The following is a 230,686-nucleotide window of genomic DNA, read 5'->3' as shown; positions in this document are numbered from 1 at the left end:
TAGTCAGGTTAGTTAATTGAACTTATCATAAGGGTAATTTAAACAGAAGGAGTGACTTGAACTAATGACTAAAGCAAATGAACCAATTCGAGATGCTGACCAAACTGGTTGGCTGGATCAGGGACCACGTAATGTGCAACGCGATTTAGAAAATCCAGATATTTTAGTCCCACCAACGACTGATCATGGGACCATTGCGAATTTAAGATTTAGTTTTTCTGACGCGCACATGCGCCTTGAAGAAGGTGGCTGGGCTCGTGAAGTGACTAACCGTGAATTACCAGCGTCACACGATATGGCGGGGGTGAACATGTGCTTGAAGCCAGGGGCGTATCGAGAATTACATTGGCATAAAGAGGCTGAATGGGCCATCATGCTTAAAGGTAATGCACGAGTCACCGCACTAAATGAAAACGGTGATAGTTTCATTGATGATATCGTGGCCGGCGATCTCTGGGATTTTGAGGCCGGAATCCCCCATTCAATTCAGGCACTCGATCAAGGCTGTGAATTCCTGTTAGTTTTCAGTGAACCAGACTTTTCGGAAAATAATACATTCTTGTTAACCGATTGGCTCGCTCACATGCCAAAAGATGTTGTTGCCGCTAACTTTAAGTTGGATGAAGCGGCTCTAGCTAATTTGCCAACACATGAAAAGTATTTATTTGACGGTGAAGTGCCGGGTCCAATTGACCAAGTTAAGCGGCCAGGAACACCGATGACGGAGCCGTTGACACTTCACATGCAAGACGTTCCTGCCAAACACTTTGAAGCTGGTAAGGTCTGGATCATTGATCAATCAGTCTTTCCAGCGGCTAAGACGATTTCAGCTGCGATTGTGGAAGTTCAGCCAGGTGGTATGCGTGAACTTCACTGGCACCCTAAATCGGAAGAATGGGACTACTTTATGCAAGGCCGGGCTAAAGTTGGTGTCTTTAACTCGAACACCTTAGCACGAACTTTTGACTATCAGGCTGGTGACGTGGGCGTGATCCCGAAAGAAGCCGGTCATTACATTCAAAATATTGGTGATGAACCTTTGATTTTTATTGAGTTATTTAAGAATCCGGTTTATTCTGATATTTCGTTAAATAAGTGGTTAGCTACGACACCATCACAAATCGTTGCGGACCATCTCAATCTGACTAAGGCAACCGTAGAACAGCTACCAAGTGAAGAAGCAGCCGTAGTTTGGTATCAGGACCCCAAGCGGTCTGAGAAAGCGCCTAAGTCAACTGGGCATGTCGATGATGCCAGTACTTATTTTAGTTAATCCGGAATGACCACATTTGATTTAATCGTGATTGGTGGTGGTGTTGGTGGTGCAGGAGTCGCTATCAAGGCGAGCTCGCATGGTCAAAAAGTTGCGGTCATCGAACAACGTGACTGGGGTGGCACCACTGTCAATCGCGGTAGCACACCTAAAAAGGTGTTATTATCCGCTGCGGAAGCGCATCGCCAGTTTCAGTCAACGGCATTTACAGACGTTGTCCCAGCGATAAACTGGCCAAAGTTAGCTGCTTACCGTGACAGTGTCGTTGCGCAAACTCAGGCGAGATTTAAAGCGCGTTTCCAACAGAATGGCATTACAACCTATGAAGGACACGCCGAGTTTGTTGATGCGCACACGATCACGGTCAATGGTGATCGACTAACGGCGACTAAATTTGTGCTGGCGACCGGTGCTCATCCGTATGAACTGACTTTTCCTGGTAGCCAAATGGTGCAACATTCTGGTGCTTTCTTTCGGAGTGAACAGTTACCGCCGCGGCTAGTGATCTTAGGTGCTGGAATTATTGCGTTTGCGATGGCTAGTATCGCAAGTGAGGCAGGTGCTAAGGTTACGTTAGTACAGCACGATGATATGGCGTTACGCGGGTACGATTCTGAATTGGTGGCACTGTTGATTGCAGCGTTAGAGCAACATGGCGTTGAGTTCCGTTTTAGCACTGAAGTGACACAGCTTGTGACCACGGATCAAGGGTTACAAGTCAGCACGCAAACGGGATCGCAGTGGGTGACCGATGCAGTCTATACGGCGTTAGGGCGTACGGCTAACGTGTCAGAACTCCAACTGGAACGTGCCGGGGTACGCTTCGATCATCGTGGAGTTAAGGTCGATAATCAGCTACAGACGACCCAGCCTAATATTTATGCGGTTGGTGATTGTGCGGCCGCTGGTGTGCCTAAACTGGCTAATTACGCAATTTATCAAGGAAAATATCTTGGTGATAGTTTCCATGCAGCGACTGTTTTTCCAATCAAGTATCCGTTGCAAGTGACGGCAGTATTTAGTTTGCCACGGTTGGCACAAGCTGGTGTAACGGTCGTGCAAGCTCAGGCTCAGCCGGAAATGTATCAAGTTAAGACGGTGACGTTGGCGCATTGGCTGAACTATCAACGTGAACACGATGATCAAGCGCGACTGAAGTTGATTATCAATCGTCAGAACCAGCTCGTCGTCGGGGCGGAAGCCTATAGTTATACGGCGGATGATTTGATCAACTATCTCGCGATTTTGATCCAACGACAGTTATCTGTTCGGCAGGTCCATGACTTGTTTTTAGCCTACCCGAGCACGGCAACTGACCTATATGGAATTTGGGTTTAAAGTCTCAATGCGCACGCAATTGATTAAAATTGCGTGCGCATTGGCGTTCCAGGTAATTTTACGCGTATAATGTAGCAAGAGAAAAAGATAGAGGAAGTGGACTGGGTGTCAATTAAATTAATTGCGACCGACTTGAATGGAACGCTCTTACATGGTGATCAGACCTACAATCAGGCGTGGCTACGCCAGACCTTAGCAACCCTAAAGCAACGCGGGATTCGGTTGGTATTGTCATCTGGTAACCAGTATGCACATTTGAGAAAGCTATTTGCGCCAGTCGTGGCGGATAACTTGGTTATGGTTGCGGAAAATGGCGCTTCGATTTATGTCAACGATCAACAGGTCTACGATGGTAGTTTATCTGCCGCAGAACTAAACCAGTTTGTGACGGTTGATCGGCAACAGGCACCGTTAAAGTCATCGTACTTGATCCTGGTCGGTAAACATGGTTCTTATACTGAAGCTGGTGCGCCCCAAGCATTAATTGATGCGGCGGAAAAGTTTTACGATAATTTGCAAGAAGTGGCTGATTTTTGTGTGGTTCAAGATGAAATAAAAAAAATCAGTGTTTCGGCTAATCCTGCACATGTGACTCAGAAAGTCGCGGCGTTGAATGATTATTTTGACGGCCGGTTGTTGGCGCACGACAGCGGCTACGGGGTGATTGATTTGGTGACTGCCGGCGTGGGAAAGCTACCAGCAGTGCAGTGGTTGATGCAGCAATGGCAAATTAGACCGTCTGAGTTACTCGCATTTGGTGATGGTGATAATGACAAACCATTGTTACAGTTTGCCGGTCAGGGTTTTGCGATGAGTAATGCGGATGCAAGTGTTAAAGCAGTCGCGTCCGAGGTAACTGTAAGTGATAATGAACATGATGGTGTGTTAGCAACTATTGAAAAATTAATTTTATAATCCAAAAGGTACCTGTCGTGAATTTGAGACAGGTACCTTTTTTTGGCACTTATGAACAGTAATTATGGTTCAGACGGATAGAAAAATTGATGGATACCGGTTGAATTCAGTGAGACTAGTCGTTGTTTGAATTGCTCGGGGGTCAAATCTAATTGCCCGGTAAAGAACAATCGGAAAAAAGTCATCATGTTATGAATTAGAAAATTAGCACAAATGAAAGCATCTGTTTTGGAAAGCTGATAGGCTACTTGAAGATTAGCAGTCAGGCCACGCGCAACTTCAATTTGAACCTTGCGAGCAATAAAACTGTAATCATCGTTAACGAGTACTAGTCGATTGAAATCTCGCGACTGGTTATAAAAGGTGGCAAGTTGATCAAAAATTAAACCGGATTGAGCCAGACTTGTTTTTAAATCATGCTGATTAATTAAGTTTAAAATCTCTTTTGCACTCTCATGACTGAAGGTAGCCGCTAAATCGTCAATAGAGTCAAAATGAAGATAGAAGGTTTTCCGATTAACATTTGCGATGGCAGTGAGCTGCTTGACAGTGATCTCGCGATATTGATGAGTGAGGGCAAGTTGGCGAAAAGCTGTTCGTAATGCTTGATTTGTTCGTACTACCCGTCGATCTGTTTTGACCATGTGGCTGGCCTCCTTATCTTGTTAGACCCCAGATGTGGCATAATTGTGGCTTATTCCTCATTTTGGCTAAGTCTGTTGTGGTATTTTAAGGCCAAACTCCGTATGCTATGACCACACATGAGGATTATCTCAGCAAAAGCATAGCATAACAATGGGGGATTGGCACATGATTAAAGCTGAATGGCAATATTTATGGCGACACAAGTTTATCTTGATTGTCTTGATTGTGATTGAATTTATTCCATCAATTTATGCGGTAACTTTTTTAAAGTCAATGTGGGACCCATATGGTAAGTTACAAGCGTTGCCGGTTGCGGTTGTGAATCACGATCAAGCCACGATGTATCACGGGACTCGTTGGGCCGCTGGTCAGCATTTGACCAAGTCCCTAGCTAAGTCGACAGCGATGGATTTTAAAGTCATGGGGGCGCGGCAGGCGACAAAGAAACTACACCACGGCCAAGTTTACATGGTTTTGACAATTCCACGTAATTTTTCTAAGAATGCCACAACTTTAATGCAAGCTAAACCAGAAAAGATGGTGCTGCAGGCCGCAACGAGTGCCGGACACAACTACACCGCTTCGAAAATGACGACTAGCGCGGCTAAAACAGCTACAGATCAGGTGGCGGCTCAAGTGACACGGACTTATGCTAAAACGATGTTTAGTAGTATTAAGTCTCTAGGAATCGGCATGTCCAAGGCTGGTCAGGCCAACCAGAAATTAGCGGATGGCAGTCAGCAAGCAGTTGTTGCTGATCGAAAAATCACGACTGGCTTAACGCAACTGGCAGCTAGTACGTTGACCTTAAACACTGGTAATAAGCAATTGGTGATTGGTTTAAATCATTATTTAAAGGGGGTTGACCAGGCCTTGAGTGGCAGTCAAAAATTAGCTAGTGGCGTCAAAAGTTATACGACGGGGGTGACTCAGGCCAACCAAGCAGCCGAAAAGTTGGCAACTGGTTCAGCAATTCTTCAAACTGGAACCTGGGGCTACGTGAACGGGGTTGAGCAGGCTAATACAGGTGTACAAACACTACAACAAAATTTAACCACGCTTAACCAGAAAACGACCGCATTAACTCATGGGACAGCTGAACTTGCCAGCAATAGCCAACAATTCGAACAAGGGCTAAAGCAGTTAAATGCGGGAAGTCAGCAACTAACAACGGCGCTAGATCAAATTCAATTGGCTGCCAATCACAATACGTGGACAACACAGTTGAATCAGTTATTTGACCAATTAGCCCAATCACTGAGCCATAATGCGGAAACAACACAATTAGTGGCAATTAAAGCCGCCATTGCACAGGTGAAACAGGTTGTGACTGAGGCGCAGCCCAATGATGAACTGGCAAGCAAAGTAGCTTCTACGGCGGATACCCAAAAGTTAACGGCGGCACAGAAGCAAGCAATTTTAGCCACCGTTACCGCTAATCAGCCCTCAACAGCTAATACGGCAGTCACAACTGCTCTTGCTCAATTGGATCAAGTGGTCAGCGCCGGGGCAAGACCTGAGCAAACTGAGACTGAATTAGCAACATTAAAACAGGTGTTACAGACAACTACTTCGGATCAAAAGACATTAGGCAACAAATTAGCGGCGCTGAGTGTAGGGTCCCAGACGCTGACAGCAAAATTACAAGCAGCGACGCTAGGTTTCCAGACCTTGAATCAAGGTACCCAGACTTTGGCGACTCAAACCCCTGCTTTGACAGCTGGGACGCAAAAACTAGCTAATGGCGCAACCGGGTTGGCGAGTGGGATGACTAACTTAACCAGTGCTAGTGATGGCTTGTTGAGTGGAACCAGCCAATTGGTGAATGGTAATCAGCAATTGGCTAGTGGAACGCGGCAGTTAAGTCAAAATGGGGCCAGTTTACAACAAGGTGCTACGAGTTTGACTAGTGGGTTGTCGACGTTAGCTCAGCAAGGGCCGACCTTGACTAATGGTGCCACGCAATTATCGTTTGGGGCCATGCAGTTAGCAACTGGAAGTGAGCGGTTAGCGCAAGGTGGTTCGCAACTCGCAAATGGTTTAACTCAAGTTCAAAATGGGAATCATCAGCTAGGAACCACATTGGCGACGACTGGTGAGCAAGCCAGTATCCGGCCAACTCAGTTGACTTATGATCAGTTGGCGAAACCGACCACAACTCGTACTGATGATTCGGATGATGCTCAGAACAATGGGACTGGCATGGCGCCCTATATGATGTCAGTTTCGTTATTTGTGGGGGCACTCGCGTTTAATATGATGTTTGATATGTATACCCCACGGAAATATCCTAAAAATGGGTTTCGGTGGTGGACTGGTAAAGGTTCAATCCTCGCTGTCTTCGCATTTGGGGAAGCGGTATTGATTGAAGGCCTGTTAATCTTGATTGACGGATTAGCACCCATTCATCCGTGGGCAACATTTGGGTTGTTAATCAGTATTGCACTTGCCTTTATGAGCATTGTCTATTGGTTAAATCTAGTCTTCGGCAAGGTGGGGGCGTTCTTTAGTATGATTTTGTTGGTCTTACAACTTGGCGGTTCGGCGGGAACCTATCCCATTCAGTTATCTAACCATTTTTTCCAAACAATTCATCCGTGGTTGCCGATGAGTTATGCGGTCAGTGGGTTACGTAATACTTTAATGGTCGGTAATTCGGCTTGGCCACAAATTGGGGTGTTGCTAAGCATTCTTGTTATCTTTTCAATTTTTAGTATGTTGTTTTACGGTCGACGGCATGGCCGGATAAAAGCCATTGACTTTTCGGAGGACATTCAGTCTAGGTAGTAATAAAAAAGATCGGCAATTGCCGGTCCTTTTTTGGTTAGACATCATAAATATTTGAAAATTGATAAGCGGTTTGCGTGGTGACAGGCACATTCGGTTCGATAATGATACTCCCGAATTCTTTGTGGTGAATTGCATCAGGTAACGTTTGTGGTTGTAAAGAGACGCCTAATTGTGAGCGCATCGGTTTGCCACCATTTAAGCGATAACGATCGTCACGATAGTTGGTCGCGCTGGAGACGACGATGGCTTTAGCGTCAGTCCGTAAAGTGACTTTGCGTCCGCTAACACGGTCCAGTAACTCCACTTGCGGATAAGGCGTGTTGTTTAACACAAAGCCATGGTGGAGGCCGTCTTTAAGTTTGGCGATCTGTGGTCCAATTTCAGTTCGGTCACGAAAATCAAACGGTGAGCCGGTGACCCAAGGCAATTTACCGGTTGGAATCCCATGTTTATTGAGTGCACAGTATTCATCGGCATTGATTTTCAAAATTTGGTGGTCGATCAATCGGTCAGCATCACCACTTAAGTTGAAGTAAGCGTGGTTAGTTGGATTGAAGAGCGTGGCTTTGTCGCTTTTCCCTGTATAACTGATCGTAAATTTTCCAGTATCATCTAAAATGAAATCTGCCGTAATCGTCATGGTCCCAGGGAAACCATTCTCGCCATCCAAAGTGATGTACTGCATGACTAGGCCGACTTGTGTCGATGTTTGTAATTTACGTTCCAGAAACCAAGGCTCAAAGGAAATTTGCGGCATATTACCGCCATTTAAATTATGTTCACCAAAATTTTGCGTTAAGTCGTAACCGCGCCAGTGGGCATTTTTAAGGACGCCCGCAACGCGCGCAATCGTGGCCCCGAAAAATGATTGATAAGTAATATAGTCTTCGCCATTATCGAAACCTAAAATGACGTTGGCATATTTGCCATCTTTATCGTGGGTCCTGATTGCGGTTATCGTGGCACCCCAATCCATGATGGTCACGCTCATGTGATGATTGTTCACTAATGTGTAATAGTTTATCCCGTTGGCCTGATGCTCAATTATCTTCATAAACTCATTCACTCCAATGCATGCCTGACAATTCTTTTAATACTATTAGTATATTTCATTACGGTGTGGAATGCGAATGATTGCCCAGCTGGATAGTGATTATTTTGTAAATTTTATCACAAGACGAATCGCCAAAAATTGCGGCCGGTATAATCAACAAAATGTTCATCAGATATTTATTTAATAGTATTTTAACTAGCATCAACATTCTGGCATGCGTAATTAAGGAGGGACTACTGGTCAATGTTAGTTGAACTAATTAATTTTATGATGACTGAGAACTGCTTCACGCTGGGATAGAAACCAGATAACAGTCCTGTTAAAGTTGCTTCTGACGTCGGTACTATCCGGGCAAATATAAAATTCAAATAATTTAAGTATTTATTTTTGCTAACCGTTGACAACGCTTACAATTTCGATTATCCTTAGTTTGTAAGGTATTTAGTTACCTTCTAATCAATTCTCTTTCTCTCTTATGCCGACCACTATCTTTGGATAGTGGTTTTTTTGTCTAGAGTGTGAAGTGCCACGGTTTGAGGGTGAGCATTGCCTAGCTAAGGGTCAAATGCATTTCTTGCATTGGGCCCTTAGCATAGCAAGCGGAATCCTCAGTGGCGCTGAACACGTTTCGGCAGTTAATCTAAGGACCGACAATAGATTAGCCGATGCGCAAATCCCCACTCTTAGCTTTTGACACTATCCCGAACCCCAGCTATACTAAAAATGAAGTGAGGGATTCGTTTTGAAAAATCATGAAGTCTTGGATTTAATTCAAGAAATTACGCGTAACGATGGCACAACTTATATGGAAATTGGCAATATGGTCATGAATGGCCGTGCTGAATTGGCCGCTGAACGTGGTTTTATTAAGCAAGTCCGAATTTTACAATTGAACATTCCCCATTCAACCCATGTTGAAAAATACCAAGATTATATCAATAAAAATTTTGAAATACCGGATGAATCAATGGATCATTGGGATGAATGGACTAAGACCCCAGATATGCAAGCGGAAGTCTACTTGATTTTAAAAGAAAACCATATTGGGTAATATGATTGGCATCGGTCAGCGCTGGTGCTTTTTTCGTGTCTCGGTTTAATGAAAGTGTTATTGTAAATCAAGGTTATCTGACTGGAAATTAGGCCATTACAGGGCCGTTGAAGATGTTTTGGGGAATCATCGGTGCTTTCCTTAATATGACCGGAAACGGTCTGAGATAAGTAAATAATGGTCAATCTGATGTCCACAAGCAAGTGAATTTGAACCAGAATAGGAATGAGTAAAGTATGTCGGAATTAGTGATTGATAATTTAAAATCTCATCGTAGCTATCGAAATTTCACGGGACAACCAGTTACGGATGAGACTTTAGCAAAGATTGTGTCAACTGCGCAACATGCGCCAACTAGCCAGTATTTGCAGGCGTATAGTTTGATTGAAGTGACTGATCCTGTAATTCGGCAGGCAATTGCCAAGATTACGACGCGGGCAACGGTTGCGACACAAGGGCGCTTGCTGGTCGTATTAGCGGACCAGCATCGTAATGTACAATTAGCTGCAACACCGATTGCAAAGCGTGCACTGACCGAATTAGACCGTTTTATGGGGAGTGTGGAAGATGCGACCTTGATGACGGAAGCCATGGTGATGGTGACAGAAAGTTTAGGTCTAGGCAGTGTGGTGTTGGGTTCGATCAATAATGACACGCAAGCGGTTATCGATTTACTAAAATTACCGGCATTAACGCTACCGGTGTTTGGTTTTCAAATTGGTTACCCAGCAACTCAACCAGAGATTAAGCCCCGGCTGGGATTAGATGCCATGCTATTCAAAAATCAGTATGCTGAACCCAGTGACTATCAAACTGAATTGACTAAATTTGATACGCGGCTACATGATTACTACCAGCAGCGTGGGGATAATGCCCGTGATGAACATCTGGCTGACATGACTAGAGAAGCCCTAGGGACCGCTGCAAAACGGCGTGACTTTTTGAAGATTGCCCGCCGCCAAGGCTTTTTACCAGAAATTGACGATTAGTCGGCATGTGTTCTTGCGCTCTGATGAACCAAGTGAAAAAGCCTCCGAGAAAAAATCTCGGAAGCTTTTTATTAGCCTTCATAGGGCGTGTGTTTGAATAATTGAGCCGCTTTAACGGCCGTTTGCCAGCCCGCGTAGAGGTTGTCGCGTTCGGCTGCGCCCATCTTAGGGGTGAATTGGTCACCAATCTGATGAGCGGCTTTAATTTCATCGAGGTCGGACCAGTAGCCAACTGCTAAGCCAGCTAGAAATGCAGCCCCTAACGCGGTGGTTTCCAAGTCGGCTGCCCGCTGAATTTGCACGTCTGAAATATCTGCTTGAAATTGCATTAACCAATCATTACGGGCGGCGCCACCGTCGACTTTCAAAGTGGGAATCTCAACGCCGGCGTCATTTTTCATGGTGTCAATGACATCGCGTGATTGGTAGGCGAGGGATTGTAAGGTTGCTTTGACGAAGTCAGCCCGGGTGGAACCCCGGGTTAAACCGAAGACAGCGCCACGCGCATTGGAATCCCAATAGGGTGCCCCTAATCCCGTAAAGGCTGGCACAACATAGATTTCATTATGATTATGTGACTCACGTGCCAGTACTTCGGAATCAGGTGCGGATTCGACCAATTGCATCCCATCTCGTAACCATTGGATTGCAGATCCCGCGACAAAAATCGAGCCTTCCAAGGCATAAGTGATTTTCCCATCAAGTCCATAGGCAATGGTAGTTAACAGGTTATTATCGGAAAGTTGGGGTTGTTCGCCAATATTCATGACAATGAAGGCCCCGGTGCCGTACGTATTTTTAACCATTCCCGTTTCAAAGCCCATTTGACCGAACAGTGCTGCCTGTTGGTCACCGGCCATCCCACTAATTGGAATCGCACTTCCGTAGAAGATATAGTCCTTCGTGGTCCCATAAACCTCGGAGTTTGAGCGGACGTCAGGCAACATGGCGCGAGGAATATTGAGCAGTTTAAGGATGCCGTCGTCCCATTCCAAATCGTGAATATTAAATAACATTGTTCGACTGGCGTTGGAATAATCAGTGACATGTGCGGCGCCACCGGTCAGTTTCCAGACGAGCCAAGTATCAATGGTCCCAAATAACAAGTCACCGTTTTCCGCTCGTTGTTGTGCCCCTGGGACATGGTCTAAAATCCAACGAATTTTAGTGGCAGAAAAATAAGCATCCGTCACGAGACCGGTGTGCTTATGAATTAACTCGCCGGCACCATCCGCAATTAGTTGATCGGCAAGTGGCGCAGTTTGACGTGATTGCCAAACGATGGCGTTGTAGATTGGTAAGCCGGTGCGCTTATCCCAGACAACGGTTGTTTCACGTTGGTTTGTAATCCCAATGCCTTTGATTTGACTGGGATGGATACCAGAGTTGATAAAAACATTGGCGATCGTGGAAGAAACAGCATTCCAAATTTCATTTGCGTTGTGTTCGACCCAGCCAGGCTGGGGAAAGTATTGTGGAAACTCACGTTGCGAGTCAGCCACTTGATGACCAGCATGGTCGAAAATAATCGCGCGGGTGCTGGTCGTCCCTTCGTCAATTGCCATAATGTATTCGGCAGTCATACAGTTTTCCTTCTATTCTATTAGCAGTTTAAGTTAATTGAAATCGTTAACATTATGTCTGATATTATCATGCTTTCATAAATTTGTGAATAATCGGCCGATAACAATCGTTAATTTAACGATCGAATTGAAATTGAAACTTTTAGCGGATTTTAACTATACCGATTTAGCAAAAGTGAAAGGGATATCATTGCCAACTGGATGCCAACTCGATTCTGAAGGGTTTGTTTTGACCACTAACAAAAACTTGTGTCCAATTGAAAAATGGACCAATCTAGCTATAATGAACTTCCAATGCAATAACTCTAAAGGTTATGGAGGTTCAGCAGATGCAAAAAATAAAATTCTTTTTAAAAGGGTCGGCCGCAGAATCCCGATGGCTCAATCGGCAAGCCCAGCGTGGTCAACAGCTAACCGGAATTTTTGGCTACTGTTATCAATTTAAAGCAGTGGCGCAACCAGGCCGAGTGCTGGTTGAATACTTACCAACGGAAACCCTGATCGCAATGGTCGACACCTTTCACCCGTTAGCAAGTTATCATTTTAAGCATCATCGGTTGGCCGCCGTTTACTCACGAATTACGACCAATGATCGTGTCGTTAAGGGTGATGATGAGTATCGATTGAAAGTGGTGCGGCAAGCTCGCGACACGGCTTTAAATTGGGTTAACGGTGCGGTAGTTGTTTTTTGGCTAATGATGAGTGCTGCAATCTTGTTTGCCAATCAAACACGGTTCATGATTCCGACAGACACATTTTTGAGTGGACTGGGACTAGGAATGTTACTTTGTAGTTTGTTAGTGACGACGAGCATTGTCGCGGCAATTCGGTTGCATCGACAGGTTCGCACATTAGTCCAGCTGACAGGCAACGATGAAGGCACTTGGAAACCGACTTTTCACGTGATGTTTCGGCATCAAAAAGACGAACCAGACACGGAACAGTTTGCTGAATTGGGTAAATGGCTGTTATCGGTCCACAATAATAAAGGTGATTACTATTTTGATCTGCGTTCTAATCTAAGTGAGTATGACATTAGAAATACGCTTAAAAAAGTTATTAATAAAGAAGATTTTACAGTGATGTCCTGCTTCGGCCTATATCCACTCTAGGATTTGTGATTAATAATTTCTGTGAACAAATTAAAATAAAATTAGAAAAATGATTGATTTTGGTTTAGTAGATGTGTTATAACTATTGAGTAGCAAAATTGCCCAGTAGTTCAGCGGTAGAATAATTGACTGTTAATCAAGAGGTCGCTGGTTCGATCCCAGCCTGGGCAGTTAGTAAGTCAAAACGGTTTGAGCGGTATCTCGTCATTGAGATACCGCTTTTGTCGCCAGTCGTTTAGTTTTGAATTTGGTCAAACATAAATCACAAAAACGTCAACAAAAAAGTTCTGACAAACCTTGACTATTCTTGACTAACAACGTATACTTACTATATAAAAGTAAGTAAGAAAATCGCTTACTGTAAACTTAGGAGGAATTCATCGTGACAGTAAATTTATATTATTCAACATCTAGCAAGTCAAGCCGTAGTGCCCGCGCATGGTTAGTTGCTAACAACATTGCTTTCAATGAACGCGACATTATTGCGAACCCTCTAGATCGCGATGAATTGAAACAGATCCTCCGGCTAACCGAAAATGGCTTTGAGGACATTGTTTCAACGCGTTCTAAGGCTTTCAAAGCATTGCACATTGACTTGTCGGATCTTGGCTTTAACCAGTTATTAGATCTGCTCGTTGAAAAACCACAACTCTTAAAACGACCAATCATTTATGATGGGCGTCGTTTACAAATCGGGTACAACGAAGAAGACATTCGGGCATTCTTGCCACGTTCAGTGCGTAAGTCAGAACTACGTCAAATTCAACAAAAATTGTACGATGACGACCAACAAGCAGTTGGGTAATAGTCATCAAAGATTCCGGTTAACGCCGGGATCTTTTTTTATATCGGCGAGTGAAGTTGTTGTTCAGTCAGCTTATCTTGTGTACAATTTAAATGTGAACATTGTCGGTGAATCTAGATAAGTTAAAGGAGTTTTTAGCATGAGTGAAGAAGATCAATCAATGTGGGCAATTACGGAATTAAAAAAGTTGCAGACCTCTGCAAATGAAGCTACCCTTGTGGCGATTATTAAAGTGATCGAGGACCAGCAGGCAGAAATTGAAAGTCTCCGCGGGTCGATGGAAGGGCAACTATGGAGTCCTAATAGTTGGAAAAAAGATCAAGATGAACAACACGGTAAGTAGCGGGTTGTCTATCTAAAAGTAGACCCACTCAATTTCAACGCTCCGTCAGTCAAAATCGGTGTGCTGTGGGGGGACGGCACCAGCCATGGTACGGTCTGGTGCCTCAATTCAAAGCCGAAAGAACACGTCTTTGATTAGTCAGCTAAGAGCGCCGTCTAATCTTACCGACACTGCGCACCGATTTTGATTGACTCCGCTAAGCGTCGATAACGAATTTATTCAATAAAGAACTACTTCCTATTACCTGGTTGTTGACTAAGACTAGTTTAGCTAGTCGCTGTCAACAGCCTTTTTTTGCGTATTTAAAATTTTTATTTTAGGTCGGCAGAGGAAAGTTGTACGCTGAAATCAAAAAAATATGGTAGCGCCAACAAGGTTGCTGTGACACTGGTTATAGTTTGACAGCGGACCGGTAACAATTCGTTGCTTAAATCATGACTAGCAACGGATAATTTTCTAGGCACGCCTAAAAAACATTTCCATTTGGGATTGTTTATAGTACAATTACAACTGTTCAATTAATTCAAATTAAACAAAGGGGGAGTTTTACTTGAACAAAGAAAATGCAATGGGTGGCCAGAAGCATAAGCTCATTCAATATGCGAATGGCCCATCCTTAGAAGAGATCAACGGCACGATTGAAGTACCCAAGAACCTTAATTTTTGGAAAACTTTATTTGCCTATTCTGGGCCAGGTGCCTTAGTCGCAGTTGGTTATATGGATCCAGGTAATTGGTCGACGTCAATTACTGGTGGGCAAAACTATCAGTACATGTTAATGTCTGTCATCTTGATTTCAAGTTTGATTGCGATGTTACTACAATACATGGCAGCTAAACTTGGAATCGTGAGTCAGATGGATTTAGCCCAAGCTATTCGAGCGAGAACTAGTAAGTCATTGGGGATTGTTTTATGGATTTTAACTGAGTTTGCTATTATGGCGACCGATATTGCGGAAGTTATCGGGGCAGCAATTGCGTTATATTTATTATTCGGAATTCCGCTAGTTGTCGCGGTATTTATTACGGTGTTTGATGTATTAGTTTTGCTATTATTGACCAAAATTGGCTTTCGAAAGATTGAAGCAATCGTGGTTTGTTTGATCCTAGTCATTCTATTTGTCTTCGTCTATCAAGTCGCACTTTCTAGCCCTGACTGGGGTGGTGTGATTAAGGGGTTGGTCCCAACAGCCGCCACCTTCTCAACGTCACGGAGCGTTGCTGGGATGACACCGTTATCTGGTTCTTTAGGAATCATCGGTGCGACGGTTATGCCACATAACTTGTATTTACATTCGGCTATTTCACAAACGCGTAAAATTGACCACAGTGATGAAAATGATGTGGCTCGGACCGTTAAATTTGCGGCTTGGGATTCAAATATTCAATTGTCCTTTGCGTTTGTGGTGAATGCATTACTCTTAATCATGGGTGTCGCTGTCTTCAAGAGCGGTGCGGTTAAAGATCCTTCATTCTTTGGTTTGTATGAAGCCTTATCGAATACGTCAATGCTCAGTAATGGTATTTTAATTGGTGTGGCTAAATCTGGGTTACTTTCAGCATTGTTTGCCATCGCCTTATTAGCTTCAGGACAAAATTCAACAATTACTGGGACATTGACTGGGCAAGTGATTATGGAAGGCTTCGTGCATATGCGGATGCCACTATGGTTACGTCGATTAGTCACACGGCTTATTTCAGTTATTCCAGTGCTCATTTGTGTCATGTTGACTAGTGGTAAGAGTGCCATTGATGAACATACGGCGCTGAATAATTTAATGAATAACTCGCAAGTCTTCTTGGCGTTTGCCTTACCATTCTCGATGCTACCGTTACTAATGATGACTGATAGCAAAGTTGAAATGGGTAATCGTTTCAAGAATTCACTGGTAATCAAAGTTTTAGGTTGGTTGTCGGTCATTGGTTTGACTGTTCTGAACATGATTGGTCTGCCAGATGCCGTGTTAGGGTTCTTTGGGGATAAGCCGTCAGCCGGTGAACAAACATTATCAACAATCATTGCTTACGTATTAGTGGCAGCAATTTTGGCCCTACTTGTCTGGACCGTTTACGATTTACGGCGTGGTAATCAACGTTATGCGGCGCAACAAGCGGCCACAGCTAAGGATGGTGAGTAACGATGAGTACAACTTTTAAACGGATTTTAGTTGGGGTTGATGATTCAGCTGATGCAATGTTAGCTTTTGAATATGCGATTCAACAAGCGGTCCAAACCGATGCTGAGTTAGTAATCGTGTCGATTTTGGAAAATGATGAGATGAACGTTTACCAAGCGTTAAACAAGGATTATGTTCATGGGGAACGTGACGAACTTCAAAAGCATCTATTGAAGTATCAGAAACAAGCACAGGATGCTGGTGCTCAACACGTCCGGACTCTCATTGCAGAAGGTGAACCTGGGGAAACAATCGTTAAAGATGTCATTCCACATCTGCAACCAGATTTATTAATTATTGGTTCGATTGCTAAAAAGGGACTCGCGCGGCGTTTTGGAAGCCAAGCAGCCTATATGGCAAAGTATTCACCGGTTTCAGTCTTAGTGATTCGCTAAAGTGTTAGGTTAATTCAATAAGTTGTTCCAAACAATAAAGCGCTCAATCAAGTTGATTTCTTGATTGAGTGCTTTATTGTCGTTTCATTAAACCTTATTCTGTCACTTTGTTGTTTTGTTCAGCTAATTCGGTCAGATGTTCAAACAGAATCCCTTCTCGCAAACCATTTTGCGAGAAGATGATGCGGTCTGAGTCCAGGAAGCGCATTAACATGATTGCCGGAATCATCCCACCAACGATAATGTCGGCGCGATCTTTTGCTAGGCCGGGAATCTTGGCCCGACCGGCGGCATCTTGCGAAAGAACTTCTTTAAAGGTACGATAAATTGCCTCGTCACGTAGCCGATAGCCATGAATATCTTCGAAGTTTAGCAAGTTGCTTTTACGGCGGTTAATTTTAGCCAACGTTCGGTTACTGCCACCTAAGCAAACTAGCGGTAAGTTGAGGCCGTTGCGTAACCACCAGACACTATTGAATAATTTATCGACGAAAGTCATGGTGTCAAAGAGGGCGCTGGCTGGAATTTGGTCATTCAAGTTGAATTTTTCGGACAGGCTCACCGCACCAATCGGTAAACTAATTAAGTGCTTGGCTTGGCCGTTAACGATTAAAACAAGTTCGCAGCTACCGCCACCGGTATCCATCATGACACAGTTGGTGGTTGGCAGCGTATTCACAACTCCGAGATAGTCATAGTAGGCTTCACTGGTGCCTGGAATCACATCGATTGTCAAACCGACTTCTAATTTGACCCGCTTCAGAAACTTTTTTTGATTGGTTGCTTTACGAGTCGCAGCCGTAGCAACTGCTTTGATTGTTAGATTCGGTAACTTTTCGTAAACTGCCTTAAAAGATTGTAACGCGGCGATTGTCCGGTCGATAGCTGCTGGTTGTAAGGTGGGCATTTCTGACTCGTCCTCATTTTCGGACAATCGCACCATTTCCTTTAACCGATGTGTGACGGTGTAACTACCATCGGGCTGAATCTGAGTAATGGTCATGCGACAAGAATTTGAGCCTAAATCAATTACAGCAAAATTTTCCATCTATTGCTCATCTCCATCATTACCTAACGGGTTCGGTTCATTCTTCGGGCTCATCATCGGAATAAACTGATGGGCGCTACTCTTGGGTGTCGGGGTAGCATGATCACCGGCCACCCGCTTTTCAGCACCAGCAATAAAGGCTGCTTGTGAATCCAAGGTTGGTAAACCACGACGATCACATTTTTGAAAACTGTTGTCCGCCTGTAAAATTCGTGTTTTGACAGTATCATGCCACATGGTTTCAAAAATTGTTATGGCGCGATCGCTGATTTCAGGTTGCAACAGTGGGAAGAGTAGTTCAACGCGACGATTTAAATTCCGAGTCATCATGTCCGCACTCGAAAGGTAAATTTGTGGCTCACCATCATTGCTGAAATAGTAAATCCGACTGTGTTCGAGTAAACGACCGATGATGGAATGTACTTCAATATTATCTGAAATTCCTTTGATACCTGTTCGGAGGCAACAAATCCCACGAATAATCAGCTGAATTTTGACGCCTGCGTGGGAAGCTTCATAGAGTTTACTGATAATTTGCGGATCAGAAAGGGAATTCATCTTCATTTTAACTAGGGCAGGTCGGCCAGCCTTGGCGACTGCAATTTCGGCATCCAGTTTTTCATTGATGAAGTCGCGGATGCCATCTGGTGAAATGTGCAATTTATGGAAATAAGGGGGTTCAGAATAACCAGATAACATGTTGAAGATGTTCGACGCATCAATTCCCATGTCAGTGTCGGCAGTGAATAAGCCCATATCGGTATAGAAATGGGCCGTGACATCGTTGTAATTCCCAGTTCCCATGTGCATGTAGCGTTTGATGCCTTCGTTTTCACGACGGACGACCAAGGCCAACTTACAGTGAGTCTTTAAGCCAATCAGCCCATAAATGACGTGGCAACCCATTTCTTCAAGCTTCTTAGCCCAGTGGACGTTGTTCTCCTCATCGAAGCGCGCTTTAACTTCAACTAACACGGTAACTTGTTTGCCATTTTGTGCTGCTTGACCTAAATACTTAATAATTGGTGAGTCTGCTGAAACCCGGTAAAGCGTCATTTTGATAGCCAAAACGTTTTTATCTTCAGCGGCTTCGTGAATGAAATCGACAACCGGTTGGAAGTCGTCATAGGGATATTGCATCAAAATATCATGATCTTTAATCAAGTCGAAGATTGATTTTTCCCGATAAACTGCGGGATAGTAAGCATGATACTTAGGATAGTTGAGATCATCATGACCGGTAATTGATTTGACTAACTTCGATAAGAAAGTTAAATCGAGCGGTCCGTTGACGACATAGAGTGAACTTTCCGTGGTTCCCAGCGCACGTGCTAGCCGTGTACGTTGATGTTTACTCATGCTCTTTTCAACTTCTAAGCGCATGACTTTCCCGTGTTCCCGCATTTTCAATTGCTTTTGAACTTCTTTTAATAGATCGGAAGTATCTTCTTCGGCAACGTCTAAATCGAGATCTCGGATGACCCGGTAGGCACTGGTTTCCTTAACTGTGTAGTTAATGAATAATGAGCCCACAAACGCCTTGATGATATCTTCAATCAAAATAAAGCGATTTTCGGCGCCTGGTAAAATGACAACTCGTGGAAACACATCTGGTACTTGGACCGTTGCAAATTTACGGTCTTTTTTATTGCCATTTTTATAGATCCGTAACGCGATATTTAAGGTGTTATTACCAATAAATGGGAAGGGACGTGATGAGTCGTCTGCCATCGGTGTCAATGCTGGGTACAATTCGTCATCAAAATAGTTTTTGACAAATTCATGCTGTTCCTCAGTCAGTTCGGCCATGCTTAATAACTTGATGTCATGTTGTTCCAATAACGGCAAAAGTGAGCGGTTTAACGTGTTATATTGACGTTTGACCATTTCATGGGCTTGGTCGCTAATGGCAGCAACTTGGTCAGCAGGTGTTAAACCAGCTGGATCAGTCTTTGTGTAATTAACCGAAACTAATTTACGTAATGACGCCACGCGGACCGTGAAAAATTCATCCAAATTACTTTGAGTGATCCCCAAAAAACGCACGCGTTCCAGGAGTGGATTGTCTTTATCGCGGGCTTCGTCTAAGACGCGATAGTTGAAATCTAGCCAACTTAATTCGCGGTTGGTATAATAGCTTTCCTTTTGATAATTCATATTAACGTACCCCCCGACGTTTAATCACGGGTGTCAGGCCAAAGACTTCCTTGAAGAACTCAGCCTTTTGTGAAAACACCCAATTTTCTAAGAATAGGTCATCGTGCGCATAGCAAGTGATGATGACTTGTGGATTTTTAATGGAAACGGAAATTTTGCTGATCTTTTGGCGCCGACCATCATCCAGTGCATCAGCTAATCGCAAAATTGCCGATAATTTTGAAACGACTAAACGTTGTTCCAAACTCATATGTTCAAAATGTTTAATATCTTTGGATGGCGTTTGCGCACTATGGTAACGCGCAATTGTGGCAATCGTTTGTTTCTCGTCATTTGTCAGGCCTGTTAACTCGGTCGCCCGTAAGATATAGTCTGAATGCATATAATGTTGATGAGGATCAATATAGCTCCCTACATCATGCACGATTGAAGCCACTTGTAGCAAGAGGCGATCACGTTTGCCAAGGTGATGGAGTGGCTTGAGTTGATCAAATAAATGCATCGAGAACTTAGTGACTAAATCGCGGTGCTTAGGTTCAACGTTGTAACGATCCGCCAAGTTTTTAGCGGCTGTCACGATTTGATCATTGAAATTATATTTTTTGTAGCCCAATTTGACGGCTTCTTGAATGATCAAGCCATCTAAAGCTGTGACATTGCCGAGCCAAATCGTTTCGGCGTTAGTCAATTGTAATAATTCATTAATTAGGAGTAGTTCCGGGATGATTAGACGAACATCGCCTTCATCAACTTCATACTTATCCATTAAGTATTGATCGGATGCGTTGATCACATCGTCATATAAAGTCTTGAAGTCAGCCTTGCTTAATTCTTCGACGCCGGCTTTTGACTGTTGGCGTTGGAATAAATTAGAGAAGGGAGCCACCCCTAACATGACCACATTACTAGGTTGTTGGCGAGTTTCAGGTAAGAAACGGCCAAAGTCCGCGATCTGACTTGAAATGTAATCGTCCAAGACTTCAACATAGTTTGGCACACTGGATTGGAGATCTTCGAGGACTTCGGCAATCCGAACAGGACCAAGGCGGAGACTTCGTGAAAACGCAAAGGTTCCTTGGTCGTAGTGTGAAATCCCAACACTCCCAGAATTAATTCCCAATAAGTAGGTCGGGGCTTGGATCATTTGTTTGAACTTTGGAAAATGAACGGCGACAGCGGCCGAACGCAAGTATGTTTCTTGGCTACTAGAAAGCCAATCGATTTTCAAACCAGTTCGAACGAGCAATTGGTCTTGAATGTAATCTGCATTGTTTGCCGTTGACAACGACCATGATCCCCACAAATGGTAGTCGCTGACGCCGTAATCGTGCATGATTTGAATAAAGCCAGTTAAAGCTTGCGTGGCTTGTTCGACGGAATCGTAGTCAATGGTGTGTTGATCATAAATATCTTCACCTAATGACACGTCAGAACGGACACGCTCAACTTGGCGTAAAGTGCGTAGATTGACGATTGAAAGCTCAATGCTTTGGACATTGATCATCATAATACCGAATAATTTTGCTGCCATGTTGATCCCCCGTTTGAGTCTTTTGATGCGCAATCCCTGTGTTTTCTCACAGAGTGCCCGAAATTGGTTTCTCTCAGTTTAACATACGCAAGCGCACGTAAATTTCCATCAAAAAGACGTAAAAATTTATTTATTCGTGTAAAGATTTAGTTAAAACTAAAAAAGCGCAGTCCAGCAATAACCGAGCCGTTTCTGAACTGCACGAGTGGGCCTATAAAATTTCTTTATTATTAATAATTAGTTTGTTCAGATGCTTTTCAACTCGTTGGTCAGCTGGTGGTAACGCTAGATAGTCACCATACATGCGCGTGAGAATCTGATCATAGGCGCTTGGAATTTTGACCTGTAGCGTTTCAAATGGTGCGGTCTGTAATTCAGTTAGCTCGGCATATGATAGAATTTCTTTGTCATAATCATATTGAGAAGCCAAGTTTTTATAGGTTCGCGAGTCCGATTGTTCGTATAAACGCATGTAACCTTCACGATCCTGTTTTTGGGCATTCACTTCGGCGAGTTGTTGCGCACTCTTCTTGCGAATGATGTCCCGTAACGGCGTCTTAACAAAGTTATAGTTTAGCCGCAGTAAAATCGCCGCATCTTCAAATTTAAAGTGCATCATTTGTGAACGGCGTAAGGCGTCGTCATTTGGAATTTTATCAAATGGAAAAATATCCACGAAGACGCCTTTAAATGCATTGTTGACGTTGTTTTTCTCTTCAATATAAGTATTGACGTCGAGCAATTTCATGTAGCTGAGACCGTAGTCTGGATCACTCGCGCCAGTTTGTAAAAAGGTCTTGTTAGGGTCGAGATAGCGATTGGCGACGGTAATAAAGCGTTGGTATTCGCTACGGCGCATGCCGATGTCGATATCGTCATCCCATGGAATAAAGCCATGATGGCGAATGGCACCCAGCAGTGACCCACCGATGAGAAAGTAATCGATATTTTCAGCGTCGCAGATGTTGATCACAGTTTCCATGAGGTCTAATTCGACCTGATGTAACGGCGAGAGAGTCATATTGTCAGCCCCTTTTCGTAAGCGTTTCCTCAACTTCTATCATACACTTTGTAAGCCTGAATTGTTAGGCAGGATGCTTTACATAGGAAAATCCGGGGAAAGTGCAGGTGATTCTGTGCAAATTGGTTAAAGGCGTGTTATATTCTAAAAAATGCTAACAATGCAAATTTGAAATGATGGTGAGTGCAATGACGAATGCTGATTTGAGCAAATTATTAAACAACTATTTTGAGGCTTATCAAAATACAACCAAGATTATGGCGGACTTGGTGGCATGGCCCTTGACTCAAAATAAGCTGTCGTTTGAACAGTTCCTGATCCTCCGGCGAATTGCGACAACGGATGCGGTAACGTTAAATGATATTGCGTTGCAGCGGCAAGTAACGCGGAGTGCGATTTCACGCCAAATTAAGGCGTTACTGGCGCAACATTATGTCTTTCAAGTGCCAGATCCGCAAGACCGGCGGCGACTGTATCTACATTTGACCGAAGCCGGCCAACGTGTGGAAGTCTTAGTCAGTTCTGCGATCACGGCGCACTTTGACAAATGGGTCGATAAATTGGGTGAATCACAGATCAACGAAGCGTTAACGATGATGGAAACGATTAGTAACCAAGTCATGCAACTTGGGCAAACCGGTGATGATGATCTGCATTATCGGTAATTAGTCCATTGTTTCCACCTGCCGTTAAATAACTTCACTTTTAAGTCTGATTTCATTATTTGAAAATTTTCGAGTGATTCATAATGCTGATTAAAATAATCTTAGTTACTATTTCAACCCAACCAGAGTGACAAATTAATGATGAAAAAAAGCAGCCGATTTCAACGATTAATTGAAATTGGCTGCTTAACTATTTAGAAGTGGCGGTAATTACTGGGCCAACAAACCAAACTGGCTGGGGTTGTGTTTGCTGGTTTGTGATATCAAAAGGGTCGGGAAACACACCCAGTCAATTAACACCAAGTTAATTGCTCAAATCGGAACCGTTATTGGCAATGACTTTTTGATACCAATAGAAGGAGTCCTTGGGTATCCGTTTCAAACTCCCATTGCCAATGTCATCACGGTCAACGTAAACAAAGCCATAGCGTTTCTTCATTTCCCCAGTACCGGCGGAAACGAGATCGATGCAGCCCCACATGGTGTAACCCATCAGGTCAACACCGTCAATGGTTACAGCATCACGCATTGAATTTAAGTTGGCTTGTAAATACTTGATTCGATAATCATCATGAATTTTTTGATCAGCTGTCAATTCATCCGCCCAACCGATGCCGTTTTCCACGATCCAGAGTGGTTTGTGGTAACGGTCGAAGAGGGTATTGAGCGCAATCCGCAAGACATCTGGATCGGTTGCCCAGCCCCAAGCATTGGTTTCTAGGTAAGGGTTTTTAACACCAGTCATAAAGTTGCCGGCAGCATCGCCCTTATCTTCATGAGTGGTAACCGTATTAGAGCCATAGCAAGAGAAGCTTAAGAAATCTGCTGGGTATTTCGCCAACAAGTCGTAATCTTCAGGACGATCATCAAGTTTAATGCCATCACGCGCATATTGGTTGAGTCGATAGTTAGGATAATGACCACCCGTTTGCACGTCGCTGTAGAAGAGTGTGGCCTGCTGCTGGAGTTGTACTTTGAGTTGGTCAGCTGGATCAGCGGTATAGGCGTAGAGCGGACTGTAAGCCAGCATCTGACCAACTTGAATTTTAGGATCAATTGCATGGGCGGCCTGAACGGTCAAGGCACTCGCGACAAATTGATTATGCGCTGCCTGAGCGCGGTTTTGTGGTGAGCCGTCAATGACACCACCGGCTAAGAAAGGCCCCATGTCCATTAAGTTGATTTCGTTAAAGGTTAACCAATATTTGACTTGATCGTGATAGCGGTTGATGACTAACTTCGCATATTTGACAAAGAAGTCAATGACTTGACGATCAGCCCAACCATTATATTTGATGGCAAGGTTTAACGGTGTTTCATAATGAGAAAGTGTGACTAAAGGTTCAATGTGATATTTGTGACATTCAGCAAAGACGTGATCATAGAAAACGAGTCCAGCTTCATTTGGTTCCGCGTCATCCCCATTTGGGAAAATTCGCGACCAATTGAGACTTAAACGGAAAGTTTTGAACCCCATCTCGGCCATTAACTTAATGTCTTCAACATAGTGATGGTAAAAATCAGTCGCGGTATGACTTGGATAGTATTCGTTGTCAAGCACTGCGGGATTGGTTCCAACTGGGACTTGGCGTTTGTCTGTGGCAAAGCCGAAATCCGTGGCACCAGTCTCACCAGTTGTTGGATTCTTCCAAGTCACTTGCCGGGGATGATCGTAAGCACCAGCAGTCATGACATCCGCCGTGCTGAGCCCTTTGCCATCCGTTAAATACGCGCCTTCAAATTGATTGGCAGCAGTTGCGCCGCCCCAAAGAAAATTAGTTTTAAATGCCATAATTGGCCGCCTTTCGTGCGTGAATGCTTCACGTCTAACACAAGTTGATGGCCTAATTATAAGCGCTAACAATCCTACTGCATAGGCCTTTATCTGTTTTTGATAAGTTGTACCATCAGGTTGGAACAACGGCCTATTTTAAGTGGCTTTAGAAGCGCTATTTAATGATGTGGTAATTGTGCTTGCCGTCGAATTGTGCGGGCGAGGGCTTCTACGATGGTCATTGCGGGTAATTGACTCGTTAAATCATAGTGACCATGAATGCGACGTTCCGCAGTATGGTACGTGAGGACAGTGGTGCTGAGTTTCGCAATGGGGCTGTCACGATGGCCCGTAATACTGATTAATGTGACGGTGGGGTCATTTTGAAATTGTCGTAACATGCCTAAAACTTCTGCGGCCTGACCAGAAACGGACAAGGTAATTAGCACGTTTTTCGTCGTCTGTTTGAGTTGTGGAATCAGCGGGTAGTAGGGATCGGTCACAGGGAAACTGTTGACACCTAAGGTTGAGGTCAAGCGGCTGGCATATTCGGCGACATTTGCTGAGGAGCCAGTCCCAGTGAAGATGACATTATTAGCATCTAAAATTCTGTGGGCGACCGTATCTAAGTCTCGTTGTAGTGTGCTTGGGAAAGTCTCCGCTGTCAGTAATTGGACACCACTTTCCAAATCAGGTGAGGCTTCAAGTGATTGTTTATGGAAGGCAATCCTAAATTCTGGGAAGCTACTATAACCCATTTTCTGGACGAAACGCATTACGGATGAGTTAGAGACGTGGGCACCAGTTGCGAGATCACGAACGTGCATCAGTGGAATATTGGTTTCATGCGTCAAAATGTAGTCATAGATGGCGACATCGACACCAACCAAGGTTTTAGCGTCATTGTAACCGAAAAAAGCCATGTCAAAAAAACTCCTTTAATAAAGCGATTACATTAATTATACACAAACGCGCGTGAGAACGGTCATATTCTCACGCGCGTTGCTGGATTAATGTTTGAAGAAGTTGCAATAGACGCCTTCACAAGCTTCTAAAAACATACCGATGCCCATTAAGTACATTGCCGCCATGTTATGCATGGTGAAAACTAAATAGAGTAGGACTGAATATAAAATTAAGAAGAAAATTGCACTAAATTTGGAACTTGCCATTCTGATCATCCTCCAAATTTTCTAATGATAATCGAATTGTAACCACTTACAGTTTAACGCTAGTCGATTATTTTTAAAAATAGAAATAAATTTATATTTAATTAGTTAGTGTTCGGATATTGCTTTTAATCATGACCGATGATATTATAATAACTATGATAAATAAAGAAAACACGAACATTTACAAATGTGCATTTTCTGTTATTTCAATTATCTGGAGGAAATTATGAATAAGATTGCGGCATATTTTAATTTTTCAGAATTAAAAACCAATTGGCGAACTGAAAGTTTAGCTGGTTTGACAACTTTCGTTTCAATGGCTTACATTCTTTTTGTTAACCCGAGTGTCTTGGGGGCTTCGGGGATGAGTCGAGGCGCCGTCTTTACCGCGACTGCGTTAGCTTCAGCGTTGGGCTGTTTGTTGATGGGGTTAGTTGCGAAATATCCAATTGCGATTGCCCCGGGGCTAGGGGTCAATGCCTTCTTCACTTATTCCGTTGTCATTGGGATGGGCGTAAAGTGGGAAACGGCTTTAGCCGGTGTCTTTGTTGCTTCTGTTATTTTTATGATTATTACGCTTTTCAAGTTACGGGAAATGATCATCGATGCCATTCCGCGTGATATGAAATTAGCTATTTCCGCTGGGATTGGTTTCTTCATTGCCTTTATTGGACTTCGTGGCGGTGGCTTGATTATGCCTAATAAATCAACCGTTGTTAGCTTGGGATCGTTGACTGTCGGGACGACTTGGTTAACGATCTTTGGCTTGATTGTGACGTTGATCTTGATGAGTCGCAAAGTTCCTGGTGGAATCTTTATTGGGATGGTCTTAACGTCAATTTTAGGTTTGGTCAGTGGCCTAATTAAGATGCCAGCTCATTGGGTTTCAGCAGCGCCGTCATTAAAGCCCACCTTTGGGGTCGCAATCGCGCATGTTGGTGATATCAATAGTATTCAGTTGGTGATTGTCGTTTTAACCTTCCTATTAGTCACATTTTTTGATACGGCTGGGACGCTAGTTGGTTTGGCTGAACAGGCTGGGTTTATGAAAAATAATAAGATGCCACGGGTTGGGAAGGCTTTGATGGCTGACTCAACGTCGATGTTGGTAGGTTCTGTGTTGGGAACGTCACCAACCTCGGCTTACGTTGAATCTTCCACTGGGATTGCGGTGGGTGGTCGTTCTGGCTTTAGCGCGGTCGTCACCGGATTACTATTTATTTTAGGATTGTTCTTCTCACCATTATTGAACGTGGTGACGAGTCAGGTGACTGCACCGGCTTTGATTATTGTCGGGGTCTTAATGGCCGAAGCGCTCAAAGAAATTCACTGGGAACGTTTTGAAATTGCCGTGCCGGCTTTCTTGACGGTGATTGGGATGCCCCTAACCTATAGTATCTCGGATGGGATTGCCCTTGGGTTTATCACCTACGTGATTACGATGGTGGCGACGAAGCATGCTAAGGAGATTCATCCATTAATGTATGTCTTATTCTTCGTCTTTATGATCTATCTTTGGATCTTAAATATTTAACGATTATTACTAAAATCACCACCGGGGTTAGGTTAACCTTGGCGGTGATTTTTTGGCTAAATCATTATTGAAAACGGTTACATCGGCGCGTATACTGAAGACAACGAGGGGATGATTAACATGGTAAAAAAGGTGAATATTTACGTCATTTCGACGCTGGGATTTGGCTATGTTGGTATGGTTCCGGAGACAATGGATGCAGTTAATCGGGATAAACTGCAAGCAATATTGGGCTCAGATTATGAGGTCAAAACAGAGGCAATCAAGGGTGAAAAAGTGACCTTTGACTCCAATGCGCTGAACATCGTGCCAGCCAGGTTGAAATCTGGCTACAAAAATATTGAGACGACGTCAGTGATGTTTGATGATTATGACTTGTATGCAGAAAATGGCCGTGAAGTCTTAGCCTCAAAAATCAAGCGTTACTTCGCGCCTGTTAGGTAACCTGCAGTTTTAGAATTTGATTAATTTAACTCAAAAAGCGGTTCAGTGATGAGGTCGATACTCATACTGAACCGCTTTTTTAAGCCAATTTCCAAAGGTTAAAAGACTCAAAAGCATCACAAATGTGTAACTACTACGTCTAAAGTAGACTTACCTAAATTGAGCGCTCCGTCAGTCAAAATCGGTGTGCTGTGGGGGACGGCGCCAGCCAAGGTACGGTCTGATGCCTCAATTCCAAGCCGACAAAACACGTCTTTGAATTGCCCCGCGAGATTTAGTCAGCCAAGAACGTCGACTAATCTCGCCGACACTGCACACCGATTTTGACTGACTCCGCTAAACGTAACTAACCGGAAGCGGTGGTCATCGACTAGTTTTCATAACCTGATTGTTGACGTAGTCGTGCAAACCAGCAATTTTTAACTTTCAATAGTTAGTTAATTTTTTCCGGCAAGAATGGTGGTTGTCAAGTATTTGTTGTGCTAATTTGAGAAAGCCACTGTGGCCGGTTCCTCAAATCAGCTGATTTATCACGATAAATATTGCATTGTCAAAATCTTTAAATCTTGAATCAAGCCGTTTGTTGTGTTAATTACGAGGAGTCTGTTCGCCAAGGGTGTCTATTTGTCTATTAATTATTTTCAGCTTACAACTTAAAGTTACGCAAAATAGCTTCTCGTTCTGCTAAGGATTTTTTCTCAATTTGGGCAAAATTTTGCCATTTAAATTGCCAGAGCCGGGTCTTCAGAAAGGTACCGCGAAAAAGTAATTTTGCGAGTGGGGCACCGAATAACAAGCGATAGGCCCAATTGGGGGTACTCATGGTTGTAATGATCTCAATCTTTGGTTGCTTGCTGAATTTTGTTCGCATTGATTTGGCGTCGTAAAGTTGGCCTTTGGCGTAAACTTTGTCTAAAAAGCCCTTGGTCATCGCCGGCATGACTTCCCACCAAACTGGAAACATGAAGATAATCCGGTCGGCCGCGAGTAAGCGCTGTTGATAATCGGCGACTTGTGGATCAGTTGGTAGGCCACGGCGCCAGTTAGTTAAATCTGCCGCAGACATGACCGGATTAAAGTGATCAGCATGCAAATCCATTAAGTCGATCGTGTCCCCGGCTTGTTTTAAGCGTGCCAGCACAGATTTTAAGAGTGCCGCTAAAAAGGAACGATGGTGGGGAACGTTGTCACTAGCGGTTGCGGTGTACGGATGGTCAAAAATAATCACGGTTTTCATTAGTCAAAACTTCTTTCGTTAGTTAATAATGGTAGTATAGTGACAAATAACGAACGCGGCATTAACATATGTTAAGTCGTTTGCAGAAGGTGATTGACGATGGACTTGACTGATTATTTTGCACAACAATTTCCCGCATTGATGGCGCATTGGCCGACACTAAAAAGTAAGTTTACGGCGAAAAAAGTATCCGCGGGAACAACCCTATTATCGGAAGGTGACGTGGCAACTCACTTGTATTTCATTATTAGTGGGGCAGCCCGGCTTAGTCATAGCAGTGCTGAACGTGACATTACCTTACAGTTTTTCTTTGAGAATCAGATCGTGGCATCCTTTGAAAGCTTTTACCTTGATCAACCCAGCGGCTTTGCTTTAACTTGTTTTGAAGACAGCGAGCTACTGGTTTTAACTAAGACTGATTTTGATTGGTTACGGCAGACTTATCCGGAGGTCGAACCAGAGATTACCCGATTTGTGTGCGAACGCTTCATTACTTATCGCAATATTTTCTTCAATCAACTTGAACAATCACCGGTTGAACGTTATCAAAATTTGGTTGAAAATGAACCGGAAATTTTGGACCGAGTCCCGCTGCATCTGGTGGCTTCATATTTAGGAATCACCCCAGTCTCATTGAGTCGTATTCGGACGCGGTTAAAATAAAAAAGTTGTGTCCCAAGGCGGGCACAACTTTTTTCAGCTAGCTATCTTGGCGGGTGGCCGCGATATCAACTTCGCGAATATTCACTGCTTGAGGCATTTCGTACATGAACTTCACGGTTTCTGCAACGTGTTTTGGATTCAGTGTAATGCCACCCATGGTTTGTTTCCAGGCTTCGTATTCTGTTAAAGCATGGTCATCGGTCACGTGGGTCAACAGGTTCGTTTCAGCGGCGCCGGGAGCGACGAGCATAATGCGAACATTTTTAGCGGCGACTTCTTGACGAATGGTTTCCGTCAATCCGTGGACACCAAACTTGCTGGCAACGTAAGCAGCATGATTTTGGAAGGCCTTGAAGCCGGCAATCGACGACACGTTGATAATGGTACCGTGTTCGCGCTCAGTCATTTGTGGGAGCACGAGTTGCATCCCATTCAAAACGCCCATCACGTTAGTATCAAGCATCGTTTGCCATTCGGTTGACGATTGCTTCCAAACATTACCGAGTAGCATCACGCCGGCGTTATTGATTAACAAGTCAGTCGGACCGTAAACTTTCTCCGCTGCTCCAATGGCTTCCTGTAACTCGGCTTGATTGGTCACGTCAGCGTGTTTAATCATGACTTCACCGGTGAGATTTAATGCGGCAATTTTGTCAGTGTTACGTCCGAGCAACAGTAAAGGGTGTTGGTCAGTGTTAAAAATTCTGGCCATTTCAGCTCCAAACCCCGAACTGGCACCAGTAATAACAATTAATGATTTCATTTGATTATAAACTTCCTTTATATAAATTTTCTGATTTGACGAAGACAAGAGATAAGTATAGTCTGAATTGACGATTTGCCTAGTACGCACTTTTTGGTAACTGGGCTATTGGGGGGCTGAAAATGTACGCAAATGAGTTTGATGCCACGATGCAGATGATTCGTGGTAAATGGAAAATCTTGATTTTATATGAGCTAGACGATGGTGAGGGACGATTTAACCAGCTACAACGAACACTGAATGTGACGCATAAGATTTTAGCGGAGCAGTTACAACAATTAATCGCAGACGGGTTAGTTCAGCGGCATGATTTTCATGAACAACCCTTACACGTGGCATATCAATTGACTGATAATGGCCAATCAATTATCCCAGTATTGGATACAATCTGTGATTGGGGCTTGGCTCACGTTGAACGGCAACAATTGACCAATATCTTGTGCGACGAAACTGAATAACCAAAAGGCGTTGTCAACCTAAATTGGATTGACAGCGCCTTTCTTAATTCTTGAAGTTAGAACTTAAGCCTGTTTGCGTCGGAAATAAACCAGGGTACCAAAAGTCAGCAAGCTGATCATAGAAGCTGCGATTCCAGCGCGGAACCCTGGAACATGATAAACCAATTTAACCTGGTTTTGACCGGCCGTGATTGGCACAGCCAGCATTCCGCCGAGAACTGTTTTGGTCTCAACGGTCTGACCGTTGACGCTGACTTGCCAACCGCGGTCTGCCGGAATGGTCACGTAGAGCCAGTGCTGGTTTGAACGATTGTTAACATTGCCGGTGACGACGGTTTGTGTGCCGGTAACGTGATACGTTGCTTTGAAGCTCTCCTTTTTCAGACTCTCAGTGAGTGCAATAAATTTGTTGACGTCGAGACCGGCTAAGTGAACATGTGTCCCCAAAGTCTTGCGGGTGCGTTTGACGGTTAATGTCACGATGTCGCCTTTATTGAAAGCCCCGAGGTCTCGCAGTGTCAGGTCACCATCAGCGTTAAACTTGCTTGGGACGAGTTTGCCATTGACGCGCATGGTTGAATATTTAGTTTGGCCAGCGGCGTCATCGTAGTATAAGTCGCCAGTATTGTTCAGCCGTAATTTGATTGTATGGCGCTCATGAAAAGTGGTCGCCTTCGGATCAGTCGTGACCTGATCACTTAAAATGGTCGCTTTTGCAAAGTATGGCGTGTTACTTGGTAGCAAGCTTTGCAAGATATTTTCTTGATTATCAATAGCGCTATTGGCATGCAACTTTAATTGTGCAAAGGCATCGGTCACGGTAAACCCCAAGCCATTTCGGCTCATCGTTTTCGTGGTGGACTGGCCATTTTGGCTCAAGGTAACGTCGTATTTGATGTCTAACAAGAGCGCACTGACCGGATTTAAACCTTCAGAACTGACCCGGCGAACATTTTTGCTAAATAAGCCGAGTGATTTGAGCATTAGCCGTGTTTGGTTATCAAAGGTTGAACTGTAATAAGTAATGTCATGAAAGTTGAACAACATGGGATCATTATAATTTCGGTATTCTGTATTGTAATTATAGGCTTGGTTAATCAGCGTATTGTCATTTTCAACCCGGTATAACTGGCCGTCTGGATCATTAACTGCATGCATCTGACGGTATTCTACTTGATAGGCTTTCACGAAGGTTGCTTGATTGCCCAACGGAGAATGTTGCATGCTAAGGACGCCGTTGGCGGTGAGCTCAGTGGCAACGGTTCCCGCTAATAGGAGCACTCGTAAACGCTGGTTCGTGATAAATAGAACCGCAGCGGTAACCGCAACTAGGCCCAGACTGAGTAACCAGGTCGACATTGCCAGTGGTGAAGAAGTCCCACGGCGAGCAAACCACCCGAGCGTTAAGACCGCCCCTAAAATCAGCGGTAACCCCCATTGCCAGCGATGGCCGATCTTTTCTGGCCGTGCCAGCCAAGCTTCACAGGCAATCATGACCAACACAAAGCTGACGAAGAAAGCTTCACGATAGGGGAACCCGGCCGGTCGTTGGAACATGTGCCAGATGGTATTCAGAGTGTTAATTTCCATGCTCAATAACAAGGCTACAAGCAAGCCACCATTATGCCATTTCTGTTGCCGACTGATCTGGGGATGAACAAAGTAAACGAGGACTAATAAGATCACGAGTGTACTGCTAAAGACCGTGGGATCATGATACAGGCGGGTGACGTAGTTATTAGCACCAAGGCCCAATTGGCTGAAAGCACTGAGTCCAAATTGAGGAACCGGTAAATAATAGCTGAGTTTGACTGCTGATTTAGCCGTCTGCAACATCCCTAAGCCGGTTGGAATTAAGATAAATAGCGTGCTTAAGCCACTCAAGATGGCGGTTGTGACCACCCGTCCAATTAAAGCCCGCTGTTTTTTTACTGTCTGCCAAAAGGAGCTGCCCGGTTGTTTCATCGTGACTAGTTGCGTGATGAAATAGTAAACAACGAATAGGCAAGTCATGTAACCGAGATAGTAGTCGGTCACGATGCTGACCCATAGCCACCAGAAAAATGGCCCACGACGGCCGGTTTTGACTAAGTGTTCTAAACCTTGAATAACCAGTGGTAGCCAAATGAGTGCATCCAACCACATAATCGTGAAATAGTTTAAAGCAACGAAGCCCGATAAACTAAAGGCGACGCCAAAAAGAGCAATTGACCAGTGTTCCGTTTGAAAGTGATTTTGCAGAAAAAGAGTCATGGTGAATGCAATTATTCCAATTTTGATAAGGATGATAACGGTTAGACCAGTCGGAATATTGGCTGCTGGAAACAGCAAGATGAGTAAATTAAAGGGACTTAGTAAGTAGTAGGCAATTGTTGGAAGCGCGTTACCACCCAGCGATTGTGAAAAGGAATAGAGTTGAAAGCTGTGCGTTAAAAGGGCGTGTCGATAGGCCGTAAAGAAGGATAAATACTGGCCACCTAAATCGCTGAATAGTAAATTGTGATTGCCAAACGGCGTAACGCCCTTGATGGTGAAAACCAAAGACATGATTAAGAGTGACGTTATTCCGGCTGCAATCGAGACTAGCCAACGTTTTGTTTGATTTGATTTCGACATTTGTCGCTCAACTCCAATACAGTTTAATAACAATAGTTATAGTATATGAATTTGTGAGACAAGCAACTACTTAGGTAAAACGAGAAGTTTCTGGGCTTTTTTCAGAATTACTGATATGACACAAATTGACTCGCAGCAAGGATTAGCTTGAAGTGAGTCAGTTTGAAAGAAAAGTTTTAATGTGTATGTGTAGAAACGTGTATCTTGATAGACTGATAATTTGTTAAGCTCAGTATAGTAATAATTATAAAAGGAAACAACTATTACTAATTGGTAAATTGAAGTGGTCTACTTCGGGTCAACGAGTATGCTCCAATGAGAGGGATTGGTCTGTTGATTAGTAGTCCAAAATAACTATGACACATCTGGCTCGTTTTCACGTTTCGGATAAATTTCAGTTATCGCTGTCATTTGAGTACCTCCACTGAATTGGCATCTTAAATAGAAAATGACTCAGTCCCAAAGTAGTGATTAAAAAAATCCCGCCAGCAAGCTGACAGGATTTAAGGGCTTATTTGTTAAATGTATCGTTTTCGACGTCTTTGATAAATTGTTCCAAATGGTCGAAGTAAACGGGGGCATTATCGATCATATGATGATGGCCACCGTTTGGTGTAGTCACTAAGCGTGAGTTAGGAATGTCACGCGCCATCCGCCGAGCAGAAGCGAGTGGCATCGTTTCGTGCTCGCCAAAGGTCAATAATGTTGGCACTTTGATGTTATGGATTTGGTCGCGGACGTCCCATTCCTTCAACTTACCAGTGATCACGAATTCGTTGTCACCTTGGAAGGCATTGTAAACAGGAGTTGCGGTCGTATCAATCAAATGTGAGATTGCTTTAGGTTGTTTGCGGTCAACATAGTTGGCATTTAACACATCCACATACTTTTGATATTGTGGATCGTTCCAGTTGCCTTCAGCTTCTTTTTGTTTCATGTAAGCCACGGCATCGGCAGGTAAACATTCTTCACGACATTTGTTGACGTTGACCACGTACTCCTCAATGTTGTCGACCATACTTGAAATGATGGCACCCTTAAGGTGTTGACCATATTTCAAAGCATACATCATGACAAGCGCGCCGCCCCATGATTGGCCGATTAAATAGAAGTTGTCCAAACCAAGCTTTTGACGAACTTCTTCCACTTCATCCAAAAAGTAGTCGTAAGTCAAATACTTCTTGGCAATTTCAGGGTCAGAATAGTCGGGTTGATCTGAATAGAATGAGCCTAATTGGTCATACATAGTGACTTGGACGCCTAAGTCAGCTAACTTTTCGCCAAAGTTTTCCCAGTATTCATGATTGCCACCAGGTCCACCGTGCAAGCAAAGCAACTTAATGTCGCCTTCGCCTTGAGTGTTGGTCCATAAATGGTAGCCATTATCGAGTGTGAGGATCGTTGTTCCTTGTTTCAAATGATCACCTAATTTCGGATTATTTATGCCGTAATTGGCACATGATTGTCATTATCTTACCACTGTTAACGAGTGAGGGTCAAAAGGAGCGTGATGGTGCTTTTAAATGCGTCATTCTCCAGCTTAAGAAATGTAATATTACAAAATTAGCAAATCGATTGTCCTTTGTTAACCGATATGGAATAATGGGTTAACGAATTTAAAAGGGGTGGCGTGCGGATGGCAACGCAATCTGAAATTTTGCAACAATTGATCAAAGTCGCACCGGAATATCGTTCGGGTGATGCATTAGCGCAACAATTTGGTATTAGCCGGACCGCAATATGGAAAACGATTCAGGGATTACAAGCAGCGGGGTACACGATTGAAAGCCGTCATGGCCGGGGGTATCGGTATGTGGCGAATAATCGCTTAAGTGCTTCGGTGATTCAAAGTTGCTTGCCAGCTGAGATGACCCCGCAACTGATTGTGTTACCAACGGTTGATTCAACGAATGCGTATCTCAAGCGCTGGACCAGCCAAGCGCCTTTAAGGCAGCCAACGGTAGTCGTTGCGGATACGCAAACGGCGGGGTATGGTCGTTCTGGTCGCGACTTTTATTCGCCAGAGTCAACGGGAATTTATTTGAGTATTGGGTTACCAGTACAACCACAGCAGCCGTTTGATCCGGGATTGTTAACGACAAGTACCGCGGTAGCCGTCACGAAGACATTAGCGGCATTGTTTGCGGTTCAAGTTGAGTTGAAATGGGTCAACGATGTCTTGGTGAATCAGCATAAAGTTGTTGGGATTTTGTCAGAAGCCATGGCGGATTTGGAATCTGGTCAAGTTTCGACCGTCATTGTAGGCATTGGTATCAATTTGACGACCACTGATTTTCCTAAAAAACTAGCGGCCAAGGCCGGCGCGGTAGTCAGTCAGACTACTGTGACGCGCAATCAAGTCATTAGTCGATTATTGACGGAATTTCTAACGGGGTATCGGACTTATACAACTGGTGATTTCATGACCGATTATCGACGTTTGTCCATGGTCATCAATCAACAAGTTGAGTTGAAAAGTGGCACAAAAAGTTTAACTGGAATCGTGAAAGATATTGATTCGACGGGGGCTTTGGTTGTACAATTGCCGTCGGGTCGTGTGCAACGGGTAAGTTCCGGTGAGATTACGAAAGTAAATTTATTGACGGGGGATTATCATGGTTAAACACACGCAACTAAGTCGGCTGATTATTGCCGCAGAATTGGCGGTTGGGCTAGCAATTTGTTCGAAAATGACGATTCCAATCGGCTTGATTCCTTTAACCGGGCAAACGTTAGCGGTTGGGCTGATAGCAAGTATTGTGCCACCGTTAGTGGGAACCTGGGCAATTGGGTTTTATTTATTACTAGGGTTAATTGGGTTACCAGTGTTTGCTGGCAGTACTGCCGGCTTGGCCGCGCTTTTTGGGCCAACTGGTGGCTATTTGTGGGGCTTCTTCTTGTATATATGGATTGCTGGTGCCTTTAGTAAATATACCAAACAAACGCCAGCTTTAATCTTTGGAAACATAATTGGGGCGGTAATGCAACTCTTAGCGGGTGCATACTGGTTAGTTTTATCAGCCAATTTATCGATTACGGCCGCTTTTAATACTGGCGTTATGCCGTTCTTAATTCCAGGGCTAATCAAGGTAATCCTTGTGGTGATCGCTGCGAAGGTAATTTTACGACGATTACCCCAGCGCTTTTGGTTGAGAAATTAAGTGAAACATGTTGAACTGTGAGTTATATGTTTAACAAATAAAACGGTTAATAAAAATAACTAAAGAAGGTCGAGTAATACTAGTCAAGCGGGTGTATTGCATATTATAGTAGTCATATTGGCGATATTGAGTATAAGGGTAATTGGTTACTGACAGAGACAAATCAAGGGGTAATGGGAAATGAACGAAAATTTGCAGGGCGTGAACATGAGTCGCACGATGCGACGGATGAATCGACATAAGATGCATCCGCGGCGATACATCACCGGCTTTGATGGCATCCGGACTTTGGCGGTCCTGGGCGTCATCATCTATCACTTAATGCCAGCGTCACTACAAGGCGGATACTTAGGTGTACCAATCTTCTTCGTCGTTTCTGGCTATTTGATTACTGATATCTTACTGCAAGAATGGGAAAATCACGATTCAATTCACTTATTGAGTTTTTATGGGCGGCGGTTGCGGCGATTGTACCCAGCGTTAGTCGCGATGTTGCTGGCTACAACGGCGTATATTACGTTGTTCCAGCGTTCGTTACTGACAAATATACGGGCGACCGTGATGACCAATTTACTGTACGTTTACAATTGGTTTGAAATTGGTCACGGTCAGAGTTACTTTGATCGTTTTAACGGCGAGTCACCGTTTACACATTTGTGGTCACTTTCAATTGAAGGTCAGTATTATTTTTTCTGGCCGCTAGTGGTTATCTTCTTATTATTAGTCTTTAAGAAACGCAGTCGAATTTTTGTCATCATGATGGTGGCGGCATTGATTTCGGCATTGGGAATGGCTTTATTATATGACCCAGCGAATACGAATCGGGTTTACTATGGCACTGATACCCGGATGTTCGCAATCTTGATTGGTTCGGGACTAGCTTTTATTTGGCCATCACGCGAGTTGCCGCAGAATGTGAACTTTGGTAATCAGGTGACCTTAGATGCGTTAGGTGGGGTGTCATTAGTTGCACTGATTGTGATGTTTTTCAAAATGTCTGGTCAATCGGCGTTTACCTATCGCGGTGGCATGTTGATTTTTACGATTTTATCGGGAATATTGGTCGCGACTGTGGCCCATCCTGCGAGTCATATGAATCGAATTCTAACCAATCCAGTTTTCACTTATATTGGTCAGCGTAGTTATGGGATTTACTTGTATCAATTTCCAGTGATGATCTTTTATGAAACGAAAGTGCACAATATTGGTGACCATCCGATGATTAACAGTTTGATTGAAGTTGCTTTAATCTTGTTAGTCACTGAACTGAGTTATCGCTTCATTGAAAATCCAATGCGGCATTATGATTATGGCCAATTGTTTACGGATATTCGTGACTTTATTCGGGCACCGCATTTCAATCGGGTAACTGGAACGATTGTGAGTTTGACGACTATTCTGTTTGTCATCACGGCGGTGGGCTTCGTGCAACAGCCAAGCAAGGCGTCGAGCAATAAGAAATCCGCTATTCAGAATACAATTACGAAGAATACTAAGACGGTTAAAAAGCAAAATGAAACCGCGCTTAAACGGCAGAAAGCAGCGGAAAAAGCCGCTGCTGAGTCTAAGCAGGTGGCAACTGAAAAGTTGAAGACGAAACAGGCCTTTGACAAATTATCCGAGCCCCAGAAAAAGGTGGCAACGGATTATCAATTGAAGCCACAAGTTGTTTTGGCAATGAATAACACGGCCTTAACGGCGGTTGGAGATTCAGTCTTGTTGGACGTTTCGAGTGATTTACAGCAAGTGATTCCGGCAACCACGGTCCAAGGCAAAGTGGGTCGCCAAGTGACAGAGGTTCCTGGGATTATCGGTGCCTTGAAATCACAAGGTCAGCTGGCACACAATGTGTTGATTAACATTGGGACGAATGGTTCGATTACGGGTCAGCAGGCGGACCAAGTTGTCAATGCGATTGGTAGTGACCATCAGATTTTCTGGGTGACCGCGCACGTGCCAACCCAAAGCTGGCAAAATCAAGTGAACCGCCAGATAAATGCGACGGGTAGCAAGTATTCGAATGTGCATGTCATCGATTGGTATACTGAATCGTTGAATCAGAGTACCTGGTTTGCAAGTGATAATGTTCATCCCAATCCAACTGGGAACAAGAAGTTAACGGCTCTGATTGCTAATCAGATTGCGAAAGTGAATAATAATTGATAGCAAAGCACCAACCACAATTTGACGTGGTTGGTGCTTTTAGATTGTATGATTATTTAGCTTTTAATGTTTTCAATGGAATCTGGAGTTTAATATCATTTAAGTTCAATGAGTACTGTAAATCCTGATTGCCACGCACTGTCATCTTCATGTCGGTCGCATAAATCACGAGACCTAGTTGATGGCCGGCAAGTAGGCGATGAAAGATTGGCTGGAGTTCAACGCTAAAGTCATTGAATTGGTTAGGCTGAATGGTCTCAGCGTGCCAAGGTTCATGCCGATTTTGCAAATTCAAATGACCTTTTGTGATCATTTTGAATGGCGTTTCGGGGGCTAACTTGAAGTCCTTCAGGTCGTCTTCACGCCAATGGTAGCCGAGGTCGAGTGCTTTAGCGGCAATCAATTGCGGACTAACCGTTAACCGTTGCGCTAAACCAAAGTCAATCAACATGAAACTCAACATCCCAAAGCTTTGATTGACTGCCACTGATCCACTGACCCGTGGTCGACCAACTAGAAGCTGATCCGCGGGCGTTTGCCATGATTTGAATAATAATCGGTGATTATATAACGGATTCGTTTTATCTTCACTGAGTAAGTCATTTTGCCAATCATCCAAATGTTGTTGATAGTGTTTGAACAATTTGTCAGGCAATTTGTCGGTAAAGTGAGCCGCCCGTTGATCAACTGGGTGGTCGGCGGGGACGAGTTCTTTATATTGCACTTTGAAATCAAGTGATTGATCGGCATCTTCCCACCAATTATCGTGCGCGGTCCAAGTTTCAGCGGCTGTGTTGTCTTGAACCAAGACATTTGGTAAGAGCGCTTCGGCATGATTATTCAAATCGTAGAGCTCGTGACTGAGCCAGAGATTCATCATGTCGGTAAAGTCGAGCGACTGCAAATTGTTAATGTAAATATGTTGTCCTTGATGTAGAATCAACTTTTTAGCGACAGGGACGTCTTGAAGCTTATCCCATAAATTAGCGACATTGCGCGGCTTGACGTTCCAGTCATTGAGACCATGGACCATCACGATATCAGCCTTAATTTTGTCGACATTCTTCAGATAGTTCCGTTCGTCCCAGAAACGATTATAACTCCCAGTTTCACGGTCTTGATCAGCGGTTAATTCGGCCAGCTTTTGGTCAAATTTAACCTGAATATGATGGGCATCACCAGCCTTGAGACTTCGTGAAAAGACTTCGGCGGCGAGCACGTCGGTATCTTCACCTTGGAAAGTATCGGGCGCAACGACCAAGCCGTTATCACGGTAGTAATCATACCAACTGGAAATCGCTGCTTCTGAGATGATGGTCTTGAGCCCGTCGACGCCAGTGGTTGCGGCCGCGGTGGCCAGGGTGCCTAGATAAGAGCGTCCCGTCATGGCAACGGAACCGTTTGTCCACCAAGCTTTAATAGCGACATCACCATCACGCGTGGTGAAGGCGTTTCGTTTGCCAGTCAGCCATTCGATGATGGCAATCGTTGACGTGGTCTCATCTTCATCGCCAGTAGGTGCCAGTCCATCGGAATCTACCGAACCAATCCCAGCGGCATAAACGACCGCAAAGCCACGCGCTAAGAAGTAGTCGTTCAAGGTGTAAGAACGTTCACGGCCAAAGCTTTCTTCCGCTTCAGTGGTGGTTTCATCGACAGGACGACTTGCCGGTAATTTAGGTGCTGCTGATTTGAATTCAATATCGGCATAACTGTGGTTGTCCGGCGTTTTCGCAGTCAACGGGACATCGACATTGTGCATCTGGGCTTTGCCAGCCTGGTCGTCGATCCCTTGGTTATAAGGGCTGGCCGTATATAATACTGGCACCTTTAAGCCATGATTAGTTTCCGCTGGCCGTAAAATTTCGACTTTCAATAAGTCTCGTTGACCATCGTTGTCAGTATCCAGTGGCGCTTCGACATAGACGACCTCACGGATGAGTTTGTCGGTATCAAAGACCGCTTGGGCCTTACCATTAAAGAATAACGGTTTTTGACTATTGTCGACCTGATAAAATGGTGCAAAGAATCCTCGTGTCGTCAGTAGTTCGATCAAGGTCTGGCCTTGAACACCCCGCGTGTTTAAGAGGAGGTACCAAGCGTAGTAGAGTGATTCGCGGTCAAAGGCGGATTCGCCAACCATGGGGAGATGGATATCACGCATGGCAAGCAACGGATCAGCCAGGTCAAAATCATGACCGGGTAGGAAGCCTAATAATTGTAAGCCAACGTTGTAAAAGACTTGATTGTTGACGACGGTAGCAGTAGTTAACCACTCTGCCAAAGTGTGTTGGCTGGTAGCCATCAAATTAGCGAATTTGTGTCTCAAACCAGCATCGGAGTGAACTTCTGGAAAACTTTTTGCCAATAGAGCACGATAAACCGCTGGAACGGTCGTTAAGTCAGCCATGTCTGCGGTGATAAAATGAATTTTAGTGAGTTCTGCAATGGCCGCTTCTGAATCGGTGGGTACGATTGCAAATTGATTATTTTTCATAGGATTATCCTTCATAATTATTATTAGTTTTAGCTATTATTATAACGCTATTTAAGGACGGAATGGTCAAGGATTAGACCTAAGTACTGACATGGTGGTCAGCCTGTGCTACATTGAGAATAACTTGAATTTGGAGATGGCAAAGATGGCTGAATTCCCAATTTTGTATACGACGAAAGCAATTAATGAAGATGGTATTCATGGTGAAGCCTATATTGAAGATGGCATGCGGGTGCCAGTGGCTAGCCCCACTAAACCCGATCCTGGTTCGAACCCGGAACAATTGATTGGGTTAGCGTTAAGTACCTGTTTAAACGCGACCCTTGAGGCAATTGAAAAAGAACACGATGTGCCGCACCAAAGCAAGGTTGAAACGACTGTCAAAATGTCCCGTGATCGTTTTGGCTATCAATTTTTCTTGGATGCTAAAGTCACGGTGCCAGAAGTAGATCTGGACACTGCGGCTCACTGGTTGGCGATTGCGGAAACTCGGTGCCCGGTGGCCAAATTGTTGGGCGATAATGTGAACGTTAAGATTCATGTGTAAGCTAAAGGGTGAAAGTTAAAAATTGCCGGTTTGTGCCACTATGTCAATAAGCAGGTGTTGATAGTCAATTACGGCCGCTTTCGGTTGTTGCTGATAACACGCGGATGAGGGCTGGTTCAAGCCTCAGAAACGTCTTGAGCCTCGCCCGGAAGCATTGCCAATACCGCAAATCTCCAGACCGTTCGTGGTGTAAGTCCGACCAAAAACGTCGGACAAACGCCACCTGCACGTCTGATGTTATCAACAACAACCTCCAGCCAAGTCAGTAGTTATTTATGTTTAGCGGAGTCAGTCAAAATCGGTGTGCGGTGTCAGTAAGATTAGTCGGCGTTCTTGGCTGACTAATCTTACGGGGCAGTTCAAAGACGTGTTTTATCGGCTTTGAATGGAGGTGGCAGACCGTACTGTGGCTGGCGCCGTCCCCCACGGCACACCGATTTTGACTGAGGGAGCGCTAAATTTAGGTGAGTCGTTACTGGTACTACTACATTCTTGGTGTTTTCTAAGCTAAAGGATCTGTTTGATGACAGTTCTGTCTCATCAATCAGATCCTTTTTTGAATGACTGTTAATTAGCAACCATGGTGCATTGGGTGATGTGAATGGACGGATTTAACGACATTTTCCACTTTATCAACCTTTTCTAAAGCTTCACGTTTAGTTTTTTCTCGTTCAATCTTAAGCTCGAGATATTTACGATGGGTCTTATAAAAGCCACTAATTGCGATGGCTACCGGAATCGTGTGTAAGATGGTCAAGGCTGGAATCAACCAAGGGTAGTCGTGGGCAATGTTATAAACGCGTTCGTGATGGATCTTCCAAGCTTCGTGCATTTCTTTAGGTGGTAACATTGAAAATCACGCTCCTTTAAGATAGTTGCCCTTAGTATAACGGTTATTGTAACCGCTGTCATTAACGCCGATTAAAAACGCTCAGACAATTGGCCTGAGCGTTTGCTAGTGCAAAGGATTTCTTAATCCAATTTTTGATTCATTTTACTGTGATGCATGCCGTAGCTAAAGTAGATGACTAGTCCGAAAACGAACCAAGCTAGTGAAGCCGCCCAAGTTTCGATGGAAAGTTGGGTCATCATGAAGAGACACAACAAACCAGAAACAATTGGGAGAACGGGGTAAAATGGCACCCGGAATCCCTTAATTTTATTCAAGGTCGGATTCTGACGTAATAAGATAATTCCGAATGAAACGAAGGTAAAGGCAATTAAGGTCCCAATATTAACCAAGTTAGCTAACTGATCAAGTGGAATGAAGCCCGCCAGCAGTGAAATAACCACCGTGACTGTGATCATCGCATGTTTGGGCGCATGATGTTTGTCAATTTTGCCCAAAAAACTTGGTAACAAGCCGTCACGACCAATGGAGTAGAGTAACCGTGAACTACTGTAGATCATGGTGACCATCATCGTGAACATGCCAGCTAAGGCCCCGATAGAAACAATTCCGGCGACAAAGTTTTGATGGACGAGTTGTAGGGCGAAGGTAACCGCATCGTCAACGTTCAACAATTTGTAAGAAACCATCCCAGTCAAGACACCGGAGACCATAATATAGAAGATGGTACAAACGACTAAGGTCCCGATAATCCCAATCGGCATATTCTTTTTAGCGTTCTTAACTTCCGCTGCGGAAGAGGAAACCGCGTCAAATCCTAAATAAGCGAAGAAGACGACGGCGGCGCCTTTGAAAATCCCTGACACGCCAAATGGTGCAAATGGCGTCCAGTTTGACGGCTTCACGTAGAATGAGCCGACCAATAAGAAAATAACAATAATGGCTAATTTCACCGCAACAATAATATTGTTTAAACGGACAGAAGTTTTAAGCCCTTCGTCAATAATCCAAGCAATCAGGCAAACGATTAAAATCGCGACCAGGTTGACGTAAGTGCCATGTGCTGGGTCAAAAGAACCGGTGATGGCTTTGGGTAACTTCAAGCCAAAGCCGGCGATAAATGAATTAAAGTAGGCTGCCCAACCAACGGCGACAGCCGCCACCGCTAGGACGTATTCCAGGACCAAGGCCCAACCGATAATCCAACCAACTAACTCACCATAAACGATGTTCCCATAGGAATAAGCGGAACCAGCAACTGGTAGCACGGATGCAAATTCCGCGTAACACATGGCGGCTAGGGCGCATACAATGGCCGCCACGACGAAGGATAAAATGATTCCTGGACCGGCCTTAGTGGCAGCAACGGTCCCAGGTAAAATAAAAATTCCAGTCCCAATCACCGCACCAATCCCTAGTGCAATTAAGTCAATGGCGGATAGGGTCCGCTCAAATTGACTGTCTTTTTGTAAATAGCGCGACAGATTTTCTTTCTGAAACAAGCGCTGACGAATCCCCATAAACAGTGTCTCCTTTTTAGTTATTATTAACAGCTCATTGTAACTATTCGACAATTTACTATGCTCACATAATACCGTGACTGATTATTAAAAGTCAATTAGAATTTGGCTTTAATTTAAAAAGTGACTGCGCTAACTGGTTTATTAGCCCAGCAAACCGAACTTTTAGTCGTTACAATAGGGATGAATTCTGATAAGATGATTAGTGAAAAACGGTCTGTGAGGAGGCAATTTAAATGTCATCAATGTTAGTGGCAGAAGATTTATCGGCAGTCGGTGGGATTTCGTTGAGTGCAGCGGTCCCAGTATTGACCGCGATGAATTATCAGGTGGCAGCGTTGCCAACCAGCTTATTATCAACGCATACGAGTGGTTACGGTGTCCCCGCAGTGGTGAATTTAGCGGACTGGTTACCACGAGTTTTTGACCATTGGACGCAAGCCCAGTTGGATTTTCAACAAGGTCTGATTGGTTATGTCGGCACGGTCGAACTTTGCCAGTTGCTACATAATTATCTGGCACAACAAAAATTAGACCTGTTAGTCGTTGACCCCGTTATGGGTGACCTGGGTCAATTATATTCTGGTTTCGATGACGACTACGTGGCGGCAATGCGCCAATTGATCCAATTAGCAGATGTGATCTTGCCAAATGTGACTGAAGCGAGTTTACTGGCGGGGGTGCCTTATACAGCTGAGCCGAATTTACCGAGTGTCTTGCGTCAATTACAAAAATTGTTAAAGCCGGGTGCGCATGCCGTGATTACAGATGTGACGAAAAATGATCAGATTGGCTGCGCCTGGCTAACCGCTGATGGGGTACAATTTGTTGGAGAACCGCGGTTAGCTGGTCACTATAATGGCACAGGCGATACCTTAGCGGCGGTCATCGCCGGATTGTTGGGACGTGGCTTTTCGTTAACACGGAGTTTGGAATTAGCGAATCAATGGCTGCATATTGCGGTAGCGGAAACGTTGGCTGAAAGTCGATCGGATGCACGGCAAGGTGTGGCGTTAGGTGGACTTTTGCGCGCAATTTTAACGTTAGGCTAACAATGAAGATGTTATACTACTAGGTAGTTAGTTGAGATTGAACTTAGGAGGAATTGGTTGAATGAGTATTGAAGTAACCAGCGGTGCCGTGATTTATCAGCAAAAGGATGGTCATCCCGCATATCTCTTATTACAAAGTGCTACCAGCGATTTTTGGGGCTTTCCAAAGGGGCACGTTGAGGGCGAAGAAACGTTAGCAGAAGCGGCCCTACGTGAAATTCGTGAAGAAACGCAACTAGAAGTTACCTTGGATACCAAATTTAAAGGGTACACCGAATATGATTTGCCAAACGGCAATCGGAAACAAATGACGTTATTTGTCAGTGAAGTGCCAGCTGGCGTTGCGGTGACCCGTCAAAAAATTGAAATCAGCGCCAACGGTTGGTTCGATTATGCGACGGCTCGTGAACGGTTGACTTATGATAATTTGAAAGAATTGTTGGATCAAGCCAATGACTATATTGAGAAAAAGTTAAACTGACGATTCGGTTGAATGATTGTTGAAAAAAGTGTTATGAAAATTGTGTTCGTAAGTTGAAAAATAATGACAGCCTAAAAATGTTTTTGAAACGAAACTTTGCGGGTTTTCAAAGCCAAGTCGCACTAGTTTCGGCGTTTTAGCCTATCTGGTCAGCACAATTGGTTGCGGCGTCAGTCCAGAATAACTGAAGCGACGAGCTTAATTGAGCACAAAAAAATTACTGGCACCGTCGCATAAACGGCTACCAGTAATTTTTAAACTATGAAACTAGAGCAAGATAAAAGGTACATCAATTTTTTAATTATAATGAACGATTTTTAGGCTTGAGTTTTCAAGTTAGCAACTGCATCTTCGATTGTAACGCCTTCAGCGCGCAATTCTGGATGAAGTTTGTCAGTTGCAACGAATAATTGACGCTGGGTATCCAGAACGATACTGAACCAGCTGTTTGTCGTTTGAAATTTCATGTGACAAAACCTCCTTCTGAAAATTGTTTGGTTTTGCTACGAGATGCTTACATCATCTGTGAACCTTACAGATTGATAACTATACACGGTTCCGCGGTGTAATGCAAATGAAAAGCCTTACAGAAAATGTAAAATTAGGAGAATTAAAACCATGACCCATAACAAAGTTTTCGTCATTACTGGCCCGACTGGCAGTGGTAAAACGACCGTCAGCCAGTATTTGAAAGAACACTATAACATACCACAAGTCATAACGCACACAACTCGCTTGCCAAGAACGGGTGAACAGGATGGGGTAGACTATTATTTTGAAACGGCCGCGAGCTTTCCAACGAAGCATTATTTGGAGCACGTGACATACAGTGGCAACCAGTATGGTTCGTCGCGTGAAGGACTGGCGGCTGGTTGGAAAAAGGCGCCTTTCATTAGTATCGTTCTCGATACAGCGGGCGCGGTGACATACGCGCGTGAGCTTGGTGAGCAAGCTGTCATCATTTATTTGGAAGTCAGCAATCAGCAAGCCTTGATCGATCGGTTAACCAAACGTGGCGATCAACAAGTCCGGATTGAGCGACGGGTTGCCAGTAAAGAATATTTACGTGATCAACAATTGCCAGCTGGATTGGTCGGTCACGCTCAAGTCATCGTCAATGATGATTGGTCACAGACGCAACAGGAATTAGATCAATTGATTATGCAATATCAGTCCGACCCACAGTCGGCGAATTAATTCACTTTCCATGGTGGGTATGCTAAACTAAATAGTAATGATTATGATTTAGTGAACGGAGGCCGGCGCCATGGAAGCAACATTGGAACAAGCGGTATCAATTTTGAGACGAAACCAATTAAAAATAACCAAGCAACGGCACGCATTGTTAGACTATCTAGTGACCTATCAAGATCACTATGTGGCGATTTCAGCTGTCGATGAACATATGCGGACCTTGTTTGCCGGCATGAGTCATAATACGATCTATCGCAATATCAAAGAATTTGAAACGCTGGGTTTGTTAGAAGTAAAATCAGCAGATAATCAAACTTTAGTGAAATACCAATGTGATTTTGAGCATCAGCACCACCATCATTTTGTGTGTTCAAATTGTGGGCGCGTGATCGAGTTACAAGCTTGCCCATTGGATGCCTACGAAGCCCAACTCCCTGGTTGTACGATTACCGGTCATCGGATGGAAATCTATGGCTTGTGTGATCAATGTACGGCAAAAGGGGTCCAGGCAAATTAGTCGACACGAGGTCGGCTTTTTTTTTGCGCAAAAGTCGGTCGGACCGTGGTAGACTTGTCCTAAAGACTTTATTAATTTCGACCACTTTTAATGCATTTGATGGTTAACCATGGTTTAATTAGAGATTGAGAATATCGCATAGAAAGATTGGAAGGGAATGACATCGATGGCTTATCGAACACCACCATTTATTACACCATTTGCAATTGTTTCGATCGTTTTAGCGTTGGGTGCCACCAACGTGGTTGTGAATAAAACAACGAACACGGTCAACGGTGCGAAGGCTAGCAGCAGTCAAGTCGTATCGACTTCTAGTAGTGCTACCAGTGACAAAAACATTAGCGATAAAAATAGTGATAATAGTTCATCCGACGAAAGTAGTGCGTCGTCTAATTCAGATAATCAAAGCTCACAAGAGAGCAGTAGTACTAATACTGATAATCAAGATACTAACAGTTCTTCAGCGACGAATAACCATTCCGCAAGCTCGACGACTGAGAGTAGCTCCAGTTCCGAAGAAAGTTCGACCAGTGACAATGGCGCCGAAGAATCGTCTTCCACAACGAATTCAAGTTCTGCGACAACTACGGAAAACGCGAACGACACCACAACTAATGGGGGCGAGTAATCAATGTTTAGTATCTTAGATATGATCAACCACGCCCTCGGTTATGTTAACGTTAATTTAAAAATCAAAAACCAAATTTATATTGCCATTGGGATTGCCGGAAACTTATATCTCGGCTATGTGGCGATTCAATTGATGCGGAATGGTGCTTGGATGCGGGGCTTGCTGTATATGCTCGTTTTCTTAGTACTGATTTACTTCATTACCTTGAATGTGATTTATTACTATACCAATAAAAAGGCGAAGTATGATTTATCGCCAAAAATTGAAAAGATATTAGGTGGGAAGCCCAAAGAGGCACTTGCGGCTGAAAAGCAAGCGCGTCAAGGGGCCCAACAGCCGTATATTCCGGCCAATGGGATTTTTGATGGTCAAGAATTGTTGCCGGCAGCGGTTAAAACATCACATGAAGAGCAACGTAATGTCCATCAGATTGTGGATCAACTCCAAGCAGCCAATATTGTTCGTCTGGATTACGGTGGCTTGAGCGATAAAGAAATCATGGCGCAAGTTAAGACAACTGGCGAGCCTGTATCAGCGATTGGTCAAGGCATCCAGATTCCCTATTCACAATTGAAACTCGAGGATCATCGAATGACGGTCTACGCTGGGATTAATCAAATTGATCAATTACCGGTTGGACACTTGACCCGTGTTGGGCTGACGGATGTACATGATGCCCATGAGGATTATAAGTTATACCTAGCATCCACGGTGATTACCGGTGGGATGGAAAAGATTGCTGGACGTTCAGCGACGATTGAACAACCTGGTGATTATCAGATTACGGCGCAAGTTGCGTTTGAGAATCGTGAAAATTAGCATGAAAAGCAAGCAACTGAGTCAATTTTGGACTCAGCTGCTTGCTTTTTATTAGAGCCCATTTTCAATCAATTTCCAGAGGCGTTCAAAGCGGACTTGGTAGTCAGGCTCATTCCAAGTTTCTTTAAAGTTGGGCAAACTGAAAATTGCGAAGGCAGCGAGGATCATTTCAGCACGTTCATGGTGGGGGTCATGGTAGTCCATAATGTCATCGATGATCTGGTCGGCATCGAGGAGAACTTGTCGGAGGGCCTCCGGATTGTTGTCAATGTATTCCGTGTTGAGTGTAAACATTCGCGGGTTAGTGTTATAGGTCTCTTTTTTAGCCTTGGCGAAAGCCCACAACCAATCGTGCAATTGGTTTTTTGGCTCATCACTCTTAACAAGTTTGATTTTATCGATAATTTCGCGCTTGAACCAAGTTGCCGCAACGGCTTCCCAAAGAGCTTGTTTATTTCGGAAATGTTTATAAATCGCTGCGTGGGTCATGCCCAGCGTTTCGGCGATTTGGTTTAAAGTGATTCCAGCATCACCGGTCTGGTCAATTAAGTTTTGGGCGGTGGCAATAATTTTGTCACGAGTCTTTTGTGCCATGTGGATTCTCCTTTCAACGTCTGGTGCTTTTCAATAGTTTAACACAAAAAATAAAAAAAGTTACTTTATTTGATTTTTGTAACTTAGTTTGTTAAACTGATTTTGAGTTACAAAACTAGATAAAAGTTACTTAATCATTATAACAATTAAGAGGAGCTTAAAAATATGAAAGCAGCGCAGTTAACCAAATACGAGTCAGATTTTAAGTTGGTCGTTCGTGACATTCCGACCCCAACGCCAAGTGAAAATGAAGTTTTAGTGCAAGTTAAAGTCGCCGCCGTCAATCCAATCGAACATCTGATTGGTAGTGGCAGTGTGAAGTTGATTCAGAATTATCCCATGCCAGTCACAATGGGAAATGAGTTATCTGGCATTGTGACTGCGGTTGGGTCAAAGGTCCAACGTTTTCACGTTGGTGAAGAAATCTATTCACGGTTGCCGCTGACTAAAATTGGTGCCTTTGCGGAATTCGTGACGATTGATGAACAAGCAGTTGCTTTAAAGCCTAAGAATCTTGATTTTGAACATGCCGCTGCGGTTGCTTTAACCGGCTTGACTGCATATCAGGGGTTCAAAGAAGAATTAGGCGCACAACCTGGTCAAAGTGTGATGATTCCAGGTGGCTCCGGTTCCTTTGGTCAATTGGCCATTCCAATTGCGAAAGAATTGGGCTTGAAAGTGATGGTGAGTGGGAATGCCCGTGGTGAAGAAACTGCGGCTGCAATGGGTATTTCACAATATTTCAATTATAAAAAAGAAAATTATTGGGAAAAGCTCGCCCCAGTAGACTATGTGATTGATACGATTGGCAAGCGAGAATTGGCACACGAGTTGTCAGTTTTAAAACCAGGTGGCCGCTTACTTTCATTACGAATGGGACCTAATCGCCGCTTCGCACAAGATCATCAGTTATCATTCTTCAAAACGATGCTCTTCTCAATGGCTGGTATGCAACTTGACCGGCAAGCAAAAAAAGCGGGTGTCCAATATCATTTTATTTTTGTCCGCAGTGACGGTGCGCAATTAGCCAAGATTACTAAAATCGTGGAACGTGAAAATATCGTGCCTGCGATTGATCCAACTGAGTTCAGTTTAGCGCAAGTCAATGAAGCCCTAGAGCTAGTGGCCAATGGTCATCCTAAGGGTAAAGTCCTGATTCGTTTCTAGAAAGGTGATTAAGATGAAAAATACGACTTATACAAAAGTTCCTACTCAAAAAATAACGGCCAGCAATGGCGTCACTTATGCTTATCGTGATTTAGGCGATCCAGTTGGCGTGCCACTAGTTGCGGTAACGCATCTTTCTGCAAATTTGGATAATTGGGATCCGGAAGTGATCGATGGTTTAGCCCAAAATCAACGCGTGATTACGTTTGATTATCAAGGTGTCGGGAGTTCAAGTGGGCACGTGCCAACGAGTATCCAAGGGATGGCTAGTGACACGCTGAATTTCATTAAGGCCATGCATTTGACTAAAGTTAATCTGCTCGGTTTTTCAATGGGTGGCATGGTTGTGCAAGAAATGTTATTACAACAACCTAAGCTCGCGCAGCATGTGATTTTGGCGGGGACTGGTCCTCGGGGTGGCGAAGGCATTGAGAATGTGACTAAGATTTCAGACATGGACTTGGTTCGCGCAATTTTCACCTTAACAGATATCAAAACGACCTTATTTTTCACGCGAACGGAAAATGGGAAAACTAGCGCAAAACAGTTTTTAAAACGGCTGAAACGGCGACAACAACAGCGGGATCGCACGATTTCATGGGTGGCGTATCGCCGGCAGCTAAAAGCGATTAACCGTTGGGGACGTGCCGAACCAGCTGATCTTTCTGGAATTACACAACCAGTATTAATCTTGAACGGTGACCATGACCGCATGGTACCGACTGATCCGAATACCTATGACTTGCATCGGCAATTAACCAACAGTGAATTGGTTATCTATCCGGATGCTGGCCATGGCAGTATTTTTCAAAATGGTTCTGACTTTGTTAGAAGAGCTAATGCCTTTTTAGCACAGTAAGATTTCTGTGAAGTTAGCTTGTGATTGTCAATTTTTTGAATTAAAAAAACAGACCGGGACGTTTTCTGACTGTCACGGACGTGGCTTTAGATGACGTCATTCAACTCACTGCTGATAATCAAATGATTTAAAAACGGGTATCCGGGCTTTTTAAACGCGACCTTTACGGCCCTACAAAACTATTTTGGACATGCTGCGGATGCACAGCTGACGGTGACAGCAACCACCCCGTTTTCATCCAAGCGGAAATAGCGCTCAGTCACTTTTGAAGGGCAAGACACGTGGACTTCTTTTACTTTTTTACGACAAGCTTCCATCACTACCGCCTCCGTTCTTTATGCGATAATTAGCTTAAGGAGGTGATGATTTTGAACCAATTAACCGCTAATGATATTAATAATGCATTTAGCTCTGCCTTGGAAAGAACAGCTAAAGATTCTAATCTTCAAAGTAAATTCGCTGAACATATTAAAAAAGCAACTTCCGATAGTTCCTCGCTTAATGACGATCAGATTCAGGAAATTACGGAGATTGCTCTCGTTGTTTCTGCAACGCAAACCCGTCTTGTTAAAGAGGCACTTAAAGAGATCCTCTTAAATCATCGAAATAATTTCTGAAATTTCAGAAGTATCTGCATTTAAAATTTTCTTACTCGCGAGTCTGGGAAAAAAGACCTAGATTCTAAAAAAAGTTCACAAAAGAAAAAATGAGGTAATAAATTCTCAAATCGAGAATTTATTACCTCATTTTCTTATAGAATCTGAATTATATCCCGAAATCTGTTAGCTGATTAAAAGAGTGTCAAAATATCTAAAGGTTGTTTAAAACGATAGGCGGTTTGTTGATGATCCGCGTTCGGGTCCATGCCCCAAACGGCTAAGCCAAAAGCAACCTTGGCTGCCGCGGCCGTTTGTTCATCGCTCAGAGAATCCCCAACGAATAGGGCGTCGCTAGGTTGAACACCGATCCGGGCTAACGCTGTCAACAATGGCAATGGATCTGGCTTTCGTTTTGGCGTGTCATCGGCACTAATGGTGACAGCGAGCTGGTCCATAAAGTCATATTGGGCCATCCCGCTTTCCATTTCGTTGCGACGTTGTGAAGTCACAATGCCTAGTTTTACGTCGGTCGGTAACTGTTGCAAGAGAGCGGCAATTCCAGGATACAAGGTAATATCTTGATAATGGTCGGCCATCACGGCTTCGTAGCGCGCTTGAAAATGGTCAAAGTCATCCGCGGCGATGCCAAGGTGGGCCATTGCTTGTTCGGCCGCCATTGGGAAAGTTGCTTGCGCATCCGTTACTGTAAAGGGTTTGCCATATTCACTTAAAACTTGTCCCATCACCTTGGCATAGGCTGGTTGGCTATTGGTGAGGGTGCCGTCGATATCAAACATGATTGCTTGATAAGTCATTGAGTATCATCCTTTCAACCATAATTTACTTTCAGTATATCAAATTAACCGTTGACAGTGATTATTTGGATTGTTATAGTTAGATTAATAATTGATGAGGAGCTAATGATATGTCATTACGATTGAATCGCCCAAAAACTTCAACTAGCTTTTACTTTTGGTATTTTCGCTAGTGTTTGTGCCTGCTGCATAGGTGCAAACACGAATCCGATGTTTGCATCGATGCGGCTTGCCAAAGGCTTTTTGCGATTCAATGGCGCCCATGGATGTTCGAAAATTCCAAGGGTGGCTATAAATAAGATTTTTAAGCAACACACCCTTTGAATTTTCAGCGGGTGTGTTTTTTGTTTTCACAGAAATCACGTCATGGTCACAGATCAGACCCCAAACCAACAAAAAAATTCTGGGAGGAAACCCATATGTCAATTGATTCTGAAACATTAGTGCAACACATGAACAACCAGCTTAGTGCCATTCAACCATCCGATATCCTCGCGTTTAACGCAGAAATCGCAAATATTCCCGGAATTGTTCGTTTAACCCTTGGCGAACCTGACTTTAACACTCCTGAACACGTTAAAGACGCGGCCATTCAAAGTATTAAAAATAACGAAAGTCATTATGCGCCATCAAATGGGACGATGGCCTTACGGACTGCTGCTGCGAATTTCTTAGCGGAGAAGTACGATGTCCACTATGATCCTGAAAATGAAGTCATTATTACCGCCGGCGCGACCGGCGGGATTTACACCGCGTTGAGTTCAATTTTAAACCCCGGCGATGAAGTGCTGATTCCAACACCGATCTTCCCATTGTACATTGCTATCGCCAAACTCAATGGTGCGGTGCCGGTCTTCATGGATACCTCAAAGAATGACTTTGTTTTGTCGCCGGAACAATTGACTCAGACATTGGCTGATCATCCCAAGGCCAAGGCGGTTGTTCTAAACTTCCCATCCAATCCAACTGGTGTCACCTACCGTGATGCTGATTTGAAGGCATTGGCGGACGTCTTAGCTGATAAACCAATCTTTGTGCTATCCGATGAAATCTACAGTGAATTGACTTATGGTGCAGCCCATGTGTCAATTGCCAAATACTTGCCAGAACAAACGATTCTATTAAATGGGGTCTCAAAATCCCACGCGATGACAGGCTGGAGAATTGGGATCATGTGCGCACCGAAAGCAATTACGGCGCAACTTGGTAAAATTCATCAATTTACAGTGACGACTACGACCGCCAATGCACAGGCCGCAGCTGCGGAAGCCTTAAGCAACGGGATGGATGATGCGCAAGTCATGAAGAAGGAATACTTGGCACGGCGGGATTACTTGTATGAAGCCTTAAACAAACTTGGTTTCAAGTCAGCTAAGCCAGAAGGGGCCTTCTACCTGTTCAGTAAAATTCCAGCTGGTTTGCCACAAGATAGTATGGCATTCTGTCGTGAATTGGCCCATGATGCTCGGGTTGCCTTGATTCCTGGGAGTTCATTTGGCCCTGGTGGTGAAGGCTATGTACGGATTAGTTACGCGGCTTCAATGGAAAATCTACAAACGGCTGTTCAACGCATTGGCGACTATGTTGCTAGTAAAGAAACTGAAACGGAGACGAATTAATGAAAATTTTAATGTACAGTGTACGCGATGATGAAGAAAGTGCGATTAAAGATTGGGCTGCTAAGAATGACGTCCAAGTGGATACCAACGATTTAGAATTTCACCCAGAAACGGCGGACTTAACGAAGGGCTACGATGGGGTCGTGATTCAACAACGTAGTGCGATTGGGGACGATCCAACCGTTTATCAAAAATTAGCCGACTACGGTTTGAAACAAATTACGAGTCGGACCGCTGGTGTGGATACGATTGATATTCCAGCCGCCAAAGCTGCGGGCTTAACGGTCACCAACGTTCCAGCCTACTCACCGAACTCTGTTGCCGAAATGGCTGTGACCCAGACAATGCGTTTGATTCGGAACCTAGAACTATTTGACAGTCGCATTAGTCAACAAAACTTCCAGTGGGCCGGGTTGCAAGCACGTGAAATTCGCTCGTTGACTGTTGGTGTGATTGGGGCTGGCCGGATTGGCGGGACGGTCGCCAAGTTATTCCACGGTTTAGGGGCCAAAGTGATTGCTTACGATGTTGTCCATCACGACGAGTTAACGGATGTGTTGACTTATGTTGATACTAAGGAAGACTTGTTGAAGCAAGCTGACGTAGTGACGTTACATGTTGATTTAAATGAGACCTCGAAGGCCTTGATTGACGCTTCGGCGTTGAAATTGATGAAGTCAGACGCGTTCATTATTAATGCGTCCCGTGGCCCAGTAATTGTCACGGCCGATTTAGTTGCTGCCTTGAAAGCTGGTGAAATTGCCGGTGCGGCCTTGGATACAGTTGAGGGCGAAGCAGCCTTATTCAACCAGAACCATCAAGGTGAAGTCTTGACTGATAGCTTGATTGCGCAATTAATGCAAATGCCAAACGTCATTTTGACTCCCCACGTTGGGTTCTACACGAACTTGGCCGTTAAAAATATGGTCGATATTAGTTTAGATGATGTTTTAACAATTTTAAATGGTCAGAAAACTGAACATGCATTTTAATGACGTCATTGGCCGTTAGCTTAAAGCAGACCATAATCAGCAAATATTGTTGATTATGGTCTGCTTTTTACGTTAATTTAGTTTTTACGGCGCAGTTTTCTTAAGCCATGTTGGTAACAGACGACTAACAGGATTGGTCCTGAAAAGATCATCAATGTGCCCTGAATCAACATCTTGAGACTGGCGGTGATCAAATTATCTGATGCGCCATTATGAGCCGTTTGATGACGTTTATCACATCACCTCTGAGAGGACTAACTGGTTGAATACTGTTCAATTTGAGTAAGGCAGGTTTCAAAACAGTTAAATATTTCCAATAAAAAATTTTTTGAACCGCAAAACCGAATATTAATCCGGTGATTAGCCTGACTTGTTCAATAATCACGAATAATTCACATTATTTTCGGTCAAATTAGCCTAAAAATACGACAAGAAGACCCACAATTTTGTTGATTACGGCCAATATTTGCTTGTTTTTTGACAGATTTACTAATTATGTATTAAACTATTTAAATAGCATTAACGAAGAATAAGGATTTATTAACAAAAAGATTAATGCGATTAAATAAAAATGTCAGGTAAATGTCTGGCAAAAGAAAGCGATGGTGACGCCATGTCAATGATCGAATTTCATAACGTGGAAAAGTATTACGGAGAATTCCACGCCCTAAAAAATATTAATTTAACAATTAACGAAGGCGAAAAAGTGGTTTTGATTGGACCGTCTGGTTCCGGTAAAAGTACTTTGATTCGGACCGTTAATGGTTTGGAACGCGTTCAATCGGGTCAGTTATTAGTCACGGGTTTTGATTTAGCCGATAAAAAGACTGATATGAATAAGATTCGTAAAAATGTCGGCATGGTGTTCCAGCACTTTAACCTCTATGCGAATAAGACTGTCTTAGAAAATATCATGATTGCACCACGGTTAGTTTTAAAACGACCAGAAGCTGAAAATAAAAAGTTGGCGATGGATTTGCTAGACAGTGTTGGGTTAGCAGATAAGGCCGGCAATTTGCCGAGTCAACTCTCTGGTGGTCAATCGCAACGAATTGCCATTGCACGGTCATTAGCAATGAAGCCAAAATGTTTGTTATTTGACGAACCAACCTCCGCACTAGATCCCGAAATGATCGATGACGTGTTAAACGTGATGAAGAATGTTGCTGAGGATTCCAGTATGACGATGCTGGTCGTTACCCATGAAATGGGTTTTGCCCGTGAAGTTGCTGACCGAGTAATCTTCATGGCAGATGGCGAGATCTTAGAGGATGACCGTAAGGAACAATTCTTTGATGGTGAACCAACTAATGAACGAGCGCGTCAATTCTTGAGCAAAATTATCACACACTAGTCAGCCGGGGAGGGTCGTCTATGAAAAAGTTTACACGATATCTCGTGGTCATTGGCATGTTAGGCCTGCTGACAGTATTTTTAACCGCCTGTGGCTCACGAAAATCATTATCACAACAAGACGTGTTAACCAATGATCGCGCCAGCAACACGATTACCTGGGGTGTCAAAGCCGACACCAAGTTATTCGGGTTGATGGACGTGAAGGATAATACGATTAAAGGTTTCGATGCGGACATCGCAACTGCGATTACTAAGAAGATTTTAGGCAAGAACGGTAAGGCTAAATTTGTGCAAGTCACGAGTCAAACACGAATTCCATTGCTGAAGAATGGAAATATCGATGCAATTATTGCAACGATGACCATTACGCCAGAACGCGAAAAGCAAGTTGATTTTTCAAAGTCCTATTTTGATGCTGGTCAATCCTTATTAGTCAAAAAGGGTAGCTCAATCAAGTCAGTTCAAGACTTGAATAAAACTGGTACCAAGGTAATCGGTGTCACGGGGGCCAACTCAGTTGCGAACATTAAAAAGTTCGCACCGAAAGCGAAAGTGCTTGAATTATCGGATTATGCGCAGGCCATGACGGCATTGAAATCTGGTCAAGGGGTCGCTTTAACAACTGATAATGGGATTTTATATGGGATGGCCTCACAAAATCCAGGTTACGAAGTTGTTGGGGGAACCTTCACCAAGGAACCGTATGGGATTGCCATCAATAAGGGCCAAGCACCATTCAAAAAGGAAGTTAATCAAGCATTAATAGAAATTGAAGCTGATGGCACGTATAACCGCATCTTAAAGAAGTGGTTTGGTAATGTCGCTGGCTTTGACTATAAGGAGGCGTCGCGCTAATGTGGTATATTCTAACGCACTACTGGTCAGAGTTGATTCAGGGGCTCGGCTATACCTTACTGTCTAGTCTGATTGCACTGGTCTTCAGTACGATTATTGGGACGATGTTTGCGATCTTTGAAGTCTTACCAAATCGGGCAATGCGGATTATCGGTCGAATTTATATCGAGTTGTTCCGAAACATTCCGTTGCTAGTCATTGCGATGTTCTTCTATGTCATCATTCCGATGTACGTTGCTAAAATTGATGGCTTCACCGCGGGAACGATTGGGTTGACCATCTACACGTCGTCTTTCATTGCTGAAACAGTTCGGGCCGGGATTCAATCTGTTGATACTGGTCAGATGGAAGGCGCGCGGTCGAATGGGTTAACCTATTGGCAAGCGATGCAGCATATTGTGTTGCCACAAGCGTTTAAGATCGTGATTCCACCGTTGGGTAACCAATTCATCAACTTGGTTAAAAACTCATCCGTGCTGGCGTTCGTTGCTGGTTTTGATCTGATGTATCAAGGTAATTCGATTGCATCATTATCATTGGATACCATCAATAGTTATATGGTCGTGGGGGTCTTTTATTTGATCATCACGTTACCATTAAGTTATTACATGCGGCACTTAGAAAAACGGTTAGCTTAAAGGAGGTGGCCAAATATGCAAAATTTTATTGATGCTTATTCTTGGGTTAATATTCTATTCTTACTCGATGGCCTCTGGGTGACCGTTGAAGTGTCGTTAATCTCGATTATTGCGAGTTTTATTATTGGCTCAATTTTAGGAGTATTGCGGTACGTTAAAATTAAATATCTGTCCGCGATTGTTGGTTTTGTAGTGGACATTGTCCGTAATTTACCATTAATCTTGATTATTTTCTTCACGTATTTCGGTTTGCCACACCTTGGTTTTAAACCCGGAATCTTGTTTGCGGCGATGCTTGCAATGACAATTTTTGAATCGGCAATGTTAGCAGAAATCGTTCGTTCAGGGATTTTAGCCGTTGACTATGGTCAAATGGAAGGCGCTAGAGCCAACGGGATGACCTATGTGCAAGCGTTGTGGCACATTGTCTTTCCACAAGCGATTAAGAAGACGATTCCGACCATTGTGAGCCAATTTATTTCACTGATTAAGGATACGTCTTTGGCAACGATCATTGTGCTACCGGAGTTATTAAACCATGCCCAAATCATTTACGGCCAAAATTCAGCGTTCATCATTCCGATGTTCTTGATGGTCGCATTGATGTACTTCGTGATCTGCTATGCGTTATCCGTGTTATCTCGAATCCTAGATAAGAAATTAGCTTAAAAACTATGAAAGTATCAAAAAAACAAGTCCTACCAGTAATCGGTTACGTCCAAGCTCAGCGCTCCGTCAGTTAAAATCGGTGTGCTGTGGGGGACGGTGCCAGCCGAAGTGCGTTCTAGTGCCTCAATTCAAAGCCGGAAAAACACGTCTTTGAACTGCCCCGTAAGATTAGTCAGCCAAGAACGCCGACTAATCTTACCGACACTGCATACCGATTTTGACTGACTCCGCTAAGTGTAAATAACAGATTGATAAAAAAGAATTACTGGTTAACTGGAGGGTGTGCTGATAGCATCGAACGTGAAGGTGGCGTTTGACCGGCGTTCTTTTAGCCGGCCTTACACCACACGGATGGTTCGGGAGATTTGCGGTCTTAGCAAAGTTTCCGGGCGAGGTTCAAGACGTTTCTGAGGCTTGGACTGGTCCCTCGTCCGCATGTTATCGGCAACAACCGGAAGCGGCAGTAATCGGGTATTTCCTCTGGCCTACGTAGCGTAACAGGCTATTCCAGCTTTCAATTAAAAGCAAAAAATCGTCCTGATCAATAATTGATCGGGACGATTTTTATTATAAGGTTAGTAATTCCGCTTGTTGCTCTGGCTGAGTAGCCAATTCCGCAGCAGTGAGATCTGCTTGAATTTGATGATCAGCGTTGAAGATAACGAACCGTGGTTCAACGGCTTGAACCTGTTTAAAATTGTGGCTTGCCATAATAATTGTTTTACCGGCAGCCTGTAATGTTTGCAGCAAGGTCAACATTTGTTGTTGTGCGGCAATTGTTAAGCCGTTCAGCGGTTCGTCTAAAAGTAAGACGGTCGGATTTAAGGCGAGGACGCTTGCTAAAGCAACGCGCTTTTTTTCGCCACCAGATAACTGATAAGGCACGCGGTCACGGAGTTCTGAACTATGCGTTAACTCCAGACAATCCGTGACGCGTTGGGCAATTTCAGCTTCTGGTAAGCCCAGTTGACGAGGCCCAAAGGCAACTTCGTCTGCGACAGAAGTGTTAAAAAGTTGTACATCCGTATTTTGAAAGACCAGGCCAATCTGCTGATGTAGCCGTTGACGGTCTTGTGGATCAGCTAAATAAGCCGCTGTAATCGCTTGATCATCAAACTGGTAGTCGCCTTGGCTGGCGGTTTCGAGGCCGCTTAAGATGCGCAACAGCGTTGATTTACCGGAACCATTGGGCCCCATTAAGCAAATGAAGTCACCGGTATTGATCTCAAGGTTGAGGTGGTCTAAGCCACAAGTATTTGGATAATCATAACTAATATTGGTTAATTTAATTAATGCCATAAGTTCTCCCAAAAATAAACACAGCGACTAAAACTAAGTAAGGGGTCAAGGTTAACATATCATGCCAACGATTAGTGGTTGCCGGTTGATTGACATAATGGCCATTAAAACCTCGTGCTTCCATGGCAGCGTACAGTTCTAGTGCATATGCGTGACTCTTTAGAAAGAGATTACCAAAGAGGGTACCAATCAAGCGGTAAGGATGTTTGGCTGGCGCAACCATCCGCATATCTAGCGCCATCATTGTTTGCAGCAGATAATGACCCAGCATTCGTAAGTAGGTGATGGCGATGGCCAGCGTCATGATAAATATATTGGGACAGTGTAAGGTTTTTAAACCTGATAAGAGTTCTTGAAAAGTTGTGGTTAATCGATAATATTGTGTACTGGCTAAGATTAAGCCGGTTTTAAAGCCAAATAACAAAACCGTGGCGGGTCCAACGAGCCAATAGCTAGGTAATACCACGAGCAGCGCAATCAATGTACTCAACAACCAACTACGACTGAAGCGGCGTAGTTGGGAGGGAGATAGCTGGAGAAGGTGTCCTGCAAGTAACAACCCCAGAACCCAGAGCCAACCTGTATTGTTGGTTAAAGCAATCAATAGGATCAAAATACCTAAGCGAAGCAAACTAATTGAGGGACTGAGTTGCCATCGCTTTGATTGAACTGCGGGTAATGGTTGTGATAGCCGAGCCAACAAATGTTGTAAATGTTGTTGGTTATGCGCCAAAAAATTATGACGTTGTGGCTGACTGGTCAGCTGATTAGGTTGTTCGAGCCAAGTCGGTAAATTATTTGGTTGTTTGGTTGTCATGTTGTAGCCCCCGCATTAAAAGCAAGAAGATCAAAACTGCCGTAATCGCCGATAAAATGTAACCGACACTAATTGGTAAATTACCAATCGTATAGTCTTGGAAGAGAGCCTTGAAATGTAATCCTTGCACCATGCCTTGTGGTGCTTGTTGGCTAATATGTTGTTCGGCTAAGCGTTGTTTAAGTTCAGCGGGACTCCATTCGCCCCAAGCCGTATTGCTGGCAAGTAGTCCGAGTGGTGACAGCACGACCAGGCCACCTAATAAGTATGCCCATGGGCGCCGTGACCGTTGCGGGGTGACTTGATAGAGGTTAGTCGGCGCAACTTTGTGGACGAATTGATACACCAGTACGGTGAAGATTGCTTCTACCCAGCCAGCCACTAGCAGGTGGGCGGCTAACATGGCTGGAACAGTCACGTTTAAGCCGTAAGGACAGTATAAAGGCGCGCCGCTGGCGGTGTGCGCTAGTAAAGGTTGTAAGCCAAGTTCGATACCAGCGACTAACGCGGCCACATTAATGCCTAAATAGGCGCCAATGAATAAGCCGACTTTAGGATGTTTGAATTTAACGCCGACGCGGTAGCAGGCATAACCAACCATCGGCATAATTACCGCCATGTTGAAGGCATTCGCACCAAAGGCCAAGATGCCACCATCACCGAATAATAATGCCTGTAGCAACACGGTCACGGTCAGCGCCAGAACCGCCGCCCACGGCCCAATTAGAACCGCTAGTAGGGTCCCACCCACGGCATGGGCAGTTGTCCCACCTGGAATTGGCAAGTTAAACATCATGATTAAGAAAGCTAATGAAGCGGCAATACCGAGCATCGGTAACGTCTCTCGTTTTTCTTTAATTTGCGCTTTGACTTTGATGACAGCAACGGTCCAGACGGGGGCCACGGCTAAAACTAGTGTGCCACAAGTTGCAGGACTTAAATAATTATCCGGGATATGCACGGATGAGCACCTCTCTAATTTGCGATTTGATCTAAGAGGTAACTGAGGTCTTGAATAATGAATTTATGATTCTTCACCGAGATAACACCATCGGCACGGAGTTCAGATAACATCCGGTTCACACTGCTCCGAGAACTAATGCCACAAAAACCAGCAATATCATCATTGGTTACCACGAAATCAATCAGCAGGCCTTCCGGTGTCTTGCGGCCAAAGAGATCCACTAAACTATAAATAAAAGCACAAATTGCTCCTTTTTTACCATTCATCACCATTCGTTGCAGGCGAGAAATATTTTCGGATAACTTTTTTCGATAGTAGTTTTTGACATAATTTTGCAATTCATCGGTACTGTTAACATATTTCCAAAAATCTACTCGGTTAATCTGGTAGAACGTTGCATAATCTGATTCGATCCGTACGTTGAACGGTTGATCCGTCGAACGGGATACTTCATCTCGCAGTAAGGAGATGACATCAGGTTTGGCAATGTAGGATAAGTTAAATTCACGACCGTCTTGCAAAATGATACTGTTCTTGATGACGCCGTCTTTTAGCACGTAAGTATAGTGTTCTGCGAGACCATGATAGGTCAAGTAGGTATGGCGTTTTTTGCGAATCTTGGGAACATTATGAACTTCCAAATAACTCAATAAATATTCAATATCAGTTAAAACCATCTTAGGTCAGTTCTTTCATTAGTAAATTTGGGTGTCAAGTGACGGTAAATTTTTAGTTGTCATTCACGGGCCAAATTACTTTAGAAAAGCATACTAATCTTTTGTAATGATGACTACCGCATTTAAAGTATACATTTGTTAATCGTTTTTGAAAACTTTAAATGTAACAGACAACGATTAATAGGACGTGTATAACAATTGACATGCGCAAAAAATCATTTTTTGAAAGAGGATGCCCATAAACATGGTTAAAATTAATTTACCATATGATAAAAAGACCATTACTGTTGAAATACCGGATGAAAACTTCGCTGGTAAGCTTGTTTCCGAAGCAGCAACATATCATAACAAGTTGTCAGAAGAAGAAACGGTGGAGAAATCATTAGATAATCCCATCGGTTCTGACTCATTAGAAGCGCTCGCCAAGGGTAAGAAAAATATCGTCATTATTAGTTCTGACCATACACGTCCTGTCCCATCACATATCATTACACCAATCTTATTACGTCGCTTGCGTTCTGTTGCGCCAGACGCTCGTATTCGTATCTTGGTTGCGACTGGTTTCCATCGCCCTTCAACTCATGAAGAGTTAGTTAACAAATATGGTGCGGATATCGTTGCTAATGAAGAGATCGTCATGCATGTGTCTACTGATGATGACGCCATGGTTAAAATTGGCCAGTTACCTTCGGGTGGTGATTGCATTATTAATAAAGTCGCTGCGGATGCCGATTTATTAATTTCAGAAGGCTTTATTGAATCGCATTTCTTTGCCGGTTTCTCTGGTGGTCGTAAATCCGTTTTACCTGGGGTTGCCTCATATAAGACAATCATGGCGAACCATTCTGGTGAATTCATTAATTCACCAAAGGCCCGGACTGGGAACCTAATGCATAATCCAATTCATAAAGATATGGTTTATGCTGCTCGGACCGCTAAATTGGCCTTTATTTTGAATGTTGTTTTAGACGAAGATAAGAAAATTATCGGGTCATTTGCTGGTGATATGGAAGCTGCTCATAAGGTAGGCTGTGACTTTGTCAAAGACTTGTCCAGTGTTCCCGGTGTAGATTGTGATATTGCCATTTCAACCAATGGTGGTTACCCACTTGATCAAAACATTTATCAAGCTGTTAAAGGGATGACCGCCGCCGAAGCAACCAACAAAGAAGGCGGCACGATCGTCATGGTTGCTGGTGCACGTGATGGTCATGGTGGTGAAGGCTTCTTCCATAACTTAGCAGATGTTGATGATCCAAAAGAATTTTTGGATCAAGCAATTAATACGCCACGGTTAAAAACGATTCCAGACCAATGGACTGCCCAAATTTTTGCACGGATTCTTGTGCATCATCATGTGATCTTTGTGTCAGATTTAGTTGATCCAGACTTAATTACTGGGATGCATATGGAATTGGCAACTTCGATCGAAGAAGCGATGGCTAAAGCCTATGCCCGTGAAGGCAAGGATGCCAAGGTCACGGTTGTGCCAGATGGTTTAGGAGTTATCGTTAAATAATGAAAACGACACTGGAAATTTTACAAGCGGTCGCTGCTGGACAACTCAGTCCGGCCACGGCAACCAAACAATTGGCTGGAAATCAAGTCGCTGATTTGGGTTTTGCATCGGTGGACTTGGACCGTCAACGTCGTAACGGCTTCCCAGAAGTTGTCTATGGCGCCGGAAAAACAGCCGCTCAGATCACTGGCATTATTCAAGCTATGACGGCGCAAACTGAACCAATCTTGACGACGCGATTGACCGCTGAAAAATTTGCAGTGATCAAGCCGGAGCTGCCACAGGCGGTTTATCATGAAACGGCGCAGTGTATGACAGTTGGGACCATTCCGACACCTAAGCGCGATGACTATATTGCCATTGTGACGGCTGGGACGTCGGATATGCCGATTGCCGAAGAAGCCGCAATTACTGCTGAAACGTTCGGCAATCGGGTTGAGCGAGTCTACGATGTAGGCGTTGCGGGTATTCAGCGGTTATTTGCCCGACTAGATGTGATTCGCCAAGCGAAGGTTGTGATTGTCATTGCTGGGATGGAAGGGGCCTTAGCTAGTGTCGTTGGTGGCTTGATCGACAAACCACTGATTGCAGTGCCAACGAGTATTGGCTACGGAACTAATTTTCAAGGCATGACGGCATTGCTGACGATGCTAAATAGTTGTGCGTCAGGAATTACGGTTGTGAATATTGATAATGGCTTTGGCGCGGCCTATTCCGCTAGTATGATTAATCAATTGTAGAGGAGTACGAATTAAAAATGAGAACACTTTATTTGGACGCCTTTTCCGGCATTAGCGGCGATATGTTTCTGGGCGCTATGTTAGATTTGGGCCTCGATTTCGACGCGTTAAAACAAGAACTTGAAAAGTTGCACGTCAAAGGCTATCAGTTGACTCAAGAACGCTTGGCAAAAAGTAGTATTTACGGGACCAGCTTCGATGTTGAAGTTGACGGTGGTAAAGACCACGGTTTTGTTGAAACTCATCATCACGCTGGTCACACAGTAGATGCCGGGCATCATCACCATGATGCCCGCCACTTGAATGACATCTTGGCACTGATTGATGCTAGCGACTTATCACCAGTCGTAATTGCGCACGCTAAAGCGATTTTTACTGAAATTGCGCAAGCAGAAGCCACTGTTCATCAAATGCCACTGGCCGAAGTTCATTTTCATGAAGTCGGGGCATTGGATTCAATCGTGGACATCGTGGGTTGTTGTGTGGCATTGGAACTGATGAAGATTGATCAGTTGATTGCGTCACCGTTAACAGATGGTTCAGGTTTCATTAATGTGGCGCATGGGCAAATGCCGGTCCCCGTGCCTGCTGTGATGCAGATGCGAGTGGGCAGTAAGGTGCCAATCAATCAACGCTTGGACATTCATACCGAATTAATCACCCCAACTGGGATGGGCTTGGTGAAGACCTTGGTTTCAGAATTTGGACCACTTCCAGCCGATGCGACCCCAGTCAAGATTGGTTATGGCTTTGGTAAACGTGATACCGGTGGGTTTAATGCCTTGCGAGCAGTGCTTTTTGAAAAAAAAAACTAAGCAAGCAAGTTATTACGCAGACTAAAGATGCCGTCTTGTTGATCGAAGCAAATCTAGACGATCAGACAGGTGAAGGCTTAGGCTATGTCATGGCTCAGTTGTTAGACGCTGGTGCATTTGACGTTTACTTTACGCCGATTCAAATGAAGAAAAATCGTCCCGCCACCAAATTGTCTGTTCTGGGTGACCCTCAGGCGCGAGAGTCACTGACTAAGATTATTTTGGTTGAGACGAGTACCGTTGGGGTTCGTTATCAAACTTGGCAACGGACCATTATGCGGCGCCACTTTATTGAGGTGCAAACGACTTTTGGTGCGGTGCAGCTTAAAGTTGCAACCTACGACGATATTGAGAAAAAAACGCCGGAGTATGCCGATTGTGTTCGGTTAGCCAAGCAAAGTCAGGTTCCATTTATGACCGTTTATCAGGCGGCTTTAGCCGCCGCTGACCAAGCAGATAAGGAGTGCTGAGTTTTGTTACATCAATTAATTGCAGAATTTATGGGCACGGCCCTCATGATTATCTTTGGGGTCGGAGTTCATTGTAGTACGGTGCTAAAAGGCACCAAGTATCGTGGCTCTGGTCACATTTTCGCAATTACGACTTGGGGATTTGGGATCACCATTTCGTTATTTATCTTTGGAAATGTGTCAATTAATCCGGCCATGGTTTTAGCACAATGTCTGTTGGGAAATATTCCTTGGACAGCGTTTGTGCCATATTCAATCGCGGAAGTTTTAGGTGGGGTGGCAGGATCAGTCATCGTTTGGATCATGTATGCCGATCATTTCAAGGCTTCGGCTGGCGAGATTTCACCAATTACGATTCGTAATTTATTCAGTACGTCACCAGCAATTCGTAATTTACCACGGAACTTTTTTGTAGAATGTTTTGATACATTTATTTTTATTGCTGGTATTTTAGCAATTTCGACTGTTAAGACGCCAGGGGTCGTTCCAATTGGTGTTGGGTTACTTGTTTGGGCAATCGGGATGGGACTCGGTGGTCCAACTGGATTCGCGATGAACTTAGCGCGAGACATGGGACCAAGAATTGCCCACGCAATTTTACCAATTGCGAATAAAGCGGATAACGATTGGCAATATGGAATTTTAGTTCCAGGGATTGCGCCATTCTTAGGCGCCGCATTAGCTGCATGGTTCATGCATGGCTTTTTCGGCATTAGTTAAGACGGCAAATACCGGGAACGATTGAATTGATTAGTTTTAAAAGTTACTTTTGGAATCAAACAAATAAATTAGAAGAGGGTCATTATAATGACAGGATTAGCAACGAAAAAAGCAACATTGATGGATTCATTAAAAGAATTAAAGAAGGTTACAGTTGCCTTCTCTGGTGGGATTGATAGTACCTTAGTTTTGAAGATGGCTTTGGAAACTTTAGGTCGCGACAATGTGACTGCTGTGGTTGCCAACTCTGAATTATTCACTGACGAAGAATTCGACAAGGCCGTTAGTTTAGCCGAAGAATTAGGTGCTAATGTTAAGACAACTACTTTGGATTATCTTAGCGAAACTCATATCGAACACAACACGCCAGACAGCTGGTACTATGCTAAAAAGATGTTCTACGATCGTTTGAACGAAATGGCAGCTGCTGATGGTAGCAACGCCGTTTTAGATGGCTTGATCAAGAACGATGAACAAGATTACCGTCCAGGGATGAAAGCTCGGACTGAAGCTGGTGCACGGAGTTTGTTACAAGAAGCTGACTTCTACAAGGTTGATGTACGGGCCTTATCACAAAAATTAGGCTTAACTAACTGGAACAAAGTTGCTTCATGTTCAGTTGCCTCACGCTTCCCATACGGGACTACTTTGACTCATGAGAACATTGCTCAAGTTATGGCCGCTGAAAGTTACTTACGTAGTCTTGGTTTCCCAACGGTTCGGGTTCGTTTCCACGAAGACATTGCACGGATCGAATTACCAGAAGCTCGCATTGGTGATTTCTTGGTCTTCAATGATCGCGTTAACCGTCAATTACAATCACTTGGTTTCCGTTATGTTACCTTAGATTTAGGCGGTTTCCGGAGTGGTCGGATGAACGACACCTTAACAAAGAAACAACTTGCAACTTTTGCCTAAGTAATTTTTGAAAAAAGTCTGAGATGAAAATCTCAGGCTTTTTTTGTCGTCTTGTAAAATTGTCAAATGCTGGTCATAACATTTTCATATCTGCGTTTTAAACTAGACTAGTTGGTTAGGTGAACGTATGAACGATCGGGGCAGTAATTAGTGACAGGAGTAATCAGATGACAAGTAAACGCAAGCAACTCATTTTAGCGGTACTCACGAGTATTGTGCTGATTGTCGGAGGCTTAACTTGGTTTCAAATTGAGCGTTCCTCAAAGGCAAGCGCGAACCAGGCCCCTTTAACTGAAGCACAGATTAAGAAAAATCTCGCGACCAAAAAGGTCAACACGCGGGCAACCCAGCAAAAGGCAGCTACCGTGACGTATCAAAAGGCCACCGCAAATTCTGCTTACACGTTGGCCAGACCATATGTGAAAGTAAATCCTTATGGCACTTCACCACTGACGGCATTGGTCATTTTTAAGACATCACAAGCGGCCAAAGTCAGCTATACTGTTGTTGGTAAGTCTGCCAAAACGAGTATCACGAATACGGTCAATGGTGGTTATCAGAAGACTCACCAAGTACCAGTCGTTGGGCTATACGCGAATACGACCAATACGGTGAAGCTGACGGTAACCTTGAAGAACGGCGAGGTTTTGAAAAAGACTTTGCAGTTGAAAACCGGTGCCTTACCGACATACGTTAAAAATGCCACAGTGACGGTATCTAAAGCGGATAAAACTAAAATGTCAATTGGCCAGAATAAGCTGACGATGATTGATCGAACGACGAAACAACCCTTTGCCATTGACGCTGACGGTAATGTTCGCTGGTACAGCACAAATTACTCACAACATACGATTGAACAGTGGACTGGCGGGCATTTCATGATGCTGACAAAGAAAAAACAGTCCTCCGATGTGTACAATGACTTGATCGAAACCGACTATCTGGGGCGCGTTTATCAAGAGTACACGTTTGGTAGTGGCGCCAGCAGTACGGATGGTGGCACGGAAACCACGGTCATTCATCATGATCTGATTGAGTTACCCAACCATAATTTATTGGCAACGGTGTCGGATGGGTCCAAGTACAAAGAAGATACGATGGTGGAAATTTCTCATCAAACCGGAAAAATTGTGAAAGTCATTGATTTGAAAAAGCTCTTACCGAAATCAATGTGGGCAGCGTACGAGAAGGGGGCTGATGGTAAAATCGATTGGTTCCATCAGAATTCGATCGAATATGACAAAAATGATAATAGCATTCTCATCTCTGGTCGGAACCAAGATATGATTATGAAGATTGATTACGCAACCAAGAAAATTAAATGGATCTATAGTGGCAAAAAGAAGTCGAGCTGGCCGAAAGCATACAGAAAGTATCTTTTAACCCCAACGAGTGGCACGACGATTACTGGTGGGCAACATGGGCTGACCTTACTCAATAACGGTAGTAGTTCTGCTAGCAGTGAGAATATCATGCTATATGATAATAATATTGCAGTGACGAATGGTGATAAGTCCACATCCGGTAAATATTCCCAGGCGGTGAAGTATCATATTGATACGACCAAAATGACAATTGACCAGACTTGGGCTTATGGAAAAGCGCTAGGTAAAGCGAACTTTACGAGTATCATTGGTTACGCGGAAGAACAGTCCAATGGCAATGTCTTGATTGACTTTGGCATGAAAAATAATGGTCAAGAAAGCAATCTGATTGAAGTTGACCAGGCGGGTAATCAGGTGTTCAATGCAACCATTAAGAATGCTTCCTCAAAGGCTTATGCCTATCGGGCTTATCGCATCGCCTTTTATAATAATAATTATCAATTTAATGCAAATAAAGACTAAAGTTCGGAAAATCGGTAATTAAGACAAAGCGATTACTGATTTTTTTAGGGTAATTGCTGAAAATGACGAACGATTCCGGTATAGTAGACTTATCAAAACAATATGGGGGTCTATCGGATGAGTAATCCAGAAGTAATTTTGCAAACTAGCATCGAAAAGGGCGTTGGCAAGGTCGAAAAAACGTGGTTAGCTAAGTGGCTGTTGGGATTTGTCGGTGGGGCGATGATCGCGTTGGGTTTCTTGGCTGATATTCGGGTCTCAGCTGCGATTCCAGCGAGTGGTGGGAGTACACTAATTGGTGCGAGCGTTTTTCCAATCGGTTTGATTGTCATTTTGCTAGCCGGTGGTGAACTCGTTACCGGAAATATGATGGCTGTCAGTACAGCAGCGTTTGCCAAACGGCTCAAATGGTCTGCATTCTGGCAAAATTTGGCAATTATCACGGTGGCTAATGTGATTGGCGCTGTGGCAGTCGCTTTTTTCTTCGGTCACTTCGTTGGCTTGACGCACACGGGTGTTTTTAAAACCGCGGTAATTACGATGGCGCAAGGGAAAATTCAACCTAACTTTTGGCAAAGCTTTGTTTCTGGCGTGGGCTGTAATTGGTTCGTTGGTCTCGCTGTTTGGTTATCATTTGGGGCTAAAGATGCCGCTGGCAAGATAATGGGAATCTGGTTTCCAATTATGATTTTCGTGGTGACTGGCTTTCAGCATAGTATTGCGAATGCGTTTCTGATTCCGGCAGCGATCTTTGAAGGTGGCGCGACTTGGGTACAATTTGGCATGAATTTATTGCCAGTGTATTTAGGCAATGTGATTGGTGGTGCCGTGCTGGTCGGCGCGCTGTATTATTATAGCTATCGGCAAGCTTTGAAATAAGGACGTAAAAAACGACTTCCAATTTGCGGAAGTCGTTTTTTAATTTAGTTAGCACGTCGTTGTTTGTAGTAGTAGACAGGAATGCCCAAAGCCACGATGACCAAGGATAGAATAACCCCTGGTAAGTCGGAACCGATTTCGCTGATAATTACGAAGAGTGCCCCGAGAATAGCAATTAAGGGCGTAATTGGGAAAGCCGGCGTCGAGAAGGGCCGCTTTTCACCACGGTGACGTTTCCGGAGTAAGAAGACCCCAATGAAAGTTGCAACATAGAAACAATAGACTGTAAAGATGCAGAGATCCGATAAACGGTCTGGATCAAAGAAGATAATCATAATGCTGGCATAGACTAGAATGAACAAGGTCGCCACAATGGGTTCGTGGGACTTGGGATTCAAGTAGCGTAGTTGTTTTGAAAATGGCAGTTGTTGACGCTCCGCCATGGCATAGATGATGCGTGGAAAAGTCATGATTTTTCCGTTTAAACAGCCGACCATTGAAATGATAATACCGATATTGAGTAGGCGACCACCAATTGTCCCAAAAGCGGCTTGGGCGAAATAGAGCGTCGTTTGCTGACCGAGTTTGTGAATCGTATCAGCGGGAATAAAATGGAGAATCCCATATGTAACAAGTGTGTAGGCAACTAAGACCAGTGAAATTCCTAAAATAATCGCACGTGGTAATAACTTTTGAGGTTCCTTGATCTCACCACCAAGATTGGCAACTAAAATCCAACCGTCATAGGCGAAGAGGGTGGCAAGCACTGCGACGCCGAAACTACCAGTTGACTGCTGCACGGTGTGTAAGGTTTGACCAAAAGCATTTTGGTCCCCGAAAAATAGCCCAAAAATGATAATTGCCGCAATGGGTAATAATTTACCAAGGGTCGTGGCAATTTGAAATGCTGCTCCCCAGCGATTTTCCACCATGTTCAGTAACCCGATTAGGACAATAACAGCGATCGAGAGCGGTGCTTGCCAACCGTTGCTAAGATGGAAGAAGCCAACGAGCAAAATGCCTAAATAAGCGGCAATTGAGGCAATAATGGCTGGCCCATAGACGGCAATTTGCATCCAACCAGATAGGAATCCCCAAATCTTGCCATAGATATTTTCCATGTAGACGTAGAGGCCACCGGTATGTGGCATTTGTGCGCCGACTTCGGCAATCGTTAAGCCGGCGGTGAGGGTAATAACCCCGCCAAGTAGCCAAGCTAATAGCGCATTGGTCGTAGAACCAGCACTATCTAAAACGGATGATTGTTTGAAAAAGATACCGGAGCCAATCACGGTCCCGACCACGAGCGATAAAGCAGACCAAAAGCCCAACGAACGGTTAAGCTTGGTCTCATTTTGTGCTGATTGCATGGACGTCCTCGCTTTCAAAGGTGCTAGTAATTTTTACTGTTTTTAGAATACCAGAGATTTCAGTGAGCCGCAATCGTGAAAGCCTTGTAAATTTGCTGATTTGCCGTTATTTACGAACATAAACGAAAAACTAATATTATAAAGTTCGACAAATATCGATTTTGAGCAATAACTAGCTTATGAAGTTCGTCTTTGATAAATATATTGATATTGTCAGAGTATCCCTTCTTTTGGCAGTCTTGGTCAAGACGGGTATAATGCTAACAGAATGAGAGAGAGGAACAGAGATGATTATTGCAATTGTGACGATCCTAACACTAAGTAGTGTGGGGTTATTTGTTTTGTTGGTGCGCGGGGCAAGACGACAACATTATCGGCCGACTGCGCGGCAATTTGGGATTGGCATGCTGATTGGTGGTGTAACTGATTTTCTGGATACGTTGGGAATCGGGAGTTTTGTAACCTCAACAGCCATTTTTCAGGCTACTCATTATTTGAAAGATGAACGGCAGCTCCCGGGGACCTTGAACACGATGCATGCGATTCCAACTGCATTTGAAGCTTTATTTTTTGTGACGGCGATTCAGGTTGATCCCTGGACATTAATTAGTTTAGTCGTTGCGGCCGCAATCGGCGCGGTACTTGGGAGCGAGTTCATGGTTAAACTTAATCAACAGCGTATTCAGCGGATTATGGCGGTTGCCTTAGTTGTGACGGCAATTTTGATGACTGCCAAGTTAGCCGGTTGGGTGAGCCTGTTAGGGGTGGCCAATCAGGCGACTAGTCTGCGAGGTTGGCCACTAGTCGTTGGAATTATTGGTAATTTTATTTTGGGGTTACTGATGGCAGCTGGCGTTGGGCTGTACGCCCCATGTATGGTGATGGTCTATTTCTTAGGGTTAACACCCATTGCTGCCTTTCCAATCATGATGTTATCCTGTGCGTTGTTGATGCCGAGTTCGGCAGTCAACTTTATTCGCCGTGACCGGGTTGCATATCGGGGCATCTTTGGCATAATTCTTGGCGGTATTCTTGGTGTTATTGTGGCGGCGATGTTTGTAAAGTCATTGTCGATGACAGCACTGAGCTGGCTCATCGTGGTGGTAAGTTTGTGGACGGCACAATCATTGTGGCGAGCCGCAATCAGACAGAAAAGTCTTTTAAATTAATAAGTCAAAGATTGACAATGGTGGGCAGGTTAGCAAGTTTTTTCAGCTGAAGACTAGTCAATTACTGTCGCTTCCGGTTGTTGCTGATAACATGCGGACGAGGGACCGGTTCGAGCCTTAGAAGCGTCTTGAACCTCGCCCGAAAGCTTTGCTAAAACCGCAAATCTCCCGGACCGTCCGCGGTGTAAGGCCGGCAAAAAGCGCCGTTCAAACGCCACCTGCACGTCCGCTGCTATCAGCAACAACTTCCAGCTAATCAGTAGTTTTTTGGGGGATAAATCCGTTAGTTACGTTTAGCGGAGTCAGTCAAAATCGGTGTGCAGTGTCGGTAAGATTAGTTGGCGTTCTGGGCTGACTAAGCTCGCGGGGCAATTCAAAGACGGGGGTTATCGGCTTTGAGTTGAGGCGCCAGACCGATCTTTGGCTGGCACCGTACCCCCACAGCACACCGATTTTGACTGACGGAGCGCTGAATTCGGGCAAGTCTACTTTAGACGTAAAGGTCACTGGTACTGCGACATTTGTGATGTTTTTGGGTCTTTCGACCTTTAGTTTTCAATCTTAGTTAATAATTCTTAGTTTAAGACAAAAAGGCCGCTGGCAATTAAGTCAGCGGTCTTTTTTAAGGTTGTATCATTATGGGATTTTTCAATAGGATCCACATGCTAAAACAACCAGGTCCCACAACCAGGTTCATCACGCCTGATTGCACTCTTAGTGTAATCGAACAGGGGTAACAATTGCAATAGGTAACGACAAGTTATGTCGCAATTTTAACAAAATATTGATATTTCAGCTTAGTGGTCCGTTTTTAGCTGTTTATCCAGCAGACTATTTGAAATTAGCAAGATAATGAAGGTAATCATCACGGTAATGACAGCGAGCGCCATGCCTTGCGACGCATCGCCTTGTTCGAAGGCCTGATAGATGAACGATGAAATGGTCGTCATTCCAGATGGTAATAACAAGAGTGCGACGACCAGTTCTCGACTGGTGGCGATGAACGACATGGCAAAACTATTGACGAGCGCCGGCATCAAGACTGGGATAATAATTTTGAAGATAATGCGGTTGGGACTCGTTTCAAAAATACGAGCACTATTGAGAAAATTATCATTAAATTCTTGTAGAGCAGTCGTCATATATTGGACCGTTGTGGGTAAAAATAGCATGATGTCCGCAATAATTAGAACCGAAATAGTCCCGTAAAGTTTCGTAAACGCTAATAGCTGTGAGAAAAAAATCATCAAGCTTAAGGCTAACACGACATTGGGGATAGCTAATGGTAAGGAACCCAATAAGTGAAAAATTTTCCGCAGGCTTTTTGGCAAACGTTTGGTTGTACTGGCGACACTGATTAAAGTCCCAATAATGAGGTTAGCGATACTGATGACGATTGCTAAGCCAAAGGTATTGACTAAGGCTTTGAAAGCCGGACTGTCAAAGCGCAACAGTGCCAAATAGTGTTCCGCCGTCCAGTTTCCTATCGTCAGGCCAGCGCTACGTTGTTTTAGTAGGGATTGGAAGATAATTGAAACGTATGGAATCCCAATCGCAACTAGCAATAAGGTACCAACGATTAAAGTTGCAGCCAACGTAACTGTCCAGCGGTGATTAATGACTGGATGTTGATTATGCGCCATCTGAATCTTAGGTTGTTTGAGTAACAGTTGTTGAGCGACCCAAGCAAATAACGCGAGGCTTAATAAAATCGTACCGGCTAGAACGCCGCCCTTGAAGTCCAGTGGCCATTGACTTAAATCTTTTTGAATCGTTGTCGTAAGGACCTCAAAGTGAATCGTCCGGCCAAAGGTTGCCGGGGTCCCGAATTCCGCTAAGGTCTTCGTAAATACTAATACCCACATGGCAAGATAGGGGACTAGCAGGATTGGCAAGGTTATCCGTGTAAGCGTCCGGATGCGCGAGACACCATGGACGAATGCGGCTTGGGTCCAACGCTGATTAAACTGTGCCAAGGCATTACGTAACAGCAAGTAGGCAAAAGGATATAGGTGCAAGCTCATGATTAAAATAATCCCAAAGGGCGAAAACAGACCTTTGAAATTTAGTGAGCTGCTAGGAAAAACTTGTGCCAAGAGCCCATGAGGTTGGAAAAAGTAGATCCAGCCCATGGCGTTGATATATGGTGGTGTCATAAATGGGACGAGTAATAGCCAATGTAACCACATATATTGGGCTAGCTTGGTTCGCGTCATGATAAAGGCGAGTGGGGTGGCAATCACGGTGGTGCCAATGATTGTCCCTAATCCCAACATTAAACTGTGCCCAAGACTAGTCAGAATGGTAGGCGTCGAAAGCCGGTGAATAAGTTCAGCTGGATGAGAACCTAACAGCGTCTGGCCAATTAATGCAACTAATGGTCCGGCAATAATCAAGGCCAATAGCAGGGCAAAGATTATGACTAATCCAGTCCAAGAACGATGCTTAGTCATGACCTAAGACCTGATTGAATTTTTTAATGTTAGCTTCCAAGGCCTTATTCGCATCGTTCCAGTTTACGGTGTAACTCTTAATTGGGGCGTTATTCAGTGGACTAGTCAGTTTATCAGCGGTCCCAGGAATCAAATAGCTCTTTTTAAGTTGCTTTTGAACGGTGTCTGAAAGCAAGTAATCGATAAACTGTTTAGCAGCGGCCGCATGCTTCGTAGATTTTAAGATCATTGCCGGTCGGGGATTAACCAACGTGCCACTCTTAGGATAGGTGAAGCCAATCTTTTCACCCTTCTTAATTGCGGCAATACTCATGTAATCCACCCCACCAACTACGGCCTTCTTTTGACCAGTGACGACGGCATCGAGGACTTCTTTATTGGCACCCCCGATTTCAGCGCCGTTTTGTTTCAATTGTTTGAGATAACTCTGACCGTGCTGCATTTGGTAGACGTTGATAAAGTCTAAGCTAGAACCAGAAGTTTTGGGATCTGGAATTGTGAGACTGTTTTTGTAGGTTTCTGTAGTTAAATCTGCCCAATCGGTTGGGGCTGTTTTAACTTCTTTGGTATTGTAAGTAATTCCGACGGCGGAGGCACTGTAGTTGAAGAGTTGGTGCTTGCTGTCTTTAAATTGGGCGTTCAACTGATCGACATTTTTAGCGTCATAAGTCAGCAGTTTTTTGTGAGTTTGTAAATCCACGCCGGCAGCCATGGAAGCAAGTACTAGAACATCGGCTTGGGGATTACTTTCTTCGGCTTTCAACTTGCTCAAAATCTTACCGGTCGTACCATCAAAGGTTTTAACTTTAATACCAGACTTTTTTTCAAACCCTTTGACGATTTTATCTGAAAGTGGTTTTGGACCAGCAGCGTAGACGGTTAATGTCTTGGTGTCACCTTGCTTGGCAGTCGTTGCTTGGCCGTGGGAATTGGCGAAATAGACGCCAGAACCTAAGGCTAATACGGCAAGTGCAGAGAGTGAGAGAACGATTTTTTTGTTTGGCATGGTTTAAATAACTCCTAATTAGTTAGAATGGCTTGAGGGTCGACAAAAATTTTTGTGGCTTGTGGCTGATAACCACGGTCGGTGTTGACGTGCCACTGTTGCTTGGGCAACTGGACAACGGTGTCAAAATGATTCCCAGCAAAAGTAGAACTGACGACCTGTCCGTCGAAAGTTTGCCAATTAGGCTGTGGGGTTAAACTCACGTGTTCTGGCCGAACGCCAGTGTGGTCGTCTAGATAGTTTAAAGGTCCAATGAAGTTAGCTGCAAACAGATTGACGGGTCGCTGATAGAGTTCAGTTGCCGTACCCGTTTGCACAATTTTGCCGTCCTTGATCAGAACCAGATGATCTGAAATTCGGAGCGCTTCGTTGCGATCATGGGTCACGAAGATGGCCGTCAGATGATTACGATGAATCAACTCACTGATCTCAAGTTGCAGAGACTCACGTAATTGTGGATCCAAGGCACTCAATGCTTCATCAAAGAGAATTAGCTTGGGCTGAACGGCGAGTGCGCGAGCTAACGAGACTCGCTGCTGTTGACCACCAGACAACTCGCCAGGGTAACGACTGCTAAAATCGACCAGCCCAACTTGAGCCAAGGCCCACTGCACGCGTTCGGCAATGGCTGATTTACTGAGCTTAGGTTCAAGTGCGAAGGCCACGTTTTTGAAGACGGTCATATGTGGCCAGAGGGCAAAGTCTTGGAAGACCATAGCTAAATCGCGCTTGGCCGGGGCCAAATTGACCTGTTGGGTCGCATCAAAAACGACGGTCTCATCAAATTTGATTTGACCAGCGGTTGGAACTTGCAAACCGGCGATCATATTGAGCAGGGTTGATTTACCCGAACCGGACGGCCCAATCAAGGTCGTGATCTGCTGATCTGGGAGAGTCAGATCCAGTTGGTCAATGACGGTCGTTTGTTCATAACTTTTCCGAATGTTGCTTAATTGTATTTGAACCACAAGCAGACTCCTTTGTTATTAATCTGCTCGTATTGTATCGAGATTTAGCGCCTTAAAAGTATATTTCTGGTAAACAAGGGGTAAAGATTATGTATTTTTTGCAAAAGGTTGCAAGTTGAAAATTGCTGTTCCGCACCACTATGTCAATAATCAGGCGGTGAAACTAGTAAATTACTACCGTTTCCGGTTGTTGCTGATAACATGCGGACGAGGGACCGGTTCAAGCTTCAGGAACGTCTTGAGCCTCGTCTGGAAGTCTTGTAAAAATCGCAAATCTTTCAGACCGTCCGTGGTGTAAGGCCGGCAAAGAACGCCGGTCAAACGCCACCTGCACGTCCGATGCTACCGGCAATAACCTCTAGCTAATCAGTACCTATTTTTTCACAAATTCGTTATTTACGCTTAGTGGAGTCAGTCAAAATTGGTGTGCAGTGTCAGTAAGATTAGTCGGCGTTCTTGGCTGGCTAATCTTACGGGGCAATTCAAAGACGTGTTTTATCGGCTTGGAATTGAGACGCCAGACCGTGCTGTGGCTGGCGACGTCCCCCACAGCACACCGATTTTGACTGACGGAGCGCTCAATTTGGGTGAATCTACTTTAGATGTGACGGTTACTGGTATTGCGATATTTGTGTGTGTGTTTGCAAAAAAAAGGCCCCAATTCGTTGGAATTGAGAGCCTTGATCGTTTAATTAGGCTGGGGTCACTTCGTAATGGGCATATCGTTGGGCATCCACCGCATTTAGTTCCACTTTAAGTTGGGTCCCATCTGCCAAGTAATCAGTCTTAAGAATGTTAGCATGATCATTCAAGTAGGCGACGACCTCACCATCGCTGAATGGAATCAACAATGTTGTCGTCACGTAATTTTTGAAGACTTTTTCTTTAATGATTTTCGTTAAAAGCTGTAAGGATTTTTCATCTTTGGCAGCGTAGATCAATTGGTCATCTTGCACATTTGGATAACTGGCTTCCGTTAAATCGGCTTTGTTATAAGCATAAATCATTGGCACATCATGCACGCCAATAGCTTTCAAAGTCGTTTCGGTCGTATCCATCATTTCTTTGTAATGTGGATCTGAGTAATCAATGACTTGAATCAACAAATCGGCGTTCGCGGCTTCGGACAAAGTGGAACGGAAGGCGTTGATCAAGTTATGTGGCAAGTTGCTAACGAAGCCGACGGTATCACTTAATAACAATTGTTTGTTATCAGGGAAGGTGAGTTGGCGGATGCTAGTATCCAAGGTGGCGAACAGCATATCCTTTTCGAAGACTTGCTTATCTTCACCTTTACCAAATAAGCGGACTAACCCGTTCATGGTGGTTGATTTACCTGCGTTGGTATAACCTACTAAGGCAACATTTGGTAAATCAGCTTTGTCCCGTTGCGCGCGACGAACTTCTTCATCTTTGTTGAGTTCCTTGAGCTCGTGTTTGGCGTGACTGATGCGATCTTGAATCGTTCGCCGGTTCAATTCAATCTGAGTTTCACCAGCACCACGGTTGGTATAGCCACCGCCACCACCAGCAGCGGCCCCAGCTTGTTGGTCCAGCCGGTTGGCCATACTGGTCCGTAAGCGTGGTAATTGATATTGCAGTTGGGCAATTTTAACTTGCAGTTTGGCTTCTTTACTCCGAGCGCGATTCCCAAAAATTTCGAGAATTAAGCCGGTCCGATCGATAATTTGCAGACCGGTTTCAGTTTCCAAGTTACGCACTTGGCTTGGGGTTAAGTCAGCGTTAACAATCATGATGTCGAGATCGTTAGCTTCACCCATCTCTTTGATTTCAACGACTTTTCCTTTACCAAAGTAGGTTGCGGGATTAGGCTTTTCTAGGCCCTGATCAATTCGTAAAGCGGCGTGCATGTTGTTGGCTTCAACTAAGGCTTCAAGTTCAGACATTGCGTAGTCATAGTTAGTCACAGTTTTGGACATGCCGGCAATAATGACATTTTGAACGCTTGGTTCGGACATTCAATCACTCCTGACGTGTTATAGTTAGGTTAAGTATAACATGTCTAATCAGATTATTAATGATTAGGGGATTAGGAAGGTGATAGCAATGGGCTATGTCTTAGATCTGCGCCAAAAAGTGGGACATCAGCCGCTAGTCGTTGCGGGTGCGGCAGTAATTGCGTGTAATGCTGCGGATGAAATCTTGTTGGTTAAGCGAACCGACAATCAGTTGTGGGGATTGCCAGCAGGATCAACCGAACCTGGCGAGACGGTCCAGCAAACCGCTCAGCGTGAATGTCGTGAAGAAACGGGGTTGACGGTTGGTGCGTTGGAACTGATTGATGTATTCAGTGGGCCACAGATGCACTATGTGTATCCGAATGGCGATGTCATTGATAGTGTGACAACCTTGTATCGAGGTCGGATCGTCGGTGGGACATTGAAGACCACAACCAACGAGACTAGTGCGGCACAATTCTTTGCCCGTGAGACGCTACCGTCAACGTTAACACCACTCACAAAATGGTTATTACGAGATCAGTAATCTTGACCGATTGGCTGAGATTTGCTATATTGAACTGAATTAATTAAACAGAACTGTCACCGGACAGCGTGTCGTTAACTTCCTTAGGTCATTGCGGAAGTTGACGGGGCGCTGTCTTTTTATTTTGAGGAGGAAAAAGTATGACATGGATTTATTTAGTGGTTGCAGGTATTTTTGAAGTGGTTTGGGCAACGATGATGAAGTTAAGCAATGGGTTTAGTCAGCTAGGCTATACGGCGGCGAACATTGTTGGCATGGTTCTGAGTTTCGGATTCTTAGCTTTGGCAACGAAACATTTACCGTTGAGTATTGCCTATCCCATCTGGACAGGAATTGGTGCAGTTGGGGCCATCTTAGTTGGGGTGATTATCTTTAAAGACCAGATTGCGCCAATCACTTGGGTATTTATTGCGATGTTAATCATTGGCATTATTGGGATTAAAGTCACGAGTTAAAAAAACTGCCACGCAAATTTGCGCAGCAGTTGATTGTTATTCAGCTAAATCTTCCGCATAACTCTGCACCTTGATTTGGTCACCATCGATGTCCAAACGGGTCACACTACCATTTTTTGGCCCTCGCGAAATGTCAAATTCAGGGCCAAAGCGCGACACAATACTACGAATCGTCGTGCCATGAGTGGCAACGAGCACTTTTTCGTGGTTGTCATGATGGGCTTTCAAATAATCAAAGCCCTGATTAACGCGTTCCCAATAGGTTTGATTGTCTTCAGCTTCATGAAAAGGGTCAATTTCATGCATTAAATCCTTGGTCGTTTCAATTGAAACACGGTCGAGTAATTCATGGAGACTAGTTACGCCGTAATCTTTACCGACTAACGACCAAGTTCGACTGGAATCGTCACCTTCATAGTAACCGTAGAATTCTTCGCGGAAACTTGGTAACGTGGTTAGTACGCCGGTGGCTTTACCCGCTGCCGATTGAATGAGCTTGGCGGTATCCATCGCCCGTTTAGAATCACTAGAGTAGTAGTGGGCAAAGTCAACGTTGGCTAAGGCTTTGCCGACCTGTTTAGCGGTGTTTTTACCCTGGTCAGTTAATGGTGAGTCTGACCAGCCCTGCATGCGATTGAATAAATTGAAATAAGTCTGGCCATGCCGGACGAGATAGATTGAAAGTTGAGACATGTTAAACTCCTTAAATTAGACAATATGGTCTTTTTTACCAAAGTAGTCCACGCGAATCGCATCGTCAGAAATAGTGAACTTCGTCACGCTGCCATTTTGGGGCCGGGCTGGCGAGTTTAAAGTCATGACTTCTGCGGCAATACTAAAGATCGTATTGCCATGACTGACGAGCAGGACTTTATCGCCATCATGTGATTTGGCACGTAGCTCAGCAATACCGCCATTGACCCGTTCCCAGAACTCAGCATTGTTTTCTGCTTGATGGAAAGGGTCTGCTTCCTTGGCGAAATCTTTGGCTTTGTGGATGCCGTACTTTTCGATGATGTCCGACAATGATGGGGCTTGGTGGGGCGCGCCAATCATGTACCAAGTTTGCGAGGTGTCGCCACCTTCAAAGTAACCATAGAAGGCTTCGCGAAAAGCCGGCATGGGGGTCACGTCTAAATCGCCATTGCCACTATTGGGCAAGATTAATTTGGCCGTGTCCATCGCGCGGGTCATATCGCTGGCGTAAGCCGCATCAAAGTGAATGCCAGCTAACATTTTACCGGCGTTACGGGCATCCTGTTTGCCGACTTCGGTCAATGGTGAGTCACACCAACCTTGCATCCGGCGGTACTTGTTAAAGTAAGTTTGTCCATGACGAATCATGTAAACTGAAAATGTAGACATATGGGTCTCCCTTAAAATAATGATAGGTCTATCTTAGCATATTAATTAGCAGTCGCTAAAGCTTGGCGAATCCGAGGGGCATCCTGTTTACTCCCAGTAAAGATTAACCGGTCACCATACTGAATCAAGGTATTCCCATTAGGTACGATAATCTTGCGATTGCGGATCACTTCGCTGATTGTAATATCTTTGGCAAATTGAAGATTCTTGATCTGCACATTAGTGTACAAGTGGTTGACGACACGGACTTCGTAGATACTGTTTTCGGTATCTTGTAACATCAATAAGGTTGATGGTGATTCAATTAGTGACCGTAACAAAGTGATGTTCGCTTCGGGGGTATTGTAAACTTCAATTCCCATGTCGCGGAGTTCATCTTCGTGTTCGTTTAACACGTTCCGGTCTTCAAAACGAACAATGATTCGCTTGACCCCATAATCCTTCGCCGCTTTGGCTAAAGTGTAGTTGCGTTCAGCATCCATATGGCCGAGAACGAGAATGTCAGCGTCAAAGACGCCCTGAGCTTCCAGCTGTTCAGCGGAAAAGTTTTCCATTAACTGAACAGGCGCCTGGGCATGATAGGTTTCGTAGTTTTGCGGATGATTAGTATACATTTTGACGTCATACCAACCTTTGCGTAACTGTTGCGCAACCGGCACTGTACTCAAGTTGGCGCCAATAAAGTGGACCGCTGTTTTGACGAGATCTTCTTTTTCAGCAGAATAGAACTTGTTGAAAATTAACGGTGAAACGATGCAGGTGAGCAGGGCGGCCAATAAAAAGGCGCCAGACTGGTCACTCGTGATGGTCTTCATGGATTTAGCAACCCGTAAAACGGCTAAAACCATGGTCATCGTTGTGGCAGTTAAAGCCGTACCAGCGATGGCATTGGCCTGCTTGAATCGCAACTTCAAAACCCAGTAACCACCGAGTTTGGCAACCATGTAGGCCACGAAAAATAACGGAATTAAGAGTAGCGTCTTACCACTGGTTAAAATAGTCCGCAGGTTCAGATCGACCCCGGTTGAGATGAAGAAAATTGGAATAAAGAAGCCGTAGCCGATGGAATCCAATCGTTCACGCGTACTTTCGCTAGGTTGTAATAATTTCAAGACAATCCCAGCGACAAAGGCGCCGAGAATGTTTTCGGCACCAACCGTTTCAGCGACGGTGACCATCGTCACGATTAAGAAAAAGGCGAGGCGGATATCTAGTTGCGTCGTCGATTTATTAATATTTTGGTAGAAGTTAAAGAACGGTTTGAACCGCAATAGGAGTAGGGCCGCTACCGCCAAAATGAGTAGTAATAACCAGAGGCTTTGCGAATTGCTGCCAAAGATTGAAGCGTAGAGTGTTAAGCCCATCATTGGAATAAGTTCACCAAAGACTGAGATAAGCAAAATGGTTTGGCCGAACGCTTTACTCAAGAGTTCTTTTTCCTTCAAGGCCGCAATCACGATACCTAGTGAAATGGTGCCAAATAAGATCGTGGCGAGCCAAAAGTCGCTGAACAGGCCACTGACTTTGAACGCCGCCGCAAGCAGTAGAGATAGGATGATGACGGTGCTGTACGCGTAGACCGATAAACGGACTGGCGAGTATTTAGGCAAATTGCCAGCCTGTTTCTGTTCGAGGGGCGTGAGCGCGGTTCGACGTTTTTTGAACAGGCTGAAGTCGATTTCGAGCCCACTCAAGAATAGGAGGACGATGACCCCGATGGTTGAGAGTTGGGAGATTGACGTCGTCATCGTGACGATGTTGAGCAAGCTCGGTCCCAGAATAATCCCGACGATGATTTCCATCACGGCCGTGGGCAGGCTGTTGATCTTGAATTTTGCCATCACTAATGGGATTAGTAAGGCCGCAAATAAAATAATGACTAATGATACTTGATCCATAATAAATCCTCTCTTTGCTAATAAACATTGAGTTGGTCGTCATCAAAGCCCCAAAACGCTTCGTTAAGGTTAGGGTTGGTGAAGACTTTTAAGATAGGTTCGATACCTGGTGCGAGTTTGTCGGGTGTCAGAGCACTGAGTGGTTGCCAACTAATGGCGCCCTCATATGACCCCGCGAGTAAGTCACCGCTGTAATCAGTCGTGGTGTAGAGCGTGCCGAGTGACACGTCGCCAGCGTCATTTTCGACCCAGGTGACCGTGCCGACTAGTTTTAAATTAGTAACAGTTAAACCGGTTTCTTCAAGCACTTCCCGTTGCATGGCGTGGATTTGCGATTCGCCAGGGTCAACGTGACCACCGGGAAAAGTCAACCCGGTCCATTTGGCATCAATCTTGTTTTCGACGATGACTTCGTGGGTCTTAGGATTCATAATCAGGCACATGTTGACGAGTTCAGCGCGCACGGTCCGGTCATGCGTTTCGTGTGCATCTTTGGTGGCCAACCAATCGCTAGCTTTTCCATTAATGCTAGTCACAAAGTCAGTCTTCGCAGCGTAATAATCATCACTGGTGAGTGCGGTTTGCCGTACGGCGGTATATTTGCGACTGTCGGTGCGATGCGCATTGATGTAGTCACGGAAATTGATGACTGTTTGATAGGCGTCAGAGTCCGTGAAAAGTAGTAAATTGAAAGCTTGGTCGTGCCAGTCAAGCTGGTAAATGGCCGGTTGTGTTGTGACCGTGGTTAAATCAAACGTCGACTTTAGCGTCGTTAACGCTTTTTTAGAATCTGCGACCAAGAGGGCAATGTCGATGATTGGTCGGGCGGGTACTTTCGGCATCGCCGTACTGCCAACATGACTAGCTTTAATTAGGTCAGTGCTCAAAAGTTGTTTGAGTTCTGTTTGCAGGTCAGTCGCCAGTGATTGCCAAGCCGGCTGGTAACTGACGAGCTTTTTGGTTGTCATTGTGAATGGACACCTCCGTGAGTTTGCTTCTATGAAAGGATACACTTTTTACTTATTTAATGAAAGAATTTGCTGGCGATTGAAAAGAGAAAAGTTGTTGGGCTTGGATTGATCAGCGTATTTGGCATAAAAAAATAACTGTCAACTGACAGTTATCCAAGTTAGATTTAAGCGACCGGATGGCGTCGTAGTGTTTTGGCTAACGTAATCACCGCGGCTGGAATTAACGCACAGGCAAGAATTCCTAAGAAGAATAGCGATAAGTGATCTTGCACAAAACTGATGGAACCGAAGAAGTAACCGAGTGAACAGCCAACAGCGACCCAGACGCCCACGCCCAGCAAATTCCAAAAGGCAAATGATTTTTGTGGCATTTTAGCTGCGCCAGCGCTCAATGGGACGAAGGTTCGAATGAGCGGCACGAAGCGACCGAACATGACGGCCTTACTGCCATACTTAGCGAAAAAATGTTGGGCTTTGAGTTGTTTATCCTGGGGTAAATGGCGTTGTAGCCAGGGCAGGTTGATTAAATGGCGACCGATTTCAAAATTAACGGTATCACCGATGACTGCCGCGGCGAAGAAAACTGGTACGAGCACTTGAATATTTAGGCTCGTGTGGGTCGCAGCCATGGTACTCGCGAGAAAAATCAGTGATTCTCCGGGTAGAAAAGGAAAAATCACCATACCAGTTTCAAGGAAGATAACGGCAAATAGGGTAATGTAACTCCAATTACCGAGTGTCGTTAATAACGGCACGATGACATCTTCCAAATGGGTCATGATTTCAATTAAATTGGCCAACGGCGCCACCTCCAGTAAAGTTAAATCTAGTTTAGTCGGATTCCTATGTAAATGCTAGTGTAAGCGGAAACATTTTTATTGAATTAAACGAATCATAACTTTGATAATAGAATGTTCATACTTCCTTAACTAAAATATTGAATTTGATGCATTTTAACAGGTTATTGATTGAGTCGGACCTTGGATAGTGATAAGATTGTTTATCGAGTTTTAGGAATGGAGGACGCTTGATGGCTAAGTCGATTAAAGCTTCAGAACAACAACATCTTGATTATGTGGTTGATAAGATTCGGACCGAAGAAACGAAACAGAGTGAAACGATTGAACGTTCCGAAAACGATCAAGCCGATATTAAGCAAAACTTTTATAATGACGTCAATATTAAGACCGATAGTTATGAAGGCATGATGGAAACTGGTTTGTCTGTCCGGCAACAACAACAAATGTTGGACGAACGGCAAAACAGTTGGCAACACGCGACGAAACAACTGTCGACCTTGAAAAAGTTGGAGAAGAATGCTTATTTTGCACGCCTTGATTTTCATGAGGCGGGCGAACCAGCGACCGAAACCATCTATATTGGCCTGAGTTCATTTTCTGACAGTCCGGATCACTTCTTGATTTATGACTGGCGAGCGCCAATTTCCAGCATCTATTACGATGGTGGTTTGGGCAACGTGACGTATCAAACGCCAGATGGGCAACAAGCGGTCGATGTTCAATTGAAGCGTCAGCTGATGATCGAAGACGGGACGATTGTGACGGTTTACGATACGGATGAAGCCGTGGGCGATTCGATGTTACTCGAAGTGTTGGACGAAAAGTCTGACGTTAAGATGAAGAGTATCGTCACGACCATTCAGAAGGAACAAAATACAATCATCCGGGATACCAGCTCGGACCTCTTATTTGTTCAAGGGGCGGCGGGATCTGGGAAAACATCGTCGGTACTGCAACGAGTGGCATACCTCTTGTACCGTTATCGGGGTAATTTAAACGCTGGGCAAGTGATTTTATTCTCGCCGAACCAATTATTCAACGACTATATTAACCAAGTGCTCCCTGAATTGGGCGAGCAAAATATGGTCCAGATGACGTATTACCAGTATGCCTCATACCGGTTGCCACACATGCAGGTGGAAACGTTGCAACAGCGTTTCGAGACTGAAAATACCCCAGCGATGGCAAAAATTACCAAGTTGGAAGGGAGCTTGGCCTTCTTCAACGCGGTTACAGCTTACGGCCATCATTTGGAATCCGCTGACATGCGTTTCCGTAACATCACGCTGAACGATGAAGTCTTGATTCCACGCGATAAAATTAAAGAAATCTACTATTCATTTAATGAAAACTACCATTTAGGTAACCGCTTGTCGGCGACTAAGGAAGAATTAATCAAAATTTTGAACCGAAAAGTTGCGGCTGAAATGCGGACGAAGTGGGTTGAAGAAACTGTTCAAGACTTATCTAAAGAAGAATTGAACGACATGTATGGTAATCAGCCCCGCGAGTTCAAGAACGGCGATGAAGAATTCAAGTTCTTAGCGCGCAAGATTGTCATGAAACGTTTAGGCATTGCGCGGACGCAAATTGTCCGTAATCGTTTCTTGAGTATCAACATGCAATATGCGCACTTCTTGCGGCAAGTGCCACAAATCTTGAATCTCGACAAATACGGGATTTCAAAAGATGACTGGGAACAGGCGACAGAAGCCAAGTTGGCAGCCATCAAGGAACGGCATATTTCGTTGACGACGGTGTCGGCCTATATGTACTTACATGACTTAATGACCGGTAAAAAAGGTCAGAACGACATTCGGTTTGTTTTCTTAGATGAAATTCAAGACTACAACGCGTTCCAACTGGCTTTTTTGAAGTTTAGTTTTCCGAAGGCGCGCTTTACAATGTTGGGTGACTTGAATCAAGCCATCTTCACCAAAGAAAATAGTCATACCTTGATCGGTGAATTGGAAACCCTGTTTGATCCAGAAAAGACGCGGGTCGTTCAATTAACTAAGTCGTATCGGTCAACGCAACAAATTACTGATTTTACCAAAGAAATTCTGGTGAACGGTGAAGCGGTGACGGCGTTTGATCGCCAAGGTGACTTACCGAATATGGCGGTCACGGATAACTTCGAGCAGGCGGTCGATCAAGTGGTTAAGCAATTAGGCACTAATAATTCGGACCATGATACGACGGCGATTATTGGCAAAACTTTGGCTGAGAGTGAGCAATTGACGGCAGCCTTGCAAGCTCGTGGCGTTCATGTCACCTTGATTCGAACCGAAAATCAGCGTTTAGCGCCTGGGCTGATTGTCGTGCCATCGTTCTTAGCGAAAGGGTTGGAATTTGACGCGGTCATCGTGTGGAATGCCAACACTGATAACTATCAACGTGAAGATGAACGGCAATTACTCTATACAATTTGCTCGCGGGCAATGCATGAATTGACTGTGATTGCGATTGGTGAGCTGTCACCATTGTTGACGCGGGTCAAGCCAGAATTGTATACGATTAATGAAACGACCGTTTGAGCTAGCACATTAAAAAGTTAATCAGCACGACAACTGTTTACTTAGTTGTCGCGCTGATTTTTTTACCAATGAATTTTGTGAGTTGCCCAGTAATACTGAGCGGGGGATGGCATAATTGCCACTGCTTTTATGCTATAATTAGCCCATTAATTTAATGATGGTGGCAAACAAATTATGGAAGAGCAACTGAACTATTATCGCTTCTCACGAGAGCAATGGAAACGATTCTATCGTGGTGGTCACGTGCCATTGACCGTCGATAATCTACACGAAATTAAAGCGTTCAATGATCAGATCAGCATCGATGATGTTCGTGAGATTTATTTACCCGTAGCGCATTTACTCCAGGCGAAGTTTGAACACTACTTGTCCTGGCGGGAGACGGAATCCGTCTTTTTACAACGCAAAAATAAACAATCCCCATTTATTATTGGCGTCTCTGGGAGTGTCGCGGTCGGTAAAACGACCACCGCGCGTCTATTGGAAATTTTATTTAAGTATTTATATCCGGACCGGCGTACCCAATTAATTACGACCGATGGCTTTTTATATTCCAACGCAGAGCTTAAGCAACGTCAGCTAATGGAACGGAAGGGCTTTCCAGAAAGTTACGATATGCCACGGCTGATTCAATTTTTAAATGACGTGAAGAGCGGCAAACCGATTGCGAAGGCGCCGGTGTATTCGCATCAGACCTATGACGTAGTCCCAAATCGCTATGACGTGATTACCCATCCTGATATTTTGATTATCGAAGGGATCAATGTGTTGCAACTGCCGACGCATCAACATATTTATATTAGTGATTTCACCGACTTCTCGGTGTATGTCGATGCGGATGCTGACTTAATTGAAAACTGGTATCTCGATCGTTTTGAAGCGTTGATGAAAACGGCGTTCCAAGACCCACAAAATTATTTTTATCCGTGGGCGATCGGCGACCATGCCGATGCAATCGCGATGGCCAAACGGGTGTGGCAAGATGTCGATTTGAAAAACTTGAATGATTATATCTTACCAACGCGAAATCGTGCGGATTTAATTTTGCATAAGGTAGCGCATCATTTGATTGACGCCGTCTATTTCCGCAAGTATTAAACCGCTAAGAAATTTCTCATAGTTATTGACCGTTCCTTGAGAAATCAGTATGATAGAGATATTGAGCTACAATTAATCCAAAGGAGTGAACAACTTGGCAAAAACGGACACCGCGTCATTCGACTCGATTCTTGTGTTGGATTTTGGGAGTCAATATAACCAATTGATTACCCGGCGCATTCGTGATTTCGGCGTTTATTCGGAATTACTTCCAAATAAGATCACCGCTGATGAAATCAAAGCCCGCCACCCAAAGGGAATTATTTTCTCTGGTGGGCCGAACAGTGTTTACGATGATGGCGCCTTTCGGGTTGATCCTGAGATTTTCAAGCTAGGGATTCCTATCTTGGGGATTTGTTATGGGATGCAGCTGATGACTTACTCACTCGATGGTGGGAAAGTTGAATCCGCTGATAACCGCGAATATGGGAAAGCAAACATCACTGTCACTAGTGATAACGCCACTTTATTCAAAGACACGCCTAAAGAACAATCAGTTTGGATGAGCCATGGTGACTTGGTTACTCAAGCTCCCGATGGTTTTGAAGTGGTCGCAACTTCGAAGAACTGCCCAATCGCTGCCATTCAAAATGTTGACCGCAAGATGTATGGGATTCAATTCCACGCTGAAGTGCGGAACACCGATTATGGTAACGAGATCTTACGGCATTTCGCGTTCGATGTTTGCCAAGCTGAAGCCAACTGGTCAATGGATGATTTCATTGACATGCAAATTGAAAAAATTCGCGCTGAAGTTGGGGACAAAAAAGTCTTGCTCGGCCTTTCTGGTGGGGTAGACTCTAGTGTTGTCGGCGTCTTATTGCACAAGGCGATTGGCACGCAATTGACGAGTATTTTCGTTGATCATGGTCTGTTGCGTAAAGGTGAAGCTGACCAAGTGATGGCTAGTTTAGAAGGTAAATTCGGCTTGAACATCATCAAAGTTGATGCTAAAGACCGGTTTATGAGCAAATTAGAGGGTGTCAGTGATCCCGAAACCAAACGAAAGATCATTGGTAATGAATTTATCCAAGTCTTCGATGAAGAAGCCACTAAGTTAAATGGGATGGAATTCTTAGCACAAGGGACGTTGTACACTGACGTTATCGAAAGTGGGACTTCCACGGCGCAAACGATTAAATCTCATCATAATGTTGGTGGATTGCCAAAGGACATGCAATTTAAGTTGATTGAACCATTACGGACTTTGTTTAAGGATGAAGCTCGTGAATTGGGCGAAAAGCTTGGCATGCCTTCAGCGCTCGTTTGGCGTCAACCATTCCCAGGTCCTGGTTTAGGGATTCGGGTCATTGGTGAAATTACCGAAGATAAGTTGGAAATCGTCCGCGATAGTGATTACATCTTACGCGATGAAATCAAGAAAGCCGGCTTAGACCGCGAAATCTGGCAATACTTTACCGTATTACCAGGGATCAAGTCAGTCGGTGTCATGGGTGATGGTCGGACATACGACTACACCGTTGGTATTCGGGCCGTGACGTCAATTGACGGCATGACCGCTGACTTTGCGCGGATTCCTTGGGACGTCTTACAGAAGATCTCGGTGCGGATCGTCAATGAAGTCGATCACGTTAACCGGATCGTGTACGATGTTACGAGTAAGCCACCTTCGACTATTGAGTGGGAATAAAAGATAGAGTTACAAAAGGGACTATGGCGGAAGTCATAGTCCCTTTTGTAACTAGTAAAATTAATAGGTCTGTGATTATATAAGATTTTTTCGATATGAAGGTGAGTTATTAATGGAAGTTGGGCACTGGGAAAATGACAGGAAGATTGATTTACTTTGGGCTGACCACGAACTAAGTATCTGGAATACTGGAAAGAACCATTTATTAGAGAATATTACGTGGAGCCATGTGTATTGGAGAGATTATCTTTGCTTAGCAACTCAATATCAACAGGCTGGATATACAGTACTCAATGAAGTGGTTCAAGCGGGGGATGACAATTTTAAAGATAATACATGGTTTCTTGCAGGAATCTTTATGTTAAGGCAGTCAGTCGAGCTTGTTTTAAAAGCTAAAATATATGAAGTGTTTTCTGAAAAAAAGAAAATACAGGAGTTTTTCAAAAAGACAAAGCATAACTTGGTTAATATTTTGCGGGAACTTAAAGCCGAAGATGAAAGTATTGTTTCTGAAGCTGAATTTGCGTGGCTGCAAAAATATTTAATTGACATTGAAGAAATTGATAGTAAATCAACATTATTTCGATATCCATTTAAGCTTGAATTTCTGGATAAATATTCAAATGAGTTTGTGCATATACGAAATACTGCCAATACAATGTTGTTGGCGTATGATGTTATTTTTAACTCGTTAAATTATGTGGAAAAAGCAGAAATCCCCCCAGTTGAAGACTTTCCTACTCCAACGTTTTTTACTTTCACGCATAATGGAGTTGGAAATTTCAGGCTTGGTGGCTGGAATGTAATTGTGAAATCTATCGATGATTATTATGGTGTTATTCAAGGATACATTCTGGTTAGTGAATTTTTAGTTTCAGTTGAGAATAATGGAAAGATGATATTCCCAATATTATTTACGTTAAGACATTCATTGGAACTAGAATTGAAACAATTAGCAAGTTCTGATTACTCTGAAATTAGTAGTTTACGAATCGATGACAGAAGTCATAAGCTATATAATAAGCTATGGTTGAAACTGAAGCCCATAATCGAAACAACGGGCCATGCAACACCCGAGAATAATCCAGTTGAAAATGTTGATAAATTGATATTTGAGTTTGACCAACTTGATAAAAAAAGTGACTTTTTCCGTTATCCAACTGAGTATAATCAGGCATATCACGAATTACCAAAATCCATTGACATACAAAACACATTGGAATGTGTTATTAGTGCAGTGAATTTTTTTGAAGGACTTGATGGGTTGTTTGATAATGCTGCTGAAAATTATCATTAAAACGGTTTTAATATGTTGCCGTTGGTTTTTAATATACTTTTGTAATGTAAATCAGCAGTTGATTTCTTATGATTTTAAAGACTTTTGTTTTGTTATTTCACGTTTGTTACTTATGATTGTAATGATTTCGTTCTGGAATCACTACTTTGGAAGTTATTAAAGTGTGATTGGGGAGTGCTCCAGAATAGATGTGTAAATCTGTTTGTATAGACATACAGGTGATGAACCTGACCTTGCTTTATTTATAAGTCTGTCATCTTCTATAGGGACGATGCTAGTGGCGATAGATTTCTAGACCGACACTAAGTTATATAGAGATGGATATTTTTAATCGGTAACTAAAAGACTTTTCAATATCGGCATGCGTAACCTATATTCGAAAAAGAGAGGAAACTAAATGCGAATTTTAAATGTAATCGACCATATCTTGGATAAGGACTCTGGCAATGTCGTCTTGTCTCAAAAAGAGATTGCTAAGGACAATCTGGAAACTACCAAGTACGTTGAAAAGGTCATTGATAAATTTGAAAAAAGTGAATATGTGGAGTTGGAGCTATCCCGGATTCCGATACTCGAACAATTTTGGAACAATCGTGATGATTTTCAGAAGCTGACGGAAAAGTTTGCGTTGGATTACTTTGACAGTATCAAGGTAAACGAAAAAATCCCGGGTGGCGACTTGCTATTTTTTAACGTTGAACTGGATGACTTAAGCCAAGTGATTGGGATTGCCAAGTTAGATTACACGCAACGCTATATTCATAATGTGGAGTATGACGAGGATGTTCTGGTGAACAATATCGTTCAAAATAACAGCATTTTGCCGTCTCCCGGTCAAGGCGTTAAAAACATGATCCTGATTGATGCGGATAAAGTCCAACTGCGTGAGCAATCATATATTGGTACTAGTGGTAAGTGGCTGATGTCTAGAGACTTTCTTAACGTGGCGGCGGTACCCGTCAAGGTTTCGAATAACGTTAAGCAAATTAAGAAGTCGATTCAAAAAATTTCTGAGAAGTATGATGATGAAGATGACTTTGCCGTCACTTCAAAGACGCAGCAGGCGATTCATGATAGTCTTGAGACGGATGGCGTCATTGATAATGACTATATTGCCGATATGGTCTTTGATAAGAAAGAAGAAGCTAAGGCAGAATTTAAAGATGAATTAGCCAAAAAGGCCATTGAACCGGTCGTTAGTGTTCCAAATGCCAACTATTTTGAAAAAAAGTATGAGCGTCAAAAGATCAAGCTTGATAATGGTATTGAAATCAACGTTCCGATTAGCTTGTTGAAAAATCGTGAGGCCATTGAATTTGAGACGAATCCTGATGGGAGTACTTCGGTCGTGATTAAGAATATTGGGAGTTTGAAGAATAACTTTTAGGTGTAGATTAACAGAGACTGGAAAAGTTGTTACAAGGCCTATTTATATTGCTTTTCTGGAGGCAAATTGATAATGTGTAAAGAAACATACTTTCGTTTGAGTGAACCAGTCACGGTTGTTACAGTGGCTCAAAAGGATGATACGGATTCTTTTCAAATTGGTAAAAACCTACTAGGAAAAATTGTGGATAGACGAGCTGAAGCGTTCTTTTTACAAGGTTGGGTAAGAATCGCTAGTGGCCCCGATGATGAGTATCTTGTAGCGTTTAGTAGTTTGAAAAAAAGTTGCTCACTGGTTAACGAATGATGAATATCATACTGCGGTTGCAGCAGCTCAAATTTTTCAAGAAACATGGTTGGACACCGAAAATCAACAGTTTGAATTGATCAAGTCACTAGAAGCATATCAATGGCTGCAAAAAGATGAGGTCTTAAATTCAGCACCGGTTTTCTTACCGGCTGGAACTGTCGGAAAAGTTTATGAACTTTCTTGGGATTTTGAAGGAACGGATGATAAATAATATTGGATGATGAGCATTAAAATGATTGATGGACGACGCTATGATGCGATGTATCCAGATTTACTTAAAGCTTCAAAGCCACATGTGAATTTTCATTAATGAAGGTTTCAGAAAATTGGCTATAATAATCTCCCCTTTTTAGTAGAGTATGCTTACTAACTAAGAAAAGTTTACAGAATGCAATATTCCATATTGACATTACCACCAAAAATGAGTACCTTATAATACAAGAAGATGAAGGTCATATTGGCCTTTATTTTTTAAATCAATAAAAGTATAAAGTACTTTTATTATAATTTGGGGGATTTTTGATGCAATTATTGAAGAAGTACCGGTTGTTAGCAATCATTGGGACAGCCTGGTTATTTGACGCGATGGATGTCGCAATGTTGTCTTTTATCATGCCACTGATTAAAACAGAATGGCATTTAGCGTCGGCACAATTGGGATTAGTTGGTGCCACGACTTCGATGGGGATGGTCGTGGGAGCAATGATCTGTGGGGCAATGGCCGACCGGATTGGCCGTAAGCATGTGTTGATCTTGACGTTAGCGTTATTTTCAATTGGTAATTTATTATTAACGGTTACGCCAAATATCACTGCATTTATTGTAGTTCGTTTTATCACTGGGATTGGTCTTGGGGGCGAACTTCCAGTGGCGGCGACATTAGTTGCGGATAGTTACCAAGGAACGCAACGGTCAAAAATGTTAGTGTTGGCAGATAGTTTTTGGGCCATTGGCTGGATTGTAGCATCACTGTTAGCTTTCTGGGTCATGCCATTCATTGGCTGGCGTATGACGGTCTTAATTACGGTGGCAACAATTTTGTACACGTTGCTGTTACGGCGTCATTTACCTGACACACCGATTGAACCACAAACGCGACCATCGTATAAAGTTTTATGGCGGACACCAGTATTTCGACAAAAGACGCTGTTATTAGGGAGTCTTTGGTTTATCGTGATGTTGACTTATTACGGGATGTTCTTGTGGTTACCAAGCCTCCTAGTGATGCGCGGTTTTTCAATCGTGCATAGCTTTAGCTACACTTTGTTAATGAGCTTAGCACAATTACCTGGTTATTATTTGGCCGCCTACTTGATGGGCAAAATCAGTCGTAAATCGGTCTTAACGATTTATTTGAGTGGGACGATTGTGAGTGCGTTGGCATTTAGTTTAGCTAGCAGTAACTTTGCAGTCCTAATGAGCGGTGCTTGGTTGTCATTCTTTGACTTAGGCGCTTGGGGAACTTTAATCGCTTTGACACCAAGTCAATTTCCACAAGCCATCCGTGGTACGGGGATGGGTGCGGCGCAATCAATCGGCCGAGTTGGCGCCATGATTGGGCCATACGTGGTCGGACTCTTATTACAAATGAAGACACCTTTAACTGGGATCTTTGGGATTTTCGTTGTCCTACTATTATTAGGAATCGCAATCTTAACCTTTGGAATTCAAGATGTCGATGCACAGCGTAAAGAAGGTGTTAGCGGTGAGGCTCACTCCTAGACAAATTGAACCGGCAATCAAAAATTTCTTGGCTGAAGACATCGGCCGTGGTGATTTAAGCACGTTGACGTTACCTAATCGGCGCGTCACTGGCGATATTGTGGCACGACAAGCTGGGGTGATTGCTGGACAAGTGATTCCATCGGTTGTGTTGCAAGCGTTAAGTGAGGATAGTCAGTACGAACAGCTGGTCGCTGACGGGTCGCAGGTTGAAGCTGGGACGATCATTGGTCGGATTACGGCACCAATTGCTGAACTATTAGCTGGTGAACGGGTGCTGCTTAATTTGATGCAACGTATGGGTGGGATTGCGACCACGACGCATGCCGCGATTGAAACTTTGAACGATGCTAGTATCGCCGTTTTGGATACGCGTAAAACGTTACCCGGCTTACGTCAATTTGATAAAGCGGCCGTTGTCATTGGTGGCGGTCAGAATCATCGATTTGGTTTGGATGATGCAGTGATGATTAAAGACAATCATTGGGCGCTAATTGATGACTTATCAGCTACGGTCCAACAATTGCGTAACCTGATTGGTCCCACCAAAATTATCGAGGTCGAAGCTGAAACCGAAGAACAGTTGGAGGCCGCAGTAGCTAGTCACGTGGAGATGATTATGATTGATAATCAAACGCCTGCGACGGTGAAAGCATGGCGACAATTGATTCCTGCACCAATCAAAGTGGAAGTGTCGGGTGGCATTACGCCGGCAACATTGGCACAATATGCGCATACTGGGGTCGATTACATCTCGCTGGGCTATTTAACCCATAGTGTGACTGCCTTGGATTTGGCGATAGAAATTGAAGCAGAATAAAAAGTCTTAGCGTTATCTGAAACGAATTTAACTTATACAATATGAATCACAAAAAGTCACATCCATAGAAATGGTGTGGCTTTTCGTGTCTTAGGCCGACGCATTCAGTTTATCAGCTTGAGCAAGCATCTGGTAGGTTGCTTTAAATACAGTGCACACGTCATTTGGAATTGCGTAATTATGAGTTGTCCGGCGTAGTTCATCAAAATTAGCGTCTAACCGTTGATGAGCTTTTACATCCGTGCGCAGCTTAATGTATTGATCACGTACCGCAAAAACTTCGGGATGATTTTGACCATGCGCGTTGGTGATGGCGTGCGTATAAAAATCTAATTTATCATAATGTGTGTCTAAATAGGCTTTAACTGTTGTCATGTGGCCCACCTCTTCTTATTTGATGACTTAAGTATAAAGACACTTGTTATTAAATAACTTGATAGCTGTCAAGTTGGGTTGTATTTATGCGATTTTATCGGATGTGTCCTCAATTCGAACTTCAGAAAGTAAATAAAAACAGGAGGATAATTCCTTGAAAATATTGGCTACAATGTATGTTCATATGAAGAATGTCCAAAGTTCAATGAAACGGTTATACCAGCTGGTGTGTCCCATCAGCTGGTGGGAGTTCATACTTAGAGTAATTGTAGCAGCTGTCGGGCTGACTGTGTAAATTCACGTCTATTTTTAATCATTAATGAATGAACTTTGTAAGAAAATATAGGAGTTATAACCGGTTGAAGAGTGTTATCGATTGATACCAGAAAAGAAATTGATCATTAGTGATATGATGAAAACTAATTTTAACCCATGGGGTAAGGTACAAGGGCTTGATTTGGATACCAATGAAAATGATCGGTGGTTGTACTATATTATTGAAAACCATTTTGTCTCCATAGAAGTTGACACTTTTGAAGGCAATACATGTGTTGAAAAGAATGAAGATGGGTGGCAACATAAAATTACTTTTGAGTTGCTTAATCATGAATGGCTAAATGGTTTCAAGTGTGGTGTTGGCATCACTTGGACGTGAATGAATATCCAGGTGATTCACAATATGAAATTTTGATGGTGAACAAGTCGATTGTGCAAGCAAAATGTATGTTAGAGGTTGACGTAATACTATACTTTTCACGGCAAAAAGGAATTGTTAAAGTTAACTTGTACTTTTTCTACCTAGGTCTTACGTGGACGATTATGTCAGACTGTGACAAATAGTTATTTTCCTGGTGAAGATATTCTTAGCCTCAGACCTGTAAGTAACCGTCGTTTATAATTTTCCTTGTACCAACTATTTGACCAACTTCACGAGAGATAATGGTTTTTGAACATCTAATGTGTTTGGTGATCGTTGAATAGGATCGATTTAGACTAGTATTGAAAGGTAGATATTTACGACCCTTTAAGATGATGATATAGGTTATAGTGAATTATTCTGATCATTTGTCCACTTTAACTGTAAATCTGTCATATCAAAATGCAGGTCATAGAAAACCTGAAGATTTTCTATGACCTGCATTTAATTTAAGGAATTGTTTTACAGCTGCTTCTAGAAATAAGTATTTTAATGACTAGTTCTTGAAATCATGAGAGTAATGAGGTGATTCATTGGAAATTTAAAATAGAATTGACATGACGGAATGTGTTAACCGATATTGAGTAGATGGAGTATCCAGCCTGCTACTGTGTTGCTAAAAATATCTTTACAAAAATCAGATGTGAAGATGTTTTTAAAACGGTGGAGCACTTGTTGAACTTTTGTTTCATCAGAAAGTTGACTTGCAGAAAGTAAGTTTTCTAGGGCTTGATGTTCATCACTGTTTTCGGGAAAACTTTTCAGATTTTGTTGAATTTCGTTACTTACTTTTGACCAGTTAATCGTTGTATTGTTGACCGCAGACGCATTGACTGTACTTTGATGGTCGGCAACATTTTGTTGGCCAATGATAGCTCCGTTGCCATTATCAATATTGGTACCATTGATTACTTTTTTATCGATGTTAATGGTATATGATCCATTAACATCATGATTGAAGCTTTTTTCAATATAATCCTGTATTGTATTAAGAAAATCTACATCCTTCACTGAGATTCTATAGATTGTGCCACTGTTTAAAATAAAGGTTAAATAGTGATCAGAATTCTGTGAAGCATTATATAAATAATAAGAGTATCCTGCTATTGCTAATAACACGATAATACCGAACATTGCAGTAAATTTTAAAAGGATGAGACCAATAACAGCAGTAATTATAAGTGGAATAATAGGAATTTGTATTTTGACTTTTCCAGTGTTGACTTGTGCGACATTATTTAGATTTAAAGTAACATTTTCAAATCTAATAATATTTTCCTTTACTAAAATACGATCAGTTTTGATTTGAGTACCACTTTTTGGTAGTTCCATTAAAAATCCCCCATAAAATTAATTTATTCCTGAACATACATATAATATCACACTAATGAAAAAACTTGAAAATTAAAATGGACACACTGAAAATAAAAATGTAAATAATTAATTTAATTAGCATTAAAGTGTCATTTACCGACGTAATTGATTATTAGACAAACAAGTGGGTCTTATAAATCGTCTCGATGCAGCAACGTAATTTCTTCGCCTTGTTCACGCCGCAAATCGATATTTTCTTCACCCCAAACACATAAGTCATGGAGTACGCCAGATAAGCTGTGACCATATTCAGTTAGTCGGTAATCTACGCGTGGTGGTACTTCTTGGTAAACGTGGCGGTCAACAATGTTGGCGGCTTCCAGTTCACGCAACTGCTGGACTAACATTTTTTGTGAAATTTGTGGGATGGCGCGTTCAAGCTCGCTGGTCCGCATGGGCTTTAACCGCAGATGGCACAGAATAATCGACTTCCATTTACCACCAATGACTTCCATTTACCACCAATGACTTCCATTGTTGCTTCCACGCCGATTTGATAAGTTTTTTCAGGCATTTAAGATAACCTCCGTATTGATACTTACTTTTTAGTGGGTATACCACTTTAAAGTCGGTACTTGTTCTTAAGTTACTTGCTAGTATAATCATTATTTATCACGTTAGCAAGTACAAGGAGGAAGTTTAAATGAGTAAAAAAGTTAATCCAACCTGGACGCTCTTGGCACTCGCGATTAGCGCGTTTGCGATTGGCTCCACGGAATTTATTAGTGTCGGCTTAATGCCGATGTTAGTCAGCAGTTTTCATATTGATTTAGCGCAAGCGGGCCTGACCGTTTCGGTTTATGCGTTGGGAATCATGGTGGGGGCACCTGTCATGACATTATTAACTGGTCGTTTGAATCGGCATCGCTTGATGATGTTGATCATGGGACTATTTATTGTTGGAAATTTATTAGCAGCGGTAGCCCCAACTTTCAATGTTTTATTACTTGGCCGAATCGTTGCCGCGTTAGCACACGGAATCTTCATGACCGTCGCGTCAGTGATTGCGGCGGATGTCGTTGCGCCAGAAAAACGAGCTTCTGCAATCGCCGTCATGTTTACTGGCTTGACCGTTGCGACGGTGACTGGAGTACCTTTGGGGACCATGATTGGTCAGCTTGGTGGCTGGCGTTGGTCATTTATCTTTATTAGTGCCATCGGTGTTCTAGGCTTATTAGCGGATTATTGGTTAATCCCACGTCATTTGCCATTACCTGTAAAAGCCACGGCACGTGGTATTCTCCGCGTGTTGACGAATCCACAATTATTATTGGCATTATTAGTCACCGCACTCGGTTACGGCGGAACCTTTGTGGCGTACACGTACCTTTCACCATTATTGGAACAATCGATGGGTTGGTCAGCCAGTGCGGTAGTTGTGATTCTAGTCGTTTACGGACTGATGGTTGCGCTGGGTAATACGCTTGGTGGCCGCTGGGCAAATAAGCGCCCGTTAGTAGCTTTGTTTAAAATGTTTGTCGGTTTATTGATCACATTACTCGTGCTGGCATTCACGGCACACAGTCATTGGTTGGGCTTATTCACCGTTTTGGCGATGGGAATCTTTGCATTCATGAATGTGCCGGGGCTACAACTCTACATTGTTCAGTTGGCCGAAGTTCATACGCCACAAGATATTACCATGGCATCGGCGTTGAATATTTCCGCTTTTAATGTTGGAATTGCGCTGGGTTCGGGGATTGGGGGTCAAGTGACAACTCAATTCGGTTTAGCGTGGACACCAGTTTTTGGTGCTTTGATGGTCGTCGTTAGTTTGGTCTTATTAGCCGGCTTGATTTGGCTAGCGCGACCAGTTGAAAATGAGACACCTGAGGATTGTGAAGACTAAAGACAATCAATAAGAATCTGTAATAATTGACTAATTTTTTGGTCAATTATTACAGATTCTTTGTCTTTCATTGGTGATTATGAGCAATTGAGATGCAGCACCAGTTGAAATAACTTTTCGAGGCCTTTGTTTTCTAATCAAGTTGAGTGTGACATGATTTAAAACAAAAAATACCGGCCAACAATCAGAATGTAAGTGTTGAGAAAACATTCTAATTGTTGACCGGTGCTTTAGTGATGACTAAGTTAACGGTTATTTATCAACCAAATTACTGGGTAAAGCTAAGTTGATCATAAGCTCATTTATAGGACTGTTTTAAAGTTGTTTTTAATGAATGACTCGTTGTTTAGTCTCGGGACCAAATAGGCCTACAACCAGTGCGGCAAACACCGCTACGGCTGCGATAATGTAAAAGATGAAGCTAGGATTGAACGTTATTAAAATTAAGGCAACGAGGTAGGGCGTCAAGGTGCTAAGCAATTTACCAACGGCATTGGCATAGCCAACACCACGAAAACGGAAACTGGTTTCAAAGAGTTCAGAAACATAGACGGATAGAATACTAGCAATCAAGACATACATCATCATCGTGAGTAGAAAACCAGTAATGACTGTCCCACTAGCTGTACTTTGGTGTGCATAAAATAATCCCAAAATTGCGACAAGCAAAAAGCTGGGGGTAATTGTCCATTTACGACCGATACGATCAACTAACAGTCCGCCCAATAAAGCGCCACAAGGAGCACCAACCATCATTAACGCTGAAAAACCGATGGAATGAACGATGTTGATACCCTGACGAACAAGTAAGGTTGGTGCCCAAGAGGTGAAGGTATACTGACAAACTAATGCTGCGGAGACAGCCACAATGCCGACAAATAGTCCACGGGTCTTGCTAATCTGACTGGAAGCGACGTTGTCAGTAGTAGAGGACGACTCATAGCTGCCATTACGTTCTAATTGATGGATGATAGTGGCTGCTTCGGCTGTCCGACCTTGGGTAATTAACCAACGTGGTGACTCTGGAAAATGCCGACGGGCAATCCACAACAGAATTGCGAAGATCCCAATGGTGATAAACATTGCGCGCCAACCGAATGGCGCAATTAGAAAAGTGCTGAGAAGTAATCCCACTGGGGCTCCTAGGTTGGCAATGACGGCCATTGCGCCACTCCATTTACCACGTGATTTTACTGGTGCAAACTCATTGATGACCGCGTAACCCGTCACTGCTTCGGCACCTAGACCGATAGCAGCAACTAATCGCAGGCCAATTAATATGTAAATGTTTGGTGCCAATGATCCTAATAAGGTAAAGACGCCAAACAGAAGTAGGTTAAGCTGATAGGCTCGCCGTCGACCATAAAAATCGCCAAGGAAGGCAGCAACGAGCGAGCCAATAAAAAGTCCTAAGAAGCCAGCTGATAAAAAGAATGAGCCTTGGGTCAGTGTCGCAAATTTAGCACTGATCATGGTGGAATTGATGGCGCTAGCCATGTAAACATCGGCGGCATCTAGCATCATGCCAGCACCAACTAAAGCAAATACTTTGTAAAAAAGCGGGGATTCTTTGGCCTGGTCGATACGGGTTTGTAATTGTAAGGATTGTTCCATATAAGTTGCGACCTTTCGTATTTAATTGTCAATGAACGATATTATTCGATAAATGAAGTCATTTTCTCAGGAGCATATTCAGCCTCGAGCGCGTTTAACTTTTCAAGACCGACAAAGTGATTGAAATCATTGAACGCAATCATATGCGCACGACTTTTGGCGGTTTTACCGGTTGTTGCCAGCTCTGACAATAGTTCACGATCGGCATAAGCATGGGCATAGGTTAGTGCATTGGGATGTACGGTGAAACTAAAGCCAATGTCTTGGAGTTGCTTAGCTGTTAATAAGGGCGTGTCGCCGTCTTCAATCATGTTTGACATGAGGGGTGTCTCTGGAAAAGTTTGAGCAATAGTCTTGAGCTCGTCAACGCTTTGGGGTGCTTCAACAAAGACGATATCGGCACCAGCTTGACGGTATAATTTACTACGATCAAGCGCGTCCTGTAACCCATTAACTTGGCGGGCATCAGTTCGAGACATGATGAGAAAGTCTTGATGCTTTCGGGCCGCAACCGCTGCCTGAATCTTAGCGGCTAATTCTTCGGCTGGAACAACACTCTTCCCAGCCATATGACCACAACGTTTGGGCCAAACTTGGTCTTCAATAAATAGTCCTGCGGCACCAGCAGCTTCAAAACTACGTACGGTTCGCGCAACGTTTTCTGTGTCGCCATAACCGGTATCAGCATCGGCGAAGACCGGAACACTGACAGCTGCGACAATTTCACGAAGTTTATGTAGCATCTGCCCAAAATCGAGAATACCACGATCAGGCAGTGCTAGCGTGCTGGCACTGGTCGCGTAGCCAGCGCAAAAGACAGCTTTGAAGCCAACACTTTCGGCGACACGCGCGGCTAAGGCATCTGGCGCGACCGCCATACTGAGAATTTCGGGGGCGGTCAATAATTTATTAAAAGTAGTTCGTTTGTCAGCAAATGTTTTCATATATGTAATTCCTCCGGTTAATATTGAACTAAGTAGGTGACATCTGTTGGTGCGGCGCCGGCGCGTTCAACAAAGCTGACTGGCAATGTTGTTTTCAAGTTTGTTAAGGCATTGACTGGTGCGTGATCAACGACGAGACCAGTGACGCCAATTTTTTTAGCAATATCGGCGTGTTTTTGTAATCCCGCAGCACCATATTCACTGAAGCAATCTAATTTGGCCCAAATTTCAGTATCGGCCGCGTTGTGAGCATCGACGCCTGCTTTTAATTTACCAGCAAAGTCGGCCAAACCCGTGGCTGAGCGCTGATCATCTTGAGTGTGTGCGGGATAGCGCTGATCATTAAGCAGAATAACATCGGCACCTCGCTGTTCGAGTTCTTTTATTGTAAAGTAAGTGTTGAGTGGATTTCCGAAACCGGCTTGGCCATCTGTCCAAAAGGGTTGATCTGTTAACAGACGCATATAACTAAAATAGTCTGCATACTCAGATAAAGACAAGAGGCCCTCATTTGCTTCACCTAATAATTGGGTGGCAACAAGATCCCCAGGTAAATAAAAAGCCGAAGTTGCTGGATTATGAGTGACGTCCGGTGCGGCACTAACAGTAGTTACTTGAAATGACATGGCGTACTTCCTTCCTAAGTGTGAATAAGTATATGAATTAAATTACAAAATAAATAGTTTTCTAATTGTTTTGTAATTTAAATTAATTTACACTGTTTTTAATAACTTGTCAACTAGAAATACGATAAAATGGCTGAGATGACAAGCCGAAAAAGCGACAATAGCGATCATTTGGCATTCGCTAGCAAGCTGATTTTTATAGAAAATTTAGCTAGAAAAACTAAAAATTTTGATTAAGTTGCGAAATAGTTAAGATTGGTGAAAATATTGATATATCACTGCTGAAAGCGCTTGTATTTAGTTGAACATGGCGTAAAATTAAGTTGAGGCAAATTAGAATGAGTAGGGGGGAAGAATACTCAATATGGTGAGCATTCGTAGCTTATGAAAAAATTATGGGCAGTTGTATTAGTTGGGACTTTATTATTAACCGGATGTTCTGGGAATAATAACAAGCAAGCTTCTAGTAAATCCAGCGAGTCAGTTCGTAGCACTAAAACGGTTGCTAAGGCGACACACGCAAAAAGGGTCACTAAGTCAGTTAAATCAACACGTTCCGCCGTTGCCATGAAAGCCAGCAGTCAAGCGGAATCGAGCAGTCAGGTCAGTGCGACCACACCGTCTGCCAGCCAAGCCACCGCGCCAGCTGTAACTCGGTCTAGCCAGTCGACGACTCAAACAACTCAAGCAACCGCGACGGTCTGGAATGCGACTAAGACGCAACAATTAGCCGCATTTATGGGACAGTGGCAAGCAGCGATGGGTCAAACATATCAAGGCACTTATAATGGCGATAACCCTAATCATCTTGGAATTGTCTTCCCTGACGCAATCACCAGTGGTCAGTTAAATGGTCGCGTTAGCCTAGGTGGTCAATTGGTTAACCTGACATGGTCAACTAATGGTGAGAATGGGCAAGCCTATCAGGTTGTGGCGGTTGCAACTGGCAACCAAAGCAAACTAGGCTTCCCAACGACTTACTTGTTCTGTATCCACAATCAGCAGCCAGTGGTCTATATGTCACAAACGACGAATGGCAACATTTTCTACATTCAAAATACGCAGAATGCAGCACTCCAGGCTGGTTTTGCTAAGATCGTGGCCGGTCAGAACTAGCATGTAGTTTGTTGATGATTATTTAAAAATTGATAAAATGCTATCGCTCCTGAATAGTATTTGAGCTGAAAATAAGAATCGTTATGTTGGTCGTGCAGTTATGAGATCAACATGATGATTTTTTTGTAAAAAAACAGTTGTGTGATGCAACTGATAACGATTGCAATTATTGTGACAAAGGTTAAACTTAATACAAGTCAATTAAATTAAGTAGGGGGGAGAATACTCTAAGTGGGAGAGTATTCGCAACAAATGAAAAAATTATGGACAGCAGCGCTAGTCGGGGTACTTTTATTAACTGGATGTTCGGGGAAGCTGACTAAGCAGTCAACCAGTAGTAAAACCAGTGAATCAAGTAGAACGGCGAAAAAAGTCAATAAATCTACTAACACTACGCAATCAAAAAGCTCGAATCAGGTCACGCCACAGTCGTCATCTAAGTCGAGTAAGGCTGCCACAACATTATGGAACGCTAGCAAAGAAAAACAATTATCAGCGTTTATGAAATCATGGCAAGCAAAAATGGGGCAAACCTATCAAGGCACTTATGATGGCAAACAGCCCAATCATCTTGGGTACATTTTCCCTAAAGCCATTACTAGTGGCGAAATGAATAACCGCGTGAGCTGGGGCAATCAACCTGTCGACTTGTCGTGGTCAACGAACGGTGAAAATGGTAAAGAATTCCAGATTGTTGCCGCTGCAACTGGTGGTAAAGATGGTGGCGAAAGTTTCCCAACGTCTTACTTATTCTGTCTACACAACCAACGACCAGTTGTCTTCATGTCACAAACAACCAATGGTGATACTTTCTATATTCAGGATACGCAAAATGCAGAACTCCAAGCGGGTTTTGCTAAAATTGTGACGGGTGTCAAGCCAGCGATCAAGACGGATGCGAGTTTGAATGCGGATGTTGAACCAGCTGTTAATGCGTCACCTCAACGGATTCCAAATGGGTATAACGGGACTTGGTACTGGATGCTTGATGATGATGTTGAAACGATGAAACCTCTCAATATTAAAGATTTGAAGTTAAGTTACGCAGATTCGATTACACCTAAGATGTTGAATATTAGAGGAATTAATCAAACTGCTGGTGCAGGTGATTACGAATATCTTCGCTATAAGTATTTTGATGGTCAGCAGATTCCAGTGCTAATGATGGGTAGTGGTGCACGTGCCTGGTTTGACGGCAATGGCTATCGAAGCAGATCAGTGGCAACCCAACTCAAAGGTTTCACATACGGTGATGAAACTAAGACACGCGAACAAGATGATTAATTTTAACGATGACTCGGACGATTAAAAATTCGAGTTATTTTTTTATAATCATGCTTCGTTAGTCAAACCATTCCCGCCATGGCTTAAAGTGTCGTATAATGAAGCTAATCTAATAATTTAGGGGGAAACTCATGAGTGAATCAACGCGTCTTTTTCATAAATTCCAACCAAAGCACTACAATATCTATCTTGATATTAACCGTGCCCAAAAATTAATCACTGGTCAAACAACGATTACTGGTGATGCTAAAGTTAAAACCATTAGTATTAATCAAAAAGGGTTGGCCGTATCAGCGGTCAAAGCTGACGGGAAAACGGTATCCTTTAAGGATAATCCAGCACAAGAAGCTATTGATATCGATTTAGTACAAACTGGTGACGTGACATTAGTCATTGATTATACCGCGCCGTTAACGGATACGATGATGGGAATTTATCCATCATATTACGAAATTAATGGTGAGAAGAAGCAAATTATCGGGACACAGTTTGAAACGACTGCGGCTCGCCAAGCTTTCCCATGTATTGATGAACCGGCGGCTAAAGCAACCTTCGATTTAGCAATCAAATATGACGAACACGCTGGCGAAACGACGATCAGTAACATGCCAGAAGTCAAAGTTGAAGCTGGCGTGCATTATTTTGAGTCGACCGTTAAGATGTCCACATACTTAATTGCCTTTGCCTTTGGTGAATTACAAAGCAAGCTCACCACAACGAAGAGCGACGTTAAAGTTGGGGTCTTCGGGACGAAGGCTCATCAAGCCAATGAACTTGATTTCGCTTTAGATATTGCTAAACGTTCGATTGAATTTTATGAAGACTTTTATCAAAAGCCATATCCATTACCACATTCATGGCAGCTGGCTTTGCCAGATTTCTCTGCCGGTGCGATGGAAAACTGGGGCTTGGTCACTTATCGAGAAGCTTACCTCTTACTCGATCCTGACAACACTGCTTTAGACATGAAACAACGGGTAGCAACCGTGATTGCGCATGAATTAGCGCATCAATGGTTTGGCGACCTAGTGACAATGAAGTGGTGGGATGATCTCTGGTTAAATGAAAGTTTTGCCAACATGATGGAATATGTAGCGGTTGACGCGATTGAACCAGATTGGCATATTTGGGAAACCTTCCAGACTTCTGAAGCACCAGCTGCTTTGCAACGGGATGCCACGGATGGCGTGCAATCAGTTCATGTGCAAGTTGAAGATCCTGCTGAAATTGATTCCTTATTTGACAGCGCCATTGTCTATGCCAAAGGTGCACGGATGCTCGTTATGGTTCGCGCTCTGATTGGTGACGATGCGCTACGTCAAGGCTTGAGACAGTATTTTGAAGCCCATCAATATGGTAATGCCACTGGGGCTGACCTCTGGAAGGCCTTGGGCGATGCTTCCGGTATTGACTTAGCAGCAATCATGAATTCATGGCTGGAACAACCAGGTTATCCAGTTGTTTCTGCAGCAGTGGTTGACGGTCAATTGACAATTGCGCAACAACAATTCTTCATTGGCGACGGCCATGACGCTAATCGGCGTTGGTCAATTCCACTCAATAGTAATTATGATGCGGCACCACAAATTTTTGATGCAGAACGGATCACGCTAGGTGACTACGCCGAACTACGTCAAGCTGCTGGTGAACCATTCCGGCTAAATGTGGGGAATAACTCACACTTTATCGTCAAATACGATCAAACCTTATTAGACGATATTTTGAGCGATGCCGAAAACTTGGATGCCATTTCACAGCTTCAGATGTTGCAAGACTTGCGGCTTTTAGCTGAAGGTCGGCAAATTTCGTATGCGGCTGTTGTGCCATTATTAGCACGGTTTGCCAATAGTCAATCAACCGTCGTGAACGTTGCACTTTACCGCGTGGCTGGTGACTTGAAACGCTTTGTTGATCCTGCTTCTGAGGCGGAACAACAATTGAAGGCATTATATGATCAATTGAGCCAGGCGGAAGTTAAACGCTTAGGTTGGACGGCCAATGATGGTGAGTCCATTGATGATCAACTCTCACGGCCGGTTATTTTGAACGCGGCGTTGTATGCTGAAAATGCTGGGACCATTTTGGCTGCTCATGAATTGTTTGAAGGCCAAGCTGGACATTTGGATGCCTTATCGGCGGATGTGCGAATTTTAATCTTACGTAATGAAGTCAAGCATTTTGGTAATGACGCCTTGTTTGACAAGCTGTTGAGTGCTTATCGGCAAACCTCTGACGCCAGTTACAAGGCAGATATCTGTGTTGCGTTGACTAGCACGACGGATGCAAAATTAATTGCCCGTTTAATTGAAGCCTTTGAAGATGCTGATACGGTTAAGCCACAAGATTTACGGGCTTGGTATCGTGGCGTCTTGAGTAACGATGCTGGTGAACAAGCTGCTTGGGACTGGATTCGCAACGATTGGGCTTGGTTGGAAAAGACGGTTGGTGGGGATATGGAATTTACCACTTATATTACCGTAACTGCCGGCGTTTTCCGGACAGCTAAGCGCTTAGCTGAGTTCAAAGCATTCTTTGAGCCTAAACTGAATACACCTGGGTTGACACGTGAAATCACGATGGATACCAAAGTGATTGCGAGCCGTGTTAGCTTGATTGAGGCTGAACAAACTGCGGTTAATGATGCCGTGGCGAAAGCAGTTAAATAAGTTAATGATTATGAAGTTGTCTCAGATTTTGAGGCAACTTTTTTACTAAAATAGTCTAGTGATTTTATGATCGTACTAGTATTGTTGTGAAAAGAGAGGCTGAAATAATATGAGCACAGTAAATTTTGATTATTCAGATGAAAACACGATTAATCTTGGTCAAGCAGATGCGCCACATACGTTAACCATGATTCTCAATTTGGGTTGTGTGGATACGCAAGAATGGTGGCTACCGAATGTTGCCGATTTATTTAAAGCGGTTGATGAGGGACAGCTCCAGTTGCATTTGAAGTTCTGGAATAAGATTAAGGAACCTTTGCGAAATGGTAATACCGCCAATGGTTATATTGATTATCAGCATCCCCAAGCGGCATTGACGTATATCGAAGCTGTTTTCACGCAACAGCAAGTTTTACGCGAGTTGCCCAATGAGGAGGTGCCAGCCTACCTTGAAAAAATGTATGGCGTAACTCCTTATCCAGCGGCAAGTGCCGTCAAAACGGCAGTTGACGACCAAATTTGTGCGAATGGTATTACGAGTCTGCCAACACTAATTTTTGATGGCGAGAAGCGGTTTGATGAGCAGTTGGTGCCATTAAAGCAATTATTTGAGATTAGTCGCGGTTAGTAAACTGGTTTGATAAAAGTGATGCAGCAATGTATCACTTTTTTTATGGTCAAAATGAGTATTCTTTAATATTAATGCCATCATATGTTAATATTGTCATTAACTGGAGGTGGTTTGATGAGTTTGACAGTGGCAGAAGTCTTGAAGTTACCGTCTTTGAAAGGTGCTCAAGTGCTGGCTGGTCGCAGTGCTTTAACCAAAACGGTTGGGTCAGTTAGTGTCCTAGAATATTCACAACCGTCGTTGATTCAGACGGAGATTTATCAACATATCAAGTTCAACACCGATGAAATTATTTTGACGGCCTTTGCGAGTATTCGTGATGATGTTGAAGCCCAATGCCAGAATATTGAAACCTTGGCGGCGGCAGGAGAAATTGGGGTCGTGTGGTTTTATGTTGGCCTGATTGTCCCAGAAATTCAGCCAGAAGTGTTAGAACTGGCGGATCGGCTGAGTTTTTTGATTATTTGTATGCCTAAAAATGAACCTAATCTTACATATAGTAGTGTTATTTCTGAAATCTTGTATTCGGTTTATAACGATCAATTAGTCCATCCCAATTTTGCAACGGAACTGATTGAACAAGTGTCGACTATGCCAAGTTATCGTCAAAATTTTGATATGGTGAGCCGGTTACTCAGCAATCGACTCAAGGTATCAGTTGCCTTAACGGATCAGAATCAGCAACTATTAAGTTCACAGCAATGGCCACCGACGAATACACTGGATTGGTCAGCGGTGTTCACCCAAACCGTTGACGGAAATAGTTATCAGTTAGCGTTGTCGCCTACGCGTCAGGTGACGCTTTATCGAGAACGTGGTCAGCTTAGTAAAACAATGCAACAACAAGCTTTTGAAACGTTGCGGATTGCATTGAATCTCTGGGACAATCATGACTTGGCCAACAATCAGTCTGCGGAACTAGTCGCAGCAATCATGCAAAATCAACCGCAAAAACTCACTCAGTTATTGACGGCTTTGCAGTTGGAACCGGCCCAATTACGGAATTTACTAATTATTCATCCGTTAGCCCCAGTGACTAATCCGACTGAGTATCAGCAGCAAATGCGAAAAACTGCGACTAATTATGTCGGTCGAGTCATCTGTGAGTGGTATCAAGGTGAACTAGTGTTGTTGCCGCTAGCCGATTTGCCGAGTTATCATGAATGGGAAGCTTGGCAAGCAGCTTTGAACACTGACACGACTCGGCTGAAAGTTGTTAGTACTCGTTTCACTTCATTATCGAACTTGGCCGAGCTAAGCGGTGCTTACGCTGCAAATCAGCATCAGTTGAAAATTAGTCGTCAAATTTTTCCGCTGAATACGGCTTTTACGGATAATGAATTAACTTTTGCGGCCGACTGCCAACGACTAATCAAACAGTCGCCGGCTAAACTAACCAAGAAATTGCAATCGTTGCATGACTTGTCTACCGATTTGCTGAAAACATTGCGTGTGTTTCTGCTTGATGCCAAAGGAAACGTGGAAGTAACCGCCCAGCAGTTATTTGTACACCGGAATACAGCTAAATATCGTTTAAGTAAGTTAGATGATTACTTTGGCTTCAAGGTTGGTAGTTTACCGGAGTCTATACAGTTGTACCAATTAGTTGCCATCGATCGTTTGCTGACGAAATAGCCGGCAATCGTCAGGCTTTGTCCAGATAGACAAAGTTTGGCGATTTTTTTTGTTGTTTCATCTAATGACAATTTGTGAAAAGCAACGTAAAATTTTCATCAATCAATTAATTAGAAAACGATGAGACGGATATCTGTATTCTAATTTTTGAAAGGTGGTCATACATATGGTTGGTGAAAGGCAATGGCGGCCGGCTTTGAGTTTGAAGTCAGTGATCAGTAGTTTTAAGCGGGAGTCACGAAGGGAGCTGATAGCCGTCAGTCAGAAAAATGTGTTATCAGTCGTTCAGTCAGAAAGGGTGAGTCGATGAAAAAATCACAACAAAATCAAAGCTGGGTCAGTTTGGCCTTTGTCTGGGCCGGGGCACTAGTCTCGATTCCGAGTCTCTTATTAGGTGGTACCTTGGTTTCAGGAATGTCATTAGGGAAGACTTTATTAACTGCATTTGTTGGTTATGCGCTTGTCGTATTTATTATGATTTTTCAAGGAATGCAGAGTAGCGATTTAGGGCGGCCAACAGTGAAAGTGGCTGAACAGGTTTTTGGAACTAAAGGCTCGCAGCGGATTATTTCACTACTCATTATGGTGGGCTGTCTCGGATGGTTTGGGATTCAAGCTAATGTTGCCGGTGCAGCATTTGTTGGACTCGCCAAGGCGTTTGGATTCACGATTCCTACAGCATTGTCTTCCTTGATTTGGGGATTGATTATGGTGGTAACGGCCATTTATGGCATCAAAGTCATCCGGGTTTTAACATACGTCGCGGTGCCATATTTAGTCATTGTCTGTGTCTATGGGTTATATCAAGCGTTAACCACGACGAGCTGGTCCCAGTTAGTAGCTTATCAGCCAGCAACGACCTTACCGTTGAGCACTGGTTTAACAATCACGTTAGGGTCATTTGCAATTGGTGCGGTCATTGCTGGGGACTATTCGCAGTATTCGCCTAAACGTCGTGATGTTGTCAAGGCAGCTTTGTTTGGTGTTGTTCCAGCTGGGGTGTTGATGATTGGCGTTGGGGCGGTTTTAACCATCGTTTATCACGCGGCTGATTTAAATGCTGTCTTCTTGAAGATCGCATCACCAGCCATTGGTGGTTTGGCATTAGTCTTAGGAACTTGGAAAGTGAATGTCATCAATGCTTTCTCAGGCGGGATTGCGTTGAATAATGCGTTTAATATTCCTGCTAAATATCATAAATTATCGACATTTACAGTTGGGGTCGTTGGCACTATTTTAGCGATTCTAGGTATCATGAATTACTTTACGCCGGTGATGAATATTCTAGGTGCGATGATTCCGCCAGTCGCTGGTGTGATGTCGGCTTCGTACTGGTTAACGCATCGTGGGCATGCCAGTGAATGGGAATCAGTTCCTGGGTTTCGTTGGGCCGGAGTTTCGGCTTGGGCAGTTGGCGGGATTGTGGCGACCGTGCCAGTCGTGATGGGGTTAATCCCTGGAGTCGTACATCCACAGATTAATCCACTAACTGGGATCGTGTTATCGTTTGTGGCTTATTTAATTTTTCACCGCTTCGAGACTAATCCAGCTCGAGATCGAATGACAAACGACAATTAACTTAAAAATGAGTGAGGTAGAAAAATGCGGTATTTAGATGCAAGTAATATTGAAAAGATTGCCACTGGGGCGTCTCTATTAGGGGCCGGTGGTGGTGGTGCCCCCTATATTGGCAAAATGATGGCTTTGTCGGCCGTGGCAAAATACGGTCCAGTCAAGTTATTATCTTTGGACGAAATTGATGACGAAGATGTCTATATGCCGGCAGCGTCAATGGGGGCACCCATGGTGTTAACAGAAAAGTTTCCAAAAGGGGATGAATTTGCCCGGGCCTTTAATCGCTTAGGCAATTATCTCGGGACTAAAATCGCGGGGACTTTTCCTATGGAAGCTGGTGGCGTGAATTCGATGGTGCCAATCGTCGTGGCGGCTCAATCGGGTTTACCACTCGTTGATTGTGATGGGATGGGGCGGGCCTTCCCAGAACTTCAGATGACAACGTTCCATTTAGGTGGCGTTGCAGCGACGCCGATGGTGGTGACAGATGAGAAAGGTAATTTAAGCATTATTGAGACAATTACCGATAAATGGTCCGAATTGTTGGCTCGTGACCAAGTTGTTGAAATGGGCGCCAGCGCATCCGTGTGCTTATATCCCTCAACGGGTCAACAAATGAAAGCTAATGGTGTTGATGGCATTATTACTAAATGTGAACGGTTGGGCGAAATTGTCCATCAGGCGCATCCTGATCATGATCAACAGTTAGCTGCTATTCAGGCATTGACTCATGGTTATCACTTGTTTGATGGTAAAATCATCGATATTTCACGCGATACACGCGCTGGCTTTGATTATGGCAAGATGACAATCGATGGCTTAAATACATTTGAACAACAATCCATGGTGATTGAATTTCAAAATGAAAATCTAGTTGCTTATCGGGATGGAAAAATGGTGACTTGTGTTCCCGATTTGATTTGCTTGGCGGATATGGATAGTTTGGTGCCTTGTACCTCAGAATCAATCAAGTATGGTAAACGAATTGCAGTCTTAGGATTACCGGCAGATCAAAGATGGCGGACACCAGCTGGAATCGATACGGTCGGGCCACGTTATTTTGGCTATGATTTTGACTATCAACCACTTGAGAAAATCAATACGGAGGTGCAAGCATGAAATATCGGTTAGGAATTGACGTTGGTGGCACGAATACGGATGCTGTGATTTTGGACGAACATTTGCAGGTGATCAATAGTATTAAAGTGCATACAACCGCTGACATTGAATCTGGTATTTACGCGGCCATGCATCAGGTGATTCAACAAGCCAAGATTGCCCCTCAACAGATTACGCATGCCATGTTAGGAACCACGCAATGTACCAATGCGATTGTCGAACGAAAGCATTTGGCCAAAGTGGGGGTTATTCGACTCGCGTATCCAGCTTCCGTCGCGATTGTGCCATACACTGCTTGGCCGACTTCGATGGTAAAAGTTTTATCTGGAAAGTATGAAATTATTCATGGTGGTTCCGAATACAGTGGTCAACCAATCTCAGCTTTTGATGAGAATGAATTAAAAAAAGTGTTAGACAAGTGGCAAGGCCAGGTTGAGGCCATTGCGGTGATTGGTGTTTTCTCTTCAATTAAACCTGAACAAGAAGTGCGGACTGCGCAATTGATTAAGCAACAATATGGCGATGATTTTCCAGTATCACTGTCGGCGACAATTGGGTCGATTGGGCTGATTGAGCGGGAAAATGCGACTATTTTAAATGCGGCATTGGATAAAGTCATGCGTCGAACCGCTGACGGTTTTACCCAGTCTTTAGTTCAAGAGGGCGTAAAGAATGCGCAAACTTATTTGTGTCAAAATGATGGTACCTTGATGTCGATAGATTATGCAAAGGCTTATCCAATTTTGACGATTGGCAGTGGTCCCACGAATAGTATCCGTGGTGCCGCCTATCTTGCTAAAGTTAAACAGGCCATGGTATTGGATATTGGCGGTACGACTGCTGATTTAGGGGTCTTGGTCAACGGCTTTCCGCGTGAATCTTCAATTGCTGTTCAAGTTGGTGGCATTCGAACGAACTTTAGAATGCCAGATATTGTTTCGATTGGTCTTGGTGGCGGGAGCATTGTCCGTGAGAATTCGACAGGTGAAATTACGGTCGGACCAGATAGTGTGGGCTATCAGATTGAAGAAAAGGCGTTAGTTTTCGGCGGTGATACTTTAACGACAACGGATATTGCAGTACGACTAGGCCAAGCCAAAGTTGGTGATCCTGAGAAAGTGGCACAGATTGACTTGGCGTTTGCAAAACGTGCGGCTGCAAAAATCAAAGCCATGTTAGAGAATGCGATTGATCAGATGAAGACCAGTCGTGATGCAGTCGACTTAGTCTTGGTTGGAGGCGGTGAAATTATTGCGCCAACCGAGTTAGCTGGTGTTCGGCAAATTAGTCGTAATCCTCAAGGACCGGTTGCTAACGCGATTGGCGCGTCGATTGCGCAGATTAGTGGTGATTTTGAAAAAATTTATTCCTATGAAAAGGTGCAACGGGAACGGGCTTTAAAGGAAGCCGAAAAGCTAGCCAATCAACAAGCTGTCGCTGCTGGAGCAAAGGCAACTTCACTAAGCTTGGTTGATGTTAATGAAACCCCATTGGCATATGCGCCTGGCAAGACGACCAAAGTACGGGTGAAAGTAGTTGGCGATTTAGCCTAATTTTGGGAACAGCGTTATAGTCTCGTTACCTATTATCGATGTCTTTGAGCCTAGTTAATTGACTAGGCTTTTTGGGTGTTTAAACCAGATTTTCTGGGTATATTTGATGTCAATTTGGAACAACAAATTTAGTCTGTTGGGATTCGATAGTAGGTATTCTGACGATTGTTCATAATATAAATATTTTTGTAACTCACTTTAATGGTCACGTGCCGGTCGTTTTCATATACTTAACGTGAAACATGAAAACGATTACACAAATTGCAAGGCGGTGATCAAAATGGATTGGGGTTTAATCAATGCATTAGGATATTTGGGTTTAGTGAGCTTGAGTATTCGGTCGTTTATCTCGTTCACAGCAGTGTTACTTTGGTTAATCTGGCAACTAGGGCGGCGCTTGATGGCTGATCATCAACTAGATAATCTGTGGGTAAAATTGCCACTGAGTATTCGGTTGCAACAACAGCATGTCGATTTAAGGCTTGCAAATTTGATTAACGGGATCGGCGGTTACATTATTTTAAATGCCGGTATTTATTATTATTGGACGGCCGAACGTCTTAATGAGGGGGCACTTGGTTGGTGGGCCTGGGGTTTGATTGGAATTTTGCTGGTCATCAATGGTTATCAACGTAGGTATTTGCAGCATTATCGGCGACATCCGTTAGCTTGATTCCTAGAAAGAAATAGGTAATCATCAGAATTAACCATTAGTATAAAATAATATAATTATTACAATGGTGTATAATATAATGATTATGAGTTAACTTGGAGTGATTTGATGTTGTCACGCTTTTCAAATAGGCTTGTGTGGCTGTTTGGCGCAAGTCTATTTTTACTGATCAACTTTTGCAATTTTCTTTACTATAACCAGCAATATTGGCCGTTTTCTTTGACACCAATTCGCATATTGGGCTTAAGTGTTTTCTTCGCTGCTGTAACCGTTGTGGGATTATGGGTGTTAAAAGTAATTTGGCCGTATTTTAATCAGCACTGGGAATTATGGTTATTAGGATTAGCACTATTGTTACGAGTTGTCTGGGTTTTAGTCGCTAAGACACCACCAACGCAAGATTATTTTCAGTTACATCGAGCAAGTTTAGCATTTGCACATGGTGTTTCGGACTTTGCCACTCAGAATCAATACGTGAATTTTTCACCGTACATGTTAGGCTTTGTTTTATATCAAGGCAGTATTATTAAGTTATTTGGTGATAGTCTATTGTTATTACAATTACTAAATTGTATTTTCAGTGTTGTCACGATTTATTTTGTTGGTCAAATCACTTATCGATTATACGGTAAGCGGGCTCAAATTTTGGCGATGTTAATGATGACTGTATATGTCCCGAATGTCGTAGTAACTTCAGTGCTAACTAATGATATTTTAGCCGTTGCATTTTTTATGCTGGCAATTTGGTTGTTAGTCGCCTACCCATTGACGTGGAAAAATGGGACTGTGATAGGATTAGTTATCTTTGCCGGGAACTTTATTAGACCACTGGCGTCAATTATTTTGTTGGCGGTGACATTGTACGAACTTTTCATTGATTTGCCAACACAGCAACATAAACGGGGAGTCGTCTTAGGGCTAGTGAGTTTATTATTCGCCTTTGGCATCGCAAATCTTGGCAGTAACTATTTAGTACAAGCTACTGGAATTAGTCCCCAATCAATTACAACGACAAATACGGATTGGAAATTGGCACTTGGATTAAACGCAGACTCAGATGGTAAATGGAATCCAACTGATTACAGTGTCGTTAATGTCGGTAAAACGCCCTCACAGCGACAAAAGCTGGCACACCAATTAGTGGTTCAACGGGCGTCAAATCCTCGAAAATTGGTTGGACTTTTTGTAAAAAGTTTGCCATCATGTGGGCGGACATTGATACAACCATTTCTTGGGGAACTAAGCATACAAACATACCGAAATTAGTTGTGGGTATGCTTTGCGTGATACAAAAAGCGATGTATTTGGTGATTACAGTATTAGTCAGTTGGACCCTGTTAAAAAATCCGCGAGGCTTAGAAAATTTGATTGTTACTTTATTGATCGGATATATATTAGTCCATCTAGGAATTGAAATTCAAACTAGATATCGCTATTTTGCTATGCCGCTAATGATGATTTTGGCCGGTGGAGCACCATTTTCGGCAGTCTATAAACCTATTGATTTAGTATCCCATCGTATGGATGGTTTGAGCTGGGGAAGGTTTTAGCGTTCTAGTGAACTTTGTTGGTTTATAAGAGGTGTCCTTTCAATAGAAAATATTGTCAACGGCAACCGAGCGTTTTACACAGTTATCTGCAAAATTTTCAGAAATTTAAATCATCAAAATTGTCGACTAGCAGGGGAAGTTTTCCCCCAGCTAGTCGACAATTGTTTTAGCTAATAATTTCATTTCTAAGCTTAGCTCCGTTTCCTGTAGCGTTTAATCATTTTTGAGCCAGTGATTAAAATCATGACCAGCATGCCTAAGCCGATGGTTGTTAAGACTTCTGTGTGACGTTCATCAGTTTGCGGTAAGCGTCCGGTATGCAGAACTGCTAAGCCACGCGTCCGAAGGGTAGTTAATTTGGTTGCCTGGACAGGGGCACTTGCTTTCTTGGCTTGAACAATTGCTGAGTCGATTTTGCGTAAAACACGCTTGACTGCCGTTGTTCGTTTTGGTTCTGGTAAAGCTAATGCCGTGTCCAATTCAGTTTCTAGCTCTGTGCTTGTTTCTGGATCATCGACTTCCGTTGGTTGATCAGTTTCGACAACTTCTTTCGGTTCAGGATCTGGTTCAGGATCTTCTTTTTCAGGTTCCGGTTCTGGCTCTGGATCTGGATCTGGATCTGGATCTGGTTCTGGTTCTGGTTCAGGATCTGGTTCTGGTTCCGGTTCAGGTTCAGGATCTGGTTCAGGATCTGGTCCCGGTTCAGGTTCTGGCTCTGGATTTGGTCCTGGTTCCGGTTCAATTCCTGGATCTGGTTCTTCTTCAGGCTCCGGTTCTACCAAACCTTCTTCGCTGTTATCTTGTAAATCCCAGCGATGAGATTCAGCGTGAATTTCCACTCGTTTGGCGATTAAGTTACCATCCATGTTTTTCTTTGCCACTAAAACAGCAGCTGGGGCTAAGACACTACCTGAAAACATCCCATCAAATGCTAGTGTTCCAGCATACGTTTGCTGATTGGCGTGGAAGTTCCAAAGGAGATGGTTGTCGCCATAATCATCATCTTTGTTACCGCGGGTCGTCCCATCTTCGTAAATGATCTCAATGGGGCTGGTACTGTTAAAGTTATGCTGGCCGCCAATGTCTACGTTGATGATAACTGTTTTACCATTAGGGGTAGTTGATAACCCTTTGATAGTCAGCTTTTGTGCCATGGTTAACTGATCAGCGGCTAAATTAATAATAATGCGGTCATTTTCATCTGGAGTAAAGTCGGTGATATCAATGACGCGTTGATTGATGTCTGGAAAATCCGTTTTAGTGTACGTTCTTTGTGGTGTCATTTTACTGATGAGAATATTTCTTTCAGTTAATTTGGCAAATTCATCATTAAAGTTGATATAAGTCTGACCATTTCGATCTTGGTAAACTTCGTCGGCCAACAAATGGTTAATGTCGACATCGTTAACTTTGACTCGTTGAGGATTGCTACGATCGATGGCGATGCCTTCGCCGAAGATGACTTTATTACTACGGATTTCACCAGCAGAGACGAAGGAACCTTCATGAATTTTAGTGATACTTTGAATATAATTAATATCACGATCAATCAGTTCTAATTTGTTGGTCGTACCGAAGTCGGTTATACAGGCGATATTTCCGACGGCGACATTACCGGCTGTGTGGACGCCTAATTCTGCTTCAAAGGCAAAAATGTGGAATTTTGAAGCAATCCCCAAGATGTTTTGTACGTTGGGATGGTCGTCATAGACAGTGCCGCCATCAGGAATTTCATCATCAGATGCCTCTGTAGCGAAGACTTGATTAGTTTGCTCGTCTTCAATAGTGGTATCTTCTGCATCAGAATTTTCAGCTGGAGGTGTTGTTTCGTCCTCGGTTGGTTGCTGATCTGGTGTCGTGCTTTCATCGTTGGTTGTGTCTTCTGTATCGGGTCGTTGATCTGGAACAACGACACTTTGTTCAGTCGTATCGGCAACGGTTGCGTCATGGGTATTTAAGGCAATACTGCCAATGATAGCTAAGGTTGCCATGATTAAGAGCCAAGTTTTTCTGAGTTTAAGCCATGTGGTTTTTCCCCCTCGAGTTTTCATGTCAATGCACCTCACTTACGGTTGTGTTTGGAACGGTCATAAGCCGTCATGTTTAACAAAATGCATGACTAATCACGTCCTTTCATGGTGTGGTGAAGAATTGTGAACCATTTCACTATTCTTATTAACATCATCATATGAAACTTTTGTATTAATGTCAAATTTAATGATAGTCATAAGAAAGCTGTAATTGCTTCGACTAAAAAAAGCCCCGTCCGAAAAAATTCAGACGAGGCTAAAATTAATATTAGAGTAAGTGAATTCCGTTAGCTTCACATTTGTCGATCATGGCTTGTGGCCATAATGCGGCTTGAACTTCGCCAACGTGGGCTTTACCGAGTAAGAGCATGCAGAGGCGTGATTGACCAATTCCACCACCGATTGTGAAGGGGAGTTTGTCATGTAAAATGGCTTGATGATAAGGGTATTGTAGTCGATCTTCAGCATCAGCTAATTTTAATTGTTTTGCCAAAGAGTCAGCGTCGACCCGAATTCCCATGCTAGAAACTTCGAGTGCAAGTTGTAATGGTTCGTACCAGAATAAGATATCACCGTTTAATTGCCAATCATCGTAGTCAGGTGCGCGGCCATCGTGACGCTTGCCACTGTGAAGTTCACCACCGATTTGCATTAAAAAGACGGCACCATATTTTTTAGTAATGGCATTTTCACGTTCTTTAGGCGTCTTGTCAGGGTAGAGGTCTTCCAATTCTTGCGTGGTAATGAAGTGGATTTCATCTGGCAAATGATGGACAGCTTTAGGGAACTTATACCAAACTTCGTGTTCCATATGTTTGATTACTTTGAAAATGGTCTTAACGGTTGCTTGTAAGGTTTCAATGTTACGTTCGTCTTTAGCAATGACCTTTTCCCAGTCCCATTGGTCAACGTAAGCGGAGTGGAGGTTGTCCAAGTCTTCGTCTTTACGAATGGCATTCATGTTCGTGTATAAGCCGGTATGCATATCAAAGCTATAACGCTTTAAGGCAACGCGCTTCCATTTGGCTAATGAATGCACAATTTCAATGGTTTCGTCAGGCAAGTCTTGCATGGTGAATGAAACGGGGGTTTCGACACCGTTCAAGTTATCGTTGAGGCCGGAAGCCTTAGTGACGAACATGGGAGCAGACAGGCGTGATAGGTTAAGTTCCTTACCAAATTCGGTTTGGAAGGTTTCACGAATGTAACGGATGGCCTGTTGGGTTTCTTTGACGGACAATTTTGGATCGTATGACTTTGGAATAATTAAATGCATGAGTTCAGTTCTCCTTTGGGTTTTTGGCTAAGATAAAACGAAAAAAGTCTTCCGTCCTTGACATTAATCAAGGGACGAAAGACTTTTTTCGCGGTACCACCCAAGTTGTTTATCTAAAATAAACCAGCTTTTAAACAGTGTACAAACATACACCACCGATGATAACGTACCGGTAAACGACTAATCCTACTTTAACGAAGTTATTTCAGTTAGCAACTAAGAAAGTGTTTTTCGGAACAATCAAGGACTGGTTGGGTTTCCACTATGTCCCAACTCACTGGCAGGTTGATCGAACGTACTCCTCTTTCCTACGTTTTTTATCTTGTGACATTTATATTAGCACTCATTCTTAAAAAGTAAACCCCAAAATTAAAATTTAACGAGACCCTGATGAATAAGGCTCTAATTAATCATTTAGATTATAACGAAGTTTCATTTGTTCAGAACCAGCAATGACCATGTCACCGAGTAATTTCGTTTGCCGTTTCATGGATTCGTCGGCTAATTTTTGATTAGCTGCTTCCAAGTAGGCATTGACGTCTGAATGGTTGTTCAAGTCGGCATCAGTGGCATTTTCGATTTGACGGTAAGCACTCATCGCACCAAGTTCAAAGCTGTTACGCATGTCAACATAGAAGTCGTAGTCAGTATCACCAAGGAGTGCCGTCGTACAGCTCAACCAGTACATGTTGTTCAAATTGAAAGTGCCGTTGGCATCCTTGTAACTAGCAGGGGTGTCGTTTACGTTCGCGTAAAATGGCACAACAGTATTGAACGTGTTGGCACCAAAAGCAAGCCAATGAATCCCAGCAATTTCAGCGGGAACATTGTTCCGAATTTGTAAGATATGCACGTCATGGTTACGGTTAATCCCGATTGGACGGAAGAGCTTTTTGTCGGCTTCAGAACCGCTACCATAAACGTCGTACTTCGTGTTTTCATAGTGAGAACTCAAGACAAATTTTACGTCTTCGATAGAAATCTTCCGGTTGGCATGGCAGATGAATGGCAAGTCTTGCCCCATTGGGTCTTGATCAACGTCTGGTGTGAAGTACTTTTGACCGAACCAAGCGCGTGGATTGTTATAGACCGTATCCTTGATCGTCGCACTACCAAAAATGTGGCGCAAGTTCACTTGATCGAAGTCAGGATTCAAGTGGTTGGTTGCAATCAAGTCTTCCAAATCGTCAGAAGCCATAGTATCTGACGATTTGAAGTCAAAGTCGTCGATATTCATGCGGTTAGGAGCGACGACGTAAGCATCATCGGGAATACGCTTAGCAGCCCAGTGATGGCCACCAATGGTTTCTAACCACCAAATTTCATTGTTGTCAGAAAAGGCGATACCATTTGGTTCATATGTCCCGTATTCCTTTAACAGTGCGCCTAGACGGGTGACTCCTTCCTTAGCAGAATGAATGTAAGGCAAGACTAAAGTTACGAGATCTTCTTCACCAATCCCGTTATCGACCAACGGATCAACACCTTGAATTCGTGAGTTGGTGGTAATGGTTTCAGTGGCAGACATCGCGATGTTTTCACTGTTGATCCCGGCAGCTGGCCAAGTCCCATTGGTTAAAATTGAGTTAGGAATTGAAGTATAACGTAACGGGTTATCAGGCAATTCCACCTTAACTTTACTAATGACAGATTGATAGTGCTTGGGCTGGTCGGCTGGATTAACAACCACCAAACGTTCTGGATCTAAAGCTTCGTGACCATCATCATTTCGAGAAATGATGGTTGAACCATCAATAGAGGCCTTTTTACCAACGAGAATTGTGGTACAAGAGCCTTGAATTCTTTTTGTCATTTTAAACGACACTCCTTTGAAGTTATTAATCTCATTATACGCTTTCCAGGTTAGTAATAGCAGGGGGTGTTTGGGCTGGAATCGGTTTAGCCTTTTTAAGAATATAATTGACGCCACTGACACTTATACCCGCGCTGACAGCAATCTCACGATAAGTCTTACCAGTTGCTCGGAGTTGATGCACGAGTTGATATTTCGTCTGTTGTTGACGCAATTCAGCTTTCTGAACAGCTTTCTGAACAGCTTGCTCAACGGGTTGTGGCCGTTCGAGAATTTGCGGCGCCACAGCTTGAACACGGGCCATTTGATTGACAACGTAATGTGTGGTCTGAGCACCCCACAGTGCGTTGTGTTGATGGGGGTTGAAAATGTTCAGTAAACCGGCAACACCATTTAACGGTAGACTGTGGGCCGTGCTAAGTGGCTTTTTATTGCTACGATTAATTACAATATTAGTATATTGTTCACCATCGAAGACTTGCAGTGGTTGCTTGACGATTGTTTGTTGTATTGCTGATAGGTCTTGAAAGTGTTGGGTCAGCAGCCAGTGTAAGGATTTTAAGTCTTGCCTCTGATCCCAAAAGACTAGTGGGAGCTGTGGTGCTAGGACTTGGTCAATGAAGTCCTTGAGCACTCGAACGGGCTTGGCTGTTTGTTCAAATTCAGCTAATGTTTGCTCACTAGCAGCGAGTGCTGATAGCTTTTTTTGAGGTAAAAAGGCTGGGTAGTCTAATAAGCGGTCAAAATAGACACTGGTTTGTTGATTCGCCTGATAGCTGAGCGCTGCCAACTGGAAAACGGTACTATCGGCACCGTTGATCGTGGTTGGTAGCCAGTGGTAATCACCGGCGTGAAATTGGCGCTTGAAAAAGGTTCCAAACTCGCAATCAACAACGATGTAATGGTTGGGAATGGTTTTGAGTTGTTTAATTGACGGGAAAACCTTTTGAAAATTGGTTTGAAATTTGTCGGAACCAACTGGTAATTTCAGACGATAACCGTAGTGAGAGAGCAATTCTGCTGCCGGTAAGTCATCGGGATTAGCTGCGACCCGAAGTACATTTTTAGGATTAAGCTGTAGTTTTTGATTACTCTTAAAGTGAATCGAATAAAGGTTATTGTTTGGATTAAGAGTGATTTTAGTGACGGTGCCGGTTATAGCCGGTTTTGCAATTGGCGATAAGCTCTGATCGTCGTTAAGCTGCAAAGCGGGGTAACTGACTATGTAGACAAAAGTAGCCACGTTTTTTTGGTTTCGGACCAACATGACCAATGGTTCTACCATGATAAAAAGCCTCCAATTTATTTTTAATTAAAAATAGTCTAGCATGCTAGCACTTGCACGGCTTGACCAACCATGAATTTAGTAATCACAAATTGATGGCGTGTGTTGTAATGGCCATACAAAGCAAGTTGCGCGTTTGGTTTTAATTGATAGTAGAGGGTTAGCGCGTGTTTAACGATGATGCAGTTGACTGGTCGTGCCTGAGTGTCAGTTGGTTGAACGCGCACGTATAGCATGAAAGGGTCTAATTTTAAAATTTTGGTCTGATTGTCGTAGCGACCAGTTAAATTTTTCATTTCCATCGGGATCACCTCAAAATCATTATACGAACATATGTTCTAAAAAGCTAGTAAAAACTGACCTAATCTCAAAAAAATTGTTATGGTCGCTAAAATCACTAATAAAAAACTACAAAAAGCAGTCAACTCTTGGTATGATAAACTTTGGCGAATGAAAGGGGGCCCGACCATGGAACGGGGACGGCGAGCAACATATGAGGAACGAATCGAAATTGTGAAATATACCTTGGCACATGCAAATAACTATCAGGAAGCAGCTGATAAATTTAATGTGTCTTATCCGCAGGTTTACACTTGGGTCCGCAAGTACCGACAAAATGGTGATGAGGGGTTAGTTGATCATCGTGGGCGGCCAAAACAAAATTAATGTCGTACATACAAAATGCTAATTGCGAGAAGTTGAACGCAATTAGCATTTTTTTGGTAGTTATGAACGCGATAAAGTTGTTGCTTCAACGAGACGCGTAGTTGTAAGTCACAGGCTTTCTCGGTAGAATGGAAATACTGAATTATTCAAAGGAGTATTGGGCGATGGACTTAGCGGCGGCGCAGCAAGTGTTAAAAACAACGTTTGGTTACGATGAATTTCGATCGGGTCAAAAAGCGGTCATTGAACAAGTATTAGCTGGACAAAATACGCTGGCAGTAATGCCGACCGGGGGCGGTAAGTCGCTTTGTTATCAAATTCCGGCATTATTATTTGAAGGCTTGACGGTGGTCGTGTCACCGTTGATTTCTTTGATGAAGGATCAGGTCGATGCCTTAAATGACAACGGCATTGCAGCGACATTTATCAATAGCTCCATGGACTATCGTGACATTAATCTGCGGCTACAAGAACTTCGGGCAGGGGACTATACGTTGCTCTACATTGCGCCAGAACGATTGGATTCACCGCAATTTATTCAAGCGCTTGGTAATTTACCAATCAGATTGTTAGCAATTGATGAAGCTCATTGTATTTCACAATGGGGTCACGATTTCCGGCCAAGTTATTTGGCGTTGAGTACCGCTATCGAACAATTACCGACGCATCCGCAAGTCCTGGCTTTGACGGCGACAGCGACCGAACAAGTGGCCCAAGACATTTGTCAACGACTGAAAATCGCACCAGACAAGGAAGTTAATACTGGTTTTGCTCGCGATAACTTGGATTTATCGGTGGTTAAGGATCAAGATACTGATAAGTACATCTTGGATTATTTGGCAGCCAATGCAACTGAAGCGGGTATTATTTATGCCAGCACGCGTAAAGAAGTCACACGGTTGGTGGCTTTATTGAAACGACACCACGTTCAGGCGACCATGTATCACGCAGGGCTAGACGATGACGTACGCCGTAAGAATCAAGAAGATTTCTTGTATGATCGGGTGCAGGTGATGGTGGCGACGAATGCTTTTGGGATGGGAATCGATAAGAGTAATGTTCGCTTTGTCATCCATGCACAGGTGCCGGGAACATTGGAAGCTTATTACCAAGAGGCTGGCCGGGCTGGTCGCGATGGTTTACCAAGCCAGGCAATTTTGATTTATCGTGCCAAAGATATTCAGATTCAACACTTCTTTATTGATGAATCTGAAATGGATGATGAACATAAACATCGTTCTTATCACAAATTGCAATTAATGACGCAGTACGCGAATACACAAGGTTGTTTGCAACAATTTATTCTGAATTATTTTGGTGAGGATTCAGAACCCTGTGGTCGGTGTAGCAACTGTCGAGATGACCGCGCCGCGCAAGATATCACTACAGCCACGCAAAAAGTCTTGTCATGTGTTGTGCGACTCCATTCACGTTTTGGCAAAGGTGTGGTGGCGCAGGTGCTTTGTGGTGCCAATAATCAACGTATTCGTGAGCTTAATTTGAGTGACCTGCCGACTTATGGCATCATGGCAGGACAGCGACAAAAAAGTGTGACTGAGTTGATCGACTTTTTAACGGCGACGGGTTATTTGCAGACGATGGGTGGTCAATACCCGACACTGGCAGTGACGCAAGCAGGGGTGTCTGTCTTGAAAGGCAAGTCACAAGTGATGCGCAAAACGGCACAGACTGTTGAAAAGTCTGTGCCGTTGGATGATGCGTTATTTGAACAATTGCGAACCTTACGACATGGTTTGGCCGAAGAACAACATGTGCCGCCATTTGTCATCTTTTCAGATAAGACTTTACATTCCATGTGTGAATTGTTGCCGGAAAATGATGCCGCCTTTCTTGACGTGAAAGGTGTGGGTGCCAGCAAGTTAGAAAAGTACGGCGAAATCTTTATGGAAACGATTCGTGCTTATGTGCATCAGCCAGCTACCGCCGACTAAGCGTTGCTGGTTTCGTGCTGGCTGGCGTCGTCGGTTTATCTAAGATGCCATAGATATCGCTGGCAACTTTGCCCAACGACTTGACCCCATTCTGGACGTTGGACATCACGACAATATAGGTGCCACCACTGCGACTAAAGTTGTTAACGAGATTCCAACCATTCAAGACACCATGATTGCTGTAGCTCGCCGGATTCACGTAAAATCCCATTCCATAAGTGGAAGAGCTACCAGCGGTGAGCATGTCTTTACGAGCGGCTTTTGAAATGAGTTTGTCGGTCATTAAGGCGTGGTCGAAACGGTACATATCATCGGCCGTCATGTAAAGATTGCCACAGCCAAACAACTGGGATAGGTCTGGCAGTGCCGGAATCGTGTATTGGCCATTTTTAATTTTATAACCCGTTGAGTGGTTGGCGACTTGATCAAAAGTTTTATAATTTCCTGAGGAATCAATGCCAGCCGGTTTAAAAATATGCTTCTCTAAATAGGACATGAGGGATTGGCCGCTGATTTTTTCGACTAAATAAGCTAGCACGGTGTAATTACTATCGAGGTAACGCCAGCGGCCAGGCTGTGAACGGATGCCGCGCTTCTCAATATCTTCGACCAAGGCAGTCGGCGTGATGGCATCATCAGTTTCCGCGTGACCGACAATACCTGACGTATGTGTCAGGAAATTGCGCAGCTTAATGTTGTGACCGTTGGGAAAGTTTGGTAAATAAGTACTGATTGGCGCATCAACTTTTAATTTGCCAGCATCTTGAAGTTGCAGAATGGCAGTGGCGATGATGGCTTTTTGCGCCGACCCAATATAGTATGGTGTGGCGACTTCATTAGGAAGCTTTTTTTCGCGATTACGCAAGCCGTAACCTTTGCGTAGCATGACTCGGCCTTCGCGAACGACGACGACGGTTCCTGAAAAATTGAGATTAGTCATATAGTGATCAAGTGCTTGATTTTTGACCACAGTTGATAACCCTTTTTTGACGGCTGTTTTCGTAGTGGCTGGTTTAGTCTTTGCGACCACAGTTGTCGGCGCGGCTTTTTCTGGTCGGTCAGTGGATTGTAAGAGATCGGTGGTAATCAGTACGATGACGCCAAGTCCCACTAGCAGTGTAGCTACGAGGATCAGGCGACGGAGCCAATTCGGACGGTGATAGTGCATAGTCAATTCCCCCAAAAATTAAGTTTCACTCAAATTACCCTAACTATACCATGCTTGTACAAACTCAAAAATTAAATTTAAGTTGTTTTTTCACCTTGGAGGTGTCGTAGATGCAAATTATTTGGAAAAATACCACGGAACCAGTTTCAATGAAACATTTTTTAACGACGCACGGTATCAGTATGCGATTGATCAAAGAAATTAAACATGGCAATGGTGACTTCATTGTTAATGGCGTCGCTCGTACGGGTGTCATTACGGTTGAAACTGGTGATGCTGCAGGTATTAGCTTACCCGCTGAAGTCGCGGATGATGACATTGCCAGTAGCGAAGTTCCTATTGAGGTGATCTATGAGGATGATAATTGGTTAGTCGTCAATAAAACCGCGGGAGTCACTAGTGTCCCTGGACCTAATAATCAGACTGATACCCTAGTCAATCGGGTCAAAGGTCATTTGTTACGTGAACAAGCTGAAAACTTAAAGCCACATTTGATTACCCGTTTGGATCGCGATACTAGTGGACTAGTGCTGATTGCTAAGCATCGCGTTGCACAAGGAATGCTGACCTATGAACCCATTGGCCACACGTTGAGAAAGACTTATCTCGCCTGGGTTAGTGGCAAGATCACTGCAGCGAAAGGGACGATTAAGGCTCCCATCGGCCGACCAACGGATAGTCCGCGGCGTGAAGTGATGGCAACCGGTCAGAAGGCAATTACTAAATATTGGGTTGAGCAAAACTTTGGCGATACCGTAACAGAGGTCAAATTAGGGCTGGTCACGGGCCGGACACATCAGATTCGGGTGCATTTAACACACCTCGGTCATCCATTATTGGGTGATGAACTATACGGTGGCGATCTAAGCTTGATCAAACGGCAAGCATTACACGCGTCAACGTTGAAATTCAAGGACCCGTTCAGTGGTGAACGGCGTGAATTTACAGCACCATTACCGGCTGATTTGCAAGCGCTGGTTCAAAAACTGGCGCCAATGACTGCAGAGTAATTAAACAAAAAAATAGCCACGCTCTGAACATCATCAACCAGATGACGTTCAGAGCGTGGCCTTTTTAGTCACAATTTAATTAATTTCCAGCAACTGGTTCGGAGTCAGCTGCGAGTGTCGCAAAGGTAGAAGCTAACTGAGCGAGTGGCGCGGTCAAAGTGAGGTAATAAATATGTTCAACGCCGTTACTGCGCATATCAATCACGCCAGCTTCACGCATCAATCGTAGATGATGAGAAACGGCGGGACGTGAAATGTTAACAAGGGCGGTAATATCAGTTACATTTAAACCGTCACCACTGTTCCCCAGAGCAATGATGATTTGTCGGCGGACCTTTTCCGCAAAGATACCAATTAGCTGGGCACTTGCTGCTAATGCTGTTTCAGATTTTTCATAATTAGCCATAACTGAACTAGTCCTTTCAGATTCTATTTGATTCACTTAGACCTGATTCCCCCACGGTGGCTTAAAAGACACTGAAACCGGCTTTGGAACGGGTTAAGCGAACAACTACGCCATGCTTGACGTTTGCGTCGCGATTATTGTCGAGCACAATTTATTTGAATGCGTTAATATCAAGGGTGAAATACTAAGTGGCTCAAATCGTTAAAGTCCGCAAGTTGTCGAGCGGACTGCTGGGCTGACGAGACAACGTTACCTATACTTCATTAAAACAACTCCTTAATTGGTTGTCAATTGTTTTTATTGTAAGCGTTCATTATTAGACACTTAAATCGTTAATGTTTGTTTTATATCCGTATATTTAAAAATGAGGTAAAATAGTTGTTTGTAGGGAGTGAGTCAGATGAAAGTTTTAGGAATTTTGGGATCACATCAGCCAGATGGGGTGACCGGAAAAATGTTGCAGGCTGTTTTAACTGGTGCCAGTCAAACTGCGACGACGGAGTGGGTTAACTTGGCAGATTATGAGATTAAACCAGACCATGATAACCAGCCAAACCCAGTACTGGACAAGCTGGAAGCTAAGTTATTGTCTGCCGATGTTTGGGTACTAGCGGCACCGGTCTATTTGGGAAGCTTATCTGGTGTGATGAAAAACTTTTTGGATTGTTTTCGAAACCGAATTGCCCGTTATAATGCCGTTGGAGAGGCGGTCCCGGACCGTTTTAAGAATAAGCATTATGTAACGATTACTGATTGTTACGCGGGTGGCATTGAAAACTATGTGACTGGCGTGACGGATGCTGCTTTTAAAACGATGGATAAGTTTCTCACCATGGGTGGCTTAATCAAGCTTCGTGAAATTGTGGTGACGCATACTTGGGGAATGCAGAAACTTTCTGCTGCTAAACAAGCTGAAGGGGAACGGGTTGGTCGTAAAGCGGCCTTAAAAAAGGAGCGAGATGATAATACTGTGAAACGATATATTGAATTATTTGCGATGATAGCCGTGATGGCTTTGGTCACAATGGGGATTGAAACAGCGATAGGGCTTGTGATACCACTGCATAATTTCTGGGCGTATTACGGTGTCTTTGTTTTAATATTTTATATTTTATTAGCCTCAATTTTGCACTTTTTCACGGTGGTCAAGCATCGGCGACGTTAATTTGTGCTAACATAAGTGATGTGGGCGCCCTTAGTGTAAAGGATAGCACGCGAGATTTCGGTCCTTGCGATCCGAGTTCGATTCTCGGGGGGCGCAATTATGAAAAAAGTCGGTATTAGCAAGTGAATACTTGTGATACCGGCTTTTTTATAGAAATTGATATTATTTTTTGCAATTGAGTTTATTTTAGTGATTTGACTCAACAACGGCACTAAGTTCATTTACCATAATAGTTGCGCTCTTTTCGATAGTTTTATAGGAAATTGCAATCGTTTTGACAGGCATAGTGATTAAATTTATTTCATGTTTATTCGGATAAACGTTAGTTAACTGAAGAAATGTCGTTAGTCGTTTACAAATGGCGTATTCTTTTTCGGATGACATTATATCAGCGAATATGCCAATGCCGCCTGCAATGATGTCGCCAATAATTATTCGGCTAATTAAGTTATGTTTGTTTTTATTGGTTACTTCTCGAATAATATAACTATTCGTAAGTTGGTTGAATTGATAAGTATGGTCTGGCTGATGAAAGAATCTTTTTCCGTCACTCACGGTAAAAGTCTGTTTGTGCCAGTCGATGGTTTAAGAAGCAGTTTAAATTGATGATTCCGGTAAGTTTCATTTCTGTATTCTCCAATCAAATAAAAAAATATATATTTAAAAAGTCAAATACTTAACGATTTATTATTCATATAATAGCACCGTTGGCAGGCTAGATGAACTTTGTCGTGAAGAAATATTTATGTCATCGCAAGTTTACCGTATAATTTAGATAATAAGATTTCATGAGGAGGCAGTGGCATGCAGGTAACGGGACAATTCATCGCAACAGTTGGCTGGTTAGGGCTGGCGCTGATTGTTAGCGAATTAGGTGCGACCTTAATCTATGAACTTGGCCAGTGGGTTGGGTTTCGATTGATTGGCGCGCGGGTCGTGCAATGGGCAGGATTTCGATATCAATTGACTAAGCGTGATGGTCATTGGCGTTTTAGCCATCCTCTGACGACTTATCCGCATCTAGTCGGTATGCCACCGGCGGATGCGCACAAGTTTAATCATGCCGTTTACTGCTTTGGTGGCGGCCTTTTTAGCCTGATTACGGTAGTGATGAGCCTGGTCACATTGGGACAATTCAAACTGAGTTTTAATCTCTGGCTATTGGCCTTCATCATTTGGATCTGGGCCAACACTTTAAAAATCGGGCAGTTATTGCCGATGAATTTGCACGGCCGGCCAACTGCCGCGAAAGATTTTCAAACGGCACGTGAGTCGGATGCTGCAATGACGGCTGCGTACGTGACGGCGATAGCAACAGCCTTGAATGCGCAAACGGGCAGTGTCGCTGATTTAGACGCGGCGATGATTGAGATGCCTCGTGGTGGCGGTAATCAGAACTATTTTGTCGTCCGTCAAGCCTTTCTAACCTTGGAATGGGGCTTACAGCATGGCTTGAGTACACCTGATTTGCTAACGGGACTGGCGCGGTTAGAACCCAGCTTCAATACATTACCGCCAGCCGATTTAGCGCGATATTTAGATGCAACGCTCTACTGGAATTTTGTGGCTAACCGGACAGAGCCACGTTTGATTGGCTGGTATCAAGATACTGGTGTGCAACAGGTATTACAACGCTATGAGCCACTGGCACAGTATAAGCTCCAAGCAGTCTATGAATGGCGAGTATCCAAGCAGCCGGCAACTGCGTTGGCAAAAGTTGAACGTGGTCTGAAGTTAGCCCAACGGAGTCGTGAGACAACTGAGGTCGCTTGGCTACATGCACTTAAGGTCATGATTGAAAGTGCTTAGGTTCTGGTAAAGATTAGTTAGGAAGCGTTCGGTGGGTGATTAGCAGTGCTAAGCTGAAAGTAGCTTAAGTGAGAAGGGTGAAAAAAGTGAAGCAGCAGATACAACAACATTGGGGGTTATGGCTGACACTGATTGTGATTGTCCTAGGTCTAATTGGGGTCGGTCTGACACGAGTTAACGCCGGTCTGTACCAGCAAACGGTGGCGAAGGTGACTCGCGTTCAAGCAATCGATCGTCATGCGACGACGGATGAATTTAATAACAAAGATGTCACAGCCACTCAGTGGGTCACGGTCACGGTGTTAAATAATCGCCACCAAGGCCGGTCTTATCGGATTAAGAATACGTATACGAAATCGCAAGCCATGGATCAGGATTATCGCGTTGGTAATCAGGTCTTTCTGCGGATCCCAAGTCAAAAGGCCGCTGCGATTACCATTCAAGGGCTTAAACGGGATACGACCTTGGCCTTTGTTGCTTGGCTGACCATTGCGTTATTGTTGCTGATTATGCGTTTCAGTGGCCTGATGGCGTTTTTGAGTGTGGCGTTAAATGCCGTCCTCTTTTATGCGGCCATTCAGATTGATTTGGCCACGAATGGCGGTCACGTCTATACGTTATTCGGCATCTTAGCCGTGATTTTTGCCGTGCTAACCCTCTGGCTGGTATTGGGATTTTCACGCAAGATGTTGGTCACGTTGGGCGCAACCATGGCTGGAACTGGATTAGCTGTTGTGATTAGTTTAATTGTCTTTGCGGTGACTCATGAGCGTGGGGTGACTTACGAAGCAATGCAATATGTGACGCAAGTACCTAAGCCGTTATTCTTGGTAGAAACAATTCTGGGATCACTGGGCGCGGTCATGGATGAATCGACTGATATTGTTGCCTCTTTGTTCCAATTAAAGGAAGAACGGCCAGACATTGCGCCCAATCAAGTCTTCAAGTCTGGGTTACAAATTGGTCATTCAATCATGGGACCTTTAATTAATGTCTTATTTTTGATTTTTATGGCAGATACTTTTTCAATGACCCTACTGTATCTACGCAATGGCAATAATTGGGGCTATACCTTTACGATGAATATGTCATTAGGTATGGTTCAGAGCTTGATTTCGGGCATTGGGATTGTTTTAGCAATTCCGGTGGCTAGCTGGCTGGCTAGTCGCTTAATGCCGCGGGAGGTGACGTCCGCATGAGTACGATTACCGTTTTGGCTCTAGTATTGTTTGCATTGATGACCATTATTGGTGGTAAAACCGGCGCAACAGCCTTTTTAAGCTTGATTTTTAATTTTGGGCTACTGTTTTTAGCCATTGTTCTAATTTCGTGGGGCTTTCCAGCAATGGGCGTCTCATTAGTCATTGGCACTGTGATTCTAGCGTTTACCATCTTCTTCGGCGAAGATAACGAGTTGGCTGCTAAGACCGCCTATATTGCCTCGTTGATTATCATGGTTGCCTTGATTTTACTGATATTTCCTGTGGAACACGTGATTATGGCTCAGGGATTCAGTTTAGAAGATAGTGAAGATTTGGAAGGGATGTCGCTAACTATTGGGGTATCCTTTGTTGGAGTCGCGGTAACAGAAGCGATTCTGAGTACGTTAGGGGCAATTGCGGAAGCCAGCATTGCCATCGCGGCGGGGTTAAGTGAAATTATCGAGCAGCACCCGCACGTGGCAACTAAGCGGCTCTACATTGACGGCATCAGCATTGGCAAGCAGATTATTGGGACGACTTTTAATACGCTGTTTTTCGGCTTTTTCGGTGGCTTTTTAGCACTGTTTATTTGGTTCTCAGGACTACACTACTCTTTTGGGAGTGTGATTAATAATAAAATTTTTGTTGGTGAGGTCTTAATGGTCATGTTCTCGTTGATTGGGGTTATTTTAGCCGTGCCGATTACGACTTGGGTAATGACCTTAGAACATCGCCGCGCAGCTAAGCCGAAAGATTGACGCCGCATCGGTTCTTCTGGTAGGGTGAGGTGTAACTTAGTTGTAGGAGGCAAATATGCAAATTCGAAAAGCACAACCGCAAGATAGTGCCCAAATTGCGCCATTGATTGCGATGATTTATCGGGATATGGAAATGCCGGTCTTGAAAAAGGTCAGTGAAGCTGATTTATTGGCGATGTTAACGCAACTTTATGCGATGCCGGAAAATATTGATGGTTTAGCACAGACCTTTGTTGCGGTTGATGGTAACCAAGTTCTCGGGGTCGCTTTTGGTCATCCCGCAGAAAATGAAGTGGCTGTTAATCAAATTCTAGCGACGGTTTCGGCGGCTCAATCTGGTTTTGATGGCGCACTCGAATTAGGTGGCGAGGCACGGCCTGATGAATGGTACCTGAGCATGTTAGCTGTTGATCCGCAAACCCAGGGTCAAGGTATTGGCAGTCAGTTGTTGAGCGCTTTGCCGGCTTTGGTGGCAGACTTGGGTGAGAAGAAACTTAGCTTGAATGTTGATGATGGCAATCCACGAGCCGCCAAGTTATATCATCGCCAAGGTTTCAAGGTCGATGGTCAATTGATGATTGGCGTCCATCCCTACGAGCACATGGTTAAAAAACTCAAGGTTGAAAGTTAAGAATTGCCGGTCTGCACGAGGACGTCAACAATCTGGTAATGAAAATTGGTCGATCATTGCCGCATCCGGTCGTTGCAGATAACATGCGAACGAGGGACCGGTTCAAGCCTTAGAAACGTCTTGAGCCTCGCCCGGAAACTTTGCTAAAATCGCAAATCTCCCGGACTGTCCGTGGTGTAAGACCGGAAAAAACGCCGGTCAAACGCCACCTGCACGTCCGATGTTATCAGCAACAACCTCCAGCTAATCATTAGTTTTGTGGAGATAAAGTAGTTATTTACGCTTAGTGTAGTCAGTCAAAATCGGTGTGCAGTGTCGGCAAGACTAGTCGGCGTGCCTGGCTGACTAGTCTCGCGGGGCAATTCAAAGACGTGTTTTATCGGATTTGAATTGAGGCGCCAGACCGCACCTCGGCTGGCGCTGGCCCCCACGGCACACCGATTCTGACTGACGGAACGCTGAATTTAGACAAGTCTACTTTACACGTAACGGTCGCCGGTACTGCGACATTAGTGATATTTTTTAGCCTTTCAACCATTAGTTAAAAAATTATAAACATGCAAGAGTCTGAGACCTGATAAGGTTGCGGACTTTTTTATTATGAGCATGACGGGTAAAATGAAATTAACGAGTCAATAATGGAGGAAAAGCAATGCAACTTTATTTTGTACGGCATGGTCGCACGCAATATAACATCGAGAAACGCTTTCAAGGTGGTTCAGCGGATTCACCTTTAGTTGAGAGCGGTATTGCCGGCGCAACCGCCGCTGGTAACTATCTCAAGCAGGTTCAATTTTCTCAAGTTTATAGTAGTCCTCAAGGGCGCGCCTTGGACACGGCGAAGCTGATCACCGCAGAGAATCAGTGGCAACCAACAATTATTGTAGAACCACGTTTCAGTGAATTTGATTTTGGCCGGTGGGACGGTCAACTAGAGAAAGATGTTGAGCCTAAAGATCAGTTAGACAAGGTGATGCACCAACCGGAAGCTTATGATCCGGCTGATGCGAATGGCGGTGAAACATACGCTGCCTTCGTGGCACGCACCACGGCCGCGGTACATGATGTTGTGACCAAGGCGGGTGTTGATAATCCGAACCCCGTGTTAATTGTGTCACACGGGTTGGTCACTACTATGACCATAAAAACATTAATGGGGGTGCCAGTCTCGGGTTTGCGAGCACCATTTGTGGTTGACGGAAAAGTTTTGAACACGGTTGGTCACGGTATTGTGGATAACGATAGTTTAACGATCGTGGAAACTACTGACAATCAAAACTTTAAGTTGAAGACTTGGAATGAAACCGGGTATTTAAGTAAATAGACGCTGACTGAGCGTAAATTAGATCAAAAAATCTGGGAATTTTCTCAGATTTTTTTGTTTACATTAAACTGACTAGTCGTTCTGTCATAATTTTCGCTACATCTCGAGCTTGCCAGAACCGATCGATTAATGGTGCAAACGCATGATTTTGACCTTGGTACTGGACAAAAGTAGTCTCCACACCGGTATCAGCGAGTCGTTCGGCGTAATCCCAGGCTTGAAGCCGGAATGGGTCAAATTCACCCATCATAATAGTTGTGGCAGGTGAACAGCGAAGATCCAACTGATTGATTGGTGAGATGAGGGGCGCTGCGGCGTCAACATTTTCAGGGAGATAATAATCAGTCATAATCGTATCGATTTGACGGAACAAGTCATGGTAATGTTCAAAACGATTCCGCTGACTGGGGATAATTGAAAATTGATCAACATCCCAGAGGGGGCCATGATGATCCGCACCAGGAGCGGTGACCGGATATAACAGTAATTGTTGGTTGATTTGTTGACTTCCCAGTTGCCGATTCAAACTTGCGACGGCCAACGCAATATTAGCGCCAGCTGAGTCCCCGGCAATTGCAATTTTGGCATCAGGTCGGGCTTGCTCCAAATAGTGAATGACGGCTAAGCCATCCAAAATACCCGCTGGGGCCTTGTGTTCGGGTGCCAGACCATAATCAACATTGATGATTTCACAGTGACTACGATCGGCAATTAACTTCAATAAAGCCGTATTATTGCTAGGCTGTCCGCCATAGAAAGCACCCCCGTGGAAATAAACCAGCAGTTGTGGTTGTAACAGAATGGCAGGGGTCAACCATTCCACTGGGACGGTCCGTGTTTGGCATTTGAGTAGCGTTTGTTCAACATTGACCCGATCACCCACGGCATCCGCAATCGGTGGCGTTAAGCTACCGTTTCGGAGCTCCCTGAGATTGTTCTCTAAATGGACAGGTTCTGTCAAGTTAGCCAGATTTTTTAAAACAGCTGGATCAAATTGACCACTGGTGACAGTCTCGTTGAAAGGCTTAGTTATTTTATTAATACCATTAATTTTAACGGCATTCAGATTAGCCATTGGCATCATGATCAAGACCTACTTTCTTAAGACACATGCAGTGCGTTGCTTAAGTTTTATTATAAGTAGGCGATAACCGAATTAATAAAATACTGAATAGTAACTTTAGTGAATAATCGAATTAATCACTGATTAAACCAAGGATTCAAATAGGTGATATTCTACAGCGACGAATTCGTAGTTGAACAGTAGCACCAAGAGGGAATTACTGTAAAAGTAAAGTCTGGCATGGGTCTTTTGGGCAAGTTTGAGTTGCAATTGATGGGCGGTATAGATCTTGGTCAAATGGTAGTAACTTGTTGTCGTGATGACGGTCGTAACAGTTGCGGCTAAAGTAATCATAACAATCGATATTAGTAGGATAACAGGATCGAGGTCTGTCAGAAAAAGCACCCAAATGATTCCGATAATTCCTGAAAGCATTAAGATTATCGCTTGCCAACGCCAGCAACGCTGATAACGTTTGTTGAGTTGTTTGGCTTGGGGATGGGCCTGATTAAAATCTGCTATTTTTACCATAAAAGCTGCGAAGTCGCGTGTACTAAGTAATGTGCCATCGGTGAGTTGATGATTTAGGCGGTTAGCAAGTCCGCTAGTAATCATTAGAATCACGGTCGTTACAATCAATAAAATATAAATGACGATCAAGCTAGATTTCCTCCAATCATAGATGAGTTGAGTATACACTTTGATTGTAAAGTTATTGTAAGTAACCGAGAAAATAGCAAAAAAAGACGCTGAGATTCACTCAGCGCCCTAGAACGGTGTTATTTAAATGGTTGGCTTCAAGGCTAAAGCTTTGGCGGCTTCTTCACTATCATCAAAATGATGCTTAGTCCGGCCTAAGATTTGGTAGTCCTCATGACCTTTCCCAGCAATCAAAACGACATCGCCGGGTTGTGCTTGAGCAATGGCCGTGGCGATGGCTTCATGCCGATCCACATAGACCGGCACATTGGCATCTGGTACACCCGCTACCATGTCTTGTAAGATGGCCTCAGGATCTTCAGTCCGTGGATTGTCGGACGTGAAGATGGGCTTGGTACTACGTTGTACCGCAATTTTAGCCATCTTTGGTCGTTTACCCTTGTCACGATCACCACCACAGCCGACCACGCAATAAATGTCTTTTTTAGCAAAATCTTGGATCGTTTCCAAGGCGTTCAACAAACCATCTGGTGTGTGTGAATAATCCACGATGACACTTACACCCGTATGTGATGGCACGGCTTGGAAACGTCCCTTAACGCCGGGAACTCTTTCAAGCGATGCAATGATTTGGTCTTCGGGAATGCCGCTTGCATAAGCTGCAGCGAAGGCCGCCAACATATTATAAACGTTGAATTGACCAATCAACTTCATCGTGACATGGGTGATGTGTCCAAAGACAGACAGGTCAAATTCGGTCCCATGGCTTTGAATTTGAACGTGCTGCGCATTGATCATGGCATCTGGTTGCAAGCCAAAAGTTAAGACGTGCGCGGACGTATATTGTTCGAACTCTTTTCCAACAGGATCATCGGTGTTTAAAACCGCAACTTTTTCAGTGCCGTTCGCACCATACTTGTTACCAAGTTGGGCGAATAACATGGCTTTGGCTTCTGCATAGTTGGCCATCGTTTTGTGGAAATCCAGATGGTCCTGCGTCAAATTGGTGAAGACGGCGATGTCATAGTCAATTCCCCAAACGCGTCCTAAGACGAGGGCAATTGAAGAAACTTCCATCGCAACGGTATCAACACCGGCATCGCGCATAGCGGCTAAAGTTCGCTGTGTTGTGATGGCATCAGGGGTGGTATTAGCAGTTGGGTACTTTTGATCTTTAATTTTACGATACATCGTCCCAATCAAGCCAGTGGCTTGTTGTTGGTCACGATAGATCTGTTCGATTAAGTGGGTCACAGTGGTTTTACCATTTGTTCCAGTCACACCAATCATCCGCATCTTCTGGCTAGGTGCACCATAGAAAACGTCGGCTAAAATGGCCATGGCACGTTCTGTGTTTTGAACATAAATAACCGGAACACTCACGTTGATTGGTTTCTGGGCAACAATAATTTTTGCACCGGCGGCGACGGCTTGATCGACCAAGGTGTGTCCATCGACATGGTAACCGTCAACGGCAACGAACATCGCGCCTGGCTTGATTTCACGGGTGTCTTGCGTCAGCATCGTCACGTCAAAGTCGGTGGTCAATGCTGGTTGGACCTGTTTGAATTTTAAACACTCAATTAATTTGCTTGCTTTCATTAATTAGACGTCCTTTTTAATTAAAATAGACTACTTAACGCCTTCTAGGATACCATGTGACGAGCTAAAAAGTCGAGGAAGACCAATGTGGCTTACTGATGGTGATAAGGCTAAAAAAGTGCTAGACCATTTTAGGCCTAGCACTTTTCATAGACTTAAGCTTCAATTCCTAAAAATTCATCATGTAGTGCGTTCATTGCGACTTTTAAATCAGCTTCTTTAACAAGCACCCAGATCGTAGTGTAGCTATCGGTCGATTGTAAAATGTCGATGTGTTGGGCACTCAATGCTGTGACGATACGTGCCGTCACACCAGGTGTCCCGGTGATGCCAGCGCCAACCACGGAAACTTTGGCACAGTCACCAATTGCTTGGCAATGAACGTGTGCTTTGGTTAGCAGCTCTTTAGCGACTTTAGCGTCACCGTTGACCAAATTAAAAACTACTTGGTGCTGGGTGATATTAATAAAGTCAACACTCAAATTATGCTGAGCCATCAGTTGGAAAATTTCACTTGAACTCATCGTATCAGTTGGAACCGTAAATTGCGTCAAATTAGTTTGATGCGCAACACCGGTCACGGTGCGATAATGTTCAATTTGAGTCGTCGTGCGATCGGTGACCAACGTTCCAAGTTCATCGGGAGCTTGATAGGTCGAGCGAATGCGCATCGGGACGTGCGCTTGTTCTGCAATTTCAACGGCCCGCGGATGAATCACTTTAGCACCTTCATGCGCCATGTTAGCTAATTCTTCATAGCTGATGGCTTTGATGAAGCGGGCGTGAGTGACTAAACGTGGATCCGCCGTCATCATTCCGTTAACATCGGTAAAGATGTCAACCCGTTTGGCCTTCAACGCCGCCCCTAAAATCGCAGCGGAAGTATCGGAACCGCCCCGGCCAATCGTTGTGATATGACCGTCTTCAGTAGCACCTTGGAAGCCAGTGACGACAACCACATCGGCATCGACGAAGGCTTCTTGAATTGGTTTAGGATCAACCCGTAAAATCTTGGCATTCTGAAAGTCATCATTGGTGACAATTCCAGCGTCGTGGCCGGTCATTGCGATGACATTCAAGCCTTGTTCACGTGCAAGTTCGGTAAAGACAGCGGTCGAAATTGTTTCGCCAACTGAAACTAACATATCAAGTTCCCGGTTAGTTAAACGTGACGATTCCCCGTGAACTAGACCTAATAAGGAATCAGTGGCATAGGGGGCACCTTTACGGCCAATCGCAGAAACAACGACGATGACTTTGTCACCTTGGTCGACTGCGTATTGAACGTGGCGCAACGCTTGTTTACGGGCTGCATCGTCTTTAACGGACGTGCCGCCAAATTTTTGAACAATGATTTCCATCAGAATTAAGACTCCTCGATTGCACTCGCATGTGCGTTAGCAGTGGGACTATCCATCAAGTTGTCACTTTCAACGTAAATCTTGTGCCACATCATGAAGGTCAAGACAGTCCAGAGTTTCCGTGAGTTATCACGTACGCCGGCTTTGTGATCGTCTAACAACTTCAAGAAGTAGGACTTATCAAAGTATTCGTCAGTTTGTGAGTCATTGATAATTTGTTTAGCCCAATCATACATTTCATCTTTTAACCAGAATCGGATTGGCACTGGGAAGCCAAGTTTCTTACGATGTAAGACGTGTTCAGGCACAATGTCTTCGACGGCTTTTCGTAAGATGTACTTGGTCGTGCCATGACTAATTCGTAAGTCAGCTGGAATTTCAGCTGCCAAGTTGTAAACTTCGCGGTCGACAAATGGGGTCCGTAACTCTAAACTGGAAGCCATCGTGGTCCGATCGGCGTTGTGTAATAAGTCACCGTTCAACCAAGTGTGCATATCGATGAATTGCATCCGACTAATTGGGTCGTAATCCACGGATTCATCGTAAAACGGTTGTGTAATTGATTGGAACGGATGATTTTGGTTATAGTTTTTGATGAATTTTTTCTTTTCATCTTCGCCAAAAATGAAGGCATTCCCAACGTACCGATTTTGCAATGGTGTCGTGCCACGCATTAAGAATGAGCGGCCACGCATTCCTTCAGGCATCATTAAAGCAATCTTCTTCAATGCGCCATTAATTGGTTTCGTGTAACGGAATGGTTTCAGAGATTCTGGTTCGTGATAAATGGTATAGCCACCGAATAATTCATCGGCACCTTCGCCGGTCAAAGCGACTTTAACGTGCTTAACGGCTTCCTTAGCCAAGAAATACTGAGGAACAGCGGCCGGATCAGCCAACGGATCATCCATACTCCAAACAAAGTGTGGGAAGGCCTTCATGAAGGCTTCCGGTGTAATAATGTTGCTGTAATTCTTAACACCCAAAATTTGGGCCGTTTCCTGAGCAACATCTAATTCACTGTAACCTTCGCGTTCGAAACCAACCGAGATCGTTTCAAGGTTAGGATTATAGTTTTTGGCAATTGCTACTATAATAGAAGAATCAATCCCACCAGATAAGAATGATCCGACTGGAACGTCAGAGCGCATATGAATTTTAACGGAATCAATCAAGGCATCCTTGATTTTTTGAGCGTATTCATTTTCGGAACGTTTAACTGGGTGAAATTCACGATGATAGTAACGAGTAATTTGAGGAGCAGCGCCCAACTTCTTAGTGAGCGAGCAACCTGGTGCTAACATCTTGATTTCCTTCGTCAACGTTTCGGGTTCTGGGACGAATTGGAAAGTCATGTAATCTTGCAATGCATTTTTATCGAAGGTTTTATCCTTTAAAATCTTGTAGATCGATTTGCTTTCAGAAGCATAGTAGAAGTCTGAACCTTGAACAGCATAATAGAAAGGTTTGATACCAAACTGGTCACGCGCAGCAAAGAGCGTCTTTTCCTGTTTGTCCCAGATAACGAATGCAAACATCCCACGGAAGTATTTGGTACAGTTGTCCTTGTACTTAGCATACATTCCTAAAATGACTTCGGAATCGGAACTCGTTTTGAATTCGTAGCCCTCCGCTTTAAGTTGTTCCCGTAATTCAATGTAGTTATAAATTTCACCATTGAAAGTCATCCAATAACGTTCATTGTCGTATGACAGCGGTTGATGACCACCAGCCAAGTCAATAATACTTAAGCGACGGAACCCCATTGTAATGTTGTCATCAGCAAAGTAACCATCATCATCGGGACCCCGATGGACAATCATCTTTGTCATTTCGTGGATCGTTTGATCGTAGGCGTCGTTATCCGTTTTCGTCCGATCAGTTAAACAACCAGCAAAACCGCACATGTGTGTTCATCTCTCAATCTTTAAGTTTAAATTTTAAGTGTCTAAATTGTACTCATGTTTTGTTGTTAATTTACCCGATTTTACCGTTTAAGTAAAGCAATCATGGGCATTGTAACGGATTCTTACCGAATTGCCATCTTGTATTTGAAAAAAAGATGATCAATCTAGCATGTCAAAACTAATATTCCATTTATATCTAGTTTTCATGAGTGCACTTGAACTATTATACTTGCTTTGAGAACTAAGATAAAGATGATTAAGCGTTTCGTAGCGGTTACAAAGTAAAATAAATTTAATATAATTGACTTTTTTGATTGCGCCGACCCCACGGATTCCAGCTTAAATATTACAAAATATTACAAAAAGGGCCGTTTATTACAATTGGACGCTGAATTAGTAATCTGATTGCTATTGGCTTGTCATATTCAGTCCGTATACTTAGCTCCTGTTGTTAAGTCCGGTGACCAAATGGCATCGAACTTTATGAAACTAACCAAAAAACACAGGAGTGAAACTATTTATATGAAGATCAAGAGTTTACTATTATCAACTGCAGCCGCGGCTAGTTTGTTTGTCCTCGGCACAACTGCTGCCAACGCCGACACCGTTACGGTTAAAGCTGGCGACACCGTTAGTGCATTGGCCGACACTTATAACACCACGATTTCGGCAATTGAAACAGCTAACTCATTAGCGAACGTTAACTTAATTATCGTTGGCCAACAGTTGGAAGTAAATGGCACGACGACTCAAGCTGTCGCAACCCCAGCTTCACAAGCACCGGTCCAATCGCAGGCACCGGCTGCCTCACAAGCCCCAGCTCAGTCTCAAGCCCCTGTACAATCACAGGCACCAGTTCAATCACAGGCTGCTTCAGCAGCTCCCGTTGTTTCGCAAGCTCCTGCACAATCACAAGCCGCACCAGCTGCAACGACACCGAGTTATTCAACTAATGGTTCAGACAGCGCTGCTAAAGCTTGGATTGCTAACAAGGAATCTGGCGGTTCATACTCAGCTACCAATGGTCGATACATTGGTAAGTATCAATTAGACGCATCATACTTAAATGGTGACTATTCAGCTGCAAATCAAGAACGTGTTGCCAACAACTATGTTTCATCACGTTATGGTTCATGGGCAGCAGCACAATCTTTCTGGCAAGCTAACGGCTGGTACTAAACTCAGCTTAAATATCTGCTAAAAGTAAAAAGAACGTGTTGACCACTAATTAGTGGTTGGCACGTTCTTTTTGGTGTTCAGGGGAGGTAGGAGCGTGAAACTGTCATTGCAATAAAAAAGAACCGTCACAATGACGATTCTGATTAGTCATGATGAAAGTTAGCCCATGCCAACTAGGCGGAGCAGGGCCATAGCAACGACTCCAGTAATAACGACTGCTAGTAAACTCTTGGTTAGAACGCCAGCGAGAATGGCTGGAATTGACGCATAGATGTTTTCAAGGTTGAATCCGGGCCATTGTCCAGCGTGGTAAACGAGCAAACTTTCAACAAAAATGGCTGTCATAATGGCGACAGGCACGAATGACAGAAAGTTGATTAACCATTTGGGAACGGCCAAGTTTTTGATGATCGCGAACGGGACCACCCGTGAGAGCCAGGTCACGAGTCCAGATAGCAAAATTGTGACCAGCACGTAATTAGTCATGCGGAGTCACCACCATTCCAAAACCACAGCCGAGCAAGGTGGCGATGAGTAATGCAATATTACCAGGGAAGAAACGCATTAAAAAGAACATGGCAATCGCGACGAATAGGACGACTAACAATTGCGTTTTTAACGTTTTACTGCGATCGGTAATAATTTGTAAATAGAGTAAGCCAATAAACATACCGACCACGGCAAAGTCGAGGCCGAATTGGTTGGGGTCGGCGATTAAGTTACCCAGTAAACAGCCGACCACCGTTGCGGCGGCCCAGACTAAATAGGCGATAATATTTGCTGCATGTAACCAGCGTGGTCGTAACTTTTGCTGCGTCTGATTGAGTTTGTTCATACTCAAGGCAAAGGTTTCATCGGTTAAAAGAGACCCCAAAGCAATATTTTGCAAAAGCGAATCCTTTTTGAAGTATTGCGCAATTGACAGACTCATTAAAATCATTCGCGAATTAATGAGAAAAGTTGAGAGAACGATGGCAGAAATCGGACTGCCGGCGAGTAACATACTGATAATAATAAATTGTGCCGAGCCGGCATATACAATTAACGACATCAGTAAGACAGCCAGGACTGATAAGTGGCTGGTATTCGCTACGATCCCCATGGCTAAGCCAACACCGATGTAACCGAATAATGTTGGGACCACATCTTTGGCCCCACTTTTAAAAGTCAAACTTGAATCCATATGGTTCCAATAGCCTCCTCGAAATGACCCAAAAAAATCAGTGAGTCTAGTTTACACTTTTTGGTGAAAATAATGAAGAACTTTATCATACCATTTTAATGTTCCGGACACGAAATTATTACTTGCATTTGCAGGTGACTGGGCGTAACATAAGCACATTGATTTTTTGAAAGGACAAATGGTGAGAGAAAATGACTCTGGAACAATTAGCAGCCCGTAGCGGGGTCGCTGCTGATAAAATCGTTGCTTACACGCAAGCTGGTTTGTTACCATGCAAGGACGCCCATGCGACGTTCAATGCTGACGATCAATATTGGCTAGATATGGTCAATTGCTTCTTAGAAAATGGCTCATCCGTTGAGGACTTAAAAGATTTGATGCCACTATGTGAACAGTGCGCCACCAATTAGCCCTAAATCAGGATACTGCAATCGTGCAAACGAGTTTGATGAAAATCAAGCTCGTTTTTTGTTCACCCGGGAAATAATTGCGGCTACCAAAGAAAAACTTTTTTTGCGATAATTGAGAAAAAGGGTTGCTCATGACGCCACGTCATCCCGTATAACAAGCGTTGGAGGTGAAATCTATGTCACAATACACGACCGGTGAGATGGCTAAATTAGCGCAAGTTTCGGTGCGCACGATTCAATATTATGATCAACGTCAGTTATTAACACCCAGTGCCAAGTCTGAGGGTGGGCGACGCTTGTATAGTGTAGCCGATTTGAATCGCTTGAAGTTGATCTTATTGCTGAAGCAGTTAGGACTTTCTTTGAAGTCGATTCAAGCGGTATTGGCTAGTCCAGAGGCGCCGAAAGTCCTAAGACTCTTATTAGTTGAGCAGGCCAATGCTCTACGAAAGCAAGTTGATACGACGCAACAACAATTAAGTCAAATTGAACAGTTGCAACGGGGCTTGACTGATTTAACGAACTTACCGATAAATTCAATTACCGACATAGATCAATTAATGACAAATCAACATGGATTAGCACGGATTCATCGGGACTTACTGATTTGGGGCGGCTGTTTAGATGTGATTGAGATTGGTACGTTAATCTGGGGGTCCACCCAAGGACAATGGTGGCCATTTATGATTGGCTTAGTCCTTGCTGTGATTGGCGCATTTTGGTTGACAGTGCGTTATTTTCGCGCCGTCAATTATGTTTGCCCAAATTGTCAGACCATTTTTAGGCCAACATACTGGCAGATGGTGTTTGCACGTCACACGGTTAAAACTCGCAAACTAACTTGTCCGCATTGTCATGGCAGCTATTTCTGCGTTGAACATTATAATCATTAATTAGGGTATGTCGTACCAGGAACTGTTAGTGTTGTGCTCAGAACAATCGGTCACGATGTCAATAATCAGGCAGTGAAGACTCGACAATGACTTGTACAGCCTTTGTGATAATCTCAAGCATTAGAACTTTAATCAAAAAAGGGGAGCCCACATCAGTCGATAATGACTGAATGTGAGCTCCCTCTTTATGATGTTTGACTATTTAGCTTGTTTGACAGTTTGAATCATCTTTTGCATGGCAGTGGCCTGATATTGTGCTGCAGCTTGTTTTTCAAGCTGGGCCAATTGCGTTGCTGACATGGTTGGATTCTTGATCATGGCAGCTTTAACTGCGTTTTGAACGTAAGTCTTAGCCTGGACCTTTAATGTGGCCGACTGTTGCTTAGCGAGCTTGCTGAGCTGTTTAGCTTGAGACGTGCTAAGCACCGCCCAAGTCTTTTGAACGTAGAAAGTATTGGTGCGCTTAATCAATTGTTTGTCGTTGTCGGCAATCCCAAACCAGAGCTTGGCCGTGCCACTCTTGTAAGTCCAGCGAGTCGTCTTGGTGACTAGCTTAGTTGAACCGGTGGTGGTTTTGACCTGGTTCGACGTTTTGACATTGGCCGCCGTTGTGATGGCTTTTTTCTGATTGGCCGCCGTTTTATAAATGTAAACACGATGCTGGTCGGATGTCCCAACTGATTGGTAGAGTAACATGTCGAGTTGGGAACTGCCAGCGGATTTCAAAGTCACGGTCTTAGTGGTCGTGACCTTTTTCATACCAAAATGCTGGCTGTCATTCATGACGACGAGCACCAATGAACTGACCAATGAAATAGCGAAGAGGACGCTTAAACCATATTTTAGCCAAGAAGCTGGCATATAAATAAAGGTCAAAAACAAGGCGATAGCACTAATTATTAACAGCGCGATAATCATTAGGCGTCAACCTCCTTTTTAGTAATCTTGGTTGAATGGGCCTTATCTTGCATAAAGAAGGCCACAATTAAGCCAACGACACAGAAGGCAACAGCAACATAGAACGCAGCGTGATAGCCACTCAAAGTTGCGTTGAAATAGTTATCTTGGTAACCTAAAGGATTCTGTTTGAGCATTGACTTAGCTGGTGCTTGCGATGTCGTCACATTTGATAAAACTGAAGTCAAAATGGCGGTCCCAATGGAACTGGCGATTTGACGGACTGTGTTGTTGACTGCGGTCCCATGGCCCATCATGTCTAATGGCAAGGCATTCATCCCAGCAGTTGTGGCTGGCATCATAACCATTGAAATCCCAAACATCCGAATCGCGTATAAGACGACGATATAAATGGTTGGGGTGGTACGAGTGATGAACATGAATGGCACGGTCCCAGCAGTTAAGAGGAACATCCCTAGAATTGCAAGGCGTTTTGCCCCAAAACGGTCAAAGGCTTGGCCAGTAATTGGACTCATAATCCCCATCATTAAGGCACCGGCCAATAAGGTTAAGCCAGAATCAAAGGCGGAAAAGCCATGAATAATTTGCAAGTAGAGCGGAATGACCATTTCGGCGCCGACCATTGCCATGTTGGTGACGGAACTTAAAACAGCCGCAATAGTAAAGCGAACGTGCTTGAAAACGCGAAAATCCAAGAATGGTTTGGCCATCGTTAATTGACGCCAAACAAATAAGATAATCCCAATAACCCCAATTGCTAACATGACTAAGACTTTGGTTGAAGTCCAACCGTCATCACCAACAGAGGAGAAGCCGTAAAGTAAACTCCCAAAGCCCAAGGTTGACAGTGCCAATGATAGAAAGTCGAGTTTTGGTTTCGAGGTTTCTAAGACGTCAGCCATAAAGAAGAAGCCAGCAATCAGTACCACGGCAACGATAGGAATAATCATCCCAAATAAGTCACGCCAGCTCATATTATCAATGACCCAACCAGAAAGTGTCGGGCCAATTGCAGGGGCTAAACCGATCACAATCCCGGCCATCCCCATGGCGGCCCCACGTTTGTCAGCAGGGAAAATCGTTAACATAATCGTTTGTAACAGCGGCATCGTGACACCGACACCCACAGCTTGGATCAACCGACCAGTGAGCAATAATTGGAAATTAGGGGCGGTGAAACAAATAATGGTCCCAATTTCAAAAATGGTCATGGCAGAAAGGTACAGCCACTTGGTACTGAAACGGGTACTTAACCAGGCGCTAACTGGGATCATAATCCCATTAACAAGTAAGAAACCAGTCGTTAACCATTGAACAGTCGAAGTGGTAATCGTGAAGGCCTTCATTAAAGTTGGAAAGGCAGTCGTTAAAATCGTTTGGTTCAGGACGGTACAAAAGGTCCCAATTAATAAAATAGCAATGAGTAAGCCACGTTTATATGGCTTCCCATTCGTATCAACAGCAGTTGACAAGCAAATCCCTTCTCTCTAAAAAACTACGTTGTCTAATATAATCGGATTTTATGCTTTTGTCAACAAACTTGACATCGATGTTAAAAAATATATACTAAGTATTGTAAATTGAAGAAAAGAGGTCGCCCAGTGAACAATCAGAATGCAGAATTCTTAAAAAAATTAAAAGCACAAGTGACTAAACACAAATTTACGGTTGGAATTAGTGATCTAGCTAAGACGACCGGGGTTTCACAAACGCAATTACGTTATTGGGAACAAAAAGGCTATATTCACAGTCAAAAAGTAACTGAAAAAAATACGGTGCATCGTTTTTCATATGGCACACTCATGCGCGTTCATTTTATTAAAGCAATGTTGGATGAAGGTTTTACTTTAGCGGCTGCGTCACAACGCGCAACGGAACAGAGCACACAAATGGAGATGATGCGGATCTTTACAACCAATGCTTTTCAGGGTGTTGAAGAACGCGAGGGTCATCACATGATCAACTTGGGGTACTTTGATGAGGCACATACCCAGAACTTGTATGTTTTTATCGTTGATAATGAACCTCATTATCGTGTTTATCCCCAAAAATAAGCTGGCCAAATTAGCTTCTAACTTGTGAAACCGGTTAATTAATGGTAGATTTAAGTCGGTAAGTATCGGTCAGTCATGCGGACAACAAGTTTCCCACTCGTCAACCGATCTTATGGCTGGGTTGACCGTTGTCATGTTGGTCGTGTTTTGAAGTTTAACTTTGCAAAGAGATTTACAACAGAGCGCGAAATTAGCGCTGAGAGATGCCTGGTTTAGTTCAGGTAGTGATCGTGCATAAAACAACGTGTAATTGAATCTAGAAGTAGTTTTCAATTGTCCGGTGATGATATTTACTAGTAGGACCCAAGTGTTGTGGGAAAGCTTGGGTCTTTTTTATTGGCAAGAGTGTGAGGTCAACCGGGTTGCTTCCGAGCATAGCCTAGCCACCAGTATCATGCGGTTTTCGCATGGTGCTGGTGGCGTAGCTAAGCGGAGGACGCAGGTTGGCGGAACACGTTTCGGCTATTTAATTTAGAACTAACGCTCTGAGAATGCAGGCAACAAAAAATGAGGTCAACACAATTGTGCTGACCTCATTGATTAAGTTTAACGGTGGTTGTTTATGATCTGGAGAGTTGCGCGAAATGACTCGCGTACCATTCATCCCAACTGAGTGCTGGATTGCCACTTTCAAAATATTTTTGATCGAGACGGTCGATAAGACTGAGGTAGGCTTGGTATGAAAAGTTAAGACTATCTGTCAAACGTTCAGCTTTGGTCATGTAGCGGCCAAGTGTCAAATGTTCGTTAATATCAGTCATGTAGTTAACGACGTCATAGTTAGACATTAACTCGAGATTGTTGGCATCAAAAAGCTGTTGATAAAACTTAGCAAAGTCTTCAACGGCTTTATGTTGCAAGCTATCGTTGAGTTGGGTAATGGATAATTGAGCATCATCATTCACGATGCGGTTCCTCCTTAGTATTGAAGCACGATCCGAAAAAAATAAATTTTAAAACGGCGATGACCCGTAAGTCATCGTTTTGCGCTACAATTTAATTATGGCACGATTAGCGTGGCTTTTCAAAAAAATGTCCAAATTATGCGGCTTAATTAATCAGTAGCTAAAAAATGTTAAATGGTGTACGATAATTTAATTAAGCAGACAGATAAATTTAGTTGAGGTGACGTAAATTCATGACCCCCATGAAGGAAGATTACTTAAAAATCATTTTCGAACTTGGTGGTACGAAGAAGAAGGTGTCGAACAAGCAGATTGCACTCAGCTTAGACATCGCAGCTGGTTCCGTGACGGAAATGGTTGGTAAATTAGTGCAGGACGGTTTAGCAAAGCATACGCCTTATGCCGGAATTTCATTAACGCCTGAAGGCATCCGCTATGCAGAAACCTTGGTTCGTAAGCATCGAATCTGGGAAGACTTTTTGGTTGATAAGCTGGATTATGATTTGCCAGATGTTCACTCTGAGGCGGAAGTCTTGGAGCATGTGACTAGCGAGCGGCTGGTTGATTCCTTAGAGTCTTATTTGGGTCATCCAACGCATTGTCCCCATGGTGGGGCTATTCCGGATAAGGATGGTCATTACACCGAGGACAGTCATACTGCACTGGCCGATACGGAAGATGGCAGCGTGGTTTCGATTGAACGGTTTATTGATAACCATGATTTGTTAGTGTACTTACATGACATTGCTCTGAAAATCGGTCAGGCGGTCAAAGTTGTGAAGCATGATCCGTTCGAAGGACCAGTCACGATCGAAGTTCAAGCAACTGGCCAACAGATTCCGGTTAGTTACAAAGCAGCCCACAATATCTTCGTAAGTTAGTGGCTGCTTCAAAAAGCTGTGATGTGCGTTGATCACTTAATTCTGAATTTTTAATCGTTTGATAAAAGAATTTAGGAAATTCGCGTGATTCGCTATCCTTTTCGAAAACAATATGCTACAATTACTCTTGTAGCTTGGTTAGGTAATTTTGGTCAGATCGTTTCAATAAACTATCCCCATTTGCACCGAATCATGATTTACATTAATTTATATGTGCAAAAAAGCACTAGGAGGATTTTTTATTATGGAACATGGAACAGTTAAATGGTTTAACGCCGATAAAGGTTTTGGTTTTATCACTCGCGAAAACGGTAGCGATGTATTCGTACATTTCTCAGCTATCCAAGAAGACGGCTTCAAGACTCTTGAAGAAGGCCAAGCTGTAGCATTCGACGTTGAAGAAAGCGATCGTGGCCCACAAGCAGTTAACGTTACTAAAGACTAATTAACGGCTTAAAAGGCTTTTCTCTGATTCGTTAGAGAAACTTCAAAGACCGGTTATGGAAGGAAACTTCCGTAGCCGGTTTTTTTCGGCCTTTTTTGTTTTGGGGGTAGCTGTAAGCTCAAAATTAGCTTAAAGTTAGGCTATTAAGAAATGAGTTTCATTTAGGGGGTGCCATGATGACCACAGATGAATTGATTATTGCAACTTGCTTACGTGCTGGCAAGATAATGGTAGAAAATGGATCTGAAATTTCACGTGTTGATGATACCATGATTCGAATTGCTCAGAATGCGGGAGTGGTACAGGCGAATACCTACGTGACAATTACGGGGGTTATGATGTCAATTCAGGGCCGCAATGCGACACAGATTGCGGCCGTGACTAAACGGACGATTGATTTGGAAAAAGTGGCTCAGGTGAACCAATTGTCACGTGAGTTCGCCGATCAATCCATTGATTTACCAACACTGCATGCGCGATTAGGACAGTTAGACCAAGCGTCACGGTCATTTCCCCTCTGGTTACAATTAGTTGGGGCGGCCTTGGTTAGTGGGCCATTGATGATTATGTTTCGTCAGGAAACCATCAATACTTGGCCGACGGTTGTGATTGGTACCCTGGGATACTTAGTGTTCTATCTTTTAAATCGTTATTTAAAAATTAAGTTCTTGAGTGAGTTAGTGGCGGCGTTATTCATTGGTTTTGCGGCGGAGTGGGCTTATCAGATCGGATGGGGGACGAATATCAATGATATTATTATTGGGTCATTGATGCCGCTAGTGCCCGGCGTGCCACTGACAAATGCCGTCCGTGATATTTTAGCGGGAAATTTCGTGAGTGGTCCCGCCCGAGCGGTTGAAGCATTGATTAGTGCGGCGGCATTGGGATTTGGCATCGCTGTGGTGATTACGATTTTTTAGAGGAGGCGTGCTAATGGGTGTGATTGGACAATTAATGTTGGCTTATTTAGCCGTCTTGGGCTTTGGCTTAATTATCAATATTCCCCGACATGCCTTAAATGTCGCCGGCTGGATTGGGACCATCACTTGGGGTGGCTATCTCATCGTGCAAGCTTATGGCGGTGGTGTGGTACTCGGCAGTTTTATCGGTTCGGTCGGTATCGGCGTACTCAGTAATCTAGTCGCTCATTATAAGAAAATGCCGTCGATTATTTTTAATATTCCGAGTCTGGTTTCATTTGTGCCGGGGAGCCAGGCTTATCAAATGGTGCGTAACTTCGCGTTAGGTCAGTACGATCAAGCTGTAGGTTTTATGCTACAGGTAGTTGTCATTACTGGTGCGATTGCGTTAGGCTTTTTGGTTGCCGAGCTATTAAATCAATTGATTGCTTTTTGCCAACAACAATGGCGCAGATTAAAAGTTTAAGGAGACTAGGGTCATCACAAACCATGTGATGGCTTTTTTAGTCGCAGCAACTGAAGATTGCCATATTTTTGTGTTAAAAATTTGCCTTCGACCAACTCGAAGCCTGTATACTTAGAGAACTTTAAATAATAGGGGATTTTGCAGATGAAACGAAAGTGGTTAGGGCTCTTTTTAGGCTTGGTCATCATTTTAGGGGTGAGCTTAGCCAGCTGTACGCAACACAAAATTTCAACAAGGGCGAGTCAAAAGTTGACGCCGACCTTGTTTTTTCACGGTGGTGGTAGTAGCTATCATGCTGAAGAACAGATGGCTAATGCTGCGAAAAAAGCCGGTGCGACTAATACAATCATTCGCGCGATGGTGGACAAGACTGGGCGGGTTAAACTAGTTGGGACGATCAAAACGGGCGCAACCAATCCGATTGTCGAAGTGAATTATGAAAATAATCGCGAGCTAAACTATCGTAAGCATGGCGAATGGGCGACTAATGTGGTCAAGGCGTTGCAAAAGCAATATCATTTCAAGTCGATAAATATGGTCGGACACTCATTAGGTAACATTTCGCTGATTTATTATTCGTTGCAAAATTCAGGCAACACTAAGTTACCGAAATTGCGTAAACAAGTCGATATTGCTGGCCATTTTGCTGGCTTGAATTTTGACAAGTTACCGGCCGCAGTCACACAACCGGCCGGCTTGAGCCTGAACTCGGCTGGAAAACCCAATCACATGAATGCGACTTATCGCGAAATGACGAAACTGCGACAAGTGTTGCCGAAAAATCAGGTGAGTGTGTTAAATCTGTACGGTAATATTGGTGGTCAGACGGATGGGACGGTGCCGAATGTGTCCTCGCTGTCTTTGAAGTATCTGGTCAGTCCACGGGCAAAGTCTTATCGGGAAAAGGTGTTCACGGGGAAGCTTGCACGCCATTCAAAATTACATGAGAATCCCAAAGTCGATCGGACCTTGATTCACTTTCTGTGGGGAAAATAATTAAAGAGGTTGAAAGGCTCAAAAATATCACAAATATCACAAATGTCGCAGCGCCAGTAACCATTACATCTAAAGTAGATTCGCTCAAATTCAACGCTCCGTCAGTCAAAATTGGTGTGCTGTGGGGGACGGTGCCAGCCAAAGGACGGTCTGGCACCTCAATTCAAAGCCGAAGAAGCACGTCTTTGAATTGCCCCGCGAAATTAGTCAACTAAGAACGCTGACTAATTTCGCCGACACTGCACACCGATTTTAATTGACTCCGCTAAGCGTGACTAACTGATTTACAAAAGAGCTACTGATTAGCTGAAGGCTGTTGCTGTTAGCATCGGACGTGCAGGTGGCGTTTGACCGGGTGTTATTTTTGCCGGTCTTACACCACGGACGGTTCGGGAGATTTGCGGTTTTGGCAAAGCTTCCGGGCGAGGGTCAAGACGTTTCTGAGGCTTGAACCAGTCCCTTGTTCGCATGCTATCAGTAACAATCGGAAGCGGCAGTCATCGACTAATCTTCACCGCCTTATTATTGAAATAGTGGTGCAGACCGACAATTTTTAACTTGCAGCCTTTAGAAAATAATCAAAACGGTATCGTAACTGAGACAATTGTCAGTTGCGGTACCGTTTTTGTAATCAGGGTTAATTCAGTTTAGTTGATTCGGCAGCGTTGAATAGCCAGACCCCTTGTGGCGTTTGTTGGTAGGCCATCTCGGTAACCTTACCAGTTCTTAAATCAGTGAAGATGAATTTGATTTCATCGTTGTTGCGAGTCGCATAGCGTACGCTTAAGCCATTGGTCGGATTGTCTTTGATTTTTTCAATGGCAGCGCCCAGTGTTGGGCCATCTGGGTACTGACTCGCTAGTTCAAATTTTGGTTGTGACATTTCTTCAACTCCATGTTAGTTAATAGCTTCATTATAGCATTTGAATTAAGGCCGATGCTGCACAAAAAAACTATCGAGGTTAGTCGATAGTTTTAGTAAGTTGCTTATTTGGCGTACATTGAACCGGTGGTAGCTTCCTTAAGATCTAAGGACTTCCGTAAAACGTTCGTCACACGTTGCTTTTCAGTTTGAGGAACGACTTCGAAGGATTGACCGTTGATCATTTTGCCATTACCTTGGGCGTGATCTGAGACGATGTTCTTCGTCGCAACCCGATAATTAGAAACAATGCTGGTTAAGTTTCCGAATGTTAAATCGGTCCGCGTTTCTTTGGCTAACGACTTCAAGAAATCCTGTTTCATCAAGTTAGTGGCATTAGTACTTTTACTAATAATGGTAGTGATTAATTGCCGTTGTCGTTGTTGTCGACCATAGTCACCTAAGGGATCATCATAACGCATTCGTGAATATGCTAAAGCCTTGGCACCATTCATGTGTGTCTCACTACCTTTTGTAAAGGTATAGCCAATGTAGTTAAAACTTCGGATTGGTGTAATATCAACTCCACCAATTTCATCTACAACTTTTTTCATACCACCCATATTGATCAGAGCGTAGTAATCAATTGGCACATTTAGCCATTTTTGGACAGTTTTAATGGTCGTTCCTGCACTACCATACGCATAAGCTGCATTTAGTTTTGAAGGGAAGTCTTGTTCAAAACCAGAAACTGCGACTTCTGAATCTCGTGGAAGACTCATTAGTGTGGTAGTTTTAGTTTTAGGGTTGATAGTTGCTATGATAATACTATCTGTTCGGCCCTTGTAGTCCCGACCCATAGCCCCAGTATCGGTTCCTAATAACAAAATTGAAACTGGCTTTTTTCCGTTTAAAATGGCATCAGTATTCCGTGACTTTTTAATCCCACTACTTTGATAGACGATCTTAGCGGCGTTACGCGCATTAAAATAAGTCCGTGCAGCAAAGGCGCCAATTCCGACCAGTAATACTGCTAAAATAACTAAAAGCGTATTCCGTACTGGATGCTTCTTCTTAGGACCCTTACCCCCAGATTTTTCCTGACGCATCTGTGAACGACTTGGCATTTCTTCCATAAATTTTTCCTCCAAATAGTTATGTAAAAACTATACATAGTTTAGCATTCTTTAGTGTCATCGGAAACAAATTTCAAATAACCCCGAAGAAGTTTTTGGTCCCGTAACCCATTCTCAATCATACCTGTTTTGTGACAATAAAGGGCGCGTTTTGTGCTTTCTTTGTGATTTTTTAAGGTTCCCTAAACAAATGAGACGACTTTTTAGCCCGTTAACCAATTATGGTATAATTTTATTAATTGTTAATATTAATGGGGGTTCTAATTTTGATGATCGATAAGTCGCGTAGCCGGCCGGTCAAATTTGTTGTTGCGGTGATATTATTTGCGTATTTAAGCTACTTTATTCAGTCTGGCGCGGTCGGTATCGATTTATTGGATGCGGGTTTGACGTCGGCGGCAACACTTAAAGTTAATGGCTTCTTTACGGCAATTTTCAAGCTGATCAGTTGGTTGGCCTCGCCTGGTCGCGACATTTTTTGGGCGGTTCTTTTAGCATTTTTATTGTACGGGTTTAAGTACAAAATTCAGGCCTTTTGGTCGCTGGGATTGATGGCCGGTGGGGTAATTCTAGATTTCATTGTTAAACACGTCATCGCACGGGCGCGACCCATTGGACATTTAGCAACGGATACGGGTTACAGTTACCCAAGTGGTCACACCATTGGGACTTTCGTATTGGTCGCGACGGTAATTATCATCATTGTGCCGGAAATTGATAATTATCGACTAGCACAAACGATTAAATGGGTTAGTGTTGTGTGGCTATTACTTGTCATGGTAGCGCGCGTGTATTTACAAGCCCATTATCCGACTGATACGATTGGCGCGGTTTTGTTAGGTTGGCTGTGGCTTGAAGTGATGGAGTGGTTGTATGTTTTCTATGCGCCAACATTGCTAAAGTGGCGACTATTTTATCGCTCGTATTTGTAAATTAACTGAATAAACCGAAATGTGGCAATTTAAAATTTGCTCAGATAGCGAAAGCCCAGGAAAAATTTCCTGGGCTTTTTTACTATCTTAGGATTGTTTGGCTTGTTGGTGAAGCCATTCTAAGGCCAGCTCGAACCAATGTGCCGCGTGGGGCAGGTTGGCATCTGGTTTCCAAGCGGTTTGTAAATTGGCGAGCGCTAAGCCATGTGGTCCATGATCAAAGAGATGTAGTTCATAGGGTAATTGTTGCTTAGCGAGGGCCGTGGCGTAGGCTAAAGTGTTGGTGGCTGGGATCAAGGGATCATCTGCGGTTGCCCAAATAAAAGTCGGGCGATTATAACCATTGATTTGTTCATCTGCCGCCATTTCGTTAGGCTGTGTCGTCCATTTGGCGAGCGTGGCCGCATCGGTTGGATAGCCATAGGTCGGATTAATGACGGGATAACTTAAGATAACATTTGCGATTGTTAATTCCGATGCGGGCACTTGCATTCGTTGTGGCAGCAGTGTGTGCCAATAGTCGTTGTAAAGGGCGACAATGTGACCGCCGGCACTGAAACCGACTGGTGTAATTTGATTAGTATCGATATGCCAAGCCGTGGCGTTTTGGTGGATGAGCTGAATGGCGCGTCCTAGATCTAAGACTGGTGCCAGGCCCAGTGGTTGATGGTCGCTGATTAATGTATATTCGAGATAAAAGGCCTGATAACCGCGGCCAGCAAAGGCTAGCGCCAGTGTTTCGGCTTGGCCAACTGGAATTTGGTGATAGCCACCACCGGGCACAATAATGATGGCGGGGAGTGTCGTTTGTGCTGTATTTTGATCCAATGAGTGGAGTAGTCCGGTCAGTTGGGCGGGGCCAGTTGCTAATTTTTGTTGAATAACTTGCATGCAATCACCTCTATTGATATGGTTAACGTAACTAGTATAACGCAAGCAAGGGGGTCCAGTGATGCTGAAGGCAACGCCAAATCTACAAAATGAACAGTTGCGGTTACGGCCATTCGTGAATCAGGATGCCACCGATTATTTTGAAATGGTACGCGATCCACAAGTGGCAGTGAATGCCGGTTTCACGCCGGCCAATAGTTTAGTTGAGGCTGAATATTTACTAAGCCGGCAACTAAAATTAGCAACGGTGTTTGCGATTGAATTAAAGCCCGCCGCTAAAGTGATTGGAAGCGTTGGGTTATATGAGCGGATGAACGCACAAGGTGAGCCAGCGCCACAACAGATGGATCTTGGTTATATGTTGACAGCCACTGCTTGGGGGCACGGCTATATGACTGCGGCGGTGCGTTTGATTATCAATTACGCGTTTCAGGACTTAAAATTACGTCGGTTAACCGCGAGTTGTCTGGCACCAAACATCGCATCGAAGTTAATCTTGATGCATGCTGGTTTCAGACAATATGATCAGGTGACCCATCCAGCCTATGCTCAGTTTGGTGCGGGCCAAACTGAATTGTTTTTTGAGTTATTACCCGCAAATGGAGATGAAACTAATGCAACTCGCTAAATCATTCGAACAGGCGGCTTGTGTGCTGGTTTTACTGGCGACGCAGCGACCTGATATTCCACTGACATCGGATGTGATTCATGAACGGATTGGCGGTTCGGCGTCGTATATTCGAAAAATCATTCGAAAACTAGTGGTGGCAGACTTGGTAGCGTCCACTAGTGGGAATAATGGTGGTGTTCAATTAGCACGTTCGCCAGAAACGATTTCAATCAAAGATGTGGTCTTGGCGATTGAAGGACCGCTGCATACTTTCCCAGATCGTGGTTACTTCGATCAAGTTTTTAAAGACGTTCAACCGGTTGCGGACGAAGGCACAAAAGTCGTCAACGGCATTTTCTCACAAGCTGATCAGCTGTGGCTTGAGTTTTTAAGTGGTCAGAAGATTGCGGCCCTCATCAAGGATTTATTGGCGGTGAGCCAAATTCCAGTCTTAAATTGGAACAATCAATCCGAGGATAAAATGGGTCAATTAAACCAGATTTTGGCGCGGATGCGGACCGCTAAGTGAGTGACCGTACAAAGTAGGTAAAAATGTATGCGGTTTCTGGCATGAATTTGCTGGAAACAGGAAGTTTGCGGGATTGCTGTCGTGGTTGCTCACAGAAACTTTATTTCACAAGTGAACAATCGCTGTTATTACAGCGTTATCTATGGTATTCTAACATTAATTTTCACAAATAGGAGCGAGCAAAAAATGGCAGATAAAAAGTATTATGGCGCCGATGCTATCGTTGATAGTCTGGCTAATCATGACGTTAAGTATGTTTTTGGGATTCCCGGTGCGAAGATCGACCGCGTTTTCGAACGCTTAGATCATCCAGTAAACCCCAAGAGCCCTAAGTTAATCGTGACTCGTCACGAACAAAATGCCGCTTTCATCGCGGCTGGTATCGGGCGAATTACTGGTAAGCCCGGGGTCGTAATGACGACTTCTGGTCCAGGGGCAAGTAATTTAGCTACTGGGTTAGTGACTGCCACGGCTGAAGGCGATCCAGTTTTGGCTATTTCTGGTCAAGTTCAGCGAGCAGATTTGTTGCGTTTGACCCATCAAAGCATGGACAACGCGGCCTTGTTTGAACCAATTACAAAATACAGTGTTGAAGTTCAAGAACCAGAAAATGTCTCTGAAGTTATTGCAAATGCCTATCAATCTGCGGTTGCAGCTAAGCAAGGGGCCAGTTTTGTCAGTGTTCCTCAAGACGTTACGGATTCAATTGTTCGCCGTCCAGTGATCAATCCACTGCAAGCACCTAAACTCGGGCCTGCTAGTCCGGTTGAAGCCACTTTGTTGGCCCAAAAAATCAAAGCCGCTAAGTTGCCAGTCTTACTGGTTGGGATGCGAGCTTCATCACCAGAAGTCACTAAGGCGATTCGGAACTTGGTCACAACGGCCAATTTACCGGTTGTGGAAACTTTCCAAGCTGCCGGTGTGATTTCACGTGATTTGGAAGCAGAACATTTCTTTGGTCGTGTCGGTTTATTCCGGAACCAACCAGGGGATATGTTATTGAAGAAATCCGACTTGGTCATTGCAGTCGGCTACGATCCAATCGAATATGAACCACGTAACTGGAATGCAGAAGGTAAGTCACGTATTGTCGTTATTGACGCCATGCGTGCCGAAATTGACCACAACTTCCAACCAGAAACAGAATTAGTCGGTGATATTGCCCAAACGTTGGACTTTTTGTTGCCTTATATGACTGGTTACGATATTAGTACAGAATCAAAAGCTTATTTGAGTGAATTACAAGAGAAGCTTAAGACGCGTGATTTTGTGCCAAATATCGATGCCGATTCTAAATTGAGTCATCCTTTATCCGTGATTGCGGCTTTGCAACAGCGGGTGACAGATGAAATGACGGTGACGGTCGATGTCGGGAGTTTCTATATTTGGATGGCCCGTCATTTCCGGAGTTATGAACCACGTCATTTATTGTTCAGTAATGGGATGCAGACGTTGGGGGTTGCTTTACCTTGGGCGATTGCGGCAGCTTTAGTTCGGCCAAATACGCAAATCGTATCGGTATCTGGTGATGGTGGCTTCTTATTCTCTAGCCAAGAATTGGAAACAGCGGTTCGGTTACATTTGAACATCGTTCACTTAGTTTGGAACGATGGTAATTATGACATGGTTAAGTTCCAAGAAGAAATGAAATACGGTCAGGACGCAGCGGTTAAATTTGGCCCAGTTGATTTTGTGAAGTATGCTGAAAGCTTTGGTGCTAAAGGACTGCGGGTCAATGCTCCCGCTGAATTGGACGCTGTCTTAGATGAAGCCTTTAAGACAGAAGGGCCAGTTGTGGTTGATATTCCAATTGACTATTCTGACAACCAAGCACTTGGTAAAACAATGTTGCCTGATCAATTCTATTAGACTGATTGTCGTTTTTACAGTTGTCAAATTGAAATGGCTTTTGTATAATGGTTGAGTATATCGAAAGAAGAGGACGCGGTTAACATGAGTAGCCAGTCGGAATCGGGTAACCGGTGTTGATGATTGGTGAAAGGGGCGATCGCCGAAATGATCTTGACTGTTACCGTCGAGATTGTTGGGCCTTGGTTGAACAAATCAAGGACTGTCGCAACTGGGATTCAGTTGCGGAGCGCTGTCGACGATGAAATCAGCATTTAACATGACCATCTGATGAAGTCTTTTTGCGCAGTTTGCAGAAGGACTTTTTATTTTGGAAAAGTGATGCCAGAATCGGTGGAAACACTTTTAGATATAAATATACGACTTTAAGTCAAAACTTGATTGGTTAATCAACAAGATTAGTGCTGACTTGCCACTCTGGTTGGGCAAAAATTGGCTGGAACGTGGTGGCCACGGTTGTGAGCCAAAGTGCGGTCTCACAAGCCGGGCTTTATCTAAGACGGCACAAAAACACCGTCTAAGATAAATTTCACCACTGAGCCAATTTTGGCCTGCCCGACGTTAAATTCTGTTTACAAAGGAAGGCATGAATCTAGCCGAGAGGTTGCCAGCTGAAAGGCTCAGCCGTGTAATTTTCCTTAGTGTGGGTGGTTTTCCCGGACTTAGGAAAAGGCCAGTTTTGAAGACCGTTTTTTGGCTTCAAAATGGCCCACAGCGTTCCAGCCTTTCAGCTGGCAACCGGCAGGCGGCAAGGTTAATCAGATTGATCACCATCAGGATTAACGAAAGAGTCAAACATTTTTTGGAGGTTTCTGCATGGCAGAAGAACAACAGCATGAAGTGAAGCGCTCGTTACAGACGCGCCATCTCTCCATGATTGCGTTAGGCGGTAGTATTGGGACCGGGTTGTTTGTGGCATCCGGTTCCGCAATCTCAACGGCGGGGCCAGGTGGCGCGTTACTGGCCTACGTCGGTATTGGGATTATGGTGTATTTCTTAATGACCAGTTTGGGTGAAATGGCGACATATTTACCGGTCTCTGGGTCATTTTCAACGTATTCAACACGGTTTGTGGATCCGGCACTTGGATTTGCGATGGGGTGGAATTATTGGTTTAACTGGGCGATTACGTTAGCGGTTGATATTAGTACTGCTGCAATCGTCATGCAATTTTGGTTGCCCCACATTCCTGGTTGGGTCTTTAGTCTGATTGCATTGATTCTAATTTTCACAATCAATGCTTTGTCAGTACGTTCCTTCGGTGAAACCGAGTATTGGTTATCCTTGATCAAAGTTGTCACTGTCCTGATTTTCTTGGTCGTCGGTGTTTTGACGATTTTTGGGATTATGGGGAGCAGTGCCACGGATCTCAGCAACTTTACGTATAAAAAGGCACCCTTTGTTGGTGGGATTCCAACGATTTTAAGTGTTTTCGTTGTTGCTGGGTTCTCATTTCAAGGAACTGAATTGATTGGGATCACGGCGGGTGAATCTGCTACGCCTGAAAAGAGTATCCCAGCAGCCATCAAACAGGTCTTCTGGCGAATCTTATTATTTTATATCTTAGCGATTTTCGTGATTGCGGCGATTATTCCTTATACGTCTAAGGACTTATTAGGATCATCTGCAACCGATATTGCCATCAGTCCGTTTACGTTAGTCTTTAAAAAGGCCGGGTTGGCAGCCGCTGCGAGTGTCATGAACGCTGTCATTTTAACGTCAGTGTTATCTGCCGCTAATTCAGGCATGTACGCGTCGACACGGATGCTTTACTCACTTTCGAAACAAGGTTATGCTCCGAAAACCTTTGGACGTGTCAATGGCCGTGGGATTCCGGTGATGGCTTTGTTAGGGACGACCGTTATTGGGTTATTAACCTTCCTCTCAAGCATGTTTGGTGACCGGATTTACATCTTCTTAGTCTCCGCTAGTGGTTTAACTGGTTTTATCGCTTGGTTGGGGATTGCGATTTCACACTTGCGGTTCCGACAAGCCTTTGTTAAGCAAGGCCATAAATTGAGTGAGTTACGTTATCACGCAAAATTGTTCCCATTTGGGCCGTTGTTTGCCTTCTTCCTCTGTATGATCGTTATCATTGGTCAAGACTTGCATTCATTTGCAACCTTGGATTGGCAAGCCATCGGAGTAACGTACATGAGTATTCCATTATTTATTATTTTGTTTTTCTATTACAAGATTCGTTATCATACAAAATTGATTCCGTTGGATGAAGTGGATCTTTCGAAGCACCATTTAGACGATTAATCGTTGAAGTGTCTGGACAAAATTGTTCAGGCGCTTTTTTAGTAGTTAGATAAAATAACTTATCATTAAGAAGTCTCAAAGAAAGAGGTTGAGTAATTGCAAACTGGTTAAATGATGTTACGCTGACAACAGAAAGGCAGCGAGCATAGTTGAAAAAGAGAATGATAATGAGCCTGGCACTGTTAACACTGGCAGGATTATTGACGGGTTGCACTGAGCTCAGTTCAATGAGCAGTGCAATCACGCACAGTGTGCAGATTAGCCGAGGACAAACCAAGCGTGAAAAGTTAATCAGTGAGTTACCTAAAGGGGTGACTGCTACGGATGCTGATTTAATCGTGGTCAATAAGTGGCATAAGCATAATGAGCTGACCTTTAGCAAATCGACTCTTGATAATCAGACGATTCGAACCTCAGCATTAAAACCACTAACGGCCTTCTTGAAAGGAGCGAAAGTAGCCGGTTATCCAGCGACATTGGTTTCAGGGTATCGGTCAGTTGCAGATCAAGAAACGGTTTGGAATCAATTCAGACTTATGAAAATGAGGGTAAAAGTGAGAAGCAGGCGTTGAAACTGACTAAAGAATTTGTGGCAATGCCACGAGCGAGTGAACACCAGACGGGTTTGGCCGCGGATATTATGAACACGAAATGGTATAACGACAATGATAATCAGTTACTTTCAAAATCCGATCAGACGGACGGTCAGAAATGGTTAATTACTCATGCACCTGATTACGGCTTCGTCTTGCGATTTACCAAAGCTGGCGAAGCTTCAACCGGAATTACCTATGAGTCCTGGTATTTTCGTTACGTCGGCAAAAAGAGTGCGGCCTTTATGACTAAACACAACTTAACGTTGGAACAATACATCTCATTATTAAAATCACGCGAAAAAGCGGCAAAGTAATCTTGTAACCAGATATTGCATTTTAGCAAGGGTGTGCGTACAATATGTAGTGTTGCTTTAATAAACAGATGAAATATTGGTCATGAATAAAGGAGAGAACCCCATGCTTGTAATGTCAGGAACAATTGGTGCTGGTAAGACCAGTTTGACGCAATTAGTTGCCGATCACTTCGGTTCAAAAGCGTTTTATGAATCGGTCGATGACAATCCCATTTTGCCATTATTCTATAAGGATCCTAAAAAATATGCTTTTTTGCTACAAATTTATTTTTTAAATAAGCGACTTGATAGTATTAAATCCGCATTTTCCAATGACCTTGACGTCTTGGATCGCTCGATTTTTGAAGATTCCTTGTTATTCCATTTAAATGGTGACTTGGGCCGAGCAACAAGTACGGAAGTGGATATTTATGATTCCTTATTAAAAAATATGATGCAAGAATTGCCAGAAGCTGAACACCAAAAGAGTCCTGATTTATTAATCCATATTAATATTTCGTTTGATACGATGTTAAAACGGATTCAAAAGCGGGGACGCTCATATGAACAAATTGACCAAGACCCAGATCTGTATAAGTATTATGAAACCTTGAATGATCGTTACACACAATGGTATGCTGACTATGATCGCAGTCCTAAGATGCAAATCGATGGTGATCAACTTGACTTTGTGGCCGATCCAGCCGCACGTCAACAAGTTATTAAATTAATTGATGATAAGGTTGCTAGTTTAGCCTAGTTGCCTTATAGTAATAGCAGAATATTAAACACGGCGCGTTTTAAGTAGACAATCAGAGAACCGGTGGGTGGTGTGAACCGGATGTCGAAACTCCGACGCGACAAAGTGGGCAGGTAATACTGCACGGCAGAGCCGTTATCCGTTTGAGGGTGGGATTCTTAGTAATCCTGAACTTGGGTGGTACCGCGAATCGCAGTTTCTTCGTCCCAATTTGGGCGTAGAGACTGCTTTTTTGATTGCAAATTTTAAGGAGGATTTTTTAGATGTTAGATGTCAAACAAATTCGTCAAAAACCAGATTTCTTTAAAGAACAATTAGGGCACCGTGGTGTGCCAGCGGAACAAATCGATGCTTTGATCAAAGCGGATGCTGATCGGCGTGACTTTATTGCCAAGAGTGAACAGTTGAAATCGACTCGGAATCAAGTTTCCGGTGAAATTTCACAATTAAAACGTAACAAGGAAGATGCCAGTGCCCAAATTGCAGAAATGCAAAAAGTTAGTGCTGAAATTAAAACCTTGGATGAAGATCGTCGTAAAGCCGAAGTTGAAGTGCAAGATATGGCTGCTCATTTACCAAATGTGCCACATCCAGACGTACCAGTTAGCCTAAATGAAGACGATTCGGTTGAACTACGTCGTATCGGTACGCCCCGTAAATTCGATTTTGAACCTAAAGCACACTGGGAACTCGGTGAAAGCCTTGGTATTTTAGATTTCGAGCGTGGGGCCAAGGTTTCCGGCAGCCGTTTCTTGTACTACATGGGTGATGGCGCCAAACTTGAACGAGCCGTTTATAATTTCTTCTTGGATCAGCATGAAGCAGAGGGCTATACCGAAGTGTTGCCACCTTATATGGTGACCGACGAATCCATGTATGGGACCGGTCAATTTCCTAAGTTTAAGGATGATGCGTTCCGGATTACGACGCAAGATTTGAGCTTGATTCCAACTGCTGAAGTGCCATTGGTCAACTATTACCGTGATGAAGTGATTCCAGCCGAAAAATTGCCAGTTTACTTTACCGCTTTAACGCCAGCGTTCCGTGAAGAAGCGGGGAGTGCCGGTCGTGATACCAAAGGCTTGATTCGTTTACATCAATTCAACAAGGTTGAAATGGTTAAATTCACTAAGCCTGAAGATTCATGGGATGAACTTGAAAAATTAACCAATAATGCTGAATCATTATTGAAGAAGCTTGGACTGCCATATCATGTCATTACATTAACCTCTGGCGACATGAGTTTCACGGCCGCGATGACTCATGATTTGGAAGTTTGGTTCCCAGAACAAAACAAGTATCGTGAAATCTCAAGTTGTTCAAACTGTACTGATTTCCAAGCCCGGCGCGCGCATATCCAATATCGCGATGACGATGGCAAGCTTCAATTTGTGCACACATTAAATGGGAGTGGCTTAGCTGTTGGTCGGACAGTTGCCGCCATCATGGAAAACTATCAAAATGCCGATGGGTCGATTACGATTCCTGATGTTTTGGTGCCTTACATGCACGGTAAGACTAAGATTACGAAAAACTAGGATAGGTTGTTAAAAGAGAATCGCCATTATTGGTGGTTCTTTTTGTTTACGTTGTTAGTAGGTCGCGTTCATGAACTGAATCGTGACCAGATTATCTAAAAAACTAACTTGATTGAATATATTCAGGGTATTCTTGCAAAAGTTTTGATAACTTTTACTCAAAATGGCAAGCTGCTTTGAGTATTTTTGTGAGTAAATGACTGGTTTAAACTCAAAAAGCCAGGCGATTGGGCCGTATTAATCCCGATGTTAAAATTAATTTAGTTTCTAAAACAGCGAAATAACAGCATTCTGCGAGTCAATCGCGTTTTTGAGTCAAAAAGATTTCATTTAGGGGTTTGCTAATTTTGCGTGCAGTGCTATAATATTTCTTGTCGGAAAAATATGCGTTTCAAAAGTATATTTATCCAAAAAGATTTAAAAACATGTTGACAGCTATTCAACATGATGGTAAAGTTAAATAGTTGTCACGGCTTATCAGTAAGCATTGTCTGATTCGACAACAAGGCATGATTAGTTTAATCATGCGGGTGTGGCGGAACTGGCAGACGCGCTAGATTTAGGTTCTAGTGTCTTACGACGTGGGGGTTCGAGTCCCTTCACCCGCACATGCCGACTTAGCTCAGTTGGCAGAGCATCTCACTAGTAATGAGGAGGTCGGAGGTTCGAATCCTCTAGTCGGCATTTTCCATCAATTTAATAGTTTTTATGCGGAAGTAGTTCAGTGGTAGAACATCACCTTGCCATGGTGGGGGTCGCGAGTTCGAATCTCGTCTTCCGCTTTTAATTTGCCGGGGTGGCGGAATTGGCAGACGCACAGGACTTAAAATCCTGCGGTTAGTGATAACCGTACCGGTTCGATCCCGGTCCTCGGCATTTTAAATATGCACCCATAGCGCAATTGGATAGAGTGTCTGACTACGAATCAGAAGGTTGTAGGTTCGACTCCTACTGGGTGCATTTAGTATCGGGAAGTAGCTCAGCTTGGTAGAGCACCTGGTTTGGGACCAGGGGGTCGCAGGTTCGAATCCTGTCTTCCCGATCGATTCCCAACAGTCTTAGTTATTGTAACTAGGGCTTTTTATTTAAACTTTTTAACGGGAAGTAGCTCAGCTTGGTAGAGCACTACGTTCGGGACGTAGGGGTCGCAGGTTCAAATCCTGTTTTCCCGATTACGACTAAACCACAAAAAATCCAGTCAATTTGGCTGGATTTTTTTGTCGCCTTTTTTAATGTGAACTGGCCTGGTGTTGATAGGTCGCGATAACGGTGAGCAACTGTTTAATATCTGATGGCGTGACATCGCCGATAGAACCAATCCGAAAACTAGGCGTAGTCGTGACTTTTCCGGGATAAATCACGAAACCATGTGCTTTCAAAAATTGATAAAAGTGAGGAAAGTCGAAGGTTGGCGTGGGGTACTTAAATGACGTGATAATTGGTCCTTGTACCGCTGGTTGAATCACTAGCGTAAAACCGAGCTGTTGCATCCCGGTACTTAGGACTTCTTGATTTTCCCGATAGCGTTGATAGCGCTTAGTCACGCCGCCTTCTAGGGCTAGTTCTTTGAGCGCCTGTGAAAAAGCGTGGACAACGTGAGTCGGTGAGGTGAAGCGCCATTTCCCCGGAAACTTGGTCATCGTTTGCCACTGGTCGTACAGATCAAGACACAGTGAGCGGGCATTACCAGCGGTTTGAGCGAGCTGTTGTCGATTGGCAATAACAAAAGCAAAGCCTGGGACACCTTGGATACACTTGTTGGCGCTACTAATCAGATAATCACAGCCCAGTTGGTCAACGCTCAGTGGCACACCGCCCAAACTCGACATGGCATCAATGATACTGATGATATGTCGGGCTTTGAGTAGTGGCATAATTTGGTCAATTGGATTCAAGATCCCGGTGGTGGTTTCACTGTGGATCATAGCGAAATGGGTGACTTCTGGATGGGCATCAAGTGCCTGAGCAATACGCGCCGGGTCAACCGCTTGATCTTCATCAAAACAAATATCGATGTGTGGAATTTGATAGTAGGCGGCGATATCGCTGATTCGCTGGCCATAGGCACCATTGATGGCAATCATCAGTAAGGCGCCTTCAGGTGGAATTGCGGTTCCAATCGTGGCTTCAACGCCATAGCTGCCACTTCCCTGGATTAGGATACTGGTATAGCGCTCAGGACTGGCCTGTGCAACGGCCAATAGTTGTGACCGCACGCTCTCGGTGATATTACGGTAGTCTTGATCCCAAGTACAATAATCAATCTGCATAGCGGCTTTCACCGTTGCCGTGGTACTCAGTGGACCGGGAGTCAGCAATAGATAAGGTTGTTTCATAATTTTTCTCCTTCGCGATTTAATGTCGTAATTAAAGCCGGCAGTTCAGCCATTGACGTCAAAATAAAGTCAGCCTGAACACCGTGGTACTGATCACTGACCATTTGGCGTGCGTTAGCTTGCTCGACAGGTGTCAGTGCTGCAAATTCGGCTTCCGTTAAGCCCATCAAATTACTCCCGTCAACCATTCCGACACTGAGGCAACCAGCATTTTTGGCCTCAAGAATGTCATTGATCGAATCACCAACTTTTAGTACCGCTTGTCGGTCAGTGATGCCAAGTAAATCGCAGGCGTGTGCTAGCATTGCTGCGGCTGGTCGCCCGACACCGTTCGTTTGTTCCGAGGTGACATTGACGCGTGGCTGGTAGCCTTGTTCGGCGGCCACGGGGAGGACGATCTTGAGCATGTCGGCGTCGTAGCCCGACGTGGTGCCATAAGGTAGTTGATTGTCAGTTAAATAGGTGATGACAGCGGCCATGCCTGGCTTGAGTTGCGCAAAATTAGGCAGTTCAGTTAGAAGCCGCTGCTTGAAATCATGATAAATCTGGTCACGGTCCGTGGCGGTAGGCAGCCGGTGGTAAAGCTGTTGCCAGGTTGTTTGAACGTCTGGCAATGCCATGATTTTGCGAATGTGTTGGGCTTTATCAAGCCCCATATCACGGCGGATCTCTGCCACGGTTAAGTCGATACCGGCGGTTTTAAAGGCTTGTTGAAAGGCAAAGATTGGCGCCTGGCTACCGTAGTCAATCGTTGTCCCGGCCCAGTCAAAAATTACTGCTTGAATACTCATTGTAAAAGACCTCATTTTATTTTTTTTGCACTCGTACCGTCCGTGGTGAGTGTTTTAGTTCTGTTTCTGAAGGTTGCAAGTTGAAAATCACGACTTGTGCCACTACCTCAATAATTAGGCCATGAAAACTCGTCGCTTCCAGTTGGTGCTGATCACATGCGGGCGAAGTATCAGCGCTAACTTCCAGCTAATCAGTGGTTCTTTTTTAATGAAAACATTATTCACGCTCAGCGGAGTCAGTCAAAACTGGTGTGTAGTGTTGGTAAAATTAGTCGGCGTTTTTAGCCGACTAATTTTACGGGGCAATTCAAAGACGTGTTTTATCGGCTTTGAATTGAGGTGCCAGACCGTACTTTGGCTGGCACCATTCCCCACGGCACATCGATTTTGACTGACGGAACGTAGACGTAACGGTTACTGGTATTAGGACAGTTGTAACGTTTTTGCTGCTTTTAGTTCTGTTTCAAATAATGACCGCGCAATTTCATGGAAATGACTTCCAAGATGATTGCGACACCTAAGAGTAAATAAACGATTAGACCGACTTCGTGAAAATTGAAGTAAAAGCCACTGGCCATAAATAAGTAATAGCCAATATCATTAGCGCCCGCTGCTGCCCCAACCGCCACGGCGTTGGCAAAGTTGATTTCAAACCGAATGAAGGTCCAACTGAGCAAAGCCGGGATAATTGACGGCAGAATCGCTTGAAAAACGATCGGTAAAAAACGCACCCCACTGGCTTTTAAGGCTTCAATGGTTTCGGTGGGGGTGGCTTCAATACTTTCAGAGTAAGCTTTGACTAAATAGGCGATGCTATGAAAGGTTAGGCCAACGACCGCGGCACTGGCGCCTAATCCCATGACGACAGAGTAGATCAGCACCCATAAGATGGTTGGAATGGCACGAATAAAGGCCATGACCGCTTTGATGCCGGTTGCCAGCCAGTTAGGGGCTAAGTTACGCGCCGCGCCCATAGCAATAAAGAACGCAAAAACCGCGCCGAGAATAGTGGTGAGCAGGCCGAGCGATACGCTGGTAGCAAGGGCCCGTAAGAGCAGTGGCCAAGTGTCTTGTCCAACGCTTGGGTGGAGAAACATGAGGGTCAAGTTGCTTCCTAAACTACTGATGGCGTCATTGACTTTCAGGCCGCTAGTATTCAAGGTGACCAAGGTATAGATAGTCACAACGGTTAAGCCTGCCAGTACAAGACGTAACACACGTCGTGGGCGCGTCGTGAGCGAGAGCTTGGTAGGTACTCGTGCTTGTGAGGGTATTTCAGACTTCATGCGATGGCCTTCCTAATTTTAGTTGAGGTGAGTTCAAGTGTGATGACCAGGATGGCAATCAATAGAACGATTAAGCCAGCGGCGTCATAACGAAAACTTTTGAAATAATAATTAAAAAGAAAACCGATGCCCGTCCCCGTTAAAATACCAACTAAGGTTGCGTCTCTAAGATTATTTTCTATCATATAAAGTAACCAGCTGGTTAACGTCGTGGCGACCTCCGGCAAAACACCACAAAAGACACATTGCGTATAAGTTGCCCCAACCGCTCGTAAGGCGCTGAGTTTGTCAGGATCCAAATCTTCGATAGTTTCGGTAAAAGCACGGGTGAGATAGCCGAGCGTCATGAAAAATAAGGCGAGAAAGCCTGTGAAGTCACTCTGTTTAAATGAAAAAAGTAAGATCATGGACCAAGCAACGACTGGAATGATACGGACCAATGAGGCGCCTAATCGAATTACCAGATGCCAATAAGGAGCTGGTGCGGTGGGCTTAGCACCTAAGATGGCAAAGAAGAGACTAAACAATCCGGCGCAGATGGTCGAGGCAATCGCGATGAGCAAAGTTCGCCATAGTTGAAAGCTAATGGCGCTAAGATAGGAGAGCGACCGTTCAGTTGGAATGAAGTTTTTGAACAACCAGATCAAACCAGCGGGGACTTGTGTCAGGGCCGTCATGGTTTGAAAGTTGACCAGGGCCATCGAAAGCCAGTAGATGCCAATCAGGATTAAGAGAATGACCGTCAATTGGATTCTGCGCCGGCGGAAAAAGTGTTGCGGTGTCAGTTGATTAGGCATGCGCAGACACCTCTTTAGTCGGTGCTTGACGATAGATTGCTTGTAGTTTTTCAGGGGTGAGTGCGCGTTGTGGACCTTCATAGACGATGGTTCCTTGATTAATGCCAACAATATGGTCAGCGTAAGTTTGGGCAATTTCCAACTGATGCAGGTTGATGAGAATAATGAGCTGTTTACTCTGGGCCAATTCGCGCAAAATATCCATCACTAGTTTTGTCGATTTGGGGTCCAACGAGGCAATCGGTTCATCACATAGGATCATCTTCGGATGTTGCATCAGGGCGCGTGCAATGCCGACGCGTTGCTGTTGCCCACCACTAAGTTGATCACAGCGTTGTAAGGCAAAATCGCCGAGGCCAACTGCTTTCAGTAGCTCAAGGGCTTCATTTTTTTCGGCCGTACTGTACAGCCCGAGAATGCCAGCGAGCGTCGATTTAGCACCAAGGCGCCCATGCAGGACGTTTTCCAGTGCTGTCAGCGGTCCGATTAAATTATAGTTTTGAAAAATCATGCCAATGTGGTGGCGAATTTGACGCAACTCGGCGGGCTTTGCTTGCCGAATATCGGTATCGTCTAAGAGAATCTGACCAGCATCGTCGCGAATGAGCTGATTGACACTTCGCAGAATAGTTGTTTTTCCGGCGCCAGATGGGCCGATGATGGCGGTGACTTCACCAGGCTTTGCCGTAAAACTCACTGATTTTAAAGATTGTTTTTGCCGATTATAGGATTTATCGAGACCAATAACTTTTAGCATGGCGAGCTCCTTTCTGTAATGGGCGCTTAATAACCCACTAACTCATGGGTCGGCTTGTACCAGCTGTCGGTAACTTTGACCAATTTCGTTTTTGCCGAAGCCTTCTGAAACATCATTGGCACTTTCGCGTTTGGCGCAGAGAAAATTTTAGCATTGGTCGCGAATGACTTGGAGGTAAAGACCGTTGCCAGCTTCTGTTCGTCCTTGGCACTCAATGTTTTAGCGTTGTAGACCCAGGGTCCTTGTTGTACCGTCATTTTGGCGATGTCAACGATTTGATGACCCTTTAGGCTGGTAAAGGGGGCCGCAGCGTTATTCTTGACGGTAAAGGTCGTCCCCACCTGGTTCCAAGTGCCAGTCGTTGCGTCGAGATAGGGGGTCAAATCCTCGTCATCGAATGCAGCGACGTCAACGTCACCCTTGAGTAAGTTGATCGCTGAACCTTGGTGAGAACCGCCGTACAGCACTTTACTGAAAAAGCCACCACTCTGTGTCAGTTTATCGGTGTTTTTGATCTTAAATTCACGACTGATCTCTGAGAGTGGAACGAGGAAGCCGGAAGTTGAGCTGTTGGAGACGTACGAAATGCGCTCACCTTTAATATGGTTGAGACTGTAATGACCGTCTTGGACGTATTTGGCAGCGTCTTTCTTTTGGACCATCAAATAAGCATGATACGTGGCATTTTTGAGACCACCGTTGGCATCTGAAAGTGTGGCAAACGGCTTGACTTGCTTACTGATGTGATTAGCTTGGATGTAGCCATTGGCCCCCATATAAGCTAATTGCGCTTTACCGGAAGCAATGGCTTGGATTGCCACATTGTAGTCAGTGGTCGTTTGCAGGTTAACTTTTTTACCAGTGGCCTTTTCAATCGTTTTCTGTAAGGCTGTTCGTGAACCAGCAAAACTCTTAGCGGACTCATTCGGATAAAAAACGACGTTGATGGTTTTAGTATTGGCTGCGGAAGACGGCTTGCTAGCACACCCAGCTAACCCTAGCGTCAATAGGGTGATACCACCAAGACTTAATAACTGACGATTAATTTTGCCCATATGTTTTAATTACCTCCGTTAATTTTTGGGAACATCGGCCAGCATACGGTGTTTGTGTAAAGAGTCATGAGTTATCTTGTAAACTTTAGGTATATGTTGTGTAAATCTGTTTTAAAAAGTGAGTCGTAGCAAGGGGTTATCACTGATGTTTCAGGAAATAGTGGGTCACCAGTTAGTTTGTTAAGCTAATCGCTAAAGCGCAGTTAGCTTAAAACGATTGTGTGACTGGCAATCAGCGTTTTCGGACTGGAATCAGTCTCTTCTGCGCTGATCCGAATTTCATCAGTTGGTCATGATAGTTCACTGATGAAATTATTGAAAAATTTTTAAGTTATCCGGTCAATTTTCGGTCCAATCAATTGAATGCAGGTTCGCTGCGTGCTATGCTTTAACAACCGTGAGAGGCTATCTGCACCGCCATTTAGGTGAAATTCTTTGCAATTTGTTTTTATCCTCGTATAATGAAAGTCAATATTAGTCAAAGATAATGTAAAGGGTGAAGCAGATGCAAAGTCAAAATATCTCCGATATCATCGAAAAATATTTAAAAAGTATTTTGGCGGACGCTGAGCATGTTGAAATTCGGCGGTCAGAAATTGCTGACTTATTCAACGTGGTCCCTTCTCAAATCAATTATGTGATTAAGACTCGTTTCACGATTCAAAATGGTTACTTGGTTGAAAGTAAACGTGGCGGTGGTGGTTACATTCGAATCGAGAAGGTTAACCTCCTGGATGATGCTGACGTTTTGGACACCCTGATTCAAGTGATTGGGGATTCAATAACGCAACGGGATGCCTACGCGGTCGTCCAAAGTCTCTATGAAGATGATGTGTTAAATCGCAGGGAAGCCCAATTAATTTTAGTCGCGACAGATCGTAACACGCTTGGCGTGGATGATCATGACTTGGAAAATAGTCTACGGGCGCGCATTATTATTGGAATCTTGAACCACCTGCGTTATGAAAGTTAAAGAAAGCGAGGAATCGCAATGGATAACCTATTTACCCCGAGTGCCAAGAGTGTCTTAGTTTTAGCGCAAGAGCAGGCTAAGTATTTTAAACATCAAGCAGTGGGAACGGAACATTTATTATTAGCATTGGCAATCGAGAAAAATGGGATTGCTAATAAAGTCTTGCAACAATATGCGGTCACAGAGGACGATATTCGTGAAGAGATTGAACGCTTCACGGGTTACGGGACCTTAAGCAATGTTGGCAAGGATACCTATTTGCCTTATTCACCGAAAGCAAAGGAAATTTTATCAGTTGCTGGTGATGAAGCTAAACGGTTAGGTGCCAACAAAATTGGGACTGAACATTTGTTATTAGCGATGTTGTCAGATGAAAGTATCCTGTCCTCGCGTATTTTAATGAACTTAAATCTAGACTTAGGTCAAACCCGCAAAGTGGTCTTACGCAAGCTCGGTGTCAGTGATGCGATGGGCAAGCGGAAGAACAACAGTCAAGTCCGTGGGGGGAAGAAGGCGGAAGGCACGCCAACTTTAGACTCACTGGCTCGTGATTTGACTCAGTTAGCCAGTGAACAACAGATGGATCCCGTGGTTGGTCGTTCGAAAGAAGTCAAACGGGTGATTCAAATCTTGTCACGGCGGACGAAGAATAACCCCGTCTTGATCGGTGAACCCGGTGTTGGTAAAACAGCGATTGCTGAGGGCTTAGCCCAAAAGATCGTCGCTGGGGATGTCCCTAGTGACATGGCTGACAAACGGCTAATGATGCTGGACATGGGTTCTTTAGTTGCTGGGACCAAATATCGTGGTGAATTCGAAGATCGTTTGAAGAAAGTAATCGATGAAATTTATAACGACGGTCATGTTATTCTCTTTATTGATGAATTACACACCTTGATTGGTGCCGGTGGTGCTGAAGGCGCGATTGATGCGTCTAACATTTTGAAGCCTGCGTTAGCACGTGGTGAACTTCAAACAATTGGTGCCACGACGCTCAATGAATATCAAAAGTATATTGAATCTGATGCGGCGCTTGAACGGCGCTTTGCCACTGTAATGGTCGATGAACCAACGCCGGATGAAGCGGTCGAAATTTTGACTGGTCTACGCCCACGCTATGAAGAACATCATCACGTCAATATTACGGATGAAGCGGTTGAACAGGCCGTTAAGCTTTCTAGTCGGTATATCAGTGATCGTTTCTTACCAGATAAGGCGATTGATTTGATGGATGAAGCTTCAGCGAAGGTCCGTATTGACCAGATGGATCAACCAACTAAATTGTCAAAGAATCAAGATAAATTAGCTGAGTTGCGCCAACAAAAAGAAACGGCCATTGAGGATCAAGATTTCGAGCAAGCGGCCGATATTCGTAAGCAAGAGATGAAACTCAAGGATCGTTTGGACAGTATCGCGGCAGCCCAAGCAGCTGCCAACGAAGCCAGTGACAAGCCAAAGTACGCTTTGGATGTTACCGCTGAAGATATTGCGCAAGTCGTTGCTGAATGGACTGGAGTGCCACTGACTCAGTTGCAAAAGACTGAAAGTGAACGTCTGGTTAATTTGGAAAAGATTCTGCATGAACGGGTCGTTGGTCAGCCAGAAGCTGTTTCAGCGGTCGCACGTGCCATTCGGCGTGCGCGAAGCGGTTTGAAAGATCCAAGCCGACCAATCGGTTCCTTCATGTTCCTTGGCCCAACTGGGGTCGGGAAAACTGAGTTGGCTAAGGCACTTGCACAGGCAATGTTTGGTTCAGAAGACAACATGATTCGGATTGATATGTCTGAATATATGGAACATTACTCGACTAGCCGTTTGATTGGATCAGCACCAGGCTATGTCGGTTACGATGAAGGTGGGCAATTAACGGAAAAGGTTCGTCAAAAACCATATTCCGTTGTCCTCTTTGATGAAGTTGAAAAGGCCCATCCAGATGTCTTCAACATTTTGTTACAAGTGCTGGATGACGGGTACTTGACTGATTCTAAGGGACGTAAAGTCGATTTTCGGAATACGATTTTGATCATGACGTCTAACTTAGGTGCGACGACTTTGCGGGATGAAAAGTCTGTTGGGTTCGGTGCAACGGATAAGGCTAATGATTACAAAGCTGTTTCAGCAACGATTCATGAAGAACTACGGAAGGCCTTTCGTCCTGAGTTCTTGAACCGTATCGATGAAACAATCGTGTTCCATTCCTTAAATCGGGATGAATTACATGAAATCGTGAAGTTGATGGCAACCGAAATTGTTGATCGGGTGGCCCAACAGGGCATTAAGATCAAGATTACGCCGGCAGCGATTGATGTCGTCGCGAAGGCTGGTTTTGATCCTGAGTACGGTGCACGACCAATTCGCCGGGCATTGCAGACCGAAGTTGAAGACCGGTTGAGTGAATCACTCTTAACTGGTGAGATCAAGGTTAACGATCAAGTCACGATTGGAGCAAGCAAAGGCACGATTACAATTAATGTCAAAAGCCAACCCAAGTCAGACGGTCGTTCAGCAGTTTCTTCTAAATAAATGAAATGGAGCGTTCAGGCAATCATTGCTTGAACGTTTTTTGTTCGTTACACTAAACTAGGCTAGTAGTAATCAGTAAAAAAATGGTGTAAATTATAAGTGAAAGAACGATAGATCGGTTAGCTTTTTTGGACACCAGTTAACAGCTCACCTTTAGTCGTTTGATTGAGATAAGCTAACGGAACCTTAGTTGTAAGAAGAGAAAGGTGAGGATTTGAATGGTAACGCGTGCGGAACAACTGGCTAAAACGCATCAGGCAATTTTAGATGCCGCACGAAAATTATTCCTAAAGCATGGTTACGCTGCGACCAGCACTCGTGACATTGCAAATGCGATTGGAATCACTCAGCCAGCTTTGTATCATCATTTTAAAGATAAAGAAGTTATTTTTTTGGCAGTAATTACGACCGTTGGTGGTGAGATCAAAGTCGGCTTAGATCAAATCTTATCCAAAACGGGGCAGGACCCTTTGGAACAGTTGACGGATGTCTCTTTACTGCTCACGCACAAACATCCAGCTGACATTTTCACATTGATTCATACCAGCTTCAAAGATTTGTCACGCGAACATATTGGTCAGTTGGCGGGAATTTTCCGTAGTGATTACGTGCAACCATTGCAAGCGTTTTTTGAACAACCACAACTGCAGCTCCAAGCGGGTGTCACGCCGGCAATGGCTGCGAACTTTTACCTGACGAGTTTAAGCCCACTGTTCAATAGTTTTCATCGTATTGGCGATCCAGCTGCTGATGAGCGGACACAGGTTCAAATACTACTTAAGATGATTTTATTCGGTGTAGCGCACACGGAGATAACTAAATAAACGATTAATACGTTTTGGCAAGTCATTCGGTTGACAGTCAACCGGTTTCGATGTATATTATAACTTGTCTGTAACCGTGAACTTGAACAAAAGCGCAATCTATTGTCTGCGCGTTTTGTTAATATAAGCCCAAAAATAGTCCAACTTAAATGGCTATTTTTGGTTTTTTTATGCCCAAATTTCGGTTTTTAGTGCATTTGTAACACAAATGTAATATTTGCTGATGGGCCGGGTCACGGAATAATAAGAAGGGGTGAACAACTTGGCCGGACATTTAGTTAAATACGGTAAACACCGTACCCGTAGAAGTTATGCACGTATCAAGGAAGTTCTTGATTTGCCTAACTTGATCGAAATCCAATCTGATTCATATCAGTGGTTCTTGGATGAAGGTCTCCGGGAAATGTTTGAAGATATTTTGCCAATCGACGATTTTGCAGGGAAACTTTCACTTGAATTTGTCGACTATCAACTATTAGAACCAAAGTACACCGTCGATGAAGCCCGTGAACATGATGCGAACTATTCTGCACCACTGCATGTGACTTTACGGCTGACTAACCATGAAACTGGCGAAATCAAGTCGCAAGATGTATTCTTTGGCGATTTCCCATTAATGACTGAACAAGGGACTTTTATTATTAATGGTGCCGAACGGGTCATTGTTTCACAATTGGTTCGTTCACCCGGTGTCTACTTTAATGAAGAATTAGATAAAAATGGTCGTCCTAGCTACGGTACCACTGTGATTCCTAACCGTGGGGCTTGGCTAGAACTTGAAACCGATGCAAAGAACATTTCTTACGTCCGGATTGACCGAACCCGGAAGATTCCATTAACGGAATTAGTTCGTGCTTTAGGTTATGGTTCAGACGACGATATCATCGATATGTTAGGCGAAACTGACAGTTTGATTAACACCTTGGAAAAGGATGTTCATAAGAACACCGATGATTCCCGTGTTGAAGAATCATTAAAAGACATCTACGAACGACTACGTCCTGGTGAACCTAAGACGGCAGATAGTTCACGGAGTCTATTGACTGCACGCTTCTTTGATCCTAAACGTTACGACTTTGCACCTGTTGGTCGTTACAAGGTTAACAAGAAGTTAAGCATGAAGACCCGTTTGATGGGCTTAACCTTAGCTGAAACTTTAGCTGATCCTGACACTGGTGAAGTCATTGCGCAAAAGGGTGACGTCATTGATAAGAATGTCATGGCTAAATTATCCTCATATTTGGAAAGTGACGATTTCAAGACAGTTACTTATACGCCATCTGACGAAGCAGTTGTCACAAATCCAATGGTTTTGCAGGTAGTGAAAGTTTACTCACAAAACGATCCTGAAAAGGTTGTTAACGTGATTGGCAATGGCAACATTGACCTTAAGTTCAAACACATTTTACCTGCAGATATCATTGCTTCCATTAACTACTTCTTCAACTTGCAAGAAGGCATCGGGACGACCGATGATATTGATCACTTGGGTAACCGACGGATTCGTTCCGTAGGTGAATTGTTACAAAACCAATTCCGAATCGGGTTATCTCGGATGGAACGGGTTGTTCGTGAACGGATGTCAATTCAAGACGCTGCCACGGTAACACCACAACAATTGATCAACATTCGACCAGTTGTTGCTTCGATTAAAGAATTCTTTGGGTCTTCACAATTGTCTCAATTCATGGACCAAACCAATCCATTAGGCGAATTGACGCATAAGCGTCGTTTATCAGCCTTAGGACCTGGTGGTTTGACTCGTGATCGGGCCGGTTATGAAGTTCGAGACGTGCATTATACCCACTATGGTCGGATGTGCCCAATTGAAACTCCTGAAGGTCCTAACATTGGTTTGATTAACAGTTTGTCTTCTTATGCCAAGGTTAACCGTTATGGCTTCATCGAAACGCCTTATCGTCGTGTCGATTGGACGACCCATAAAGTTACCGATAAGATTGACTATTTAGCTGCTGATGAAGAAGACCAATTTGTCATTGCCCAAGCGAACTCGCCATTGAATGATGATGGTTCTTTCGTTGAAGATACCGTTTTGGCCCGTAAAAAGGAAGAAAACTTGGAAATCTCCATCGAAGACGTCGATTACATGGACGTTTCGCCTAAGCAAGTTGTTGCCGTTGCCACCGCATGTATTCCTTTCTTGGAAAACGATGACTCTAACCGGGCCTTAATGGGTGCCAACATGCAACGACAAGCCGTTCCTTTGGTTGATCCTCATGCCCCATTAATCGGGACTGGGATTGAATACAAAGCAGCGCATGACTCTGGGATTGCTTTAATTAACCGGCATGAAGGAACTGTTGAGTATGTTGATGCACGCGAAATTCGTGTTCGGCGTGATGATGGTTCTTTAGATACCTACAAATTAATGAAATTCCGTCGTTCTAACGGTGGTAAGAACTACAACCAACGTCCAATCGTCAAAACTGGCGATCACGTTGATAACGACGAAGTCTTAGCCGATGGTCCAGCAATGGAAGGCGGGGAATTAGCTTTAGGGCAAAACCCATTAGTTGCCTTCATGACTTGGAATGGTTATAACTTCGAAGATGCCATCATTATTAATGAACGGTTAGTCCGTGAAGATGTTTACACGTCAATTCATATTGAAGAATATGAATCAGAAGCACGTGATACGAAACTTGGACCTGAAGAAATGACTCGCGAAATTCCTAACGTTGGGGAAGATGCTTTGCGTAACCTTGACGAAGATGGGATTATCCGCGTTGGTGCTGAAGTTAAAGATGGTGACATCTTAGTTGGTAAAGTGACGCCTAAAGGGGTCACCGAATTATCAGCTGAAGAACGTTTGTTACATGCCATCTTCGGTGAAAAAGCGCGTGAAGTTCGGGATACCTCCCTCCGAGTACCACATGGTGGTGGCGGGATTATCCAAGATGTTAAGATCTTCACCCGTGAAAATGGTGACGAATTATCACCTGGTGTGAACATGATGGTTCGTGTTTACATTGCTCAAAAACGTAAGATTCAAGTCGGTGACAAGATGGCCGGACGACATGGTAACAAAGGGACTGTTTCAATCGTGGTTCCTCAAGAAGACATGCCGTACATGCCTGATGGGACCCCAATTGATATTATGTTGAGCCCAATGGGTGTGCCTTCACGTATGAACATCGGACAAGTTTTGGAATTGCATTTAGGTATGGCTGCTCGTAAATTGGGTATTCATATGGCTACGCCTGTCTTTGATGGGGCGCGTGATTCTGATATTTGGAAGGCTGTTCGTGAAGCCGGAATCGATGCCGATGGTAAGTCAATCGTCTATGATGGGCGGACTGGTGAACCATTTGACAAACGTATCGCCGTTGGGGTTATGCATTATATGAAGCTTAGCCACATGGTCGATGATAAGATTCATGCCCGTTCAATCGGACCTTACTCTTTAGTTACGCAACAACCACTTGGTGGGAAAGCCCAATTTGGGGGCCAACGTTTCGGTGAAATGGAAGTTTGGGCCTTGGAAGCTTATGGGGCTGCTTACACCTTGCAAGAAATCTTGACTTACAAGTCTGATGACGTGGTTGGTCGTGTTAAGACCTATGAAGCCATTGTTAAGGGCGAACCAATTCCTAAGCCAGGCGTGCCAGAATCATTCCGCGTGTTGGTCAAGGAATTACAAGCATTAGGACTTGATATGAAGGTCTTAGATGCTGAAGATAAAGAAATTGAATTGCGGGATATGGATGACGATGACGACGATGTCGTTAACGTGGATGCCTTGAGCAAAATCCAGCAAGAAAATGAACAAAAAGCCGCTGATAAGCCAGCTAAGACTGACAAACCAGCTGCAACTGAAACAACAAACGCTCACCAGGATAATCAATAAAAAGGGAGGTCGGTCCTTTGATCGATGTCAACAAGTTTGAAAGCATGCAAATCGGTCTGGCATCCCCAGACAAGATTCGTAGCTGGTCATACGGCGAAGTTAAAAAGCCTGAAACCATTAACTACCGGACATTGAAACCTGAGAAAGACGGTCTGTTTGATGAACGTATCTTCGGTCCTACTAAGGATTGGGAATGTGCGTGTGGTAAATACAAACGGATCCGTTATAAGGGTATCGTCTGTGACCGTTGTGGTGTCGAAGTTACTCGTAGTAAAGTCCGTCGTGAACGGATGGGGCATATCGAACTCGCCGCACCAGTGACACATATCTGGTATTTCAAGGGTATTCCTAGCCGGATGGGCCTTGTCTTAGACATGAGCCCACGGGCACTTGAAGAAATCATTTACTTCGCTTCATACGTTGTTATCGAACCTGGTAACACACCACTTGAAAAGAAGCAATTGCTTTCAGAACGTGAATACCGTGAAAAGAAAGCCCAATACGGCAATGAATTTGATGCTGAAATGGGTGCTGAAGCCATCAAGCGCTTATTGAATAACGTGGATCTTGAAAAAGAAGCACGTGATTTGAAGGAAGCTTTGAAGGATGCATCTGGTCAAAAACGGACACGTGCCGTTCGTCGTTTGGATATCATTGAAGCCTTCGTGACTTCTGGTAACCAACCGGCTTGGATGGTCATGGATGCTATTCCGGTCATTCCCCCGGACTTACGGCCAATGGTTCAATTGGAAGGTGGGCGTTTTGCCACTTCTGACTTGAATGATTTGTACCGTCGGGTCATTAACCGTAACAACCGTTTGAAACGTTTATTGGACTTAAATGCTCCTGGCATTATCGTTCAAAACGAAAAACGGATGCTTCAAGAGGCTGTTGATGCCTTGATCGATAACGGTCGGCGTGGCCGTCCCGTTGCTGGTCCTGGTAACCGGCCATTGAAGTCTCTTTCACACATGTTGAAAGGGAAGCAAGGTCGGTTCCGTCAAAACTTACTTGGTAAGCGGGTTGATTATTCTGGTCGTTCGGTTATTGATGTTGGCCCATTCTTGAAGATGAACCAAATGGGGTTACCTCGTCAAATGGCGTTGGAACTCTTCAAACCATTCATCATGAAGGAATTGGTTAAACGCGAATTAGCTTCTAATATCAAGAACGCTAAGCGGAAGATCGAACGGGCTGATGATGATGTTTGGGGCGTCTTAGAAGACGTCATCAAAGAACATCCCGTGTTATTAAACCGGGCTCCTACGCTTCACCGTTTAGGGATTCAAGCGTTCGAACCTGTTTTGGTTAGTGGTAAAGCAATGCGGTTGCATCCATTGGCTTGTGAAGCTTACAATGCCGATTTTGATGGTGACCAAATGGCCATTCATTTGCCTTTGTCAGATGAAGCCCAAGCTGAAGCACGTTTGTTAATGTTAGCTGCCCATCATATCTTGGCGCCTAAAGACGGGAAACCCGTTGTTACGCCATCTCAAGATATGGTTATCGGTAACTACTACTTGACGACTGAAGAAGTTGGTCGTGAAGGCGAAGGAATGATCTTTAAAGACTTGAATGAAGCTCAAAAAGCTTATCAAGCTGGTTATGTTCACATGCATAGTCGGATTGGTCTTCAAGTTTCATCAATGCCTGACAAGCCTTTCACGGACGAAGAAAAACAAGAAGTCTTAGTAACTACGGTTGGTAAAGCAATCTTCAACAATATCTTACCTGGCAAGTTCCCATACTTGAACGAACCAACGAATGATAATTTGATTGATGGTACACCTGATCGTTACTTCTTGAAGCCTGGCGAAAATATCCATGACTTCTTAGATGGGCAAGAGTTAATCATGCCATTTAAGAAGGGCTTCTTAGCTGATATTATCGCTGAAGTTTATAAGCAATATCATGTGACGGCAACGTCACTCTTGCTTGACCGGATGAAAGACTTAGGTTACAACATTTCAACTAAGTCTGGTTTGACGGTTGGGGTTGCCGATATTACTGACTTGAAAGAAAAGCCAGCCATTATTGACGAAGCCCATAAGCAAGTTAATACGATTTCAAAACAGTTCCGTCGTGGGTTAATTACCGACGATGAACGTTATGAACGGGTCATTGGTGTTTGGAACGACGCCAAGGATCAAATTCAACAAAAACTGATTGAAAGTTTCAGCCCAGATAACCCTATCTTCATGATGAGTGATTCTGGTGCCCGTGGTAACATTTCTAACTTTACTCAGTTGGCTGGGATGCGTGGTTTGATGGCTGCCCCTAATGGGAAGATCATGGAATTACCTATTCTTTCAAACTTCCGTGAAGGTCTCTCTGTCTTGGAAATGTTTATTTCTACCCATGGGGCTCGTAAAGGGATGACCGATACGGCCTTGAAGACTGCCAACTCAGGTTACTTGACTCGTCGACTTGTCGATGTTGCCCAAGATGTCATTGTGCGTGAAAAGGATTGTGGGACTGATCGTGGTTTACGGATCAGCGCTATCATGGACGGTAACGAAGTCATCGAACCATTGTACGACCGGATTCTTGGTCGTTACACGATGAAGACGATCTTTGATCCTGAAACACATGAAGAAATCGTTGGTAACAACGTTATGATTGATGAAGATTTGGCACAAAAGATTGTTGACGCTGGCGTTACCGAAGTCACGATTCGTTCAGCATTCACTTGCAACACTAAACATGGGGTTTGTGAACACTGTTATGGTCGTAACATGGCTACCGGTGACGAAGTTGAAGTCGGTGAAGCTGTCGGGACTGTTGCTGCTCAATCAATCGGTGAACCCGGGACCCAATTAACCATGCGGACTTTCCATACTGGTGGTGTTGCCGGAGACGATATTACCCAAGGGTTGCCTCGTGTTCAAGAAATTGTTGAATCACGTAATCCTAAAGGTCGTGCTGAAATCACTGAAGTAACAGGGACGGTTCAATCAATTGAAGAAAATCCAGCGGAACGGACGAAGGAAGTTACGATTAAGGGTGAAACTGATACTCGGACTTACACTTTACCGTTAACTGCACGGATGGCGGTTAGTGAAGGCGACTTTATTCACCGTGGTGCTGCGTTAAACGTTGGGTCAATTGATCCAAAGCAATTAATTCAAGTTCGCGATGTCTTATCTACTGAAAACTACTTGCTCCGTGAAGTCCAACGGGTTTATCGGATGCAAGGGGTTGAAATTGGTGATAAGCACGTTGAAATCATGATTCGTCAGATGCTTCGTAAGGTCCGGATCATGGATCCAGGTGACACTGATGTCTTGCCTGGGACTTTGATGGATATTGCTGACTTCAAAGATGAAAACTACAAGACGTTGATTGCTGGTGGAATTCCAGCAACGTCACGGCCAGTTATTCTTGGGATTACCAAGGCTGCTTTGGAAACTAATAGTTTCTTATCAGCGGCTTCATTCCAGGAAACAACTCGGGTCTTAACTGATGCGGCTATTCGTGGTAAGAACGATCCATTGATCGGTCTTAAGGAAAATGTCATCATTGGTAAGATCATTCCTGCCGGAACTGGTATGCCTAATTATCGTCATATCAAGCCGAAGGAAGTTGGCAACGTGGCTGATGGTGTCTACTCAATCAGCGACCTTGAAAAACAAATGCAAGAACAAGATGCTAGCAAGTAATTGCTAATCGTCTTAAGCGGGACGACCAGTCAAATGGTTGTCCCGCTTTTTTTGACTCATGTTGAATTTGAGCAAAATTCGAGTAGTATTAAGTGCAAGCAGTACGATGAGAGGTGGGCGTAAAATGTTAAAAGATGATCAGATTGTGTGGGCGATTCATCAAATGGAAGCTGAAATTGGACCAGTGGAGCCGTCATTAGATTCAAGAACCCCATTCCAATATTTGGTATCGGTTATTCTAAGCGCACAAGCGACAGATGTTTCAGTCAATAAAGTGACACCTGAGTTATTTGACCGTTACCCAGATCCTAAAGCATTGATGACTGCTGATGTTGAAGCGGTTGAGCAGATTATTAAAAGTGTAGGGTTGTTTCATAATAAGGCACGTAACATTATCAAAACTGCTCGAATTGTTCACGAAGACTTAAATGACGTTGTCCCAGCAGATCGCAAAGGCATTATGGCGTTACCTGGTGCTGGCCGGAAAACCGCCAATGTGGTTTTAAGTGATGTTTTTGACCAAGCAACCTTTGCCGTTGATACGCATGTTTCTGCAATTTCCAAACGGCTGCATTTTGTTGAAAAGGACGCTTCGCCGTTACAAGTTGAGAAAAAGATTGTTAGTGTATTACCGGCCGAGGGGTTACATCGAGCCCACCATACCATGATTGAATTCGGACGCAAGTATTCGATGAAATTAGCCCCAGCCAAAGAAGTTTGCCAGTTGATCATTGATTGCGATCAATTGAATGAGGAAAACGAAGCCTTATTGTCATGATGCAAAACAACGGCATGCGAGTGAATTCCGCATGCCGTTGTTTGATTATTTAGTTCAATTGGGTTAATAAGATGAATGCCCAAGTCATGAATGGGACAAATGGCAGTTGCCGTCGTTGGGGTGGTAGGATAAAAACGGCGAGTGCCGCGCCGGAAGCTAGGATGAGACTATTTAAAACTAATGTCGGTGACGCCAGGCAAGCCAACAAAACGAGGATATCAACGTCGCCTGCGCCGAATTTTTTTGTTCGCCAAGCAAGCAGATACAAACAGATCAGTAGGATGATTAGAATTAACAGCGGCACTGAAAACGTTAAGGGGTGTGCCCAAAGCCCAATGAGTGCGGGAATAATTAGGGTGATGGGGAAAACAGCAAAGTGAGCCTGATCGGTGAGGCTGTTAAAGAGTAAAACGGCGTAACCTAATAATAATGGTGCACTGGTGGCAAGGGGGCCTTGCCAATTAAGTAGCAAGAGACTGCCACAAATGAGTTCGATCCAAGTTGAGCGTAAACTAATCTGCATGTGACAATCAAAACAGCGACCGCGCTGGAGACAGACGCCTAATAGTGGCATTAGTTGCCAATACCGCAATTGATGCTGACATTTTGGACAAATGGACCGTTGATTAGTGTATAATGACTTCATGCCGTTGTGCCGTTCGGCCATGCAAGTGATGAATGAGCCGCAGCAAGCGCCACTAATGAACATGATTGTATTGAGTAAAAGCATCGTTAACCACCTTTCTATGGGTTAACTACGCAATTTATTTGTGTCGTCACTGTTGACACGTTACTTTCATCATGATACTCTAGTAAAGGTGCTTTTTGCAGACAGATTCCTGTATAGGAATACAGACATGCTGACTGGTCGGCTAAGCGCATAAACGCCATCGTTCGGGGGTTATTTTTTTGTTAAAAAAAGAACCACCTGGATGTGTGGACTTAAAAATCAGACATTTTTGGAAGGAGGACACTTTAGAACATGCCAACAATTAACCAATTAATTCGTAAAGGTCGTAAATCTAAAGTATCAAAATCAAATGCCCCAGCTTTAAACTTCGGGTATAACAGTTACAAGAAGGTTGCTACTAATAACCCTGCACCACAAAAACGTGGGGTTGCAACTCGTGTCGGCACAATGACTCCTAAGAAGCCTAACTCAGCTTTGCGGAAGTATGCACGTGTCCGTTTATCTAACTTGATTGAAGTTACCGCTTATATTCCTGGTATTGGTCACAACCTCCAAGAACATAGTGTTGTTTTGATTCGTGGTGGACGTGTAAAGGATTTACCTGGTGTACGTTATCACGTTATCCGTGGTACTTTAGATACGGCCGGCGTTGAAGATCGTCGTCAAAGTCGTTCTAAGTACGGTACCAAGAAGCCAAAGGAATAAAGGAGGTAAGTTAAATGCCAAGAAAAGGACAACCAGCAAAGCGCGAAGTTTTGCCAGATCCAATGTACGATTCTAAGTTAGTAACGCGTTTAATTAACCACTTAATGTTAGATGGTAAACGTGGGACTGCATCAACTATCTTGTATGATGCGTTTGATCAAATTAAGGAACAAACTGGAAACGAACCTTTAGATGTCTTCGAAGAAGCTATGAAGAACGTTATGCCAGTACTTGAAGTTAAGGCTCGCCGTGTCGGTGGTTCTAACTATCAAGTTCCTATCGAAGTTCGTCCAGACCGTAAGACGACCTTAGCACTTCGTTGGATCGTTCAATATGCACGTTCACGTGGTGAACACACCATGTCAGACCGGTTAGCACGTGAAATCATGGATGCTGCCAACAATACTGGTGCCTCAGTTAAGAAGCGTGAAGATACGCATAAAATGGCTGAAGCCAACCGTGCCTTTGCACATTATCGTTGGTAAGATTTCTATGATTTGGTTGAAGCTTAACTTTAACTAAACGTAACAACAAGGTGGCTATTATATGTGAGCATATAGTAGTCATTTTTTGAAAAAAGTTTTATACTTTTCCCTACTATATTAATAGTAGGTTTTACTGTTAATTCCATTTAATTGAGAGGAGTAACACATTTTCTAATGGCTAATACAAGAGAATTTTCACTCGATAAGACTCGTAACATTGGTATCATGGCCCATATCGATGCCGGTAAGACCACTACTACCGAACGTATCTTGTACTATACTGGTAAAATCCACAAAATTGGTGAAACCCATGATGGTGCTTCACAAATGGACTGGATGGCCCAGGAACAAGAACGTGGGATTACGATCACCTCTGCTGCGACTACCGCTCAGTGGAAGAACCATCGGATTAACATCATCGATACCCCAGGACACGTTGACTTCACTGTTGAAGTTGAACGGTCACTTCGGGTCTTAGATGGTGCGATTACCGTTTTGGATGCCCAAGCTGGTGTTGAACCTCAAACTGAAACAGTTTGGCGTCAAGCCTCAACGTATAACGTCCCTCGTGTTGTTTTCGTTAACAAGATGGACAAAATCGGTGCGGACTTCAAATATTCTGTAAGTACGATCCATGATCGTTTACAAGCCAATGCCCACGCAATCCAATTACCAATTGGTGCCGAAGACAATTTCGAAGGGGTCATTGACTTGATCGAAATGAAAGCTGACCTTTATGATGAAGATCAACTCGGTACGGAATGGGATACTGTTGACGTTCCTGAAGAATATAAAGCAGACGCCCAAGCTGCTCGTGATGACTTGATTGAAGCTTTAGCTGATATCGATGATGGCATCATGGAAAAATACCTTGGTGGTGAAGAAATCTCTAAAGAAGAGATCAAAGCTGCTATCCGTAAGGGTACTTTGGCACTTGAATTCTTCCCAGTTTTAGCTGGCTCAGCTTTCAAGAACAAGGGTGTTCAAATGTTGATGGATGCGGTTGTTGACTACTTACCATCACCACTTGATGTTAAGCCTTACAAAGCAACCGATCCTGAAAACGATGAAGAAGTTGAATTGATTGCCGGTGACGACAAGCCTTTCGCTGCGTTAGCATTTAAGGTTGCCACCGACCCATTCGTTGGTCGTTTGACATTTATCCGGGTTTACCAAGGTACCTTGGAATCTGGTTCATACGTCTTAAACGCTACCAAGGACAAACGTGAACGTGTTGGTCGTTTACTTCAAATGCATTCTAACCAACGGAAAGAAATCCCAGAAGTCTTCTCTGGTGATATCGCCGCTGCCATTGGTTTGAAGAACACCACTACTGGTGACTCATTGACTTCGATTGAACATCCATATCATTTGGAATCAATGGAATTCCCTGATCCCGTTATCCAGGTTGCCGTTGAACCTAAGACTAAGGCTGACCAAGATAAGATGAACGTTGCCTTACAAAAGCTTTCTGAAGAAGATCCTACTTTCAAGGCTGAAACTAACCAAGAAACTGGTGAAACTTTGATTGCTGGGATGGGTGAATTACATTTGGACATCATCGTTGACCGGATGCGTCGTGAATTCAACGTTGAAGCCACTGTTGGTGCACCTCAAGTTTCTTATCGTGAAACCTTTACTAAGGACACTAAGGTCCAAGGTAAGTTCGTTCACCAATCTGGTGGTAAAGGTCAATATGGGGATGTTTGGGTTGAATTTACACCTAACGAAGAAGGTAAAGGCTTCGAATTCGAAGATGCCATCGTCGGTGGGGTTGTTCCTCGCGAATACATTCCTTCAGTTGAACAAGGCTTGAAGGAATCAATGGCTAACGGTGTGTTAGCTGGTTATCCTTTAGTTGACGTTAAGGCTAAATTGTATGATGGTTCTTACCATGATGTCGATTCTAGTGAAGCAGCCTTCAAGATTGCCGCTTCATTAGCCTTACGGAATGCAGCTAAGTCAGCTGGTCCTGTTATCCTTGAACCTATCATGAAGGTTGATATCGTTGCCCCAGAAGATTACTTAGGTGATGTTATGGGTCACGTTACCGCTCGTCGTGGTACGATTGAAGGGATGGAAGAACGTGGGAATGCTCAAGAAGTTCATGCGTTTGTTCCTTTAGCTGAAATGTTTGGTTATGCAACCACATTACGTTCAGCTACCCAAGGCCGTGGGACTTTCACAATGACATTTGATCATTACGAAAAGGTACCTAAGTCTGTTCAAGCAGAAATCATCAAGAAAAATGGCGGCACTCCAGCCGAAGATTAATCTTGATTCTAAAAAGTCGTTAAGCAATTTTGCTTAGCGGCTTTTTTTTACGGTAAATTGGCGGTGAGTGTGATCGTTACCGCTTCTGGTTGCTGTCGATGGCATGGGGCCGTGGAACGGGGCCATGCCTAAAGTCCAAGTCTTGCCCCTCGCCCAGAACACTTGCATAGCCCGCAAGTGTCCCGGTCGGTCCGTGGTGTAACGTCGGCAAAATTCATGCCGACCTAACGCCACCATCACGACTGATGCGATCGGCAGCAACCTTCAGCTAGTTGAGTGTTGTTGTTTGCGATAGATACGTTTGAAATCAGAATATCTATCGAAATCGAAGCGGTAGCGTCTGAGAAAGGATTGCTGGGCAGAAAATATTGAAGAGTGATTTAAAGACAGGGATGAGTGCGTAATTTCTGATAGTACAAATGAAAAAATGGTGTTAGCACTGTTTGAGTCACGTGAAGAGAAAAGTGGGTATATTCCAAGCAACTTAAGATTTAAGCTGCAAGCACGTGTCTTGATCAAAATAGAAAGCTTCTATAATAATAGCTGATTCCAAACTGCCAGGATGGCTAAGCAGATGACCTAAGCGCAAAGTGGTTAACGAGGTCGCTGTCGTGTTTAGGTCTTGAACTTTGCCAGCAGCCAACAAGACACTGATTGAGTGACTAGAGGCGGGGAAATGCTCAGCCGCCAAATTTTGCTTAGTCGGTCGGGTTAAGACCGAGTTAGCAAAGGCCCAGTTTTCGAGACCGCACTGTGGCTCGAAAATGGTCGGCAGCGTTCCAGCGTTTCCCCGCCGCAGGGAACGGAAAGTGTGCGTCATGCTAAAAATTTAGTGGAATTAGCCCATCGATCTAAAAAAATATGTGCAACGACTTGAAATGAACAATAACCGCGCGTATTATGTTAAATAACGTCGTGCGTTAATTACTAATTCGTTTTAAGCCAATTGGTCAATGGTGATCACAGTAGGTTAAAACAGAAATAACCAACAACGATAAAAGTAACGATGAAAAGTTTGGTTCGCGAATAAAAGTTTAAAAAGACTACTATTCTCAACGAATTTATGTTACATTTATTGATGCTGGTTCAAAAAAGGTAACACGGTTTACAACGATGGTTCGAAAAAAGTGCGCGAGCGCTTGCTATTACAAAGCTTTTCAGTTATTATAGATTGTGCTTGGTATTTAGAAGGGGAGTACTGTACCCCCCAGCATCAAGTAGTCGTAGTTAGCTTTGATGTGAAAGGTTGCGACACGCCCGGCGTCATTGTCATGGAGCGCGGCGGTAATTTTCACGGAGCTAGTCTTATTTTCAAAATAGACGAAGGAGGTCACAACAATGGCAAAGCAAAAAATTCGTATTCGTTTAAAAGCGTACGAACACCGTATTCTTGATCAGTCAGCTGACAAGATTGTTGAAACGGCAAAGAGAACTGGTGCTACTATTTCAGGTCCAATTCCATTGCCCACTGATCGGACTATCTATACGGTTCTCCGTTCACCACATAAGTTCAAGAAGTCACGCGAACAATTCGAAATGCGGACTCACAAGCGTTTAATCGATATCGTTAACCCAACGCCTAAGACAGTCGACTCATTAATGAAGTTAGACTTGCCTAGCGGTGTAGATATTGAAATCAAGCTTTAGTTTTTCAAAATAAAATCAATTAATTGGAGGTGTACTCATGACCACTAAAGGAATCTTAGGGAAAAAGGTAGGAATGACGCAAGTCTTCACCGAAGCCGGCGAATTAATTCCAGTTACAGTTATTGCAACTGAACCTAACGTTGTGTTGCAAGTTAAAACCATCGAAAACGACGGTTACGAAGCAATTCAATTAGGTATCGACGACAAACGCGAAGTCTTAACGAACAAACCTGCTCAAGGTCATGCAGCAAAAGCAAAAACGACTCCTAAGCGCTTCATTCGTGAAATTCGTAATGTTGAGCTTGGAGATTACACAGTAGGTGACGAAGTCAAGGCTGATATTTTCGCAGCCGGTGACGCTGTCGATGTTACGGGTATCACTAAAGGTCATGGTTACCAAGGTAATATCCACAAAGATGGTCAAAGTCGTGGACCTATGTCTCATGGTTCTCGTTACCATCGTCGTCCTGGTTCATTAGGTGCCATTATCAACCGTGTCTTCAAAGGTAAGAAATTACCAGGCCGGATGGGTAATCACCAACGGACGATGCAAAACTTAACGGTGGTTCGTGCCGACGTTGAAAACAACGTTTTATTAATTAAGGGTAATGTCCCTGGCGCAAACAAATCATTCGTTACAATTAAAACATCTGTAAAGAGTAAATAAGAAAGGAGGACATAATACATGACTAGCGTAGCATTATATAAACAAGACGGTACGCAAAATGGTGACGTTACTTTAAACGACGCAGTGTTTGGTGTTGAACCTAACGAAAACGTTGTTTTTGATGCCATCTTGATGCAACGTGCATCTTTGCGTCAAGGGACTCATGCTGTTAAGAACCGTAGTGCTCGTCGCGGTGGTGGTCGTAAACCATGGCGTCAAAAGGGTACTGGTCGGGCTCGTCAAGGTTCTATCCGTTCGCCACAATGGCGTAAAGGTGGGATTGTTTTCGGACCTACACCACGTTCATACAGTTACAAATTACCAAAGAAGGTAATGCGCTTAGCTTTGAAGTCTGTCCTTTCTCAAAAGGTCTTAGACAACAGCTTAGTTGCAGTTGAAGGTTTAGCTTTCGACGCACCAAAGACTAAGGATTTTGCTAACGTATTAAACAACCTCAATGTCGACACCAAGACACTTGTTTTGGTTGAAGAGGACAATGAAAAGGCTGCTTTGGCAGGTCGTAACTTACCAAATGTTAAGATCCTAAAAGCCAAAGGTGTTAACGTCTTAGATGTCGCTAATAGTGACAAATTAGTCGTTACCCAAAAAGCCCTCGATCAATTAGGGGAGGCGCTCGCATAATGGAAGCACGCGATGTAATTTTACGCCCTGTCGTTACTGAAGCATCTATGGCTGGCTTGGATGACAAGCGCTATACTTTCGATGTCAACGTACAGGCTACTAAAACGCAAGTTAAAAAGGCTATCGAAGAAATCTTCGATGTCAAAGTTGTAAAAGTTAACGTCATGAACGTTAAAGGGAAGTTTAAGCGTCAAGGTCGTTTCGCCGGTTATACTAAGAAGCGTCGTAAGGCTATTGTTACCTTAACTCCTGATTCAAAAGAAATTAAATTGTTCAACGACGCTCAACAATAAATCTAATTTAGGAGGTTACTCTAGTGGGTATTAGAAAGTATAAACCAACCACTAACGGCCGTCGTAATATGACCGGTTCTGATTTTGCTGAAATTACTAAGACAAAACCAGAAAAGTCATTATTAGACTCACAAAGCCATACAGCTGGTCGTAACAGTTATGGTCACATCACTGTTCGTCATCGTGGTGGCGGTCATAAACAACAATACCGTTTAGTTGACTTCAAACGTATTAAAGATGAAGTTCCAGCAACGGTTAAAGCAATCGAATATGATCCTAACCGGACTGCTAACATTGCCTTATTGGTATATGCTGACGGTGTAAAATCATATATCTTAGCACCAAAAGGTTTGGAAGTTGGGATGCAAGTTCAATCTGGTGTCGATGCCGATATCAAGGTTGGGAACGCATTACCATTAAACAACATTCCAGTTGGTACGATTGTGCATAACATTGAATTAAAGCCTGGTAAGGGTGGGCAATTAGCTCGTTCTGCTGGCGCTTCTGCGCAATTACTTGGTAAGGAAGGCAAATATGCAATTATTCGTTTGGCTTCTGGTGAAGTTCGTTTAGTTCTATTAACTGCTCGTGCCACTGTTGGTACTGTTGGTAATGAACAACATGAATTGATCAACTCAGGTAAAGCCGGTCGTACGCGTTGGCAAGGCAAACGTCCAACGGTTCGTGGTTCTGTTATGAACCCTAACGATCACCCTCATGGTGGTGGTGAAGGTAAAGCACCAATCGGTCATCCATCTCCTATGTCACCATGGGGTAAGAAGACTCTTGGTAAGAAGACTCGGAACAAGAAGGCTCGTTCAAACAAGCTTATTGTTCGTGGTCGTCGTCCAGGCAAACACTAAAATTTGAAATTACTGTAGTTCTCGAGAGGAGGTCACACGATGGGTCGAAGTTTAAAGAAGGGACCTTTCGCAGATTCGCATTTATTGAAAAAAGTGGATGCACAATCTGATTCTGACAAGAAATCTGTCATCAAGACGTGGTCACGTCGTTCAACAATTTTCCCAAGTTTTATTGGGTTAACAATCGCAGTTTATGATGGTCGCAAGCATGTCCCTGTTTATATCCAAGACGATATGGTTGGTCATAAGTTAGGTGAATTCGTACCTACACGGACTTTCCATGGTCATGGTACAGACGATAAGACAACGAAGTAATAGTTAGGAGGATATAAAGAATGGCTGAACAAGTAACATCTGCACATGCAACTGCAAAAACTGTTCGTATCGCCGCTCGTAAGGTCCGCCTAGTTGTCGATCTTATCAGAGGTAAAAGCGTTGCTGAAGCATTAGCAATCTTGAAGTTTACGCCACGCGGTGGTTCACCAGTAGTTGAAAAAGTACTATTGTCTGCTGTCGCTAACGCTGAAAATAACTTTGACTTAGATCGTGAAGATTTGGTCGTAAGTGAAGCCTTCGTCAATGAAGGACCAACCTTAAAACGGTTCCGTCCTCGTGCCAAAGGTTCTGCTTCACCAATCAACAAGCGGACAAGCCACATTACGATCACAGTTACTGAAAAATAGGAGGGATAACGCGTGGGTCAAAAAGTAAATCCAACCGGATTACGTGTCGGAATCATTCGCGACTGGGAAGCAAAATGGTATGCTGAAAAAGATTTTGCAACTTACTTAAACGAAGATTTACGTATCCGTAAGTATATTGAAAAACGACTTGCCGACGCTTCCGTCTCCACCGTTGAAATCGAACGCGCTGCAAATCGCGTGAACATTTCAATCCATACCGCTAAACCAGGGATGGTTATTGGTAAGGGTGGTTCTGAAGTAGAAGCACTTCGTAAAGAATTAAACGAATTAACTGGTAAACGTGTACACATCAACATCATCGAAATCAAGAAACCTGATTTAGATGCTAAATTAGTTGGTGAAAGTATTGCTCGTCAATTGGAAGGCCGTGTTGCTTTCCGTCGTGCAATGCGTGGTGCTATGCAACGTACTATGCGTTCAGGCGCCAAAGGGATCAAGACTCAAGTTGCTGGTCGTTTGAATGGTGCCGACATGTCACGTGTCGAAACTTACTCAGATGGTACGGTTCCATTGCATACGCTTCGTGCGGACATTGACTACTCATGGGTAGAAGCAATGACAACCTATGGTAAACTTGGTGTTAAGACCTGGATCTACCGTGGCGAAATTTTGCCAGAAAAGAAATCTGCAGATAAAGGAGGAAAATAAACATGCTAGTACCTAAACGGGTTAAATTCCGTCGTGTTCACCGTGGTAAGATGCGCGGTGAAGCAAAAGGCGGTAAGTCAGTTGCTTTTGGTGAATATGGTTTACAAACACTAGAATCACACTGGATTAGTAATCGACAGATTGAAGCTGCTCGTGTTGCTATGAACCGTTACATGAAGCGTGGCGGTAAAGTATGGATTAAGATTTTCCCTCACAAGTCCTACACTGAAAAAGGTGTCGGCGTGCGGATGGGTAATGGGAAAGGTACTCCTGCAGGTTGGGTTGCCCCAGTAAAACGTAACAAGGTTATGTTTGAAGTCGGTGGCGTATCTGAAGAAGTTGCTCGCGAAGCTTTACGCTTAGCAGGCACCAAGTTACCCGTGAAAACCAAGATTATTAAGCGCGAGGAAGTAGGTGGCGAATCAGATGAAGGCTAAGGAAATTAAAGCATTGTCCACTACTGAAATGCTCGAAAAAGAAAAGTCTTATAAAGACGAACTCTTCAACTTGCGTTTTCAATTGGCCACTGGTCAGCTTGAAAATACCGCTCGTTTAAAGCAAGTTCGTAAAAATATCGCACGTATCAAAACTGCGTTGCGTGAACAAGAATTAAACAAGTAGCCTATAAAAGGAGGCAATCAACGAATGAGTGAAGATACTCGTAATAGCCGCAAGGTTATCCAAGGACGCGTTGTTTCAGATAAGATGGATAAAACCATCGTTGTTGTCCGTGAAACATACAAGAACCATCCTGTATACGGCAAACGTGTTCGTTATTCAAAGAAATACAAAGCTCATGATGAAAATAATGAAGCTCATGTTGGCGATATCGTCCGGATCATGGAAACTCGTCCTCTATCAGCTACAAAGCGTTTCCGCTTACTTGACGTCGTTCAAAAAGCTGTTATTATCTAGTTTATTAGCTGAAGAATATTAAATGAAGGGAGGACACTTACTGTGATCCAACAAGAAAGTCGTTTAAAAGTTGCTGATAACTCCGGTGCCCGTGAAATCCTGACTATCAAGGTTTTAGGTGGCTCAGGTCGTAAGACTGCTAACATCGGTGATATTATTGTCGCTACGGTCAAACAAGCAACACCCGGTGGTGTTGTCAAAGCTCATGATGTTGTTAAGGCGGTAATCGTTCGGACTAAGTCTGGCGTTCATCGTAATGACGGTTCATACATCAAGTTTGATGAAAATGCTGCAGTTATTATTCGTGACGACAAGACTCCACAAGGTACTCGTATCTTCGGACCTGTCGCTCGTGAATTACGTGATAAAGACTTCATGCGTATTGTTTCATTAGCGCCAGAAGTTCTGTAATCACACACCGTAAATAAGGAGGTGCGCAACCTAATGTTGATTAAAACAGGTGATAAAGTTCGTGTCATCAGTGGTAAGGATCGTGGCCAAGAAGGTACTGTTAAGTCAGTAATCAAGGCTAAGAACCGTGTCGTTGTTGAAGGTGTTAACAAGATCAAGAAACACCAAAAGCCTACGAACGTTAACCCACAAGGCGGTATCGTTGATGTTGAAGCAGCTTTAGATGCTTCAAACGTTATGGTCCTTGACCCATCTACTAACGAACCTACTCGTTTGGGTGTTCGTCGTGAAGACGGGAAGCGTGTCCGCTACGCTAAAAAGAGCGGCAAAGATTTAGAAAACTAAAACACTGACTGAAAGGAGGAAGCAAGTTTCATGGAAAACCGTTTAAAAGCTCAATATGAAAAAGAAATCGTGCCAGCATTAGTTGACAAGTTCAACTACACTTCAGTAATGCAAGTGCCTAAGATGGCAAAGATTGTTTTGAACATGGGTGTTGGTGATGCAGTTACCAACGCTAAGAACTTAGACGAAGCAGTTGAAGAATTGACTTTGATCTCTGGCCAAAAACCTTTGGTTACACGAGCAAAGAAATCTATCGCTGGTTTCCGTCTTCGTGAAGGCATGGCAATTGGTGCTAAAGTTGACTTACGTGGCGAACGTATGTATGACTTCTTGGACAAGTTGATCAATGTATCATTACCACGTGTTCGTGACTTCCATGGTGTTAGCACGCGTTCATTCGATGGTCGCGGTAACTACACATTGGGTGTCCGTGAACAATTGATCTTCCCAGAAATCAACTATGATAATGTTAACCGTGTTCGCGGTTTAGACATTGTAATCGTCACAACAGCTGACAGTGATGAAGAATCACGTGAGTTGTTAACTCAATTTGGCATGCCATTTGCTAAATAATCGAAGGGAGTTTATCTAAGTTGGCTAAAAAATCACAAATTGTTAGACAACAACGCGGTGCGAAGTTTGCAGTTCAAAACTACACACGTTGCGAACGTTGCGGTCGTCCACATTCAGTTTACCGTAAATTCCACTTGTGCCGTATCTGCCTCCGCGAATTGGCCCACAAAGGTCAAATTCCTGGCATGAAAAAGGCTAGCTGGTAAAAACAAACCCAAGTTAAAGGAGGTTAAACTTTCATGATGACTGATCCAATCGCAGATTTCTTGACTCGTATCCGTAACGCTAACATGGTACGCCACGACTCATTAGAAGTTCCTGCATCAAAAATCAAACGCAACATTGCCGAAATTTTAAAGAATGAAGGTTTTGTTCGCGACGTTGAATATATCGATGATGACAAACAGGGCATCATCCGTGTCTTCTTGAAGTATGGTAAAGACAACGAACGTGTTATCTCAGGTTTGAAGCGTATTTCAAAGCCAGGCTTACGTTCATATGTTAAAGCTGATGCTGTTCCTAAGGTTTTAAACGGCTTAGGGATTGCTATCATCTCAACTTCAGAAGGTGTAATTACTGATAAAGAAGCTCGCGCCAAGAAGCTTGGCGGCGAAGTTTTAGCTTACGTTTGGTAATAAATAATTAAGACGGGAGGTGCAATTAAGTGAGTCGTATTGGTTATAAAACAATTAATATCCCTGCTGGGGTAGAAGTATCACAAGATGGCGAAGTTGTGACTGTCAAGGGTCCTAAGGGAACTTTAACTCGTAACATTGCTAGTGATATTACAATGACAGTTGAAGGCAGCGAAGTTAACTTCACTCGCCCAACTGATGACTTTAAGATGAAGGCATTACACGGTACTACCCGTGCTAATGTTAACAACATGGTCGAAGGTGTTACTAAAGGCTTTACTAAGAATCTTCAATTGGTCGGTGTTGGTTACCGTGCCCAATTACAAGGTAAGAAATTAGTATTAAGCGTTGGTTACTCACATCCTGTTGAATTTGAAACGCCAGAAAACTTAACAGTTGAAGTTCCTGACAACACTCATATCAATATCTCTGGTATTGGTAAGCAAGCTGTTGGTGACTTTGCTGCTGAAGTTCGGGCAATTCGTTCACCTGAACCTTACAAAGGTAAAGGGATTCGTTACGTCGATGAATATGTTCGTCGTAAGGAAGGTAAAACTGGTAAATAATGCAGCTTAGTGCTGTCCATAACTATATATTAAGAGGTGACTATTGTGATTTCAAAACCAGATAAAAATAAGACACGTCAACGTCGTCACGCACGTGTCCGCGGTAAGATTTCTGGTACTGCTGAGCGCCCACGCTTAAATGTTTATCGTTCAAACAAAAACATCTACGCTCAAATTATTGATGATGTAGAGGGTGTAACGCTCGCAAGTGCCTCAACATTAGATAGCGAAGTATCAGGCAACACCAAGACCGAAAAGGCCGCTTCCGTTGGTGAAGTTGTTGCAAAACGTGCTGCTGAAAAGAAGATTGCTGATGTTGTCTTCGATCGTGGCGGTTACTTATATCACGGCCGGGTTCAAGCTTTAGCTGAAGCTGCTCGTGAAAACGGACTTAAATTCTAATAAAGGAGGAATAATACCACATGACTTTCATTGATCCATCAAAATTAGATCTTGACGATAACGTTGTTGCCATTAACCGGATTACTAAAGTTGTCAAAGGTGGTCGTCGTCTTCGTTTTGCCGCATTGGTAATCGTTGGTGACCACAAAGGACACGTTGGTTTCGGTACTGGTAAAGCTCAAGAAGTTCCAGAAGCAATTCGGAAAGCATCCGAAGCTGCTAAAAAGAACTTGATCACTGTACCAATGGTCGGTACAACCATTCCTCATGAAGCTCTCGGTGTATTCGGCGGTGGCCGCATTTTGCTTAAGCCTGCCGTTGAAGGTTCTGGTGTTGCCGCTGGTGGCGCCGTTCGTGCCGTCATGGAATTGGCTGGTATTGATGATGTAACAAGTAAGCGTCTTGGCTCCAACACCCCAGTTAACGTTGTTCGTGCAACGTTCGAAGGGTTGAAGAGCTTACGAAAAGCAGACCAAATTGCTGCTTTACGTGGCGTTTCAGTTGAACATTTAGCTGAATAGGGAGGACAAACAACATGGCTCAATTAAAGATCACTTTAGTGCGCAGTGCGGCTCATCGTCTTCCTAAGCAACGTAAAATCGTTAAGGAATTAGGTTTAGGCCGAGTTAACAGCTCAGTTGTAAAACCTGATGACGCAGCTACTCGCGGTCAAATCTTCCTCATTGCTCATTTGATCGATGTTGAAGTAATTAAGTAATTAAAATTTTTAAAGAGGAGGTGCCTACTAAATGAAGTTACATGAATTAACTCCAAGTGAAGGTTCACGTTTTTCACGCCGTCGCATTGGTCGTGGCGACTCAAGTGGCCAAGGTAAAACTTCTGGTCGTGGTCAAAAAGGTCAAAAGGCGCGTGGTAAGGTTCGTGTTGGTTTCGAAGGTGGCCAAATGCCATTGTATCGTCGGATTCCAAAACGTGGATTTACTAACATCAACCGTAAAGAATTTGCGGTTGTTAACCTTGATGGCTTAAATCGCTTTGATGATGGTGCCGAAGTAACACCAGAATCATTGAAAGAAGCTGGCTTGGTTAAAAAGAGTGCTGCCGTTAAGATCCTTGGTAACGGTAAACTCGACAAAAAGTTAACAGTTAAGGCTAATAAGTTCTCCGAAACTGCCGTTAAGGCAATCGAAGCAGCTGGCGGTAAAACTGAGGTGATCTAACTTGCTGACTACCATGAAGGACGCTCTGAAAGTTAAGGATATTCGGAATAAAATTCTGTTCACGTTGGGCGTTTTGATTGTATTTCGTCTTGGCTCTTATATCACAGTCCCAGGAGTTAATGCACAAGCGCTGCAATCCGTTGCATCTTCTGGGCTGATAAGTATGTTGAATACATTCAGTGGTGGCGGTTTAACTAATTATTCCATCCTTGCTATGGGGGTATCCCCTTACATTACTGCACAAATCATTGTTCAATTGTTACAAATGGACATTGTTCCGAAGTTTGTTGAATGGGGCAAACAAGGTGAAGTCGGTCGACGGAAACTTAACCAAGCGACCCGTTGGTTGACCATTATCTTGGCCTTTGTTCAATCGATTGGGATTACGGCTGGGTTTAACTCTTTAAGTTCGCTTAAATTAGTTAATAACCCAAGCGTAACGACATATCTAACCATTGGGGTTATTTTAACCGGTGGTGCAATGTTGACAACCTGGATGGGTGATATGATCACTGATCGTGGGATGGGTAATGGTGTTTCCATCATTATCTTTGCCGGGATCATTGCTCGTACCCCAACCTCGTTATACCAAATCTATCAAGAACAATTCGTCAATGTTTCAAAGAGCGATTGGTGGCAGAGTATTTTGTTTGTCATCGGATTATTATTACTTGTTTTGATCATCGTTATGTTTGTAACGTGGGTTGAACAAGCGAATGATCGGATTCCAATTCAATACACTCGCCGTGCAGCTGGTGCACCTGATAGTAGTTATCTACCATTAAAGGTGAATGTTGCTGGGGTTATTCCTGTTATCTTCGCGAGTTCTTTCATTGCAACACCACAAACAATTTTGCTAGGTTTCCAAGCCAGTCACGGCGATGAAACTTGGTACACAGTCATGAGTAACATCTTTAACATGCAGTCAACGACCGGAGCAATCTTATACACTGTTCTGATTGTGCTTTTCACTTTCTTCTATGCGTTTGTTCAGGTCAATCCTGAAAAACTATCGAAGAACTTACAAAAGCAAGGCAGCTATATTCCAGGCGTCTGGCCTGGTAAAGACACCCAAGACTGGGTTTCAAAATTGTTAATGCGACTTAGTACGGTCGGTGCCCTTTACCTTGGATTAATTTCCTTGATTCCATTATTAGCCTCAGATATCTTTGGCTTAGATGAATCAATTGGTTTAGGTGGGACGAGTTTACTAATCGTTGTTGGGGTTGCGCTTGAAACAATTCGTCAAATTAAAGGATTGATGATGAAGCGAGACTACGTCGGCTTTATTCGTTAATCAGCGAGTGTGTTGGGGAGACTCAGCACATTTGTGCATTATAGGAGGAAATTACGATGTCAACAATGAACCTGATTTTAATGGGTTTACCAGGTGCCGGTAAGGGTACTCAAGCACAGAAGATCCTTGAAGATTTTGATATTCCTCATATCTCAACGGGTGATATCTTCCGGGCAGCAATTAAGAATGAAACCAAGATGGGCTTGGAAGCTAAAAAGTATATTGACCAAGGCAACTTGGTCCCAGACGAAGTCACTAACGGCATCGTTAAGGATCGTTTAGCTGAAGCTGATACTGCTAATGGCTTTCTGCTTGATGGTTATCCACGTAATATTGATCAAGCCCATGCCCTTGAACAGATCGGTAAAGATTTGAACAAGCCATTGGACGGCGTCATCAACATTCATGTTGAACCTTCAGTATTAGTTGAACGACTTTCGGGTCGGTTCATCTGCCGGACATGTGGTACAACTTATCATAAGTTGTACAAGATGCCTAAGGTTGAAGGAACTTGTGATGTTTGTGGCGGTCATGATTTCTATCAACGAGATGATGATAAGCCTGCGACTGTTAAGAATCGTTTGGATGTTAACGTTAAGTTAAACACACCTTTAATTGATTTTTATGGTCAAGAAAAATTGCTCTACAATGTCGATGGTGATCGCGACATCGATGACGTTTATAAAGATATTAAGTCAATTCTTGATAATCTTTAGGCCAGTATGCCCACCAACTCGCGCGGTAGTTGCTTTTGCAACCCCGTTGTGATAAACTTATTCAGGTTTAGCCGTTGATTCATTTTAATGTTTTTTAAACTTAATTTTAATAACGACTGGTTCAAAAGTGGACCATCAACGTGGCAACACGAAACCAGATAATAGGGGAGGGACTCATACTTGGCAAAAGAAGACGTCATTGAAATTCAAGGCACTATCAAGGAAACATTGCCTAATGCAATGTTTAAAGTAGAACTTGAAAACGGCGCTGAAATCTTGGCACACGTTTCAGGTAAAATCCGTATGCATTACATTCGGATCTTACCTGGTGACAAGGTCACAGTCGAAATGTCACCTTATGATTTAACTAAGGGTCGGATTACCTATCGTTTCAAGTAGGCCGACACTTTGTACCTTATAGGAGGTAAATATTCATGAAAGTAAGACCATCTGTCAAGCCTATGTGCGAACACTGCAAAGTTATTCGTCGTAAAGGCCGTGTGATGATTATCTGCTCTGCTAATCCAAAGCATAAGCAACGCCAAGGTAAATAATTTAACTAAGTCGGAGGTGAAAAATTAATGGCTCGTATTGAAGGAATTGACTTACCCCGTGACAAGCGAATTGTCATCGGATTAACTTACATTTTCGGTATCGGGAATACTTCTGCCCAAAAGATTTTGGCAGAAGCCGGTGTTTCTGAAGACGTCCGTGTACGCGACTTAACTCCTGAACAGGAAGATAAGATCCGTGCCGTCGTTGATGGTTACAAAACTGAAGGTGACTTACGTCGTGAAGTTAGCTTGAACATCAAGTTACTTCAAGAAATTGGTTCATACCGTGGGATGCGTCATCGTCGTGGTTTACCAGTTCGTGGTCAACATACGAAGAACAATGCTCGTACTCGTAAGGGTAAAAAAGTTAGCATCGCTGGACGTAAAAAATAATTATAAGGGAGGTTTTCGAATTTTATGGCAACTAGAAAGACAACCCGTCGTCGTCGGGTAAAAAAGAATATTGAATCCGGTGTGGCTCACATCCATTCAACATTCAACAACACACTTGTTATGATTACTGACATGCAAGGGAACGCAATTGCTTGGTCTTCAGCTGGCTCATTAGGTTTCAAGGGTAGTCGTAAGTCAACTCCTTTTGCTGCTCAAATGGCTGCAGAAGCTGCTGCTAAGGCATCAATGGAACATGGCATGAAGACCGTTGAAGTCGCTGTTAAGGGCCCTGGTTCAGGTCGTGAAGCTGCAATCCGTGCTTTACAAGCTACTGGTTTGGAAGTTAGTGCAATTCGCGATGTTACACCAGTTCCTCATAATGGTTCTCGTCCTCCAAAGCGCCGTCGTGTTTAATCTGTGACGTTCATTTTGAGGGCTAACTTCATTTTGTACGCACAACTACTAAACACAACGCGTTTTGAAAGGGGTAAAAGATAAGAATGATTGAATTTGAAAAACCTAACATTCATAAAATTGATGAAAACGACAACTATGGTAAGTTTGTTGTAGAACCACTTGAACGTGGTTATGGTACAACTTTAGGGAATTCACTTCGTCGGATTCTTCTTTCTTCTTTACCTGGCGCTGCTGTTACCAGTATTCAAATTGATGGTGTGCTTCATGAATTTTCAACGGTTGAAGGGGTAACAGAAGATGTTACTGCCATCATCTTGAATGTGAAGAAGATCGCGCTTAAGTTAGAATCAGATGAAACCAAGACATTGGAAATCGATGTTAAGGGTCCTGCGAACGTTACCGCCGGTGATATCATTGGTGATGCGGACGTTGAAGTCTTGAATCCTGACTTAGCAATTTGTACGGTAGCAGACGGTGCACACTTCCATATGCGTATGACCGCTAATACTGGTCGTGGTTATGTTTCCGCTGAGGATAACAAACATCGTGAAGATGATATGCCAATTGGCGTTTTACCTGTTGATTCATTATATTCTCCAATTGAACGTGTCAACTACCAAGTTGAAAACACGCGGGTTGGTCAACGTGATGATTTCGATAAGTTAACCTTAGACGTTTGGACAAATGGTTCAATCACTCCAAGTGAAGCCATTAGTCTGTCAGCCAAAATCCTGACTGATCACCTTTCAATCTTCGTAAACCTCACTGATGAAGCTAAGAACACTGATGTGATGGTAGAGAAGGAAGAAACGCATAAGGAAAAGATGTTAGAAATGACGATTGAAGAGTTAGATCTCTCCGTTCGTTCATATAATTGTTTGAAGCGTGCTGGTATCAACACGGTTCAAGAATTAACTAACAAGACTGAAGCTGATATGATGAAGGTTCGCAACCTTGGACGCAAGTCACTTGAGGAAGTTAAAGCAAAATTAGCTGACCTTGGGTTATCATTACGCAAAGAAGACTAATACAAGGGAGGATATTCGTTCATGAGTTACCGTAAATTACAACGTACAAGTTCACAACGTCGTGCCTTACTTCGTGATTTAACAAGTGCATTGATCGTAAACGGTCGTATCGAAACTACCGAAGCTCGCGCTAAGGAAGTTCGTTCAACGACTGATAAGATGATTTCATTAGCTAAGAAGGGCGATTTACACGCTCGTCGTCAAGCTGCTACTTTTGTTCGCGACATTGTTGCTGATGTTAAAGAAGAAGAAGACAACGTAACTGTACAAACTGCATTGCAAAAACTATTTAGTGACTTAGGTCCTAAGTACGCTGACCGCAATGGTGGTTATACGCGAATTTACAAGACTATGCCTCGTCGTGGCGATGCCGCACAGATGGTTGTCTTGGAACTCGTTGACTAATTAAATTGTTTTACGGATCACTGGGATTGATGGTTGACGGACGCTATGATGTTGGTTACTGCAACAAGTAACTTTAGTCTAGTTCGGAAGTTATTTATGTTAAACATAGATGGCATATCGCAATCTTAAGTGATTTTTTTTGGCGCAAGCCAACGAAGGCCTCGCTTTGTAAGTTAACTAACTTACTGAGTGAGGCCTTTTTTGTGCTTTCAGATAGCGGACGTAACACTGTGTTTGCCGTTGAATTCGTGTTGGGATTAGTTTTGTTGAAAAATAAAAAAGTCTCGTTCACGTGATTTATCGTGAGCGGGACTTGAATTCATTAATTATGACGAGTTAATAATTGCTTCGTGAGTTGAATGAGCGCTTCGCGTGCTGGAACAGCTGGTAACTTATGCAGCAACTTAAGTGCGTTGTCGGTGTACTTTGATGCCAAGGCTTGTGCTTGGGATACACCACCAGCGTTAATGACGAGTGCCTGGACGCGTTCTAAGTCTGCTTGGCTAACGTTACCTTGTTGTCTTAACAATGGTAGTAACTCGCGTCGTGCGTCAGTTTGCAGGGCAAAGATCAATGGTGAGGTATAAACACCTTCGGCCACATCTTCTAAGATCGGCTTGCCAATTTCTTGGCTAGTTTCTTGATAATCAAGAATATCGTCTAAGATTTGAAAGGCCATCCCAATCGCCATCCCAGCCTTTTGCGCGCGAGCAGCGAACAGTTGACTGGCTCCGGATTCGAAGGCACCTAAGAAACAACTTAACGCAAATAATTCCGCCGTTTTTCCTTGGATTTGTTCCAAGTATTGTGCCATGGTGATATCAATCCGATAATGGCGGTCGGTTTGTTGGACTTCACCAACAAGGATCTTTTCCATTTTCGCCGAGTTGAGCTGAATGCTTTTAAAACTGCTGGAATAGTGGGAAAGAATTTTGAAGACGACCACAAACAGGTAGTCACCCGCATAAACGGCTACATCCTTACCAAATTGGGCTTGAATGCTCGTGGTATGGCGTCGAATCGTGGCATCGTCAATAATATCATCATGAATCAAAGTGGCCGTATGCAGTGTCTCAAGCGAGGCAGCCAAGGCAATCATGCGCTGACGGTCGGTGTCTTTAAATTGTGAAAATAGTAAGCAGTAGGCAGGACGTAATAGCTTACCACCGCTGTGAATCATTTCCAAGATAGCATCGGTAATGGCCGTATCCGCAATATTGATATTATCGTTCATCAATTGCATGACTTGTTTAAGTTCCGGTTGTAAGGCGGGATAATCGCGCCAAAGTGGATTTAATTGCGTTGCTTGCATGGACGCGTTACTCCTTTCTCGATTTTTCATGATTAAAACGTAAATATTTTAAAATCGTGACGTGCGTGAATAAGTAGTTAGCGGCGATCCCGAGGGCACCACCGGCGGCTAGGCCAATAATCGACAAGACTGGCAAATAGAGCATGACGGTCCAGGTCTGCGCAATCAGACTAGCAACGAGTAATTGGCCCACGTTATGCATGACGCCACCGGTCGCAGAAATTCCGATTAAGCTGACCCGTTTTGGCCCCAGCTGCTTGACCAATAGCATCGAAAACAAGCTCAAAAAGGCGCCGCCAAAACTATACAAGAATGTGGAGAGTGTGCCACCCAGCAAGGCTGTTAGAATGAGCCGTAACCAGGTGAGGGTGATCACATCGCGAAATGAGAGCGTAAAAATTGCCACGATCGTAATGAGATTAGCCAAGCCCAGTTTGGCGCCTGGCGCGAAGGCAAACGGAAAGGGAATCATCCGTTCCAAAATGCCGATAATGACTCCCTGAGCGACTAGCAGGGCAATATAAATATTACGATGTGTTTTATTAGTTTGTTCATACGAATTATTCACTGATTTTTACTCCGTGACCAGTCCGTTACCGCCAGATTGGACATGGCCGGTACTGGACTTAATTTCAACCAAGAGTTTGTGTGGCAAACAAACAATTGTTTGTCCGGGTTTATGAATCCAACCTCGTCGCACACAAACCTGGTCGGAACAGTTGGCGTCAGTAATGGCGACCCGTTTGGGTTCAAAGGTGACACGATTATAGTCACCGTGGGCATCACGATAGGTAAAGTGCATCGTTTTGGTCAAGGCTGTGATGTTGACGCGTTTGAGCACTTTGCCGTCGTGTGACACGACGGCCGTCAAATTATGCTGCCGCTTTTGGGCATTTTTTTTAGCCACCTGGGCTTCTCGAACGGCTTGTTGATGTTGCTGATACGAGAAGATTGCAAGGGGAGCGAACGACAAAATAAGTAAGCCGACAATGATGACAATGTCGAATGGCCGAATCATATCGCCGTAGCGTTTGAATACTTGCCAAGTTGCGCGCAATCGTTTCATTGCCGAACCTCCATTTTAGATTGAATAAAAAATGGTTCAAGGTAAAAGCTACCCTTGAACCATCGGGAAACTATTTAATTAATTATAACGCATCTAGCGGGTTTTGACAGCATCGTAATGTGAGCTGACATTCCCATACCACCAGTGGCCGAGATGTTTTTGCATCCACGGAACAACCCAGAAGTCTAAACCAAATGTCCGGCCGGAACCGTTCATTAATGCTAAGGCTGCAAAGATCATCCACAAGTTGACCCAGTAGAACATTCCTGATAAACAGAAGACGACAACCAAGCCGATGGTAATGGCATTAGCTAACCAAGTGAAGAGGCCGAAGAAGATACATAAAGCAACGGCGATTTCCACACAGGTCATCAATTTCTGGAAGAAGAAGGCCATTTGCATGTTTGGAATGAAGACCTTGGTAACAGATTCGAACCAAGTCGGCATCTTGTCAAACACAAGCAATGGATCTTTACCATACATGTAAGACAAACTGAAGATTCCTTTAGCTGCCTTAGTTGTTGATTCACTGGCACCACTAGTTGCGGAAACTTGTAACCAAGAGAAGGAGGTTAATCGTAGTTTGTCAACAAACCATGATTCTTTACCTTGAACCTTAGTCCAGCAATCCCACAACCACATTGCACCATAGAAGAACCGTAGTGGCACACTCCACAATACGTTACCCATGCGTGAGGTCCAACCGCGGAAAACATTACGACGGTTGCGAGTCCGGAAAAATTCGTGCATGAAGTACTGGAATAAATAATAGCCAGAGAAAATTTGAACATAATAGAGCCAGTTAATCGCGTGTTTCAATAAGACCGCGATGAAACCAGATACATTCCAGTTATCCAATACTTGAGCAACGGCATACTTCGAACCAATCGAGTCAACGGAAGCTTGATAAGCACCGTGGAATGGCTTGATTTCTTTATCAACGTGGTCAATATTCTTGATAATGCCTTGAACGGCAGTTGCGGCTGTTTCTTCGGCACCTTGCACGATTTGTGGAACGGGACGTGGTTGGCCAGGTTCTTGGTAGCTAGTTGAGTCACCAGCTAAGAAGACGTTCTTCGCATCCTTAGCTTGCATGAATTCGTTAGCAACCAAACGACCACCACGAGGGTTAGTTTCCATGCCAAAGTTCTTAACGACACTATTAGCACGAACCCCAGCGGTCCAAATCAATGTATAGGTTGGAATTGGTTCTTTGTCTTTCAAGGTAACGTGATCTTCAAAGACTTCAGTAATCATGGAGTTGGTCATAATGTCAACGCCATGTTTAGTCATATACTTAGCAGCTTTACCAGCTTGCGTCCGATTCAACATGTTGATAATCGTTGGCGCAGCTTCGACTAATTGAATGGTGATTTCGCTAGGATCAAGTTTGTTGTCCTTGGCTAACACATCTCGATATTCAATTAATTCACCAACTAATTCAGAACCGGTAAACCCGGAACCACACACAGTCAAAGTCAACATGGCTTTGCGTTTAGCTGGATCAAGTTCAGCAGCTCCGCGACGGATAATGTCGGCTAAATGAGCACGTAAGGCCATTGCTTGTTCAAATGACCATAACTCATAACCGTGTTCCTTAACTCCGGGGGTTCCGAAGTCATTGGATTCGCCACCTAAACTAATTAACAGTTGATCATATTGATAACTGCCATGTTCAGTCGTGACGGTTTGTTTGTCTTTGTCGACTCCCGTAACTGTATCAGTGACGAGACGGACGTTTTTGCGACGTGAGAATAACCGTTGCAGATCATATTGAATATGTTCTGGTTCAACTCGTTCTGTCGCAACTTCATGTAGTTCGGTCATATACGTGAAGTATGAATGCCGGTCAATCAACGTGATTTCGACGTCAGCATTTTTTTTGAAATGCTTGGCTAATTTCTTCGTTGCGTAGACGCCGGCAAAACCCGCACCGACAACGACAATATTTTTCTTTGCCATTGCGTAACAACTCCCTTGAATAAATAATGTAAAAAAATAATAATTCCACTTACAATTATATAAGTAATGTAAACGTTTGTCTATGAATTATTGATTAGAATGCATAATTAATCACATTATGTTCAAGCGGAATTTTTGCGTTATAATAAAAGAATACTAAAGCGTCACCATTGTTATGGTTATTACATTTAGTACGAATATTTTTATAAATTTGATTGACTATCCCGTTAATTAACGTTAAGATTAATGTGAATTTTCATACAAAAAGGTTAGGAGTGGGAAATATGAAGTTGAAGTCAGTTATTACAAGTGCATCAGTTGTTGCCATTTCAGCAATGGCATTCTCGGGTATTGGGGGCAGTTTCACAAGCTTAAACGCCTCAGCTAAGACTGCTAAGTTAACCGCTGGTAAGAAGATGAAAGCGGGTACTTATAAGCTTGAAGAAAAGAACTACTCACATGGTTACAAGACTAAGTTCAGTATTACCGTTAACAAGAAAGGTAAGATTACTAAGTCAAACTATGACCAAGTTAACAAGAAGGGCAAGTCAAAGGTTGATGACGCTTCATACAACAAGCAAATGAAGAAAGTTTCAAAAACCAACCCTAAGACTTACGAACCTAAGTTGAACAAAGCCTTAGAAGGTGCCGCTGCTACTGGTAACGTTGGGACGATCGACGTTGTTTCTGGTGCAACTGAATCATCAAAGACTTTCCAAAACTACGCACAACAATTAGTACAAGCTGCCCAAGCTGGTAAGAAGAGCACCATCAAGATCAACAATGGCGCTAAGATGAAAGACGGCACTTATACTTTGAAAGAAAAGAACTACTCACATGGTTATAAAGTTACATTCTCTATGACTGTTAAGGATAACAAGATTACTAAATCTAACTACGACCAAGTTAACAAGAACGGCAAGTCAAAGACTGAAGATGCTTCATACAACAAGCAAATGAAGAAGGTTGCTAAGACTGATCCTAAGACTTATACACCTGCTTTGAACAAGTCATTGGTTAAGAACAGTGACCCAACTAAGGTTGACGTTGTCACTGGTGCGACTGAATCATCCAATACCTTCGTATTGTATGCTGAACAATTACAAAATGCTGCTCAAAATGGTAACACTAAGACCATTACGGTTAACAACATGGTCTTCTCTGACTAGCACTTATTACATTTAATTATTTTTTAGAGGCCTGAGGCGTATCTGTCTCGGGCCTTTTGTTTTCGGTGAACGCTAATCTGGCTAACGGAAAATCGCGGTCAGTAACCCGAAACTTTGGTATAATGACGATTGAAAATATTTAAGGGGAAGTCACGTTATGAAACTGAGAAAATGGATTCAGTTAGGATTGATACTGGCATTGGTTGTCCCACTGACAGCTTGCGGTCAGAGTAAGGCAGCTAAGGAGGCCAGTGATCGGCCTAAGCCGACAAAAGTGGTGCAAACGCCAAGTGAAGATACCCAGTTTATGATGGGGACGGTCGTGACCTTACGTGTTTATAATAAGGGTAAGGACAAAGTCGTTGATGGCGCCTTTAAGCTTTTGAAAAAGGAAGCTAAGGAAGTAACCACTAATGCCAAAGGTTCCGAGATCGATAAAGTCAACAATGCCGCGGGTAAGCACCCTGTCGTGGTCAGCAAGGACATTTATCCGATTTTGAAGAAGGCTTACTACTATAGTAAGAACTCTGATGAATCATTTGATATGGCCATTGGGTCAATTACGCAACTTTGGCGGATTGGGTTCTCAGATGCACGGGTTCCTAGTCAATCAGAAATTGACACGAATGTTAAGTTAGTTGACTATACTAAAGTTAAATTAAATGATAAAAAACATTCCGTTTATTTGGAAAAGAAGGGCATGCAACTGGATCTTGGCGGAATCGCTAAGGGCTATATGACCGACCAAGTTCGCAACTACTTCTTAGATCATGGTGTCTCAACAGCGATTATTGACCTTGGTGGGAATATCTATGTAATGGGTGACAGTCCTAAAGGGACCAAGTCTGGTAATTGGACGGTTGGGATTCAAGACCCTAAACAATCACGGGGGACTTCAATTGGTTCGTTACCAGCAAAGAACATGTCGATTGTGACCTCTGGGATTTATGAACGCTTCCTCAGAAAGAATGGCAAAGTCTACAGTCATTTAATGGATCCTAAGACTGGGGCACCGTTCGAAAATAACTTGATGGGCGTTTCAATTATCTCTAAAAAGTCGACGGATGGGGATGGCTTGTCTACAGCTACCTTTGATAAGGGCTTAAAAGATGGGATGAAGTATATTAACGGCAAGTCCGATGAAGGCGTTGGCGCAATCTTTATCACTAAAGACAAAAAAGTTTATGTTTCGAATAATTTGAAGAAAAAGTTTACCTTATTTAGTGATACTGGGTATAAGTACGGCCCAGCTAGTGATTTGAAGTGATACTTCACTGAGTATATCTTGTATGAGGCTATTTGGCGCTCCGGTTGGACTGGCAGATGCTGGAACGTGGTGGCCACGGTTACGAGCCACAGAGCGGTCTCGTAAGCCGGGCTTTTACTAAGTCGAGAAAATCACTCGGCTAAGTAAAATAGCACCACTGAGCATCTGCCAGCCCAACCGGAGCTGTAGCAGTGGGCAAGCTTTACGCGATGCTTGTAAGTATCATTTAGAAGTTCATTCGGGTAAGCAGCGGAGTAAGTAATGCAAGATGAACAGTAACTAATATCTATTACGGTTGAATGTGATATGATTAGAACCATAAAATTATGGAAATGAGGGACGACGGTGAGTCAGATTATTGACGTTGCACATTTAAATTATCGTTACCCGCAACAGTCGGCGGATGACTTGACGTTAAAAGACATTTCGTTTTCGGTGGCGGATGGTGAATGGGTGGCAATTGTCGGCCATAATGGCTCGGGTAAATCCACGTTAGCGAAAAATATTAATGGATTATTGGCCCCCGTTTCCGGGACAGTGACGGTGGATGGACAAGTCCTCTCAGAAAAGACTGTCTGGGATATTCGCAAAAAAATTGGGATGGTTTTTCAAAACCCTGATAATCAATTTGTGGGTGCGACGGTTGAAGATGACGTTGCTTTCAGTTTGGAAAATCAGGGTGTTCCGCGTGACGAAATGTTGACGCGGGTTCACGACGCTTTAGTCCAGGTCAATATGGCTGAATTTGCGACGCGTGAACCAGCGCGTTTATCTGGTGGGCAAAAGCAACGGGTCGCTTTAGCGGGGATGATTGCCGCACGACCACGGATTCTGATTTTAGATGAAGCCACGTCAATGCTTGATCCACAAGGGCGTTATGAAGTGCTGCAAACGATCCAACAAATGAAGATCAACTCTGATTTGACCGTGTTGTCGATCACACATGACATTGATGAGGCCGCGAGTGCGAATCGCGTCTTGGTCGTCAATGACGGCCGGCTTGTCGAAGAAGGTCAACCGGCTGATATTTTTAAGCATGGTCCGGCTTTGATTAAAATGGGACTCGACATGCCCTACGCTGAGCGGCTAAAAGCGGCCTTAAAACGGCAAGGCGTTAAAGTTCCGGCTGACTATTTAACGGAGAAAGGGATGGCAGACTGGTTATGGCAATTGATTTCAAACAAGTAGATTTTACTTACCAACCGGGCACCCCTTTTGAAACGAAGGCGTTAACCGACATTAACTTGACCATTCCAGATGGGTCTTATACCGCATTGATTGGTCATACTGGAAGTGGCAAATCCACATTGTTGCAACATCTAAACGCCTTGCTCAAACCAACTAGTGGGACAGTCACAATTGGTGAGCGCGTGATTACGCCAGCGACGAGTAATAAAGATCTAAAATCGTTGCGTCAACAAGTTGGGATTGTCTTTCAGTTTCCAGAAAATCAGTTGTTTGAAGAAACTGTCGTGAAGGACATTGCGTTTGGTCCACAGAATTTTGGCGTTAGTGAAACCGAAGCTTTGGAGACGGCTGAGAAAATGTTAACACTAGTGGGACTAGATAAGAGCTTGTTGGACCGATCGCCATTTGACCTCTCTGGGGGCCAAATGCGACGGGTCGCAATTGCTGGTGTCTTGGCGATGCAGCCAAAAATTTTGGTGCTGGACGAACCGACTGCGGGATTGGACCCTCAGGGACGTTTAGACATGATGGAAATGTTTGCCCGGTTACGTCGTGAACAAGGTCTCACCGTTGTGCTGGTAACCCATCAGATGGATGATGTTGCTAATTATGCGGATCATGTGATTGTGATGGATCAAGGCCGAGTGGTTAAGACTGGGACGCCCCAAGAAATTTTCAAAGATCCCCAATGGTTGGTTGAACATCAACTGGGATTGCCGAAAACAACTGCGTTTGCGCAACAATTAATGGCTAAGGGCTTGCAGTTTAATCCAATCCCATTGACTGAAGATCAGCTGGCTGCGGCATTAGTGGCGCAATTACCAGCGACCGTGTTTGGGGGTGCTGAATCCCATGATGAATAAACTGATTTTTGGGCGTTATATTCCTGGTAAGTCGGTCATTCACCACATGGACCCGCGTGCCAAACTATTATTAAGCTTTTATTTTATTGGGATTATCTTCATCGCGAATAATTGGCAGACTTATGTGGCCTTATTTGTTTTTACGTTATTAGCAATTAAATTATCCGGTGTTAAATGGTCGTTTTTCATCAATGGGGTTAAACCGTTGATTTGGCTGATTCTGTTCACGGTTATCTTACAAGTGCTCTTCAGCGGGAGTGGCGGTCACGTTTACTTCAAATGGGGGATTATTACCATTAGTCAACTCGGGTTAGTGAATGGGATTTATATTTTTTGTCGCTTCGTGTTGATTATTTTTATGTCAACGTTGTTAACGTTAACGACGCCGCCATTGGAATTATCGGATGCGATTGAATATATTCTAATGCCATTAAAAGTGGTTCATTTTCCCGTGTACGAAGTTGCGTTAATGCTGTCAATTGCGCTACGGTTTGTCCCAACTTTAATGGATGAAACCGAAAAGATCATGAATGCGCAACGCGCGCGGGGTGTGGATTTTGGTGAAGGCAATATCTTTCAACAAATGCGGGCGATTGTGCCATTATTGATCCCATTATTTGTGAGTTCCTTCAACCGGGCAGAAGATTTAGCGACGGCGATGGAAGCCCGTGGTTATCAAGGTGGCGAAGGCCGCAGTAAATTCCGAATCTTGAAATGGCAAGCCCGTGACAGCTGGGCGACTGTTAGTTTCGTTGCTTTGACGATTATTTTAGTTGTGCTACGAGCATAAGTTCTAAAGGCGGGCAAACTTGCCGCCTTTTTAGGTTAATGGAGGAAAAGCGTGGTTACGAGATATAAAATTACCTTGGCGTATGACGGCACTAATTTTGCTGGTTTTCAACGACAACCACATCAGCGAACCGTCGAACAAGTCTTAACTAAAGCGGTCAATAAAATGGCGAAAGACCCGGTCGAACCAGTTGTGGTATATGGGGCTGGGCGGACGGATGCCGGTGTCCATGCTTTTGGACAAGTGGTTCATTTTGATTTACCAACGGCAATCAATGCTGAAGGGGTCCGGCGGGGGCTAAATAGTTTGTTGCCAGTGGACATGTTGGTCAAAAAAGTCGAGTGCGTGCCCCTTGATTTTCACGCACGATATGATACAGTTGGTAAACGTTATTGGTACCGGGCGTATCAAAATGAGTTCGTTGATCCATTCAAACGGAATTACACGGGTCATTTTAAATTTACGGCCGATATTGAACGCATTCAGCAAGCAATTCCAGCATTAGTTGGTAAGCATGATTTCACCACCTTTGTGGCCTCTGGGTCGCAGGCGCATGACCATGTGCGGGAAATCTATTCTGCCAAAGCATGGGCGTTAGACGATGGTGAAATTCAGTTTGAATTTTGCGGGAGCGGCTTTTTATATAACCAGGTGCGAATTATGGTGGCGGTGCTCATGGAAATTGGGCAAGGTCGGCGTGAAGTTAACTGCATTCCAGCCTTAATTGCGGCGAAGAATCGTGCTCAAGCGCGGGGGACTGCGCCGGCATCTGGACTCTATATGAAAAAGGTCTATTATGACCGGGCTGAGTTACAGTCGGACTTAAAAACTTATTGACTTCTCGGGCTAAATTAGGTAAACTAATCGTTGGTATTGTTTGCCCCACGATAAGCCCCGGAAATCTTATTGAGTGTCAAGCAAAACAGAAAATGGAGGAACACAACGTGCGTACAACATATATGGCTAAACCAGGTGAAATTGATCGTAAATGGTATGTAGTTGATGCAACTGATCTACCTTTAGGTCGTTTATCAACTGTCGTTGCATCAATCTTGCGTGGTAAGAACAAACCAACATTCACACCTAATGTGGATACTGGTGACAACGTAATTGTAATTAATGCAAGTAAGATTGCTTTAACTGGTAAGAAGGCAGAACGGAAGATTTATTATCACCATACTGCCTATGCTGGTGGTCTAAAGGAACGGACTGCTGGTGACTTCCGTGAAAAGGAACCTGAAAAATTAATTGAAACTTCAGTTAAGGGTATGCTTCCTCACAACTCTTTAGGTCATAAAATGGGCTTGAAGTTGCATGTTTATGCTGGTGCAGAACATACGCAACAAGCACAAAAGCCTGAAGTTTTGGACATCACTAACTTAATCTAAGGAGGAAACTACATTGGCTCAAGTACAATATCGCGGCACAGGCCGTCGTAAAGATTCAGTCGCCCGCGTACGTTTAGTACCAGGTTCTGGTAAGATTGTTATGAATGACAAATCAGTTGATGATTACATTCCATTTGCAGATATTCGCAAGGAATTGTTACAACCATTTGAAGTAACTGAAACAACTGATCAATATGATGTTTTAGTTAACGTTATCGGTGGTGGGTTCCACGGCCAAGCCGGCGCAACTCGTCATGGTATCGCTCGGGCATTGCTTGAAGTTGACCCAGATTTCCGCGGTCCTTTGAAGCGCGCAGGTCTTTTGACTCGTGACGCTCGTATGAAGGAACGTAAGAAGCCAGGTTTGAAGAAAGCCCGGAAAGCTTCACAATTCTCAAAGCGTTAATATTTTTAGAAAAAGCGTTGCATTATCAACATTTTCTGAATCCAAAAAAAGAGTACTCGTCCATTTGGGCAAGTGCTTTTTTTGTTACGGTTACATTTCAATTGTAAATTCGCCATTTTCACGTTGTATTGTCAGTAGTGGTATTTAATGTTCAACATAATTAGTTCGACTGGCCGTGGATGCTCTCCCCAAAAAAATTAATTTACTAATATCATTATTTACCCCACACATTCGGGGATTAGCTAATTGCTGATATATCAATAATTAGCTGTGCTTTTTCTTATAAATCAACAAACGATGCGCTTCCGACCCGTTCAAAAGGTGACTAGCATTTTATTTTTACTATGATAACATTCAGTAAAGGATATTAACTAAAATTTCTAGTCATTTAAGGGGAGCATTTATGATGAGAAACAGGGGAAAACTAGCTAATCTATTAATGGTTTTATTACTGATGCTACAAATTCTGGCGATACCGATGGGAGTGATCAGCGCTAATACGACGCAGGCCGCGTCAGCAGTCGGTGGCGGCGTTGAATTGTTCAGCATTAAGCAGGGGAGTGACAAGCCCACGGAAAAGCTTAGTATCAGCTCATACAGTGGTGATTATAAAATTATCGCTAAGTTGAACAATCAGACTCATGAGTCGTTTAATGGTGGTAAAATCCGACTTCGGTTCGATCGACGTGATTTTGATCAGCCAACAGCCGAAGGACTAGCCAAACCCGCCGACAACGACTTCGCTGATAAGCTGGAGGGTGGTAAAGTCATTACGAGCGATCCCCAAAGCTGGATTATTGAGTATTCTTTAAAGCAAGTGAGTGCAGGCGAAAATTTAGAAATTCCCTCAGTGGTTCAGCCCAAGCGTTTAAATGTTGATCAGACCCGTGGAACCATTGTTGAGGAAATCCGAGATCAGCATGATCAGGTGGTTAACACAGCAAGTAAGGGTTATTATATTGATTCTTCACCGCTAGTTGACAGAGGCTTCGGTATGTCTCAAGTTACAGTTACTGGTCAATATTCTGACTTAAATTATTATTACAATTACGAGGGCAAGGAAAATCAGCTGAAGCCGAATGGTGACGGGACCTATACAACATTGTCTGACCAAACCACTAATATGTATGTCTATTATTTATACAACACCAATGACAGTCGAAATATTGAAGTGACCATGGATCTTAGCAAGTTAAATCTTTTAAAGTTTAATACGGATGCTCCGAATGGTTGGACCTATGATGCAGCCACGAAGCAAGCAACTCGGACATTTACGCCTAGTGAATTTCTTGGCGATCGTCCAAAGCGGTATTTGCCGTTGAAAGTTTCTAAAGGGAGCCAGCTTACTTTTAACACGAATAACGACTATCAGGAACGAGTTGGCTATTCGGTGAAGTACGAGGGCAGTAGCATCCCCGTTACCAGTAATCATAGTTGGCCGGCAACCCTTAAGTTGAAGAGTGGTCAAAATTGGGATCCAGTGCCAGAGGGGAAAGGGGTTCATAATGAAACTAACCGTGACCAAGCTGTATTATCGGATGTAAATGGACAAACCAAAGTGCGTTATTCTGTCCAGACGGCTGGTCAAATTGCAGGCGGAGGTTTTCAGCATATTCCGGCAGGGGTGACGTTACCGGTTTCAAAGTTAAAGGCGACGTTACCAACAGACTTTTATCAGGATAACAATCTGCAAAGCTTTGCCTTAAAAACCGCTAGAACACCGAACTTACCTGGAATGACCGATAATCATTTGTATGGGATTAATGCTGATGGTAGCAAGGATTTACTGAAAGACAATTTAGGCGTTACTCCCTGGAACGCGACGAAGCTGACCAAAAAATATCAAGGCTTTCAATTGGAATTTGATCATCCCATTGAGGTGACCAATCAAGATGCCGCTTTCGGATTCAATCTTGTGGCAACAATGACCGAACAAAGTTTGGAGAAGTTCCGGAAAGACCCCACTAAGAACGTTAAATATTACACACTAGAGACAGTGTATGCGCAGTATCCTGGTTTTTATAACGGTGCTTTTGAGAGTGGCCGCGGATATGACAGATTCTATTTGTATAAGTATAAGCAGGGGAGTAGTCAACCCCCTGAGATCAGCAGTGGTGATAAGGAAGATCAATTGAATGTCGTGAACGGGCACGATTTTACGATTAAACGCAGTATGAGTTTGTATAATAATTATGCAAATACACAGCCAGAAAACGCCAAGGTTTACTTTATGGTCCCTGAGCATACGCGACTGGCTGTGGATCAGAGTGGTCTGAGAGGGCTGTCTAAGCCACAAGTCATTCCCAATTTTCATAACAGTGGACGAACAGCCATAGTAGCGGATTTATTACCAGTAAACAGTGATAAAAACGGAAATAATCAGTACGAGATTAGTTTGCCATTAGATGCCGCACAGTTACGTCAAGGCGACAATTATCAAATTGAAAGTTATGTGGTTTATAACAATAATGATGGTAGCTATGACTTGAATAATCCAGCGGGATTAAAGTCGATTGTGACGCCCACACTGACTGGTGGAGATAAGTATCAGTTATATACTGATACGAAAGATCCGAATAAAGGTCTTAAACTAGCTAATACTACGTTAAATTATATGCCGATTGCTGGATTGAAAGTCAGTAATTTAGTTGCCAAAGGTGACGGTGGTTATTCCTCTGACTTGGGTGCTTATGGCTACGCAGGTGACGTGATTAAGTATCGGACTAATTTGTACAATGGTTATAGTGAAGCTGCCAAGAAGATTGGGTTAGTGAACTATCTGCCGGTTGCAGGGGCTAATGGTTCAAAATTCGATGTCAAGTTAGCAGGACCAGTGACAGTTAAAAACCAGACTGCTGTAACCGCCAGTCCGATTGATTATGAGAAAGCCTTTAAGGTTTACTATGCAACTGCTAAGCCAAGTTATGGGGCTGATGATTATAGTGATTCGGTTGTTTGGCAAACGGCGTCCCAGCTAGCACCAACTGATTATCCAAAAGTGACCATGCTTAAAATGGTGTTGGACCCGGCCGTACCATTTGACCCGAAAGCAGAAGTTAATTTTGACTATCCAGCGCAAATCACCACAGCTGAAACGCCTGAAAATAGTCAGGCCGTCAATCAAGTCCAATTAATTAATGGTTCGGGGACCTATTACAATGTGAACCAGGCCAAAGTAACGATGAACTATCCAGTTAATGCGGTTCAAACGACCAAAGTCGATAGTGTGACTGGGAATCCACTGTATGGTGCTAAATTCCGATTACTGGACAATAATGGCACGACAATGGGGTCACAATTGTATGAAACCAATGCGAATGGTCAATTTCAAATTAGTAGTCTCAAAGCTGGCAAATACTATCTAGAGGAAGTTGCAGCACCGGCCGGCTATGTGTTACCACAAGGTGACGAGGCTAAAACTGCCTTTGCGATTGGAACTGCGGCGAATACGCCGACGACGGTGAAAATAACCAATGTTTCCAAGACCAACCCACAAGGTAGTGTGCTAATTAGTAATCAAGATACGGCTACCGGTAAACCGTTGAATGGTGGTCGTTTCAGTTTGAGCCGCGTGACGGCAATCGGCGAGACTAACATTGACACTAATCTGTTGATTAAAGCGAACGGCCAACTTGACCGTTCGGGGTTATTACCAGGAAAGTATCGCATTCGACAAAATACAGCAACTAAAGGTTACTTGATTAATGACCACGTATTCGATTTCACAGTTAATGCGGGTGAAACCACTAATGTGTTAGTCAAGAATTCACCGACCCCAGAACCAGTTAAAGGACAAATCACGATTGTTAATCACGAAAAGGGCCAACCAGCTAAGCCGGTTGTGGGTAGTGAATTTGAATTAATAGCTCAAAAGACTGGTAAACAAGTTGGTGACAAGTTAGTGACTAATAAGAATGGACTGATTAGTCAAACAGAATTACCGGCGGGTGACTATCAATTGAAACAAGTTTCGGTACCAGTTGGCTATGTTTTGAATACTGAAACGCAAGTTGTTAAAATTTCAAAGGATACGCCAAAAGTGACTATCAAATTTGTAAATGAGCCAAAACCAGTGACCCCGGAGCCAGCAATTAAAGGTCAATTAACGATTATTAATCACGAAAAAAATCGGCCAACTAAATTGATTGTTGGCAGTGAATTCGAATTGATTGATCAGAAAACCGGTAAGCAAGTTGATGGCAAGCTTGTCACCGATAAGTGGGGTCAGATTATCCAAAATAACTTACCGGTTGGTGCCTATCAATTGAAACAGGTGTCGGTTCCGGATGGTTATCAATTGAGTACTGAAAGTCCAGTGGTGATAATCTCCAAGAAAACGACAACAGTCACGGTGAAATTCATGAATACGATTAAAACAACAACTTCGAAACCAAATATTGATCAGCCACAGCAATCGGGGATTAAAGAAACGCCTAAGCTACAAGCAAGTTCTACTGTAAAATCTGCGGATGCCGTTCAAACAACAAAGCCAACGGCAAATGCTAAAGCTGAATCGACCACAAGTCGTCAAAAATCAAAGGCTAAAAATTTGCCACAATCGAATGAGCAATTGTCGATGGGCTTGCTAGTTCTGGGCATCCTGTTGTTAGTCTTGATTTTGGCATACGTCTGGAAAAAATCAAAATCTTCAAAGCATTAAGTTAATCCGTATCTCAAGTCTTTTTGGAATATAAAAGCGCACTCGTCTGTTGGCGGGTGCGCTTTTCCAATACAATTAAATCAGTTTTCGCAGGATGATGAAATTAGCGACGAGTAAACAGCTACAAATACCCAAAACAATCATCAACTGTTGTCCAATCAGCCAACGATGATCAGTCAGTAAGGCTAACAAAATGGCGTAGCTAACGGTCATTATTAGGCCAATCAAGATACCTAAATTATATAGGGTTGAATTAAAGGTTGTCACCAATTTTGTTGGTTTTAGTTGTGGCCGACTGGTTTTAATGAGATGGACAACTAGCCATTGTAGCAGCGAAGCCCCGGCTACCCATCGCATACTGATAGTCCATTTAGTACTAATTAATAGCCCTAGGTAGAGGAGGCTAACGGTACCGATAAACCAATGATCGATGGTGGTGAGTAAGTTTTTAGAAGTTAAGGTTTGTTTTAGATTGATAGTCATGTAATCGTCTCCAAAGTGTTTTTTACAGTTTAGCAAGGATCTCATGCAGATGCGAGAATTTGCGAACGTTATCAGTTTGTTGGGCGTTGGCTTGATTACCGGAGTTGCATTTTTCCTGCAGCAACGACTCAGTTTTCAGGCAAGTTGCGGGTCGTCAGTACCAACTCGATTTTAAATGATATGGTTCAACAAGTTGGTGGTGATAAAGTGGACGCCTACTCAATCGTCAAACGAGGGACTGACCCATATGAATATGATCCGCAACCAAGTGACATTACGGCCACAGCAGATGCGGATGTCATCTTCTATAATGGGCTACGATTAGAGACTGGGGGAAACGGCTGGTTTTGAAAACTGGTTCAGTCGTCGAAAAAGACCGTTGGCAAAAATGTCTAGCGGCAAGGCAGGGGATACCGGTCCGTTATTTGACGACCAATCGTCATGAACCAGACCCGCATGCCTGGTTAGATTTGGCAAATGGGCAGCAATACGTGAAACATATTAGTCAAGTACTGCAGCAGAAAGATCCTGCCAATGCGGTTTATTATCGGTAAAACGCGCAAGTCTATCAAGCCAAGTTACAAAAGTTGCATCAAAGTTCTCAGACAAAATTTGCTAAGCTTCCGACGGATCAACGTGTCTTAGTGACTTCTGAGGGCGCCTTTAAAATATTTTGCAGCAGCCTATCAAATTAAAGCGGCCTATATTTGGGAGGTTAATACGGAATCTCAGGGAACTCCCGAACAGATGCAAACCGTTATTAGCCAAATTCGGCAATCTAACGTGCAGAAGTTGTTTGTTGAAACGTCAGTCTCACCGAAGTCAATGCAGAAGTTGTCCAAAGAAACCAACTTGCCAATTAAGGCAACCTTGTATACCGATTCTTTAGGGGCTACTGGATCAACTGGTGCGACCTATTATGACATGATGCGCTGGAATTTGACTCAAATCTATCAAGGTTTAGCGGCGTCATAAAAAAGTCTGGCTTAACGAAAACGTTAGGCCAGACTTTTTTAATATTGATCAACGATTAGTCTTCTTGTTCAAATGAGAGTTCGGTCATGGACAACTCTAGATCGTCTAAGACATCATTCTCGCTGAGAAAGGCCGCCCAAGCTTTGGGCGTTTGCTCGCGGGTATGAGGCGCAATCTTGCCGCGAATATTTTCGATCACTTTATCCAGCATCTTGTCAGCTTGACGGTCAATTTCCGCGTCGTTGAAACGGCGGGCAGGTAACCGGTCCATATTTTGCTTATTTAAATAGTCAGTACACTTTTCCATGAAAATGCTGACGACTTGTGAATTTTCGGTTAGATATGTTTTTAAGGTGTCATTGTCCAAAATAAATTCCTCCTACTAAATGTCTTAACTATAACACAGCGGTTAGTTTAATCTGACTCAAGGGCGCTGTGTAGAATTTCTAATAGCCGTAATTGTGGTGGCGTTAAAATGTGTGACGTGCGATAAACAATACTCGTGATGAATTCTGGTTGCTCATCATCGAGTAGTTCCAGGCGGACGACGTTATCGTTGTAATGGTCAACGACGGTCGTTAAAAAGCCAACACCAACGTTTTCAGCAATCAATTTCATTAAAACATGGGTGTCGTTAGATCGAAAGACGACATTGGGCCGAAAATGATTGCGGCGGGTGAGCTTATTGAAGGCCGTGTTATGCACAAAGTTACTATTGAAGAAAACAAAATCTTCGTGGCGAAGTTCACTAAAGTAAAGTCGTTTCCGATTGGCTAATGGATGATCGCGCGAAACAAAGATACTAAAGGGTTGCCGGTCAAATTCTTCAGCCAAAAGAGTTTGATAGGAGAGGGGCTCGACGGAACCGAGAAGTGCCATATCTACACGGCCGTTCCGGACGGCTTCACGCAAGGCAATCGAACCACCTTCAATAGTCTGAATATTGGCCAACATGCCAGCGGCTGAAAGTTTCGTGGCAATTTGAGGGAAATAATGATTTTCAATAATCGGCGGTAATCCCAAGACGATTTGTTGCTGAGTTAAATTATGGATTTCTTGATGAGCGATATTTAACTGACGCAAAACGATGACGGCGTGTTCTGCCAATTGCTCGCCACTGGCGGTCGGTGTCAGCTCGTTGTGAACGCGGTCACGGATGATCAACTTCGTGTTGAATTCAGTCTCTAAGCGTTTGAGGGCCGTCGTAATCGTTGGTTGACTGACATTAAAAAAAGTTGCAACTTTTGAAAAGTTTTTTTGTAAAATTAATTGATGAAAATAGTCTAAGTCTTTTGTGTTCATTTTAACTCCTTTGAAACGGGCATTTTTAGCTACCTTATAAATATTATTTATATCATAGCATAGATTTGACTATATGTTTTACCCGGCGCTAAACTGTTGTTTGTAAATTAATAAAGCTTGTTTAACCGCACATGATTAATGACCATTGATTGGTCATCTAACTTATTAAAAAAATGGAGGAATTATAAAGATGACTCAAACTGCAGATACAATTTTAAATAACCCATTTTTAAATAAAGGGACGGCGTTTACGAAAGCTGAACGTCAAGAATTAGGTTTAACCGGGACATTACCAAGTGCCGTTCAAACGATTGAAGAACAAACGACTCAAGCTTATGGCCAATTCCAAAGCAAAGCAACTCGTTTGGAAAAGCGAATTTTCTTGATGAACTTGTTCAATGAAAATCGGACTTTGTTCTACCATTTGATGGATGAACATGTCGTTGAATTCATGCCAATCGTTTATGATCCAGTGGTTGCTGATTCAATCGAACAATACAATCAATTATTCTTAGACCCACAAAATGCTGCGTTTGTGTCAGTTGATGCACCTGAAGACGTTGAAGCAACGTTGAAAAACGCCGCTGAAGGCCGTGATATTCGCTTAGTCGTTGTGACTGATGCGGAAGGTATCTTAGGCATGGGTGACTGGGGTGTCAACGGGGTTGATATCGCCGTTGGTAAATTAATGGTCTACACGGCTGCTGCCGGGATCGACCCTTCACAAGTATTACCTGTCAGCATTGATGCTGGGACGAACAACCAAAAGTTATTGGATGATCCAATGTATCTTGGTAATCGTCACAAACGGGTTTATGGCGATCAGTACTACGACGTCATCGACAAGTTTGTTAAAGCAGAACAAAAGTTGTTCCCAGAATCACTCTTACATTGGGAAGACTTTGGTCGTTCAAACGCTCAAGTCATCTTGGACAAGTACAAGGATGATATCGCCACGTTTAACGATGATATCCAAGGAACTGGGATGGTTGTTTTAGCAGGGATCTTAGGTGCTTTGAACATTTCTAAGGAAAGTATCAAGGATCAAAAGATCTTATCATTCGGTGCTGGGACTGCCGGCATGGGAATTGCTAACCAAATCATGGACGAACTCATGCAAGCTGGTTTGACCGAAGCGGAAGCTAAACAACACTTCTATGCGGTCGACAAGCAAGGCTTGCTCTTTGACGATACTGATGACTTAACACCAGCTCAAAAAGAATTTACGCGTTCACGTAGCGAATTTAGCAATGCGGATGAGTTAACAAACTTGGAAGCTGTTGTTAAAGCTGTTCATCCAACCGTTATGATTGGGACGTCAACCCAACCTGGAACCTTCACGGAAAGCATTATTAAGGAAATGGCTGCACATACTGAGCGGCCAATTATCTTCCCATTATCAAACCCAACCAAATTAGCGGAAGCTAAAGCGGAAGACTTGATTAAGTGGACGGATGGCCGGGCCTTAGTTGCTACTGGTATTCCTGCTGATGATGTTGAATACAACGGTGTCACTTATCAAATCGGGCAAGGTAACAACGCTCTAATGTACCCTGGACTTGGTTTTGGCTTGATTGCCTCAACTGCCAAAGTTTTAAACAGTGAAACCTTATCAGCAGCTTGCCATGCTTTAGGTGGAATCGTTGATACTTCAAAGCCTGGGGCAGCCGTATTGCCTCCTGTCGCGAAGATTACGGAATTTTCACAAAAATTAGCTGAAGTCGTTGCGCAAAGTGTCATCGACCAAAAGCTTAACAAAGAACCAATCACAAGTGCCAAGCAAGCCGTTGCTGACATGAAGTGGGTTCCTGAATATAAGTAATTAGTGGTCGCCTAAGAGAGACGATTTGATTAATTAAAAAAATGTTGAAAGTAGGACTGAAAACTTATGGCTGTTTTATGGAATTCAATCCAAAGTGTGCTCGTGGTCGTCTTGATCATGGTACTTGGATTTATCTTACGTCGTACCGGCTGGTTCGCAGATAGTTTTGCGGGGAATATCTCAAAATTTATTAAGAATATTGCTTTGCCAGCATCAATCTTTGTGTCCGTCTTGAGTCGGTTGACTCGTGGACAATTAGGCTCATTCTCTGGCTATCTTGCTTATGCCTTCATCGCCGTTATTATCGGTTACTTGATTGCGTTTGCCTTGGTCAAGATTATGAAGATTCGTCCCGGTCGTAAAGGAATCTTTATTAACGCGGTCGTCAACGCGAATACGATTTTCATCGGGTTACCTTTGAACATCGCATTGTTCGGCGAAAAGAGTATGACTTACTTCTTAGTTTATTATATTGTGAACACTGTTTCGACTTGGGCGTTTGGGGTCTTCTTGATTTCGAACGATGATCCAACGAAGCCTAAGGAAAAGACACACAATAAGATTGACTGGAAGAAAGTTATCCCAATGCCACTAGTTGGGTTCATTGTTGCCTTAGTCTTCTTGTTATTGAATATTCCAATCTTGAAGGTTTCCTTCATTAACTCAACGTTAACTTACGTTGGTAACTTGGTTACACCGCTTTCCTTGATCTATATCGGGATCGTATTAGCGGATGCTGGTTTGGGCAGTATCAAATTTGACCGTGATACGATTGTTGCCTTGATTGGTCGCTTCGTCTTGTCACCAATCGTGATGATTGCGGTAATCATGGTTGCTGGTAATGTTGGCGCTAGCTTCCCAACTATGGCTTCGCAAACCTTGATCGTTCAATCGGCAACGCCAATGCTCGCTGTTTTGCCAATCTTGGCGAATGAAGCGCATGGTGATGTGGAATACGCGACAAATGTGGTCACGACCAGTACCGTCTTGTTCATCATCGTGGTACCAATCTTGATGTCATTGATTCAATTTATCTAGGATTAAAGCCTTATTAAAAAAGAACTCGCCATTTTGGCTGAGTTCTTTTTTGTTTATCATGTTTTGGGTGTGCAACGGTGATTTAGTTAAAATGGCTAAATGATGATAAATCGCATAATAACACGTTTTCATTGCCGATTATTTGAAAAAATAATCGGATTTACTTGACTAATGTCGATAAAATCAATAAAATTAACAACGTTGCATTAATAAGAGTTTAATTAGGAGGCACTCATTTGATGAAAGCGTCACAGCGGTTATTGGTGAAAAAGCCAGTGAATCCCGCAAATTTTAATAAGAGTGGTTTGGCAAAGTCGCTTGATGCCTTTAGCCTAACCATGATGGGGGTTGGGGCGATTGTTGGCTCCGGGATCTTTATCACGCCTGGGATTATTGCGGCGAAATATGCTGGTCCGGCTGCGATGCTGTCATTCGTGATTGCTGCGGCCGTCTGTTCGTTGGCGGCATTATGTTACGCTGAATTTGCCTCAACGATTCCATTAGCAGGGAGTGCCTATACATACGTCTATACGGTTTTTGGTGAGTTCTTAGCGTGGATTTTAGGTTGGTCCTTAATTTCAGAATATCTATTTGCCGTCTCTTCGGTAGCGGTTAGTTGGTCTGCTTACTTTCAAAACCTACTCAGTGGTTTTGGCATTAAGTTGCCGGAATTCTTATCAGCGGCGGCTGGGACTGCGGGATCACCACATGCCGGCTTTAATTTGATTGCGTTTATCGTGGTCTTAGCCATCTCGTTACTGTTAGTTGGTGGCGTCCAAGAATCAACACGGGTCAATTCAATTATGGTTGTGGTAAAGATCATGGTGATCGTCTTATTTATTGGCGTAGCAATCTTCTTTGTCAAGCCTGCTAATTTCCATCCATTCATGCCGCATGGGGTCCATGGCCTGGTCAAAGGGGCGTCATTAGCCTTTTATGCTTATATTGGATTCGACGCAGTTTCGACGGCTTCAGAAGAAGTTAAGAATCCCAAGCGTGATATGCCAATTGGGATTATCGGTTCGTTGATCGTGGCTTCAATTCTATACGTTGCCATGGCAGCCGTGTTGGTCGGCGTGGTACATTATACGAAATTAAACGTTGGCGATCCGGTGGCGTATGCCTTAGCTGTCATTCATCAAAACTGGGCAGCCGGAATTGTCTCGTTAGGTGCAGTTGTTGGGATGACGACTGTTTTGATTGTCATGCTCTATGGTGGGACCCGGCTGTTATTTGCGATTAGTCGGGACGGTTTGTTACCGAAAGCATTTCGGACTTTAAGCCCCAAGACTAAAGTGCCAGTGAAAAGTACTTGGATCTTTGGCATTATTGCTAGTATCTTCGCGGCGGTAATCCCATTGGATAAAATTGCTGAATTGGTGAACATTGGGACGTTATTTGCATTTGCAATGGTTTCGATTGGGGTCGTTTTCTTGCGGAAGCATGAAACCCTCCAACAGATCAATAGTTCATTTAAAGTGCCATTCTATCCAGTATTACCAGTCGTTTCATTCTTAGCCTGTCTGTACCTGATGATCAATCTACAAGTTTTCACTTGGCAGATGTTTGGTATTTGGATTACGATTGGGATTATTATTTATTTCGTTTATAGTTATCACCATTCTCGCATTCGTGAACAATTGCGGGAAGAAGAGACCAAATAGCGCCAGTCAAAGCGAGTCCAATAGCGGCTCGTTTTTTAGTAGTGTCAGCTTTCATCCAATGCTATAATTGAGTCTATTATTAAGACGAACTTTCAGGGAGGAATCACGAATGCAGCGACGATCCAATGCGTATCATATTAGTATTTTGGCAGTCTTGATTGCCATTGTGATTGTTCAAAATGTGGTCCCGTTTTTCGGCTATATTCCAATTCTGGGATTAAGCCTAACCACGATTCATATTACAGTGATTATTGCGGCAGTGGTCCTTGGACCGAAGGATGGTGCGATAGTCGGTGGTGCCTGGGGGTTAATTGACTGGTTACGTGCATTTATCGCACCAACGAGCGCTTTGGCACCGCTAGTATTTACGAATCCCTTAGTTTCAGTGCTCCCGAGAATCTTGATTGGGGTGGTAGCTGGTTGGGTGTTTATCGCACTTAAGAAGCATCTAAAGCCGGCACTCAGCTTAACATTTGCCGGGGTAGCGGGCTCGCTGACAAACACGTTATTAGTTCTTGGATTGATTGGCACGTTGTATCGCCATGCTGCTGCCGGATTTTATCAGGTTGATTTGAGCAAACTGATGCCGTATTTGCTAGGAATTATCGGAACAAATGGGGTACCAGAAGCGATTCTAGCCGGAATTTTAGTGCCACTGATTGGTGGCCCGTTGTTACGGTATCGTGGGCATAAGCAGTGAGTTAAATAAAGCTGTCAATAAAAAATGGATTCGAGGATTATTTCCCCGAATCCATTTTTATTAGTCAATTGCTTTAACTTGCTTTTGACTAATGATGACTTTGTTGTGGTACTTATCCACAATTTCTGGATCAGTACTTTCAAATGTAATTAAATATGAATTGACGTAGGCTTTGGCAATCTCGCCTGTAAAGTCTTGCCCTTCAAGCTTGAAAGCCACTTTTGTGCCGATTTCCATGCGTTGGCCTCTTCTCTGGTTAATGCCATTAAATATAGCACGGATTAACGGAATGTCAACTGACCTAACAAGTCTGGTTTAACCAAAGATTTTAGCAAAACGACGGCGTAGTCCGAGGAAGAGTCCAGTAGTCATGGTCATGATGCTGGCGCCTAGGGCAACGAGACCGTTGTGCGCTTGATCATCGGTTTGCGGTAAGACAGTTGCTGTAGTAGCAGTTGTCTGCGTTTTAACTGTGGTATTGGTATTATTATTAACCAATGCTTTGATCGTGGCGTGAACAGGTGCGACGGTAACCGCCTGAGTCGTGTCATGTAATAGACTGGCAGTAACTGCGGAACCACTATGATCATTGGCAACTAATTTTTGATCAACTTGAGCTAAAGCTGCCTTGATTGTGGCTTTTTTGCTAGCCGTTGCGGCTGCTTCAGAAGTAGTACCACCGGCTTGGTCTGAGTTGAGGTTATCATCGGTGACAACCGTCTGGGCATTGTTGTGATTGTCTGTGTCAATGTTAGCTTCTTTGGTTGTTGTTTCAGAATCACTGGTCGTCGCTGCGGTGTTGTCGTTCGTGACGACTTCACCGGTATCCACATCGGTAGGAGCAATACCCCCATCAATGTCGTTGTCATCTTCAACTACCGGTAAGACAACTGGTGTTTCGGGAACACCAAGTGCTTCAGCTAAAAATGATTTCAGATGGTCGGTGTATTGTAAGATCGCCCCATTGGCCATGGCATGACCACCAACTTGTCCAGGGAGAATCCAAACGTCCTTAATTTTAGAATTATTTGCGG

222 protein-coding genes, 9 tRNA genes, 2 pseudogenes, 1 riboswitch and 1 other annotated feature (1 of these 235 running past the window's edge) are annotated in these 230,686 nt (G+C 43.6%); of the genes and pseudogenes, 156 read left to right on the top strand and 77 right to left on the bottom strand.

All coding sequences use genetic code 11. The features are described from left to right. Positions 1 to 64: 64 nt before the first annotated feature. The 3 genes from FFM64_RS01410 to FFM64_RS01400 all read left to right on the top strand — a co-directional run bounded on the left by FFM64_RS01410 (position 65) and on the right by FFM64_RS01400 (position 3,526). Positions 65 to 1,273, top strand: coding sequence for a cupin domain-containing protein (locus tag FFM64_RS01410; protein ID WP_137606209.1), 1,209 nt, complete (start codon positions 65 to 67; stop codon positions 1,271 to 1,273). A gap of 6 nt (positions 1,274 to 1,279) precedes the next feature. Continuing rightward, on the top strand, positions 1,280 to 2,611 hold the full coding sequence (locus FFM64_RS01405) for a dihydrolipoyl dehydrogenase family protein (RefSeq protein WP_137606208.1): 1,332 nt from the start codon (positions 1,280 to 1,282) through the stop codon (positions 2,609 to 2,611). A 105-nt stretch (positions 2,612 to 2,716) separates the two neighbouring features. Further along, complete coding sequence (locus FFM64_RS01400) at positions 2,717 to 3,526, top strand: Cof-type HAD-IIB family hydrolase (protein ID WP_137606207.1); 810 nt, start codon at positions 2,717 to 2,719, stop codon at positions 3,524 to 3,526. A gap of 62 nt (positions 3,527 to 3,588) precedes the next feature. On the opposite strand, the gene FFM64_RS01395 is transcribed toward FFM64_RS01400, so the two are convergent. Continuing rightward, entirely contained in the window at positions 3,589 to 4,170 is a 582-nt protein-coding gene (locus tag FFM64_RS01395) for a TetR/AcrR family transcriptional regulator (protein ID WP_137606206.1), read from the bottom strand. A gap of 166 nt (positions 4,171 to 4,336) precedes the next feature. Between FFM64_RS01395 and FFM64_RS01390 the strand changes: the two genes are divergently transcribed. After that, positions 4,337 to 6,958, top strand: a complete 2,622-nt coding sequence (locus tag FFM64_RS01390) for a YhgE/Pip family protein (RefSeq protein ID WP_137606205.1) — start codon at positions 4,337 to 4,339, stop codon at positions 6,956 to 6,958. A 37-nt stretch (positions 6,959 to 6,995) separates the two neighbouring features. Here the strand turns inward: FFM64_RS01390 and FFM64_RS01385 are convergent, their stop codons facing one another. Beyond that, the gene (locus FFM64_RS01385; RefSeq protein ID WP_137606204.1) at positions 6,996 to 8,015 is read right to left on the bottom strand and encodes an aldose epimerase family protein; all 1,020 of its coding nucleotides are present in this window, start codon (positions 8,013 to 8,015) and stop codon (positions 6,996 to 6,998) included. Between the two features lie 742 nt (positions 8,016 to 8,757). On the opposite strand from FFM64_RS01385, the gene FFM64_RS01380 reads away from it, so the two are divergent. Further along, a complete protein-coding gene (locus FFM64_RS01380; protein WP_137606203.1) occupies positions 8,758 to 9,066 on the top strand; it encodes a hypothetical protein in 309 nt (102 codons plus the stop codon). Positions 9,067 to 9,302: 236 nt separating this feature from the next. After that, on the top strand, positions 9,303 to 10,055 hold the full coding sequence (locus tag FFM64_RS01375; protein WP_137606202.1) for a nitroreductase family protein: 753 nt from the start codon (positions 9,303 to 9,305) through the stop codon (positions 10,053 to 10,055). 71 nt (positions 10,056 to 10,126) lie between these two features. Here the strand turns inward: FFM64_RS01375 and glpK are convergent, their stop codons facing one another. After that, a complete protein-coding gene (gene glpK, locus FFM64_RS01370) occupies positions 10,127 to 11,638 on the bottom strand; it encodes a glycerol kinase GlpK (protein WP_137606201.1) in 1,512 nt (503 codons plus the stop codon). Positions 11,639 to 11,967: 329 nt separating this feature from the next. Between glpK and FFM64_RS01365 the strand changes: the two genes are divergently transcribed. From FFM64_RS01365 to FFM64_RS01340, 6 genes are all read left to right on the top strand, one after another. After that, a complete protein-coding gene (locus FFM64_RS01365) occupies positions 11,968 to 12,750 on the top strand; it encodes a hypothetical protein (protein ID WP_137606200.1) in 783 nt (260 codons plus the stop codon). A 99-nt stretch (positions 12,751 to 12,849) separates the two neighbouring features. Beyond that, positions 12,850 to 12,921: transfer RNA gene (locus FFM64_RS01360), tRNA-Asn, on the top strand. Positions 12,922 to 13,132: 211 nt separating this feature from the next. After that, complete coding sequence (locus FFM64_RS01355; RefSeq protein ID WP_137606199.1) at positions 13,133 to 13,555, top strand: Spx/MgsR family RNA polymerase-binding regulatory protein; 423 nt, start codon at positions 13,133 to 13,135, stop codon at positions 13,553 to 13,555. Positions 13,556 to 13,694: 139 nt separating this feature from the next. After that, entirely contained in the window at positions 13,695 to 13,898 is a 204-nt protein-coding gene (locus FFM64_RS01350) for a hypothetical protein (RefSeq protein ID WP_137606198.1), read from the top strand. A gap of 568 nt (positions 13,899 to 14,466) precedes the next feature. Next, positions 14,467 to 16,035, top strand: a complete 1,569-nt coding sequence (locus FFM64_RS01345; RefSeq protein WP_137606377.1) for an Nramp family divalent metal transporter — start codon at positions 14,467 to 14,469, stop codon at positions 16,033 to 16,035. A gap of 2 nt (positions 16,036 to 16,037) precedes the next feature. Continuing rightward, positions 16,038 to 16,469: a universal stress protein gene (locus FFM64_RS01340; RefSeq protein WP_137606197.1), complete on the top strand. Its 432-nt coding sequence runs from the start codon at positions 16,038 to 16,040 to the stop codon at positions 16,467 to 16,469. Positions 16,470 to 16,563: 94 nt separating this feature from the next. On the opposite strand, the gene ppx is transcribed toward FFM64_RS01340, so the two are convergent. From ppx to FFM64_RS01320, 4 genes are all read right to left on the bottom strand, one after another. Continuing rightward, positions 16,564 to 17,517, bottom strand: coding sequence for an exopolyphosphatase (gene ppx, locus FFM64_RS01335; RefSeq protein ID WP_137606196.1), 954 nt, complete (start codon positions 17,515 to 17,517; stop codon positions 16,564 to 16,566). Then, positions 17,518 to 19,674, bottom strand: a complete 2,157-nt coding sequence (locus FFM64_RS01330; RefSeq protein WP_137606195.1) for an RNA degradosome polyphosphate kinase — start codon at positions 19,672 to 19,674, stop codon at positions 17,518 to 17,520. Position 19,675: 1 nt separating this feature from the next. Continuing rightward, entirely contained in the window at positions 19,676 to 21,205 is a 1,530-nt protein-coding gene (locus FFM64_RS01325; RefSeq protein ID WP_137606194.1) for a Ppx/GppA phosphatase family protein, read from the bottom strand. A gap of 211 nt (positions 21,206 to 21,416) precedes the next feature. Continuing rightward, positions 21,417 to 22,226 carry a LicD family protein gene (locus FFM64_RS01320; RefSeq protein WP_137606193.1) on the bottom strand — a complete coding sequence of 270 codons (810 nt, stop codon included), beginning with the start codon at positions 22,224 to 22,226 and terminating at the stop codon, positions 21,417 to 21,419. Between the two features lie 188 nt (positions 22,227 to 22,414). On the opposite strand from FFM64_RS01320, the gene FFM64_RS01315 reads away from it, so the two are divergent. Then, complete coding sequence (locus FFM64_RS01315; protein WP_137606376.1) at positions 22,415 to 22,891, top strand: MarR family winged helix-turn-helix transcriptional regulator; 477 nt, start codon at positions 22,415 to 22,417, stop codon at positions 22,889 to 22,891. A gap of 304 nt (positions 22,892 to 23,195) precedes the next feature. Here the strand turns inward: FFM64_RS01315 and FFM64_RS01310 are convergent, their stop codons facing one another. The 3 genes from FFM64_RS01310 to FFM64_RS01300 form a co-directional block, all read right to left on the bottom strand. Next, the gene (locus FFM64_RS01310) at positions 23,196 to 24,683 is read right to left on the bottom strand and encodes a glycoside hydrolase family 1 protein (protein ID WP_137606192.1); all 1,488 of its coding nucleotides are present in this window, start codon (positions 24,681 to 24,683) and stop codon (positions 23,196 to 23,198) included. 161 nt (positions 24,684 to 24,844) lie between these two features. Next, a complete protein-coding gene (locus FFM64_RS01305; RefSeq protein WP_137606191.1) occupies positions 24,845 to 25,588 on the bottom strand; it encodes a MurR/RpiR family transcriptional regulator in 744 nt (247 codons plus the stop codon). An 87-nt stretch (positions 25,589 to 25,675) separates the two neighbouring features. Further along, positions 25,676 to 25,837, bottom strand: coding sequence for a hypothetical protein (locus tag FFM64_RS01300; RefSeq protein ID WP_137606190.1), 162 nt, complete (start codon positions 25,835 to 25,837; stop codon positions 25,676 to 25,678). Positions 25,838 to 26,063: 226 nt separating this feature from the next. Between FFM64_RS01300 and FFM64_RS01295 the strand changes: the two genes are divergently transcribed. Both FFM64_RS01295 and FFM64_RS01290 read left to right on the top strand, forming a co-directional pair. Continuing rightward, positions 26,064 to 27,371, top strand: a complete 1,308-nt coding sequence (locus FFM64_RS01295) for an NCS2 family permease (protein ID WP_137606189.1) — start codon at positions 26,064 to 26,066, stop codon at positions 27,369 to 27,371. A gap of 120 nt (positions 27,372 to 27,491) precedes the next feature. Continuing rightward, positions 27,492 to 27,815 carry a hypothetical protein gene (locus FFM64_RS01290; RefSeq protein ID WP_137606188.1) on the top strand — a complete coding sequence of 108 codons (324 nt, stop codon included), beginning with the start codon at positions 27,492 to 27,494 and terminating at the stop codon, positions 27,813 to 27,815. A gap of 646 nt (positions 27,816 to 28,461) precedes the next feature. Here FFM64_RS01290 and FFM64_RS01285 read toward each other — a convergent pair. Then, complete coding sequence (locus FFM64_RS01285) at positions 28,462 to 29,052, bottom strand: NAD(P)H-dependent oxidoreductase (RefSeq protein WP_137606187.1); 591 nt, start codon at positions 29,050 to 29,052, stop codon at positions 28,462 to 28,464. Positions 29,053 to 29,151: 99 nt separating this feature from the next. Here FFM64_RS01285 and FFM64_RS01280 point away from each other — a divergent pair, with 99 nt between their 5' ends. Continuing rightward, complete coding sequence (locus FFM64_RS01280) at positions 29,152 to 29,715, top strand: Crp/Fnr family transcriptional regulator (RefSeq protein ID WP_137606186.1); 564 nt, start codon at positions 29,152 to 29,154, stop codon at positions 29,713 to 29,715. Between the two features lie 37 nt (positions 29,716 to 29,752). On the opposite strand, the gene FFM64_RS01275 is transcribed toward FFM64_RS01280, so the two are convergent. Further along, a complete protein-coding gene (locus FFM64_RS01275; RefSeq protein WP_137606185.1) occupies positions 29,753 to 30,478 on the bottom strand; it encodes an SDR family oxidoreductase in 726 nt (241 codons plus the stop codon). A gap of 122 nt (positions 30,479 to 30,600) precedes the next feature. Between FFM64_RS01275 and FFM64_RS01270 the strand changes: the two genes are divergently transcribed. Then, a complete protein-coding gene (locus FFM64_RS01270) occupies positions 30,601 to 30,936 on the top strand; it encodes a winged helix-turn-helix transcriptional regulator (RefSeq protein ID WP_137606184.1) in 336 nt (111 codons plus the stop codon). 63 nt (positions 30,937 to 30,999) lie between these two features. Here FFM64_RS01270 and FFM64_RS01265 read toward each other — a convergent pair whose 3' ends face one another. Both FFM64_RS01265 and FFM64_RS01260 read right to left on the bottom strand, forming a co-directional pair. Next, on the bottom strand, positions 31,000 to 33,552 hold the full coding sequence (locus FFM64_RS01265) for a YfhO family protein (RefSeq protein WP_137606183.1): 2,553 nt from the start codon (positions 33,550 to 33,552) through the stop codon (positions 31,000 to 31,002). Between the two features lie 511 nt (positions 33,553 to 34,063). Continuing rightward, positions 34,064 to 34,969, bottom strand: a complete 906-nt coding sequence (locus tag FFM64_RS01260) for a proline-specific peptidase family protein (protein WP_137606182.1) — start codon at positions 34,967 to 34,969, stop codon at positions 34,064 to 34,066. Positions 34,970 to 35,188: 219 nt separating this feature from the next. Between FFM64_RS01260 and FFM64_RS01255 the strand changes: the two genes are divergently transcribed. From FFM64_RS01255 to FFM64_RS01245, 3 genes are all read left to right on the top strand, one after another. After that, entirely contained in the window at positions 35,189 to 36,175 is a 987-nt protein-coding gene (locus FFM64_RS01255; RefSeq protein ID WP_137606181.1) for a biotin--[acetyl-CoA-carboxylase] ligase, read from the top strand. Continuing rightward, positions 36,168 to 36,713 (top strand): biotin transporter BioY, encoded by a 546-nt coding sequence (locus FFM64_RS01250; protein ID WP_137606180.1) that lies wholly within the window; start codon positions 36,168 to 36,170, stop codon positions 36,711 to 36,713. The genes FFM64_RS01255 and FFM64_RS01250 overlap by 8 nt, the downstream gene beginning before the upstream one ends. 180 nt (positions 36,714 to 36,893) lie before the next feature. Beyond that, positions 36,894 to 38,876: an acyltransferase family protein gene (locus FFM64_RS01245; protein WP_137606179.1), complete on the top strand. Its 1,983-nt coding sequence runs from the start codon at positions 36,894 to 36,896 to the stop codon at positions 38,874 to 38,876. Between the two features lie 52 nt (positions 38,877 to 38,928). On the opposite strand, the gene FFM64_RS01240 is transcribed toward FFM64_RS01245, so the two are convergent. Continuing rightward, positions 38,929 to 41,373 (bottom strand): Xaa-Pro dipeptidyl-peptidase, encoded by a 2,445-nt coding sequence (locus FFM64_RS01240; RefSeq protein ID WP_137606178.1) that lies wholly within the window; start codon positions 41,371 to 41,373, stop codon positions 38,929 to 38,931. A gap of 145 nt (positions 41,374 to 41,518) precedes the next feature. Between FFM64_RS01240 and FFM64_RS01235 the strand changes: the two genes are divergently transcribed. After that, positions 41,519 to 41,920 (top strand): OsmC family protein, encoded by a 402-nt coding sequence (locus tag FFM64_RS01235; RefSeq protein WP_171000252.1) that lies wholly within the window; start codon positions 41,519 to 41,521, stop codon positions 41,918 to 41,920. Between the two features lie 571 nt (positions 41,921 to 42,491). Here the strand turns inward: FFM64_RS01235 and FFM64_RS01230 are convergent. Further along, on the bottom strand, positions 42,492 to 42,770 hold the full coding sequence (locus FFM64_RS01230; RefSeq protein ID WP_137606177.1) for a transposase: 279 nt from the start codon (positions 42,768 to 42,770) through the stop codon (positions 42,492 to 42,494). Between the two features lie 122 nt (positions 42,771 to 42,892). Next, on the bottom strand, positions 42,893 to 44,290 hold the full coding sequence (locus FFM64_RS01225; protein ID WP_137606176.1) for an amino acid permease: 1,398 nt from the start codon (positions 44,288 to 44,290) through the stop codon (positions 42,893 to 42,895). 236 nt (positions 44,291 to 44,526) lie between these two features. On the opposite strand from FFM64_RS01225, the gene FFM64_RS01220 reads away from it, so the two are divergent. Then, complete coding sequence (locus tag FFM64_RS01220; protein ID WP_137606175.1) at positions 44,527 to 45,342, top strand: PfkB family carbohydrate kinase; 816 nt, start codon at positions 44,527 to 44,529, stop codon at positions 45,340 to 45,342. A 61-nt stretch (positions 45,343 to 45,403) separates the two neighbouring features. After that, the gene (locus FFM64_RS01215) at positions 45,404 to 45,823 is read left to right on the top strand and encodes a bis(5'-nucleosyl)-tetraphosphatase (protein ID WP_137606174.1); all 420 of its coding nucleotides are present in this window, start codon (positions 45,404 to 45,406) and stop codon (positions 45,821 to 45,823) included. Between the two features lie 317 nt (positions 45,824 to 46,140). Here FFM64_RS01215 and FFM64_RS01210 read toward each other — a convergent pair whose 3' ends face one another. Next, positions 46,141 to 46,290, bottom strand: a complete 150-nt coding sequence (locus tag FFM64_RS01210; protein ID WP_137606173.1) for a hypothetical protein — start codon at positions 46,288 to 46,290, stop codon at positions 46,141 to 46,143. Between the two features lie 151 nt (positions 46,291 to 46,441). Between FFM64_RS01210 and FFM64_RS01205 the strand changes: the two genes are divergently transcribed. The 4 genes from FFM64_RS01205 to FFM64_RS01190 all read left to right on the top strand — a co-directional run bounded on the left by FFM64_RS01205 (position 46,442) and on the right by FFM64_RS01190 (position 48,984). Further along, positions 46,442 to 47,020, top strand: coding sequence for a guanylate kinase (locus tag FFM64_RS01205; RefSeq protein WP_137606172.1), 579 nt, complete (start codon positions 46,442 to 46,444; stop codon positions 47,018 to 47,020). 70 nt (positions 47,021 to 47,090) lie between these two features. Then, entirely contained in the window at positions 47,091 to 47,534 is a 444-nt protein-coding gene (locus FFM64_RS01200; RefSeq protein ID WP_137606171.1) for a Fur family transcriptional regulator, read from the top strand. Between the two features lie 166 nt (positions 47,535 to 47,700). Next, entirely contained in the window at positions 47,701 to 48,162 is a 462-nt protein-coding gene (locus FFM64_RS01195) for a hypothetical protein (protein ID WP_137606170.1), read from the top strand. Between the two features lie 3 nt (positions 48,163 to 48,165). After that, a complete protein-coding gene (locus FFM64_RS01190) occupies positions 48,166 to 48,984 on the top strand; it encodes a DUF6681 family protein (RefSeq protein WP_137606169.1) in 819 nt (272 codons plus the stop codon). 51 nt (positions 48,985 to 49,035) lie between these two features. Here FFM64_RS01190 and FFM64_RS01185 read toward each other — a convergent pair whose 3' ends face one another. Continuing rightward, positions 49,036 to 49,578 (bottom strand): TetR/AcrR family transcriptional regulator, encoded by a 543-nt coding sequence (locus FFM64_RS01185; RefSeq protein WP_137606168.1) that lies wholly within the window; start codon positions 49,576 to 49,578, stop codon positions 49,036 to 49,038. 165 nt (positions 49,579 to 49,743) lie between these two features. Here FFM64_RS01185 and FFM64_RS01180 point away from each other — a divergent pair, with 165 nt between their 5' ends. From FFM64_RS01180 to FFM64_RS01170, 3 genes are all read left to right on the top strand, one after another. Then, entirely contained in the window at positions 49,744 to 50,745 is a 1,002-nt protein-coding gene (locus tag FFM64_RS01180; protein ID WP_137606167.1) for an NADP-dependent oxidoreductase, read from the top strand. 13 nt (positions 50,746 to 50,758) lie between these two features. Then, the gene (locus FFM64_RS01175) at positions 50,759 to 51,604 is read left to right on the top strand and encodes an alpha/beta fold hydrolase (protein ID WP_137606166.1); all 846 of its coding nucleotides are present in this window, start codon (positions 50,759 to 50,761) and stop codon (positions 51,602 to 51,604) included. A gap of 368 nt (positions 51,605 to 51,972) precedes the next feature. Next, positions 51,973 to 52,221 carry a hypothetical protein gene (locus FFM64_RS01170; RefSeq protein ID WP_137606165.1) on the top strand — a complete coding sequence of 83 codons (249 nt, stop codon included), beginning with the start codon at positions 51,973 to 51,975 and terminating at the stop codon, positions 52,219 to 52,221. A gap of 173 nt (positions 52,222 to 52,394) precedes the next feature. Here FFM64_RS01170 and FFM64_RS01165 read toward each other — a convergent pair whose 3' ends face one another. Beyond that, the gene (locus FFM64_RS01165) at positions 52,395 to 53,018 is read right to left on the bottom strand and encodes an HAD family hydrolase (protein ID WP_137606164.1); all 624 of its coding nucleotides are present in this window, start codon (positions 53,016 to 53,018) and stop codon (positions 52,395 to 52,397) included. 419 nt (positions 53,019 to 53,437) lie between these two features. Between FFM64_RS01165 and FFM64_RS01160 the strand changes: the two genes are divergently transcribed. The 6 genes from FFM64_RS01160 (at position 53,438) to FFM64_RS01135 (ending at position 59,147) form a co-directional block, all read left to right on the top strand. Next, a complete protein-coding gene (locus tag FFM64_RS01160; RefSeq protein WP_137606163.1) occupies positions 53,438 to 54,637 on the top strand; it encodes an aminotransferase class I/II-fold pyridoxal phosphate-dependent enzyme in 1,200 nt (399 codons plus the stop codon). After that, positions 54,637 to 55,629 (top strand): D-2-hydroxyacid dehydrogenase, encoded by a 993-nt coding sequence (locus FFM64_RS01155; protein WP_137606162.1) that lies wholly within the window; start codon positions 54,637 to 54,639, stop codon positions 55,627 to 55,629. The genes FFM64_RS01160 and FFM64_RS01155 overlap by 1 nt, the downstream gene beginning before the upstream one ends. A gap of 613 nt (positions 55,630 to 56,242) precedes the next feature. After that, the gene (locus FFM64_RS01150; protein WP_137606374.1) at positions 56,243 to 56,983 is read left to right on the top strand and encodes an amino acid ABC transporter ATP-binding protein; all 741 of its coding nucleotides are present in this window, start codon (positions 56,243 to 56,245) and stop codon (positions 56,981 to 56,983) included. 20 nt (positions 56,984 to 57,003) lie between these two features. Next, complete coding sequence (locus FFM64_RS01145; RefSeq protein WP_137606161.1) at positions 57,004 to 57,840, top strand: glutamate ABC transporter substrate-binding protein; 837 nt, start codon at positions 57,004 to 57,006, stop codon at positions 57,838 to 57,840. Beyond that, on the top strand, positions 57,840 to 58,478 hold the full coding sequence (locus tag FFM64_RS01140; RefSeq protein ID WP_137606160.1) for an amino acid ABC transporter permease: 639 nt from the start codon (positions 57,840 to 57,842) through the stop codon (positions 58,476 to 58,478). Before FFM64_RS01145 ends, FFM64_RS01140 begins: the two co-directional genes overlap by 1 nt. Positions 58,479 to 58,493: 15 nt before the next feature. Further along, positions 58,494 to 59,147: an amino acid ABC transporter permease gene (locus FFM64_RS01135; RefSeq protein ID WP_137606159.1), complete on the top strand. Its 654-nt coding sequence runs from the start codon at positions 58,494 to 58,496 to the stop codon at positions 59,145 to 59,147. A gap of 567 nt (positions 59,148 to 59,714) precedes the next feature. Here FFM64_RS01135 and FFM64_RS01130 read toward each other — a convergent pair. Genes FFM64_RS01130 through FFM64_RS01115 form a run of 4 tightly spaced genes read right to left on the bottom strand, consistent with a single transcriptional unit; the run spans position 59,715 to position 62,904 of the window. Further along, entirely contained in the window at positions 59,715 to 60,446 is a 732-nt protein-coding gene (locus FFM64_RS01130) for an energy-coupling factor ABC transporter ATP-binding protein (RefSeq protein ID WP_137606158.1), read from the bottom strand. Beyond that, positions 60,433 to 61,263 (bottom strand): energy-coupling factor transporter transmembrane component T, encoded by an 831-nt coding sequence (locus FFM64_RS01125; protein ID WP_137606157.1) that lies wholly within the window; start codon positions 61,261 to 61,263, stop codon positions 60,433 to 60,435. The genes FFM64_RS01130 and FFM64_RS01125 overlap by 14 nt, the downstream gene beginning before the upstream one ends. Continuing rightward, positions 61,241 to 62,224 (bottom strand): cobalt transporter CbiM, encoded by a 984-nt coding sequence (gene cbiM / locus FFM64_RS01120; protein ID WP_137606156.1) that lies wholly within the window; start codon positions 62,222 to 62,224, stop codon positions 61,241 to 61,243. The genes FFM64_RS01125 and cbiM overlap by 23 nt, the downstream gene beginning before the upstream one ends. Positions 62,225 to 62,238: 14 nt before the next feature. Continuing rightward, a complete protein-coding gene (locus FFM64_RS01115; protein WP_137606155.1) occupies positions 62,239 to 62,904 on the bottom strand; it encodes a Crp/Fnr family transcriptional regulator in 666 nt (221 codons plus the stop codon). A 244-nt stretch (positions 62,905 to 63,148) separates the two neighbouring features. Between FFM64_RS01115 and larA the strand changes: the two genes are divergently transcribed. The 8 genes from larA to FFM64_RS01075 all read left to right on the top strand — a co-directional run bounded on the left by larA (position 63,149) and on the right by FFM64_RS01075 (position 70,812). Further along, on the top strand, positions 63,149 to 64,423 hold the full coding sequence (larA, locus tag FFM64_RS01110; protein ID WP_137606154.1) for a nickel-dependent lactate racemase: 1,275 nt from the start codon (positions 63,149 to 63,151) through the stop codon (positions 64,421 to 64,423). After that, positions 64,423 to 65,163, top strand: a complete 741-nt coding sequence (gene larB / locus FFM64_RS01105; RefSeq protein WP_137606153.1) for a nickel pincer cofactor biosynthesis protein LarB — start codon at positions 64,423 to 64,425, stop codon at positions 65,161 to 65,163. The genes larA and larB overlap by 1 nt, the downstream gene beginning before the upstream one ends. Positions 65,164 to 65,180: 17 nt before the next feature. Beyond that, entirely contained in the window at positions 65,181 to 65,978 is a 798-nt protein-coding gene (larC, locus tag FFM64_RS12440; RefSeq protein WP_137606152.1) for a nickel pincer cofactor biosynthesis protein LarC, read from the top strand. A 38-nt stretch (positions 65,979 to 66,016) separates the two neighbouring features. Further along, positions 66,017 to 66,448 (top strand): nickel pincer cofactor biosynthesis protein LarC2, encoded by a 432-nt coding sequence (gene larC2, locus FFM64_RS12435; protein WP_137606373.1) that lies wholly within the window; start codon positions 66,017 to 66,019, stop codon positions 66,446 to 66,448. A gap of 3 nt (positions 66,449 to 66,451) precedes the next feature. Next, the gene (gene larD, locus FFM64_RS01090) at positions 66,452 to 67,168 is read left to right on the top strand and encodes a D/L-lactic acid transporter LarD (RefSeq protein ID WP_137606151.1); all 717 of its coding nucleotides are present in this window, start codon (positions 66,452 to 66,454) and stop codon (positions 67,166 to 67,168) included. Between the two features lie 87 nt (positions 67,169 to 67,255). Further along, positions 67,256 to 68,086, top strand: a complete 831-nt coding sequence (gene larE, locus FFM64_RS01085) for an ATP-dependent sacrificial sulfur transferase LarE (RefSeq protein ID WP_137606150.1) — start codon at positions 67,256 to 67,258, stop codon at positions 68,084 to 68,086. 167 nt (positions 68,087 to 68,253) lie between these two features. Continuing rightward, positions 68,254 to 69,933, top strand: coding sequence for an aryl-sulfate sulfotransferase (locus FFM64_RS01080; protein WP_137606149.1), 1,680 nt, complete (start codon positions 68,254 to 68,256; stop codon positions 69,931 to 69,933). Positions 69,934 to 70,050: 117 nt separating this feature from the next. Then, the gene (locus FFM64_RS01075) at positions 70,051 to 70,812 is read left to right on the top strand and encodes a formate/nitrite transporter family protein (protein WP_137606148.1); all 762 of its coding nucleotides are present in this window, start codon (positions 70,051 to 70,053) and stop codon (positions 70,810 to 70,812) included. Positions 70,813 to 70,856: 44 nt separating this feature from the next. Here the strand turns inward: FFM64_RS01075 and FFM64_RS01070 are convergent, their stop codons facing one another. After that, entirely contained in the window at positions 70,857 to 72,182 is a 1,326-nt protein-coding gene (locus FFM64_RS01070; protein WP_137606147.1) for an APC family permease, read from the bottom strand. A 287-nt stretch (positions 72,183 to 72,469) separates the two neighbouring features. On the opposite strand from FFM64_RS01070, the gene FFM64_RS01065 reads away from it, so the two are divergent. Next, positions 72,470 to 73,351, top strand: coding sequence for a TSUP family transporter (locus tag FFM64_RS01065; protein WP_137606146.1), 882 nt, complete (start codon positions 72,470 to 72,472; stop codon positions 73,349 to 73,351). Positions 73,352 to 74,148: 797 nt separating this feature from the next. Here FFM64_RS01065 and FFM64_RS01060 read toward each other — a convergent pair. The 4 genes from FFM64_RS01060 to hflX all read right to left on the bottom strand — a co-directional run bounded on the left by FFM64_RS01060 (position 74,149) and on the right by hflX (position 79,757). Further along, positions 74,149 to 75,804, bottom strand: coding sequence for an ABC transporter permease (locus FFM64_RS01060; RefSeq protein WP_137606145.1), 1,656 nt, complete (start codon positions 75,802 to 75,804; stop codon positions 74,149 to 74,151). Next, on the bottom strand, positions 75,797 to 76,810 hold the full coding sequence (locus FFM64_RS01055) for an extracellular solute-binding protein (RefSeq protein WP_137606144.1): 1,014 nt from the start codon (positions 76,808 to 76,810) through the stop codon (positions 75,797 to 75,799). The genes FFM64_RS01060 and FFM64_RS01055 overlap by 8 nt, the downstream gene beginning before the upstream one ends. 14 nt (positions 76,811 to 76,824) lie before the next feature. Continuing rightward, positions 76,825 to 77,778 (bottom strand): ABC transporter ATP-binding protein, encoded by a 954-nt coding sequence (locus FFM64_RS01050; protein ID WP_137606143.1) that lies wholly within the window; start codon positions 77,776 to 77,778, stop codon positions 76,825 to 76,827. 692 nt (positions 77,779 to 78,470) lie between these two features. Then, positions 78,471 to 79,757: a GTPase HflX gene (gene hflX / locus FFM64_RS01045; RefSeq protein WP_137606142.1), complete on the bottom strand. Its 1,287-nt coding sequence runs from the start codon at positions 79,755 to 79,757 to the stop codon at positions 78,471 to 78,473. A gap of 88 nt (positions 79,758 to 79,845) precedes the next feature. Between hflX and FFM64_RS01040 the strand changes: the two genes are divergently transcribed. Further along, positions 79,846 to 80,283, top strand: coding sequence for an NUDIX hydrolase (locus tag FFM64_RS01040; RefSeq protein WP_137606141.1), 438 nt, complete (start codon positions 79,846 to 79,848; stop codon positions 80,281 to 80,283). A gap of 140 nt (positions 80,284 to 80,423) precedes the next feature. Next, on the top strand, positions 80,424 to 80,738 hold the full coding sequence (locus FFM64_RS01035; protein WP_137606140.1) for a DMT family transporter: 315 nt from the start codon (positions 80,424 to 80,426) through the stop codon (positions 80,736 to 80,738). Between the two features lie 36 nt (positions 80,739 to 80,774). On the opposite strand, the gene FFM64_RS01030 is transcribed toward FFM64_RS01035, so the two are convergent. The 5 genes from FFM64_RS01030 to FFM64_RS01010 all read right to left on the bottom strand — a co-directional run bounded on the left by FFM64_RS01030 (position 80,775) and on the right by FFM64_RS01010 (position 85,772). Then, positions 80,775 to 81,431, bottom strand: a complete 657-nt coding sequence (locus FFM64_RS01030; protein ID WP_137606139.1) for a histidine phosphatase family protein — start codon at positions 81,429 to 81,431, stop codon at positions 80,775 to 80,777. 15 nt (positions 81,432 to 81,446) lie between these two features. Beyond that, the gene (locus FFM64_RS01025; protein ID WP_137606138.1) at positions 81,447 to 82,103 is read right to left on the bottom strand and encodes a histidine phosphatase family protein; all 657 of its coding nucleotides are present in this window, start codon (positions 82,101 to 82,103) and stop codon (positions 81,447 to 81,449) included. A gap of 41 nt (positions 82,104 to 82,144) precedes the next feature. Next, on the bottom strand, positions 82,145 to 84,001 hold the full coding sequence (locus FFM64_RS01020) for a monovalent cation:proton antiporter family protein (protein ID WP_137606137.1): 1,857 nt from the start codon (positions 83,999 to 84,001) through the stop codon (positions 82,145 to 82,147). 17 nt (positions 84,002 to 84,018) lie between these two features. Further along, positions 84,019 to 84,969 carry a GrpB family protein gene (locus tag FFM64_RS01015; RefSeq protein ID WP_137606136.1) on the bottom strand — a complete coding sequence of 317 codons (951 nt, stop codon included), beginning with the start codon at positions 84,967 to 84,969 and terminating at the stop codon, positions 84,019 to 84,021. Positions 84,970 to 85,136: 167 nt separating this feature from the next. Further along, positions 85,137 to 85,772: a DedA family protein gene (locus tag FFM64_RS01010; RefSeq protein WP_137606135.1), complete on the bottom strand. Its 636-nt coding sequence runs from the start codon at positions 85,770 to 85,772 to the stop codon at positions 85,137 to 85,139. Positions 85,773 to 86,002: 230 nt separating this feature from the next. Between FFM64_RS01010 and helD the strand changes: the two genes are divergently transcribed. The 9 genes from helD (at position 86,003) to nadC (ending at position 96,593) form a co-directional block, all read left to right on the top strand. Next, entirely contained in the window at positions 86,003 to 88,309 is a 2,307-nt protein-coding gene (helD, locus tag FFM64_RS01005; protein ID WP_137606134.1) for an RNA polymerase recycling motor HelD, read from the top strand. A gap of 174 nt (positions 88,310 to 88,483) precedes the next feature. Continuing rightward, positions 88,484 to 89,407 (top strand): type I pantothenate kinase, encoded by a 924-nt coding sequence (gene coaA / locus FFM64_RS01000; protein WP_137606133.1) that lies wholly within the window; start codon positions 88,484 to 88,486, stop codon positions 89,405 to 89,407. A gap of 94 nt (positions 89,408 to 89,501) precedes the next feature. Further along, positions 89,502 to 91,058 carry a glutamine-hydrolyzing GMP synthase gene (gene guaA / locus FFM64_RS00995; RefSeq protein WP_137606132.1) on the top strand — a complete coding sequence of 519 codons (1,557 nt, stop codon included), beginning with the start codon at positions 89,502 to 89,504 and terminating at the stop codon, positions 91,056 to 91,058. A gap of 112 nt (positions 91,059 to 91,170) precedes the next feature. After that, positions 91,171 to 92,355, top strand: a complete 1,185-nt coding sequence (locus tag FFM64_RS00990) for a HEPN domain-containing protein (RefSeq protein ID WP_137606131.1) — start codon at positions 91,171 to 91,173, stop codon at positions 92,353 to 92,355. 397 nt (positions 92,356 to 92,752) lie between these two features. Next, entirely contained in the window at positions 92,753 to 93,742 is a 990-nt protein-coding gene (locus FFM64_RS00985; protein ID WP_137606130.1) for a nucleoid-associated protein, read from the top strand. A 72-nt stretch (positions 93,743 to 93,814) separates the two neighbouring features. Then, complete coding sequence (locus tag FFM64_RS00980) at positions 93,815 to 94,048, top strand: ATP-binding protein (protein ID WP_137606129.1); 234 nt, start codon at positions 93,815 to 93,817, stop codon at positions 94,046 to 94,048. Between the two features lie 49 nt (positions 94,049 to 94,097). Further along, positions 94,098 to 94,262: a hypothetical protein gene (locus FFM64_RS12305; RefSeq protein ID WP_171000251.1), complete on the top strand. Its 165-nt coding sequence runs from the start codon at positions 94,098 to 94,100 to the stop codon at positions 94,260 to 94,262. 311 nt (positions 94,263 to 94,573) lie between these two features. Further along, entirely contained in the window at positions 94,574 to 95,773 is a 1,200-nt protein-coding gene (locus FFM64_RS00975; protein ID WP_137606128.1) for an MFS transporter, read from the top strand. Next, the gene (nadC, locus tag FFM64_RS00970; protein WP_223876868.1) at positions 95,757 to 96,593 is read left to right on the top strand and encodes a carboxylating nicotinate-nucleotide diphosphorylase; all 837 of its coding nucleotides are present in this window, start codon (positions 95,757 to 95,759) and stop codon (positions 96,591 to 96,593) included. Before FFM64_RS00975 ends, nadC begins: the two co-directional genes overlap by 17 nt. A 90-nt stretch (positions 96,594 to 96,683) precedes the next feature. On the opposite strand, the gene FFM64_RS00965 is transcribed toward nadC, so the two are convergent. Further along, positions 96,684 to 96,968, bottom strand: coding sequence for an iron-sulfur cluster repair di-iron protein, ric (locus FFM64_RS00965; RefSeq protein WP_223876867.1), 285 nt, complete (start codon positions 96,966 to 96,968; stop codon positions 96,684 to 96,686). Positions 96,969 to 97,344: 376 nt separating this feature from the next. Between FFM64_RS00965 and FFM64_RS00960 the strand changes: the two genes are divergently transcribed. Next, positions 97,345 to 97,623, top strand: a complete 279-nt coding sequence (locus FFM64_RS00960) for a hypothetical protein (protein WP_171000250.1) — start codon at positions 97,345 to 97,347, stop codon at positions 97,621 to 97,623. 612 nt (positions 97,624 to 98,235) lie between these two features. Here FFM64_RS00960 and FFM64_RS00955 read toward each other — a convergent pair. Beyond that, positions 98,236 to 98,997: a hypothetical protein gene (locus tag FFM64_RS00955; protein ID WP_137606125.1), complete on the bottom strand. Its 762-nt coding sequence runs from the start codon at positions 98,995 to 98,997 to the stop codon at positions 98,236 to 98,238. Positions 98,998 to 99,170: 173 nt separating this feature from the next. After that, a pseudogene (locus tag FFM64_RS00950) lies at positions 99,171 to 99,553 on the bottom strand (winged helix-turn-helix transcriptional regulator). A gap of 129 nt (positions 99,554 to 99,682) precedes the next feature. Between FFM64_RS00950 and FFM64_RS00945 the strand changes: the two are divergent. Further along, a complete protein-coding gene (locus tag FFM64_RS00945; RefSeq protein ID WP_137606124.1) occupies positions 99,683 to 100,888 on the top strand; it encodes an MFS transporter in 1,206 nt (401 codons plus the stop codon). Positions 100,889 to 101,215: 327 nt separating this feature from the next. Here the strand turns inward: FFM64_RS00945 and FFM64_RS00940 are convergent, their stop codons facing one another. From FFM64_RS00940 to FFM64_RS00930, 3 genes are read right to left on the bottom strand one after another with little or no spacing between them, the layout of a single operon-like run. Beyond that, positions 101,216 to 102,502 carry an MFS transporter gene (locus tag FFM64_RS00940; protein WP_137606123.1) on the bottom strand — a complete coding sequence of 429 codons (1,287 nt, stop codon included), beginning with the start codon at positions 102,500 to 102,502 and terminating at the stop codon, positions 101,216 to 101,218. Between the two features lie 41 nt (positions 102,503 to 102,543). After that, positions 102,544 to 103,446, bottom strand: a complete 903-nt coding sequence (locus FFM64_RS00935; protein ID WP_137606122.1) for an isocitrate lyase/PEP mutase family protein — start codon at positions 103,444 to 103,446, stop codon at positions 102,544 to 102,546. A gap of 17 nt (positions 103,447 to 103,463) precedes the next feature. Continuing rightward, positions 103,464 to 104,072, bottom strand: a complete 609-nt coding sequence (locus FFM64_RS00930) for an isocitrate lyase/phosphoenolpyruvate mutase family protein (protein WP_137606121.1) — start codon at positions 104,070 to 104,072, stop codon at positions 103,464 to 103,466. Positions 104,073 to 104,456: 384 nt separating this feature from the next. On the opposite strand from FFM64_RS00930, the gene FFM64_RS00925 reads away from it, so the two are divergent. The 11 genes from FFM64_RS00925 (at position 104,457) to FFM64_RS00875 (ending at position 117,874) form a co-directional block, all read left to right on the top strand. Beyond that, positions 104,457 to 105,188: a DUF4767 domain-containing protein gene (locus FFM64_RS00925; protein WP_137606120.1), complete on the top strand. Its 732-nt coding sequence runs from the start codon at positions 104,457 to 104,459 to the stop codon at positions 105,186 to 105,188. A 252-nt stretch (positions 105,189 to 105,440) separates the two neighbouring features. Beyond that, positions 105,441 to 106,472 (top strand): DUF4767 domain-containing protein, encoded by a 1,032-nt coding sequence (locus tag FFM64_RS00920; RefSeq protein WP_137606119.1) that lies wholly within the window; start codon positions 105,441 to 105,443, stop codon positions 106,470 to 106,472. Between the two features lie 131 nt (positions 106,473 to 106,603). Then, positions 106,604 to 109,138 carry a M1 family metallopeptidase gene (locus FFM64_RS00915; protein WP_137606118.1) on the top strand — a complete coding sequence of 845 codons (2,535 nt, stop codon included), beginning with the start codon at positions 106,604 to 106,606 and terminating at the stop codon, positions 109,136 to 109,138. A 109-nt stretch (positions 109,139 to 109,247) separates the two neighbouring features. Then, positions 109,248 to 109,766, top strand: coding sequence for a thioredoxin domain-containing protein (locus tag FFM64_RS00910; protein ID WP_137606117.1), 519 nt, complete (start codon positions 109,248 to 109,250; stop codon positions 109,764 to 109,766). A gap of 117 nt (positions 109,767 to 109,883) precedes the next feature. Then, positions 109,884 to 111,404: a PucR family transcriptional regulator gene (locus FFM64_RS00905; RefSeq protein WP_171000248.1), complete on the top strand. Its 1,521-nt coding sequence runs from the start codon at positions 109,884 to 109,886 to the stop codon at positions 111,402 to 111,404. 306 nt (positions 111,405 to 111,710) lie between these two features. Continuing rightward, positions 111,711 to 112,982, top strand: coding sequence for a cytosine permease (locus tag FFM64_RS00900; RefSeq protein ID WP_137606115.1), 1,272 nt, complete (start codon positions 111,711 to 111,713; stop codon positions 112,980 to 112,982). Positions 112,983 to 113,006: 24 nt separating this feature from the next. Then, positions 113,007 to 114,098, top strand: coding sequence for a DUF917 domain-containing protein (locus FFM64_RS00895; RefSeq protein ID WP_137606114.1), 1,092 nt, complete (start codon positions 113,007 to 113,009; stop codon positions 114,096 to 114,098). Further along, entirely contained in the window at positions 114,095 to 115,651 is a 1,557-nt protein-coding gene (locus tag FFM64_RS00890; RefSeq protein WP_137606113.1) for a hydantoinase/oxoprolinase family protein, read from the top strand. The genes FFM64_RS00895 and FFM64_RS00890 overlap by 4 nt, the downstream gene beginning before the upstream one ends. A gap of 280 nt (positions 115,652 to 115,931) precedes the next feature. Beyond that, on the top strand, positions 115,932 to 116,324 hold the full coding sequence (locus FFM64_RS00885; RefSeq protein WP_137606112.1) for a hypothetical protein: 393 nt from the start codon (positions 115,932 to 115,934) through the stop codon (positions 116,322 to 116,324). Between the two features lie 285 nt (positions 116,325 to 116,609). Next, entirely contained in the window at positions 116,610 to 117,590 is a 981-nt protein-coding gene (locus FFM64_RS00880) for a glycosyltransferase family 39 protein (RefSeq protein ID WP_171000247.1), read from the top strand. A gap of 17 nt (positions 117,591 to 117,607) precedes the next feature. Continuing rightward, positions 117,608 to 117,874, top strand: a complete 267-nt coding sequence (locus FFM64_RS00875) for a hypothetical protein (RefSeq protein WP_171000246.1) — start codon at positions 117,608 to 117,610, stop codon at positions 117,872 to 117,874. A 191-nt stretch (positions 117,875 to 118,065) separates the two neighbouring features. On the opposite strand, the gene FFM64_RS00870 is transcribed toward FFM64_RS00875, so the two are convergent. The 5 genes from FFM64_RS00870 to FFM64_RS00850 all read right to left on the bottom strand — a co-directional run bounded on the left by FFM64_RS00870 (position 118,066) and on the right by FFM64_RS00850 (position 124,580). Next, complete coding sequence (locus FFM64_RS00870) at positions 118,066 to 119,925, bottom strand: collagen-binding domain-containing protein (protein ID WP_137606109.1); 1,860 nt, start codon at positions 119,923 to 119,925, stop codon at positions 118,066 to 118,068. Positions 119,926 to 120,172: 247 nt separating this feature from the next. Beyond that, positions 120,173 to 121,180 (bottom strand): aspartate--ammonia ligase, encoded by a 1,008-nt coding sequence (asnA, locus tag FFM64_RS00865; RefSeq protein WP_137606108.1) that lies wholly within the window; start codon positions 121,178 to 121,180, stop codon positions 120,173 to 120,175. A gap of 67 nt (positions 121,181 to 121,247) precedes the next feature. After that, positions 121,248 to 121,500 (bottom strand) — a binding site (T-box leader). Between the two features lie 86 nt (positions 121,501 to 121,586). After that, on the bottom strand, positions 121,587 to 122,993 hold the full coding sequence (locus FFM64_RS00860) for a C69 family dipeptidase (protein ID WP_137606107.1): 1,407 nt from the start codon (positions 122,991 to 122,993) through the stop codon (positions 121,587 to 121,589). 34 nt (positions 122,994 to 123,027) lie between these two features. Next, positions 123,028 to 124,278, bottom strand: a complete 1,251-nt coding sequence (locus FFM64_RS00855; RefSeq protein WP_137606106.1) for a sigma-70 RNA polymerase sigma factor region 4 domain-containing protein — start codon at positions 124,276 to 124,278, stop codon at positions 123,028 to 123,030. A gap of 38 nt (positions 124,279 to 124,316) precedes the next feature. After that, a complete protein-coding gene (locus FFM64_RS00850) occupies positions 124,317 to 124,580 on the bottom strand; it encodes a hypothetical protein (RefSeq protein WP_137606105.1) in 264 nt (87 codons plus the stop codon). 166 nt (positions 124,581 to 124,746) lie between these two features. On the opposite strand from FFM64_RS00850, the gene FFM64_RS00845 reads away from it, so the two are divergent. Beyond that, positions 124,747 to 124,944, top strand: coding sequence for a helix-turn-helix domain-containing protein (locus FFM64_RS00845; RefSeq protein ID WP_171000245.1), 198 nt, complete (start codon positions 124,747 to 124,749; stop codon positions 124,942 to 124,944). 164 nt (positions 124,945 to 125,108) lie between these two features. After that, entirely contained in the window at positions 125,109 to 126,896 is a 1,788-nt protein-coding gene (gene recQ / locus FFM64_RS00840; protein ID WP_137606372.1) for a DNA helicase RecQ, read from the top strand. On the opposite strand, the gene FFM64_RS00835 is transcribed toward recQ, so the two are convergent. Next, on the bottom strand, positions 126,883 to 128,064 hold the full coding sequence (locus FFM64_RS00835; RefSeq protein ID WP_137606103.1) for a serine hydrolase domain-containing protein: 1,182 nt from the start codon (positions 128,062 to 128,064) through the stop codon (positions 126,883 to 126,885). The two genes, recQ and FFM64_RS00835, sit on opposite strands and share 14 nt — an antisense overlap. A gap of 110 nt (positions 128,065 to 128,174) precedes the next feature. Here FFM64_RS00835 and FFM64_RS00830 point away from each other — a divergent pair, with 110 nt between their 5' ends. After that, on the top strand, positions 128,175 to 129,074 hold the full coding sequence (locus FFM64_RS00830) for an RluA family pseudouridine synthase (RefSeq protein WP_137606102.1): 900 nt from the start codon (positions 128,175 to 128,177) through the stop codon (positions 129,072 to 129,074). A gap of 79 nt (positions 129,075 to 129,153) precedes the next feature. Here the strand turns inward: FFM64_RS00830 and FFM64_RS00825 are convergent, their stop codons facing one another. Beyond that, positions 129,154 to 129,480, bottom strand: coding sequence for an ArsR/SmtB family transcription factor (locus tag FFM64_RS00825; RefSeq protein ID WP_137606101.1), 327 nt, complete (start codon positions 129,478 to 129,480; stop codon positions 129,154 to 129,156). 400 nt (positions 129,481 to 129,880) lie between these two features. Here FFM64_RS00825 and FFM64_RS00820 point away from each other — a divergent pair, with 400 nt between their 5' ends. Beyond that, the gene (locus FFM64_RS00820) at positions 129,881 to 130,645 is read left to right on the top strand and encodes a flavodoxin family protein (protein WP_137606100.1); all 765 of its coding nucleotides are present in this window, start codon (positions 129,881 to 129,883) and stop codon (positions 130,643 to 130,645) included. Positions 130,646 to 130,669: 24 nt separating this feature from the next. After that, positions 130,670 to 130,741 (top strand) — tRNA-Arg (locus FFM64_RS00815). A 90-nt stretch (positions 130,742 to 130,831) separates the two neighbouring features. Here FFM64_RS00815 and FFM64_RS00810 read toward each other — a convergent pair. Further along, on the bottom strand, positions 130,832 to 131,200 hold the full coding sequence (locus tag FFM64_RS00810) for a hypothetical protein (RefSeq protein WP_137606099.1): 369 nt from the start codon (positions 131,198 to 131,200) through the stop codon (positions 130,832 to 130,834). A gap of 249 nt (positions 131,201 to 131,449) precedes the next feature. Between FFM64_RS00810 and FFM64_RS00805 the strand changes: the two genes are divergently transcribed. The 5 genes from FFM64_RS00805 to FFM64_RS00785 all read left to right on the top strand — a co-directional run bounded on the left by FFM64_RS00805 (position 131,450) and on the right by FFM64_RS00785 (position 136,369). Continuing rightward, positions 131,450 to 132,454 carry a hypothetical protein gene (locus tag FFM64_RS00805; RefSeq protein WP_137606098.1) on the top strand — a complete coding sequence of 335 codons (1,005 nt, stop codon included), beginning with the start codon at positions 131,450 to 131,452 and terminating at the stop codon, positions 132,452 to 132,454. Between the two features lie 68 nt (positions 132,455 to 132,522). After that, entirely contained in the window at positions 132,523 to 133,653 is a 1,131-nt protein-coding gene (locus FFM64_RS00800) for a YibE/F family protein (protein WP_137606097.1), read from the top strand. Beyond that, complete coding sequence (locus FFM64_RS00795) at positions 133,650 to 134,414, top strand: YibE/F family protein (protein WP_137606096.1); 765 nt, start codon at positions 133,650 to 133,652, stop codon at positions 134,412 to 134,414. The genes FFM64_RS00800 and FFM64_RS00795 overlap by 4 nt, the downstream gene beginning before the upstream one ends. Before the next feature lie 55 nt (positions 134,415 to 134,469). Next, a complete protein-coding gene (locus tag FFM64_RS00790) occupies positions 134,470 to 135,045 on the top strand; it encodes a GNAT family N-acetyltransferase (protein WP_137606095.1) in 576 nt (191 codons plus the stop codon). A gap of 652 nt (positions 135,046 to 135,697) precedes the next feature. After that, positions 135,698 to 136,369, top strand: coding sequence for a histidine phosphatase family protein (locus tag FFM64_RS00785; RefSeq protein WP_137606094.1), 672 nt, complete (start codon positions 135,698 to 135,700; stop codon positions 136,367 to 136,369). A gap of 58 nt (positions 136,370 to 136,427) precedes the next feature. On the opposite strand, the gene FFM64_RS00780 is transcribed toward FFM64_RS00785, so the two are convergent. The 5 genes from FFM64_RS00780 to asnB all read right to left on the bottom strand — a co-directional run bounded on the left by FFM64_RS00780 (position 136,428) and on the right by asnB (position 142,962). Next, on the bottom strand, positions 136,428 to 137,453 hold the full coding sequence (locus FFM64_RS00780) for an alpha/beta hydrolase (RefSeq protein ID WP_223876865.1): 1,026 nt from the start codon (positions 137,451 to 137,453) through the stop codon (positions 136,428 to 136,430). A 123-nt stretch (positions 137,454 to 137,576) separates the two neighbouring features. Then, a complete protein-coding gene (locus FFM64_RS00775) occupies positions 137,577 to 138,092 on the bottom strand; it encodes a hypothetical protein (protein ID WP_137606093.1) in 516 nt (171 codons plus the stop codon). A 123-nt stretch (positions 138,093 to 138,215) separates the two neighbouring features. Further along, the gene (locus FFM64_RS00770) at positions 138,216 to 139,694 is read right to left on the bottom strand and encodes a UDP-N-acetylmuramoyl-L-alanyl-D-glutamate--2,6-diaminopimelate ligase (protein WP_137606092.1); all 1,479 of its coding nucleotides are present in this window, start codon (positions 139,692 to 139,694) and stop codon (positions 138,216 to 138,218) included. A gap of 155 nt (positions 139,695 to 139,849) precedes the next feature. Continuing rightward, positions 139,850 to 141,055, bottom strand: coding sequence for an aspartate kinase (gene dapG, locus FFM64_RS00765; RefSeq protein WP_137606091.1), 1,206 nt, complete (start codon positions 141,053 to 141,055; stop codon positions 139,850 to 139,852). Positions 141,056 to 141,060: 5 nt separating this feature from the next. Further along, positions 141,061 to 142,962 carry an asparagine synthase (glutamine-hydrolyzing) gene (asnB, locus tag FFM64_RS00760; RefSeq protein WP_137606090.1) on the bottom strand — a complete coding sequence of 634 codons (1,902 nt, stop codon included), beginning with the start codon at positions 142,960 to 142,962 and terminating at the stop codon, positions 141,061 to 141,063. Between the two features lie 522 nt (positions 142,963 to 143,484). Here asnB and apf point away from each other — a divergent pair. Then, positions 143,485 to 144,141: an aggregation-promoting factor gene (gene apf, locus FFM64_RS00755; protein WP_137606089.1), complete on the top strand. Its 657-nt coding sequence runs from the start codon at positions 143,485 to 143,487 to the stop codon at positions 144,139 to 144,141. Positions 144,142 to 144,300: 159 nt separating this feature from the next. Here apf and FFM64_RS00750 read toward each other — a convergent pair whose 3' ends face one another. Together FFM64_RS00750 and FFM64_RS00745 are read right to left on the bottom strand one after the other, a co-directional pair. Next, on the bottom strand, positions 144,301 to 144,627 hold the full coding sequence (locus FFM64_RS00750) for an AzlD domain-containing protein (RefSeq protein WP_137606088.1): 327 nt from the start codon (positions 144,625 to 144,627) through the stop codon (positions 144,301 to 144,303). Next, complete coding sequence (locus tag FFM64_RS00745; RefSeq protein WP_137606087.1) at positions 144,620 to 145,324, bottom strand: AzlC family ABC transporter permease; 705 nt, start codon at positions 145,322 to 145,324, stop codon at positions 144,620 to 144,622. The genes FFM64_RS00750 and FFM64_RS00745 overlap by 8 nt, the downstream gene beginning before the upstream one ends. 191 nt (positions 145,325 to 145,515) lie before the next feature. Between FFM64_RS00745 and FFM64_RS00740 the strand changes: the two genes are divergently transcribed. Both FFM64_RS00740 and FFM64_RS00735 read left to right on the top strand, forming a co-directional pair. Then, complete coding sequence (locus FFM64_RS00740; protein ID WP_137606086.1) at positions 145,516 to 145,734, top strand: MerR family transcriptional regulator; 219 nt, start codon at positions 145,516 to 145,518, stop codon at positions 145,732 to 145,734. A gap of 176 nt (positions 145,735 to 145,910) precedes the next feature. After that, a complete protein-coding gene (locus FFM64_RS00735) occupies positions 145,911 to 146,627 on the top strand; it encodes a MerR family transcriptional regulator (protein WP_137606085.1) in 717 nt (238 codons plus the stop codon). Between the two features lie 198 nt (positions 146,628 to 146,825). Here the strand turns inward: FFM64_RS00735 and FFM64_RS00730 are convergent, their stop codons facing one another. Together FFM64_RS00730 and FFM64_RS00725 are read right to left on the bottom strand one after the other, a co-directional pair. Beyond that, positions 146,826 to 147,545: a DUF4811 domain-containing protein gene (locus tag FFM64_RS00730; protein WP_137606084.1), complete on the bottom strand. Its 720-nt coding sequence runs from the start codon at positions 147,543 to 147,545 to the stop codon at positions 146,826 to 146,828. Next, positions 147,545 to 149,017, bottom strand: a complete 1,473-nt coding sequence (locus FFM64_RS00725) for an MDR family MFS transporter (protein WP_137606083.1) — start codon at positions 149,015 to 149,017, stop codon at positions 147,545 to 147,547. The genes FFM64_RS00730 and FFM64_RS00725 overlap by 1 nt, the downstream gene beginning before the upstream one ends. Positions 149,018 to 149,146: 129 nt before the next feature. Here FFM64_RS00725 and FFM64_RS00720 point away from each other — a divergent pair, with 129 nt between their 5' ends. After that, complete coding sequence (locus tag FFM64_RS00720; protein WP_137606082.1) at positions 149,147 to 149,599, top strand: MerR family transcriptional regulator; 453 nt, start codon at positions 149,147 to 149,149, stop codon at positions 149,597 to 149,599. 560 nt (positions 149,600 to 150,159) lie between these two features. Here FFM64_RS00720 and FFM64_RS00715 read toward each other — a convergent pair. Next, on the bottom strand, positions 150,160 to 150,504 hold the full coding sequence (locus FFM64_RS00715; protein ID WP_137606081.1) for a hypothetical protein: 345 nt from the start codon (positions 150,502 to 150,504) through the stop codon (positions 150,160 to 150,162). Positions 150,505 to 150,737: 233 nt separating this feature from the next. Between FFM64_RS00715 and FFM64_RS00710 the strand changes: the two genes are divergently transcribed. The 5 genes from FFM64_RS00710 to FFM64_RS00690 all read left to right on the top strand — a co-directional run bounded on the left by FFM64_RS00710 (position 150,738) and on the right by FFM64_RS00690 (position 154,212). Further along, positions 150,738 to 151,385: a metal-dependent transcriptional regulator gene (locus FFM64_RS00710; protein WP_137606080.1), complete on the top strand. Its 648-nt coding sequence runs from the start codon at positions 150,738 to 150,740 to the stop codon at positions 151,383 to 151,385. A 244-nt stretch (positions 151,386 to 151,629) separates the two neighbouring features. Continuing rightward, a complete protein-coding gene (locus FFM64_RS00705; RefSeq protein ID WP_024624485.1) occupies positions 151,630 to 151,830 on the top strand; it encodes a cold-shock protein in 201 nt (66 codons plus the stop codon). Between the two features lie 176 nt (positions 151,831 to 152,006). Continuing rightward, positions 152,007 to 152,750 (top strand): threonine/serine exporter family protein, encoded by a 744-nt coding sequence (locus FFM64_RS00700; protein ID WP_137606079.1) that lies wholly within the window; start codon positions 152,007 to 152,009, stop codon positions 152,748 to 152,750. Positions 152,751 to 152,763: 13 nt separating this feature from the next. Next, the gene (locus FFM64_RS00695; RefSeq protein WP_137606078.1) at positions 152,764 to 153,216 is read left to right on the top strand and encodes a threonine/serine exporter family protein; all 453 of its coding nucleotides are present in this window, start codon (positions 152,764 to 152,766) and stop codon (positions 153,214 to 153,216) included. Positions 153,217 to 153,360: 144 nt separating this feature from the next. Beyond that, positions 153,361 to 154,212 (top strand): alpha/beta hydrolase, encoded by an 852-nt coding sequence (locus tag FFM64_RS00690; RefSeq protein WP_137606077.1) that lies wholly within the window; start codon positions 153,361 to 153,363, stop codon positions 154,210 to 154,212. Between the two features lie 637 nt (positions 154,213 to 154,849). On the opposite strand, the gene FFM64_RS00685 is transcribed toward FFM64_RS00690, so the two are convergent. Both FFM64_RS00685 and FFM64_RS00680 read right to left on the bottom strand, forming a co-directional pair. Beyond that, positions 154,850 to 155,095 (bottom strand): hypothetical protein, encoded by a 246-nt coding sequence (locus FFM64_RS00685; protein ID WP_137606076.1) that lies wholly within the window; start codon positions 155,093 to 155,095, stop codon positions 154,850 to 154,852. A gap of 104 nt (positions 155,096 to 155,199) precedes the next feature. Next, a complete protein-coding gene (locus FFM64_RS00680; RefSeq protein ID WP_137606075.1) occupies positions 155,200 to 156,210 on the bottom strand; it encodes an LCP family protein in 1,011 nt (336 codons plus the stop codon). Between the two features lie 269 nt (positions 156,211 to 156,479). On the opposite strand from FFM64_RS00680, the gene FFM64_RS00675 reads away from it, so the two are divergent. Beyond that, entirely contained in the window at positions 156,480 to 157,142 is a 663-nt protein-coding gene (locus FFM64_RS00675; RefSeq protein ID WP_137606370.1) for a phosphatase PAP2 family protein, read from the top strand. An 87-nt stretch (positions 157,143 to 157,229) separates the two neighbouring features. Here the strand turns inward: FFM64_RS00675 and FFM64_RS00670 are convergent, their stop codons facing one another. Beyond that, a complete protein-coding gene (locus FFM64_RS00670) occupies positions 157,230 to 158,033 on the bottom strand; it encodes a lp_1002 family arylesterase (RefSeq protein WP_137606074.1) in 804 nt (267 codons plus the stop codon). Positions 158,034 to 158,094: 61 nt separating this feature from the next. Here FFM64_RS00670 and FFM64_RS00665 point away from each other — a divergent pair, with 61 nt between their 5' ends. The 15 genes from FFM64_RS00665 to FFM64_RS00600 all read left to right on the top strand — a co-directional run bounded on the left by FFM64_RS00665 (position 158,095) and on the right by FFM64_RS00600 (position 167,665). After that, positions 158,095 to 158,661, top strand: a complete 567-nt coding sequence (locus tag FFM64_RS00665; protein WP_137606073.1) for a GNAT family N-acetyltransferase — start codon at positions 158,095 to 158,097, stop codon at positions 158,659 to 158,661. Then, on the top strand, positions 158,648 to 159,172 hold the full coding sequence (locus tag FFM64_RS00660) for an Rrf2 family transcriptional regulator (RefSeq protein ID WP_137606369.1): 525 nt from the start codon (positions 158,648 to 158,650) through the stop codon (positions 159,170 to 159,172). The genes FFM64_RS00665 and FFM64_RS00660 overlap by 14 nt, the downstream gene beginning before the upstream one ends. Positions 159,173 to 159,358: 186 nt before the next feature. Beyond that, positions 159,359 to 161,041, top strand: coding sequence for an acetolactate synthase AlsS (gene alsS / locus FFM64_RS00655; RefSeq protein WP_137606072.1), 1,683 nt, complete (start codon positions 159,359 to 159,361; stop codon positions 161,039 to 161,041). Between the two features lie 59 nt (positions 161,042 to 161,100). Then, positions 161,101 to 161,284: riboswitch (Lysine riboswitch) on the top strand. Between the two features lie 573 nt (positions 161,285 to 161,857). Continuing rightward, positions 161,858 to 163,306 carry an amino acid permease gene (locus tag FFM64_RS00650; protein ID WP_137606071.1) on the top strand — a complete coding sequence of 483 codons (1,449 nt, stop codon included), beginning with the start codon at positions 161,858 to 161,860 and terminating at the stop codon, positions 163,304 to 163,306. A 227-nt stretch (positions 163,307 to 163,533) separates the two neighbouring features. Next, entirely contained in the window at positions 163,534 to 163,878 is a 345-nt protein-coding gene (locus FFM64_RS12430; protein ID WP_263388954.1) for a M15 family metallopeptidase domain-containing protein, read from the top strand. Beyond that, complete coding sequence (locus FFM64_RS12425) at positions 163,875 to 164,216, top strand: M15 family metallopeptidase (RefSeq protein WP_263388952.1); 342 nt, start codon at positions 163,875 to 163,877, stop codon at positions 164,214 to 164,216. Before FFM64_RS12430 ends, FFM64_RS12425 begins: the two co-directional genes overlap by 4 nt. A gap of 103 nt (positions 164,217 to 164,319) precedes the next feature. Continuing rightward, complete coding sequence (locus FFM64_RS00640; RefSeq protein WP_137606070.1) at positions 164,320 to 164,955, top strand: deoxynucleoside kinase; 636 nt, start codon at positions 164,320 to 164,322, stop codon at positions 164,953 to 164,955. A 263-nt stretch (positions 164,956 to 165,218) separates the two neighbouring features. Next, positions 165,219 to 166,493: a serine--tRNA ligase gene (serS, locus tag FFM64_RS00635; protein ID WP_137606069.1), complete on the top strand. Its 1,275-nt coding sequence runs from the start codon at positions 165,219 to 165,221 to the stop codon at positions 166,491 to 166,493. A 526-nt stretch (positions 166,494 to 167,019) separates the two neighbouring features. Next, a tRNA-Leu gene (locus tag FFM64_RS00630) sits at positions 167,020 to 167,101 on the top strand. 3 nt (positions 167,102 to 167,104) lie between these two features. Continuing rightward, positions 167,105 to 167,177, top strand: a tRNA-Thr gene (locus FFM64_RS00625). Between the two features lie 26 nt (positions 167,178 to 167,203). Then, positions 167,204 to 167,275: transfer RNA gene (locus FFM64_RS00620), tRNA-Gly, on the top strand. A gap of 8 nt (positions 167,276 to 167,283) precedes the next feature. Next, a tRNA-Leu gene (locus FFM64_RS00615) sits at positions 167,284 to 167,369 on the top strand. Between the two features lie 10 nt (positions 167,370 to 167,379). Next, positions 167,380 to 167,453: transfer RNA gene (locus tag FFM64_RS00610), tRNA-Arg, on the top strand. 8 nt (positions 167,454 to 167,461) lie between these two features. Continuing rightward, positions 167,462 to 167,535 (top strand) — tRNA-Pro (locus tag FFM64_RS00605). Between the two features lie 56 nt (positions 167,536 to 167,591). After that, a tRNA-Pro gene (locus tag FFM64_RS00600) sits at positions 167,592 to 167,665 on the top strand. A 57-nt stretch (positions 167,666 to 167,722) separates the two neighbouring features. Here the strand turns inward: FFM64_RS00600 and phnW are convergent. The 6 genes from phnW to FFM64_RS00570 form a co-directional block, all read right to left on the bottom strand. Further along, on the bottom strand, positions 167,723 to 168,829 hold the full coding sequence (gene phnW, locus FFM64_RS00595) for a 2-aminoethylphosphonate--pyruvate transaminase (protein ID WP_137606068.1): 1,107 nt from the start codon (positions 168,827 to 168,829) through the stop codon (positions 167,723 to 167,725). Next, positions 168,826 to 169,620 carry a phosphonoacetaldehyde hydrolase gene (phnX, locus tag FFM64_RS00590; RefSeq protein WP_137606067.1) on the bottom strand — a complete coding sequence of 265 codons (795 nt, stop codon included), beginning with the start codon at positions 169,618 to 169,620 and terminating at the stop codon, positions 168,826 to 168,828. The genes phnW and phnX overlap by 4 nt, the downstream gene beginning before the upstream one ends. Positions 169,621 to 170,072: 452 nt before the next feature. Next, positions 170,073 to 170,906 carry a PhnE/PtxC family ABC transporter permease gene (locus FFM64_RS00585; RefSeq protein ID WP_137606066.1) on the bottom strand — a complete coding sequence of 278 codons (834 nt, stop codon included), beginning with the start codon at positions 170,904 to 170,906 and terminating at the stop codon, positions 170,073 to 170,075. Beyond that, a complete protein-coding gene (phnE, locus tag FFM64_RS00580; protein ID WP_171000244.1) occupies positions 170,903 to 171,703 on the bottom strand; it encodes a phosphonate ABC transporter, permease protein PhnE in 801 nt (266 codons plus the stop codon). Before phnE ends, FFM64_RS00585 begins: the two co-directional genes overlap by 4 nt. Beyond that, entirely contained in the window at positions 171,696 to 172,460 is a 765-nt protein-coding gene (gene phnC / locus FFM64_RS00575; RefSeq protein ID WP_137606065.1) for a phosphonate ABC transporter ATP-binding protein, read from the bottom strand. Before phnC ends, phnE begins: the two co-directional genes overlap by 8 nt. Positions 172,461 to 172,486: 26 nt before the next feature. Further along, positions 172,487 to 173,515 carry a phosphate/phosphite/phosphonate ABC transporter substrate-binding protein gene (locus FFM64_RS00570; protein WP_137606064.1) on the bottom strand — a complete coding sequence of 343 codons (1,029 nt, stop codon included), beginning with the start codon at positions 173,513 to 173,515 and terminating at the stop codon, positions 172,487 to 172,489. A 505-nt stretch (positions 173,516 to 174,020) separates the two neighbouring features. Between FFM64_RS00570 and FFM64_RS00565 the strand changes: the two genes are divergently transcribed. The 6 genes from FFM64_RS00565 to FFM64_RS00540 all read left to right on the top strand — a co-directional run bounded on the left by FFM64_RS00565 (position 174,021) and on the right by FFM64_RS00540 (position 186,140). Then, positions 174,021 to 174,488, top strand: a complete 468-nt coding sequence (locus FFM64_RS00565) for a CtsR family transcriptional regulator (RefSeq protein ID WP_137606063.1) — start codon at positions 174,021 to 174,023, stop codon at positions 174,486 to 174,488. Positions 174,489 to 174,506: 18 nt separating this feature from the next. Further along, positions 174,507 to 177,011, top strand: a complete 2,505-nt coding sequence (locus tag FFM64_RS00560) for an ATP-dependent Clp protease ATP-binding subunit (RefSeq protein WP_137606062.1) — start codon at positions 174,507 to 174,509, stop codon at positions 177,009 to 177,011. A 218-nt stretch (positions 177,012 to 177,229) separates the two neighbouring features. Beyond that, positions 177,230 to 177,835, top strand: coding sequence for a TetR/AcrR family transcriptional regulator (locus FFM64_RS00555; RefSeq protein ID WP_137606061.1), 606 nt, complete (start codon positions 177,230 to 177,232; stop codon positions 177,833 to 177,835). A gap of 253 nt (positions 177,836 to 178,088) precedes the next feature. Continuing rightward, positions 178,089 to 181,703 (top strand): DNA-directed RNA polymerase subunit beta, encoded by a 3,615-nt coding sequence (gene rpoB / locus FFM64_RS00550; RefSeq protein WP_171000243.1) that lies wholly within the window; start codon positions 178,089 to 178,091, stop codon positions 181,701 to 181,703. Between the two features lie 17 nt (positions 181,704 to 181,720). Then, positions 181,721 to 185,362 carry a DNA-directed RNA polymerase subunit beta' gene (gene rpoC, locus FFM64_RS00545; protein ID WP_137606059.1) on the top strand — a complete coding sequence of 1,214 codons (3,642 nt, stop codon included), beginning with the start codon at positions 181,721 to 181,723 and terminating at the stop codon, positions 185,360 to 185,362. A gap of 124 nt (positions 185,363 to 185,486) precedes the next feature. After that, positions 185,487 to 186,140: an endonuclease III domain-containing protein gene (locus FFM64_RS00540; RefSeq protein ID WP_137606058.1), complete on the top strand. Its 654-nt coding sequence runs from the start codon at positions 185,487 to 185,489 to the stop codon at positions 186,138 to 186,140. Between the two features lie 49 nt (positions 186,141 to 186,189). Here the strand turns inward: FFM64_RS00540 and FFM64_RS00535 are convergent, their stop codons facing one another. After that, complete coding sequence (locus FFM64_RS00535; RefSeq protein WP_137606057.1) at positions 186,190 to 186,870, bottom strand: prepilin peptidase; 681 nt, start codon at positions 186,868 to 186,870, stop codon at positions 186,190 to 186,192. 252 nt (positions 186,871 to 187,122) lie between these two features. Between FFM64_RS00535 and rpsL the strand changes: the two genes are divergently transcribed. The 32 genes from rpsL to rplQ all read left to right on the top strand — a co-directional run bounded on the left by rpsL (position 187,123) and on the right by rplQ (position 205,597). Then, positions 187,123 to 187,536, top strand: coding sequence for a 30S ribosomal protein S12 (rpsL, locus tag FFM64_RS00530; protein ID WP_137606056.1), 414 nt, complete (start codon positions 187,123 to 187,125; stop codon positions 187,534 to 187,536). A 14-nt stretch (positions 187,537 to 187,550) separates the two neighbouring features. Beyond that, the gene (gene rpsG / locus FFM64_RS00525; protein ID WP_137606055.1) at positions 187,551 to 188,021 is read left to right on the top strand and encodes a 30S ribosomal protein S7; all 471 of its coding nucleotides are present in this window, start codon (positions 187,551 to 187,553) and stop codon (positions 188,019 to 188,021) included. Between the two features lie 174 nt (positions 188,022 to 188,195). Then, the gene (gene fusA, locus FFM64_RS00520) at positions 188,196 to 190,295 is read left to right on the top strand and encodes an elongation factor G (RefSeq protein WP_137606054.1); all 2,100 of its coding nucleotides are present in this window, start codon (positions 188,196 to 188,198) and stop codon (positions 190,293 to 190,295) included. A gap of 1,338 nt (positions 190,296 to 191,633) precedes the next feature. Further along, the gene (rpsJ, locus tag FFM64_RS00510) at positions 191,634 to 191,942 is read left to right on the top strand and encodes a 30S ribosomal protein S10 (RefSeq protein WP_034528161.1); all 309 of its coding nucleotides are present in this window, start codon (positions 191,634 to 191,636) and stop codon (positions 191,940 to 191,942) included. A gap of 37 nt (positions 191,943 to 191,979) precedes the next feature. After that, positions 191,980 to 192,609, top strand: a complete 630-nt coding sequence (gene rplC, locus FFM64_RS00505; protein ID WP_137606052.1) for a 50S ribosomal protein L3 — start codon at positions 191,980 to 191,982, stop codon at positions 192,607 to 192,609. Positions 192,610 to 192,627: 18 nt separating this feature from the next. Further along, positions 192,628 to 193,251: a 50S ribosomal protein L4 gene (gene rplD / locus FFM64_RS00500; protein WP_137606051.1), complete on the top strand. Its 624-nt coding sequence runs from the start codon at positions 192,628 to 192,630 to the stop codon at positions 193,249 to 193,251. Further along, on the top strand, positions 193,251 to 193,544 hold the full coding sequence (gene rplW, locus FFM64_RS00495) for a 50S ribosomal protein L23 (protein WP_137606050.1): 294 nt from the start codon (positions 193,251 to 193,253) through the stop codon (positions 193,542 to 193,544). Before rplD ends, rplW begins: the two co-directional genes overlap by 1 nt. A gap of 23 nt (positions 193,545 to 193,567) precedes the next feature. After that, positions 193,568 to 194,407, top strand: coding sequence for a 50S ribosomal protein L2 (gene rplB, locus FFM64_RS00490; RefSeq protein WP_137606049.1), 840 nt, complete (start codon positions 193,568 to 193,570; stop codon positions 194,405 to 194,407). A 39-nt stretch (positions 194,408 to 194,446) separates the two neighbouring features. Then, positions 194,447 to 194,722 carry a 30S ribosomal protein S19 gene (gene rpsS / locus FFM64_RS00485; protein WP_137606048.1) on the top strand — a complete coding sequence of 92 codons (276 nt, stop codon included), beginning with the start codon at positions 194,447 to 194,449 and terminating at the stop codon, positions 194,720 to 194,722. A 20-nt stretch (positions 194,723 to 194,742) separates the two neighbouring features. Beyond that, complete coding sequence (gene rplV / locus FFM64_RS00480; RefSeq protein WP_137606047.1) at positions 194,743 to 195,090, top strand: 50S ribosomal protein L22; 348 nt, start codon at positions 194,743 to 194,745, stop codon at positions 195,088 to 195,090. 12 nt (positions 195,091 to 195,102) lie between these two features. Continuing rightward, positions 195,103 to 195,759 (top strand): 30S ribosomal protein S3, encoded by a 657-nt coding sequence (rpsC, locus tag FFM64_RS00475; protein WP_137606046.1) that lies wholly within the window; start codon positions 195,103 to 195,105, stop codon positions 195,757 to 195,759. 2 nt (positions 195,760 to 195,761) lie between these two features. Next, positions 195,762 to 196,196: a 50S ribosomal protein L16 gene (gene rplP / locus FFM64_RS00470; RefSeq protein ID WP_137606045.1), complete on the top strand. Its 435-nt coding sequence runs from the start codon at positions 195,762 to 195,764 to the stop codon at positions 196,194 to 196,196. Continuing rightward, the gene (gene rpmC, locus FFM64_RS00465; protein ID WP_003638068.1) at positions 196,186 to 196,380 is read left to right on the top strand and encodes a 50S ribosomal protein L29; all 195 of its coding nucleotides are present in this window, start codon (positions 196,186 to 196,188) and stop codon (positions 196,378 to 196,380) included. The genes rplP and rpmC overlap by 11 nt, the downstream gene beginning before the upstream one ends. Before the next feature lie 24 nt (positions 196,381 to 196,404). Next, complete coding sequence (gene rpsQ, locus FFM64_RS00460) at positions 196,405 to 196,674, top strand: 30S ribosomal protein S17 (RefSeq protein ID WP_137606044.1); 270 nt, start codon at positions 196,405 to 196,407, stop codon at positions 196,672 to 196,674. A 42-nt stretch (positions 196,675 to 196,716) separates the two neighbouring features. Beyond that, positions 196,717 to 197,085 carry a 50S ribosomal protein L14 gene (gene rplN, locus FFM64_RS00455; protein ID WP_137606043.1) on the top strand — a complete coding sequence of 123 codons (369 nt, stop codon included), beginning with the start codon at positions 196,717 to 196,719 and terminating at the stop codon, positions 197,083 to 197,085. 33 nt (positions 197,086 to 197,118) lie between these two features. Continuing rightward, complete coding sequence (rplX, locus tag FFM64_RS00450) at positions 197,119 to 197,430, top strand: 50S ribosomal protein L24 (protein ID WP_137606042.1); 312 nt, start codon at positions 197,119 to 197,121, stop codon at positions 197,428 to 197,430. Between the two features lie 30 nt (positions 197,431 to 197,460). Beyond that, on the top strand, positions 197,461 to 198,003 hold the full coding sequence (gene rplE / locus FFM64_RS00445; protein WP_137606041.1) for a 50S ribosomal protein L5: 543 nt from the start codon (positions 197,461 to 197,463) through the stop codon (positions 198,001 to 198,003). A 20-nt stretch (positions 198,004 to 198,023) separates the two neighbouring features. After that, positions 198,024 to 198,209, top strand: a complete 186-nt coding sequence (locus FFM64_RS00440; RefSeq protein WP_137606040.1) for a type Z 30S ribosomal protein S14 — start codon at positions 198,024 to 198,026, stop codon at positions 198,207 to 198,209. 33 nt (positions 198,210 to 198,242) lie between these two features. After that, a complete protein-coding gene (rpsH, locus tag FFM64_RS00435; protein ID WP_003638074.1) occupies positions 198,243 to 198,638 on the top strand; it encodes a 30S ribosomal protein S8 in 396 nt (131 codons plus the stop codon). 29 nt (positions 198,639 to 198,667) lie between these two features. Beyond that, entirely contained in the window at positions 198,668 to 199,204 is a 537-nt protein-coding gene (gene rplF, locus FFM64_RS00430) for a 50S ribosomal protein L6 (protein WP_137606039.1), read from the top strand. A 36-nt stretch (positions 199,205 to 199,240) separates the two neighbouring features. Next, the gene (gene rplR / locus FFM64_RS00425) at positions 199,241 to 199,606 is read left to right on the top strand and encodes a 50S ribosomal protein L18 (protein WP_307722836.1); all 366 of its coding nucleotides are present in this window, start codon (positions 199,241 to 199,243) and stop codon (positions 199,604 to 199,606) included. A 20-nt stretch (positions 199,607 to 199,626) separates the two neighbouring features. After that, positions 199,627 to 200,127, top strand: coding sequence for a 30S ribosomal protein S5 (rpsE, locus tag FFM64_RS00420; protein WP_137606037.1), 501 nt, complete (start codon positions 199,627 to 199,629; stop codon positions 200,125 to 200,127). Between the two features lie 14 nt (positions 200,128 to 200,141). After that, positions 200,142 to 200,324 (top strand): 50S ribosomal protein L30, encoded by a 183-nt coding sequence (gene rpmD, locus FFM64_RS00415; RefSeq protein ID WP_137606036.1) that lies wholly within the window; start codon positions 200,142 to 200,144, stop codon positions 200,322 to 200,324. A 31-nt stretch (positions 200,325 to 200,355) separates the two neighbouring features. Beyond that, positions 200,356 to 200,787, top strand: coding sequence for a 50S ribosomal protein L15 (gene rplO / locus FFM64_RS00410; protein WP_137606035.1), 432 nt, complete (start codon positions 200,356 to 200,358; stop codon positions 200,785 to 200,787). 1 nt (position 200,788) lies between these two features. Continuing rightward, positions 200,789 to 202,084 (top strand): preprotein translocase subunit SecY, encoded by a 1,296-nt coding sequence (secY, locus tag FFM64_RS00405; RefSeq protein WP_137606034.1) that lies wholly within the window; start codon positions 200,789 to 200,791, stop codon positions 202,082 to 202,084. A gap of 65 nt (positions 202,085 to 202,149) precedes the next feature. Next, positions 202,150 to 202,800 (top strand): adenylate kinase, encoded by a 651-nt coding sequence (locus FFM64_RS00400; RefSeq protein ID WP_307722837.1) that lies wholly within the window; start codon positions 202,150 to 202,152, stop codon positions 202,798 to 202,800. A gap of 180 nt (positions 202,801 to 202,980) precedes the next feature. Then, complete coding sequence (infA, locus tag FFM64_RS00395) at positions 202,981 to 203,199, top strand: translation initiation factor IF-1 (RefSeq protein ID WP_003638082.1); 219 nt, start codon at positions 202,981 to 202,983, stop codon at positions 203,197 to 203,199. Positions 203,200 to 203,234: 35 nt separating this feature from the next. Next, a complete protein-coding gene (rpmJ, locus tag FFM64_RS00390; protein ID WP_003638083.1) occupies positions 203,235 to 203,354 on the top strand; it encodes a 50S ribosomal protein L36 in 120 nt (39 codons plus the stop codon). A gap of 27 nt (positions 203,355 to 203,381) precedes the next feature. Further along, on the top strand, positions 203,382 to 203,747 hold the full coding sequence (gene rpsM / locus FFM64_RS00385) for a 30S ribosomal protein S13 (protein WP_105448034.1): 366 nt from the start codon (positions 203,382 to 203,384) through the stop codon (positions 203,745 to 203,747). Positions 203,748 to 203,771: 24 nt separating this feature from the next. Next, positions 203,772 to 204,161 (top strand): 30S ribosomal protein S11, encoded by a 390-nt coding sequence (gene rpsK, locus FFM64_RS00380; RefSeq protein WP_003641266.1) that lies wholly within the window; start codon positions 203,772 to 203,774, stop codon positions 204,159 to 204,161. 86 nt (positions 204,162 to 204,247) lie between these two features. Further along, on the top strand, positions 204,248 to 205,192 hold the full coding sequence (locus tag FFM64_RS00375) for a DNA-directed RNA polymerase subunit alpha (protein WP_137606032.1): 945 nt from the start codon (positions 204,248 to 204,250) through the stop codon (positions 205,190 to 205,192). A 21-nt stretch (positions 205,193 to 205,213) separates the two neighbouring features. Then, positions 205,214 to 205,597 carry a 50S ribosomal protein L17 gene (rplQ, locus tag FFM64_RS00370; RefSeq protein ID WP_137606031.1) on the top strand — a complete coding sequence of 128 codons (384 nt, stop codon included), beginning with the start codon at positions 205,214 to 205,216 and terminating at the stop codon, positions 205,595 to 205,597. Positions 205,598 to 205,919: 322 nt separating this feature from the next. Here rplQ and FFM64_RS00365 read toward each other — a convergent pair whose 3' ends face one another. The 4 genes from FFM64_RS00365 to FFM64_RS00350 form a co-directional block, all read right to left on the bottom strand. Then, positions 205,920 to 206,909, bottom strand: coding sequence for a polyprenyl synthetase family protein (locus FFM64_RS00365; RefSeq protein WP_137606030.1), 990 nt, complete (start codon positions 206,907 to 206,909; stop codon positions 205,920 to 205,922). Between the two features lie 7 nt (positions 206,910 to 206,916). Beyond that, complete coding sequence (locus FFM64_RS00360) at positions 206,917 to 207,477, bottom strand: Gx transporter family protein (protein ID WP_137606029.1); 561 nt, start codon at positions 207,475 to 207,477, stop codon at positions 206,917 to 206,919. Between the two features lie 6 nt (positions 207,478 to 207,483). Continuing rightward, the gene (locus FFM64_RS00355; RefSeq protein ID WP_137606028.1) at positions 207,484 to 207,975 is read right to left on the bottom strand and encodes a NusG domain II-containing protein; all 492 of its coding nucleotides are present in this window, start codon (positions 207,973 to 207,975) and stop codon (positions 207,484 to 207,486) included. 93 nt (positions 207,976 to 208,068) lie between these two features. After that, positions 208,069 to 209,937 (bottom strand): NAD(P)/FAD-dependent oxidoreductase, encoded by a 1,869-nt coding sequence (locus FFM64_RS00350; RefSeq protein ID WP_137606027.1) that lies wholly within the window; start codon positions 209,935 to 209,937, stop codon positions 208,069 to 208,071. A 284-nt stretch (positions 209,938 to 210,221) separates the two neighbouring features. Here FFM64_RS00350 and pplA point away from each other — a divergent pair, with 284 nt between their 5' ends. From pplA to FFM64_RS00305, 9 genes are all read left to right on the top strand, one after another. Next, complete coding sequence (gene pplA, locus FFM64_RS00345) at positions 210,222 to 211,106, top strand: extracellular electron transfer flavoprotein PplA (protein ID WP_137606026.1); 885 nt, start codon at positions 210,222 to 210,224, stop codon at positions 211,104 to 211,106. Positions 211,107 to 211,263: 157 nt separating this feature from the next. Beyond that, positions 211,264 to 212,373: an FAD:protein FMN transferase gene (locus FFM64_RS00340; RefSeq protein ID WP_137606025.1), complete on the top strand. Its 1,110-nt coding sequence runs from the start codon at positions 211,264 to 211,266 to the stop codon at positions 212,371 to 212,373. A gap of 345 nt (positions 212,374 to 212,718) precedes the next feature. Next, the gene (locus FFM64_RS00335; protein ID WP_137606024.1) at positions 212,719 to 213,561 is read left to right on the top strand and encodes an energy-coupling factor ABC transporter ATP-binding protein; all 843 of its coding nucleotides are present in this window, start codon (positions 212,719 to 212,721) and stop codon (positions 213,559 to 213,561) included. Continuing rightward, positions 213,537 to 214,424: an energy-coupling factor ABC transporter ATP-binding protein gene (locus FFM64_RS00330; protein WP_137606023.1), complete on the top strand. Its 888-nt coding sequence runs from the start codon at positions 213,537 to 213,539 to the stop codon at positions 214,422 to 214,424. The genes FFM64_RS00335 and FFM64_RS00330 overlap by 25 nt, the downstream gene beginning before the upstream one ends. After that, positions 214,414 to 215,214 (top strand): energy-coupling factor transporter transmembrane component T family protein, encoded by an 801-nt coding sequence (locus FFM64_RS00325; protein ID WP_137606022.1) that lies wholly within the window; start codon positions 214,414 to 214,416, stop codon positions 215,212 to 215,214. The genes FFM64_RS00330 and FFM64_RS00325 overlap by 11 nt, the downstream gene beginning before the upstream one ends. Positions 215,215 to 215,265: 51 nt before the next feature. Then, the gene (gene truA / locus FFM64_RS00320; RefSeq protein WP_137606021.1) at positions 215,266 to 216,051 is read left to right on the top strand and encodes a tRNA pseudouridine(38-40) synthase TruA; all 786 of its coding nucleotides are present in this window, start codon (positions 215,266 to 215,268) and stop codon (positions 216,049 to 216,051) included. A 107-nt stretch (positions 216,052 to 216,158) separates the two neighbouring features. Beyond that, entirely contained in the window at positions 216,159 to 216,602 is a 444-nt protein-coding gene (gene rplM / locus FFM64_RS00315; protein WP_137606020.1) for a 50S ribosomal protein L13, read from the top strand. 13 nt (positions 216,603 to 216,615) lie between these two features. Further along, positions 216,616 to 217,008 carry a 30S ribosomal protein S9 gene (rpsI, locus tag FFM64_RS00310; protein ID WP_137606019.1) on the top strand — a complete coding sequence of 131 codons (393 nt, stop codon included), beginning with the start codon at positions 216,616 to 216,618 and terminating at the stop codon, positions 217,006 to 217,008. Positions 217,009 to 217,411: 403 nt separating this feature from the next. Continuing rightward, positions 217,412 to 221,668, top strand: coding sequence for an MSCRAMM family protein (locus FFM64_RS00305; protein WP_137606018.1), 4,257 nt, complete (start codon positions 217,412 to 217,414; stop codon positions 221,666 to 221,668). 75 nt (positions 221,669 to 221,743) lie between these two features. Here the strand turns inward: FFM64_RS00305 and FFM64_RS00300 are convergent, their stop codons facing one another. Continuing rightward, positions 221,744 to 222,151, bottom strand: coding sequence for a hypothetical protein (locus FFM64_RS00300; RefSeq protein ID WP_137606017.1), 408 nt, complete (start codon positions 222,149 to 222,151; stop codon positions 221,744 to 221,746). Positions 222,152 to 222,268: 117 nt separating this feature from the next. Between FFM64_RS00300 and FFM64_RS00295 the strand changes: the two are divergent. Continuing rightward, a pseudogene (locus tag FFM64_RS00295) lies at positions 222,269 to 223,126 on the top strand (metal ABC transporter solute-binding protein, Zn/Mn family); the annotation flags it as partial. A 55-nt stretch (positions 223,127 to 223,181) separates the two neighbouring features. On the opposite strand, the gene FFM64_RS00290 reads toward FFM64_RS00295, so the two are convergent. After that, positions 223,182 to 223,493: a hypothetical protein gene (locus tag FFM64_RS00290; RefSeq protein WP_137606016.1), complete on the bottom strand. Its 312-nt coding sequence runs from the start codon at positions 223,491 to 223,493 to the stop codon at positions 223,182 to 223,184. Positions 223,494 to 223,540: 47 nt separating this feature from the next. Next, entirely contained in the window at positions 223,541 to 224,428 is an 888-nt protein-coding gene (locus tag FFM64_RS00285) for a LysR substrate-binding domain-containing protein (protein ID WP_137606015.1), read from the bottom strand. A 190-nt stretch (positions 224,429 to 224,618) separates the two neighbouring features. Between FFM64_RS00285 and FFM64_RS00280 the strand changes: the two genes are divergently transcribed. From FFM64_RS00280 to FFM64_RS00265, 4 genes are all read left to right on the top strand, one after another. Further along, positions 224,619 to 226,250, top strand: coding sequence for a malolactic enzyme (locus tag FFM64_RS00280; protein WP_137606014.1), 1,632 nt, complete (start codon positions 224,619 to 224,621; stop codon positions 226,248 to 226,250). 66 nt (positions 226,251 to 226,316) lie between these two features. Beyond that, positions 226,317 to 227,288, top strand: a complete 972-nt coding sequence (locus FFM64_RS00275) for an AEC family transporter (RefSeq protein WP_137606013.1) — start codon at positions 226,317 to 226,319, stop codon at positions 227,286 to 227,288. A gap of 239 nt (positions 227,289 to 227,527) precedes the next feature. Continuing rightward, entirely contained in the window at positions 227,528 to 228,952 is a 1,425-nt protein-coding gene (locus FFM64_RS00270) for an amino acid permease (RefSeq protein WP_137606012.1), read from the top strand. 109 nt (positions 228,953 to 229,061) lie between these two features. Further along, the gene (locus FFM64_RS00265) at positions 229,062 to 229,652 is read left to right on the top strand and encodes an ECF transporter S component (protein WP_137606011.1); all 591 of its coding nucleotides are present in this window, start codon (positions 229,062 to 229,064) and stop codon (positions 229,650 to 229,652) included. A gap of 60 nt (positions 229,653 to 229,712) precedes the next feature. Here FFM64_RS00265 and FFM64_RS00260 read toward each other — a convergent pair whose 3' ends face one another. After that, a complete protein-coding gene (locus FFM64_RS00260; RefSeq protein ID WP_137606010.1) occupies positions 229,713 to 229,889 on the bottom strand; it encodes a hypothetical protein in 177 nt (58 codons plus the stop codon). Positions 229,890 to 229,967: 78 nt separating this feature from the next. Then, positions 229,968 to 230,686, bottom strand: partial view of a KxYKxGKxW signal peptide domain-containing protein gene (locus FFM64_RS00255; RefSeq protein WP_137606009.1) — the 3' end only. Its footprint extends 1,642 nt past the window's final position; only the last 719 of its 2,361 coding nucleotides appear in the window; its start codon lies beyond the right edge, outside the window — the gene reads right to left on this strand; its stop codon occupies positions 229,968 to 229,970.

Source organism: Lactiplantibacillus daoliensis, assembly GCF_005405005.1.
GTDB classification, from domain to species: domain Bacteria; phylum Bacillota; class Bacilli; order Lactobacillales; family Lactobacillaceae; genus Lactiplantibacillus; species Lactiplantibacillus daoliensis.
This window is presented reverse-complemented; position numbering and strand designations above follow the sequence as displayed.

Coding starts and splice junctions, on each gene's coding strand:
- FFM64_RS01410 (WP_137606209.1), top strand. CDS start 65: ATGACTAAAGCAAATGAACCAATTCGAGATGCTGACCAAACTGGTTGG.
- FFM64_RS01405 (WP_137606208.1), top strand. CDS start 1,280: ATGACCACATTTGATTTAATCGTGATTGGTGGTGGTGTTGGTGGTGCA.
- FFM64_RS01395 (WP_137606206.1), bottom strand. CDS start 4,170: ATGGTCAAAACAGATCGACGGGTAGTACGAACAAATCAAGCATTACGA.
- FFM64_RS01390 (WP_137606205.1), top strand. CDS start 4,337: ATGATTAAAGCTGAATGGCAATATTTATGGCGACACAAGTTTATCTTG.
- FFM64_RS01385 (WP_137606204.1), bottom strand. CDS start 8,015: ATGAAGATAATTGAGCATCAGGCCAACGGGATAAACTATTACACATTA.
- FFM64_RS01375 (WP_137606202.1), top strand. CDS start 9,303: ATGTCGGAATTAGTGATTGATAATTTAAAATCTCATCGTAGCTATCGA.
- glpK (WP_137606201.1), bottom strand. CDS start 11,638: ATGACTGCCGAATACATTATGGCAATTGACGAAGGGACGACCAGCACC.
- FFM64_RS01365 (WP_137606200.1), top strand. CDS start 11,968: ATGCAAAAAATAAAATTCTTTTTAAAAGGGTCGGCCGCAGAATCCCGA.
- FFM64_RS01350 (WP_137606198.1), top strand. CDS start 13,695: ATGAGTGAAGAAGATCAATCAATGTGGGCAATTACGGAATTAAAAAAG.
- FFM64_RS01345 (WP_137606377.1), top strand. CDS start 14,467: ATGGGTGGCCAGAAGCATAAGCTCATTCAATATGCGAATGGCCCATCC.
- FFM64_RS01340 (WP_137606197.1), top strand. CDS start 16,038: ATGAGTACAACTTTTAAACGGATTTTAGTTGGGGTTGATGATTCAGCT.
- ppx (WP_137606196.1), bottom strand. CDS start 17,517: ATGGAAAATTTTGCTGTAATTGATTTAGGCTCAAATTCTTGTCGCATG.
- FFM64_RS01330 (WP_137606195.1), bottom strand. CDS start 19,674: ATGAATTATCAAAAGGAAAGCTATTATACCAACCGCGAATTAAGTTGG.
- FFM64_RS01325 (WP_137606194.1), bottom strand. CDS start 21,205: ATGGCAGCAAAATTATTCGGTATTATGATGATCAATGTCCAAAGCATT.
- FFM64_RS01320 (WP_137606193.1), bottom strand. CDS start 22,226: ATGACTCTCTCGCCGTTACATCAGGTCGAATTAGACCTCATGGAAACT.
- FFM64_RS01315 (WP_137606376.1), top strand. CDS start 22,415: ATGACGAATGCTGATTTGAGCAAATTATTAAACAACTATTTTGAGGCT.
- FFM64_RS01310 (WP_137606192.1), bottom strand. CDS start 24,683: ATGGCATTTAAAACTAATTTTCTTTGGGGCGGCGCAACTGCTGCCAAT.
- FFM64_RS01305 (WP_137606191.1), bottom strand. CDS start 25,588: ATGGCTTTTTTCGGTTACAATGACGCTAAAACCTTGGTTGGTGTCGAT.
- FFM64_RS01300 (WP_137606190.1), bottom strand. CDS start 25,837: ATGGCAAGTTCCAAATTTAGTGCAATTTTCTTCTTAATTTTATATTCA.
- FFM64_RS01295 (WP_137606189.1), top strand. CDS start 26,064: ATGAATAAGATTGCGGCATATTTTAATTTTTCAGAATTAAAAACCAAT.
- FFM64_RS01290 (WP_137606188.1), top strand. CDS start 27,492: ATGGTAAAAAAGGTGAATATTTACGTCATTTCGACGCTGGGATTTGGC.
- FFM64_RS01285 (WP_137606187.1), bottom strand. CDS start 29,052: ATGAAAACCGTGATTATTTTTGACCATCCGTACACCGCAACCGCTAGT.
- FFM64_RS01280 (WP_137606186.1), top strand. CDS start 29,152: ATGGACTTGACTGATTATTTTGCACAACAATTTCCCGCATTGATGGCG.
- FFM64_RS01275 (WP_137606185.1), bottom strand. CDS start 30,478: ATGAAATCATTAATTGTTATTACTGGTGCCAGTTCGGGGTTTGGAGCT.
- FFM64_RS01270 (WP_137606184.1), top strand. CDS start 30,601: ATGTACGCAAATGAGTTTGATGCCACGATGCAGATGATTCGTGGTAAA.
- FFM64_RS01265 (WP_137606183.1), bottom strand. CDS start 33,552: ATGTCGAAATCAAATCAAACAAAACGTTGGCTAGTCTCGATTGCAGCC.
- FFM64_RS01255 (WP_137606181.1), top strand. CDS start 35,189: ATGGCAACGCAATCTGAAATTTTGCAACAATTGATCAAAGTCGCACCG.
- FFM64_RS01250 (WP_137606180.1), top strand. CDS start 36,168: ATGGTTAAACACACGCAACTAAGTCGGCTGATTATTGCCGCAGAATTG.
- FFM64_RS01245 (WP_137606179.1), top strand. CDS start 36,894: ATGAACGAAAATTTGCAGGGCGTGAACATGAGTCGCACGATGCGACGG.
- FFM64_RS01240 (WP_137606178.1), bottom strand. CDS start 41,373: ATGAAAAATAATCAATTTGCAATCGTACCCACCGATTCAGAAGCGGCC.
- FFM64_RS01235 (WP_171000252.1), top strand. CDS start 41,519: ATGGCTGAATTCCCAATTTTGTATACGACGAAAGCAATTAATGAAGAT.
- FFM64_RS01230 (WP_137606177.1), bottom strand. CDS start 42,770: ATGTTACCACCTAAAGAAATGCACGAAGCTTGGAAGATCCATCACGAA.
- FFM64_RS01225 (WP_137606176.1), bottom strand. CDS start 44,290: ATGGGGATTCGTCAGCGCTTGTTTCAGAAAGAAAATCTGTCGCGCTAT.
- FFM64_RS01220 (WP_137606175.1), top strand. CDS start 44,527: ATGTCATCAATGTTAGTGGCAGAAGATTTATCGGCAGTCGGTGGGATT.
- FFM64_RS01215 (WP_137606174.1), top strand. CDS start 45,404: ATGAGTATTGAAGTAACCAGCGGTGCCGTGATTTATCAGCAAAAGGAT.
- FFM64_RS01210 (WP_137606173.1), bottom strand. CDS start 46,290: ATGAAATTTCAAACGACAAACAGCTGGTTCAGTATCGTTCTGGATACC.
- FFM64_RS01205 (WP_137606172.1), top strand. CDS start 46,442: ATGACCCATAACAAAGTTTTCGTCATTACTGGCCCGACTGGCAGTGGT.
- FFM64_RS01200 (WP_137606171.1), top strand. CDS start 47,091: ATGGAAGCAACATTGGAACAAGCGGTATCAATTTTGAGACGAAACCAA.
- FFM64_RS01195 (WP_137606170.1), top strand. CDS start 47,701: ATGGCTTATCGAACACCACCATTTATTACACCATTTGCAATTGTTTCG.
- FFM64_RS01190 (WP_137606169.1), top strand. CDS start 48,166: ATGTTTAGTATCTTAGATATGATCAACCACGCCCTCGGTTATGTTAAC.
- FFM64_RS01185 (WP_137606168.1), bottom strand. CDS start 49,578: ATGGCACAAAAGACTCGTGACAAAATTATTGCCACCGCCCAAAACTTA.
- FFM64_RS01180 (WP_137606167.1), top strand. CDS start 49,744: ATGAAAGCAGCGCAGTTAACCAAATACGAGTCAGATTTTAAGTTGGTC.
- FFM64_RS01175 (WP_137606166.1), top strand. CDS start 50,759: ATGAAAAATACGACTTATACAAAAGTTCCTACTCAAAAAATAACGGCC.
- FFM64_RS01165 (WP_137606164.1), bottom strand. CDS start 53,018: ATGACTTATCAAGCAATCATGTTTGATATCGACGGCACCCTCACCAAT.
- FFM64_RS01160 (WP_137606163.1), top strand. CDS start 53,438: ATGTCAATTGATTCTGAAACATTAGTGCAACACATGAACAACCAGCTT.
- FFM64_RS01155 (WP_137606162.1), top strand. CDS start 54,637: ATGAAAATTTTAATGTACAGTGTACGCGATGATGAAGAAAGTGCGATT.
- FFM64_RS01150 (WP_137606374.1), top strand. CDS start 56,243: ATGTCAATGATCGAATTTCATAACGTGGAAAAGTATTACGGAGAATTC.
- FFM64_RS01145 (WP_137606161.1), top strand. CDS start 57,004: ATGAAAAAGTTTACACGATATCTCGTGGTCATTGGCATGTTAGGCCTG.
- FFM64_RS01140 (WP_137606160.1), top strand. CDS start 57,840: ATGTGGTATATTCTAACGCACTACTGGTCAGAGTTGATTCAGGGGCTC.
- FFM64_RS01135 (WP_137606159.1), top strand. CDS start 58,494: ATGCAAAATTTTATTGATGCTTATTCTTGGGTTAATATTCTATTCTTA.
- FFM64_RS01130 (WP_137606158.1), bottom strand. CDS start 60,446: ATGGCATTAATTAAATTAACCAATATTAGTTATGATTATCCAAATACT.
- FFM64_RS01125 (WP_137606157.1), bottom strand. CDS start 61,263: ATGACAACCAAACAACCAAATAATTTACCGACTTGGCTCGAACAACCT.
- FFM64_RS01115 (WP_137606155.1), bottom strand. CDS start 62,904: ATGGTTTTAACTGATATTGAATATTTATTGAGTTATTTGGAAGTTCAT.
- larA (WP_137606154.1), top strand. CDS start 63,149: ATGGTTAAAATTAATTTACCATATGATAAAAAGACCATTACTGTTGAA.
- larB (WP_137606153.1), top strand. CDS start 64,423: ATGAAAACGACACTGGAAATTTTACAAGCGGTCGCTGCTGGACAACTC.
- larC (WP_137606152.1), top strand. CDS start 65,181: ATGAGAACACTTTATTTGGACGCCTTTTCCGGCATTAGCGGCGATATG.
- larE (WP_137606150.1), top strand. CDS start 67,256: ATGACAGGATTAGCAACGAAAAAAGCAACATTGATGGATTCATTAAAA.
- FFM64_RS01080 (WP_137606149.1), top strand. CDS start 68,254: ATGACAAGTAAACGCAAGCAACTCATTTTAGCGGTACTCACGAGTATT.
- FFM64_RS01075 (WP_137606148.1), top strand. CDS start 70,051: ATGAGTAATCCAGAAGTAATTTTGCAAACTAGCATCGAAAAGGGCGTT.
- FFM64_RS01070 (WP_137606147.1), bottom strand. CDS start 72,182: ATGCAATCAGCACAAAATGAGACCAAGCTTAACCGTTCGTTGGGCTTT.
- FFM64_RS01065 (WP_137606146.1), top strand. CDS start 72,470: ATGATTATTGCAATTGTGACGATCCTAACACTAAGTAGTGTGGGGTTA.
- FFM64_RS01060 (WP_137606145.1), bottom strand. CDS start 75,804: ATGACTAAGCATCGTTCTTGGACTGGATTAGTCATAATCTTTGCCCTG.
- FFM64_RS01055 (WP_137606144.1), bottom strand. CDS start 76,810: ATGCCAAACAAAAAAATCGTTCTCTCACTCTCTGCACTTGCCGTATTA.
- hflX (WP_137606142.1), bottom strand. CDS start 79,757: ATGTCCGAACCAAGCGTTCAAAATGTCATTATTGCCGGCATGTCCAAA.
- FFM64_RS01040 (WP_137606141.1), top strand. CDS start 79,846: ATGGGCTATGTCTTAGATCTGCGCCAAAAAGTGGGACATCAGCCGCTA.
- FFM64_RS01035 (WP_137606140.1), top strand. CDS start 80,424: ATGACATGGATTTATTTAGTGGTTGCAGGTATTTTTGAAGTGGTTTGG.
- FFM64_RS01030 (WP_137606139.1), bottom strand. CDS start 81,431: ATGTCTCAACTTTCAATCTATCTCGTCCGGCATGGCCAGACTTATTTC.
- FFM64_RS01025 (WP_137606138.1), bottom strand. CDS start 82,103: ATGTCTACATTTTCAGTTTACATGATTCGTCATGGACAAACTTACTTT.
- FFM64_RS01020 (WP_137606137.1), bottom strand. CDS start 84,001: ATGGATCAAGTATCATTAGTCATTATTTTATTTGCGGCCTTACTAATC.
- FFM64_RS01015 (WP_137606136.1), bottom strand. CDS start 84,969: ATGACAACCAAAAAGCTCGTCAGTTACCAGCCGGCTTGGCAATCACTG.
- helD (WP_137606134.1), top strand. CDS start 86,003: ATGGCTAAGTCGATTAAAGCTTCAGAACAACAACATCTTGATTATGTG.
- coaA (WP_137606133.1), top strand. CDS start 88,484: ATGGAAGAGCAACTGAACTATTATCGCTTCTCACGAGAGCAATGGAAA.
- FFM64_RS00990 (WP_137606131.1), top strand. CDS start 91,171: ATGGAAGTTGGGCACTGGGAAAATGACAGGAAGATTGATTTACTTTGG.
- FFM64_RS00985 (WP_137606130.1), top strand. CDS start 92,753: ATGCGAATTTTAAATGTAATCGACCATATCTTGGATAAGGACTCTGGC.
- FFM64_RS00980 (WP_137606129.1), top strand. CDS start 93,815: ATGTGTAAAGAAACATACTTTCGTTTGAGTGAACCAGTCACGGTTGTT.
- FFM64_RS00975 (WP_137606128.1), top strand. CDS start 94,574: ATGCAATTATTGAAGAAGTACCGGTTGTTAGCAATCATTGGGACAGCC.
- FFM64_RS00965 (WP_223876867.1), bottom strand. CDS start 96,968: ATGACAACAGTTAAAGCCTATTTAGACACACATTATGATAAATTAGAT.
- FFM64_RS00955 (WP_137606125.1), bottom strand. CDS start 98,997: ATGGAACTACCAAAAAGTGGTACTCAAATCAAAACTGATCGTATTTTA.
- FFM64_RS00945 (WP_137606124.1), top strand. CDS start 99,683: ATGAGTAAAAAAGTTAATCCAACCTGGACGCTCTTGGCACTCGCGATT.
- FFM64_RS00940 (WP_137606123.1), bottom strand. CDS start 102,502: ATGGAACAATCCTTACAATTACAAACCCGTATCGACCAGGCCAAAGAA.
- FFM64_RS00935 (WP_137606122.1), bottom strand. CDS start 103,446: ATGAAAACATTTGCTGACAAACGAACTACTTTTAATAAATTATTGACC.
- FFM64_RS00930 (WP_137606121.1), bottom strand. CDS start 104,072: ATGTCATTTCAAGTAACTACTGTTAGTGCCGCACCGGACGTCACTCAT.
- FFM64_RS00925 (WP_137606120.1), top strand. CDS start 104,457: ATGAAAAAATTATGGGCAGTTGTATTAGTTGGGACTTTATTATTAACC.
- FFM64_RS00920 (WP_137606119.1), top strand. CDS start 105,441: ATGAAAAAATTATGGACAGCAGCGCTAGTCGGGGTACTTTTATTAACT.
- FFM64_RS00915 (WP_137606118.1), top strand. CDS start 106,604: ATGAGTGAATCAACGCGTCTTTTTCATAAATTCCAACCAAAGCACTAC.
- FFM64_RS00910 (WP_137606117.1), top strand. CDS start 109,248: ATGAGCACAGTAAATTTTGATTATTCAGATGAAAACACGATTAATCTT.
- FFM64_RS00905 (WP_171000248.1), top strand. CDS start 109,884: ATGAGTTTGACAGTGGCAGAAGTCTTGAAGTTACCGTCTTTGAAAGGT.
- FFM64_RS00900 (WP_137606115.1), top strand. CDS start 111,711: ATGAAAAAATCACAACAAAATCAAAGCTGGGTCAGTTTGGCCTTTGTC.
- FFM64_RS00895 (WP_137606114.1), top strand. CDS start 113,007: ATGCGGTATTTAGATGCAAGTAATATTGAAAAGATTGCCACTGGGGCG.
- FFM64_RS00890 (WP_137606113.1), top strand. CDS start 114,095: ATGAAATATCGGTTAGGAATTGACGTTGGTGGCACGAATACGGATGCT.
- FFM64_RS00885 (WP_137606112.1), top strand. CDS start 115,932: ATGGATTGGGGTTTAATCAATGCATTAGGATATTTGGGTTTAGTGAGC.
- FFM64_RS00870 (WP_137606109.1), bottom strand. CDS start 119,925: ATGAAAACTCGAGGGGGAAAAACCACATGGCTTAAACTCAGAAAAACT.
- asnA (WP_137606108.1), bottom strand. CDS start 121,180: ATGCATTTAATTATTCCAAAGTCATACGATCCAAAATTGTCCGTCAAA.
- FFM64_RS00860 (WP_137606107.1), bottom strand. CDS start 122,993: ATGACAAAAAGAATTCAAGGCTCTTGTACCACAATTCTCGTTGGTAAA.
- FFM64_RS00855 (WP_137606106.1), bottom strand. CDS start 124,278: ATGGTAGAACCATTGGTCATGTTGGTCCGAAACCAAAAAAACGTGGCT.
- FFM64_RS00850 (WP_137606105.1), bottom strand. CDS start 124,580: ATGGAAATGAAAAATTTAACTGGTCGCTACGACAATCAGACCAAAATT.
- FFM64_RS00845 (WP_171000245.1), top strand. CDS start 124,747: ATGGAACGGGGACGGCGAGCAACATATGAGGAACGAATCGAAATTGTG.
- recQ (WP_137606372.1), top strand. CDS start 125,109: ATGGACTTAGCGGCGGCGCAGCAAGTGTTAAAAACAACGTTTGGTTAC.
- FFM64_RS00835 (WP_137606103.1), bottom strand. CDS start 128,064: ATGCACTATCACCGTCCGAATTGGCTCCGTCGCCTGATCCTCGTAGCT.
- FFM64_RS00830 (WP_137606102.1), top strand. CDS start 128,175: ATGCAAATTATTTGGAAAAATACCACGGAACCAGTTTCAATGAAACAT.
- FFM64_RS00825 (WP_137606101.1), bottom strand. CDS start 129,480: ATGGCTAATTATGAAAAATCTGAAACAGCATTAGCAGCAAGTGCCCAG.
- FFM64_RS00820 (WP_137606100.1), top strand. CDS start 129,881: ATGAAAGTTTTAGGAATTTTGGGATCACATCAGCCAGATGGGGTGACC.
- FFM64_RS00805 (WP_137606098.1), top strand. CDS start 131,450: ATGCAGGTAACGGGACAATTCATCGCAACAGTTGGCTGGTTAGGGCTG.
- FFM64_RS00795 (WP_137606096.1), top strand. CDS start 133,650: ATGAGTACGATTACCGTTTTGGCTCTAGTATTGTTTGCATTGATGACC.
- FFM64_RS00790 (WP_137606095.1), top strand. CDS start 134,470: ATGCAAATTCGAAAAGCACAACCGCAAGATAGTGCCCAAATTGCGCCA.
- FFM64_RS00785 (WP_137606094.1), top strand. CDS start 135,698: ATGCAACTTTATTTTGTACGGCATGGTCGCACGCAATATAACATCGAG.
- FFM64_RS00780 (WP_223876865.1), bottom strand. CDS start 137,453: ATGATGCCAATGGCTAATCTGAATGCCGTTAAAATTAATGGTATTAAT.
- FFM64_RS00770 (WP_137606092.1), bottom strand. CDS start 139,694: ATGAAAGCAAGCAAATTAATTGAGTGTTTAAAATTCAAACAGGTCCAA.
- dapG (WP_137606091.1), bottom strand. CDS start 141,055: ATGGAAATCATTGTTCAAAAATTTGGCGGCACGTCCGTTAAAGACGAT.
- asnB (WP_137606090.1), bottom strand. CDS start 142,962: ATGTGCGGTTTTGCTGGTTGTTTAACTGATCGGACGAAAACGGATAAC.
- apf (WP_137606089.1), top strand. CDS start 143,485: ATGAAGATCAAGAGTTTACTATTATCAACTGCAGCCGCGGCTAGTTTG.
- FFM64_RS00750 (WP_137606088.1), bottom strand. CDS start 144,627: ATGACTAATTACGTGCTGGTCACAATTTTGCTATCTGGACTCGTGACC.
- FFM64_RS00745 (WP_137606087.1), bottom strand. CDS start 145,324: ATGGATTCAAGTTTGACTTTTAAAAGTGGGGCCAAAGATGTGGTCCCA.
- FFM64_RS00740 (WP_137606086.1), top strand. CDS start 145,516: ATGACTCTGGAACAATTAGCAGCCCGTAGCGGGGTCGCTGCTGATAAA.
- FFM64_RS00735 (WP_137606085.1), top strand. CDS start 145,911: ATGTCACAATACACGACCGGTGAGATGGCTAAATTAGCGCAAGTTTCG.
- FFM64_RS00730 (WP_137606084.1), bottom strand. CDS start 147,545: ATGATTATCGCGCTGTTAATAATTAGTGCTATCGCCTTGTTTTTGACC.
- FFM64_RS00710 (WP_137606080.1), top strand. CDS start 150,738: ATGACCCCCATGAAGGAAGATTACTTAAAAATCATTTTCGAACTTGGT.
- FFM64_RS00705 (WP_024624485.1), top strand. CDS start 151,630: ATGGAACATGGAACAGTTAAATGGTTTAACGCCGATAAAGGTTTTGGT.
- FFM64_RS00700 (WP_137606079.1), top strand. CDS start 152,007: ATGACCACAGATGAATTGATTATTGCAACTTGCTTACGTGCTGGCAAG.
- FFM64_RS00695 (WP_137606078.1), top strand. CDS start 152,764: ATGGGTGTGATTGGACAATTAATGTTGGCTTATTTAGCCGTCTTGGGC.
- FFM64_RS00690 (WP_137606077.1), top strand. CDS start 153,361: ATGAAACGAAAGTGGTTAGGGCTCTTTTTAGGCTTGGTCATCATTTTA.
- FFM64_RS00685 (WP_137606076.1), bottom strand. CDS start 155,095: ATGTCACAACCAAAATTTGAACTAGCGAGTCAGTACCCAGATGGCCCA.
- FFM64_RS00680 (WP_137606075.1), bottom strand. CDS start 156,210: ATGGAAGAAATGCCAAGTCGTTCACAGATGCGTCAGGAAAAATCTGGG.
- FFM64_RS00675 (WP_137606370.1), top strand. CDS start 156,480: ATGATCGATAAGTCGCGTAGCCGGCCGGTCAAATTTGTTGTTGCGGTG.
- FFM64_RS00670 (WP_137606074.1), bottom strand. CDS start 158,033: ATGCAAGTTATTCAACAAAAATTAGCAACTGGCCCCGCCCAACTGACC.
- FFM64_RS00665 (WP_137606073.1), top strand. CDS start 158,095: ATGCTGAAGGCAACGCCAAATCTACAAAATGAACAGTTGCGGTTACGG.
- FFM64_RS00660 (WP_137606369.1), top strand. CDS start 158,648: ATGCAACTCGCTAAATCATTCGAACAGGCGGCTTGTGTGCTGGTTTTA.
- alsS (WP_137606072.1), top strand. CDS start 159,359: ATGGCAGATAAAAAGTATTATGGCGCCGATGCTATCGTTGATAGTCTG.
- FFM64_RS00650 (WP_137606071.1), top strand. CDS start 161,858: ATGGCAGAAGAACAACAGCATGAAGTGAAGCGCTCGTTACAGACGCGC.
- FFM64_RS12430 (WP_263388954.1), top strand. CDS start 163,534: ATGAGCAGTGCAATCACGCACAGTGTGCAGATTAGCCGAGGACAAACC.
- FFM64_RS00640 (WP_137606070.1), top strand. CDS start 164,320: ATGCTTGTAATGTCAGGAACAATTGGTGCTGGTAAGACCAGTTTGACG.
- serS (WP_137606069.1), top strand. CDS start 165,219: ATGTTAGATGTCAAACAAATTCGTCAAAAACCAGATTTCTTTAAAGAA.
- phnW (WP_137606068.1), bottom strand. CDS start 168,829: ATGAAACAACCTTATCTATTGCTGACTCCCGGTCCACTGAGTACCACG.
- phnX (WP_137606067.1), bottom strand. CDS start 169,620: ATGAGTATTCAAGCAGTAATTTTTGACTGGGCCGGGACAACGATTGAC.
- FFM64_RS00585 (WP_137606066.1), bottom strand. CDS start 170,906: ATGAAGTCTGAAATACCCTCACAAGCACGAGTACCTACCAAGCTCTCG.
- phnE (WP_171000244.1), bottom strand. CDS start 171,703: ATGCCTAATCAACTGACACCGCAACACTTTTTCCGCCGGCGCAGAATC.
- phnC (WP_137606065.1), bottom strand. CDS start 172,460: ATGCTAAAAGTTATTGGTCTCGATAAATCCTATAATCGGCAAAAACAA.
- FFM64_RS00570 (WP_137606064.1), bottom strand. CDS start 173,515: ATGGGCAAAATTAATCGTCAGTTATTAAGTCTTGGTGGTATCACCCTA.
- FFM64_RS00565 (WP_137606063.1), top strand. CDS start 174,021: ATGCAAAGTCAAAATATCTCCGATATCATCGAAAAATATTTAAAAAGT.
- FFM64_RS00560 (WP_137606062.1), top strand. CDS start 174,507: ATGGATAACCTATTTACCCCGAGTGCCAAGAGTGTCTTAGTTTTAGCG.
- FFM64_RS00555 (WP_137606061.1), top strand. CDS start 177,230: ATGGTAACGCGTGCGGAACAACTGGCTAAAACGCATCAGGCAATTTTA.
- FFM64_RS00540 (WP_137606058.1), top strand. CDS start 185,487: ATGTTAAAAGATGATCAGATTGTGTGGGCGATTCATCAAATGGAAGCT.
- FFM64_RS00535 (WP_137606057.1), bottom strand. CDS start 186,870: ATGCTTTTACTCAATACAATCATGTTCATTAGTGGCGCTTGCTGCGGC.
- rpsL (WP_137606056.1), top strand. CDS start 187,123: ATGCCAACAATTAACCAATTAATTCGTAAAGGTCGTAAATCTAAAGTA.
- rpsG (WP_137606055.1), top strand. CDS start 187,551: ATGCCAAGAAAAGGACAACCAGCAAAGCGCGAAGTTTTGCCAGATCCA.
- fusA (WP_137606054.1), top strand. CDS start 188,196: ATGGCTAATACAAGAGAATTTTCACTCGATAAGACTCGTAACATTGGT.
- rpsJ (WP_034528161.1), top strand. CDS start 191,634: ATGGCAAAGCAAAAAATTCGTATTCGTTTAAAAGCGTACGAACACCGT.
- rplC (WP_137606052.1), top strand. CDS start 191,980: ATGACCACTAAAGGAATCTTAGGGAAAAAGGTAGGAATGACGCAAGTC.
- rplD (WP_137606051.1), top strand. CDS start 192,628: ATGACTAGCGTAGCATTATATAAACAAGACGGTACGCAAAATGGTGAC.
- rplW (WP_137606050.1), top strand. CDS start 193,251: ATGGAAGCACGCGATGTAATTTTACGCCCTGTCGTTACTGAAGCATCT.
- rpsS (WP_137606048.1), top strand. CDS start 194,447: ATGGGTCGAAGTTTAAAGAAGGGACCTTTCGCAGATTCGCATTTATTG.
- rplV (WP_137606047.1), top strand. CDS start 194,743: ATGGCTGAACAAGTAACATCTGCACATGCAACTGCAAAAACTGTTCGT.
- rplP (WP_137606045.1), top strand. CDS start 195,762: ATGCTAGTACCTAAACGGGTTAAATTCCGTCGTGTTCACCGTGGTAAG.
- rpmC (WP_003638068.1), top strand. CDS start 196,186: ATGAAGGCTAAGGAAATTAAAGCATTGTCCACTACTGAAATGCTCGAA.
- rpsQ (WP_137606044.1), top strand. CDS start 196,405: ATGAGTGAAGATACTCGTAATAGCCGCAAGGTTATCCAAGGACGCGTT.
- rplX (WP_137606042.1), top strand. CDS start 197,119: ATGTTGATTAAAACAGGTGATAAAGTTCGTGTCATCAGTGGTAAGGAT.
- rplE (WP_137606041.1), top strand. CDS start 197,461: ATGGAAAACCGTTTAAAAGCTCAATATGAAAAAGAAATCGTGCCAGCA.
- rpsH (WP_003638074.1), top strand. CDS start 198,243: ATGATGACTGATCCAATCGCAGATTTCTTGACTCGTATCCGTAACGCT.
- rpsE (WP_137606037.1), top strand. CDS start 199,627: ATGACTTTCATTGATCCATCAAAATTAGATCTTGACGATAACGTTGTT.
- rpmD (WP_137606036.1), top strand. CDS start 200,142: ATGGCTCAATTAAAGATCACTTTAGTGCGCAGTGCGGCTCATCGTCTT.
- rplO (WP_137606035.1), top strand. CDS start 200,356: ATGAAGTTACATGAATTAACTCCAAGTGAAGGTTCACGTTTTTCACGC.
- FFM64_RS00400 (WP_307722837.1), top strand. CDS start 202,150: ATGAACCTGATTTTAATGGGTTTACCAGGTGCCGGTAAGGGTACTCAA.
- rpmJ (WP_003638083.1), top strand. CDS start 203,235: ATGAAAGTAAGACCATCTGTCAAGCCTATGTGCGAACACTGCAAAGTT.
- rpsM (WP_105448034.1), top strand. CDS start 203,382: ATGGCTCGTATTGAAGGAATTGACTTACCCCGTGACAAGCGAATTGTC.
- rpsK (WP_003641266.1), top strand. CDS start 203,772: ATGGCAACTAGAAAGACAACCCGTCGTCGTCGGGTAAAAAAGAATATT.
- FFM64_RS00375 (WP_137606032.1), top strand. CDS start 204,248: ATGATTGAATTTGAAAAACCTAACATTCATAAAATTGATGAAAACGAC.
- rplQ (WP_137606031.1), top strand. CDS start 205,214: ATGAGTTACCGTAAATTACAACGTACAAGTTCACAACGTCGTGCCTTA.
- FFM64_RS00365 (WP_137606030.1), bottom strand. CDS start 206,909: ATGCAAGCAACGCAATTAAATCCACTTTGGCGCGATTATCCCGCCTTA.
- FFM64_RS00355 (WP_137606028.1), bottom strand. CDS start 207,975: ATGAAACGATTGCGCGCAACTTGGCAAGTATTCAAACGCTACGGCGAT.
- FFM64_RS00350 (WP_137606027.1), bottom strand. CDS start 209,937: ATGGCAAAGAAAAATATTGTCGTTGTCGGTGCGGGTTTTGCCGGCGTC.
- pplA (WP_137606026.1), top strand. CDS start 210,222: ATGAAGTTGAAGTCAGTTATTACAAGTGCATCAGTTGTTGCCATTTCA.
- FFM64_RS00340 (WP_137606025.1), top strand. CDS start 211,264: ATGAAACTGAGAAAATGGATTCAGTTAGGATTGATACTGGCATTGGTT.
- FFM64_RS00330 (WP_137606023.1), top strand. CDS start 213,537: ATGGCAATTGATTTCAAACAAGTAGATTTTACTTACCAACCGGGCACC.
- FFM64_RS00325 (WP_137606022.1), top strand. CDS start 214,414: ATGATGAATAAACTGATTTTTGGGCGTTATATTCCTGGTAAGTCGGTC.
- FFM64_RS00305 (WP_137606018.1), top strand. CDS start 217,412: ATGATGAGAAACAGGGGAAAACTAGCTAATCTATTAATGGTTTTATTA.
- FFM64_RS00300 (WP_137606017.1), bottom strand. CDS start 222,151: ATGACTATCAATCTAAAACAAACCTTAACTTCTAAAAACTTACTCACC.
- FFM64_RS00285 (WP_137606015.1), bottom strand. CDS start 224,428: ATGAACACAAAAGACTTAGACTATTTTCATCAATTAATTTTACAAAAA.
- FFM64_RS00280 (WP_137606014.1), top strand. CDS start 224,619: ATGACTCAAACTGCAGATACAATTTTAAATAACCCATTTTTAAATAAA.
- FFM64_RS00275 (WP_137606013.1), top strand. CDS start 226,317: ATGGCTGTTTTATGGAATTCAATCCAAAGTGTGCTCGTGGTCGTCTTG.
- FFM64_RS00270 (WP_137606012.1), top strand. CDS start 227,528: ATGAAAGCGTCACAGCGGTTATTGGTGAAAAAGCCAGTGAATCCCGCA.
- FFM64_RS00265 (WP_137606011.1), top strand. CDS start 229,062: ATGCAGCGACGATCCAATGCGTATCATATTAGTATTTTGGCAGTCTTG.
- FFM64_RS00260 (WP_137606010.1), bottom strand. CDS start 229,889: ATGGAAATCGGCACAAAAGTGGCTTTCAAGCTTGAAGGGCAAGACTTT.